This is a genomic window from Mesorhizobium sp. B3-2-1, assembly GCF_006439515.1.
GTDB lineage: Bacteria > Pseudomonadota > Alphaproteobacteria > Rhizobiales > Rhizobiaceae > Mesorhizobium.
Genome location: NZ_VFTI01000007.1, coordinates 1 through 223,999, shown reverse-complemented (window position 1 = coordinate 223,999; position 223,999 = coordinate 1). Strand labels below are relative to the sequence as shown.

The window sequence follows — 223,999 nt, the reverse complement described above, 5'->3', positions numbered from 1 at the left end:
GCGAAGGCATCCATCAGCACGCCGGTGATCTCCTGTTGGCCGGCCGAGGCGCGGTCGTCCGAGCGTCTAGCGGCCACTTGGTCGATGTCGTCGATGGTGCCGAAGCCGATGACGCGCGGGTTCAAGACATTGTTGATGAACTGGCGGCAGCTCTGGCCCGACTTGCCCTGGTAGGAGGAAATCTGGTCGACGCCGAAATTCTCATAGGCGAAGGGATAGCCGGCGACCTGGCAATAGCCGTTGACGAGACCGGCGATCATCTGGATCAGTGTCGTCTTGCCGGTGCCGGGCGCGCCGTCGCCGATGAAGGTGAACAGGAAGCCGCCGAGTTCCACGAATGGGTTCAGCTCACGCTCGAAATCATAGGCCATCAGCATCTTGGCGAGCTTGACCGACTGGTATTTGGCTATGTGGTTGCCGACGACCTCTTCCGGCGTCTTGAAGGTCATCACCAGCGGCTTGGAGCGCTTGCCCGGCGCGACGTCGAAGCCGTCGAGGGTGAAGTCGTCGGCGTCGATGCGGATATGGGCGTTCTCGAACGGGCCGATGCCGTCGAAACGGCCTTTTCGCGCTAGAAGGCCGTCGATGGCGACGCGGGCGAAGGCGCGCGCACGAGTCATCAGATCGGTATCGTCCGTCGAGCCCGATATCGCCTTGTCGAGGCCGGCCAGGATCGATTTCACCGCATCCTGGGGTGTGTCGAAGAGGAAGTCCGGCTCGGGGATGTCGTTCGGCGCCTCGCCGTCGCTGTCGATGAGTTGGAACAGATAGGAGGCAAGGCTGAAGGCCGAGATATAGGCCGAGGCCGACAGGAGCTTCTTGAAAGTCGCGGCGTCATCGCCTTCGAGCGGCGCGCGCGCATTCCGCGCTTGCAGGCTTTCGAGGTCGGAGCCCTCGGCGAATATGTCGGATATGGCAAGCGCAATGGCCGCGCCGCGCCGGGCGCGGAAAAGCAGCGTGTGTTGCGGGATGGAGAGCAACTGGTCGTCGGGATGGACCGCGGCAACCGTCTTCGACAGCTCGACTTCGCGCGTGCGGCGCACCGAGCCGACCGAGACGGTGGAGACGAAGCGCCGGTTGGTGCCGGCAAGCGCCGTGCCGGATTCGCGCGAGGGATCCTGCAGCACCACGATACGGGTGATGAAGCTCTGCGCGGTGGCACGGTGCTTTTCGATAGCCGCTTCCGGGATGGTGGTCAGGCCAGTGTCCATGAAGGGTGCTCCGTGGTGTGGCGGTCAGACATCCGATATCACCTGCCCATTCGACAGGATGTGAACCTTGTAGCCGGCAAAGATCTTTTGCGCTTCCCCGGCTGCGTAGAGCGCCTGGTAGGCTTCGTGCGGGATCAGCGCGTGGTTTTCGTAGCTCGACACGCCCTGGCGCGCGGCCTCGAGATCATCGGTGTTGATGAAGAATTCCTCGGACGACGGTTCGCTCGACCACAGGCCCTTGCGGCCTGGCTTCTCCCCTTTCGAGTAAACCTCCTGAATGGTCCAGGTCAGCAGCCAGGCATTGTCGGGCTTGCGCACCTTGGCCAGCACCTCGGCGACGACGGAATTGTTTTCGGTGACGCCGGCCGAGTAGAAAGGACCGAGCACCACGCGCCTCAGCTGCTTTGGATGCAGGTCGGGGAAATCCTTGTCGAGGTTGACGGCAATCGTTGCCGGCGACAGCGTATAGGCCGAGTTCTTCTCGGTGAAATCATCGAAGCGGTGGGCCAGCTCCGGATTGAGCAGTCCGTCGACAGGCAAGGGAACATCGACCTTGTCGTTGAGCTTGTCCTTGTCGACGAGCTGGCTGACCATGCTTGCCGAGGAATCCTCCACCGTCACCATGTAGACCAGCGGCAGGTTGGCGCTGCCGTCGAAGGTCGCCCAGTGGACCAGATAGTAGGGCCGCGCCGTCTTCGGATTGACCGACACCTTGGCAGTCTGCGCCAGCGTGAACGGACCGAAGGTCTGCTCGCTCTTGACGTCCTCGAGATAGAGCCGCTCGGCCATCGATTTCTGCAGCGCCTCGGGAAACTGCTTGTGGCGCAGGATGAAGTCGGCCATCTCCTCGCGCAGTTCGCCGGCCTGGGGAATGTTGGCGAGCCGGCTGTCTGCCTGGCGGCGGTCGTTTTCCAGTTCGAGCAAGTTCTGGAACACCGGGTAGCCGCTGTCGGCGCGCGAAATGCGGAACGTGTCCATGAAGCCCAGCCGGTTGCGCCAGCAGGAGAAGGACTTGTCGAGTCGGGCGATGTATTCGGCAACGATCTTGGCGACGATGCCGTGTCGGTAAAGCGGCGAGCGGTCGTCGCGCATGAACACTTCAAGGCCGCCGAGCGCGGCCGTGATTGCCGAGAAATACCGTGCCGCCGCGTCGTTTTCGGGGGTCATGCTTTCAGCTCTGCTATTGTCGCACCGGTGCGCGCGGCAATTACGACTGCACGTAGTTGGCCGAATTGTGCTTCTTCAGCACCTCGTCGAAGCGGCGGGCGAAGGCGTCGTCGGCGAGCTTCTTGCGGCGCTGGATGTCGGCGCTGGCCACCATGTTCTTCTCGTGCATCTCCAAGAGGTCGCCGATGTGCTTTTGCGAGGCGGCGCCGATGCCGGCCATGGTTTCCTCGGCCGTGTTGTCGACCTGGCTGCCCAGCGTGTTGATCTTGTGGGCGACGTCCTGCTGCGCGGCGGTCTTCAAGGAATCTTCCAAAGCCTTGTAAAGCACGATACGCTGTTCGGTATCGATGGTCAGCTTGTTGATCAGCGTCGACTGCGCCGCGATCTGGTTGTTGAGCGAATCGACGAAGGTCTGGAACATCGAGGTGTAGCGCTCGAGCGTCTGGCTTTCGGCCAGCAGCTCCTGCTCCTTGGCCTGCTTTTCATTGTATTCGGTGGCAAGCTTGGAGCGCTCGCCCTCGAGCTGCGTGCGGTCCTTCTGGCTGGTCGAGGCGGCGATCCTGTTTTCGATGTCGAGCAGCATCGGATTGAGCTCCTCGATGCGCTTCTGCACGGTTTCGAGGTTCGTCATGGTGGTCTTGCGGCGTTCGATAACCTGCGACAGGCTGGCCTCGGAGGTCTTGTAGCGCTGGTCGAGAACTTCCCTCTGCGCCTTCAATATGCCGACGATGGTGTCGGACTTGGCCAGCAGTTCCTGCAGGTTGCCGGCGAGCGACATGTTGCGCACACGGTCGGTGCGCATGCGCTGCTTGCGCTGCGGCGAAAAGACGCCGACGAAGTTCTCCCAGCCGGTGTAGTTCTTCATGCTCTCGAACTCGGCGCCGAAGACATTCGTGGCGTCCTCGAGCCCGATGATCAGGTCGGCGATATTGCCTTCCATCACCTTCTGCTGCTTCAGCACATCCTCGATGCGGGCGTTCTCGATGTCGAAATTGGCGTCGCCGATCTTCTTGTCGACGGTTGCGAGCGTGTCGAGCACGGTGCCGGACTGCTCGATCTTGGTGCGCATGTCCTGGACGACCTGCCTGGTCCTGGCAATTTCGGCATCGAAATTCTGCAATGTCGCCATAGGGCCCTCCCGCTTCGGCTTCCGCTCGCTGGTTGCGAACAGCGGCGAATATATGTGGGGTACCAGGGGATTGAAAGACGTGAAGACAGTGCGCGTCGCGAAAACAAATATCCGGCCGAACCCTTGAAAGGCAATGGAGCCGTGGTCATGGCGCGATCAATTGGCCGGCCAAGCCTGGTTCAACTGATTTTGAACTTTCATGCCGGCAAAGCAATCAGTCGACGCCGAGGCGGATGGCTCCGAAAACTCGACAACAACTGATCCTTGCCGCCCCACAGGCGGGCGCAAGCCGGTCCGCCGCACTCCGGACGGCGTCTGCTCAGGGCTTGGGATCGGCCTTCAGATACGCAATGACATTGGCGATGTCGTCGTCATTGCCCAGGCCGCTGAAGGCCATCCTGTTGCCCGGCACTTTCAGCTTGGGCGATCTGAGGTATTCGGCAAGATTTGCCTGGTCCCAGACGAGACCGGCAGCACCCGCGCTCTTCATGGCATCCGAATAATGGCCGAGGAAGCTTTCGGCGGTTCCCGCGGTGCGGCCGATGACGCCCATCAGATGCGGGCCGACCTTGTCGCGGTCCGTCGCCGCCTCATGGCAGGCCATGCACCGGTTGAAAACATGTTTGCCCAGCACAGGATCGCCACCGGCCCGGGCGGCAACGGAAGTAGCAAGCAAAACAAGGCTGGCGGACAAGACGGCTCGAAGCATGGCTGACCCCGGAGAGTTCTGGCTGAGGGTGGGAAAATAGGGCGCCGACCTTAACAAAGGCAACATGGAATGGCGCGACTGCAAAAGGTGGCAGCCGGCTGCTCCGCCGACGTTCAGCGGGCCTTCGTTTCAACCGCCGACAAAGCCGATGAAGTCGTCGGCTGTCGCGCGGCCCATCTCCTCTTCCCAGTGGCGGCGGCAGAGCGAGACATAGACGTCCTTGCCGATCGCCACCTGTTCGCCCTGGCGGGCCACCTTGCCGTCGGGACCGAGGCGCACGACCATCGTCGCCTTGCGGCCGCAGCGGCAGATGGTGCGCACTTCGCGCAGATCGTCGGCGATCGCCAGCAGCGCGCGCGAGCCGGGAAACAGCTTGCCCTGGAAATCGGTGCGCAGGCCGTAGCACATGACAGGGATGTTCAGCCGGTCGGCGATGCGAGCAAGCTGCCAGACCTGTTCTTCCTCCAGGAATTGCGCCTCGTCGACGAAAATGCAATGCACCGCCGTGTGCTGGTGACGCTCGGCGACGCGGGCGAACAGGTCGTCGCCGTCGCGAAACATCTCGGCTTCGGTCTCCAGCCCGATGCGCGACGAAATCAGGCCGGTGTCGCCTTTGCGGTAATGGCCGGCGACGAACAGCATCGTCGTCATGCCGCGCTCGCGGTAATTGTACGATGCCTGCAACAGCATGGTCGTCTTGCCGGCGTTCATCGTCGCGTAGTGGAAGTAAAGCTTGGCCATGCCGCCCTTTAAGGTCTGTTCATATTCAGGTGAGGCCGGCCTGCAAAAGGCGGTTCCTGCGCTTCCGGTGCTCGCGTACTCAAAGTACGCTCCGCTCCGGTTCTCGGTGCCCAGCATTTTCGGCACGGCCTGACCTGAATCTAAACTGACCTTAAGCCGACTTGCCGCCGCGCGGGGAGGGGCCGCCGCCGCATTCCCCTGAAAAAGCCGCCGTTGCCGAGGCGGATTGCGCTTGGTTTTGGCACGGAAAGCGTCAGCGGTGTCGCTGATTGGCCAGCCTGCGCCGTTGATCGTGATTGTCTTAGTGCTTGAAACCACTCCAGAATGGTGTTTGGCTGACGAAACAAGGCGGACACAAGACCGTAACTTCGCTTCGCCAAAGAATCGAAATGGGAGAATACAGATGTCGCGTATGAATTCCTTCGTCGCCGGCCTAGGCTTGGCGGCTTTCCTGTCTACGAGTGCCGCCTTCGCCGGCGATCCGGCAAGCTGCAAGGCGGTGCGTCTTTCCGATGTCGGCTGGACCGACATCCAGGCCACCACCGGGCTGGCCTCCGTGCTGCTCACAGCGCTCGGCTACGAGCCGCAGGTGATCCAGCTGTCGGTTCCGGTGACCTATGCGTCGCTGAAGAACAAGGACCTCGACGTTTTCCTCGGCAACTGGATGCCGTCGATGACCAATGACATCAAGGATTACACGGCCGACGGTTCGGTCGAGACCGTCAGCCAGAACCTGGCCGGCGCCGGTTACGGCATCGTCGTGCCGACCTATGTGGCGGATGCCGGCGTCAAGTCGCTTACCGACCTCGGCAAGTTCAAGGACAAGTTCAACGGCAAGATCTACGGCATCGAGGCCGGCAATGACGGCAATCGCATCATCCTCGACATGATCAAGAACCCGAAGGACAATCTCGACGGGTTCGAACTGGTCGAATCCTCGGAGGCCGGCATGCTGACGCAGGCCGAGCAGTCGATGAAGAACAATGAGTGGATCGCCTTCCTGGGCTGGACGCCGCATCCGGTGATGGGCGCCATGAAGATCACCTATCTCGACGGCATGGGCGATAGCGGTTTCGGCGCGGCCACCGTCTCGACCAATGTGCGCAAGGGCTACATGACCGAGTGCCCGAACGCCGGCAAGTTCATCGCCAACCTGAAGTTCAATCTGGATATGGAAGGCCAGATGATGGACGCCATCCTGAAGGGCAGCGATGCCAATAAGGTGGCAACCGACTGGCTGAAGAAAAATCCGGACGCGGTCAAGCCCTGGATCGCCGGCGTGACCACCTTCGACGGCGGCGACGCGGCGGCGGCGGTCAAGACCGCGCTAGGGAGCTGAGCCGACTTTGATTTCGGCGTGACCGAAATAGAAGGGCAGCCGCTGGAAAAGGCTGCCCTTTTCCATATCCTGTGACAAGATGACGTTGCGACAATACGGGGCCGAAGGCAGAGCTCTGGCAAACGAGGGGTGAGATGGATCCGATTTCCAAATTCATGATCGATCACAAGATCCCGATCGGCGCCTGGGGAAAGGCGTTCTTCGGCTTTCTCACCGACAATTTCGACACCGTCTTCAGGGCTTTTTCGAACGGCCTCAATTTCCTCCTCGACGGGCTGGTCAATATCCTGCTGATGGTGCCGCCGGTGCTGCTCGCCCTGGTGGTCGCCGTGATCGCCTGGCTGCTGCAGCGTTCGCGGCCGCTCGCCATCGGCGTCTTCCTCGGCCTGATCTTCATCATCAACCAGAATCTCTGGAAACAGACCGTGCAGACGCTGGTGCTGGTTGTCGCGGCCGCCGCGGCGGCGATGGCCATCGGCGTGCCGCTCGGCATCTGGGCCGCGCACAAGCCGAAGGTCTACCGCATCATGCTGCCGGTGCTCGACCTGATGCAGACGTTGCCGACCTTCGTCTACCTGATCCCGGTGCTGACGCTGTTCGGCCTCGGCAACGCGCCCGGCCTGATCGTCACCATCATCTTCGTCATCCCGACCGCGGTCCGGCTGACCCATCTCGGCGTCGTCTCGGTGCCGAAGTCGATCATCGAGGCCGGCGAGGCCTTCGGCGCCACCAAGAGCCAGCTGTTGTGGAAGGTCGAGCTGCCCTCGGCGCTGCCCACCATCATGGCGGGCCTGACGCAGTCGATCATGCTGTCGCTGTCGATGGTGGTGTTCGCCGCGCTGATCGGCGCCGGCGGGCTCGGCACGGAAATCAACCGGGCGCTCGGTTCGCGCCGCATCGACCTTGGCCTTGAGGCCGGTCTCGCCATCGTCGTGCTCGCCATCGTGCTCGACCGGATGACCCGCATTGGCGTTGGAGGCAAGAAATGACCGTCGCCGTCGATTTCAGGAATGTCGATATCGTCTTCGGCGCCGACCAGGCGGGTTCGCTGGCGATGATCGACAAGGGCGCGACCCGGGCCGAAATCCTCGAGAAGACCGGCAATGTGCTGGGTTGCGCCGGAGCCAGCCTGACCGTGCATGAAGGCGAGATTTCCGTCCTCATGGGCCTGTCGGGTTCGGGCAAGTCGACGTTGCTTCGGGCGGTCAACCGGCTCAACGTCGTGTCGCGCGGCCAGGTGCTGGTCAAGGACGGCGACCGCACGGTCGATGTCGTCACCTGCGACGAGCCGACCTTGCGGCGGCTGCGGCAGAAGCAGGTGGCGATGGTGTTCCAGCAGTTCGGCCTTTTGCCATGGCGCACGGTGGAGGAGAATGTCGGCCTCGGCCTCGAACTCGCCGGCGTGCCGGATGCCGAGCGCAAGGAGCGGGTGCACCGCCAGCTCAAGCTGGTCAACCTCGACCAATGGTCGAACAAATACGCGCATGAGCTCTCGGGCGGCATGCAGCAGCGCGTCGGCCTGGCGCGTGCCTTCGCCACCGAGGCGCCTATCCTGTTGATGGACGAGCCGTTCTCGGCCCTCGACCCGCTGATCCGCACAAAGCTGCAGGACGAGCTTCTGCAACTGCAGGCGGAGCTGAAGAAAACCATCATCTTCGTCAGCCACGATCTCGAGGAGGCGCTGAAGATCGGCAGCCACATCACCATCATGGAGGGCGGCCGCATCGTCCAGACCGGCGCGCCGGAAGACATCGTGCTGCGGCCCGCCAACGACTATGTCCGCGACTTCATCGCCAATGTGAACCCGCTGTCGGTGCTGACCGCCTGGAACGTGATGCGCGACCGTCGCGACCTTGAGCATGGCGACAATGGCTGGGTGTGGCTCGACCGGCGCAAGACGACGCGTTTCAAGATCGACGAACACGGGCTGGTGGCGGCGGCCGAGCGCGACGGCAAGCCGGCGGTGTGGGTGTCCTGCGCGGATGTCGAGGGCCAGCCGGAGGAGTTGGCGCAGGTGTTCTGGGCCAATCCCGGCACCTCGCTGAAGACCGTGATGCTGGCCATGCACCGCTCGCAGACCGCACCCGTGGCGCTGTTCGACGACCAGTCGCGCTTCGTCGGCGCAATCGGTATTCGTGATGTGCTGAGTGCGGTGCTGCGGCGGTAGCCGGCGACGTCAAACGGGGGCTTTCGGGTCGCATCGGGAGGCGCCTTGAAACGGATCTTGAACTGGCTGTCGACGGCGCGCGCGGCGCAAGCGGCGCTCGGGTTGCTGATCGTGATCGCGATCCGGTCGATCCTGGAGTTCTTCCATGTCGGAGGCGCAAGCGGCGGACCGGTCGGCGATGGACAGCTCTTCTATGTCGAAGGGGCACTTGCCGCGTCGATCGCGGCTCTGGCCGTTCTCGTTCTGCATGCGTTCGGGCGGCACCGCTGGGCGACAATGCTCACGGCGGCGGTCATCGTCACGCTGCTGGCTTGGAAGATCACCGCGACAAGTTGACGTTTGACGCGGCCTGATAAGGCTCAAGCTGCCAGCGGCAGGCGCAACTCCGTCAGCAGGCCGCCGTCGGGATGGTTGGACAGGCGCACTTCGCCGCCCGCCGCGCGCGCGATGTTGCGGGCGATGGTCAGTCCGAGCCCGAGGCCGCCGGTTTGGCGGTTGCGGGACTGTTCGAGGCGCACGAAGGAGCCGAACACGGCGTCGATCTGGGCCTGGGGTATGCCCGGCCCCTCGTCACGGATGGCGAGCGTGATCGTGCCTTCCGAGCGGCTGAGGCCGAGATGCGCCTTCGTGCCGTAGGTAACGGCGTTCTCCACCAGATTGGTGACGCAGCGCTTAAGGGCCACCGGCCGCGCCATGCAGATCAGGCCGCGGGGGCGGGCGTCGTCATTGTCGAAGGAGACGGTCTCGTAACTGTCGGCGACCGATTCCACGAGCGACCAGAAATCGATACGCTCGGGCTTTTCCTCCGTGACCTCGAATTTGGCGAAGTCTATCACGGAACTCGCGATGCTTTCGATGTCGGCGAGATCATGGGCGAGCGCCTGGCGCGCCGGTGATCTGCGCAGCAGCTCCAGCCGCAGCCGCATCCTGGTGATCGGCGTGCGCAGGTCGTGCGCGAGCGCTGCCGCCAGGTGCTCACGGTCCTCCACATACTCGCGCAGCCTTGCCTGCATGGCATTGATCGCCTTGGCGGCGGCGCGCACCTCGCGGCTGCCGCTCTCGGTGACCGGCGGGCTCTTGAGGTCGTTGCCGATCCGGTTGACGGCGGTTTCCATCATCCGGTAGGGCGCGGTCAGCCGGCGCAGCGACCAGATCGACATGATCACCACCAGCCCGGCGATCAGCGCATAGAGCGGCAGGCTGTCGACGCTCAGTATCGGGCCGACGGGCGTGATCGGTTCGGTGAAGTTCAGCCATTGGCCGTCGGCAAAACGCAGCGAGGCCGTCAGCTTCTCGCTCTGGGCGAAATCGGCGGCCAGCACCAGAAGGTCCCGCTCGACCTGGCCGATATCGGGTCCCGGCGCCGCGCCGGTGGCATCGTCGGCTTCGCGCGTCGCCGGATCGCGGCGCACGCGCGCGTCGGTGATGCCGAACTTCGACAGCCGGCCGACAAGGATGTCCTCGAGCTCGGCCAGTTCGTCGTCGCCGGCGATCGAAGAGGTGACGGCGGGCGTGTCCGAGACGGTGAGCGCATATGTCGAGTTGAACAGGCCGGCGGCGGTCGCCTTGCGCTCCTCCGGCGTGGCGCCGCTCATCAACTGCACAAGCGAGAAGGCGCGGTCGTTGAGGCGGTAGAGGTCGACCACGTCGTTGGTGGCGGCGCGGTCGCGCGACACGATGTAAAGCGTCGCGACCTGGCTGATCAGCAGGCCGGCGATGACGATCAGCAGCACCCAGACAGGCAAGGTCTGCGGCAGGAAGCGTCTCATTCGGAGGTCGTCTCGGGCAGGAACTGGTAGCCGCCGCTGCGCACGGTAAGGATCAGCTTGGGTGTCTTGGGATCGTCTTCCATCTTGCGCCGCAACCGGCTGACCAGGATGTCGATGCTGCGGTCGAAGGAATAGTCGCTGTCGCCGCCGGACAGTTCGATGAGCTGGTCGCGGGTCAGCACGCGCTGAGCGCTCTTGACGAAGGTCTGCAAGAGGTTGAACTCGGCCATGGTCAGTTCGACCCTGACGTCGTCTGGCGCGGTCAGCCGGCGCCGCGAGCAGTCCATCGTCCAGCCGGCGAAGTGGTATATCTGCTTGGTGGTGGCGCGCTTGGGCTCGGCGGCGCCATTGCGCCGCAATACGGCGCGGATGCGGGCCAGCAATTCGCGCGGGTCGAAAGGTTTGGGCACATAGTCGTCGGCGCCCATCTCGAGGCCGACGACGCGGTCCGTCGTCTCGGTGACGGCGGTCAGCATGATGATAGGCGTCGTATACTGGGCGCGCAGATCGCGGCACAGTTCCAGCCCGCTCCTGCCGGGCAGCATCACGTCGAGCACGATGAGGTCCACCTGCGAGCGACGCAGGATGGCCTCCATCTCGGTGCCATCGGCGGCGACCGAGGTGTGCAGCCCCCGCTTCTGGAAGAACTCCTGAAGCAGGTCGCGGATGCCCTTGTCGTCGTCGACGATCAGTATATGCGCATCGGATTTCACAGCTGCCCTGTCTGGTTTGCCGGCCAAGCCATTCTTGGCTGGTGAGCCACACGATAGAATTCGGGCCATATGTTGGCCAGTGCCTTGCTTTTCAAGGGAGAATGAATTCCGCCTTCTCCACATGGAAAGTGGCGCCCCAGCCTGGCCCCGGCCTGGCCAGACACAATCCAGAAACAAAATTCTACAATCGGGAAAAACTCCTGAAAAGGTAGGCCGGCATAACGGTGCCGTGGCGGTCAGGTCATCGGCTGCGACGCTAGTCTCCGGGGTTCACGGATAAACCAATGCCAAGATTGTCGGTCAGTTTGTTGGGAGTTTTGCTAGGCCTTGGCCTGCTCACTGCTGCTGTCGAACAGTCGGATGCAAAGGCGCCGCTCACCCGGAGCGAACGGTGCGCCAATCTCAGCCACCAATTTGATGAAGCCCTCGAAACCCACGCCACGGCAACGCAGGTCACCGCGGCAAAGGCACTTCAGAGAAAGGGCAACCGGTACTGCGCCGCCAAGAAACAGGCGCAGGGCATCCGGATGCTCGCCAATGCTTTGAAGCTGCTTGGAGTGACACCGAACGACCCGGTCCAGTGACACTCAAAAACGACCCGCATAAAAAGGAAATGAAGCCATGAACAAGTCCATCCTGTCCGCCCTTGGTCTCGCCGTCGCTCTCGCCTTCTCGATGCCGGTTCTCGGCAACGCAGCCACCACCACGACCGCTGCCCCGGCTGCCGCCACCACGACCACCGCTCCGGCTGCTGCCGCCACGACCACCGCTCCGGCCAAGGCTGCTCCGAAGAAGGTCGCCAAGAAGACCGCCTGCAAGGTGACCAAGAAGCACAAGTGCCCGGTCAAGAAGGCCCCCGCGAAGATGGCTCCCGCGAAAATGGCCCCCGCGAAGGCCGCTCCGAAGAAGCCCTGATCAGCTTCGAGGTCAGTTCTGGCAAGGCCGCTCCAGCCGCAAACCGGCTGGGGCGGCCTTCTGCCAAGGGCATGGTCGATGAGCTGAACACCGGCGGCTTCCAGCCATGCATCTCGATCGTGCTTAACCCGTTTGCAATGCCGGTCCTGTAGGACAATCCGCATGAAGAGGCGGCCGTCGTCCATTTTTCGCTCCATGGTGATCGGCGGCCTCGTTGCCACCGGCGTCGCAAGGGTGTTGATTCTGCTCACCGCCAGCCCCGTGCCGGATCCTGCAAGCGGGCGCACCGAGCCCTCGTTGTTCGCGCCGGCGATTTCCAGCAACTGGGATTACATCACGCCCGTGCAGGCGTGGCTTTTGATCGTGCTCGCGGGCGTGACGCTGATCTGCGTTGCCGGATGGCCGATCGCGGCATGGCTGGAACGCCGGGCGGATGCCGACGCAAGTCGCCGCATCCTCGGCCGTCAGGGCCGTTGAACCGCTACCGACCATCCCCCACATGATCGTGAAGGACCGGGCGCGGCCGCCGACGGTCCGCAAGTGGACGATCGCTGCCGCCCGTGGCAAAATGCGGACTTAAGCTCGATCGCAAAACAGTCAGTTCGAATGCCTGAAATCACCACAAAGCCGCGCGTCAAGGTCAAGCCGCAGACCGAGCGGCCTAAGCTCTACAAGGTCATCCTCGTCAACGACGATTTCACGCCGCGCGAATTCGTGGTGACGGTGCTGAAGGGCGAGTTCAAGCTCAGCGAGGACCAGGCGCACCGGGTCATGATCACCGCGCACCGGCACGGCGTCTGCGTGGTCGCGGTCTTCACCAGGGATGTCGCCGAGACCAAGGCGACACGGGCCACCGACGCCGGCAAGGCCAAGGGCTATCCGCTGCTGTTCACGACGGAACCGGAAGAGTAGGGCAGGGCGCTCTACCGTCCCTCGCGGTACCACATCGAGCCCATTGCCAGAAGCAGCAGGCCGAGGCCGAGGAAGCCGCCGAACAGCGGTACGCGCGACACGGCCTTCAGGACGCTGTCGTCGGTGGTGCGCAGGCCGATCCAGTCGCTGCCCGACGCTTCGCCGGCCGAGCGCACCGGCACGATGGAAGGCAGCGTCACGTCGCTGCCCGTGGACGAGGCCAGCCGGCGCACGCTGCCGCCGGTGGCTTCCGCCGGCGCCTTCAGACGCTCCTGCGTGGACACGACGTCAGCGAATTCCGGCGCGTTGACCGGTCCGACATGGGCGAGCGCGGTGAGATCGCCATTGGCGACCTGGAAGAGGCCGATCTCGCTGGTCTGGACGCTGCCGAGGAAGACGCCGGGTTCGGATTTGTCGAGCTTGACGGAGAGCGTCTTGCCGGACGGGGTGATGATCTGCGCCGGGCCGGGATCGTCGGCCATCGTCTGGCGGCGGATCTCCAGCACCATGCCGCGTCCCTCGGCGGTCAGCCGCTCTTCCTCGAGCTCGGGTTCCTTCATCAGCCAGTGGGCGATGCGCCGGTAGAGCTGGACATGCGGGCCGCCGCCCTCGAAGCCGCGCGCCCACAGCCAGCCCTGATCGGACAAAAGCATGCCGACGCGGCCTTCGCCCTTGCGGTCGAGCAGGAGCAGCGGCCGGTTGTCGGCGCCCTTCATCACCACTTCGCCTTGCGGATTCTGCACGCCGATGGTGCGGAACCAGCGGCTCCAGTGCGGCGGCTCGGTGGCCGAACCGTCGAGGCCGCGCGTCACCGGGTGGCGCTGGCCGAGTTCGGTCAGGCGCGGGTAGAACGCCTTGTCGACCACTTCGCCGGTCGGCATGGCCGGCAGGGCAGACATCAGCGGCGTGCGCGCGATCGAAGCCTCGCCGGCATATTCGGGACCGGCGGCGATCAGCAGCGCGCCGCCCTTTTCGACATATTCGGAGATGTAGTCGTAATAGAGGATCGGCAGCACGTCGCGGTGCTGGTAGCGGTCGAAGATGATGAGGTCGAAATCCTTGATCTTCTCGACGAACAGCTCGCGGGTCGGGAAGGCGATCAGGGACAATTCATTGATCGGCGTGCCGTCCTGCTTCTCCGGCGGCCGCAGGATGGTGAAATGGACGAGATCGACCGAGGCGTCGGATTTCAACAGATTGCGCCAGGTGCGCTCGCCCGCATGCGGTTCGCCCGAAACGAGCAGCACGCGCAGGTTCTCGCGGATGCCGTCGACCAGCGCGATGGCGCGGTTGTTGGTATCGGTCAGCTCGCCCGGCTCGCGGTCGATGGCGAGTTCGATGATGTTGCGGCCGGCACTCGGGATGGTCACCTGCAGCGGCATGGCCTGGCCAACGGTGGCATGCTCGACCGCGACCTGTTCGCCATTGACCGAGACGCGCACATCGACCGGGCCGCTCTCGTTTTCGGTCGAGATGACGCGATAGGTCATGTCGAGCGGCTTGCCGACGAGGCCGAAGCGCGGCGCGTTCTCGAAGCGAATGCGGCGATCTTTTTCGTGGTCGTTGCCGGTGATCAGGGCATGCAGCGGGGCGTTGAAGTCGGGCGCACCCGAGGGCGCGTCATGCACCTCGCCATCGGTGATCATGATGGCGCCGCCGATGCGCGAGGGCGGCACGTCGCGGAAGGCGCCTTCCAGCGCGCCGAACAACCTCGTTTCGGTGCGCTCCTCGGCGGCGTCGGACTTGCCGGCTTCGACGACGCGGACGTCGAACTGCTTGAAGCGGCCAAGACGCTGCTGCAACCCCGCCACGGCCTCGTCGGTCTGCCTGGTGCGGTCGCCAATATCCTGGCTCTGGCTGCGGTCGACGACCAGCGCGACGACGCTCTTCAGCGGCTCGCGCTCCTCATTGAGGAACACCGGATTGAAGAGGGCGGCGGCGAGCGCCAGCAGGGCGACGAAGCGCAGGACCGCGCCGCGCTGGCGAAACCACAGGCCGACGAGCGCCAGTAGCGCCAACGGCACCAGCACCAGGGCCAAAAACGGCCAGGAGATCAGCGGTTCGAAGGAGATCGACCAGTTCATGCCTTATCCTCCCTCGTCAGGGGAGGGTCGATCGGCGTCGGTGCAAGAAAGAGCATCATCCTACTGCCCCAACCTTTCGAGCAGGATGGGAACATGCACCTGGTCGGATTTGTAGTTGCCGGTCAGCATGTACATCATGATGTTGACGCCGGCGCGCAGCGCATAGACCCGCTGCATCGGGTCGGCCGGCACGGTCGGCAGCAGCGGATCGCCATTCTCGTCGACCGCCCAGGCGCCGGCGAAATCATTGGCGGTGATCATGATCGGCGACACGCCGTCGCCGGTGCGCACCGGCCGGTTGTCGGCATTGCTGGCATCGAGCGACGCCTCGACCCAGAGCGGGCTGCCGGCGAAACGGCCGGGGAACTCGGGCAGGATGAAGAAGGACTTGGTCAGCACATGGTCCGACGGCACCGGCTCCAGCGGCGGTACGTTGAGGTTGCCGAGGATGTCACGCAGCCGCTCGGTCGCCGGGCTGGTGGAATCGGCGCCGATGCCGTTGGCGAACTGGTCGCGCGTATCGAACAGCACGGTGCCGCCCTGCTGCATATAGGCGTCGATGCGGGCGATCGCGGCCTGGCTCGGCATCGGTGCCGCCGGGTCGATCGGCCAGTAGATCAGGGGATAGAAGGACAGCTCGTCCTTCGAGATGTCGACGCCGGCCGGCGCGCCCGGTTCGAGCGCCGTCTTCTCGATCAGGAAGCGGGTCAGGCCCTCGAGCCCGGCGCGGCTGATCGAATCGACGCCCGGCACGCCGGTCAGCACATAGGCGATGCGGGTTTTTGAGATCGCCTCGATAGCGACCTGGTCACCCGGCTTGGCATCGTCGGCGCGCGCGACATCGGCATGGCCGAACAGGGCGCCAAGCGCGATCAGCACGGCGGCGGTGGTTGCAGCGGCGCCAGCACGGCGCGGCCGGCGCGAAAACAGGCCGCCCATCCACAACACCGCCAGTGTGTCGAGCAGCATCAGCAACAGAGCCGCCGCGACCAGCGCACCCTTCAGGTTGTGCGATTCATCGAAGGCATATTGGACCGTGGTGACCGGCACCGTCACTTGCGGGCGCGCCAGCGGCTCGAACGTGCTTGCAGCGTCGAGCAGATTGTGGGCGAAGACGCCGGTTTCCGAGCCGTAGAGCCCGGGCGGATTCTCGAAGGTCACCGGCAGTGCGCCTGCACCCGGCACCAGCGGCCGTGCATCCGGTGTCGGCGGCACCAGAGAGCCGTCGGCCGCGATCATGCGATAGGGCGTCAGCGACGTGGCGGCGGCTTCGGCATTGGCGATCGCCGCGCCCTGGTTGCGCGACAGCTGCACGATGCGGCGCAGCATCTCGACGAAACTGCCCGAGATCGGCAGGTTCGACCATGTCGCCTCGGGCGTGACGTGGAACAGCACCAGCGTGCCCTTGCCCTTCTTCAGCCCGGTGACCAGCGGCGTGCCGTCGGCGAGGGCCGCCCAAGTGCGCTCGACGATATCGGGTGTCGGTTCGGCCAGCACCTGCCTGGTCACCGTGACCTCGGTCGGCGGGGCCAGGTCGGCGAACGGGCCGGCCTTGGGAAATTCGGTGACCGGCTGCGGCGAGGTCCATGACAGCGCGCCGCCGAGCGAACGCTCGCCGGTGCGCAGGCGGACCGGCAGCAAATCGTCGTCATTGCCGGCGGCGGCCAGCCGCGAGCCGGCGAAACGCACCAGCGTGCCGCCCTTGTCGACCCAGTCGACCAGCCTTTGCCGGACCTGCGCGGGAATGGTGCCGATATCGGCCATGACGATCATCGCCGGCTTCTGGTCGAGGATCTGCGGGATGGCGTCGGCGAGATCGGCGCTGGAGGGTTCGACCAGATCGGCGAAGGGCTGCAGCGCGCGCCTGATGTAGTAGAGCGGCGACAGAAGCGGCTGCGCCTGGTCGGCCTCGGCCTGCGACAACAGCCCGACGCGGCGGCGCTTGGAGCTTTCGTCGAGCACGCGCACGGCACCCGCGTGCCGTTCGCCGTCGAGCGCGATCGAGGCGAAGTCGTTGCGCAATTCGAACGGCACCGCCATGGTGCCGGTGGCCGTGGCTTCGCCCGGGGCGAAGGTCAGCGTCGCATCGGCGATGCGGCGGCCCTTGTCGTCGAAGGCGCCGGCGGTGACCTGCGCCGGGGCGGGATCGCCGGGCGCGCGGACGGCGGTCAGACCAAAGCCGTCGATCTGGTTTTCGGCTGATGTCAGGCCGGTCAGGGAAAGCCGGTCGGCCACCGCCCAGACGACGCGGGCGGCATTTTTCGACAACAACGTATTGAAGGCGGCCTCATCGCCCTTGGCCGCCAGGCCATCGGCCAGCACGGCGACGCTGGCGCCAGGCAAGCTCTCCAGCACGCCGGCGACGCGGGCATAGACGGCGGGCCGGTCGGTCGGGATCGGCCGCGGCTTGGCGGCGCGCAGCCGGTCGAGTGCGGCGGCGGCATCGAAGGGACCGATCTCCGCATTGGGCTTTTCCGCGGTGAAGGCGATGATAACAGGCACGCCGCTCGAGCTGGCGTCGTTGATCAGCCGCTCGGCGGTGGCGACGCGCTTGTTCCAGTCGGCGGCACTGGCCCAGTCATTGTCGATGACCAGGGCAAGTGCGGCGCCCTCGGCCGGCAGCTTTTCGCGCGGGTTGAAGACCGGTTCGGCCAATGCCGCGACGACGAGGGCCGCCATCAGCAGCCTGAGCAGAGTCAGCCACCACGGGCTGCGCTGCGGGGTTTCCTCACGCCTCAGCACACGGGCCAGGATCCTCAGCGGCGGGAACACCTCGGTCTGCGGTTTGGGCGGGGTGAGCCTCAGCAGCCACCAGATCACCGGCAGCGCCAGCAGGCCCCACAGCACCATGGGGGCGCCGAAGGAGAGCGGCAGCCAGCTCATGCGCCGACCACCCTTTCGGCAAGGCCGCCACCGGCGGCCTTGGCGGCATGACCGGAGGTCAGCCCGGCATAAGAGCCATCGGCGGTCATCGCCATGTGCAGGCGTACCAGCGCGTCGGAAGCCAGCCGGTCGGTGTGGTTGACGGTAAAGCTCCAGCCGAGCCGCTTGCACCAACCGGCCAGTTCCTGGCGGCGCGCGGTGTAGAGCAGGCGATATTCGTCGGCCAGCATCTCGGCGCGGCCGGCGGTCAGCTTGTCGCCGGTCTCGGGATCTGTGAATTCGGTGCGGCCGGCATATGGGAAGGTTTCCTCAGCCGGGTCGGCGACCTCGATCAGATGCGCGCGCACGCCGTGTCGGGCGAGCACGTCGAGCCAGGCCATGGTCTCTTCGACGGGATCGAGGAAATCGCTGGCGATGACGATGTCGCAGAAGCGCCTGATATCGGAGAGATCGGGTTTAGCCGGCAGATCACCGGCATGCATGAGCTGGGCGGCGATGCGCTCGGCGCCGTTGCGGGCGGTGAACGGATCGGTCAGCCCCGGCCAGGCGATGCGCTCGCCGCTGCGCGACAGGAGCTCGGCCATCGCCAGCGTCAGCACCAGCGCGCGCGATTGCTTGGAAACACCGGCACCCGTCGATTTGTAGAGCATGGACGGCGAGGGGTCGGCCCACAGCCAGACCGTATGGGCGGCTTCCCATTCACGGTCGCGCACATAGGTGTGGTCGTCGCGGGCCGAGCGGCGCCAGTCGATACGCGAGGAATCGCCTTCGACATAGGGCCGGAACTGCCAGAAATTTTCGCCGATGCCACGCTTGCGGCGGCCATGCCAGCCGGCGATCACCGTGTTGACGATACGGCGCGCCTCGACCAGCAGGTCGGGCACAAGCGAAGCCCGCAACCGGCCGCGGGCGAGCGCGTCACGCGTCGCTGCCGGACCCTGGACTTCGCCGATACGCGCCATCAAATAGCTTTCACAAGCTTCGCCACCACGTCTCGCACGCTGGTGCCTTCGGCGCGGGCGGCGAAGGTCAGCGCCATGCGATGCTGCAGCACCGGCTCGGCCAGCGCCCTGACATCGTCGACCGAGGGCGCCAGCCGTCCGTCGTAAAGCGCGCGTGCCCTGGTGCACAGCATCAGCGCCTGGCTGGCGCGCGGGCCTGGACCCCAGGCGACATGCTTGTCGGTGTCGGCATTGCCTTGGCCCGGACGCGCCGAACGCACCAGGGTAAGGATCGCCTCTACGACGCTTTCCGGCACCGGCATGCGGCGGATCAGCGTCTGGATCTCCTTCAGCCGCGCCGGCTGCAGCACGTTGGTTGCCTTCGCGTCCTCGACGCCGGTGGTTTCCAGAAGGATGCGGCGCTCGGCCTCGATTTCGGGGTAGAGGATGTCGACCTGCATCAGGAAGCGGTCGAGCTGGGCTTCGGGCAGCGGGTAGGTGCCTTCCTGCTCAAGCGGGTTCTGCGTCGCCAGCACATGGAAGGGCGAGGGCAGATCGTAGCGCGCGCCGGCAATGGTGACATGGTATTCCTGCATCGCCTGCAGCAGCGCCGACTGCGTGCGCGGCGAGGCGCGGTTGATCTCGTCGGCCATCAGCAACTGGGCAAAGATCGGGCCGGAGATGAAACGGAAGGAGCGCTTGCCGGTCTCGTCCTGCTCCATGACCTCGGAGCCGAGGATGTCGGACGGCATCAGGTCGGGCGTGAACTGGATGCGGCGTGAATCGAGCCCGAGCACGACGCCCAGCGTCTCGACCAGCTTGGTCTTGGCGAGGCCCGGCACGCCGACCAACAGCGCGTGGCCGCCGGCCAGCAGCGCCACCAGCGTCCGCTCGACGACGTTCTCCTGGCCGAAGATCACCCGGCCAACCCCGTCGCGGATCCTGGAGATGTCGGCAAGCGCCTTCTCGGCCTCGGCGATCATGTCCGTTTCGCTGATCGGGCTTTCCTTGACCATCACGCTCATGCCGCATCGACCCTTTTGGTTGGAAATGCCATGGTTTGGAAATGCTGGCCCGCACCATACCATAGGCGCCGCGATTCGGCCTCGCGGAGCGCCTATGGTTGAACTTAAATCACAGACTTAGGCTGACAAGCAGAACAACAGTGACTATTTCGTGACGATGACGGAACACCACGAACATCGCCGGCAAAGCCTTACGCAGGCCACCGAGGCTCGAGGCCTCGAGGCGCTGATCTCGCGCGCGGCCCGTGCCGGCAAGGGCGCGGCGCCGGTCGAGCGCTGGAATCCCGACTTTTGCGGCGATCTCGACATGGAGATCAGGGCCGACGGCACCTGGTTCTACCTCGGCACGCCGATCGGCCGCATGCCGCTGGTGCAACTTTTCTCGTCCGTGCTGCGCAAGGACGCCGACGGCAGAACCTATCTGGTGACGCCGGTGGAAAAGGTCGGCATCCGCGTTGCCGATGCGCCGTTCATCGCCGTCGAAATGGATGTTTCGGGCGAAGGCGAGGATCAGGTCATCACCTTCCGCACCAATGTCGGCGACGTGGTCGAGGCCGGACCGGAACGGCCGCTGCGCTTCGTCGACGAGAACGAGACCGGCGGTTTGAAGCCCTATCTGCTGGTGCGCGGCAGGCTGGAGGCGCTGGTGGCGCGGCCGGTCATGTACGAACTGGTTGGGCACGGCGAGGAGATCGAGATCGACGGCAGGACGATGTTTTCGGTGCGTTCGAAGAATGCCGTGTTTCCGATCATGCCGGCGGATCAGTTGAAGCGGTTGAGCGCGTGATGGACCAGATATCGCCGGCGCCGTTCTCATCGGCGGATTTTCGCGCGCGTTTCGCCGCGCAGCCGGGCGCGCATGCCGGCGACGACTATGGCGATCACCGCTTCAATCCCGGCCATCCGCGCCTCAATCCGAGCAAGCCGCTGCGCAATGCAGCGGTGCTGATCCCGGTGGTCGACCATGACGGCGAGGCGACGGTTCTGCTGACCAAACGTGCCGAGAGACTGCGCAACCATTCCGGCCAAGTGGCTTTCCCGGGCGGCACGATCGATGCGACCGATGCGAGCCCGGAGGCGGCGGCGCTGCGCGAGACCTTCGAGGAGATCGGCCTTACCCCGGACCGCATCGAGATCATCGGCCGCATGCCGGATTACGTCGCCGGCAGCGGCTACCGCATCGCGCCGGTGCTGGGCATCGTGCGGCCACATTTCCAGCTGACCCTGAACGTCGACGAGGTCGATGCCGCCTTCGAAGTGCCGCTGCGCTTCCTGATGGACTCCGCCAATCACAAGCGCGACAGCCGCATGTGGAACGATCTCGAATGGTTCTTCTACGACATGCCCTATGGCGACCGGCGCATCTGGGGCGTCACCGCCGGTATCATCCGTACGCTCTATGAAAGGCTCTATGCGTGAGTGTTTCGATCGCTGGCAGAGCTGTCTGGCTCTCCGACAAGCATTTGCAGCGACTGCTTGGCGTGCTCACCGAAGGCGGTGAGGAGGCACGTATCGCCGGCGGCGCGGTGCGCAACGTGCTGATGGACCAGCCTGTCACCGACATCGACATCGCCACGTCTTGCCTGCCGCAGGAAACCATTCGCCGCGCCGTGGCGGAAGGCTTCAAGGCGGTGCCGACCGGTATCGAGCATGGCACGATCACGGTGGTCGCCGGCGGCAAACCCTACGAAATCACCACCTTGCGCGCCGATGTCGAGACCGATGGCCGCCGTGCCAGGGTGTCGTTCGGGCGCGACTGGAAGCTCGACGCCGAGCGGCGCGATTTCACAATCAACGCGCTCTACGCGGAGGCCGACGGACGGGTTGTCGACCTTGTCGGCGGCATCGCCGACATCAAGGCGCGCCGGCTGCGCTTCATCGGTGACCCGGAGGCGCGCATCCGCGAGGATTATCTGCGCATCCTGCGCTTCTTCCGTTTCTTTGCCTGGTATGGCGGCGGCCGGCCGGATGCCGAGGGACTGAAGGCCTGCGCCCGGCTGAAGGAGGGTCTCGGCCAACTCTCGGCGGAACGCATCTGGTCCGAGCTGAAGAAGCTTTTGTCGGCGACCGATCCCTCGCGGGCGCTGCTCTGGATGCGGCAGGCCGGTGTCCTGACCGCCGCGCTGCCGGAAAGCGAGAAATGGGGCATCGATGCGATCCACGGGTTGACCAAGGCCGAGAAAGACCTGGGCTGGGCGGTGGATCCGATGCTGCGGCTGGAGGCGATCGTGCCGCCGGATGCAGCGCGCATGAAGACGCTGGCCGAGAGGCTCAGGTTCTCGACCGCCGAAGCCGATCGCATGCTCCACTGGGCGCTCACCACGGCCGTCGAGCCGAAGACGACCGAGGGCGAACTGGCGAAAAAACTCTATCGCGGCCACCGGCAAGGGTTTGTCGACCGCCTGCGGCTTTCGCTTGCCGCGGCGCGGGTGCGCGCTGTCGAGGACAATGATGCATTGCTTCAAGCGGGCGGCTTTTCGCGCCTGCTTGCCTTTGCGCTCAAATGGGAAAAACCGGTGTTTCCGCTGAAAGGGGCCGATCTAACGGCGCTCGGCGCAACGCCGGGGCCGAAGCTGGGCGAAATCCTCAAGAATCTCGAAGCGGAATGGATCGATGCGGGTTTTGCGCCCGATCGCGACGCGCTGATGAAGCGCGCCGCGGAGGCCCTTGAAACGTAGGCCAGAACCGCTGGGTGAATGCCAGTGTTACCCTGCGATTCTGTGCCGCTACTTGATCGACAGCGGAGCTAGGGCACGCGAAAGGCTTGCCTCGCCCTTGCCATAGACGGAGGCGCTATAGTTGGCCAGCGTGTCGGTACGGGCCGTATTCAGCAACTGGTTGGTGATCTGGGTCGGCGTTGCCTTGGTGAACTTGCTGCCCACGATCGCGGCATAGCCGGCAACGATCGGCGCGGCGAAAGAGGTGCCGTAAAGGCCGGTCTTGTCCCCGGTGACACCCACGACCAGGAAATGGCTCTGCACAGCCTGATTGGAGCCGGCGATGTTGGAGTACCATGCCATGCTGGCCTTGTTCGACGTCGTGCCGTTGCTGTTGAGCGCGCCGACGAAAATCGCGGATGCCTTTCCGACCAAAGCGAGGTCAAGATAGTCCTGCTGGCCGCTGGTGACGCCGCCCACGGCAACCGCGTCGTTGCCCGCGGCCTTCGAAACCACGGCCGTTCCCTTGGTGGCATAGGAGATGATGGAGGCCTCCTCGGCGCTCCATCCGATCTGGCTGGGGCTGTAACCCGCTTTGGCATACATGCCATAGCTCAGATTGAGCACGTTCAGGCCCGGCGACAGCGCGACCGATGAGCTGGTGGAAAAGTCTTTCGACCTTATCGTTGCCAGGGGCGCAACCATGCTGGCTTCTTCACGGGTCCATTCGCCGTGGCGCTGGGTCTGCGTGCCGATGCCGAAATTGCCGCTGAACTTCGATGTGCTGGAGAAATCGTCGACGATCGTGATGGTGACGCCTTGGCCCTTGTAGCCGGCACGCCATGCGGCTCCGACATCCGGGCTCATCCAGCCTTGCAAGGTCTGCGATGTCGCCGCCGGCAAGGTTGCGCTCAGGCATATGGACGCGTTCGCCCGACCGCCCATGCAGAGCGCGGATAGCGGATCCGGACCGCCAGCTTCTTGAGCCGCCGCCATGGAAGCCGGCAGAAGGGCGAGGGCCGTGGCGATACCGAACTTCCAACGCGCATTTGACATGATCTTACCCCGGTTCAACAGAAGCTAGGACGGACGACCGCAGATCTCCGGCGGCCACGCCACATCTCGTGCCCGGCCCCTCGCGATCAGAAAGTAACACGGTAATTCAGCCAGAGATGCTGGCTCTCCGGTTTAGCGTTAACCAGATATTTCAAGGTTTCCTCGGGCGCCATCTCGCCAGCGGCGAGCCGGCAATTGACGCTGTAGGTGCCCAGATCGCCATAATCGGCCTGGCAGGGCTTTTCGGTGAGCCTGCCGCCGAAGGTCGTGGTGAACGACAGGGACAGTATGCTGTTCGCACTCGGATGCAGCTGTGTGAGGAAACCCAGCTTGAGGCTCGGCCCGATCCGATACTTCTCGGCCTGTTCCCCGGTGCCAAACCCCCAAAGGATACCGGTGTCCTGGGTGATCTGCGTCATCAGGTCCACATGCATGTCGACCCAGTTTGTCTGGTACCACTGGTTGAACGATACCCGGCTTCCGGTCTGCAACTCATACCCGCCGTCACCCAGGCCTCTCGCCTTGTCGCTGAGCAGCGAGCCCTGATGGATGTCGATGAGCGATGTCGTAAATTCCTGGGCAACCGCCGGTGGCGTGCCGAGGAACACCCACGGCAGGAGCGCCGTTGCGTACAAACTCGCACGATTGCCGGACTTTTCGCGCATCCGCGAAACACCTCGCCCCACCGATTCCGGACCAGTGCCTGACGGCGACGGGCTTCTCTGGCAGCCCCCTGTAGTCTGGATATCAGTCCGACGATCGCACGGGTTCAGTTACCGCACGGTTTATTTTAGCTGGAGCAAATCTAATTTTTGAGGCGCAGGCCACGCGTCGAAATAAATCGGCTCGACGCACGCTACCCGAGCGCCGCCGCGGTTCTTTGCCAAGACCGACAGCCCCCCGCCGCGCCCTACGCCGCGTCGCGGGCCTTCTCAATTCGGGAGCGGATTGCCTCGATCATCGTCTCGCGGATGATCGTCTCGCCATGCGTCTCGCGCATATGCTCGACGGCACGGCGCATGACCTCCGCCTCCTCGTCGGCACGGGTGTGCCAGTCGCAGCCGGGAACCAGCGATCCGCAGTGGAACTGCTTCATGGGATTTCTCCTCTTCCTCCATGGAGCCGGATCGACTGCCCTGCAGGGACAGGCCGGAGCTCCGCATCTTCTTGGCCCGCTGTGCGGCCTTGGGGCCGGACCACGGGCAGGGTGAAGACCATAACACAGATGGGGTGGTATTGGTTGCGGTCAACGGTGAAAAGGCGGAGCAGCGCTGCTCCGCCCTCTTACGCTAACCCAGCGGGCAGGCCATCACTTCACGATCTTGACTGCCTCGGCAACCTTGTTCTTGCCGCTCATGTCCCACGAAATTCTGACCTTCTCGCCGACCTTCAGGCCAGGATCCTTGAAAGTCCCGGGAAGCGTAAAAGACGATCCATTGTCGAGAACCAGGCTCTTGGCCGCCGTATCGAAGGTCTTGACCGTTCCGGTGGTGTGCCTGACGGCGGCGAACGCCACCGAACCGGAAGCAAGAAGGGCGGCCGCGGCAGCGGAAACGATGATCTTTCTCATGCTGATACACTCCTGGAAGAGCGGGCATCCTTTTTGACGAGGATGGTCCCGCGTCGTCTTTGGGTCGTCCAGTCGCGTCGAGTCGCGGCTAACCTTGTTCCGACGCAATTCCGAAGGGAAAGCGGTTGCATTTCCTGGAATTGCCCTCAGGCAGACCACCGGCGCTTCCCGACCCAAATGCGACAAATAACCCAGTTTTTTCAAATGGATATTAGACGAAAAAGATATTCCTGGCGTCACATTCCGCGCCCAGATTCGACAAATGGGACATCAATGCGGCTTCACATCGCGCTCACCATCTTGTTACGGCCAGCGCACCTCCGGCGGCAGGCTGGACAGGATCGAGGCGACATTGCCGCCGGTCTTCAGCCCGAAGATGGTGCCACGATCGTGAAGAAGGTTGAATTCGACATAGCGGCCGCGGCGGATGAGCTGTTCGTCGCGGTCGCCATCGGTCCAGTTCTCGTTGAAGTTGGCGCGCACCAGGTGGCCGTAGACGACGAGGAACGAACGCCCGACATCCTGGACGAAGTTGAAATCGGCGTTCCAGCCGCCCTTCTCCTCGGCCGAATGCAGCCAGTCGAAGAAGATGCCGCCGGTGCCGCGCGGCTCGTTGCGGTGCGGCAGGAAGAAGTACTCGTCGCACCAGGCCTTGAATTTCGCATAGTCGGCGACGCCGGCGTTCTTCTCGCAAGCGAACTGCATGGCACGGTGGAAGGCTATCGTATCGGGATCGTCCTGCGTGCGGCGGCGGTCGAGCACCGGCGTCAGGTCGGCGCCGCCGCCGAACCATTGCCTTGAAGTGACGACCATGCGCGTGTTCATGTGCACGGCCGGAACGTTGGGATTCCACGGGTGCGCGATCAGCGAAATGCCCGATGCCCAGAAGCGCGGGTCTTCCTCGGCGCCAGGCATCTGCTTCCTGAATTCGGGCGAGAACTCGCCATGAACGATCGATGTGTGGACGCCGACCTTCTCGAAGACGCGGCCATGCATCATCGACATGGTGCCGCCGCCGCCCTTGCCGTGGTCACGTTCCCAGTGCGTCTGTTCGAAGCGGCCGGGCGACCAGGAGGCCAGCGGCCCGCCGAGGTCCTGCTCGATCTGCTCGAAAGCGCCACAGATGCGCTCGCGCAGCGCCTCGAACCAAAGCCGGGCCTTCATCTTCTTCTCTTCGATGTCGGCGGGTAGCCCCGCCGGTATTTCAGGTCGTTCCAAGTGCCGTCTCCGGTTTGCGGGGCGGTGAGTCGACAAAAGACTCGTCTTTTCCGGGCGCGATCCCTAATCTCTTGAGGGACAGGGTCAAGTCACTTTGGTTTTGCGCATGATCCTTTCCGAAACTCGATTTCGGGGTCATGCGCTAGGTGCAAGGAGTTGTTTCGTGCGCACCCCGGCAAGACCGCCGCTGGATGGCCTGAAGAAAAGGCTCGACCAAAGCCGGGCCGAACGCGCGCGCATGCCGCGCGACGGTTTCCTGCGCGAGACCTTCGTCCTGCCGCGCTCGGATGCCCGCCTCAAGGCCAAGGAATGGTTCGAGCGCTTCCCCAAGCAGGCCTACTGGACCGAGATCGAAAGCTGGTTCGAGCGCCCGGGCGATCTGATCGAGTTCACGATCAGGCGGCTGCCGGCGGCGGATTGAGGAATATTACAACAAAAATAGATCGCGCAATTTTGGAGAATCTAGAATTAGGTTCTCGCCAAGTAGGTTGCTGAATTTTTCCAGGCCCATTTTTCGCGCCTCGTCAAAACTCACGGACGTATAGAGGGTTGGCATGCCGCCAGAATCGATCCGGTAGATCGTGATGAGTTGTGTCTCTTCTTCAGCCTGGATTAGGTGTCCTAACACAGACATTCCTCCCTTATCGCGCGATAATCGCATTGTTCTATTCAGGGTGCAATTAACCGCCGCGCGCCCGTTCCCTCCCTCGCCAGCCGATCCCCCTTGTTGCGAAGCGGGCATTTGTCGATCGACATGCAGCCGCAGCCGATGCAGTCGGTCAGGCCGTCGCGCAGCTTCTTTAGCTGGCTGATCTTCTGGTCGAGGTCATCGCGCCAAGCCGTTGAAAGCAGGTTCCAATCCTCGCGGGTCGGCGTGCGGCCTTCAGGTAATGATTCAAGCGTGGCACCGATTTCCGCGAGCGAGATGCCGACCTCCTGGGCAATCCGGATTATGGCCACCCGGCGCAGCACGTCGCGGCCGTAGCGGCGCTGGTTGCCGGAGGTGCGGTGGCTGCGGATCAGCCCGCGGGCTTCATAGAAGTGCAGCGCCGACACCGCCACGCCGCTGCGCGCGGCCATCTGGCCGACCGTCAATTCCAACGCTGGTGCCATCTCGTAATTTTCCGCTTGACCTCAAGTTAAGTTGAGCTTGTAGCCAAGAAAGCCTGGACGTGCAAACGAAGGAGAAGGCGGATGTGCGCCTGGGCAAAAATCACCGCGGACCGCGCTGCCGGCGATCCCCTAGCCGAGTTGCCGGATGGCTTCGCCCGCCACCATGGCCACGGAAAGGGCGACGTTGAGGCTGCGCGCAGTGGGCCGCATCGGGATGGTCAGCCGAACATCCGCCGCCTGATGGACTGGATCCGGCACGCCCGCGGATTCGCGCCCGAACAGGAGGATGTCGCGGTCGGTGAAGCTGAAGTCGGTGTAGGGGGTCGCAGCCTTGGTCGACAGCAGCACCAGCCGATCCGCGCGGACCTTGCGCCACTCCTCGAAGGCATGCCAGTCAACATGCCGGGTCAAGGCCGCCATTTCGAGGTAGTCCATGCCGGCGCGCTTGAGCGCTTTGTCGGAGAGCGGAAAGCCGGCCGGCTCGATGATGTCGACGCCAAGCCCGAGACACGCGGCGAAGCGCAGGATTGTCCCGGTATTGCCAGCAATGTCAGGCTGGTAGAGCGCGATGCGGAGACCACGGTTCACTTTCGCGTCCTTCTAATAAGTGGCAGATCCGCCACAGCTGCTTCGCGGTTTTGGAAATTCCTGGACCTGCGGGTGGCCATTTTCTGCGAAGTCGAGTATACGACCAACATTGTCAACCCGAACCGATGGAGGGGTAATTCATGATGGCCATGCACATCCAGCGCCCCACCCGTGGGCTTACTTGCGCCCTGGCGGTTTCGGTACGACGTTTCTTCTGATCTTTTAGACACTTCCGCACCGATTTCCGCCGAAGCCATACCCTGGTCTTCGAAGGAATCCTGCGATGTTTTTCAAGCTGCCGAAGGGGCCTATGGCCCCGTCCCAACGCGTCCCGACTGATCCGCCGCCGATCCCGCGGCACGATGTCGATCATCCTTTTTATCTCTATTTCAACACGGAGGACGGACCGATGTTCGATCCATACAGAATACCGGGCTCGAGGAGCCTGCATATCCACCGGCTGCCGACCTGGGCGCTGCTGATCGGCGACACCTATTCGTCGGCGGTTCATGCCGAAGTGCGCCGGCGTCCGCATCGCGGCATGCTGCCAGATGTCGATTTCTCGCACGCGGTTCCCGACCCGAGCCGGCCGTCGCTGGTGCGCCGGATTATCCGGCTGATCCGGCCGGGCGCGAAAAACCGCACTGGCACCGTGTCGTCAGGATCGACAAAGGTGCCTGTCGGCGAAAAGCCGGAGAGCCCCTATATTGCGCGAAGCAGGGCCGACGCATCGGATGATTCCGGCGCGTCGGCCCTCGACGCCATGCGGTCCGAGGACTTTGTACGTCGCCAAGCCGCGTAAGCGGAAAACAGATTTTACAGGCATGACCTATGTTGTTGTTTAGCTGGTTTGAAAGAAGGCTCGACCCGTTCCCGTCCGCGGAACCGGTCGAGCCGCCCAAGACGTTGGTTGCCTTCTGCCTGCATTATACGCGCGGCGCATGGCCCTATATCCTTGTCGATGCGGTGCTGGTGGCGGCCATCGCCATCGCGGAAGTGTGGATGTTCGGCTTCCTCGGCCGCATCGTCGACTGGCTGTCGGGGCAGAACCGCGAGACGTTCCTGCAGACGGAGGGCTGGAAGCTCGCCGGCATGGCCTTCATCGTGTTGTTTGCGCTGCCCGGCACGGTTTGGCTGCATTCGCTACTCAACCAGCAGACGCTGATGGGCAACTATCCCATGCGCATCCGCTGGCAGGTGCACCGTTACCTGCTCAAGCAGTCGATGAGTTTCTACCAGGACGAGTTCGCCGGCCGCATCGCCACCAAGCTGATGCAGACAGCACTTGCCGTGCGCGAATGCGTCATCAAGGTGATCGACGTCCTGAACTACGTCATCGTCTATTTCCTCGGCATGCTGTTGATCGTCGGTTCGGCCGACTGGCGGCTGGCCGCGCCGCTCGGCGTCTGGCTGGTCGGCTATATCCTGTTGTTGCGCTTCTTCATCCCGCGCCTGGGCAAGGTCGGCGAGGAGCAGGCCAATGCGCGCTCGACCATGACCGGCCGCGTCGTCGACAGCTACACCAACATCCAGACGGTCAAGCTGTTTTCCCATTCGCGCCGCGAGGCCGCCTTCGCCAGGGAGGGCATGATGGGCTTCCTCGACACGGTCTACCGGTCGATGCGGCTGGTGACGGTGCTGTTCGGCTCGCTCTACATATTGAACGCGCTGCTGCTGTTCTCGGTCACCGCCATCTCGCTGTGGCTGTGGATGGGGCAAGCGGTGACGATCGGCGCGGTCGCCGTGGTTATTGGCCTGGTGCTCCGGATGTGGGGCATGTCGCAGTGGATCATGTGGGAAATGTCGGGCCTGTTCGAGAATATCGGCACGGTGCAGGACGGCATTGCCTCCATCTCGCTGCCGCGCCTCGTCGAGGACAGGCCGGATGCCATGGAGATCAGCGTTTCCAAAGGCGATATCCGCTTCGAGGACATCCGCTTCCATTACGGCAAGCAGAAGGGCGTCATCGAAAACCTGTCGCTGGTGTTGAAGCCGGGCGAGAAGGTCGGCATCGTCGGACGCTCGGGCGCCGGTAAGTCGACGCTGGTCAATCTCCTCTTGCGCTTCTACGACCTGGAATCCGGTCGGATCCTCATCGACGGCCAGGAGATCGCCAGCGTGAAGCAGGATTCGCTGCGCGCCCAGATCGGCATGGTCACACAGGATACTTCGCTGCTGCATCGTTCGGTGCGCGAGAACATCCTTTATGGCCGCCCCGATGCCAGCGATGACATGCTTGTCGAGGCGGCGCGGCGGGCCGAGGCGCTGGATTTCATATCGGCGCTTTCGGACCACAGCGGCCGCCAGGGCTTCGATGCCTATGTCGGCGACCGTGGCGTCAAGCTGTCCGGTGGCCAGCGGCAACGCATCGCCATTGCTCGCGTTATGTTGAAGGACGCGCCTATCCTTATCCTTGACGAGGCGACGTCGGCGCTCGATTCCGAGGCGGAAGCCGCCATCCAGGAGAATCTCTACAAGCTCATGCAGGGCAAGACCGTCATCGCCATCGCGCACCGGCTGTCGACCATCGCGGCGATGGACAGGCTCGTGGTGATGGACCAGGGCCGCGTCATCGAGGAGGGTTCGCACGAGGAACTGGTCGCCAGAGGCGGGCTCTACGCGCAGCTCTGGCAGCGCCAGTCGGGTGGGTTCCTGCTCGAGGACGGCCCGGTCGACGCCGCCAACGACGCAGTTGTAAAGGGACAAGCCGCAGAATGATGGCCGCCGCATGATGACAGCCGTCTACCGCTGGTTCGAGAACTGGGTCTATCCGTTCAGGGAGCCGGCGAATCTTCGGCCACCGGCCAGCGTCGCCGGCTTCCTCTGGCACTATGTCGGCCAGGCGAAGTTCGCCTTCTTCGCCATGCTGGTCATCGGCGGCATCGCGCCGCTGGTCGAGGCCGGCCTGTTCTATTTTGTCGGGCGGCTGGTCGATATTCTCGATCAATTGCCCGGCGAGCGGAGCTGGCACGCGCTGTGGACCGCCGCCGGCCCCGAACTTGTGTTCATGGTCGCGGTGGTGCTGGTCATCCGAACCGTGGTCGTCGGGTTGTCGGCGCTGGTCGACGAACAGACGATCACGCCCGGCTTCTACAATCTGGTGCGCTGGCAGGCGCACCGGCACGTCTCGCGCCAGTCCTACGCCTTCTTCCAGAACGATTTCGCCGGCAGAATCGCGACGAAAGTCTGGCAGGCGGGGCAGGCGACCGGCGACCTGATGGAAAGCTTCATCGAGGTCGTCTGGTTCATGATCGTCTATACGGTGACGACGCTGGCCCTGGTCGCAGGGCTGGACCTCAGGCTGGCGGCATTGGTGGTGATCTGGATCACCGCCTTCGGCTTTCTGGCCAGGCGCTACCTGCCGGCGATCCGCAAGCACGCCGAAGCGACAGCCGAGGCGGGCTCGATGATCAATGGCCGCATCGTCGATTCCTATTCCAACGTGCAAACACTGAAACTGTTCGCGGCCGACGGCGACGACCGCTACATCAGGAACGGCTTCGACATCTATCTCGACGCGCTGCGGCCTTTCACCCGCCGGTTGACCGGCGTGCGCATGGCGCTGACGACGCTCTCGGGCGTTATGATTACGGCGATCGGCTGCTTTGCCGTCTATCTCTGGGTCGAGGGTTCGATCACCGTCGGCGCCGTCGCCTTTACGCTGTCGCTGGTGCTGCGGCTCAACATGCTGCTCGGCCGGGTGATGATGCAGATGAACGGCATCTTGCGAAACCTCGGCGTGCTGGAGAACTCCAAGGCGCTGATCTCGCAGCCGCTCGGCCTGACCGATGCATCGTACGCGCAGGAACTGGTCGTGACAGGCGGGCGCATCGACGTGAAGAATGTCGAGTTCCATTACGGCAAGGGGTTCGGCGTGCTGAACGGCATCCACCTTGTCGTCAAGCCGGGCGAGAAGGTCGGGCTGGTCGGGCCATCGGGCGCCGGCAAGACGACGCTGGCCAACCTGATCCTGCGCCTTTACGATCTCGAAAGCGGCCGGATCACCATCGACGGCCAGGACGTCTCTGGTGTGACGCAGAATTCGTTGCGCGCCAATATCGGCGTCGTCAGCCAGGACACCGCCCTGTTCCACCGCTCGCTACGCGACAACATCAAGCTCGGCATGCCCGATGCGACCGACGCGCAGGTGATCGCGGCGGCCAGGAAGGCCGAGGCGCACGAGTTCATCCTGACCTTGCGCGACAACAGGGACCGCCAGGGCTACGAGGCCTTTGTCGGCGAACGCGGCGTCAAGCTGTCGGGCGGCCAGCGCCAGCGCGTGGCCATCGCCCGCGTCTTCCTCAAGGATGCGCCGATCCTGATCCTCGACGAGGCGACGTCGGCACTCGATTCCGACATCGAGGCGGCGATCCAGGAGAATCTGACGCGGCTGATGGAGAACAAGACCGTGATCGCCATCGCGCACCGACTGTCGACGATCGCGGCCCTCGACCGGCTGGTAGTGCTGGACGGCGGCCGCATCGTCGAGCAAGGCACGCATGACGAACTTGTGGCGCTCGACGGGCTCTATGCCCGGCTGTGGAAGCGCCAATCCGGCGGCTTCCTCTATCACGAGGAAAGCGTGCTGGAAGAGACGCGGCCGGCGGAGTAGGCGCATGGGTGGATCGCCAGAGGCCAGCCCGGAAATCGGCCCAGAGGTCGGCCCAGAAATCGGCCCAGGGATCGGCTACGTGCTCAAGCGTTTGCGACCAACCGTGGCGGCCTTCGACGCGTTGAAGGAAGAGAGCCGGCTGGAGGGTTACTGGATGCTGGTGCGCCTGGGCGATGGCTGGGCAAGCGGCCGCAACAAGTTCCTGAGGCGGGGCGAGGCGCTGTTTGGAGCATGGCATGGCGCCGAACTCGCCGGCGTTTGCGGGCTGAACATCGATCCTTATTTCGAGCGCAGGGACCAGGGCCGGGTCCGGCACCTGTTCGTCAGCTCACGCCATCGCCGCAACGGCCTTGGCCGCATGCTGGTCGAGACCGTGATCGATCGGGCTCGCCAATATTTCACCGTGTTGAACACCCGCGCGCCGCCGGAGGCCTTCGGCTTTTATGAACGGCTTGGCTTTCAGCGCCTGGAAGGCGAAGAATTCGTTACCCACCGCATGGTGTTCGGGAAGGGAAACTGAAATGTCCTTGCGTCCGCCACCTCATCTTGCCGGCACTTCGGCTGCCGAAGCAGCCTTCGACGCGCTTGGCCATGAAATCCTCGCCGAGAAGGCGGCCGCACTCGGTCGCGCCGGACAGCGCGTGGAAGAAACCCTGGCCCGGCTGCGCGACAATGGCGACGATGAGTTGCGCCCCCGTCTGCTCAAGGAGGCGGCCGCGGCGGTGCATGGCTATTTCATCCAGCGCGAACTGTGCGGCTTTCGCAGGCATGACGCCGTGATCCACGAATACGATATCCCGAAAGCCGTGCTGGTCAGGCTTGGCGCCATGTAGAGCTGGAGCTTGCCGCGCTGATTTCCCCGTGGAAGCGCGCCAGGCGGGCGGCAAGCGCATCGGGATTTTCATCGGCAACGAAATGTCCGCTGTCGGCTATGATGTCGCCCTCGACATTTGAGAGCCCGGCTGTGCGCAGGCCATCGACATAGTCGCCGATGTCGCCGGACTCGGCCGCACCCCTCAGATACAGCACCGGAACCGCAATCGGCTTCGCGGGCCGCGCGGCATTGGCCTTGGCATCCTCGGGAAAGGCGCGATACCAGTCGAAGCCCGCCTGGAGGCTTTCCGGCCTGGAATAGGCCTTGGCGTAGATTTCCCTGGCGTCGTCGGGGATCGAGGCTCCATCCTTCGAAAGCACATTGAAGAAGAAGTCGAAATAGGCGCTCTGATGGCCGCTGACCAGCGTTTCCGGCAAGGCCGGGACAGCATGGAACGCAAAGTGCCAGATCCGCGGATCGCGAATGACCTTCTCCCACGGCGCAATGCCTGGAATGACGACATCCATGATCGCCGCGCCGGAAAGGATGTCCGGATGGTCTCTCAACAGGGCAAACACGATCTGGCCGCCGACATCATGGCCGGCGGCCACGAGTTGCCGCAGCCCGCAAACCTCGGCGACGCCTCGCATCAGTCTCGCCAGGGTTCTCTTGTCGCCAGCCCCGGGCAGGCCTTGCGAGCCGCCGATGCAGGGCAGGTCAGGGGCGACGACCCGGTAGTCGGCCGCCAGCCGGCCGATCACCCGCTCGAAGGCGTAGGAGCTTTGCGGCCATCCATGCAGCAGGAGGAAAGCCGGCGCTCCGGCAGGGCCTGCCTCGCGCATGGCAATGCTCAGCCCTTCGATTTCGATGGTCGAGGTTTGCATGTCCTGGCCCTGGCGGCTTCCCGGTTGGCGCCTATGCCGTAGATCTAGGCGCCAACCGGGAAGCCGCCAGGGCTACGCAGGAATCACTCCAGCCATTCGGTTATGAAGCTGCCGTTTTCGTGGATGTCGGTCGTTTCCAGCGGACCCGGGCCGAGATTGGTGAATTTGTGCGGCGTGTGCGGCGGCACGATGACGATCTGACCGGCGGTGGCCTCGATTTCCTGGTCGCCGACGGTGAACAGGCCGGTTCCCTCCCGGATGATGAAGATCTCGGCATAGGGATGGGCGTGCAGCCGCGGGCCGCCGCCGACGTCGGGCAGGTAGTTGAAGATCAGGCAGGAGTTGGAGCCGTAGGCGCCACATTGCAGTTCGCCCTTCCAGTGGTTGGAGCGAACAGCCCATTCCTCGCGATCGATGACATGCGCCATGCGGCCAAGGATAGATCACGCCGATGCTCCGTGTCGAGGCGAAGCAAGGCATCGGATTTGCGGTTGTTTCCCGGCTGTTTAGCCGCCTTTCGCGGCGCCTGGCTGTCCCGCCGGGCGACCGGGTATTTTGTCCCCGCGACAATCTGCCCTTGTGCCTTCACCCGTCTGGACAAAAACGGGCTTCACGCATAAACCGAAGTCCAAATGCCGGAGGAATTCGCTAGCCTGTTCGCCATGCGCTGTCGGGTTGGCGTGATTGAGCGGGGAACAAGGCTCGACCACCGGCGCGGAAGAGGCGAAAGGATCAGGCACCCGTGAGCGCAACCGACATCCACGATCCCAACCGTCGAGATTTTCTCTACGTCGCCACCGGCATGGCCGCCGTGGTCGGCGCCGGTGCCTTCGCCTGGCCGTTCATCGACCAGATGCGCCCCGACGCCTCGACGCTGGCGCTCGCTTCGGTCGAGGTCGATGTCTCCTCGCTGACGCCTGGCAGCTCGCTGATCGTCAAGTGGCGCGGCAAGCCCGTCGTGGTGCGCAACCGCACCGAGAAGGAAATGAAGGAAGGCGAGGCCGTCAGCCTCTCCGATCTCAAGGATCCGATCGCGCGCAACGCCAATTTGCCGGCCGATGCGCCGGCGACCGACGCCAACCGCACCACGCCCGGCAAGGAAGCCTGGATGGTGATGGTTCAGGTCTGCACCCATCTGGGTTGTATCCCGCTCGGCCAGGAAGGCGATTTCGGCGGCTGGTTCTGCCCGTGCCATGGCTCGCAATACGACACTGCCGGCCGCATCCGCAAAGGCCCGGCGCCGGAGAACATGGCGATTCCGGTATTCAAGTTCGTTTCCGACACCAAACTCCTTATCGGTTGAGGCAGGGGATATTTCGATGAGCGAGGGACACTCGACCTATACGCCGAAGACCGGTATCGAACGCTGGTTCGACGCCCGCATGCCGCTGCCCAGGATGGTCTATGACAGCTTCATCGCCTATCCGGTGCCGCGCAACCTGAACTATATGTGGACCTTCGGCGGCATCCTGGCGATCATGCTGGTGGCGCAGATCCTGACCGGCATCGTGCTGGCCATGCACTATACGGCCGACACCAATCTCGCCTTCGGTTCGGTCGAGAAGATCATGCGCGACGTGAATTCCGGATGGCTGTTGCGCTACATGCACGCCAATGGCGCCTCGTTCTTCTTCATCGCCGTCTACCTGCACATCTTCCGCGGTCTTTATTACGGTTCCTACAAGGCGCCGCGCGAACTTCTGTGGATCCTGGGCTGCATCATCTACCTCCTGATGATGGCGACCGGCTTCATGGGCTATGTGCTGCCATGGGGGCAGATGAGCTTCTGGGGCGCCACCGTCATCACCGGCTTCTTCAGCGCCATTCCGCTGGTCGGCGACTGGATCCAGCAGCTCCTGCTCGGCGGCTTTGCCGTCGACAATCCGACGCTCAACCGCTTCTTCGCGCTGCATTACCTGCTGCCGTTCATGATTGCCGGCGTCGTCGTGTTGCACGTCTGGGCGCTGCATGTCGTCGGCCAGTCGAACCCGACCGGCATCGAGGTCAAGTCGAAGACCGACACAGTCGCCTTCACCCCCTACGCGACCATCAAGGACGCGTTCGGCATGATCGTGTTCCTGTTCGTCTTCGCCTATTTCGTCTTCTACCTGCCGAACTATCTCGGCCATCCGGACAACTACACGGTCGCCAACCCGTTGAAGACCCCGGCCCATATCGTTCCGGAATGGTACTTCCTGCCGTTCTACGCGATCCTGCGCGCCATCACCTTCAACATCGGGCCGATCAATTCCAAGCTCGGCGGCGTGCTGTGCATGTTCGGCGCCATCGTCATGCTGTTCCTGGTGCCGTGGCTCGATACCTCCAAGGTGCGCTCGGCGGTCTACCGGCCCTGGTACAAGCTGTTCTTCTGGCTGTTCGTGGCCAATGCCATCCTGCTGGGCTGGCTGGGCTCGCAGCCGGCGGAAGGCGGCGGTCTGTTGAGCCTCCTAACCGGTGAGGTCGTGGGCAACTACGTTGGTTACGCTCAAGCTGCGACGCTGTTCTACTTCGCCTTCTTCCTCGTCATCCTGCCGGTGCTCGGCCTGATCGAGACGCCGCGCAGGCTGCCGAATTCGATCACCGAGGCGGTGCTGGAGAAGAATAAGGGCGGCAGCGGACATCCGGCGGGCGCCATGGCAGCACCTGAGACCAAGGGCTGAGCGGTAGAGAATCTAAGGGGATTTGGCATGAAAAAGATTCTCACCTCGCTTGCGCTGATCGGCCTTGTGGCCGCCGGCACTGGGGTAGCAGGCACTTGGGCGTTCGCGGCCGAAGAGGCGCACAGCGCGGCGGCACCGACGCATTTCCCGATCAACGAGCCGAAGGAAATGAGCTGGAGCTTCACCGGCCCGTTCGGCACCTATGACAAGGCGCAGCTGCAGCGCGGCCTGAAGGTCTACAAGGAAGTCTGCTCGGCCTGCCATTCGATGAACCTGGTGGCGTTCCGCACGCTGTCGGACCTCGGCTACAGCGACGCGCAGATCAAGACGCTGTCAGCCGAATACACCATCCATGACGGCCCCAACGATGCCGGCGACATGTTCGACCGTCCGGGCAAGCCGTCGGACCATTTCCCGCCGCCATTCGCGAACGTGGAAGCCGCCGCTGCCTCCAATGGCGGCGCGGCGCCGCCCGACATGTCGCTGCTGGCCAAGGCGCGCGGCGTCGAGCGTGGCTTTCCGCAGTTCGTCTTCGACATCTTCACCCAGTATGACGCGGGCGGTCCCGACTATATCCATTCGCTGCTGACCGGCTACGACCAGACGCCGCCGGCCGGAATGGTTATCCCGGAAGGCACGCATTACAACCCGTACTTCATGTCCGGCGTGTCGCTGAAGATGCCCAAGCCCCTCTCCGACGGTCAGGTGACCTATGACGACGGCTCGCCGCAGACCATCGACCAATATTCCCGCGACGTCGCTGCCTTCCTGACATGGGCTGCCGAGCCGCACATGGAAGACCGCAAGAAGATGGGCTTCCGCGTGCTGGTGTTCCTGCTTCTGTTCGGCGCCCTGGTCTACATGACCAAGCGCAAGGTATGGGAAGCCGTCGCGCACTAAGGCGGCCGTTCGGAGCACGACATGGGGCGCCGCGAGGCGCCCTTTCTGCTTTTGGGGTGGATTACACCGCCACACCTGTGCGGTGTCACATGGCCGTCACCGCACATGCCGGATGTGCTTGTCTCGACCGTCACATCGCGCTAGCCGTTGTCGGTCGCGCCGGGTTACGATCGGCCCCGCGCCGTTTCGCTTCTGTCAGCTGGATCATCCGGAGCCGCTTCATGAAATCCTCGCTCGAAGACACGCTGCTGGCGTCGATCCGCACCATTCCGGACTATCCCAGGCCTGGCATCCTGTTTCGCGACATCACCACGCTGCTCGGCAACGCGCGCGCTTTCCGCCGCGCCATCGACGAGCTGGTGCATCCCTATGCCGGGCAGAAGATCGACAAGATCGCCGGCATCGAAGCGCGCGGCTTCATCCTTGGCGGCGCCGTCGCCCACCAGCTCTCGGCCGGCTTCGTGCCGATCCGCAAGAAGGGCAAGCTGCCTTACGAGACCGTGCGCGTCGCCTACAGCCTGGAATACGGGCTGGACGAGATGGAGATGCACAAGGATGGCGTCGCGCCCGGCGAGAAGGTGATCCTGGTCGACGATCTGATCGCCACCGGCGGCACGGCGGAAGCGGCGGTCAAGCTGCTGCGCCAGATCGGCGCCGACATCCTCGCCGCCTGCTTCGTCATTGACCTGCCGGATCTGGGCGGGCGCGCGAAGCTTGAAGCGCTCGGCGTGCCGGTGCGGACGCTGATCGGCTTCGAGGGCCATTGAGGGTGCGGGTTTCCCTTCTCCCACAGGGGGAGAAGGGAGAAGCGCCTGTGCTACTCCACCTTCACTAGCACCGCACTTTCGAATTCCAGCACCTTGCCGCCGGTCGAATCGGAGGCCTCGCAGAGCAGCGCCAGCAAACGCCAGCCGGGGCGGGACGCTATGGGGCGGTGGGAAAGCGCCGTGCGGGTGAAGGTGATGGTTTGCCCGGCATAGACGGGCTTCAGCCATTTCAGGTTCTTGAAGCCGGGGGAGGGGCCGAATTCGGGCACCGGGCCGTCCCAGCCTTCGGCGTCCAGGCGGGTCTCCAGATTCAGCTTCATCCAGGTGGCCGCGGTGTGCCAGCCGGAGGCGCAGAGCCCGCCGAGCACGCTCTTCCTCGCGGCCTCCTCGTCGATATGGAAGATCTGCGGGTCGTATTTGCGGGCGAACGCCTTGATCGCCTCGGGTTCGAATGTGTGCGAGCCCAGCGTCACCGTGGTGCCGATGCGGAAGAATTCGTCCAGTGTCATGACGCATTCCCCGCGGCATCGCGCGTCAGGAACATGACGGAATTCTCGAGCTCGAAGACGCTTTCGCCGCGCTGGTTGATCAGTTCGCTGCGCATGGTCACGAAGCCGAGTTGCGGCTTCGACTTCGACAGGCGCCTGGCCAGAACCACCAGGTTGCCCCGCAGCGTATCGCCGGCGAGCACCGGCTTTTTCCATTTGACCTGATCGACGCCAGGCGCGCCCTGGCAGGTGGAGTCCAGCAAGAAGGCATCGCACAGCATGCGCATGAACATGGCGCAGGTGTGCCAACCCGAAGCCGAGAGGCCACCGAGAATGCTGGCCTTGCCGGCCTCCTCGTCGAGGTGCATCGGCTGGGCGTCGAACTCGCTGGCGAACTCGATGATCTCGGCCGCGCTCACCTGTTTGGTGCCGAGGTCGAACGAGGCTCCCTCGACGAAGTCCTCATACGCCCATGTCTTTCCGGTCATGGTCTGCAAATCCGGTTGTAGAATGCGCGATCCCTTTGGATCGGAAAACCCGGATGCAGGCCGCGGGCGGTTTGGTCAAGCCCTTTCTGGTGAGCCAGCCGGCGCGATCGGGGCGCACGGCGGCGGTCGGCGCCAGCCGCGCGCCCCCGATAGTCTAGCGGGCGTTCGGCAGGATCTGGTGCAGGACGATCGCCCAGACGGCGCCGAAGGCGATGGATGAGCCTAAAATGTACTGAACGATGTCGGGCAACGTCTTGATGAAATCCGGCGGCGCCAGTGTGGCGAACAGCGCCATCAGGATCGGCAGGCCGATGACCAGCATGTTCCTTTCGGTCAGCGGCGTGGCGCGCACCACGCGAAAACCGTTCATGGCGATGACGACGCACAGCACGCCGAAGACGCCACCGATCACCGGTCCCGGGATCGAGGCGATGACCGCGGAGAGCTTGCCGATCAGCCCGAACAGCACCAGGAAGATGCCGGCCGCCGCGAAGGCGGCACGGCTGGCGATGCCGGTTATGGCGATGATGCCGGCATTGGACGAATAGCCGGTGACCGGTGTGCTGCACAGCAGCGCGCTGATGAGGCAGCCGAGGCCTTCGCCGGTAGCGCCCCGGTCGAGTTGCTGGTCCGAGAGCGGCCTATCGATGACGGCGCCGACCGCGAACCAGGTACCGGTGGTTTCAGCGAGGACGACGATATAGACGATCAGCATCGTCAGCGTCGCAGACCAGGAGAAGGTCACGTCGAGATTGAGGAATGCAATGCGCGGCATGGAAAACCAGGTCGCGGCGGAAACACCCGTCATGTCCAACTGACCCATGAAAGCGGCCGCCACGCTGCCGGCGACAAGCGCGATGATGACGGACAGCAGGCGCAGCCAGGCGCCTTTCGCGCCAAGCGCCATGCCGGTCAGCATGCAGCCGACAAGCACTGCCGCGGCGATGAAGGCGAGGATGATGTTGCCGCCGACGGTGGCGGCGCCGTGGACGGCGAACACGCTCTCCTTCAGCGCCACCGGCATCAGCGCGACCCCGACGACGATGATGATGGCGCCGCCAACGATGGGCGGCACGAAGCGGTTGACGAGACGGTGGAAGAGCTTTGTCGGCGAGCCAAGCAGCATGACCAGTATGGCGCCCGGAATGAGCGCGCCGATCACGGCGGACAGTCCTGCCATGCCGCCGCCGGCGCCGAAGGCAATCGCCAGCACCGCGCCGATCGGGACGAAGGACGGTCCCTGGACGACCGGCAGACGCATCAGAAGCTGCGACTGGATCAGGGTTGCGACGCCGGCCGCCACGAAGGCCGACTGGATGAAGGCGCCGGCGTCGCCGACGCTGAAGGCAAGCACCGAAGCGATTATGAACGGCACGATATAGACGTCCATCGCCAGCACGTGCTGGAGGCCGAGCAGGGCGGCCTTGCCCAGCGGCAACGGATCGTCCGGCTGAGCGATCAAAGTGATTTCTGGCGCAACGCGTTCCATGATGTCCCCTCTGGAAATCCCCGGCCGATCATGGGATCAGTCGGCGGCAAAGGACAGCGGTGGAAATGTTTGCCAACTGTTTTCTTCTAGGCCACGCGCCGGCAGTCCGGCGCGCCAGCAGCACCGGAGCGACAATATGACGGCAGAACCGTTCACGCTGCTTGGCACTGCCTTCCATACGCCTGAGCGCGGCAGGCTGGAGGTGCTGGAGGAGCATCTGTTCTGCGTTGGTGCGCAAGGGCGCATAGCCGCGATCCTGGCGCCCGGCCACCCGGAATACGCGGCGACGATGAGCGATGCCCGTCAGGCTGGCAGGCTGGTGGAACTCGGTGAGGGGCAGTTCCTGCTGCCCGGACTCATCGACCTGCACATCCATGCGCCGCAATGGCCGCAGATGGGCAAGGCGCTGGACGTGCCGCTCGAAGTCTGGCTGCAGAAATACACCTTTCCGCTAGAGGCCCGCTATGCGGATTTGGACTTTGCTCGCGAGGTCTATGCCGATCTGGTCGACAATCTTCTCGCCAACGGCACCACCACGGCACTCTATTTCGCCACCGTCCATGTCGAGGCGAGCGTGGCGCTCGCCGAGACATGCCTCGAAAAGGGCCAGCGCGCCCTGGTCGGCAAGGTGGTGATGGACGACGCCGAACAGTGCCCACCCTTCTATCGCGATACCAATGCGGCAAGTGCCGTTTCGGATACCAGGCGCTTTATCGAAGCGGTCAGGTCATTGGATCCGGGCGAAAGGCCGCTGGTCCAGCCGGTGATAACGCCACGCTTCATCCCAAGCTGCACGGATGCGGCTTTGCAGGGGCTGGGCGAGCTCGCCGAGGAGTTCGGCTGCCACGTGCAGACCCATTGCTCCGAAAGCGATTGGGCAAAACAGTTCGTGGAAGATCGCTTCGGCCGCACCGATGCGGCGAGCCTCGATGGTTTTGGCCTGCTCACCCGCCACACGATCCTGGCGCATTCGAACTTCATAGACGGACAGGACATGGATCTGATCAAGGAGAAGGGCGCTGGCGTCGCTCATTGCCCGCTCTCCAATATCTACTTCGCCAATGCGGTGTTTCCGCTGCGAGCGGCACTCGACCGGCACATGCATGTCGGTCTCGGTACCGATATTTCAGGCGGCTACAGCCCATCGCTGTTCGATGGCTGCCGGCATGCGCTGTCTGCCTCGAGGACGCTGCAGAGCGGCGTGCATGCCGGTCTGCCGGCAGAGGAGCGCGGCGCGCCCGGCGAGCCGATCACGCATCAGGAAGCGTTCTGGCTGGCGACTGCGGGAGGTGCTGAAGCGCTCGACCTGCCGACGGGCAGTTTTCGCGTCGGACACGAATTCGACGCGCTGCTGATCGACACGAAAGCGAGCGCCTCGAATATCCACCTCAACGCCGCCGCCGATACGCCCGACGATGTCTTCCAGAAGATCGTGCTCAATGCGGCGCGCGCCAATATTGCCGCTGTGTGGGTTGGAGGCCGCAGCGTGATCGGCGGTAGCTGAGGCCGGCTTGTGGCCGCCCCGAGAGATTTGGACTTCACGGCGCCATGGGGGACGTGATTTTCGTCACATCACGTGTTGAACTTGAACAGCATGACGTCGCCGTCCTGGACGACGTATTCCTTGCCTTCGTCGCGTGCCTTTCCGGCTTCCTTGGCCGCCACTTCGCCGCCCAGCGTGACGAAGTCGTTGTAGGCGATGGTCTGGGCGCGGATGAAGCCGCGTTCGAAGTCGGTGTGGATGACGCCGGCGGCCTGCGGGGCCTTGTCGCCCTTGTGGACGGTCCAGGCGCGCGTTTCTTTCGGACCGGCGGTGAAATAGGTGATCAGATGCAACAGATCGTAGCCGGCGCGGATGACCTTGTTCAACCCCGGCTCATCGAGGCCGAGCGAGGACAGGAACTCCATCTCTTCCTCGTCCGAGAGCTGGGCGACTTCGGCCTCGATCGCGGCCGAGATCACGACGGTGCCGGCGCCCTGCGCGGTGGCCATCTTTTCTACGGCCCTGGTGTGCTCGTTGCCGGTCGCGGCATCGGCCTCGGCGACGTTGCAGACATAAAGCACGGGGTGCGAGGTCAGAAGGTTGAGCCCCTGCAGGATGCGCAGGTCCTCCGCCGAAATGCCCTTGAGCAGGATGCGGGTCGGCTTGCCGGCCTGCAGCAGCTCAAGTGCTGCCTCCATCATCGGCAATACGGTCGTCGCTTCCTTGTCCTTGCTGCCGGCGCGCTTGCGGATCTGGACGATGCGGCGCTCGATGCTGTCGAGGTCGGCGAGCATCAGTTCGGTCTCGACCGTCTCGGCGTCGGCGACCGGGTCGATGCGGCCCTCGACATGGGTGATGTCGTCATCCTCGAAGCAGCGCAGCACGTGCACGATGGCGTCGACCTCGCGGATGTTGGCGAGGAACTGGTTGCCCAATCCTTCGCCCTTCGAGGCGCCGCGCACCAGGCCGGCAATGTCGACGAAGGAGATGCGGGTCGGGATGATCTCCTTCGACTTGGCGACCTCGGCGATCTTCTGCAGGCGCGGATCGGGTACCGCCACCTCGCCGGTGTTCGGTTCGATGGTGCAGAAGGGATAATTGGCGGCCTGCGCGGCGGCCGTCCTCGTCAGCGCGTTGAAAAGCGTCGACTTGCCGACGTTGGGCAAGCCAACGATGCCGCATTTGAAACCCATTTTGTCCGGTCCTATCGGGAAAGCGAATTTGATGAGGGCTATGGGCGATAGGGGTGATCAACGTCAAGCCCTGTAACGTCGATGGTCCTGCGCCTCAGTCCTTGTTGCCGAACAGCTTTTTCAGCATGGCGGCCATCGGGCCGGTCTCAGGCAGTTTGGCGGGTGTCTGCTGGGGGCGGGCCTGGCGGACATGGCTCTGCTGTTTCGGAGCCTGCTTCTGGGCCGGCTTTTCCGGTTCGGCGCCGGCCTTACCCTGGACGGCAAGGGCGGCCTTGTTCATGAAGCCGGATTCGTCGCCCTTGACGATCATCGCCGCATTGTCGGCGATCGCGTCGAGCAGCGGGTCGAGCCATTCGCGGTCGGCCTTGGCGAAATCGCCGAGCACATGATGCTGGACCATTTCCTTGACGCCGGGATGGCCGACGCCGATGCGCACGCGCCGATAAGCGTTGCCGATATGGCCGTCGATCGAGCGGATGCCGTTGTGGCCGCCGGCGCCGCCGCCGGTCTTGATGCGCAGCTTGCCTTCGGCAAGATCGATCTCGTCATAGAAGACGGTGAGGGCGGAAAGGTCGAGCTTGTAGAAGCGCAGCGCTTCGCCGACCGACTGGCCGGACAGGTTCATGAAGGTCTGCGGCTTGATCAGGATGATCTTTTCGCCGCCGAGCGTGCCTTCGGAAATCAGGCCCTGGAACTTCTTCGACCAGGGCGAAAAGGAATGGCGGCGAGCGATAGCGTCCGCCGCCATGAAGCCGACATTGTGCCGGTTTTGAGCATATTTCGCGCCCGGATTGCCGAGGCCTGCAAAGACAAGCGCCGACTTCCCTGGCATCGTCCGCTCCGGGCGTGAAAGAGTTACTTCTCTTCGGCGGCCGGAGCCGCTTCGGGAGCCTCAGCCTCGACCGTCTCTTCCGTCTCCGGCTTCATGGCCGCCGAACCGGCAACGGTCGCGATGGTGAAGTCGCGGTCGGAGATGACCGGCTTGACGCCGGCCGGCAGCTTGACCGCCGAGATGTGGATCGAATCGCCGATGTCGGCGCCGGTGAGATCGACGGTGATGAATTCCGGGATCGCATTGGCCGGGCAGTGGAACTCGACTTCGTGACGCACGATGTTGAGCACGCCGCCACGCTTGATGCCGGGCGACTTGTCTTCATTGATGAAGTGCACGGGAACATCGACGTTGACTTCCGTGTCCTTGCCAATGCGCAGGAAATCCACGTGCATCGGGAAGTCCTTGACAGGGTCAAGCTGGAAGTCCTTCGGCAGGACCTGGATCTTCTTGCCATCGACATCAATCGTGGCGACCGTGGTCAGGAACCCGCCGCCATGGATCTTGTAGAAGATGTCCTTGTAGGTGAGAGCGATCGCCAGGGGAGGCTGCTTGTCACCGTAAATTACTGCAGGCACTTTACCATTGCGGCGAACTGCACGGGCGGACCCCTTACCGACCTGTTCGCGCGCTTCGGCCTTGAGCTCGTAAGTATCGTGGCTCATGGTTTTTCCTTTCGCGTGTTATGGAGCGCCTACGGTCGGCGATGTGCCCAAGCCGTAAACGTCGAAAGCCGCCAGACCTCGATGTCCGAATGCCGGAAACCGCAGCGAGCGGATCTTTGTTCGGATCACAAGGGGAAGGCAGCCTTCCGCCGCGTTGCCTCCAAGGGTGTCTACGCGGGTGGCGGCTCTATAGCGGAAGGTGGGCAGGCGTGCAAGCGGTGGGAAGGCCGTCGCTTACCGGTCGCCGCTCAAGGCATCGCGCAGTGCCTGGACCTGCCGGTTCAGGGCGTCGAGCTCGGCCAGCGTCATGCCCGAGCGCTTAACCAGGGTCTCGTTCAGGCAGTTGCACTGCACGAGCAGCTTGCGGCCGGCTGATGTCAGGTCGACCTGCACCTGGCGCTCGTCGGTCTGGCTGCGCTGGCGGGTCAACAGGCCGGCCTGTTCCATGCGCTTGACCAGCGGCGTGACCGTGCTCGATTCCAGAGCGAGCCTGTGCGCGATCGTGCCGACAGACATGCCGTCGGCCTCGCCCAGAGCGTTGAGCACGAGATATTGCGGATAGGTGATGCCCATCTCGTCCAGCATCGGCTTGTAGGTGCGATTGATCGCCATGCTGGTGGCGTAGAGCGTGAAGCAGAGCTGATTGTCCAACGGGAGAGGCACGACAACATTCCTTTGCCGATTAAGCGCCCGGGATATGTACTACGAAAAATGATATCGCGATATGTATTTTTGTGGACACGGAGATCAAGCTGCGTTAGCGAGATTGATATCGCGATATTGTTTATCGCGACATTAATCGAACGGAGATTGAGATGACCTCGCAAACCAAATCAGGCTCAGGCAGCGGCACGATCACCACCAAGGACGCCACGCAAATCTATTACAAGGACTGGGGAACCGGTCAGCCCATCGTCTTCCATCACGGCTGGCCATTGAGCAGCGACGACTGGGACGCTCAGATGCTATTCTTCCTCGCACAGGGCTACCGTGTCATCGCCCATGACCGCCGCGGCCATGGCCGCTCGACCCAGACCGATATCGGCAACGAGATGGACACCTATGCCGCCGATGTGGCTGAACTTGTCGCGCATCTCGACCTCAGGGATGCCATCCATGTCGGCCATTCGACCGGGGGCGGCGAGGTGGCGCGCTATGTTGCCCGGTATGGCTCGGGCGGCCGTGTCGCCAAGGCAGCGTTGCTCGGCGCGGTGCCGCCGATCATGCTCAAGACCCCAGCCAATCCCGGCGGCCTTCCCATCGAGGTGTTCGACGGCTTCCGTTCCGGTGTCGCCGCCAACCGTGCCCAGCTCTATGTGGATGTTCCCGCCGGCCCGTTCTACGGTTTCAACCGTCCGGGCGCCGAGGTTTCGCAGGGCGTTGTCGACAACTGGTACCGCCAGGGGATGATGGGCGGCACCAAGGCGCATTACGACTGCATCAAGGCCTTTTCGGAAACCGATTTCACCGAGGATTTGAAGGCGATCGACGTGCCGGTGCTGGTCATGCATGGCGACGACGACCAGATCGTCCCCCTCGCCGACTCGGCGCTGCTGAGCATCAAGCTGCTCAAGAAGGGCGAGCTCAAGGTCTACAAGGGCTTTCCGCACGGCATGGCCACGACCCACACCGAAATCATCAACGCCGACCTGCTGGCTTTCTTCAAGGCCTAGATGCTTTCCACCTGAACGGAAAAGGCACCCGCCGTGAGGCGGGTGCTTTTACCGGGATGCAGCTTGAATGATTTAAACGGTTGCTTGCGCCTTCCGGGCTTCCTTCATGTTGGGCAGGAACACTGTCAGCAGCCCCAGGAACGGCAGGTAGGAGCAGATCTGGAAGACGAAGTCGATGCCCTTCATGTCGGCGACGACGCCAAGCACGGCGGCCGCGATACCGCCGACGCCGAAGGCGAAACCGAAGAAGATGCCGGCGATCATGCCGACACGCCCCGGCACCAGTTCCTGCGCGAAGACGACGATGTTGGAGAAGGCCGACGACAGGATCAGGCCGATCAGCACGGTCAGCACCATCGTCCATTCCATGTTGGCGTAGGGGAGCGCCAGCGTGAAGGGCAGGACGCCGACGATCGAGAACCAGATCATCGCTTTTTGTCCATAGCGGTCGCCGAACGGACCGCCGAGCAGGATGCCCAGCGCCGAAGAGCCGAGGAAGAGGAACAGCATGACCTGCGACATCTGCACCGAAACGCCGAACTTATGGATGGAATAGAAGGTGTAGTAGCTGGCGAGGCTGGCGATGTAGGCGTTCTTGGTCAGCACCAGCAAGGTCAGCACCGCCAATGCCCACATCACCTTCCGGCGCGGGAAGGGCGAGACGAAGCTTGCCGTCTTGCGATTGCCCTGCGCGGCGCGCAGGTGGCTGTACCAGCCGCCGACCTGCCACAGGATGACGATGCCGATCAGCGAGCCGACTGCGAACCAGGCGATGCTGGTCTGGCCGAAGGGCACGACGATGAAGGCGGCCGCAAGGGGCCCATGGACTGGCCGAAATTGCCGCCGACCTGGAACAGCGACTGCGCCAGGCCAAACCGGCCACCGGATGCGAAGCGGGCGATGCGCGAGGATTCCGGATGGAAGATCGCCGAACCGATGCCGATCAGCGAGGCACCGATCAGGAGCAGATAGTAGTGCCCGGCATAGGCCAGCACGACCAGGCCGATCAGCGAGGACGCCATGCCCCAGGGCAGCGAATAGGGCATCGGCCGCTTGTCGGTGACCGCGCCGATGATCGGCTGCAGCAGGGATGCCGTCACCTGGAAGGTGAAGGTCAACAGGCCGATCTGCCAGAAGTCGAGGCCGTAATTGTCTTTCAGAAGCGGATAGATGGCCGATAGCAGCGACTGCATGATGTCGTTGATGGAGTGGCAGAGGCTCACCGCCAGGATGACGGTGAAGGCCGTCGCCTGGGCTGAAGCGTGACTGGCGGTCGCTTGTGTCGCGACGCTGCTGGCTGTCGTATCGGTCAAGATAGGCTCCGTAGTCTTTTTGGCGGGTGTTCCCGCGGGCGACGTGGCGGGGGCTTCCCGCAGGCAGCCTTATAGTCCGGTTGCCAAGCGACTTCTTTCGTGGTTTGGTCCAATAGTTTCGCGAGTGGGCCATACCGAATGCCAAAAACCAGGGAGATTTTCGGCGCCGGCCACACCGATCTCGAGCAATTGCACGGGTTGCGTTGGCAGTGGCTCGAGCAGGCGGTCGGGCCGGCGGTGGTGTTGCCGACCGAATATCCGGACGGCTACCACGTGCCGCACCACCACCACAGCCGCAGCCAGTTGCTGCACGCGCTGGTCGGCGTCGTGCTGGTGACGACGCGGCATGGGCGCTGGATGGTGCCGCCGGACCATGCGATGTGGATTCCGGCCGGCATCGAACATTCCGTCGAGATGCTGGGCGATGTCTCGATGCGCTCCGTCTATGTCATGCCGCAGGCGATCCCGGGCCTGCCGGAAGGCATGCGCGTCGTCGGCATCACCGACCTGATGCACAGCCTGATCGTGGAATCCGAGAAGCTGCCGCAAGGCGGCGAACTTGAAGGGCGCGGCGGCCTGATCATGAACCTACTCCTGCATGAGATCCCGCAATTGCCGGAGCGGCCGCTCGGCCTGCCATTTCCGTCGGATCCCAAACTGGCGGCGCTCTGCCGGCGTTTCGTCGCAGCACCCTCACCGCACGCAACGATCGACGAATGGGCCGATACCGTCGGCATGAGCAGGCGTTCCTTCACGCGCGCCTTCCAGCGCCAGACCGGCCTGTCGCTGTCGACCTGGCGCCAGCAGGCCTGCCTGTTCGCGGCACTGCCGAGGCTCGCCGACGGCGAGCCGATCACCCGGGTGGCGCTCGATCTCGGTTATGACAGCGTGCCGGCCTTCATCACCATGTTCAAGCGCATGCTGGGTTCCTCGCCGCGCGGCTATATGCGCGGGGCGCGTGATGCCGGCGAAGGCATGCGCCGAGCCCCGGCCCGGTTAGAAGCCCCGGCACCCTCGGCCTTGCCGCAGGGGTAACCGGCTTTTCAGTCGAACAGGCTCGACACCGATTCCTCGGTCGCCGTGCGCGAAATGGCTTCGCCCATCAGGTCGGCGATCGAGATGACGCGGATGTTGGGCGCGTCGAGCACGCCCTGCGTCGGCTGGATGGAATCGGTGATCACCAGTTCCTGCAGCTTCGAGGCGCTGATGCGGGCGACCGCGCCGCCCGACAGCACGCCGTGGGTGATGTAGGCGGTGACGCTGGTGGCGCCGTTGGCCAGCAGCGCGTCGGCGGCGTTGCACAGCGTGCCGCCGGAATCGACGATGTCGTCGATCAAAAGGCAATCCTTGCCGGCGACCGCGCCGATGATGTTCATGACTTCCGATTCGCCCGGACGCTCACGGCGCTTGTCGACGATGGCGAGTTGCGCGTCGAAGCGCTTGGCCAGAGCGCGGGCACGCACCACGCCGCCAATATCGGGCGACACCACCACGACATTGCCGAGCTGCTTGTACTTAGCCTTGACGTCGCGGGCCATCACCGGCACCGAGAACAGATTGTCGGTCGGGATGTCGAAGAAGCCCTGGATCTGGCCGGCATGGAGATCCAGCGTCAAAACCCGGTCCACGCCGGCGCGGGTGATCATGTTGGCGACCAGCTTGGCCGAGATCGGCGTGCGCCCGGAAGCGCGGCGATCCTGCCTTGCGTAGCCGAAATAGGGGATAACCGCCGTGATGCGCTTGGCCGACGAGCGCATGAAGGCGTCGATCATGATGAGCAATTCCATCAGGTGATCGTTGGTCGGAAAGGAAGTCGACTGCAGGATGAAGACATCCTCGCCGCGCACATTTTCCTGGATTTCGACGAAGATTTCCTGGTCGGCGAAGCGCCTGACACTGGCCTTGCCCAGCGGGATGTTGAGATAGCGGGCGACCGCTTCGGCCAGCACCCTGTTGGAATTGCCCGCGAAGAGTTTCATGCACCGTTCCTGGTGGAGGACGGAGAGGTCCGGCGGACTCTCCTGCGCCTTTTAACCGGGCTTTTAGCGGCCCGCGCCGGTATTGCAAGCGCCGAGATCGTGAATCCGCCGGCTAAGCCCAGGAAAACTGTTCGGCATCACCGACTGGCAACACCTCAACTCGCCTTGCCGCTAAGAAAGGCCGCGAACTGATCGATGGTCTGGTCGGCGATCGCCTGCATGGTGGCCGGCGAGACCGACTTCCAGCTGTCGGCGCCCGCGCTGCCGCCGGAATTGGTCGAAGGCGCCTTCATCTGGCCGTTGATGCGGTGCAGCCGGTTACCGGAGGGGTCGTAGACGTCCCAGACATAGATGACGGTGGTGTCCTTGCCCTCCGTCATCGCCGAGAAGTAGCCCTTGAGCACGTGGGTAGCGGTCTGGTCCTGGCTGCCGGCCAGCGTGATGCCGCGCTGCTTGGCGCGTGTCTGCAGTTCCGCCGTCAGCGGCGTGGCGGCTTCCACCGAAGCGCCGACGATCGGCGCGATCTGCAGCCGGGTCTTCGACAGGATGGCGGCGGCCTGGGCGGAGGTGACGGGCGCGGCGGCGGGTGCGCCCGCCGTCGTGGTGGCCGTCGCGGCCGGCGCCGGGGCTGGAACGGTGCCCGCAGCGCTGCCTTGCGTGGCGGGTGCGGGCTGTGCCGAAGCCGCCGGCGGGGTGATGGCGGAAGGTTCGAGGACGTCCTTTGCGTTGGTGCAGGCGGTCAAAGCCAATGCCACAAGCAATGACACGGTCGTCACATGCGATCGTCTCATTTGCCTTCTAACTCCTTGGCGAAGAACGTCTCCCATTGTGGATTCACTGCACGATCAAGTCGAGATCATGGCGGGACAGCGGCTTCGGCTGGGATTCGGTGGTCAGGTAGGTGCGGCCAAGCGTCATCGCCGTCTCGGTCTCGGAATCCATGATGATCATGTGGGCAAACAGCGTCATGTTCGGCGCGATCGGCTCGGGATTACCCTGGTAGAACATCGGCATGTCCATCCAGGACGGCGTGAAGCGGGCGCCGACCGAATAGCCGCAGGCGTTCAGCCGGTGCTTGGTCAGGCCGTGCGCTTCCATTGTGCGGGCGTGGGCGTCGAACACGTCGCCGAAGGTGTTTGCGGGCGTCATCGCCTTTTCGACGGCCAGAAGCGCTGCACGCGCCGCGTCGAACAGCTCCTGATGGCGCTTGGAGACCTTGCCGGTCAGCACCGTGCGCATCATCGGCGCATGGTAATGATGGAAGACGCCGGCCCATTCGAGCGTCAGCTGGTCGTTCTTGGTGAGCTTGCGGCGGCCGGCCTTGTAGCGGCACAGCAGCGCATCGACGCCGGAGCCGATGATGAACTCGTTGGCCGGGTAGTCGCCGCCACCGGCGAAGATCGCGCCCTGCATGGCGGCGAGGATCAGCGCCTCGTCGCCGCCCTGCTTGATCAGCGGCAGCGCCGCGTCCAGCGCGTCGTCGGAAAGATTGGCGGCCTTTTCCGCCTTGGCGACCTCGGCAGGGCTCTTGAACAGGCGCAGCCGGCCGACGATGCCGGAAGCATCGGCGATCTGGCCGAAGGTCTGCAACTGCTCGTCCAGGCGGCGGCCATTAAAGGCGGTCAGGCCGTGGGTGTCGTATTCGACGCCGATGCGGGCGCCGAGCAGGTCGAGTTCGTTGAGCAGGTTGCGCAGGTCGACCGCCGGATTGGCGCCGTCGCGGTCGGTCCACAGCACGATGTTGTCGATGATCGATGTGTGGCGCGCCTGGCGCAGATCGGCCGAGCGGGTCAGAAGCACCATGGAGCCGTCGGCCTTCACCACCAGGCACTGGAAGAAGCAGAAGCCGAACGTGTCGTAGCCGGTCAGCCAGTACATGCTTTCCTGCGCGAACAGCAGGATGGCGTCGAGCTTCTTCTCGGCCATCTCGATCATCAGCCGGTCGCGCCGCGCGTCGAATTCCGATCGTTCAAAATGCAGCACCATTATACCTCCTCCAAAACGATTGCCGAAACCTGCCGGCCATAATCGGGCTCCTTGCGGTGCGTGGTGCGCCGGTAGGAGAAAAACAGATCTTCCTCGGCATAGGTGCAGCGGCCAAGGCCATCGGCCCTCACTCCGGCCCTGGCCAGCCGGTCGATCGTATAGCGGTTGAGGTCGAACATCGAATGGCCGGCATGTGCCGAAGGCACGAAATACCGCGCATTCTCACTGTCGGCACCGACGAAGCGGGCGACGAATTCCGGCCCCACTTCGTAATTGTCGGGGCCGATCGAAGGCCCGAGCACAGCGACGATGTTTTCGCGACGGGCGCCGAGGCTTTCCATGGCGGCAATGGTGTTTTCGAGCACGCCCGTGAAAGCGCCTTTCCAGCCGGCATGCGCCGCGCCGATGATGCGCGCGCCGGTATCCGCGAACAGAACCGGGCCGCAGTCGGCTGTCGAGGCGCCGATGGCGATGCCCGGCCTGTCGGTGACGATGGCATCGGCCTTGGGCCGCTCGCCCGCGAAGGGTTCCCTGGCGATGACGACGTCGGGCGAATGGATCTGCCAGGCGGTCAACAGATGGCTTGCGGGCACGCCCATCCAGGCGGCGACGCGAGCCCGGTTCTGCGCCACCAGCGCCTGGTCGTCATCCGACCCAGTGCCGATGTTGAGGCCCTGGTAGATGCCCGTGGAGACGCCGCCGATGCGGGTGAAATAGCCGTGACGGATGCCTTGTGCCTGCGCCTGGTCCAGCAGCGGCGACCGAACGGGATCCGGTTTGGTCTGATTCAGCATGCGGGCGTTGTTGTCCGTGTGGGCGGTTTCGTCAAGGAAAAGCGGCCGGCGGTCCGGCCGCTCTTTTACCGGACGGGAGATTGGGAGGGGTAGCGATGAAAAGTCAATCCGCCGTGGCGAAGGGCCTGACGGAGATGCCGCGCGGAACGATGGCGAGGACCTTGAAGAGTTCACCCATGGCTTGCGGGCCGGCGAGGCGCTCGACGGCATCCGATATCTCGTCGCGTGCCGGCTGGCCGGCATCCGCGCCCAACTGGCCGGCGCGCTCCAGAATGCCCATGCCGAGCAGGAAATTGCCCTGTGTCGACAGATAGGTGTCGAGACCGTGCGCGCGCACGATCGCTGCAAGGGCGGCGAAATCGACATGGGAGGTAAGGTCCGCTTCGCCGGGACTGGCCAGCACATCTTCGTGATTGTGCCGGCGCAGGGCCTGCAGCGTGTCGCCGACACCGGGCTGCAGATGCCCGTAGTCGAGGAACAGTCCGGCGCCGCCGTCGCCGGCTATGCGCTCGGCGATCGCCGCCATCAGGGCCGTGCGGGCCGGCGCGATTTCGACGATCGCCCCTTGCGGCGCGTCGACTGCATCCCTGGGCAGCAGCGTCGGGTCGACGGAGCCGACGCCGGCGAAGAAGCAAAGATTGTCCGCGTCGTCCAGGCCGACCATGCGCTCGCGCCACTCGGCGCCGGCGCGGACGAACTGGCGGATGGGCACGGCATCGAACAGTTCGTTGCCGACGATCAGCAGCGGCTGCCGCGGCAGCGTGCCGACGACCTCGTGCCAGGAAACAGCGAATGGTGTCGCGCCGAGCGTCTGTTTTTGGATTTCCGTCAGGCGCGGGCTGGTCTCGATCATGGCGATGGCGGCGCCATTGGCCAAGGCCGGGTCGAGCCGCGACAAGGTGCGCAGCATGTCCTTCATCAGCGTGCCGCGACCGGGGCCGATCTCGGCGATGGTGACCGGCATCGGCCGGCCGATCGCTGCCCAGGCCTGGTAAAACCAGACGGCGACGAGTTCGCCGAACATCTGGCTGATCTCCGGCGCGGTGATGAAGTCGCCGGCCGCGCCGAACGGTTCGCGTGTCGTGTAGTAGCCGTCGCGCGGATCGAACAGGCACAGCGCCATGTATTCGTTGACGGGCATCGGGCCAACCGCCTCGATCAGGTCGACGATGCGGGATTTCAGTCGCGTCATGTCGCTTGCTGTTGCGTTTGGATCACTGGCTTGGCTGTCGCCATCGCCCAGATTCCGGCCAGCACCATCGGCGTCGACAGGATCATGCCCATGGTCAGCCAATTGGTGCCGAGGAGATAGCCGAGCTGCTGGTCGGGTTCGCGGAAGAACTCGACAAAGATGCGTGACAGGCCGTAGCCGCAGATGAAAGCGCCGCCGACGAAGCGCGGCGTCCTCAGCTTGAGGCGCGAGTGGGTGAGGATGCGCAGCACGACAAACAGCACCAGCCCTTCGAGCAAGGCTTCGTAGAGCTGGCTTGGATGGCGGGTGAACGGACCGCCATTGGGGAATTCGATCGCCCAGGGCACATCGGTAGGCCGTCCCCAGAGCTCGGAGTTGATGAAGTTGGCGACGCGCACGAGGCCAAGGCCGACCGGCACGCCGGCTGCCACGACATCGAACAGAGACCAGGTGCGGATGCCGCGCTTAAAGGAAAACAGCGTCATGGCCAGGATGACGCCGAGCAGGCCGCCATGGAAGGACATGCCGCCTTGCCAGACGGCGAAGATATCGAGCGGATGGGCGATATAGCGCGCCAGGTCATAGAACAGGACATAGCCGGTGCGGCCGCCCAGAACCACGCCGATGGCCGCCCAGACGATGAAGTCGTCGAGATCCTCCGGCTTCATCGGCAGGACGCCGTCGGGCCACAGTTTCGGATTGGCGGCGAGCCGCTTGGCATACCACCAGGCAAACAGGATGCCGACGATGTAACCGATGCCGTACCAGTGCACCGCCAGCGGCCCGATCTGGATGAGGATCGGGTTGATGTTCGGGAAAGGCAGCGAAGCCAACGGCAGCAGGAAATACTCGTTCAACGGAAAGCTCTCGGTTGCGATCGGCGCGGACCATGCGGCAGGGTTTTGGCAGGGTCAAGGCAAGGTCACGGCCGTCCATGGTCCGTAAACAGGATCGCTTCAAGGTCCATCGCGCGGACGGACGTCCTCAACCCCTGGGCTTGCCGGCCACCACATTACGCAAGGCGTCGTTGATCCTGTCCTGCCAGCCGGGACCATCTTCCTGGAAATGATCGAGCACGGCCCGGTCGATCCTGATCGAGACAAGCTCGCGGACATTCGGAGTGGTGGAGGGTTCGCGTGGCGGAGCCGCGGCCGGCTTCTTGACTGGCTTGAAGACAGCTTCAGCGGCTTCCATCGGATTTGTCGGTCGGCGCGGGGGTGTTGCCATTGGTTATCCTGATTGAACGTGCCTGAAGGGGAGAGAGGGCGTCATAATAGGCGACTTGCCACCACTAAGTACAGCTTCGGAGCCGTTCGGAAGGGCGTGGCGCTCACCATGCGGCTGTGCGCCATAGCAACGCAGCAGCCGCAGCTAGCTTCAACGTTCTTGCATTCCTCGCGCCACGTCACTAATTCCAATCAAGCAAGCGAGGATTTGCCATGTCGACCGGACCGAACCGCATTCTCGATGAATTCGCCAAGCTGATGACCGATGCCGCCGGTGCCGCTCAGGGTGTGCGGCGCGAGGTGGAGACGGCCTTCAAGGGCCAGGCGGAACGCATCCTCAACTCCATGGATGTCGTGCAGCGCGAGGAGTTCGAGGCCGCGCGCGAGATGGCGGCCAAGGCGCGGGAAGAGAACGGCAGGCTCGCCGAGCGCATCGAGACGCTCGAGGCCAGGATCGCCGAACTGACCGGCCAGGCCACACCTGCGGCTCCGGCGAAGCCCAAGCCGAAAAAATAATTCGTTAAACTTTTCCACAAAGCACCAGCCTGAAAATCGCTTTGCCGTGAATCGCTTACCGGCATTGCGTGACTCTTTGTGGCAGGCACCTTTCCACATGCGAATGACGCAGTGCGAAAAATTGGGCTGTTCACGCGACTCCCGATCAATAGACTGAATTTGTTGCATGATTCGGAACAGGGGTCATGCGCCGGGCGGTGGGGTCCGGTCTGGGGTCTTTGCGTCGAGAAGTCCCGGCCGTCCGAGTTCTAGACAAGATTGTTCGTCGTGTGTGCCCCGCGGAGCGTGTGGCGCTCCCCTGAACACAGGAAGCATTCCATGGAACTTCTCGAACTCGAATTTTCCCGCGAAATCCATCCGGTGGATGTGATCGAGCAGGTGGCCCACAACAATGACTGGTCCTTCGAACGGGCCGGCGACGACGAAATCTCGATCTCGGTCGCCGGCAGCTGGACCGACTATCACGTGTCCTTCTCGTGGATGGAGGATTTCGAGGCGCTGCATCTCGCCTGCGCCTTCGACATCAAGGTGCCGGAAACCCGCACGCTGGAAGTGATGCGGCTGTTGTCGCTGATCAACGAACAGATGCTGTTCGGCCATTTCGACCTCTGGGAGCAGGAAGGCGCGATCATGTTCCGCCAGTCGCTGCTCCTGGCCGGCGGGGTCGAACCGTCGAGCCAGCAAGTCGAGGTGCTCTTGTCCTCGGCGCTGGAAGCCTGCGAGTGCTATTTCCAGGCTTTCCAGTTCGTTGTCTGGTCGGGAACCTCGGCCAAGGACGCGCTCGCCGGCGTGCTGTTCGAGACCTTCGGCAACGCCTGAGCAAGAAGCGTTCGACATGAGTTCAAGCAAGGAGCGCAAGCCCGAGATCAGCTTCGCCGATTTCGATCGTGTCGACATCCGCGCCGGCACGATCGTCGAAGCCGAGCCTTTTCCGGAGGCGCGCAAGCCGGCCTTCAGGCTGAAGATCGATTTCGGCGCCGAGATCGGCATCAAGAAGTCGTCGGCGCAGATCACCAAATATTATACGCCCGCGACCTTGATCGGCCGGCAGGTGTTCGCAGTGGTCAATTTCCCGCCGCGCCAGATCGGCCCGTTCATGTCGGAAGTGCTGACGCTCGGTTTTCCCGATGAACAGGGTGCCGTCGTGTTGGGCGCCATCGAGCGCAAGGTGCCGGACGGCGGACGACTGTTTTAGCCTTCGTCATCCACGGGCGTAGCGGACGCGCACACCCGAGGATCCATGCCGCGACAATGGCCGAAGAATGGAGCGGTCCAGGGGTTTCTTGCTCGTAATTGAGGCATCGGGCCGTCTTCATGCTAAGTTCTAATTCGCCAGCCCAAGCACCCTTCGCAGGTCACGGAATGGATCCTCGGGTCTACGCGGCGGCTTCGCCCGTGGATGACGAAAGGTTGGTTTCAGGCCGCCAGCTTGCGCGTCGTGCCGAGCGCTTCCTCGACCGCGTCGAGGAACATTTCCGCGCAGGCCTTCCAGCTGTAGCGCATGGCGCGCTCGCGGGCCTGGTCGCGGCTGACGTTGAGGGCGGCGAGCGAGGCCTGGCGCAAATCGTTCGACACCGCGCCGCCAAAGCCGTCGCCGACGATGTCGATAGGCCCGGTCACCGGATAGGCGGCGACCGGCGTGCCGCTGGCCAGTGCCTCGATGATGACATTGCCGAAAGTGTCGGTGCGGCTGGGGAAGACGAAGACATCGGCCGAGGCGTAGATTTCGGCCAGTTCGTCATTGGGACGATGGCCGAGAAAATGCGCCTGCGGGTATTTTGCCTTGAGCTTGGCAAGCTCCGGGCCCTCGCCGACGATCACCTTGCTGCCTGGAAGGTCGAGATCGAGGAAGGCGGAGAGGTTCTTTTCGACGGCGACACGGCCGACGCAAAGGAAGATCGGGCCGGGGAAGCCGAGGTCCTTGCGCTTGTCCGGGTGGAAATGCTCAGTGTCGACGCCGCGCGTCCAGGGCCTGAGCTTGTTGAAGCCGCGCGCCGTGAGATCGTCGGCGAGCGACTGGGTGGCGACCAGCGTGCCTTGGCCTGAATTGTGGAAATCACGCAGCCAGCGATAGGCCCAGCTCTCCGGCACCGGCAGGCGGGCGCTGAGATATTCGGGAAAGCGGGTGTGGTAGCTGGTGGTGAACGGCCGGCCGGCATTGCGGCAATAGCGCCGCGCCATGATGCCCAGCGGTCCCTCGGTGACAATGTGGACGTGGTCGGCCTTGTAGCCGTCGATCAGGCGCGCGACATGGCCGGGGGTGGTCAGCGCCAGGCGGATGTCGGGGTAGGTCGGCAAGGGCAGGGTGCGAAAGATGTTCGGGGTCAGGAACTCGACCGCGACGTCGAAGGACTTCAAGGTCTCGGTGAGCCGCTCCAGCGTGTGGACGACGCCGTTGACTTGTGGGCGCCAGGCGTCGGTGACCATCAATATGCGCATGGCGGCCCTTTGCTCCCGATGTCCGCGGTTGCCTTGAAACGATGCCGGAACGGCGACCAGGCGGCCGCCCTCGCTTCGCTCCAGCGCACCTTGGCGGGCACGGGGTCAAAGTGAGGCGGCAAGGACGAATCAAGTGCGATCGCGCGCTTCATGCGCGCTCTTGACCATGGTTTCATGACGGGCGGATGAAGCAGACCGTAGTCCCGAAAAGTCGAAACTGGTTTTTAGCCAAGATCATGCTGGGCTAGTCAAATAGAAATCAGGCCGGAACCTTGATCACGACGCGCAGGCCGCCCATCGGACTGTCGTCGAGCGTGATGTCGCCGCCATGGCTGCGGGCGATGTCACGGGCGATCGACAGGCCGAGCCCGGTGCCGCTGGCGTCGAGGTTACGGGCTTCATCGAGGCGCACGAAGGGTTTGAACACGTCTTCGCGTCTGTCGGCCGGAATGCCTGGCCCATCGTCGTCGATGGTGACCAGAAGCGAGCCACGGCCATGGTTGGCGGTGACCTCGACGGTGCGGGCATAGCGGAAGGCATTGCCGATGATGTTGGACAGCAGCCGCGCGAAGGCGTTCGGCCGCACATGCACGGTCGGATCGCCGGAAAGCGTTGTCGACAGCTTGCATTTGCGCAAGCCCGCTTCCTCGCCGAGCTTCTGGAAATAGGCTTCGAGATCGAAACGTCCCGGATCCTCCGAGGCCTCGCCCCTGGCAAAGGAGAGATAGCCTTCCAGCATCGACTGCATGTCTTCGATGTCCTGGTCCAGCGCCGCCTTGGTCTCGGCCTTGCCGCCGGCCAGCGCCAGCTGCAGCTTGAAGCGGGTGAGGATGGTCCTGAGATCATGGCTGACACCGGTCAGCATGGCCGTGCGCTGCTCGATCTGGCGCTCGATGCGCTCGCGCATCTGGATGAAGGCAAAGCCAGCGCGGCGCACCTCTTCGGCCCCGCGCGGGCGGAAATCGCGCGGCATCGGCCGGCCCTTGCCGAAGCTTTCGGCTGCCTCGGCAAGCGCCAGGATCGGCCGGATCTGGTTGCGCAGGAAGGGGATGGCGATCATCAGGAGCACCAGCGAGGTGCCGACCATCCAGATCAGGAAGATATGGGTGTTGGAGGCATAGGCCTGGCTGCGGCGCACGAAGACGCGCAGCACCTTGTTCTCGAGCTGGACGCGGACCTCGACGATGTTGGAATTGCCGACCGTGTCGATCCAGAATGGGCGGTTGATCTGGCGGGTAATCTCGGCGGAGAGAACATCGTCGAGGATCGAGAAGAACGGTTTTGGACCGGGCGGCGGCAGCGGGTCGGGCGGCAGGAGATCGACCTTTAGCTGCATGCGGTCCTGCGCGATGCGGATGATGCTGGCGTAGTCGGCGTCGTGCGGGTAGGTCTCGATCAGGTCGATGATGGCGGCGATGTCGCGCACGGTGGCCTGCGACAGGCGCTGCGTCACGGTTGCCCAGTGGCGCTCCATGAAATCGAAGGCGACGACCGACTGCAAAAGGATCATCGGCGCGATGACGATGATCAATGAGCGCGCATAGAGGCGCTTGGGCATGTAAAGCGAAACGAGGCGCCAGAACCGGTTCCAGATGCGCGGCACCGCCTTGAGCGTCCGCGTGGCGCGTGCGCTCAAGCCGTCATTGTCCGGCTCTTCCAGTTCCGTGGTCGCCATTGGCTCTTTTCATCCGTCGGCGGTATTAGACCAGCATGACGTTTGGCCGAATCGTCATCCTGATCTAACTCTTTGTTGGAGCACAATCTTTTCCGAAAACCGGTTCCCACTTTTCGGGATCATGCCCTTGGGCCGCCGCCGGCATTCTATTCCACGCTGAGCCGATACCCAATACCGCGCACGGTCTGCAACCAGACCGGATTGGACGGATCGCGCTCGATCTTGCGGCGCAGCCGGTTGATCTGGACGTCGATGGTGCGCTCGCCGACTTCCGAATCGTCGCCGACCAGCTCGTGGCGGGGGATGGTTTCGCCGGCGCGCGCGGCGAAGATCGCCAGGATCTCCTGTTCGCGGTCGGTCAGCTTCAGCGCTTCGCCGCCGCGCTTCAGTTCGCGCCTGGCGATCTGGAAGGTGTAGGGACCGAACACCAGCTGTTCGACCTTGGGCGTCGCCGCCGGGCCGCCGCGGCGCAGGATGTTGTTGATGCGCAGGATCAACTCGCGCGGGTCGAAGGGCTTGGGCAGGTAGTCGTCGGCGCCGGCTTCGAGTCCCGAGATACGGTTGTCGGTCTCCGACAGGGCCGTCAGCATGAGGATCGGCACGTTCTTCTCGGCGCGCAGCGCCTTGGTGAGATCGACGCCGCTTTCTCCCGGCATCATGACATCGAGCACAAGCAGGTCGAAGTCGAGGCCGGCGAGCTTGCGGCGGGCCTCGCCGGCATTGCCGGCGACGGTGACGCGAAAGCCGTTTTCGGTCAGATACTGCTTAAGAAGATTGCGGATACGGGTGTCGTCGTCGACCACGAGCAGATGCGGCGCGTCGTCGTCCGGTGCGGCCGCCTGGTCGATCCTCTCAGTGCTCTCCATGGCTTTTCCCTGACATTTTTGCGGACCCAACGTCGATCTGAGCTCTCAGTTCCGGATTGACCATCGCTTCGAGGAAGCGTTCCACCAAGGTCCGTTCGGCGGCACCGCAATCTTCCAATGCAGCACGGATGCGGCGCGACTGTGGCCGCGCCAGCGCCAGCGCCAGCGCACGGCCCTTGGCCGTCGGATAGAGTTCGCGCTGGCGGCGGTCGCGCGGACCCTGCAACTGCACGACGTGATCGGTGTCGATCAATTGCTTGAGCACGCGCGCCAGGCTCTGCTTGGTTATCTTCAGCACGTCGAGCAGTTCGGCGACGGTCAGGCCCGGCCGGCGGTTGACGAAATGCAGCACGCGGTGGTGGGCGCGGCCGAAACCGTAATCGGCCAGGATCTGATCGGGATCGGATGTGAAGTCGCGATAGGCGAAGAAGAAGAGTTCGATGATGGCGAAATCGATGCCGTCCTCGCTGGTGATCGCGGTCCTGATCGGTTTTCCGGCGGCTGGGTTTTTATCCGTCATCATTTCTCCATGGGAACGGGAGATTATGTCAGTACTATTGACGTAATTTCCCTGCAATGGTAATTTTTGACAAGCTTTTGGGCGGATTGCGAACGAAAAGGCAAGGTGGGCCGGTTTTTTCCGGAACTTCCTGAGTTTGCCAGGACGCGATTATCCGCTTACGCTTCGAGACACCGGCCGGCGTCTCCAATCACATGGCGCGGCCAAAAAAGAACACGCAACGACACTGAGATATGCGGGCCGAGGTCCGCGGGAGGTTACCATGGCATCCGTTCCTTTCGATCAACTGGACGGCTTCATCTGGATGAATGGCGAGTTCGTCCCGTGGGGAGACGCCAAGATTCACGTGCTGACCCATGGCCTGCACTACGCCAGCGCGGTCTTCGAGGGTGAGCGCGCGTATGGCGGCGAGATCTTCAAGCTCAACGAGCATACCGAGCGGCTGCATGAATCGGCGCGCCTGCTCGGCTTCAAGATTCCCTATTCGGTGGCCGAGCTCAACGACGCCTCGACCACGCTTCTGAAGAAGCAGGGCTTCCAGGACGCCTATGTCAGGCCTATCGCCTGGCGGGGCAGCGAGCAGATGGGCGTTTCGGCGCAAAACAACCGCATCAATGTCGCCATCGCCATCTGGCAATGGCCAAGCTATTTCGACCCGGCGCAGAAGCTGAAGGGCATCCGCCTCGATGTGGCGGAATGGCGCCGGCCCGACCCGCGCACGGCGCCGTCGAAGTCGAAAGCGGCGGGCCTCTACATGATCTGCACCATGTCCAAGCATGCCGCCGAGGCCAAGGGCTATGCCGACGCGATGATGCTCGACTGGCGGGGCCAGGTCGCGGAAGCGACCGGCGCCAACATCTTCTTCGTCAAGGACGGCAAGATCCACACGCCCAAGCCCGACTGCTTCCTCGACGGCATCACCCGCCGCACGGTCATCGGTCTCGCCAGGGATCGCGGCCTGGAGATCATCGAACGCGCCATCATGCCGGAAGAACTCGAAGGGTTCGAGCAGTGCTTCCTGACAGGAACCGCAGCGGAAGTAACCCCGGTTTCGGAGATCGGCCCTTACCGATTCGAAGTTGGCGAGATCGCCAAGAATCTCATGAACGACTATTCTATCGCCGTTCAACCCAAGCATGCTATCGCCGCAGAATAACGATAGTCACAGCTTTTCGGGCAAGCAGGGGCGGTTTTCGGGCCGCCCCTTTTATTTCAGCGTTTGTGCATTTGACTTTCATCAAATTCGGCGTCTCTCATGATGGTGTCGGCCCGGGAGGCTGGCAGCTATGGAGGGACTAATCATATGGACATGAACACGCTTCTTCCGATCATCATTCAGATCATTACGGGCATCATCGGTGGTCAGGCGGTAGGCGCGGCTATCAAGACGGCGGCGATGGGGCAGCTTCCCAAAATCCTGGGCGGTGCCATTGGTGGTGTCGGCGGCGCGGCGATCCTCGGCAGCCTGCTCGGCCACGGGGCGATCAGTCCTGATGCAGCTGCGGCGGCGACGAGCGGTCTCGGCAGCGCGCTCAACCTGCAGAACATCGTCGGTGGCGCCGGCGGCGGCGCGATCCTGACCGGCATTCTCGGCGCGGTCATGGGCGCCATGAAGAAATGAGCCTGCAATCTCGGGCTGGCAAAATGGGCGGCTTCGGCCGCCCATTTCTTTTGCGGCGACCGGCCGTTCGCCTTTGCGGGGCTGGACGCTCCAGGCCCACGCCTCTACATCACCGCTGACACAGCGAAAGGACGATCATGGGTCAGCTCAATGCCGGCATCGTGCCGGTCACACCGTTCCAGCAGAACTGCACCATCCTGTTCGACATGGACGACAAGCACGGCGTGGTGGTCGATCCCGGCGGCGACATCGATAAGGTGCTGGCGGTATTGAAGGACAATGCGATCACGGCCGAAGCGATCTGGATCACGCATGGCCATATCGACCATGCCGGAGGCGCCATGGAGCTGAAGGAAGCACTCGGCATCGAGATCATCGGCCCGCATGACGCCGACAAGGTGCTGCTCGACAATCTGGAAAACCAGGGCAGGCGCTACGGCATCGAGGGAGTGCGCAATTGCGTGCCCGACCGGTTTCTCACCGAAGGCGAGACGGTGTCGTTTGGCGGCCATGTGTTCGAGGTGCTGCATTGCCCCGGCCACGCGCCCGGCCATGTCGTCTATTACAATCGGGCCGCCAAATTCGCCCATGTCGGCGACGTCCTGTTTCGCGGTTCGGTTGGCCGCACCGACCTGCCGGGCGGCGACCATGCGGCACTCATCGCCTCGATCAAGGACAAGCTGTTGCCGCTTGGCGACGACATCGGCTTCATTTGCGGCCACGGTCCGGGCGGGCGCTTCGGCGAAGAACGGCGGACCAATCCGTTTTTGACCTGAGGCAGATCTGGACCGCCCCTGGGGCCGAAAACCCAGCAAGCTGATACCAAAAAAGCGCCGGCCTTGCGGTCAGCGCTTTTTTGTTTGGGGCAGGGATGCCTCAGTTGGCGGTGCAGAAATGCTGTTCGCCGTCACTGCCGGTGAAGGTGCCGGTGCGGGAATTGAAGGAGCGGTATCGGTCCGAGCAGTACTCGTACCAGCCGCGCGTCCACGGTTCGGCATAGCGGTCGGCATAGACCACCTGCGGTTCCACGTAGTAGCGGCGGACCGGGGCCGGGCGTATCCGCACGTCACGATCGTAATAGCCGTCATTGTAATAACGGTCGGACTCGGGCGGCGGCCGGTCATTGGCCAACGCGCCACCGATCAGCGCGCCGGCGGCAAGGCCGAGAACGCCGGCTGCCACAGCGTCGCCATTGCCATGGCCGTGATGGTGCCAGCGGCGCCAGTCATCGGCATTGGCCGCCGAAAAGGTCCCCAGCGTCGTGGCGACCACGGCGGCGGACAGCACGGCTGTCTTGAAAATACGGTTCATCTTGGTCTCCTTCGTACCGGACCGTGCAGTTCTGCAGGGGATGCGGTCCGGCTTTACAAACGACTAATATGGGACCGTGGCTGAACGGGGGCTGAACGAAAATTTAACCGCACGCGTTCTTCACGGCGTCAAAAGCCGCAACCTCGGAGCGTGGGCCCGACCTGCGGGCGCCGGCGCCGGTTTGAAGCCGGCTCAGCCGACCGACAGGTTGACGGCCTTCGGTCCCTTGCCGCGCTTGTCCGGCTCGGTGTCGAATGTCACTTTCTGCCCATCTTCGAGACCCGGAAGACCCGACGCCTGCACGGCCGAAATATGCACGAAGACATCCTTCGCGCCATCATCGGGTGTGATGAAGCCGAAGCCCTTGGCATGATTGAAGAATTTGACGGTGCCGGTCTGCGGCATGGGAAGCTCCTTTGATCCCATAAACTCCAGTCTCGGGCCGGCAAATGCCCGAGTGGAAATTTGTCCTTTATTTTAGCGCTATCGGCAAGTGAAAGTTTTGCGGGCACTTAAAGCACGTCGCGCTTTAAGTGCTTGTTATGACGCGTGTCATTGGCCCGGACCGGATGAACTTCCCGATGACATGCGTTTATGCTGCACCGCGTCATGAAAAAGGCGCGACGAAAACCGCCGCGCCTTTCAAAATCTGTCTGCCTGCCCAGTTGCTGGTCAAGCTCCTCGTTCGCCCATCCGCCTGGGATGTGCGGCGCGCCGATCGCTCAGGCTGCGCGCAGGTTGACCGCCTTCGGGCCCTTGCCCATGCGGTCCGGCTCGACATCGAAGGTGACCTTCTGGCCGTCGACGAGCGTGCGCAGGCCCGAGGCCTCGATCGCTGAAATATGGACGAACACGTCCTTGGCGCCGCCGTCGGGCGTGATGAAACCGAAGCCTTTGGTCGCATTGAAGAATTTAACGGTGCCGGTCTGGGCCATTGGGGAAACTCCTTCACCCGTTCAGTCTTGGTGGTCCTGCCCGCCACCTGGCGTCGAGGGCAGTTCCTGGTGGTTGCTTTCGGCAGTCATGCATTGGCGCATGGTCAAACCCCCCGCCGAAAAACGGGGCCGTCAGAGATTCACAGTATCGGGGAAAGGTCGTCCAAAACGTTCCGCTCTCCGGGTCGCAAATGCCCGAACACAGAATTTATCGCACGGAAACGTGAAGGTTGCAAGATAGCGCCGCGGGCCGCCGCCATGAGCGCATCCCGACGCAAAAATCGACCGATCAGAGCGTCGACCGGCCGCAGATAGGCCTCGTTGCCCGAGGGGTCATCGGCCCACAGCCCCGGTCATGCATGGGCCAGAAGCGATGATTGCCGGCGACGCGGCGGGGTCGTGGCTGATCCCGCCGTCATTTCCCGATAGAGGCCGCGAACGGGGTTGCAATTGGCAGTGGAATGGCGAGGATCATGCCATAGGCGACTGATTTAAATCCTGTTTTGATCGATATCATTATCAGCGAACCGCCAGGCAGTCTTGGGCGGTATGCACCGGGACGGGGATCAAGGGAGAGACGATCATGAGGTTTCTTGCGGCCATCTTTTCACGGCAGGGTTTTGCCATCCTGTTCCTGTCGGCAATTCTTGCCGCCTGTACGGTCGTCGTCGATGACGGACCGCGACCGCGGCCGCGTCCACCGCGCTCCGAGCCGCAATTCTGCACCAAGCAGTACGAGCCGGTCTGCGCCCGGCGCGGCGGAGATCGCCAGACCTTCGCCAATGCCTGCCTTGCCGACCGGGCGGGTTACCGCATCGTGCGCGACGGTCGCTGCCGCGACGGCGGTGGCGGCGGCGGCGAGCAGACCTTCTGCACCCGCGAATACGCGCCGGTATGCGGCCGTAGCCATGGCGAAATGCGCACGTTCCCCAATGCCTGCGAGGCCCGTGCCTCGGACTACCGCATCGTCGGCGACGGGCCGTGCTGAGAAGGGAAGGAACGCCTCACCCATCCACGCCGACATAGGCCTTGCTCTTCAGCAGGGCTGCCAGGTGAGCCGCATTCGACGCCGCCATCTCGACCATGCCGGCGACCGCCTTTGGGGTTTTCGGCAGGTCGACATAGTTGACGTCGCCCATGGCGTCGCCGACCCAGTAGGCGCCGCCATTGGCGGGGATGTGAAGCCAACGTCGTTCAGCGCCTGGAAGCATTCCGCATAGCAATGACGCGCGCCATCCTCGTTGCCGACGGTCGCCACCAGCGCCACCTTGCCGGCGGCCGGAATGCGGCGCTTGTCGTCGGTCTCGTCCAGAAAGGCTTCCATGCGTTCCATGACGCGGACAGTCCTGACCGTTCGCGCGACGGGCCACACACTTGAATCTCTCCCCGGCATGGCTTAGGTCCCGCAGGCGTATAAACACGGCAGGTGTCCCATCAACAGAGATCAGAGAAGAGCGGCGGGTGCGGGAGCCAGGTCTGGCGCGGCCAAGTCTGGCGCGGGAGGCCAGCCGCCGCTGGGCCTCGACCAGTATGTGCAGCAGGCGCTGCAACTGCATCAGGCCGGGCGCCGGCAAGAGGCCGAGGCGATCTACCGGCAGGTGCTGGCGCGTCAGCCCAAACATGCGGCCGCGGCGCATTTCCTGGGGTTGCTGCTGCACCAGACCGGGCGTAGCGAAGAAGGCATGGATTTCCTGGAACAGTCGGTTCAGCTGCAGCCGACGAACCCCGACTTCCTCAACAATCTCGGCACGGTGATGCGGGATCTCGGCCGTGTCACGGCGGCGATCGATTTCTTCCGCGGCGCGGTTGATCTGCGGCCGGAGCAGCTCGCGGCGCGCGACAATCTCGGCTCGTCGCTGAAGCAGATCGGCCGGTTCGATGAGGCCGAGGATATCTATCGCGGCACGGTGCAGCGCAATCCATTCCACGCGCGCGCGCGTATCGGGCTTGCCGAAACCCTGCAGGAGGCCGGACGCCTCGACGAGGCGCTGGCTGTCTTCCAGGAGGCACTGGCCATCCGGCCCAAGGATGCGGACCTGCTGCACGGCCTGGGCGTCGGGCTGATGGAGAAGGGCAAGCTCGACGAGGCGGCCGACCTGTTCCGGCAGGCGGTGGCGATCCATCCCCCGATGGCCCGCGCGTGGCTGATGCTGTCTCAGGTCAAGCGCCAGAAGGAACGCGATGCCGAATTGGCCGGCATGGAGGCACAGCACGCCAAGGCGCCTCAGGACAGCCTGGCACGCATGCAGCTGTCGTTTGGCCTCGGCAAGGCCAATGACGATCTCAAGGATTATGGCAAGGCTTTCGACTACTTCGCCGAGGGCAATGCCATCCGCCGCAAGGGCATCGACTATGATCCGGTGAAGACGCGCGCCGAATTCGAGGCGATGAAGACGGTGTTCGATGCCGGCTTCTTCGAAAAGCACAGACCAAGCCCGATCACCGACGACGCGCCGATCTTCGTCGTCGGCATGCCGCGTTCAGGTACGACGCTGGTCGAACAGATCATCGCCAGCCACCCACAAGTCTATGGCGCGGGCGAGCTCGGTATCTTGAAGACGGCGGTCGGCAGGCAGTTCCCGTCGAACATGCAGGGCGGCTTTCCCTGGGGCGTGGCCGATACGGACGATACGGATTTCGCCGAGGCGGGGCAGGCCTATCTCGACATGCTCCATGCCCGCTATCCGCATATGCGCCACGTCACCGACAAGATGCCGGGCAACTTCCTGCTCATCGGCTTCATCCACATGATGCTGCCGAAGGCAAAAATCATCCATTGCGCCCGCGATGCGGCGGCGACATGCCTGTCGATCTACAAGGTGCATTTCCGCGGCGACAGCCACCGCTATGGCTATGACCTCGGCGAGCTCGCCGATTTCCACAATCTCTATACCGACATCATGGCGCATTGGCACAAGGTGCTGCCCGGCGTCGTGCACGATGTGCGCTACGAGGATTTCGTCGCCGACCAGGACGGGCAGAGCCGGGCGCTGATCGACTATCTCGGCCTGCCGTGGGACGATGCCGTGCTGTCGTTCCACCAGACCGACCGGCCGGTACGCACGGCATCGGCCGCGCAGGTGCGCCAGCCGATGTACCAGGGCTCGGTCGATCTGTGGAAGCGTTATGGCGACCGGCTGAAGCCGCTGCTCGACAAGCTGGATTAGCGCGCGGGTAGCGGATTGGGGGAAGCTCTTCAGCTTCGCCATAGGATGACGAAGCGATGGGTGCCTACGAGCAGCCAGTCAGACAAGCGTTGCGCCAGTTCCTCAAAGCTCTATGAACGGCTGGAAGCCGCCGAAGATCATGCGCTTGGCGTCGAAGGGCATGGTTCCCCAATCGGGTTTCAAGCGCGGATCGGCCATCACCTTGGCCATCACCGCATCGCGATCCTGCCTGGATTTGTAGACGGCCCAGGAGAAAACGACGACCTCGTCGTCCTTGGCCTGAACGGCGCGCGGAAACGAGGTCAGCTCGCCATAGGGCACATCGTCGCCGATACATTCGACATAGGCGAGCGCGCCGTGTTCCATCCATATCGGGCCTGTGAGGTTGGCCAGCTTTTTATAGTCATCGAGATTTGCTTTCGGCACGGCCAGCACGAAGCCGTCGACATAGGACATGGTGGTCTCCTCTTTGCTGCAAACGGGCGCCGGGTTGGTGGGGATACGACCCGGCGCGGTTGGGCGCATCCCCCTCGGCGAGGGCGCGCGCGCTAAAACTTATTCCACCGGTGCGTTCATTGCCCAGGCGACACCGAAGGGGTCCTTCACCTGGCCCCAGCGGTCGCCCCAGAACATCACCTGCAGCGGCGTGACGATCTCGCAGCCGGCGTCGATGGCGCGCTTCCACCAGGCGTCGATGTCATCCTTGCCGAGATGGAGCTGCAGCGTATAGCCCTGCGCGGCCTGGTGCGGATGGCCGTGTTCCGGATAGGCGTCGCCGAGCATCAGCGTCGAGCCGTTGATGTAGAGATGGATATGCATGGTGCGGCCTTTTTCATCCGCCGGATAGGCAAAGACTTCCTCGGCCCCGAAAGCCTTCTTGTAGAACTCGGCGGCCTTGATGGCGCCGTCGACCTGCAGATAGGGGGTCAATCCGCCAAGAACTTTGGCGCGGGGCGGGGTCTGGTCGGTCATTCTCGTGTTCCTCTTCACGTTTGGTTTGGCCTTGCGGACCATAGGACGGACGAGGTGACGCCAATCCTACAGGGTCGCGAAAATTTTTCGCCTGATATCATCCGGCAACCGACCGCCTCGGGAGGCCGGCGCACAGGCCGTGGTCATATGACCTTGGCCGAGGACGTGGCCGCGCGACGGCTGTCGCGGGCATCGAAGATTTCCGGAAAGCCGATATCCTTGCGCAGTTCGGCCGGCAGCGACAGCAGAATTCGTTCGCTGCGGTGACGGGCGCGCGCCGCGGCATACCGGGTTGCGATGCGGCCGATGGATGACAGGACGGACATGACGAACTCTCCCTGGGTTGGTGCCGGCATCATCGTGTCGGCATCCCAAGGACGAGGCAGCAACGGGCGATCCGACAGATCGCCCGGAGAATTTTTCAGCGGCCTCTGTTACCGGCGCGGCGCGCTTACGTCAGGCGGCAGTCTCCAATCGTTCGATCGTTTCAAGGTCGGCTCTCTTGGCCTTTCCCTCGACGGCGAGGTCATAGCTTGCCTGCATGTTCATCCAGAACTGCGGCGTGGTCCCAAAAAACTTCGCAAGGCGCAACGCGGTATCAGGGGTTACCGGGGTCGTCTCGCTGGCCAGGCGCTCGATGCGCGTGCGCGGCACATGCAGCTTTTTGGCCAGCGTGTAAGGCTTCAGACCAAGCGGTATGAGATACTCTTCGCGGAGAATTTCTCCGGGATGGATAGGCGGGTTGATATCAAGCATTTAGGACCTGCCTTTCAATGGTAGTCGGTTATTTCAACATCTTCTGCTTGCCCATCCACCCAGCGAAAGCAGATGCGAAACTGATCGTTGATGCGGATCGAATGCTGACCGGCACGGTTGCCTTTCAACGGCTCAAGCCTGTTGCCGGGAGGCGTCTTGAGATCTGACAGTTCGGCGGCGTTGTCGATCATGTACAGCTTCCGTTGGGCCGGTCGGACAAGATCCGAAGGGAAGCCCTTTGGAGCCTTGCCGTTCGAAACGGCTTCGCTGGTCTTGTCCTTGAATGAACGTATCATCCGTGGAGCCCGACAGACGTACCATGACATGATACGTTCCAGGAATCAAGAGTACGTCTCATGAAATGATACCAAAGGTCCGGCGTGTCAATGACAGGCAGGAACTTCATTGGCAATGCATCTGTCCCCGCCGCTCAGTTGGTTCCCTCAGCCACGTCGCGGAAGAAATCTTCGGGATCGTCGACCTCGGTCAGCTTCCGTTTCTCGATCAGCCAGAAGCGGTTGCCGATGGCGCGGATGAAGGATCGGTCGTGCGAAGCGAGCAGGCAGCTTGCCTGGTGCTTCAACAACTCCTCCTCCAGCGCTTCCTGGCCGTCTATGTCGAGATGGTTGGTCGGCTCGTCGAGCAGATAGAAGTTGGGATTGGCGAGCCTGAGCGCCAGCATCATCAGCCGCGCCTTCTGGCCGCCCGACAGCACGCCGATCCTGCGCTCCTGCATCTCGATGACCACGCCGGCGCCGGCAAGCAGCGAGCGGGCGCGCTGTTCGCCGATATCGTAACGGCGCGAGACCATCGCCAGCGGCGTGTCGTCGCCGCTGATGCCCGACAGCGCCTGGTCGCTGTAACCGAGCACGGTCGACGGCGTCACCTTAACATTCCGCACCGTATCCGGTTCGACGATGGCGTTGCGGATCAAGGTGACGAAGCGCGATTTGCCGACGCCGTTGCGACCGAGCAGCACGATGCGATCGCCCTGGCAGATGTGGCGTTTGCCGGTCCTGAACAGCAGCGTGCCGTCAGGCGTTTCGACCGCCGCGTCGTCGAGCGTGATCAGCACCTTGGCGTGCGTGCCGCGATTGGCGAGTTTGATCGCACCTGCCGATTTTTCGCGATGCGCCGGATTGGCGGCCTCTTCGAGCTTCTCCGCGCGCTGGTTGAGCTGCTTGGTCTTGACCGTCAGCAGATCACTGCCGGAATTGATGCCGATATTGTTGAGCTTGGCCGCCTGGCGGCGCAATTGCTGTGCCACCTTCATGTCGCGCTGGAATTTTCGTTCGGCCGAAGCATCTATCTCGTCCAGCGCGTCCCTGGCCCGCGAATAGGGGAGGGAAAACACCGGCGATTGTTCCGGGCGCAGGAACAGCGTCCGGTTGGTAGTGGCGTCGAGGAAGGCGCGGTCATGGCTGGCGATGATGACAGGCACCTCGCGCGGCAGCGCATTCAGCCATGTCTCGAGTTGGCTGATGCGGGCGAGATCGAGATGGTTGGTCGGCTCGTCGAGCAGCAGCACGTCGGGATCGGTGACCCAGACGCGGGCGATCAGCGCCAGCCGCTGCCAACCGCCGCTGAGCACCTGCATTGGCCGCTCGCGCATCGGCTCGGGCACGTCGAGTGAATCGAGAACCACGTCGACGCGCCACATCTCGCTGTCGGCCTGCTCCGGCGGCAAGGCGTCAGCCACCACCTGATAAAAGGTGCGGCCGAGCAGGGCAGGGACAACGGACTGCTCGACATTGCCGACACGCAGGCCGCGCGTGCGGGTGATGTCGCCTGTCGTCGGCTCCAGTTCGCCGGTCAGGCATTTGAGCAAGGTCGACTTGCCGCGCCCGTTGGCGGCGACGATGCCGAGCCGGTCACCGGTGCCGATGCCGAGGTCGAGGTTGGAGAAGAGCGGCGCACTCATGGTGACGCCGAGGGATTTGAGGCTGATCAGGGCCATTTTCGATTTCTCTGGTCTGTCCGGAAAATCCGGCTCGATGCACTTTGTCGGTGCGCGTGCCGGCGATCAGGCCAGGCGTTGCACACCACGAAGGGCAGACCAAAAAATCGAAGCGGGAAAAAACCCGGACCGTCCCTGGTCAGCCCTGCAAGCTAGCTCGCAGGGCAGAAATCGGGCCACGCTGACGATGGTGACGAAAAAACGTAAACACGTGAGCCCTCCTTTCGAGACGTTCGAGTGTGGAGAGTGACTACATCAAGGGTGGGGCGGACGGCAAGTGGCTTCTGCAGGCAGAAATTAGCTCGGCTGGCGGAATACCCAGTCACCTTTGGTTCGCTTGATTTCCTCCAGCGGCAGGAAGTGAAGCTCCATCAGAATAGGTTCTTCCGGCCCGTTGAAGAAATGAAGCTCGGCGTGGGGAAGTACAATCCGGCGGACAGTTTCAAACGAGCTGTCCATCGTATATTCCTCGCCCTGCAATCCGAGACTTGCAAGCCGTATTCTGGCGGCCGAAAGCGTCATTGACGGGCTGAAACCGTCGAGATCGATTTGGCTATTGCCACTCCATTTCAAAGGCAGAGGCTTGGGAATATCGGGCATTTGCCAGAGTTTGATACTGATGCGATTGACGCGCGCTCGATTGCGGCTGGTCAGAACGTCGATTTCCAGATCACCATAGCCCAGCAGAAAGCCGCACGGCTGATCCTGATAGACATATAGCCATTTAGGAAAGCCAAGGTGTTTCTGGACCGGACCAAGGTCGGCACCTATCCGCAGGGGCGTGTCGTTTCCACCTAAAATCAGAGGTAGAATATGTAGTTTACCTCGCTGCCGCATAATCAACCCTTAGTTGGCGGGAGATGGCAAGGGCGCCGCTTTCAAGCGGCGCGGGAAGGGATCCAGCACCAGTATGCAGCCGCCGATGATTGCCGCCGCGCCGAAGCCCTGGATCATGGTCAGCGACTCGCCGAGCACAATCGTTCCGGCCAGCACCGCGATCGTGGTCACGGCGAATTCGACGCTGATCGTCCTGGTCGCGCCGATGCTGGCCACCAGCCGGAAATACACGACATAGGTCAATGCACTCATCACGCAGGCCAGTATCGCCAAATAGAGGAAGTCGACAAAGCTCGGCATGGCCGGCACCGGCACGGCGAGCAGCAGCGGCAGCGTCATCACGCCGCCAGACAGGAAGGCGGCGCTGGTGAGCTCCAGCGAGCCGGCCGACCGCAAATGGCGATTGGCGTAGTTGCTGCCGAACGCCGCCGAGAAGGAACTGAACAGCGAGGCGGTACAGCCGATCGCAAAGGAAGCGGTGACCGGAACCGGAGGGAAACCGACAAGGACGATGATGCCGGCAGCGCCGAGCAGCAGCCCGGCAAGGCCGCGAACAGTGATGCGCTCAAGCCCCCAGAACTGGCCGATGATCATCGAGAACAGCGGGATCGCGGCAACCAGGATGGCCGCCATCGCCGTGCCGATGCGCGGCGTGGCGTAGGACAGGCCGATCAGCTGCGCCGCGACCGTGGTTGCGCCGACCATGGCGAAGTGCCGCCAGCCAGCGCTGAAATCCAGCCGTCGCCTCGTCGCGGCTGCAAGCAGAAAGAGCGTGATGCCGGCGATCAGCGAGCGCAAGGTGACCGCGCCGACCCAGCCAAAGGCATGCACCACCTTGAGCAGCACCAAGAACGACAGTCCCCAGGTGACGGCCAGGAAGACGTAGGCGGCGATGTCCTTGCGGGTCATTTTCGTCGGCCGTTGGGAGGTACTTGGGGGTGGGCAGTCGCCATTGGCCCGTATCGTTTCGATCAGCGCATGGCAAGCGCCGGCGCATGGTCCAGGCCGGCCGAAAGTCGAGGCATCTTGAAGCGGCCGACGCGGTCTGCCATCAGTCGCTGTTGAAATCGAGGCCATGCTATATATGGTCCTGCGACTGGCAAGGCAGCTAAGATGCAAGACAAAGAGCCTCTCTACAGGCGTATAAACTCCCGAACCCGTGGAGTCAGACACGGGGGCGGTGAATACAAGTTTTCTCGGAATGCCAAAAGAGAAGACCCGACGACCCGCGGCTCGATGCATGGCAAAAAGCACCAGGGCCTCGATTACACTCCGCTGTTCAGATTTCTGCTTTCCAAGGTTGGAAAGGATTGGACCGACATCCATAGTCAGGCAGTGGCACGGCTCGATCGACCAGATCCTATTTTCTGGATCGTCGCATTGAACGATGCGGACAAGAAGTCCTTCGTTCGGGTAGGCGAGAACTCATACTACAGCGGCTTGCATGTAGATCAGAACAATTGCTTGGCGCGTGTCGACCCGGATCTCAAGATGGAAGACATGAAGCCAAACTGTTCCTGCTGCACCCACACATTCAACGGGCAAGCATTCACCAAAAAATTTGAAGCGACCTAGACGAAACACATCCCCGCCCCAAGGAGGAAGGGAAAGCCTACTGTCCCGGCCTGCCAGTCTTGCCCGGCCGGCGCTTTTCGCGGCGGGCGTCGCCTGGGTCCTCGTAGGAGCCGATGCCGGTGCGTTCGCGCTTGACCGGTTTGTCGCCTTCGATCGGCGTTTCGGTGCGCCGCACCGTCATCTCGTCGAGCGAGTTCTTCTTGAACAGCGGCTTGGTCGCGTCGCCGGGAATGCCGAAGTCGGAGCCGTGCGCCTCTTCGGCCGACTGCTTCTTGAACAGCGAACGCGACACCGCGCCGGACGGTGTCGGCATGTCGGTACCAGGTCCCATATCGTCGAGCGAGGGCTTGGCGAACAGCGCCTTCTTCACCGGTACGGCGCCGTCGGCGCCCATCTCGTCGAGATCGGGCTTGCGGAAGAGGTTGGGCCTGGCGGCCTTGGCCGCCTCTTCGGCGGCGCGTGCCTGGTCGAGCTTGCGGAAACGTTCCTGCTCCTCAGCCGTTCGATGCTTGGCCACGCCCTTGTTGTGTTTGCCCTTTTCGCGGCCTGACGCCGGGCTTTGGCCTTCCACCTCGCGCGCCAGCGGATCGTCGGAGATGGATAGTTCCATCTCGCGCAGCCGCTTGATCTCGTCGCGGATACGGGCCGCCTTCTCGAAGTCGAGATTGGCGGCGGCGTCGCGCATCTGCTTGTCGAGCGCGTCGAGATGAGCCTTGAAATTGTTACCCATCATGGCGCCGGCGCCGTCGGTGAACTGCGAGATGTCGGCGCGGACGTGATCCTTCTCGTAGACCGAATCCAGGATGTCGGAGATGCGCGATTTCACCGATTCCGGCGTGATGCCATTGGCGGCGTTCCATTCCATCTGCTTCTCGCGGCGGCGGTTGGTCTCCGCCATCGCCCGTTCCATCGAGCCGGTGACCTGGTCGGCGTAGAGGATGACCTTGCCGTCGACATTGCGGGCGGCGCGGCCGATGGTCTGGATCAGCGAGGTTTCCGAACGCAGGAAGCCTTCCTTGTCGGCATCGAGGATGGCGACGAAGCCGCATTCGGGAATGTCGAGGCCTTCGCGCAGAAGGTTGATGCCGACCAGCACATCGAAGGCACCAAGCCGCAGGTCGCGCAGGATCTCGATGCGCTCCAGCGTGTCGATGTCGGAGTGCATGTAGCGTACGCGCACGCCCTGCTCGTGCAGATATTCGGTCAGATCCTCGGCCATGCGCTTGGTCAGCACGGTGACCAGCGTGCGATAGCCGGCAGCCGTCGTCTCGCGGATTTCGCCGACGACGTCGTCGACCTGGCTCTTGGCCGGTCGCACCTCGACCGGCGGATCGATCAGCCCGGTCGGGCGGATGACCTGCTCGGCGAAGACGCCGCCGGCCTGTTCCATCTCCCAGCCGCCCGGCGTCGCCGAAACCGCGACTGAGAGCGGCCGCATGGCGTCCCATTCCTCGAAGCGCAGCGGCCGGTTGTCCATGCAGGAGGGCAGGCGGAAGCCATATTCGGCCAGCGTCGCCTTGCGCCTGAAGTCGCCGCGATACATGCCGCCGATCTGCGGCACGGTGACGTGGCTTTCGTCGATGAAGACCAGCGCATTGTCGGGAATGTACTCGAACAGCGTCGGCGGCGGATCGCCCGGCTGGCGGCCGGTGAGATAGCGCGAATAGTTCTCGATGCCGGCGCAGGAGCCGGTGGCCTCCAGCATCTCCAGGTCGAAGCGGCAGCGCTGTTCCAGCCGCTGCGCTTCCAGAAGACGGCCGGCGCGCTCCAGTTCCACCAGCCGGTGTTTCAACTCTTCCTTGATCGACTTGATCGCCTGATTGAGCGTCGGGCGCGGCGTCACGTAGTGCGAATTGGCGTAGATCTTGACGCTCTTCAGCTCGCCGGTCTTCTGGCCGGTCAGCGGGTCGAACTCGGTGATAGCCTCGATCTCGTCGCCGAACATGGAGATGCGCCAGGCGCGGTCTTCCAGGTGGGCCGGGAAGATTTCGATCGTGTCGCCGCGCACGCGGAACGAGCCGCGCACGAAATTGATGTCCTGGCGCTTGTACTGCTGGGCGACGAGGTCGGCGAGCAGGGCGCGCTGGTCGAGCCGGTCGCCGATCTGCATCTGGAAGGTCATCGCGGTATAGGTCTCGACCGAGCCGATACCGTAGATGCACGACACCGAGGCAACGATGATGACGTCGTCACGCTCGAGCAGCGAGCGCGTCGCCGAGTGGCGCATGCGATCGATCTGCTCGTTGATAGAGGACTCCTTCTCGATGAAGGTGTCGGTGCGCGGAACGTAGGCTTCCGGCTGGTAATAGTCGTAATAGGAGACGAAATATTCCACCGCGTTGTCGGGGAAGAATTTCTTGAACTCCGAATAGAGCTGTGCTGCCAGCGTCTTGTTGGGCGCCAGGATCAAAGCGGGCCGCTGCGTCTCCTCGATCACCTTGGCCATGGTGAAGGTTTTGCCGGAGCCGGTGACGCCAAGCAGCACTTGCGTGCGGTCGTTGTTGTCGACGCCCTCGACCAAGTCCTTGATCGCGGTCGGCTGGTCGCCGGCCGGTTCGAAATCCGACACCATCTTGATGGCGATGCCGCCTTCGGATTTTTCCGGCCGGGCAGGGCGGTGCGGCGTCCACAGCACGCCGTCCTTGTGCAGCGGATTGCCGGATTCGATCAGCGCCGAGAGCGCGGCCACCGTAGCGGTGACGCCACTCGATGTCATCGTCTCGGCCTCTTCCAGCGAGACGTCGAGGCCGGCGACCGGATTGAGACCGGCCGCGGCGCGTTCGCGGGCGGTCGCGGCGCCGCCCATCGAGGTGCCGCGCGCGGTGCGGCCCGGCGCGGCGGAGCGCTCGGGTATCTTCTTCGGCGATTTCGCGCCGCCACCTTTGCCCGTGGTGCGCCCTTCGCGTTCCGCCTCCTGTTCGATCTGCTCGGCCCAATCCGCGATCGAACCGGTCAGCGGTGTGCCCGACAGTTCGGCCTGCGGCATCTCGGCGAAGCCGCCCTTATGCAATGGTTCAGACGCGTCGAGGAAATCGGTCAGCGGACTGCGCCGCTTCGGCGCGGCGCGGTCGTCACTCGCCGTCGGCGGCGTTCTTTTATCGGGGGATTTGGCCATGTCCCGAATATGGGAGGTCTTGGCGAAAATGGAAAGGGCGGGATGAAGGCGGGCGTGCCGCCGGCCGCGGCTCCTGACAGCAGGCTGTCAGGAGCTGGTACCGCGCGCTTCCCGCTCGCAGGGCTCAGGCGCCGCGCGCGTTGTCCGCCACGCGGGTCGGCGATCCGTTCAGGCGCGGCACCACGACGAGGCGAGTGACCTTGCCCTTCTTGAAGGCGGCGAGGAAGCGGGCATAGTCCCTGAAGACGACACAGCCATTGGATTCGGCGCGGCCGCCGCGCAGCATGTAAGTATGCGCGAGCAGGCCGGTGCGGTTGTATTTGTTGCCGCCGCTCGTCGGTGTCAGGCGGATGGCCTCGACGCCGTGGAAGCGCGATTCACGTAGCGACAGATTGTAGGTGTTGGGTGGTGTCGGGCCGCGATCCTTCACGTCGACATAGCGCGGCTGGTCGACCATGGCGCCGAGGCCGGAATGCGCCTCGAGCCGCTGGCCGTCGGGCATGTAGACGGTCTTGGCGCTGATGTCGTAGACGGCGACGCCATGGCCGGCGCCGCTTCCCGCGCTCGGCCCGTTGAACAGATTCCTGAACGCCTGGCCGAGGCCGCCCGAGGGCGTGTCCGGCTTGGCATAGGCCAGCACGTCGCCACCATCGCGGGTCCGGCCTTGCCGGGCCGGCTGCCTGGCTTGCTGGACGGGCTTCGGCTGAGGCGCCGGCTTCTCCTGCAAAGTCTTGGGTTGTGCGGCCGGCTTGTCCTCTTCCACGACGCTGCGCTGCTGCGGCGCGTCATATTGCGGGCGGCGGGTCGGCAGCGGGACATCGTCGGTGAGCGCATCCGGCAGCGAGGCGGCGTCGCCGGGCTTTTCCTGCTGGGTCTCGACCGGCGCAACCGCGACATCGGGCGAGGATTCGGTCATCGGCAGCGGCGAGGCGAAGGCTTCGTCCTCGATAGGCATCGACTCGACCAGGGCAAGCGCCAGCTGCGCGTTATCGGGCGTTTCCGGCTGGGCAAAGCCCATCGGCTCCGGTGCGGTCTGCACGACCGAACCCATATCGGCGCGGGCGAAGCGTTCCGCCGCCGGAGCCGGCATGTCGTTGGACAGGCTGGCCATGACCTGGACGGACGGCACGAGAGACGCCTCGGTGACCTGGGGCGCGGCGCTGGAAATCACGGGACGGGTGCTGGCCGCGGTCGCCGGCTTTCCCATGCCGGCGAAGGCAGCGGCGAGCTTTGTCGGCGACAGCGACGCTTCCATCAATTCGAAGCGCTGCTGCGATTTCGACTTCGCCGGCGTCGGCTTGGCCTGTGCCACCAGGCGCGCGGATTTCTCCGCCTTGGGGGTTATCGCCGCCAGCTTGAAGCAACTGGCGCCGCACTGTACGGCATGGTCGTGCAGCGCTTGCGCGCCGCCATGGGCATTGGCCATGACGAAGGGCGCGGAAGAGCTGAGGAAATGCTGTTTCAGCGGATCGGCGAGAGCGAGCGTGCCCGGCATCGACAGCGTCTGCGGCAGGCCGATCGACGTCGCCGACAGCGAAGCGCCGACGGAGCTGAGGCCGGCCATGGTGCCGATCAGCCATAGGCCGACGGCAGCGCTGACGCCCGGCACCGCGATCCAGCGGACAACCCGTTCAGGGGTGAAGGATGAGGCGCGTGGCGCTTCGACAGCGGTCTCGCCGCTCCAACGCCTGTCCCCGACAATTTTACGACTCAAAAACGCCATGCAACCAATCTTGCTCCAATCGGCTCCCACGTCCGCGGCTGTGATAGCCGCGACGACCATTCTGTGAGTGATCCCAGGTGGTCCCCGACGCGTTTGCCGCGCCTGTCGTTAGTTGCCGATTGCTTCAAAATATGGACAAAGTTGGTTAACCAATCCCTCTCAAAACCAATGGAGAGACGTGGACTTTGTGCCGAAAAAGGCTCGTCCACGACCATGCACGCGGTATTGCAGCCCTTCCAAGGCTGTTTTGCTGCCTGTTTTTGCCTGCCGAGTCAAGCAAAACAGCCTTTGCTAATCTTCGCAAAAAGATGCTTGAGCGTTTCCCGCGGCAGTGAGGCACGCCGACGCGCGTCGTCCGCGCCGCTGCGAACACCACCGGCTGCCTGCAAATACTGTTGCCGTCCTGCCACAATTCTTCGGCCTGAAGGATCGCCTCCCGGCGGCCGATTGACTCGTTTTGGGAGGCGGTGCACTCCGGTCGAGTGCTTGGTTTTAAGGTGGCAAAAGCCACTTTTGGAGGCTTTTCCATGAAGCGTCGGGACTTCTTGGCGCTGTCGGCGGGAGCTGCGGCGTTTTCCATTCTCCCGGCCGCCGTCAAGGCCGCCGTGCCGGTTCCCTATGACCGCAATGCGGAGGTGCCGTTCAAGGACAAGAAATCGTTCATCGACTGGATGGTGGCCAATCGCGGCGAGGATCCGAAGTTGCTGGCGGAGCGGTTCGACCGCTTCCAGATCATGGTCTACAACAAGGACGTGCTGGACGACCGCAACAAGCGCGCCTTCCTGCTGACGCCGCGCGAGGAATTCGTGCTGCCGCAGAATCTGGGCCGCGCCTATGATCATGCCTTCCTCGACATCGGTTATGGCGTGACGATTTCAGGCCCGCATCTGGTTGGGCGCATGACGACCTCCATCGACGTGCAGTTCGGCGAAACCGTGCTCGAGATCGGCACCGGATCGGGCTACCAGTCGGCCTACCTCGCCAACCTCACCGACAAGGTGCACACGATCGAGATCATCAATCCTCTGGCGCAGCGCACCCGCCGCACCTATGACGGGCTGATCGATCGCGGCTACAGCGAATTCGGCTCGGTCACCAGCCGCAATGCCGATGGCTATTATGGCTGGGAGAGCGTCGGCCCGTTCGACAAGATCATCGTCACCTGCGGCATCGACCATATTCCGCCATCGCTGCTGCAGCAGCTCAAGCCCAATGGCGTGATGGTCATTCCGGTCGGTCCGCCGGGGGCTCAGCATGTGCTCAAGGTGATCAAGCAGCAGCTTGCGGATGGCACGTTCAACGTCGTCCGCTCCGACATCTACAACGGCAAGGTGGTGCCTTTCGTGCCCTTCACCAAGCTGGAAGGCGACCAGATCGTCGGTACGCATAACGGCTGAGTTGCCGCGCGGCGGCACCGGCCTTGCTGAATTTCGCATCGAGGGGCCTGAATGGCAGCCGTCGCATCGATCTCTCGACCAGGCATCGCCCCGCTGGAGGCGCCACGGCTTGCGCACTATCTCGCGGTCGGGCTGATCGCCGGCGCCATCATCGCCCTGCAGATCGCCGTCATGCGCGTGTTCGCCGTGGGCAGCTGGTCGCATTTCGGCTCGCTGGTGGTGAGCCTCGCCATGCTTGGTTTCTCCTTGTCCAGCGTCGTCATCTTCGCCGGCAAGGATTGGTTCGACCGCCACTGGCAAGGCGCGGCAACAGTGGCCCTGCTGCTGATCGGGCCGCTCGCCGTCGGCGCCAACCTCGCCGCCCAGACGGTGCCGTTCAACGCCATCTTCCTGGTTTCCGATCCCCAGCAGAAATGGCGGCTGCTCGCCAATTTCCTGCTCTATCTCCTGCCGTTCCTGGCCGGCGCCTTCTTCCTCGGCATCGTCTTCCTGAAGAGCCGCACCGCCTTCGGCCGCGTCTATTTCGCCGACCTGACCGGCTCGGGACTTGCCGGCCTCGTCGTGCTGGTGTCGCTGTATCTGTTCGCGCCTGAAACCATCATCGTCGTGCCGCTGCTTTTGTGGGCCGCCGGCTCGCTCTTGTGGTTCGCTGCGTTCGGCGCCTGGAAGAGCGTTGTCGTGGGCGTGGCCGTCGCGGCGCTGTCGATATCAGGCTACCTCATGCTGCCCGGGCTCACGGGCATACCCGACATCGCCGTCTCGCAATACAAGGGCGTCGCCTATGCCCGCAATTTCCCGGACGGCAAGCGCATCTACCGCAGCGTCTCGCCGTTCGGCGACCTGCAGGTCTATGCCAGCTCCTACATGCACTTCGCGCCGGGCCTGAGCGACAACGCCGCCTTCGGCATGCCCGAGGTTCCGGCCAACACCTATGTCGGCATGTATCGCGACGGCGACGGGCCGGAAGGTATCATGCGCAACCTGGCGCCGGCAGAGCAGGTCTATTTCCGCTATCTGCCGATGCACTACCCCTATGTCATCAAGGAGAAGCCCAAGACGTTCGTCGTGCAGTTCGGCGGCGGCATCTCCACGCAGGCCGCGCTCAATGCCGGTTCGACATCGGTGACCGTCGCCGAAAGCAATCCGATGACGTTGCGGGCCTTCCGCGATCCGATCCTCAGGGATGTGACCGGCGACATACTGGCCGAGCCGCGGCTCAAGGTGATCGATTATGACGGGCGCCTGTTCCTCGCCAACACGGCCGAGCGCTATGACGTCATCGATCTCAGCCTCGCCGACAGCGTCGGCCTGTCCAATCCCGGCGGCTTCGCCATTTCGGAGAAATATGCCTACACGCGCGAGGCAATGCTGAGCTATATGCGCGCGCTTGCCGATGGCGGCGTGCTGTCGATCACCTTGTGGAACAAGGAAGAGCCGCCGAAATCGGTGCTCAAGCTTTATTCGACCGTGGCCGAAGCGGCGAAAACATTCGATCGCGAAGGTGCGGCCAACGACATCTTCGCGGTATCGAGCTATCTCTCCACCACGACCGTGCTGTTCAAGCGCGGCGGCTTCACCCAGGCCGAAATCAAGACACTGCGCGACTACACCAAATCAATGTCCTGGGAGGAGGTCTATTATCCAGGAATAGTTTATGACGGCTCGGGGGCGCAAAAAGTACTCGATGATTACCGCGCCTCGATCTTCGGCAGCGGAGAGGACGCGACGCTGACCCAGCCCGCCGATGCGTCGGCGCCAGCCGACCCCATCGCGCCTGCAAATCCTGACTGCGACCCAACGGCGCCGGCCGATCCGACGCTCGACGCCTGCGCCGGTGTTGGCGGCGATGCCGGCCCGCAGGTGTTGCCGGCGACGGAACTGCAGCGCATGACCTGGCACGCGCTTCTGACCGGCGGCTGGGAAAAGCTCGCCAGCGATTATGTCTTCGACGCGCGTGCGCTGAGCAACGACCAACCCTATTTCGCGGCCTATGTGAAGATCGCCGACCTGCCGCGCACGCTCGACCGGCTCGACCTGTTCCAGGACGACTGGGGCTATCTCCTGATCTGGGCGACGCTCGGCATCGCCTGCATCACGGCGGCGTCGCTGGTGCTGCTGCCGGTGATCTTCGGCTGGCGCATCGTGTTCTCGCGCTCGCGCGGCAAGCTTGGCACCATCCTCTATTTCGCCTGTCTCGGCCTCGGCTACATCATGGTCGAGGTCGGGCTGATCAGCCGCTTTACCGTGGCGCTGGCCAATCCGACCGTTTCGGCCTCGGTGCTGATCTCCTCGATGCTGGTGTTCTCCGGTCTCGGCAGCTTGTTCGCCGAGCGCATCTTCGACCGCGCCAGGACGCTGCTGCCGGTAGTGCTGCTGGCGGTCTGCGCGCTGCTGCTGGTCTACGGGTTCTATCTGTCGCCGGTGCTCGACCAGATCGGCGCCTATCCCTATGCCGTGCGGCTGCTACTGTGCTTCCTGCTGGTGTCGCCGCCGGCCTTCCTGATGGGCATGCCGATGGCCACCGCCATGACCTGGCTGGCGCGGCTCGGCAAGGAGCATCTGTTCGTCTGGGCCTGGGGCATCAATGGCTGTTTCTCGGTGATCGGCTCCGCCGCCGTGCCGATCGTCGCCACCAGCTTCGGGCTCAGCGCCGTGCTGCAATGGTCGGCAATCGCCTATCTCATCGCCATTCCGGCGTTCTTTGCCGTGCTCCTGCCATCGAAGGCGCCGGCTCTCCGGGTGGTGCCCGCCTGATGCCGGACCGGCGCGCCATCGTCGCCGGACTGCTGGCCACGGCGGCGTTTCCGGTGGCAAGTCAGGGCGCGCGCTTGCACAAGGCCATCTCGACCATCGTGCCGTTCAAGGCGTCGCCCTTTCCGTACCGGGGCAAGCTGCCCGACGGTTCCGCGGCGTTTCTCGACGTCGAAGCGAATGGCCGCCACGGCCACACGTCGGCGCGCGGGGGAATTTATTGGGAAGACGAGACCTATTGTGACCGCTCGACGCTGCTCGCGATTCCCAAGGGGTTCGATGCCGCCAAGCCCGCTGTCATCGTGGTGTTCTTCCACGGCAATGGCGCGACCTTGCAGCGCGACGTGGTCGGGCGCCAGCGGGTCGTCGCGCAGGTCGAGGCTTCAGGCCTCAACGCCGTGCTGATGGCGCCGCAATTTGCCCGCGACGCGCAGGATTCCAGCGCCGGCAATTTCTGGACGCCGGGCTATTTTGCCAAGTTCATGGCCGAGGCGGCGCAAGGCCTGGCCAGGCTGACCGGCGCAAAGGCGGCAAAATTCGAGGCCATGCCGGTGGTGCTGGTCGCCTACAGCGGCGGCTATAATCCGGCTGCTTCCGTGCTCAAGAACGGCGACATTGGCGGCCGCCTGCTCGGCGTCGTCCTGCTCGACGCCGTTTTCGATGAAGCCGACATCTTCGCCGACTGGATCGCGCATCACAGGAAGAGTTTCTTCGTCAGCGCCTATGGCAAATCATCGGCCTCCGGCAATGCCGAGATAAGCCAGGCGCTGGCAGACAAGGGCATCAACGCCAGCGCTGACCCGCCGCGGCGGCTGGAAGCCGGCACTGTCGCCCTGCTCGCCTCGGACGCCGCCCACGACAGCTTCGTCACCAAGGCATTCGTGAACAATCCGCTGCAATGGCTGCTGGCCCGGCTGCACGGGTTCGCGCGTTAGGACCTGTCGATGTCAGGCCCGCCCCGCGCTGATTCCGTGAGCCTTGGCCCTTGAAAGGTCTGGTTTTGAAGCTTAGTGCCCGGCCATGCTTCTGACTGTTATCGTCATTGCCCAGATACTGGACCCGCTCAGGATCGTGCTGGTCGCGATCGCCTACTTCCTCAGCCGGTTGGCCGGTCGGCCGGGCGCGGGTTGGCTTGGATTGGTGGCGGCGATTGTCGTGATCGCTATCGGCTATCCCTCGGCTATCCTTGGCCAGTCCGGCGATATCGCCTGGATGAGTGGTGCGGTCGGCGTGATATCGAACGCGCTCATAGCAGCAGTCATGGCCGGGCTCCTGCGGCTCCAACGCCGGTTCTTCTGATCGTCGGCGCTAGGATCTGCGCCTCGTCGCTTCGCTCCTTGCTACGCCCTGGGATGGCGACGGCGCGGTCTCAGTTGAACCACAGCGCGAACGTCAAAAACCCGCCGCCGCCGAACTCGCGCTGGATCTGATCGAAATCCTCGCTGGTCAGGATCTTGCCGGTTTCGAGGTAAGGCGCGATGCCGGGGCCGGTGATCGACAGCACGAGGTCGAAGGGTTTCGGCTCGTCGAAGAAGCGCTTCATGTTGATGCCCTTGCCGGTGATGCGGAAGTGCGGCAGCAGCGCCCTGCCTTCGAGCAGGTCCTCGGCCATGGTCAGGGTGGCGAGCCAGGCCTGGACCTGCTCCTCGCCTACTTCGAGGCCGGTGAGCGGGTTTTCGCCCTTCTGCTGCGGACCGGGCAGCCATTCGCGGTCATTGTCGGTCTCGGCGCGGATCGCCTTCCAGTCCTCGCGCGACAGCCGGATCATTTCGAGCAGCTCCTGGCGCGCCGCCTTGCGGCGCTCCGGCTCGACCACCGGCCAGTTGATGAGGTGCACCATCGAGATGAAATCGGCGATGCGCCATTCCGAGGAGAAGATGCTCGAGCCCATCTCGCTTGGCGGCGGCACGAGGATGTCCTGCAATGGCAGCTTGGCGCGCGGAAAAAGCATGTGGAACGAGCCGTCGAACGTGCCTTTGAAATCATGCGCAAGCCAGAAATCGGCCTGCGCCATCAGGAAGTCGGCATAGCCCTGCAGCCAATAGCCGTCGGCGCGGTCGAAGCGGAAGGTGAGCGCGGGCGCGGTGCCGTCCGGCGCCATGCCGCCGCGCGACAGCGCGGCCATGATCGCCGCCATGCTTTCATCCGGCGCGATCGTGCCGTCCTCGTTGAGGTCGATGCCGACATGGGTGAGGTCGATGACCATGCCGATATCGGCATCGGCAGGCACCGAACCCAGTGTCGCGGCGGATTTTCCCAGCCGGTCGCGGAAGGCGACCAGTATGGCGCGGAACCCGTCGTAGGTCAGCGGCTCGGGTTTGGGATTGGGCGGCACCGGCAGCTGCATCAGCGGCAGCATGAAGGATTGCGGGCTCTCGAAACCATGGCGGTGCAGGCCGCTGGCCAGCAGTTCCAGCGCGGTGAAGAATTCGCCGGCGCCGGCGGCATAGGCGGACGCCGGATCTTTCGGCGCGGCCGCTTCCAGGGTAGACAGGGCGCTGTCGCGCGCGGCCACGGTCCTTGCCTCGAACAGAGCGGTTGCCGCTTCCGGCATGGCGGCCGATGCGGACGACAGTGGCACGAGCAGAATGAAAGCCGATGCCAGCAGGCTTGCCATTCGTGTCATCTTTTGCCTCCCATTTGTCGGCAGCGACCATACACGGATTTACGACGTCGCGCCTGCCAGCGCCGAAGCGCTGTCCACATCGCTGATTGCCGACGGCTTCAACCTGCCCGCTGGACAGTCTAAACAAGGCAAACGATTGGGCGTGCCGTGTCGAACTATCCGCTCTCCTACAAGCTGTCCTGGCTGCCGCGCTTCCTCAAACCGTCGCTCGCCGGTGATGCCACAGGGTTTGCGCCGGCATCGGGGACGCTGATGGATACGCCACCAGGACAGACGGTGCGGCTGGCCTTCATCGGCGACATCTCGGCGGTGGCCAACCGGAGCGCGCCCGACTGCGATCCGGCGATCAAGGCGCTGCTGGGCACGGCCGATCTGGTGATCGGCAATTGTGAAAGCCCTGTTGTCGGCAGGCCGAGCGCCGTCCTGGGAACCAAGCTCGGCACGCATCATGCGATGAGCGAACGCTTTCTGGCGGAGGCGCTGGCGGCGGTCGGGATACGGCGCGAAAAACTGGTGCTGTCGCTGGCCAACAACCATGTGCTCGACCAGGGCGTCGCCGGTTTTGACGCGACGGTGGCGGCGCTGAAGCGGCTCGATATCGGCATCATCGGCCTGGCCGCCAATGGTCCGGTCGAACGCTTCGCGGCCGGGCCGCTCGCCATCGGCTTCGCCGCTTTCACGCTCTGGCGCAACGCCGACGAAAGCCTGTTTGCCGGGCGCGTCTCGATGGACAGCGATCCGACGGACTGGCCGCGCGAGGCGAGTGCTGGGGTCGACCTGCTTTGTGCCGTGCCACATTGGGATTGGGAATTCCGCCATTTTCCGCGCGCCGGAACACGGGCGCTGGCTCAGCGGCTGGCCGGGCAGGGCGTTGGGCTGATCGCCGGCCACCATGCCCATGTCGTGCAGCCGGTAGAGCGGATTGGGGGGACAGTCGTCGCCTATGGTCTCGGCGATTTCCTCGGCACCGCTTTCGCCCGCCAGCCGTGGCCGGGGCGGATCGGCGGGATATTCGTGGTCGATGTGAGTGCAGATGCCGATACGCGCGGCAGGGTCGCCGCCTATCGGCTGCATCCATTCATGCGGCTACGCGTGGGCGACCATGAGCGGCTGGTGTCGGTGGAGGAATTGGAAGGTGGAATGCTGCATAAGGTCGAGGGTCGGCTGAGGACGATCGTCCCTTCTCCCATAAGGTGAGAAGGGATCACCGCTCTATCCGGCTGGCGTCGTTCCTGCAAAAGCAGCTATCATAATGGCGCAAAGCGGGCTTCGGCAGCGGGGGATGGCGATGGAAAATTTCATGCCGGGCGCGGATGCCGTCGCAGCCATCAAGAAGGACATCGAGACCTACGAAGCGACAAGGGCCTCGGTGGCACGCGGGGTCAAGTGGCGCGTGCCGTTGTTCGTTGGCCTGGTGGTCGTGTTCGTCGCTCTCATTGCTTGGCTGTTCAACAAGGTCGCCGATCCCAACGAGCAATGGTTCTCGACGCCGCACGTATTTCTCTATGTCATCGGTTTTGTGGTGGCGATCGTGCTCTATTTCAGGGCAATCAGGCCGGCGGCGAGGCTGCGGCAATCGTTTCGCCAGACGCTGATGCCGATCATCTTCGGCTTCATTGGAGATATGCGCTACCAGCACGACGTGACGCCGCATTCCTTCGACCGATTGCCGCGCGAGACGGTCGGCGGTTTCACCATGAGCCGCTTCGACGACATCATCTCCGGACGCTATGACGGATTTGCCTTCGAACTCTACGAAGCCGATCTTTGGGACGGAGGCGCCACCAAGAACAAGGCCACCACGTTCAAGGGTGTCGTCGTCGCTTTCGAGGCCATCGAGCCGTTTCCTGGAATATTGGTGGCGGCGCGACGTGCCAGTGGCGTCATCGGCTTTTTCCGCGGCATGTTCGCGGCCAAGATGCAGGAACTGCCGTCCGGCGTGCCTGAGCTTGACGCCGCCTATGAGTTCCGCACCGACAATGTCGAGGCGGCACGGCCGCTGGTGACCGGCCGGCTGGCGCAGGCGCTGAAATGGCTCGGCGAAACCTGGCCGGACGAGCCGGCGCGTGTCGCGCTCAACGGCGGCGACGGTTTTCTGCTCCTGCCGCAACCGAAGAACTTCTTCGAACTGCCTGATATTTCGGTGCCGCTGGACTACCAGACCCATGTCGCGCCGATGATCTCGGACATGGGCGCCATGCTGGCGACGGCGGCCTTGGTGAGGAAGATCGGCGCGAGGGATGGGGCGATTTGACAGGCCGAAGCAGGCTCAGCAGTCGAAGCCGTATTTGCCACGCATATAGTCCGCCTCTTCCTTGGACGTTCTCTTGAACATCACACAGACGGTGAAGCTGCCGACCTGGTGGCCGTCCCTGGTGTACCCCCAGTCAGAAATATCGTCGCGCGTGAATTCGATATTCTGGCCGAGCACGACGTTGTGCACCTCCTCCGGTTCGTTCGCCAATATGCCGACAAATCCGGCCTCCGTGCGACGGAAGGGAATGACCCAGAAGTGTTCGGTGACGTTGCCGTCCCGCACCTTGACCTTCAGCTTGAACCTGTCCGTGCCGGACGGAGGTGTTTCGGACAAGGCCAGGAATTCATCCAGGCTGGCGAGCGCCCGCGCGGTCGCCGCCGCCATGTCGGGATCATCAGGAGCAAAGATCATCGTCTTGTCGTCACTCGGATCGGCGCCTTGCGCGCCAGCCAGGCCGGGCAAAAACGCCAGCATCAGGGATAGTGTGGTCCGGACGGCGATTCTCATGAAGTCTCCCCTTACTACAAGGCGACACCATCCGGCATTCGCTTCGATTTTGCAACCTGAGCGCGAAATTCATCTCTGCGGCTGGCAGGCTCGAGCCGGCGCACGACATAAAACGTGTATCGATGAAAAAATCGAAGTCCTGTTTCGTGATACGGCCGGGAAGGGATTGCGGCGGCCGCGTGATCGCCGACGGAGCGAGCCGCAATCCGTCAAACGACTCATTTCGCGCGCAGAAAGCCTTACATGAGGGTAGGGCAAGCGGTCGCTATCGGGGGCTTGGAGGCTATTATGTCGGAATTAAGCCGATGATTTCCTTTGCGAAAATACACCCAACGTGATTTGCGGCCAGTGCGCTTTCCGCCCCAGTCTCGGGCCGTTCGGTGCTGCTCTCTCCCAAGCGGTACCGGAAAACCGAAACAGCACGGAGTGCTATCCATGAAGAAGACCCTCGCAACCACCGCCGCTCTGCTCGCCTTTCTCGGCACGGCCTATGCCGCGACCGTTCAGGGCACCATCCAGGCGGTTGATCCGACAACCAAGTCGGTCACACTCGACGACGGCAAGATCTACCAGCTGTCGCCCGATGCGTCGGTCGGGAAACTGAAGGTCGGCGCCAAGGTGGCGGTGACGGTCGACGACAAGACCGGCATGGTGACGTCGATCAAGAAGGCCTCGTAGAGACCGCCGACCGGACTTTTGAGACCCTGCTCCAATCTGGCCGGTTCCTTCGGGGATCGGCCATTTTCATTAGCTTGGACACTCCCCGTCAGGCGACGACGGTGGCGAAACGCCGTTCCGGCAGCGTCGCCATGGTTTTTGCCAAAAGGCCGCGCTATTCCTTGGCTGACGGGGGATCCGCATGGCCGAGCAGCAAAAGGGATTTCGCCTGTCGCGGCGGCTGCTGCTGGGCGCGGCTGTCTTCGGCGGCGCCGTGCTGTGGGGCGGCACTACCGTGGCGCGGCTGGCGCGAGGCCCGTCAGGGCCGAAGAACACCGGACGCATCGCCGATATAGACGGCATCGCGCTGCCGCTGAAGCCGATCGCCAGCTCGCCAGCCTTCGATCCGTCGCTGCCCTGGCTGGCAAAAAGCGGCGACATCAACGATGCCAGCGGCCTGTCGAGGACGCCTGTCTATGGCGTGGTCGAGATCAGCGAGGAAGAGCACATCGCCAAGGCGTTGGCTTTTGCGCGCGCCACCGGGCTGAAAGTGTCGCTGGCGGCGATCCGCCATTCGATGGGCGGGCATGCCTTCGACGACAATGCGCTGGTTCTCGACCTCAGAAAGTTCAACAAGATCACGGTGGACGCCGCGGCCAAGACAATGACCTTGCAGCCGGGCGCGTGCTGGCACGACATCCAGAACATGCTGCATCCGCGCTTCGCGGTGAAGGCGATGCAGTCGACCGACATTTTTTCGGTCGGCGGTTCGCTGTCGGTGAACGCGCATGGCATGGACCATCAGGCGGGCTCGGTGGCCGGCTCGATCCGCTCCATGCGCGTGATGCTGGCCGACGGGTCGGTGACCACCTGCTCGCCAGCCGACAACGGCGAGCTGTTCCGCCATGTCGTCGGGGGCTACGGCCTGTTCGGCGTGGTGCTGGAGGCGACGCTCGATATCGTTGACAATGCCGTCTACCGCACCTCGCGCGAGATCATCAAATCCGACGATTTCCCGAAATTTTTTGCCGAGGTGCTGGAGCCGAACAAGGACATCGGCCTGTTCTACGGCCATCTGTCGACGGCGCCGGGCAATTTCCTCGAGGACATGATCGTCTACCGCTACGACAAGGTCGCCGAGCAGCCGCCGGCCGACCAGCCGGCGCTCGGTGAGCCCGATGGCGTCGGCTTGAAGCGGGTGATCATGAACATGGCCAAATGGGGCAGCGCGTTCCAGGAACTGAAATGGTTCACCGAAAAGGCGCTGGAGCCGAAATTCGAGAGTTGTACGGTGCCGCGTACCTCGGCGCTGGCCAAAGGCGAGGCCTGTCTCGTCACCCGCAACAACCCGATGCACGATTCGGTGCCGTATTTGTTCAACGACCTCATGAACGAGACCGACATACTGCACGAATATTTTATTCCTCGCGCCGCCTATGTCGAGTTCATCGCCGAAGCGCGCGAGATCCTGCGCAACCAGGATCTGCCGGTGCTCAACGCTTCGGTGCGCATCGTCCACAAGGAGGACGTGGCGCTGACCTACGCGCCGGAGCCGGCCTATTCGCTGGTGCTCTATATCAACCAGCCGGCCGATGCCGATGGCAACGCCAGGATGCGGGCGCTGACCCGGGCGCTGATCGACGCGACGATCAAGCATGGCGGCCGCTTCTTCCTGCCCTACCAGCTGCACCACACGGCCAAGGAGTTGCTGGCATCCTATCCTGAACTGCCTGCCTTCCTGGCGGCAAAGCGGCGCTATGACCCGACGGAACTGTTTTCCTCGACCTTCTACCGTGCCATCAAGGCGCTGAGCGGGACGGCTTAGCAGTTGGAGGAGAATTCCATGCGGATGGGATCAGCGGCGGCGGTGCTCCCCTTCGTCGCACTTTGCCCCGGACCGGCCGGCGCCGAAGACCTGAAAGCCTTCAGGCTGACGATCGACGGCAAGGCGGTCGACATCGACGCCGGCGAGAGCGCCCATGTGACGTTGCCGGACGGCAAACAGGTCGAAGTGAAGCTCGACAAGAACGATTTCGCGACCTTTTCCGGCGGCAGTTTCTCCTTCAACCATCCGAGCGGCATTTCGGTGACCAAGACCGATCTCGGCGAGAACATCACGCAATATCTGATGGCCTCGGCGCTGGGCACGATCGTCGTGGTGCAGGAATACGGCAAGATGAACCCGGTGTCGCTGAACCAGCTGATGCTGCAGGAGATGACCAAGGAATCGGTCAAGGCCGGTGCCGAGCTGACGCAGCAGCCGACAACGCGCAAGCTCGCGGACGGCAAGGCGTTGACCGGCATCACCGCCGAGGTGAAGACTCGCACCGACACTGCTTATTTCGAGATCGTCGGCCACGGTCGCGCCGACCAGGGGCTGCTGTTCATCACGCGCGTCGCGGGCGAGGACGCGGCGACCGAGAAGCCGCTGATCGACAAGTTCTGGCAGAGCCTGAAGCTGAAGATGTAGGCGAGGCCTACAGCTTGCCCGGCACCAGGCCGGCCAGCCAGTTCACGGAGCGCTTTGCCGCGTCGGCGGTTGCCGAGACGGCGCGGCCGAGATCGGTCTTGACCACTGCGTAGCCGCTCTTGGTGCGATAGAGCACGCCGGTTCCGCCATCGACCACCTGTTCATAGGCGACGGGGCGGGCAGCGGCCGCGTCCAGGGCCGTCGCCGGCGATCCGACCGGGACGCTCGGGCGATGGCTGAGTTCAGGCGGCAGCGGGCTTTCCGTTCTGACGGTTCGGCTGGCGGGCTTCAGTTCCAGGCCCGACGCGATCGCGGCCAGGTGCGAGGAGGACGCCGAGCCCTTCGCGCGGCAGATGCCGGACACGAGCGGATAATTGAAATTGCGCTCGTGCAGGATCTGGCTTTTCATCGCGGCTTCGCAATCGGCGATGGTCGACCACTTGGCCGGTGTCTCGCCGATATATTCGCAGAGCTTGGCGTCGCAGTCGCAGCCGACGATGGTCATGGCGACAAGGGCGGTCTTGATCACGGTCTCGTCCCTTCGAGATGCCCCCCGGCAGCCCAGTCAGGCGCATGTCGCGCCTGGGCAACACGCAATCTCCATTGCGTGTGATCAAGGCGGGAATTTGGCTTCGACCATGGAATGTGCGTGGCGGCGCGTGTTTCCTCCGGGCGTGAGCGAAATGCCTCAATAGTCGTAGACGTGTTCGAGCCTGGCGCCGGCCTTCATCAGCGACGGCAGCACCAGATGCAACTTGCGCACGGCCACGACCATTCCGGTGCGGCGCGTCGAGGGTTCCGCGGGGAGCGGATAGCTGAACAGGATGCGCATGCCCTCGGGGACGGCGATTGAATCGGTCGACAGCACCGTGACCATGATCTCGTCATTGCCGCCGATCTCGACAAAGGAGACACCCTTGTCGATCAGCCGCGGAATCATGTCGGTGAAGACCTGATAGCGCTTGGTGACGAAAACGGTGCCGTCAGTGCCGTAGTCGCGTTCCAGCAAGGTGTCGGGCTCGTTGCGGGTGGCCTCGCCGACCGGCCCCTTGGCCCAGACATGGACATCGAGGAAGGCGGGGTCGGAGGTCGCGGCAAGCGCCTGCTTGATCAGGTCCGCATAGCCTTGCTTGACGGTGTCGGCGAGGCCGAAGGCGAGCTTGCGTTCGCTGGTGCGGACGGAGCTGTCACCAGGCGCCGGCTGCACGGCAAACAGCCCGGCGCGCTTTTGCGCATAGGGGAACTGATACCACGGCACCTGGTCGAGGAAGCCGGCATAATCCGCCGCCACCTTGGCCTGGTAGATGTCGGCGGCGGTGCGCTTGCCCGATGCCGCCTCGGTGATGCGGCCGACCGTGTTTTCATAGGCCCATTGCAATATATGCTCGATCGAATGGCTGGTGCCGATGATGACCAGCATCTGGTGGTTGGCATAGTTGAACTTGTAGGCGGAACTGGCGCGGATCACCGTGGCGTAATCCTGCCAGAAGCGGCCGACATAGGACCAATAGGGGAAGCCGCTCGGCTGGTCCTTGGCGACGAAACCGGCATATTCGCGCGCGGCGTAGACGATCGCCCATTCCGGATAGGTGAGGAAGGTCGATTCCTCCGGCCGCTGGTAGCCGGGGATCTCGGCGCGCACCTTGTCGGCCAGCGCCTTGGGCGGCGCGCCGTCGGCAATGCCGGGCAAAGGCGACTTGTCGAGCGACGGCGTGGTCAGGAAGCCATAGGCGAGCCCGGCGATCGGGATCAGGATGACGATGACGATCAGCCAGAGGATCGCCTTGATGATGCGCTTTATCAAGCGGAACAGGAACATGGCCGCTCAGGCCGTGGCGAAGTGGTCGTATATGCGCTTCGACAGCCAGAACCCGATATAGACGGCGATGCCGCCGATGACGATGTGCGGCAGGTTGGCGAAGAATCGGGTGGGGAATTCGATGTCGCTGAGAGAGCGGAAGCCGTTGATGAAGATGCCGGCATCGAGACAGCCGGAGCCGGTGATCAGCCCGAGCACGCCGTCGAACAGATAGACCGAGCCGAACAGCTTGAAATAGAACACCGCCTGGCGATGCGAGATGAAGGCTGCGGCCAGCGCCCAGACGCCGGAAAAGGCATGCAGCAGGTCGTCATACCATTGCAGCGAGAACAGGCCGAACAGATTGCCGTCGGCATCGTTGAAGGCCGGAATGTAGCCGATGGCGACGACCGCGAAGAACAGGAACGCATAAGCGACGGCAAGCTTCTGGATCAGCGTCATGAAGTATCCCCCTTCAATTGACGCCGAACGTTAGCTGATTTTGCCGCCGGTTGCAGCCCTAACCAGAAACACCGTAACAATTGTGTTGGAGAGCCCAAAGACAGTCGGCGCCGGGATTTCTCCCAGCGCCTCCCTGTCAGATCAGGACACGGTCGCGGCAGCAACTTCCGCAAAGTCGTCGCGCCATGCCGGCCTTGATTTTGACGGTCCTGCCAGAGGCCGCCCGAAGGCAGCATCCGTTCCAGACCACGCCGGTCTTGGCCCTTGCGGGCTTTGCCCTGCGCGCCATCGAAGGTTTTTGCCGTCCTTCATGGCAGCATCGGTCCGCCGTCGGCGTTGGCACGCTTTCCGCGGCCCCGTAGGTCTCGGCTTCCGTCCCTCGAACAGGCAAGCCTGCTTTCGCTCCGGGCCGTACGGGCCTCAGGAAATCCGCCTTTCACTTCGCCTTTCGGCTTGATGATCGGTAGCCGCCTGAGATGGGTTGAACTTACGCCGGGTAAGGGGTTTGGGGAATGGCCGAGCCCCTGTGGATAGCGGGGTTATCGGGGACCGATGCCAGAAGCCAAGGAAATTCAGGCGCGAACGCCTTAGACAGCCTGCCCCGCTTTTTCGGCGACCGAACCGACGGTGCCCCTTGCCCTGCCGACAGGCGCGGGTTTCAATACCGGCAAAAGATTTGGGCGCGGCATGTCCGGCGCCTTCCGGGGGAGGATGCATAGTGAAGGTCGGGGTGGTGCTCAATCCGATTGCCGGTGGCGGCCGGCTGAAACGGCATTGGCCCGATGTCGCCGCCGCGCTGAAAAAGCACTTCGGCGATTTCGAACTGCGCGAGACACAGGCCGAGGGCGACGCCGAGCGGCTGGCGCTCGATCTCGCGGCAAACGGTTTCGACCTGGTGATCGCGGCCGGCGGCGACGGCACGGCGAGCGAAGTGGCCGACGGCTTGCTGCAGGCTCGCGAGGAGGGCGGCAGGACAACCGAACTCGGCCTGCTGCCTTGTGGCGCCGGCATCGATTTCGCGCGCGGCCTCGGCCTGCCGACGGCGATCGACGCGACGCTGAAACGGATGGCCGAAGCCAAGGCAAGGGCGGTCGATGCCGGCCGTATCTGCTACATCGACGAGCATGGCGCGCTGGCCAGCCGCCACTTCATCAATATCGCCAGCCTTGGCCTGTCGGGCGCCACCGACCGCGCCGTCAATGCCGACAAGCGCAAGGGCAGGATGTCGGCCAAGGCGCTGTTCCTGTGGCGCACAGTGGTCGAGTTCATCCGCTACCGCTTTCAGGACGTACGGATCACCGTCGACGACGGCGACCCGGTCGAGGCGCGCATGGCGCTGGTGGCGGTGGCCAACGGCAAATTCTTCGGCGGCGGCATGATGATCGCGCCCGATGCGGAACTGACCGACGGACAGTTCGACATCGTCATCCTGCGCGCGGCCGGCAAGCTGAAGCTGATCTGGGATATCAGGCTGCTCTATGGCGGCAGGCACCGCGACCATCCCGCCATCACCATCCTGCGCGGCAGGAAAGTGGTGGTCGAACCGCTCGGCGATGTGGAAAAGAACGGCGCGCTGGTCGACATAGACGGCGAGTCGCCCGGACGCATACCGGCGACCTTCGAGATCCTGCCCGGGGCGTTGACGCTGAGATATTGAAGCGAGATGTTGCCGGGGACAGCGTCCCACAACGTCGTCATCCCTGGGCGAAGCAGGAGCGAAGCTACGTCGCGGAGACCCTGGGATCCATGCCGCGACCTTGGCCGGAACAGCACCGTTGCAACGCCTTGATGTTACGGCATGGATCCTCGGGTCAAGCCCGAGGATGACGAAGGGAAGGGTGTTTCCGTCAATCGCCGAGGTATACGATCCGATCGAAACTCTCGTTTAGGAAACCAGTCGTGATGTTGCAGCTCTGATTCAAGTTGTTGCGGCTATGAGTCTAGATTCTTGCCCAACGCGTTGATTTCATTTGCTGGCTCATGTTGCTCAGATTTCCAACTTGGCCGGAAAGCCCGGCGCGCGCAGATCGGTGCCGACTGTATCCTCCAGCAGCTTGACGATCTGGGTCGACCAGGCGCCGCCGCCATACGCGGCCTTGCCTTGCTGAAAAATCGCGTTGACGCGCGATGCCAGATCGAGCGGGACGCCGGATTGTTCGGCCATGGCGAGCGCGAAGCCGAGGTCCTTCAGTGCCAGGTCCATGGTGAAGCCGATGTCGTAGGAGCCGTTCAGCACCAATTGGCTTTCGGTCTCGTGGACGAAGCTGTTGCCGGAGGAGGCGACGATGGCGTGGTAGCTCTGCGCGAGGTCGAGGCCACCTTGCTTGGCCAGCATCAGCGCCTCGCCGGTGGCGACCAGATGGATGAAGGCCAGCATGTTGGTGATCACCTTGATCACGGCCGCCGAGCCGATCGGGCCCATCAGGAACGACTTCGCGCACATCGCTTCGATGGCCGGGCGGTGACGCTCGTAGAGGGTGGCATCGCCGCCGACCAGCGCGGTGATTTTGCCGACTGCCGCCAGATGCACGCCGCCGGTGACCGGGCATTCCAACGTCTCGACGCCTTGGGCCGAGGCGAGGGCGGCAAGCCGCAAAATCTCGTCGCGGCCGTTGGTCGACATCTCGATCCAGGTGCCGCCCTTGGGCAGACCTTCCAGCAATCCGCCCGGTCCGGCCAGCACCGCTTCGCTGACTTTTGGCGAGGGCAGGCAGCTTATGGCATTGCCGGCGCGGGCGGCTGCCTCGGCCGGGCTGTTGGCAGTCGTGGCGCCGAACGCGACGAGGCGCTCGACGGCGGCGGGGTCGCGGTCGACAACGGTGACGGCAAAGCCGTTGCGGATCAGGCTGGCAGCAAGGTTGCCGCCGAGATGGCCAAGGCCGATGAAGGCGTAGCTCTCGCTCACGGCATCAACGGCGTCTGCATCATCTGCAGATGCAGGTCCTTGCCGGTGTAGGGATGGGCGTCGCAGACAGCCTCGTTGAGTTCGACGCCGAGGCCCGGCTCTTTCGACGGGATGACATTGCCGTCCTGCCATTCGATCTTCTTCTTCAGGAGCGTGGCGTGGAAACCGTCCCACTGCTTCAGCGATTCCAGGATGAGGAAGTTCGGCAGCGTCACCGCGAGCTGGATGTTGGCGGCACCGACGATCGGCCCGCAATAGCAATGCGGCGCGACCTGGATGTGATAGGCCTCGGCCATGGCGGCGATCTTCTTGGTCTCCAGAATGCCGCCGGAGCGGCCGAGGTCAGGCTGCAGGATGGTCGCGGCGCGGTTCTCGATGACGCGGGCGAATTCGGATTTCGTCGTCAGCCGCTCGCCGGTGGCGATCGGGATCGAAGTCGCACGCGCCACCTGCGCCATCACTTCGGGCATGTCAGGCGGCACCGGCTCCTCGAACCACAAGGGATCATAGGGCTCGATGGCGCGCGCCAGGCGCAGCGCGCCCGATGCGGTGAACTGGCCATGCGTGCCGAAGAGGATGTCGGCGCGGGTGCCGACCGCCTCGCGGATTGCCTTGATCATGCGGGTCGAGACATCGATGTCGACGAGGCGGGGCTGGTGGCCGTCGAAGGCGGTGTAGGGGCCGGCCGGGTCGAGCTTGACGGCGTTGAACCCCTGCTCGACATATTCGAGCGCGCAGGCCGCGGCCATCTCCGGATCGTTGTAGACGTTCCTTCCGTCCGGCGCGTCCTCCGAATGGACACTGCCGGTGTGCGGATAAAGATAGGTGTAGGAGCGCAGCGTCTCGTGCACCTGGCCGCCGAGCAGTTTGTAGACCGGCTTGTTGGCCTCCTTGCCGACGATGTCCCAGCAGGCCATTTCGAGTGCGGAAAAACAACCCATGCCGGAAACGTCGGGGCGCTGGGTGAAGCCGGAAGAATAGGCGCGGCGGAAGAAATTTTCGATGTCATGCGGATCGCGGCCGACGAGGTATCGCTCGGCCATGTCCTCGATCATCTTCGCCGTGATGTGGGCGGAGAAGGTAGCGTTGTAGGCCTCGCCATAGCCGACCACGCCGCCATCGGTGGTGAGCTTGACGAAGATGAAATACTTGCCGCCGATGCCAGGCGGCGGATTGCCGACAACCCAGGTCTTGACGTCGGTGATTTTCATTTATGGTCCTCCAGAACCAGTTCGGCGCCCTTCCACCCGGTCATGACCGAGGCGGCGTTGGTGTTGCCGGTGATGTTGTCGGGAAAGATCGAGGCGTCGATGATGCGCAAGCCTTCGAGCCCGTGCACCTTGAGGCGCGGATCGACGACGGAACGCGAGGGATCGGGGCCCATGCGGCAGGTCGAAACCGGGTGATAGACGGTACCGGAGCGCTTCCTGAAATCGGTGATCAGGTCGGCGTCGGACTGGATCGACGGTCCGGGCAACACCTCTTCGGCGATGATCTCGGCCATGGCCGGCATCGAGGCGATCTTGCGCACGAATTTCACCGCCGCCAGCATCTCGTCGACATCGGCGTTGGTCGAGTAGGCGTTGGCGACGATCTTGGGATAATCCAGCGGATTGCTGGAGCGGATCATGATCTCGCCGCGGCTCGACGGACGGCAGTTGGACAGGCCGATGGAGAAACCTGGCCAAGGATCCGGCGTCAGGATCGGGCGCTCGCCATTCTTCGGGATGAGGGTCGAGAAGGCCTGGAAATAAAGCTGCATGTTGGGCCGCGAGAAGGCCGGGTCGGTGCGGAAGAAGCCGCCGCCATGGTTCATCGACAGCGACAGCGGGCCGGAGCGGGTCAGGATATACTGCATGCCGACCAAAAGCTTGCCCCACCACGGGCGCAGGATCTGGTTGAGCGTCGGCAGCTTGCCCTTGAAGGTGTAGTTGATGCCGACATGGTCCTGCAGATTGGCGCCGACATTCTCGTTGGCATGAGCCACCGGGATGCCCAATCCTTTGAGCAATGCAGCAGGGCCGACGCCGGAGAGCTGCATGAGCTGCGGCGAGTTGATCGAGCCCGAGGACAGGATCACCTCGCGGCCGGCGCGGGCCGTTTTCGTCTGACCGTTCTGCCGATACTCGACGCCGACCGCGCGCTTGCCTTCGAACAGGATGCGACTTGCCAGCGCGTTGGTCTCGACGCGGACATTGGCGCGCTTCATCGCCGGGCGCAGGAAGGCGCGTGCCGTCGACATGCGACGTCCGTTTTTGGTCGAGATCTGGTAGATGCCGACGCCCTGCTGGGCAGCACCGTTGAAATCGGGATTGAGCGGCAGCCCGGCCTGCTGGCCGGCGGCGAGATAGCGTTTGGTCAGCGGGTGGACTGCATCAGTTGTGTCGCTGATGTGCAGCGGGCCGCCGGTGCCGCGCCATTGGTCGGCGCCGGCCTCATTGTCCTCGAGCGCCTTGAAGGCCGGCAGCAGGTCGTCATAGCCCCAGCCGGGATTGCCGGCGGCGCGCCAGTCGTCGAAATCCTCGCGCGCGCCTCTGATCCAGACCATGGCGTTGATCGAACTCGACCCGCCGAGCAGCTTGCCGCGCGGCCAGTGGTCGACATTGCCGCCGAGGCCGGGGTCCGGCTCGGTCTTGTAGTTCCAATTGACGGTGGGATCGAAGAAGGTCTTGCCGTAGCCGAGCGGCATCTGCACGTAAAAGCGGCGGTCGCTGCCCCCTGCCTCCAGCACCAGGACCGAGAAGCGGCCCGAGGCCGACAATTTGTCGGCCAGAACCGAGCCGGCCGAGCCGGAGCCGACAATGATGAAATCGTAGGTCTGCATGGTGGACGTCGGTGGCTCCTGAATGTGGCACCAACCTAGGCGCGGCGGGCCCGCCGCGTCGCCGCGCCTTCCGGCATCGGTTGTGAAAAAAGCGACTGGTATATCCAGCTACGTCGCGGGGAATACCGACAATCGCGCTTGATATGCATGGGGTCGACGGACTATGCGAGGGCATCGCCACTCTGCGCAAAGGCAGGAGAGCCCATGCGTGTCCTGTCGGATGCTTTCATTCCCGAACTGCCGGGCTATTACAAAGGCAAGGTCCGCGAGAATTACGACCTGGCCGACGGCAGGCGCATCATCATCGCGACCGACCGTCTCAGCGCCTTCGACATCATCTTGACCTCGATCCCGTTCAAGGGAGAAATCCTGACGCAGACGGCGCGGTACTGGTTCGAGGAAACGGCCGATATCTGTCCGAACCATGTGCGGGAATATCCCGATCCCAACGTCGTCGTCGGCACGAGGCTCGACATCCTGCCGGTCGAGATCGTCGTGCGCGGCTATCTGGCCGGGACCACCAGCACCTCGATCCTGACCCGTTACCGGCGCGGCGAGCGGGAGATGTACGGGATGCGCCTGCCTGGCGGCTTGCGCGACAACGAGAAGCTGGCCGAGCCGGTCATCACGCCGACCAGCAAGGCCGCGGACGGCGGCCATGACGAGCCGCTGTCCAGGGCCGAGATCCTGGAGCAGGGCCTGCTTACGCCGGCGCAATGGGAGACCGTCTCCGATTACGCCCTGCGGCTGTTCGCCCGCGGCCAGGCACGCGCCGCCGAGCGCGGCCTGATCCTTGCCGACACCAAATACGAATTCGGCACCGACAAGGACGGAACGATCATTCTCGCCGACGAAATCCACACGCCCGACAGCAGCCGCTACTGGATCGCGTCGAGCTACGAACAGGCGCTGGCTGATGGAACGCGGCCGGAGAGCTTCGACAAGGATTTCATCCGCTCCTGGGTGACGGCGCGCTGCGATCCCTACAAGGACCCGATCCCGAGGATTCCGGACGAGATCGTCGAACAGGCCTCCAGCGTCTATGCCCAGGCTTACGAGGCGATCACCGGCAAGGCATTCGTGCCAGACCTTTCCGGCGACACCGTTCTGGACCGCATCCGAGCGAATCTGAAGCGCTACTTTTGATGGTGGCGCGAGCCTTTGGTTGAGTGGGATTGAGCAGCGACACCGGGCTCGCCGTTCAATCAACAGGCCGGCCGCTTTCGTCGATGACGGACAATGTGGCGCACTGGGCAAGAAAATGAGCATCCAGCAGCTGTTCGATGACAGTGGCGGTGCGGCGCACTTTTCTCTTCGAGCGAACCGGAATGACGAGCCGAGATGCAACGCGGTCGACGTCATCAAGCGAGAGCGATGCCACCTCGTTCGATCGCAAGGCGCGATAGAGGTCCTCGGCGAATATCCAGATCTTGAAATTGAGATCAATGTCGTCTGATGTCGTCTCGAAATCGATGAGGATGCGGCGCGCCACCTGAACTCTCCATCGCGGCTGCTACGCGTTGACCATTCGTCTTGCGACCGATAGGCAATCTCACCAGGTTGGCCCAGATTGGCAAGGGAGCTGTCTTCATGGTGCAATACGCGGACGGACGGCCGATCGGAGACCTGACGCTGCGCACGCTGGCCATGCCTTCGGACGCCAATGCCGCCGGCGACATTTTTGGTGGATGGGTGATGGCGCAGATGGACCTTGCCTGCGGCATCCGCGCCGCCGAGCGCGCCAGGGGGCGCGTGGTGACGGCGGCGGTCAAGGAGATGTCCTTCGCCAAGCCAATGAAGATCGGCGACACGCTGTGCATCTATACCCATGTCGAACGCGTCGGCCGCACCTCGATGACGCTCAAGGTCGAGGCCTGGGCACAACGTTATCTCTCCGACCTGATGGAAAAGGTCACCCACGCCGATTTCGTCATGGTGGCGCTCGATGGCGAGGGCAAGCCGAAGGCCGTCCCGGCCGAGAGCTGATTCGATACCGCCAATCAGGGACGTTTGTAACATCGCCCGAGCGGGCGATGCGTTCAGCGACATCCTGCCGTTGCCTCCCCGGCTAATTCTGCGGGCGTCGGAGGAAGACAATGCGTCAACACCTATTGAACGGCTGGCTTGCGGCGGCTCTCGCCGCGCTCGCCTGCCTGCTCGGCATGACCGCTTATGCTGAAGTCAAACAGGACCTTGGGCGCACCGCCTGTGTGCATGACACGGCTGGTGTGAAGGAGTGGACAGCGACGTGCACGATCTGCGGCTCGACGCCTTGCGGGACCATGGCACCGAGAGCCTGACCGGCTGCCTTTGGAATGCGGTCACAGTCGCGAGGAGCCGGGCACGTGTGGGCCGGCTCGAGCGCCACAGACAAATTCCCAGATGTCCTTCAGGAAATCATGACCTCGCCTGCAAACACGCAGCGCCGCTCAGTGCGAAACTCCGGACTCCTTGCCGCGCAAGGGCTTCAGGCTTGCATCTCGTCAAATCTGGCGCGCGCCGACTGGACGCGCTGAGTGTTCTTGCGTGCCCAATCCCCAAGCGCGCCGACCGGTACCAGCAGCTCGTGACCGAGCTCCGTCAGCTCGTAATCGACGCGCGGCGGGATGGTCGGAAACACCTTGCGGGTGACGAAGCCGTCGCGCTCCAGGCCGCGCAAGGTGGTGGTCAGCATCTTCTGCGAGATGCCGCCGACAGCCGCGCGCAGCTCGTTGAAACGCAGCGGTCCACCGCCAAGCTTGCCGACCACGAGCACGGTCCATTTGTCGCCGACGCGTTGCAGGATCTCCGACACGGCCCGGCAGTCCTCGGTGTTATGCGGGTGCCTCAGTAACAAAAACGTGCCTCCTTGCGCGCCAGTTTGACAGTATCACATATAGCGCCGGTATCCAAACGATACCAAAAATTCCTGCAAGGAGAGCCCCTTATGTCCAAGCCCAAAATCGCCATTGTCGTCGGTTCGACGCGCGCCGCCCGCTTCGCCGACGTGCCGACGCAGTGGATCGCCAAGATCGCCAAGGCACATGCCGATATCGATGTCGAAATCGTCGATCTGCGCGACTTTCCGCTGCCCTTCTTCGATGAGGTCGCGTCTTCCGCCTGGGCGCCGTCGCAGAACGAAGTCGCACAGCGCTGGCAGAAGAAGGTCGCCGGATTCGACGGCTTCATCTTCACCGCCGCCGAATACAATCACGGCCCGACGGCGGTGCTGAAGAATGCCATCGACTACGCCGCCAATGAGTGGAACAAGAAGCCGGCCGGCTTCGTCGGCTATGGCAGTGTCGGTGGCTCGCGCGCCGTCGAACAGCTTCGTCTCCACGCCGTCGAATTGCAGATGGCGCCGGTCAAGTCCGCCGTCCATATCGCCTGGGGCGATTTCCTTGCCGTCCGCCAGGGTGAGAAGAAGCTCGAGGAGCTCGAGCACCTGAACCAGGCCGCCACCGCGCTGGTCAACGACGTCGCCTGGTGGGCCAAGGTGCTGAAGGCCGCTCGTGCCGCCGATGCCGTCGCCGGCGAAGCCCAGGCGGCCTGATCCGCCGGATCGGATTGTCCTCCCAAGGATACGGGGCGGCGCTTGCGCCGCCCTTTTTTCGTCGGGGTTCTTGCGAAGAAGTTGCGGCGCGCCTGAAAGTTAGCTTGAAACGCCACGCCTACCAAACCGCTTGGCGCGGCGGCGAACGGCCAGCTAAAGGTCGCGATCGGCGGCTGCCGTGGCGCGGGCGAGCAGCAGGGCGCGTTCCCTGTCATTGCCGGTCAATTGGGCGGCCTGGCGGAACGCGGCGCTGGCTTCCGCCCGATGGCCGAGCTTCTCCAGGAGATCGCCGCGCACCGTGGGCAGGAGATGCGAGTCCTTCAGGCGCGGCTCGTCCTTCAGCGCCTCGACGATGGCGAGGCCTTGCGCCGGGCCGAACGCCATGCCGACCGCCACGGCGCGGTTGATCTCGACGATCGGCGAGGGAGCCGAGAGCGCAAGCGCCTGGTAGTAGGCCGATATCGCGATCCAGTCAGTGTCGGCGGCGGTGACCGCGCGGGCATGGCAGGCCGCGATCATCGCCTGCAGCAGATAGGGGCCGGGCGCTGATGTCAGGGCCATGGCGCGATTCAGGCCGTCGAGGCCGCTCCGGATGAGCGACCAGTTCCACCGGCCGCGGTCCTGGTCGAGCAGCAGGATCGGGTCGCCCGTTGCGCCGGTGCGGGCCGCGAAGCGCGAGGCGTTGAACTCCATCAGCGACACCAGCCCCCGCACCTCGGGCTCGTCAGGCATCAGCGCCGCCAATGAGCGGCCGAGGCGCAGCGCCTCGGCGCATAGATCGGTGCACAACCAGTCCGGTCCAGTGGTGGCCACATAGCCCTCGTTGAAGATGAGGTAAACCACCTCCAGCACGGCGGCGAGGCGGTCGCGCCGCTCTTCCGCGCGTGGCGTCTCGAACGGGATGGCGGCATCGCGAAGGGTTCGCTTGGCGCGCACGATGCGCTGGGCCGCTGTGGCTTCGGGCACCAGGAAGGCGCGGGCGATCTGCGGCGTCGACAGCCCGCCCAAGAGCCGCAAGGCCAGTGCGGCGCGCTGCTCGGCGGGCAAGACGGGATGGCAAGCGGTGAAGATCAGCCGCAGGAGGTCGTCGTCGATATCCTCGTCGCGCGCCGCCCCGATGTCGGGCATCTCGCGCTCCAGTTCGGCGAGGTCGATGGCGAGTTCGCGATGCTTGCCGTCGATCATGGTGGTGCGGCGCAGCCGGTCGAGCGCGCGGTTCCTGGCGACCTGCGTCAACCAGGCGGCCGGGTTGGGCGGGATGCCGTCGCGAGGCCAGCGCTCCAGCGCCAGCAGGAAGGCGTCCTGCGCGATTTCCTCGGCCAGCCCGACATCCCTGAGGGTGCGCGCCAATCTGGCGGTGAGCTTCGGCTGCTCGATCCGCCAGACGGCCTCGATGGTTGCGTTGGCGGTCAACCCTTCAGCTCGCCAAAACCTTCCGCCACCTTCTGAACGTCCTCGGGAAATTCGCTCATTTCAAAGACTTGGCGGATTTCGATCACGTCGTTCTCGCCGGCGGGGCAGCGACAGGCCCATTCGATGGCCTCATCGCGCGAGCGCACGTCGATCACCCAATAGCCGCCCAGCACTTCCTTGACCTCGGCGAAGGGGCCGTCGACGACCACAGGCTTGCCGCCCTTGTAGCTGACCCGCGCCCCGGCGGACGGCGGATGCAGGCCGTCGAGCGCCAGAAGCACGCCGGCTTTCTTCAGTTCGTGATTGTACTTCATCATCCCTTCCACCGCCTCGGCGCTGGGCATGACATCGGGTGCGGCGTCCGCGTAGCCGCCGGGGATCATCAGCATCATGAACCGCATGGTCTTCTCCTTGGTTGGGTTGGTTCAATCATATGACGAACGGGCAATGGCGGAATCGACAGGCGTGGCAAAAAAGTTCAGGTCCCAGATCACAGCAGCAATGTGGACCGCCATATCGGCTGGGCTGCCATCTGGCCCCGCCGATTGGTCCTGATATATCCGGCTGCGATCCACCACATGAGGGGGCCTCGTGAAGTCATCCAGCCTGGCAGGCGTCGTTTCTCCCATGGTCCCGGTGCTTGTCTGCGCGCTCGGCATCTTCCTGCTGTCGGGGATGGACGCGGCCATGAAGGTGCTGGTCATCGCGGTCGGCGTCTACAACACGGTGCTGTGGCGCAGCATGCTGGCGACCGTGGTCGCGGCTACTGGCTGGTCGATTGGGCCACGCAGGCTGCCCACGCCTTCCGTGCTCAGGCTGCATGCGCTGCGCGCCGCGGTCGTCGGCGTCGTCTTGCTGTCCTTCTTCTGGGGGCTCGCCAGGCTGCCGCTGGCCGAGGCGATCGGGCTCAGCTTCGTCGCGCCGCTGTTTGCCCTGCTGCTGGCCGCGCTGCTGCTCGGCGAAAGAATACAGCGGCGGGCGATCTGGGCTTCATTGGCCGGCATAGCGGGCGTCGCAATCATCGTGGGCGGCCAGTTCGGGCAGGCGAACCATGCCAAGGATGCCTTGCTCGGCACAGCGGCGGTGCTGGTATCGACGGTGTTCTACGCCTACAATCTGATCCTTGCGCGGCAGCAGGCACTGGTGGCCAAGCCGATCGAGATCATGCTGTTCCAGAATCTTTGCGTGGCGGTCATCCTCGGTCTCGCGGCACCTTGGCTCGCCGTTGCCCTGCCTCGAGAACTCTGGCTTCCGCTCGCCGGGGTGACGGCGCTGTCGCTCGCCGGCCAGTTCCTGATGAGCTGGGCTTACGCGCGGGCCGAAGCGCAATATCTGATCCCGACGGAGTACTCGGCCTTCATCTGGGCGATCGCGCTTGGCTTCCTCTTTTTCGACGAGGCGGTGACCTGGACCACGCTGGCGGGAGCCGGCCTTATCGTGGCCAGTTGCCTGATCGCGGCGCGTTCAAATCCCAGGCTTGCCGAGCCGATCGAGGCCGCTGTCTGAGGGCAGGTCGCACACTACGACAGTCAGCGCACCGCTTCGCGATGGCCGCTGGGCTGGCGGGTGGCGATCAGTTTGTCGATGCGGCGGCCGTCGAGGTCGACCATCTCAATCGTCAGCCGGTGCGGCAACGCGTTATTTCCCGGAGCGGCAATTGCACGGCCTCGCCAGACAGCAGAGAGCGCTCCGGGTGACCTGAAACAGGCATGACCGCAAGTAGATCGGCCCGTATCGTGAAATTTTTATTAAATATTTCGCCCGCCTGATTACGATCTATGGACCAATTGTTGGTCTGTTGTGCTGTCCGCTCAGAGAATGTCACCGAATGATCGATGCAATGGCAGACTATATGGCAAGTTCCTGGAACGATATCTCGCATGGCAACGTTGGTCCGGGTGCGGTCGCCTGGAATCGAACGACACAAGGTGGCCAGGCGTCACGAGGAGGATTTGTCCGATGAGCTTCTTCGTCAACGCCGTGGGTGTTCCTCTTCCCTATAGCGGCGCCTCCAACCATTGGTTCTCGGCGCCAGGGGCCGGCCCGGACTTGTACGGCAGTGCGGGAAACGACTCGCTCTACGGAGCAGGCAATGTCAACGTCACGATGCATGGTGGCACCGGCGATGACATCTATTACCTCTATGGGGCGGGCAACAAGGTGGCCGAGGCCGCCGGGGCGGGCATCGACACGATCAGCACATGGATGAGCTACAAGCTTCCCGACAATGTCGAGAACCTCATCGTCACAAACCCCAATAACTACGCCTTCGGAAATGGGTTGGACAACATCATCACCGCCACCGCCGGACACCAGACGCTGGACGGCGGCGCGGGAAACGATGTGCTGATCGACGGCGGCGGCGGTTACGACACGTTCATCGTCTCGAAAGGCGACGGAAGCGATCTGATCGCGAATTTTGCCGCCACCGATACCGTACGCCTCAATGGCTATGGGTTCACTTCGTTCGACGCCATCCACTCGAACATGGTCCAGGCGGGATCGAACGTGTTGTTGAACCTCGGATCCGGCGAGATCCTCGAGTTCAAGGACACGACCGTCGACAAGCTGCAGCCCGGCCAGTTCGAATTGCCGATCGACATGTCCGCAATGAAGCTGTCCTTCAGCGACGATTTCAACACGCTCAATCTTCACAATGCCCAGGGCGGCACGTGGGACACCAATTTCTCATGGGGAGCGCCGAACGGCAGCACTTTGAGCGACAATGCCGAATTGCAGTGGTACATCAACGCCAATTACGCACCGACGAGTTCGGTCCACCCGTTCAGCGTCGATAACGGCGTGCTCACCATCACCGCGGCTCAGGCGCCGGCAGACATCAAGCCTCTCATCAACAATTACGAATACACGTCCGGCGTCCTGACGACGCATGACTCGTTCTCGCAGACCTATGGCTATTTCGAAATGCGGGCCGACCTGCCCGAGAACGCCGGCGCCTGGCCAGCCTTCTGGCTGCTGCCGGAAGACGGCTCGTGGCCGCCGGAACTGGATGTGGTGGAGACGCGCGGACAGGACCCGAACTCGTTGATCATGACGGCGCACTCAAATGAAACGGGAACGCACACCAAGGTGACGTCGACGGTGAATACCATGGACACCGCCGGCTTCCACACCTATGGCGTGCTGTGGACGCCGGAGAAGCTCGTCTGGACTTATGATGGTGTTCAGGTCGCGGAAGCGGCGACGCCATCCGACATGAACAAGCCCATGTACATGCTGGTCAATCTCGCGGTCGGCGGTTTCGCCGGCTCTCCGCCCGATCATCTGGCGACGCCAGCCGAGATGAAGATCGACTACATCCGCGCCTATACGTTGGACAACGCGCCGGCGAGCGCTCTGCACAGCAGCAGCGCCACGCACAGCATCGCCAGCAGCACGCTGCACAACGGCTCGGAATTCGGAGGCCACGCGTAAGGTCCCGGGGTCATGCAGCGGTGGGGAAAGCGGAAATGACTGGACCGTCGGGCCTGCGTCCGGTCTTCATGCGCGCCATCGCCGATGTCGGCGTCTTCTCGTTGCTGATCAACATCCTGCTGCTGGTGATCCCGCTCTACCTGCTGCAGGTCTATGACCGTGTGCTGCCGTCCTCCAGCGTCGAGACGCTCGTCTATCTTTCGGGCATCGCGGTTCTCGCGCTCGCCTTCCTCGGGCTGCTGGATGCGATCCGCGCCGTCTACACGCAGCGCGTCGCGGCGACGGTCGACCGGAAGCTGGGTGCCAGCACCTTCGCCATTTCGCTCGGCGCAAAATATGCCGGTCTGTCGCCGCTGCGCGACCTCGCCTCGGTCTGTGCCTTCATCAGGTCGCGCGGCGTGGCGGTGCTGTTCGACCTGCCCTTTGCGCCGGTCTTCCTCGCCTTGCTCTATCTGATCCATCCGGTGCTGTTCTGGGTGACGGTCGCCGGCGCGGTGCTTCTGCTTTTCCTGGTCGCGGCCAACCAGCTTGCCATTGGCAGGAACGACGCCTTGTCCACGGAGCGTTCGGCCTTGGCCAGCCAGGCGGAACAGGCCTTTGCCCGCAATGCGGAGACGCTGCGCGCCATGGGCATGGTGGAGAACGCCTCGCGGGTCTGGGCACGGCATGTAGCGGCTGCGCTCGCCTTCCACGACCGTTCTTCGAGCGCCAATGCGATCTTCAGCGGCGCCTCGCGGGCGCTGCGCATGATGCTGCAGCTGGCGATCCTCGGCGCCGGTGCATGGCTGGTGCTTCGAGGGCAGATGACGGCCGGCATGATCTTCGCTTCGTCGCTGGTGTCGTCGCGGGCGCTGCAGCCGCTCGACCAACTGATCGGCGCCTGGCGGCAGATCGCCGACGCCCGGCGCGCGTGGACACGGCTGGAGAAGGCGCTTGCGGCACGTCCGGCCGAGGCGCGAAAACTTGTCCTGCCCGATCCGGCAGGTGCGATTTCCGCGCAGGACGTTTTCTTCATGGCGCCGAATGCCCGACCCGGCACGGAGCCCATTCTCAAGCGGCTTACCTTTGCCATCGGCGCCGGCGAAGCGTTGGCCATCGTCGGCCCGAGCGGCGCCGGCAAATCGACGCTGGCGCGGTTGCTCGTGGGGGCCGCACAGCCGACCGGCGGCTCAATCAGGATCGACGGCGCCGACCTCGGGACCTGGGACGAAAGCCAGCTCGGAAAGCATGTCGGATACCTCGCGCAGGAGGTCGAGCTCTTTCCAGGATCGATCGCGCAAAACGTCGCCCGCTTCGACCCGGAGGCGGATGACGGAGCGATCGTCGATGCGGCAAGGCGTGCCCAGGTGCATGAGTTGATCCTGGCGCAGCGCGATGGCTACCAGACCATGATCGGCCCGTCGGACAGGACGCTGTCGGGCGGCGAGCGCCAGCGTATCGGGCTGGCGCGCGCCTTCTACGGCAATCCGCGGATCCTGGTGCTCGACGAGCCCAGTTCCCATCTCGACGGCAGCGGCGAGGCCGCGCTCGAGGCGGTGCTTTCGGCTGCGCGGACGGCCGGCGTCACGGTCGTCGTGATCACCCATCAGCCTTCGATCGCGGCTGCTTGCGACCGCGTGATGCTCTTGCGCGGCGGCATGATCGAAGCCTTCGGCCCAAGCAGCGAGATGCTGCGGCGGTCGGTCGTCGGCAAGGGCGTCCAGCAGAGCACGGTGGTGACCGGGTCGTTCGCCCCGACGATCCGCGCGCATGGCAGCTTCGGATCCTGAAGATGACGACACAGAGCATCGCCTGGGATAACCAGCCTCGCACCGACATAAGACGCGTGGCCCTCACCGGCTATGCTGCCATAGCGCTGCTGGCGGGCGGCTTCGGCTATTGGGCCGTCAGCGCGCCCTTGTCGGGAGCGGTGATCACGCAAGGCACGATCTCGGCAACCGGCGGCAACATCCAGATCCAGCATCGCGAGGGCGGTATCGTCCAGGCGTTGCTGGTCCATGAAGGCGATCGCGTGCAACTGGGCCAGGATCTGATCGTGCTGGATCCAACGGCCGCGCAGGCCGAGCTCAACCGGCTGACGAGACAGTCGATCGCGCTCAGGGCGAGCGCGGCGCGGCTGGAGGCGGAACGCGACGGGTTGGACAGGCTGGCGCCAATCGCCGAAGCGGCGCCCGCGCCTTTCCAGCACGATTTCGAAATCCTGATTCGAGAGCAGCAGAAGGAATTCGACGCCAGGCTCGCCCGGTTCCGGTCGGAAAAATCGATCCTGGCACAACGGGCCGCCATGCACCGGCAGTCGGTAACGGGATTGCAGGCCCAGAAACAGGCCATTCAGCAACAAGCCGAAGTCGTCAAGAAAGAACTCGGCATCAAGACCAGCTTGTTGGACAGGGGCCTCACCAACCGGACCGAATACTCCCAGCTATTGCGCAGCGAGGCCGATCTCGTCGGGCAGGCCGGGGCGCTGGAGGCCAATCTCGCGACGGCCAACACCCAGATCGTCGAAGCCCAGGAGCAGACCGAGCGCCTGACCACGCAACGCGTCGAGGAGGCGCTGACGAAACTCGACGACGTTCGCTCCAATCTGGCCGACGTCGAGGAACAGACCAGGGCGGCGGAGGCGGTGGTGCGGCGAACGACGATCAAGGCGCCGGCAGCGGGCATCGTGGTGTCGTCGACCTACAATTCCAAGGGCAGTGTGATTGCCCCCGGCGAAAAGATCATGGAGATCCTGCCCACCGCGTCGGGCCTTGTCGTCGACGCGAGACTGCGGCCGAAGGACATCGATCAGGTCCGCGTCGGTCAGCCGGCGAAACTGCGATTGTCCGCCTTGAATTCGCGGCTCACGCCAGAGGTTTCAGCCACCGTGACACGGATTTCGGCGGATCGGCTCATCGACCAGACCTCGCGTGAACCCTATTTCCGCGCCAAGCTGACGATTGCCGCCGACCTGCCGCCCGGCGTGAGGCGCGATCAACTTTATCCCGGGACGCCGGTCGAGGCGTTCATCAGCACCGGCGACCGGACTTTCCTGGAGTATCTCGCGCGGCCGATGCTCGATTCATTCGCGCGCGCTTTCGCGGAGCAGTAGATCTCCTTGGACACTTGAACCGTCAGCGCGCCACCTCGCGGTGGCCGCTGGGCAGGCGGGTGGCGATCAGCTTGTCGATGCGGCGGCCGTCGAGGTCGACCACCTCGAAGCGCCAGCCCTGAGCATCGACGCATTCGCCGGTCGCCGGCAGATGGTGCATGTGCGACAGCACATAGCCGGCGACGGTCTCGTAGTCGCGGTTTTCCGGCAGGTCGATGCCCAGCACCTCGGCCATCTCGTCGGCCTGCATGTAGCCGGCAAGCAGCCATGAGCCGTCGTCGCGCTGAACGGCGTTTTCTTCCTCGCCGGCCTCGAGGTCCGAGCGGAAGACGCCGGTGATGGCTTCCAGAATGTCGGCGGGGGTGACGATGCCCTCGAAGTGGCCGTATTCGTCATGCACCAGCGCCATCGGCACGTCGCTCTCCTTCAGCTTCTGCAGCACATCGAGCGCATCGGCCTGGTCGTGCACGATGGGAGCCGCGCGCACATACTTGCGCGGGTCGAGTGCGCGGCCACCGAGCAGCGCGGCCAGCACGTCGCGCGTCTGGATGACGCCGATCATGGCGTCCACCCCGCCGTCGCCGGCGGGCAGGCGCGAATGCTGGGTGTCCATCAGAAGCTTGCGGATCGTGGTTTCATCGGACTGCAGGTTGATCCAGTCGACATCGGTGCGCGGCGACATGACGGCGCGCACGGCGCGGTCGCCAAGCCGCATGACGCCGGCGATCATGCGCCGCTCGTCGGATTCGATGGTACCGTGATGCTCGGCCTCGGCGACCAGCATCCTGATCTCCTCGTCGGTGACCTTTTCCTCGCTTTCGCCGTGCTGGCCGAGCAGCCAGAGCAGGGCACGGCCCGAAATATCGAGCAGGAAGACCAGAGGGGCCGAGACGGTGGCGAGGATGGTCATTGCCGGCGCGGCGCGCACCGCGACCCGCTCGGGATCGCGCAGCGCGATCTGCTTGGGCACCAGTTCGCCGATGATCAGCGAGGCATAGGTGATGATGGCCACGACGATGCCGACGCCGAGCGGATCGGCGATGTTCTCGCGGACGCCTGTCGAAGCCAGGGATTGCGCCAGCCTCTGGCCGAGCGTGGCGCCGGAAAAGGCGCCCGAGAGCACGCCGACCAGCGTGATGCCGATCTGCACGGAGGACAGGAATTTGCCGGGATTGGAGCCAAGCGCCAAAGCGCGGCCGGCGCCTTTGACGTTGCGGTCGATCATCGCCTTCAGGCGAGCCGGCCGCGATGAGACGATGGCGAGTTCGGACATCGACAGAAGGCCGTTCACGCAGATGAGGACGACCACGGTGGCGATTTCAACGTATAGCATGAGGGCTCAATAGCATTGCCGCACGGCTTTCGAAAATAGTCGGCGACCATTTTAGAAAGATGACGGCAAATGCGGGTCGATCAGGCGGCATCCCAGGGCGGCGACGAGAAATGCGCAACCAGCGCGTCGACAACGACCCGCACCTTGGGCGTCAAGGCGCGTGTCACCGGCCAGATGGCATGGACGGAAATGTTTTCGACCAGCGTGTCCATCAGCACCATTTCCAGCGCGCCGCTCTTGAGACTGTCCGCCACCAGCCAGGTCGGCAGGAAGGTGATGCCGCAACCGGCAAGGACCGCGCCCAGCATCGGCTCGCCATTGTCGAGCACCAGCCTTGCCCGCGGCGTGAACTTCGCGACATGGCCATCGGCCTGCCTGATGCTCCACGCGTGGGCGACGCCGTTGCGGGTGTAGCCGATCAGGTCATGGCCGGCGAGATCCTCGATCGTTCGCGGCCTGCCGTTTCTGTCGAGATAGGCGGGGGCGGCGCATATGGCAGAGCGCTGGGTATAGAGCCGGCGTGCGGCCAGCGACAGGCTGTCGTCGAGGTCGCCCATGCGGATCGCAAGGTCGATGCCTTCCTCGATGAGGTCGACGCGGCGGTCGTTGAAGGAAATCTCCATGGCCAGATCGGGAAATCGCCTGGAAATGTCGAACAGCACGGGAGCCACGCAGCGGTGGCCGAAGGCCGACGGCAGGTCGACCCGAAGCCGGCCCGAGGGCACCTGGCGGCGCGAGGCGAGCAGCGCCTGGGCGGCTTCGATCTCGGATAGCGCCCTGACGCAGGCTTCATAGTAGCACAGGCCTTCGTTCGTCGGGCTGAGGCTGCGCGTCGTGCGGTTGAGCAAGCGGATGCCAAGCCGCTGTTCAAGCTGCGCGACCGATTTGCCGACCGCCGATTTCGTCACCCGCAGCCGCTCTCCGGCGCCGGTGAAGCTTCCTGCCTCAATCGTTTGAACGAAGGCGACGACGCCTTGCAGATCCGCGGATTCCATCGATCTATTCCTATTGTAGAAATCTGCTCACCAATTCGTTTCCGATTATGGATCATGGAAGCGCTTTTTTCCATAGTGAAACGGCGTAAATATCCCGCCAGCCATGCAATCGGGAGCAGACGCAATGAGCAGCGACATCAACAGATCCTGGCGGATGACCGGCTTTGGCCTGCCCAGGCTGGAATTGGCCGAAGGGAGGATTCCCGAGCCCGGGCCGCATGACCTGCTGGTGCGGATCAAGGCCATATCGCTGAACTACAAGGACAGGATGATCGTCGATGGCGTGCTGATCCCCGATCTAGCCTTTCCGTTCGTCCCGACATCGGATGCCGTGGGCGAAGTGGTGGCAGTCGGCGGCGCTGTCAGCCGCTTCAAGACCGGCCAGCGCGTGCTGGGGCAGGTGATTGCCGATTGGCCCGATGGCGATGCGCCGCCGGTGCTGCACCAGCACACGCTGGGATCGTCGCTGCCCGGCACTTTGAGCGACTACCTGCTCCTGCATGAGGACGCCGCCGTGCTGGCGCCGCCGTCGCTCAGCGATGCCGAGGCTTCCACGCTGCCGATCGCGGCGCTGACGGCCTGGTTCGCGATGGCCGAGGCGACAAGACCGGTGCCTGGCCAGACCATTCTGATCCAGGGCACGGGCGGCGTCTCCCTGTTTGCGCTGCAATTCGCCCACGCCTTCGGCCTGCGCGCCATCGTCACGTCAAGCAGCGACGGCAAGCTCGAGCGGGCAAGGACGCTCGGCGCCTGGCAAGTGATCAACTACCGCACCAGGGCGGCATGGGACGAAGCGGCGCGCGAGCTGACAGGTGGCGCCGGCGTCAACCATATCCTCGAAATGGTCGGCGGCGGCAATGCGCGGCGCTCACTCGACGCGCTGGCCGCCGACGGCAGGTTGTCGGTCATCGGCCTGTTGGGCAGCATGGAGCTCAGCTTTCCGATCGTGCCCTTCCTGCGCAACCGGATTGTCGTGCAAGGCATTTCGGTCGGCCACCGCCGCGCCTTCGAGCGTATGAACCAGGCGATCGAGGCGCTGGCGATAAGGCCGGTCATCGACAAGGTCTTTGGTTTCGACGAGGTGCCGCGCGCCTTCGAGCATCTGGAGAAGGGGCCGTTCGGCAAGATCGTCATCGCCACGACCTGATCTCCGGTCATGGCAATTGCTTCAGCACGCCGACGATCGCCTTGCCATCGGTGAAATAAGGGTCGCCGCCACCATTGCGGCCGGTCTTGGTGGGGCCAATGCCCGCCAGGTCGCTGGTCGAGAGCAGCAGGCCGGAGGCACTCAGATCGCCGATCATGAAGTCGCGCTCGGCATCGATGTCGGGACCGATATGATGGGTGATGGCGCCCGTGTCATGGCTCAGGCCGACGCCGCGATCGAAGCTGGCAGCACCCAGCCAGAGCGGCCTTCCGTCGTCGCCGACCGTATCCGTCTGCCAGAAGCGGACGTGATGGCGCCGGTCGGCGCTGTCACCGACCGGCTTTTCGAAAGCGAGTTCCTGGGCGCGGCCCTCGAACAGCAGGCGGCTCATCGGTGCGTCGGGATAGGGGCGGGAAAACAGAACGCTCTCGCCGATATCAATGGCGGTCCTCAATGTGACGGCGTCCGCGGTGTCCCAGCCGGCGACAGCGAAAGCGTGCACCAACTCCTTCTCCGTACCGACCAGGCCGACATTGATGGGGTCGCCGGGAATGCCTTGCCGCGTGTGGGTGACCATCTCGAAGCGCTGGTCGCGAAAGCCGCGGTCACGGAATGTCCAGAATTCCGGCGCGGCGACATAGGCGAGCACCACATAGGCGGCCAATAGCGCGGCAAGCCATATCGTCAGGCGTCGTCGAAGGCTTCGTTGGCTCATTTGCTCCCCATGTCGTCAGGGTCTATGCAGGTTCCGCCGGTGGGGCCAGAGTCCTATGGGTAGAGCCAGGTGTCTTTCTTATGACCGGTGACCATGTCTTCGTCATCACGCAGCGAAGCGATGGGGCGAAGACCTGTGATGACGAAGTTCGGCTGTGCGATCAGCGGCAGGCGCGATAACCGCTCTTGCGGTTCTTGATGTCGAAGTGGAAATGGTTGCGGTGATCGTAATTGTAGCCGGGGCCAAGCACCGTGGTGAAATACTGGCAGCCGTCGGCGCGCACATTGTTGAGGAAGCCTCGCGTGCGGAAGGCGAACAGGCCGGGCTTGCGCACGTCGATGTCGTCGCCATTGTTGAGTTCGATGCTCATGACATCGAGCGCGTTGCCCTTGCCGTGCTCGGATAGCACGCCTTCACCGGCGATGTTGCGGCAGGAGTAACTCGAGCCCTGATGGATGGTCTTGACGCCGGAGAAGTAACGCCAGCGGGCTGAGGGAACGAGTTCGTTCTTCGTCCAGGCGGCGAAGGTGGCGGCCATGTCGCAGGTCAGCGTCGCTGCGGGTTTCATCTGGACGCCGCCGATGGCCGAGACCTTGACCGGATAGTCGATGCCGCACTGGCCTTCGTGGATCGGCGCCAGGTCGGTGTAGGCGACATCGAGGCGCTTCAGCTGTTGGCGGCAATCGGTTTCGCTGGCCGGCATCTGCTCGAGCGGCGACATCGGCTCATCCATGCGCGGATAGGCGGCCTGCGTCATATAGGGATTGGATGGAACTAGTCTCTGCAAGCCCGTATATTGCGGCACGGCCGCGGTCTGCGAGCCGACATCGACGGCAGGCTGCAACGACAGCACGCTGCCGGTGTTGCAGGCCGAAACCGCAGCCAGTGCAAGGCTGGCGGCCAGCAACGCAGCAAGTTTCAATTGGCGCGCTGCGGCGAGGAAAACGGCGCGAAATGTGCCGGCCATTGGCGGAAATCCTGTCCCGAACCTGATCACGATCAGGTTCTATCCTTGCCTGACCATGATCTTTCGCGAAAACCGGTTTCCACTTTTCGGGATCATGGTCCGGATATCCGGCATTTTAACGATCAAGGGTAAAGGAAAACTCAGCGCCCGCGTTCACGCCTGCGGCTAAAATGCGGCGGAGGTTCCGCTCACTGGCAAAACGTACCGCCATGCCGGCGCGGTTCGAGATCGAAATGAAAATGCAGTGCGTGGTCGGCGTCGGCGCCGGGGCCGAGCACGGTCTTGAACGGGCCGCAGGCAGCCTTGCGCACCGCGTCGAGGAATTTGGCGTCCTTTTCCGGCGGCGCCAGCCCGACCTCGATCGTCTTGCCGTCGGATAGCGTAAAGCTGGCAATGTCGAGCGCGTTGCCGAAAGCATGTTCCGACAGCTTGCGCGTGCCGTTGCGCGGCCGGCAGACGAAGGCCGACGCCTGGCCGATCGACTTCAGGTCGGCGCCGAATTCGGCCTTTGCCGCCGGCTGGATGACGTCGGCGGCAAAACGCGCCGCCGCCTCGGCCATCGGGCAGTTGAGCTCGGCGCCGGGGGAAATCGCGATCGACTTGCCAAGCGACTTCAGCACGATGGGATAGGGGATCGAGCAGCCGATTTCGGGGTTGCTTTCGGCTTTGTGCTCCTCGAATTCGACCCCGAGCGTCTTCAGGCGCTCGCGGCAGGCGACTTCCTCCTCCGGCATCTTATCTGCGGGAAGAGCGGCCGAGCGTGGATCGGGCAGCATCTTCTCCTCGTCGCCCGCGTCCGCCGGCTTTGGCGTCGGCTGCGGGGCGACGGCCGGCGGCTGAGGCTCGGGCGTCGTGGTGCCGGGCTTTGGCGTCGGTATTGGCACCACGGCTGGCGGCTCGGGCTCGCTTTCCGTTTCGGCTGGTGGTTCGGGTGGTGTCAGGCTTTTCCGATGGGCCTCTTCGTCCTTGGGCAGATCGGGCGCTCCGCCGCTCTTTGGGCCTTCAGTGTTCTGATCTTGCGGCTTCGGAGCGTCTACCTTTGGAGCGGCCGCCGGACGTGGCTCGGGCACCGGAACATCGGCGGATGGCCGAGGATCCTGCGTTTTCAGCGGTGCCGGATTTGGCGTCAGATGCTGCCTGGCCCGCGCTCTCAACTGCCGCTTGCCTCGCTGTTTCAGCGGCTGATCGGCCCGCTGAGTCAGCGGCTGCTCCACGCGCGGGGTCAGCGACTTGTGGTGTTTGTAACGATGTTTGGCGTCGGCCGGCATGACCAGCAGAGCCGTGAAGGCCATGGCCAATGCAATCCTGCAATTACGGGAAAAGCTCAGCTTTGCCATCACCCACAAACGGCGCCGGTCGGCTGGAAGTTGCCTGGACAGGCGCTTCGACCCGATCACAATCGGTTACCTCTGCGTTACGCGCCGATCGCTTCCAGTCCCTCTTCCAGCAGGTCGGCGAGCAGCGGCATGCCGAGCAGGTATTTAGCCGTGCGCTTGTTGGCCCGCTCGCGCGCCGCGGTCACCGCCTCGGCCCATTCCGAAGCGTCGTAGTCGCCGCGGCCGACCCAGGCCAGCGCGATCAGCTCCGCAGCCTCGTCGACATTGAGGTCGTTGATCAGCTCGCGCAGCTCTTCCTCGGTGAGGTTTTCCGAGCTTTCCTCGGCAAGGCCGTCATGGTGGTGGTTGTCATGCCCGTCGCCGTCGAACTCGACCTCGTGTTCGGCGCCGTCGGCATAGTCCTCGTTGACGGCCGCACTCAGCGCCTTGGCCTTGAGAATGAACAGCCGCACGGTGTCGGGGCCGATGGTAAGATCCCAGTCCTTTTCAAGCCGCCGCTGCACGGGCCCTCTCCGTGGCTCAGTCTCATTCGAGGCGATGATACCGGATTTGCGGCATCCGTCACCTCATGTTCTCCAGACGGGCTTTTTCCGGGATGAAACGCGGACCGCTCGGCGTTAGTGTTGCATTGTCACACCCTCAGGAGGTTTTCCATGCATAAAAGAGTGCTGATCCAGGCGGCGAGCGCGCTTGTCGCCCTGCAGTTCCTTGCCGTGCCGGCGTTTGCCGCCGGCAGCAGCGGTGGCAGCGACCAGACTGTCACCCAGTGCAAAAAGGGCGAGGTCTGGGATAAGAAGAAGCAGAAATGCGTGCCGCCCAAGGAAGGCATGCTGGACGACGACAGCATCTATGATGCGGGCCATGCGCTGGCGATGGCCGGTCGCTATGACGAGGCGATCTCGGTTCTCGTTCTTGCCGCCAACAAGCAGGATCCGCGCATCCTCAACTATCTCGGCTACTCGCACCGCCATTCCGGCCGCGTCACCGTCGGCCTCGGTTATTACGAGGAAGCGCTGCGCATCGACCCGAATTACACGCTGGTACGCGAATATCTCGGCGAGGCGCATCTGCAGATCGGCGACCTGGCAGGCGCCCAGCAGCAGCTGACCGAGATCGAAAAGCGCGCCGGCAAGGGTTCGCGCGAATACGGCATGCTGTCCGAGCAGATCGAACATTTCATGAGAAGCTGATCGGGCCTCCATGGTTTCTCGAAGCGGCCGCGAGCGATCGCGGCCGTTTTTTGTTCGCCAGCCACTTGGCTGACAAAAGAAGGGATGATTTTAACAAAACCGATTTTTGAGCGTGAAAAGCCCGCAAAGATTGCTATATTCAGGGAAATTGCGGTGAAACGGTTCCGTTAGCCCGAGGCTGCCGGACCGTTTTCTTTTTGTACCCAACGACAAGGCTTCCCCCGAAACGCGGGGGCGGCGGCAGGAAAGGTCAGGCACTATGAACAAGGTCCCGATGACAGGCGAGGGGTTCGCGTCATTGAAGGAAGAACTGCGCTGGCGCCAGCAGGAAGAGCGGCCGCGCATCATCGAGGCGATCTCCGAGGCGCGCTCGCATGGCGACCTGTCCGAGAATGCCGAATATCATGCAGCGAAAGAGGCGCAGAGCCTCAATGAGGGCCGCGTCAACGAACTCGAAGATTATATCGCGCGCGCCGAGGTGATCGACGTCACCAAGCTCAGCGGCGACAAGGTCAAGTTCGGCGCCACCGTGGTGCTGGTCGACGAGGACACCGAGGAAAAGAAGACCTACCAGATCGTCGGCGACCAGGAAGCCGACGTGAAATCCGGCCGCATCTCGATTTCTTCGCCGATCGCGCGTGCGCTGATCGGCAAGGAAGTCGGCGACGCCATCGAGGTCAACGCGCCTGGCGGCGCACGCGGGTACGAGATCGTTCGGGTGCAGTTTATCTGAGGGCTTCGGCTGGGCGCGGCTCCGCGCTGACAGGCGCTATTCGCGCGAGGTTGGCGCCGCCCCTCATTGCCCTGCCGGGCATTTCTCCCCGTATAGTGACGGGGAGAAAGAGGCTGCCGCCGATGATTTCGCCAATTGTCAGTGGCTGGCGCTGACCGTGTGTTTCAGCCCCTTCTCCCCGTCACTATACGGGGAGAAGATGCCGGCAGGCAGATGAGGGGCGGCGCCAACCCTGCCAATCGTTCGATCGAAAAGTCAGTCTTTCCCGGTATTTATCCGGCTGAGCTCTAAAAGTCGCTCCGCCTCCGCGACCACCTGTTCAGGCATCACACGCGCCCCCGGCGCGGCCAGCAGCGTCGACGCATATTGCCCACGTGGCCCGGTCAAACCCGGCTCCGTCGCTAAAAATACCGCCACCGTCGGCAGGCCGAAGGCGCTGGCGAGGTGGGTCAATCCCGTATCGGCGCCGATGACCAGCGTCGAGTGGCCGAGGATGGCGGCGACGTCGGCCAGCGGCGATTTCGGCAGCACGACCGTGGACGGCACGGCCCCGGCGATCGCTTCGGCCACCGCCTTCTCCCGTTCGTTCGACCAGGTGGTGACCGGCGTCAGGCCGCGCTCGACCAGCAGGCGGGCGGTTTCGATCCAGTCCTCGACCGGCCATTTCTTGTCCTCACGGCTGGTGCCGTGCAGCAGGAAGGCGGTTTTGCCGTCGATGGCCGCGATCGTGCCCGCCGGCGCAACGATGCCGGAGTCGAGCGTCGAAAGATCGGGCCGATAGCCGAGCGCCAGCCCGAACAGCCGCCTTGTCCGCTCGATGGCGTGCAGCTTGCGCGGCACGGCGTAGGCGATGTCGTAGAACAGCGTGGCCGAGGGTTCGCGCGCGCTCGGCCGGTCGAATCCGGCGATCGGCGCACGCGCCTGCCGTGCCACCAGGGCCGACTTCAGCAGGCCTTGCGCATCGATGACGAGATCGTAGCGGCATTCGCGCAAGGTTCGGCGCAAGGCCGCCGCCTCGCGCCAGGTGTATGTGTCGAAAAGGTTCTTGCGCCAGCGCCTTATCGCCACCGTGTGGATGGTGCCGATCGCCGGATGCAGGGCGACAATGCCGGCAAACGCCTCCTCCACGCACCAGTCGAAAGCGATATCGGGCCGTGCGCGGCAGGCATCCTCGAGTGCCGGAAAGGTGTGGATGACATCGCCCATCGACGAGGTCTTGACGATCAGCACCTTCATGCAGCGGCCGGAAGTTCCAGCAGCCGATTGGCCGCTGCGGCGACCTGCCGGACTTCCAATGTCTTCAGGCAGTTGAGGTGGCCGAGCGGACAGATTTTCCGGTGGCAGGGCGAACAGGACAGGCCGAGCCAGACCAGTTCGCGCCGCTCCGCCAGCGGCGGCGTGTTTTCAGGCGAGGTCGAGCCATAGACGGCAACGATCGGCGTGCCGACGGAGGCCGCGACATGCATCAGGCCGCTGTCGTTGGAGACCGCGAGCCTGGCCGCCGCGATCAGGTCGATGGCATCCTCCAGCCGCGTCTGGCCGGCGAGGTCGACGACGCCCGGGGCAAGGGCTGCGATCTCCGCCGTCACATCGCGGTCGTTCTTCGAACCGAACAGGGCGACCTTCAAGCCTTTGCCCATGAATTCGCGGGCAAGTCCGGCATAGCTTTCACTTGGCCAGCGCTTGGCAGGGCCGAACTCGGCGCCGGGCATGAGGGCCACGAATTCCCGCGGCGCCAGACCGAAACGGTCGAGCAGGGCGGCCTGGTTTTTCTGCTCCACGGTCAGCCGGGGCGCGCGGAAACTGCCGCCCTGGGCGAGCCCGAAATAGGCCTGAGCGGTGCGCCGTTTCACGGCATCGGGCAGCGGCACGATGTCGGTCAAAAGGCCATAGCGCAATTCGCGCAGATTGCCGAAACGGCGCGGAATGCGGGCAAAGAACGGGATCAGCGCCGACTTCCAGCTGCCCGGCAGGATGTAAGCCATGTCGTAGCGGCCGCGCAGCAGGCGGCCGAAGCGGCGGCGATGGCTGAATTCGAGCGCGCCGGGCTGCAGCGGAAAATCGATCTGCTGGCGGATTTCGGGCATGCGCTTGACCAGCGGTGCCGCCCAGGCCGGCGCCAGCACATCGATCGCGGCGTTTGGATGGAGTTCCTTCAGCGCCGAGAACAGGCACTGCGCCATCACCATATCGCCCACCCAGCGTGGGCCGATCACGAGGATCGTTGGGCTTTCAGCCATTCGACATAGTCTCTGACGCCGGTTTCTACTGTGCGGAATTGCCCGTTATAGCCGGCCGCGCGCAAGCGGGACATATCAGCCTGGGTAAAACTCTGGTAGCTGCCCTTGAGATGGTCGGGGAAGGGTATGAACTCGATCTCGCCCTTGCCTAGCGTGTCGATAACCGTTTCGGCGATGGCCCGGAACGGCTGGGCGCGGCCGGTGCCGCAGTTGAAGATGCCGCTCGCGCCACGCTTCCATAGCCATAGATTGACGTCGGCGACGTCGCCGACATGGATGAAGTCGCGGCTCTGTTCGCCCGGCCCGAAACCATCATAAGCGCCGAACAGTTTCGGATTTTCGCCGCGCTCGACCTGGTTGAACAGATGGAAGGCGACCGAGGCCATGGCCCCCTTATGCGCCTCGCGCGGGCCATAGACATTGAAGTAGCGCAGCCCCGCGACCTGCGAATGATCGCTGTCGAAGATCGTGCGCCTGACATAATCGTCGAAGAGTTTCTTGGAATAGGCGTAGACGTTGAGCGGCCGTTCCAGCGCCGGCTCCTCGCGAAATTCGGCGCCGCCGCCATAGACCGAAGCGGAGGAGGCGTAGAGGAAGGGCACGCGCAACGCCTGGCAGGCATGCAGCAGCCGTTTCGAATAGGCGTAGTTCACCTCCATCATGAACCTGCCGTTCCACTCGGTGGTGGTCGAGCAGGCGCCCTGGTGGAAGACCGCCTCGATGCGGCCGAGCGAGCCGGCCTCCATGCGGGCCAGGAAATCGTCCTTGTCGAGATAGTCGGCTATCGTCAAATCGGCCAAGTTGGCGATCTTGTGACCGTCGGTGAGGTCGTCGACGACCAGGATGTCGTCATGGCCTTCGGCGTTGAGCGCGGCGACGATGTTGGAGCCGATCATGCCGGCGCCGCCCGTGACGATGATCATGAAGGCCTCTGGTTGCGTGCGATTCCGGTCCTTATAAGGGAGGCTGATCGGGCTGTCGACAAAGCAGGTTGCATAGCCGTGATGTAGAGCACCGAACTTGGCGCCGCCCCTCACCTGCCTGCCGGCATCCTCTGCCCGTCACTATACGGGAGAAGTGCCCAGCAGGGCGATGAGGGGCAGCGCCTGTAGGAAGGTGATGGAGCGAAATCTCAGCGATTGCCTGGCGGCGAGACAGGCGTCACAGTGGCGCCGCAAAGCTGCCGCTTTTGTCGGTTCGCCGCCGACGGGATCACAGGGGACAAAAAATGCCGTCGACCGAACTGCTGATCGCGTTCTTCGCCACCACGGCGATCTTCGCCTACATTCCGGGTCCCGCCATGCTTTACGCCGCCGCGCAGACCATGGCGCGGGGGCGCTGGTCGGGGCTGACGGCGGCACTTGGCATCCATCTCGGCGGCTATGTGCATGTCTTTGCCGCTGCCGCCGGCCTGTCCGTGCTGTTCCACGCCGTGCCGCCGCTCTACATGACGGTCAAGCTGGTCGGCGCGCTTTACCTGATCTGGCTCGGTGTCTCGCTGTTTCGCAAGCGCGTCGAGGGCGACGTGGCTCTGCCCACGATCGAGCGCAAATCGGCCCGCCGGGCGTTTTTCGAGAGCATCACCGTCGAGGTGCTCAACCCCAAGACCGCGATCTTCTTCATGGCGTTCCTGCCTCAGTTCATCGATGCCTCGGCGGCCTTGCCGGTCTGGCTGCAGTTCGTGGTGTTGGGCACCATCGTCAACCTGATGTTCTCCTCGGCCGACATCGTCTGCGTGTTCCTGGCCGGCCTGGTGATCGGCCGGCTGCGGCGTTCGAGCCGGGCGCAGCGCCTGGTGCAGCGGGCCGGCGGCGCGGTGCTGGTCGGACTTGGCGTCCACGTCGCCCTGCAGAAAACCTGACCTGTCAGGGTTTGCCTCCGCCCCCGGCGTTGCGCTGTGCCGAATTGCGGTATATCGGCAGGCATGACCGGCCGGCCTCGCAAATCTGGTGTTTCGACCTATCTGAGATCGGCGTTTCCCGCGCGTGGCAGATGACATGATCAATCACAATCCGCCTTCTCCCGAGCCACTGCACCGCGCCATCGCGCGCTTCGGCGACGTCGCCGTGCTGGTGGTCGGCGACATCATCCTCGACCGCTTCGTCAATGGCGTCATCGAGCGGATCTCGCCGGAAGCGCCGATCCCGGTGCTGCACGGGCGCGGCGAGACTTCGGCGATGGGCGGCGCCGGCAATGTCGTGGCCAACATCGTCTCGCTTGGCGCGCGCGCCATTCCGGTCTCGGTGATCGGCGCCGATACCGCCGGCGACAGCCTGGCGCGGATGCTGGGCGAGCTCGGCGCCGACACGGCTGGGCTTGTGCAGCAGCGCGGCCGCATGACCTCGTCGAAGAGCCGCTTCAGCGCGCTCAACCAGCAGGTGCTGCGTTTCGACGAAGAAGAGATCAAGCCGCTCGGCGAGGCGGAACGGGCGGAGCTGAGCCGCCGTTTCCGGGACGCGTTGAAACAGGCGGACATCGTCATCTTGTCCGATTACGGCAAGGGCATATTGCTGGACGGCGTCGCCGCCGAACTGATCGCCATCTGCCGCGAGGCGGGAAAGCCGGTGCTGGTCGACCCAAAGGGCCGCGACTACGCGCGCTATGCGGGTGCGACCGCCGTCACGCCCAACCGCAAGGAGCTTGGCGAGGCCGTCGGCCATGCGGTGTTCGCCGATGACGAGATCGTTGCGGCGGCGCGGGAACTGATTTCGGCGCACGGCTTCGACTTCGTCGTCGCCACACGCAGCGAAAAGGGCATGAGCGTGGTCGGCCCCGATGAGGCACGCCACATCGCCACCCAGGCGCGCGAGGTGTTCGACGTTTCGGGCGCCGGCGACACGGTGATCGCGACCTTCGCGCTGGCGCTTGCCGCCGGCGCCGATCCTGTCGCCGCGGCCTCCATCGCCAACGCCGCCGGCGGCGTCGTGGTGGGCAAGCGCGGCACCGCGCGGCTGAGCGTCGAGGAACTCGCCGGTGCGCTGTTCCGCTCGCATGGTCCGACCGCGCACAAGGACGCCATCCTCGACGCGGCCTCGGCCGCGCGCATGGTGGCGGCATGGAAGGCGGAGGGGCTGAGCGTCGGCTTCACCAATGGTTGTTTCGACATCCTGCATGCCGGCCATGTCAGCCTGCTGCACGCGGCGCGCAGCCAGTGCGACCGGCTGGTGCTCGGCCTCAACAGCGATGCTTCCGTGCGCCGACTGAAAGGGCCGGGCCGCCCGGTCAACGACCAGCATGATCGCGCCTGCGTGCTCGCCGCGCTCGCCTCGGTCGACGCCGTGGTGGTGTTCGAGGAGGACACGCCGCTGGCGCTGATCGAAGCGCTTCTGCCCGACATACTGGTCAAGGGCGCCGACTACACGATCGACACTGTGGTCGGTGCCGATGTGGTGCAGAAGGCGGGCGGGCGCGTCGTGCTGGTCGATCTCGTCGCCGGCAAGAGCACCACCAGCACCATCGGCAAAATGCGCGCGGGCGGCAGCACCAATTGAGGGTTTCATGTCTGAACTGAACGACTATCTGGTCCGCTCGGCGGCCGCCATATCAGCTATGGTCGAGCGCGACCTGACCGGCGAGATGGAGCGGGCGGCGCGCGCCGTCGTGACGGCGCTTTCGTCGGGCAAGGCCTTCCTGATCGCCGGCAATGGCGGCTCGGCCAGCGACGCCATTCACATCGCCGGCGAACTGGTCGGGCGCTTCCTCAAGGAGCGCAAGGCCTACAATGTCATCGCACTGCCGGCCAATGCCGCGGTGCTGACCGCCTGGGGCAATGATTATGGTTTCGACACGGTGTTTTCGCGCCAGGTCGAAGCGCATGGCTCGACCGGCGGCGTGCTTTTGGCGATCTCGACCAGCGGCAATTCGCCGAGCATTCTGGCCGCCGCGGAGCAGGCGCGCATGATGGACATGACCGTGATCGGCCTGACCGGCGACACCGGCGGCAAGCTCAAGCCGCTCTGCGACATCCTGCTCAACGTGCCTTCGACCTCGACGCCGATCATCCAGCAGGGGCATCTGTGCCTCTATCACCATCTGTGCGAAGTGGTCGAAGCGCGCCTGTCGAATGGCTGACAGGATCGGGAAGCCGCACCCACTGACCGAACCGGGCCTGTGGGTGGAGCGGATCGGCGACCGGGTTTTCCCGGCGCGCTCACCGGCGCTGTTGCTGGACCGTGACGGCACCATCAATGTCGATACCGACTATCCCAGCGATCCGGCCGAGATCGAGCTCAGGCCGCAGATGCTGCCGGCGATCGCCGCCGCCAACCGGGCCGGAATCCCGGTCGTTGTTGTGACCAACCAGTCGGGCATCGCGCGCGGCTATTTCGGCTGGGACGTTTTCGCGGCGGTCAACGGCCGCGTGCTCGATCTTCTGAACGAGCAAGGTGTGTCCGTCGACATGGTTCTGGCCTGTGCCTATCACGAGGCGGGCGTCGGGCCGCTTGCCATAGCGGACCATCCGATGCGCAAGCCCAATCCTGGCATGCTGATCGAGGCGGGCAGGCGCCTTGATCTAGATCTCCGGCGCTCCCTGGTGGTCGGCGACAAGCTGGCCGACATGCAGGCGGGCCAACGCGCGGGTCTGGCACAGGGCTGGCTGGTCGACGGTGAGGCGGCACTTCAGCCTGGCTTCGCTATCAGGCGCTTGCATGACGACCACGATCTCGGCGGCCTGCTCGCTGCCATCGACGCGCTCGGATCATAGGCCTACGCCTGGTCGTTGCGCTGCGAGGCTTCGTAGAGCTTGGCCTCGGTGGCGAAGGAATAGATCATCACCGACATCGAGTAGACGAAGCCATGGCGGCCGCACAGGAAGTAGCGCTTGGCCAGGTAGAATTTGAGGAAGTTGCCGAACGGCGACAGCACCAACCGCACCAGGCCGGGCTTCTTGCCCTTCTCGACCAGCGTCACCGCCTTGAGGCTGGAATAGGCGTTGGCCCGGGCAAGATCCTCCTCGACCGATATCTCACGGCGATGCAGCAAGACACCCTCTTCGATCGTGTCGGTCTCGCCCGGCACACGAACGGATTCATGGACCCGCGCGGTGAGATCCATGGTGGCGCCTTCGCGGCGGAAAAGCCTGAGCAGCCTGTTGTGCAGCACCCAGCGATGGGCATAACCGTAGCCCTTCAGCCAGTCGCGGCGGCGCATGTACCATCCGCTGGCCTTGCCGCCGGCCGCCTGGGTGATGGCCACGATCGACTGCCGCAACCGGTCGTCGACACGCTCGTCCGGGTCGATCGAGAGGCACCAGGGCTGGTTGGCATGGTCGAGCGCGAATTGCCGCTGGCGGGGGAATCCCGGCCAGTCATTGTGCAGCAGCGTTATCGGATAGCCCTTGGCGATATAGCTCTTCACGCATTCGACGGTGCCGTCCGTCGAGCCGGAATCGACGATGATGATCTCCGCGCAGAAATCGATGCTCTCCAGGCACGGGCCGATCATGTCGGCCTCGTTCACGCAGATGATGAGCGCCGAGACCGGGCTTGCAAAACGGGTCATGGTCCCCTTCCCATGGCGGATTCTTCCGGAATTCATGTTGCTCGTGCCATCTGTTCTCAAGCAATTCCGGGCGGAAAACCGTTACACATTTTTCCTGGAATTGCTTGAGAAACCAGTCAAGCGCCCAGTCAAGCAGTGAAATCCGGCAGAGCTGTTCAGCCTTGTATATCAGCGTCTTTCGAACACCAACGCGGCACCGGTGTGGCGAACGTCGGGAATTCGTCGGCGCACGGGCGCTCACCCAGACTCAGGAGCGCTCGAACGAGACCAGGCCTTCGTCCTTGACCCGGCGAATGGTGAGCGCGGTGCGCACGGTATCGACGTTCGGCGTCGAGGTCAGTTCCTCGATGACGAAGGTCTGGAAGGCGCCGAGGTCGCTTGCCACGCAATGCAGCAGGAAGTCGGACTCGCCCGACACCATCCAGGCGTCGCGTACGATCGGCCAGCCGCGCGTGCGCTCGGCGAAGATGCGCAGTTCGGCATCTGCCTGGTGATGCAGCCCGACCAGGCAAAAGGCGACGACATCGAGGCCGAGCGCCGGCGCGTTGAGCAGCGCGCGATAGCCACGGATGATGCCTGCCTCCTCCAGCCGCTTGACCCGGCGCAGGCAGGGCGGGGCCGAAATACCGACGCGGTTCGAGAGCTCGACATTGGTCATGCGCCCGTCCGACTGAAGCTCACGCAGGATCTTCCAGTCGATGGCGTCGAGGTCGGCCTTGAGCGGCATTGGGTTCTCGATGATCAGTGTGGCGCAAGAATCTTTCGCGATTTTGTAATTAAACGACTTTTGTGTCGAAGCCAGCCCTCGTCGACGCGATTTTAGGGGAGGTAACGAAAGCGCTCGACGCGCGAATATCCGCATGGGTTGAAGCTTTCCGGGGACGACGGCGCGTTCGTCTTGCTGGCGTGGCTGGCAGCCCTTACATTAAGCGCGATATTTCCACGTCTTTGGCACACTCGTGTCCGCCCCGCAGAGGCTCCAAATGATCACCAAGCATGCGCCCGTTCTCATCATCGGTTCCGGTCCGGCCGGCTATACGGCGGCGGTCTATGCCGCGCGTGCGATGCTGAAGCCGATGCTCGTCGCCGGTCTGCAGCAGGGCGGCCAGCTGATGATCACCACGGATGTCGAAAACTATCCCGGCTTCGCCGATCCGATCCAGGGGCCGTGGCTGATGGAGCAGATGCTCAAGCAGGCCGAGCATGTCGGCACCGACATCATCAACGACATCATCACCGAGGTAGACCTCAATGTGCGGCCGTTCCGCGCCAAGGGCGATTCCGGCACGACCTACACGGCCGATGCGCTGATCATCGCCACCGGCGCGCAGGCCAAGTGGCTGGGCATTCCGACCGAGCAGGACTTCATGGGCTTCGGCGTTTCCGCCTGCGCCACCTGCGACGGCTTCTTCTATCGCGGCAAGGATGTCGCGGTGGTCGGTGGCGGCAATTCGGCGGTGGAGGAGGCGCTCTATCTGTCCAACCTCGCCAAGAGTGTCACCGTCATCCACAGGCGCTCGGACTTCCGTGCCGAGCGCATCCTGCGCGAGCGGCTGTTGAAGAAGGACAATGTCCGCGTTATCTGGGACACGATCGTCGACGAGATCACCGGGCGTCCGGGCAAGGCACCGCTGCCGCCTTCGGTCGAAGGGCTGAAGCTCAGGCATGCCGTGACCGGCGCCGAGAGCCATCTCAAGATCGACGGCGTCTTCGTGGCCATCGGCCATGCGCCCGCGGTCGAGCTGTTCGCCGGCAAGCTGAAGCAGAAGCCGAACGGCTATCTGTGGACAGCGCCGGATTCGACGCGCACCGACGTGCCTGGCGTGTTCGCCGCCGGCGACGTTACCGACGATATCTACCGCCAGGCGGTGACGGCGGCGGGGCTGGGCTGCATGGCCGCGCTCGAGGCGGAAAAGTATCTGGCCGGCATCGAGGTGCATCGCGAGGCAGCGGAATAGGCGGCTCGCAAGACTGTTGAAAAAACGGCTTGGAAACGCCGTGTAAAAGCCCGATTTTTCATTCAGACGCCAACCGTAACGAGGGGAAATCATGGCGTTGGACTGGGACAAGCTACGCGTGTTTCACGCTGCGGCGGAAGCGGGATCGTTTACGCATGCGGCCGAGACCCTGCATCTGTCGCAATCGGCGATATCGAGGCAGGTCAGCGCGCTTGAACATGATGTCGGCGTGCCGCTGTTCAACCGCCATGCACGCGGCCTGGTGCTGACCGAACAGGGCGAGATGCTGTTCCGCACGGCGCATGACGTGCTGATGAAGCTGGAAACCATCAAGTCGCGGCTGACCGAGACCAAGGACCGGCCGTCAGGCGTGCTCAGGGTAACGACGACCGTCGGCCTCGGCGCCGGCTGGCTGACCGAGCGGGTGCAGGAGTTCATCGAACTCTATCCCGAAATCAGCCTGCAGCTGATCCTCGCCAATGAGGAGCTCGACCTCACCATGCGCCAGGCCGATTGCGCCATCCGGCTGCGCCAGCCGCAGCAGCCGGACCTGATCCAGCGCCGCCTGTTCACCGTGCATTTCCACCTCTACGCCGCCCCGTCCTATGTCGCCAAGTACGGCAAGCCGGGCTCGATCGCAGAGTTGAGAAGCCATCGCATCGTCACCTTCGGCCTGCCGGTGCCGTCGCATCTGTCGGAGTTGAACTGGCTGGAGACGGTCGGTGATTTCGAGAGCGGCCGGCGCGTGCCGACACTGCAGATCAATGACATCCTGTCGATCAAGCGCGCCGTGCAGGGCGGCGCCGGCATCGCCATGCTACCGGACTATGTGATCAGCAAGGATTCCGGCCTGGTGCAGCTGCTGCCGGAAACCGAGGTGCCGTCCTTCGACACCTATTTCGCCTATCCCGACGCGATGAAGAACCAGGCCAAGCTGCACGTGTTCCGCGACTTCATCATCGCCAAGGCCAGAAGCTGGTCCTTCTGATCCAAGGTCAGCTCCGCGAGCCTATCCTTTCCAGGGCCTAATCCGCGGCAGCCAGCCCGGCACGTTGCGGCGGTAGGCTTCGTATTCGGCGCCATAGCGGCCGGCGAGCGTCGGCTCCTCATAGAGCTTGACGAAGGTGATCATGGCAGCCGCCGCGATTGCCGCATAGGCGGCGATCGACCAGCTCGAGAACAACAGCGCCTGGCCGAGAATGATCGACAGCACGGCGACATACATGGGATTGCGGACATGGCGGTAAATGCCGCCGATCACCAGCCTTTCGGTCGGTGCGACGGGGGCGGGCGTGCCCAGCCCTTCCAGCGCGAAGCGGGCGAAGGCGTGCAGCAGCACGGAGGCAGCGGCGACGATGAGCACGCCGCCGGCGAGGACAAGGCCGGGCGCCGTCGACCATGGCAGGGCCCAGCGATCGCTGAGCAGCCAGGGAACCAGCCCGGCGACCACGCCGGGGGCCGCAACCAGGAAAATGCCGCTGCCGGCAATCGCCGAAAACCTACGCATTGGTTGATCCCCGCGTGACTGCCTTTGAATTAAACCGCTGCTGCCTCATTACACATCATCAATGTTTTCGGAATTTTGGGAGCAGAATCGGCCAGGATTGGCGTTTTCGGGACGACAATGACGCGAAAGCGCGCTTCATTTTCACGATTCTGCTGGTCCTATTGGCCCCTGGAGCGGGTTGGACCACAGCCTGTGCCTTTTTGCATGCGTGTGTTGCAAAATAGATGCTTGTTTCTTGGGCATGATGAGCACATATATAGATCATCTCCTGGACGCGTTCTCCTCCCATTAGCGTCCTCGAGTGTTCCCCTCTGGAGGTTAGCCTTAACAGGCACTTCCAATCAAACTCAGCCGGATCTTCGTTGATCCGGCTTTTTTGTTGCCTGCGTGCCACGGGGGATGGCTGGAAAATTCACCAGAACTGCCGCGTAACCGTGTCATGTAACCTCTGGTAACATGACAAGGACACCCTCCATCTGCTAAATGGATCATAGGACGCGGTGTGGTTCGGACGGGAGATGGGGGCATCACTCGGACGACCCGGGCTCAGGCGGCTACCGCGTCCGAACCTTTTCCCGTCGAAGCGCGGCGACCTTACATGTGGCGGACCTGCCGTTTTTCCTCCCAAGAAAACGGTCCGCAAAACAAACGGCGTCCGGCCCCCCGGGCGTCGTTTTTTGGTTTTTGCCCCCTCGATCGTTCGAGGGGCGCTTCACACGCATTCCAAATCGGCCACCGGGCGAAATCAGGCGGCCTTGCCGTTGGCGTTCATCGCCTCGTCGGCGAGACGGCCAGTCAGCTCGGCCATATGGTCGAAAGCGGCGCGATAGCTGGCAACGCCTGACGTGGCCGACCGCAGCTCGATGATCAGATCACCGATCTCGGCCTGCGGCATGGTCGCCTCGACGACATCCCATCCAGGCCAGCCGGGCCGCGCGTCATAGCCCAGGATCTGGCCGCGCCGCTGCGGGATCAGCGCGATGATCTTCGACGTCGTGTCCGACGGAGTGACGATCTCGACCTTCATCACCGGCTCCAGAAGCACCGGCGAGCAGGCGGCCATGCCTTCCTTCATGGCGAGCTTGGCCGCCATCTGGAAGGCCATGTCGGAGGAATCGACCGCATGGTAGGAGCCGTCCGACAGGTTGACCGCGACGTCGACAACGGGGAAGCCGAGCGGGCCTGACTTGAGGTAATCGCGTATGCCTGTCTCGACCGACTGGATGTAGGTCTTGGGCACGACGCCACCGGTGATGGTGTCGGTGAACTGGAAGCCGGAGCCGCGCGGCAGCGGCTTGATCTCGATCACCACATCGCCGAACTGGCCGTGGCCGCCCGACTGTTTCTTGTGACGGCCACGCTGCTGCACCGGTTTGCGGATCGTCTCGCGATAGGGCACCGCCGGTGCATGACCTTCGACCGGGATCTGATTCTTGCCCTCAAGCCGCTCGCGCACGACGCGCAGATGCATCTCGCCATGACCTGACAGCACGGTCTCGGCCGAGTCCTGGTTGTGGCGCAGGCTAAGCGAAGGGTCTTCCTCGGCCAGGCGCTGGATGGCGGCCGACATCTTGACCTCGTCCTTGCGCTCCTTGGGGCGCAGCGCGAAGGCGAAGACCGGCTGCGGCGGCTCGACATCGAAGAGCTGTTCGGTCCCGCCCTTGGCTGAAGTCAGCGTCTGGCCGGTCTTGACCGCGTCCAGCTTGCCGAGCGCCACGGTGTCGCCGACCCTGGCGCCCGTCAGCTTGACCTGGTCCTTGCCCAGCATCCTGTAGATGCCGGAAACCTTGGCGGTGTCGCCGCCGGGCAGCCACAGCTCCGAGCCGTCGGCAACCTGGCCCGACAGGATGCGCGACACCGACAGCTTGCCGCCATGCGGCGTGTGGATGGTCTTCATCACCTGGACCACCGTCGCGTTGCCGTCCGGGGCGCCGAGCCGCTTGCGGGTGGCCTCGATGTCGGGCGCGTCGTGGCGGATCGTCTTCAAGAGGCGCAGCACGCCATTGCCTTTCTCGGCGGTGCCGATCAGCACCGGCGTCACAGCGCCGTCGCGCAGATCGGCGGCGAGATCGTCGAAGATCGCGTCCTTGGGCGGTTCGATCTCCTCGAGCAACTGCTCCATCAGTTGGTCGTCATGGTCGGCCAGGGTCTCCAGCATGGAGAAGCGCGCCTCCAGTTCGCGCGCCTTGTCGTCGCCCGGTATCTCGGCCACCTCGCTCTCGGCATATTCGCGGTAGATGTAGGCGCGCTCCAGCGCCAGATCGATCGAGCCGATGACGACGCCGTCCTTGCGCAGCGGGATCTGACGCAGAAGCAGCGGCGCCGCGCTTGTCGGCTGCAGCATCTTCAGCGTGTCGCGCACGCCAGTGATCGCCTTGTCGACCTTGTTGAGAAACAGGATGCGCGGCACGCCGAGATCGTCGAGCTTGCGCATGATGAGCTGGAGGGCAGGGATCTTCTTTTCGTCCGCCTCGGCCACGACCACAGCGACATCGCAGGCGGCCAGCACCGGTTCGGCCTCGAAGGAGAATTCGATCGACCCGGGGCAGTCGATGAAGGTGAACTGCTCGCCCATGAATTCGGTGGTGGCGATCGACGCCTCGACACTCATGGCGTGGGCGCGGGCCTCGGGCGAATGATCTGAAACGGTATTGCCGGAGGAAACCGGGTTCTGGCGGGGGATGGCGCCCGTACGGGCCAAAATGGCTTCGAGAAGTGTCGTCTTACCGCTTGCGAAGGGACCGACTATGGCAATGCATTTCGGTCCCGTGCGTCGTCCTCCGGCGCGATTACCCATGACTGACCTCCACTCAGGCGTTTTTCCTGGGGACCGACTGGCATTCATGGTTCAGGCCAAGGTCAATCGGTCCTGAGCGGCGGCCGGCCTGTTCGACCGTCGCGGGCGGGTCTGTTTCGACCTGCCCCGATTATCGTCCCACTTGTTTGCCTGGAGGGCAAGAAAAATAGGAAGCCGCGCGGCTGGCCGGCTCAGGCGCTGAGCACGAGCGGTTCGACCGAGCGGCCGGCAAGCAGTGCGAGCTTGTCGCGCGGCGCCGGCCTGCCGAAGAAATAGCCCTGGAAACGGTTGCAGCCGGCCGCCTTGGCGAGAGCGAATTCCTCCGCCGTCTCCACGCCCTCCGCCACGATGGTGACGTGCTGGATGCGCGCGATCTGCGCCAGCGCCGAGACGAAGATCTGCGCCACCTGGTCATGGGCGAGGGCGCGGATGTAGGAGCGATCGATCTTGATGATGTCGATGGGCAAGGTCTTGAGATAGTTGAAGCCGCAATGGCCGGTGCCGAAATCATCGAGGGCGATGTGAAAGCCGAGGCCGCGCAACGCTTCGAGACGCCGCAGGATCTCGGGCGTGGCGGCGGTCGCCACGGTCTCGGTGATCTCGATGATGAACTGTGACGCCGACCGGCCGGCTTCCCTAAGCACGCGGTCGCACATGGTGACGATCTCGTCGCGCTTGAGCTGCTCGCCGGAGACGTTGATCGAGATACGGTGGCCCGGGAAATGACCGATATCGGCACAGGCCCGCTTGAACGCCCATTCGCCGAGCATGTCGATCAGCGTCGAGCGTTCGGCGATCGCAATGAACTCGGACGGTGCGATCAGTCCGCGAACCGGATGGCGCCAGCGGATCAGCCCCTCGAGCGCGTGGCGGGAACCATCCGGGCTGACGATCGGCTGATAATGCAATTCGAGTTCGCCCAGATAGACCGCGGCGCGCAATTCCCGTTCGACCAGACGACGGTAGCGCTTGTCGGACAGCATCTCCTCGTCGAAGACGGTGACGCGGCCTCGGCCCGCCGCCTTGCTTTCATAAAGCGCCAGATCGGCAACCAGCATCAGTTCCGTCGTGTTCGAGGCATGGGCCGGCGCCAGTGCCACGCCGACCGAGATGGAGAGCGGAATGGTCTTGCCTTCATGCGATTTGCCGGCGCGCATGGCATCCAGCAATTGCCTGACATCCTTGTTGATGGCGGCCAGGTCGCCATGCGGAATGATGATACCGAATTCGTCGCCGCCGAGGCGTCCGACCATGGCGCCGGCGAAGATGCGTTCCGAGGTCTTGACCAGATGCGTCAGCGTGAGGTCGCCGAATTGGTGTCCGAACGTGTCGTTCAACTGCTTGAAATGGTCGAGGTCGATCAAGAGCAAGGCCGCCTCGCGCCTGTCGCGCATAGTGCCCAGGCTTTCGTGCAGCGCCTCGAGGAAATAGCGTCTCGTCATCGCGCCGGTCATCGCATCCCTGGTGAGGAAATGATGTTTCTCGGCCTCGGCGGCGGCGGCCGACTGGAGGCGATGGACGACGCTGCTGCGCATGTACATCAATGCCAGCAAGGCGAGGCTCGTGGCCAGGATCAAGATGGCGAAGGCACTGCCGGCGGACAGGTTTCGCGAGACGTCGAAAGCCCCAAGCACTGCTGCGCCGATGCTGATCACAAGCAGTGACTGGATACCGCGATAGATCCGGCCGCTGTGGTCCTTGATCGTCGCCAGTATGCTCATCCGCCAGCCCCCGCAATGCAGGCTCACGGCTAGTGGGCAGCCGTTAAGAAGACATTGAATTCGCCGGCATTTCGCTCTGCGTCCCGAGCGCGCGAGGTTCATGGTTAAGAGAAAGATCAGGCCTTCGTCAAAGCGAGATGACAAGGGCCGGTTGCGTCCAGGTCAATCCGAGCCGAGAATGCAGTTCATTCAAACGGGCCGGCGTCTCGCCGGCTGCTGGCGGTTCCAGGGACAGACGATGAAGATCATTGCTTGCGGCAGCGTGCCGACCATCATAGCACCGGACAAATACTTCACCGGCCGGGTTCTGCAGACGCCAATCATCGACACGGAGGCACCGGCGCGGCTCAGGGCCACGCTGGTCAGTTTCGAGCCCGGTGCGCGCACCCATTGGCACACGCATCCGCTCGGCCAGACACTCTATGTCACTTCCGGCGCCGGGCTGGTCCAGACATGGGGCGGCCCGGTCCAGGAGATAAGGGCCGGTGACGTCGTCTCATTCGCGCCCGGCGAGAAGCATTGGCACGGCGCGGCGCCGAAATCGGCGATGACGCACATCGCCATGCAGGAGGCGCTCGACGGCATCCATGCCGACTGGCTCGAAGCGGTGACGCCGACGCAATATGGCGGCTGAGTGCCGAGCCTGGATTGACAAAACCCGGCGGTAACGCCTGACAGCGGTGACGCCGGGTTTGATTTCGGACTTAGCTGATCAGGTCAGCGATGCCGTGAAGCGCTGGATGCGGGTGCAGGCTTCCTCCAAAAGTGTCTCCGAGGTGGCGTAGGAGATGCGGAAGTTGGGTCCGAGGCCGAAGGCCGAGCCGAACACCACCGCGACGCCCTCGGCCTCGAGCAGTTCCGAGCAGAAGGTCTCGTCGGTGTCGATCACCTTGCCGGCCTTGGTCTTCCTGCCGATCAGCTGGGCGCAGGACGGATAGACATAGAAAGCGCCTTCCGGCGACGGACAGGTGATGCCGCGCGCCTGGTTGAGCATCGAGACGACGAGGTCGCGCCTACCTTGAAAGATCGCCTTGTTCCTGGCGATGAAATCCTGCGGGCCGTTGAGCGCCTCGACGGAAGCCCACTGCGCGATGGTGCAGGCACCGGAGGTCTGCTGGCCCTGGATCATGTCCATCGCCTTGATCAGCTGGACGGGACCCGCGGCATAGCCGATGCGCCAGCCGGTCATGGCATAGGCCTTCGACACGCCGTTCATGGTCAGCGTGCGCTCGTAGAGCTTCGGCTCGACCTCGGCGATGGTCTTGAAGACGAAGTCGCCATAGGTCAGGTGCTCGTACATGTCGTCGGTCAGCGTCCAGACCTGCGGATGCTTCAACAGCACGTCGGCCAGCGCGCGCAATTCGCCTTGTGTGTAGGCCGCGCCCGACGGGTTCGACGGCGAGTTCATCAAGAGCCATTTGGTCTTCGGCGTGATCGCGTTTTTCAGCACCTCAGGGGTCAGTTTGAAGCCGTTGTCGATCGAGGTGTCGGCAAACACCGACGTGCCGCCGCAGATCGCCACCATTTCGGGATAGCTGACCCAGTAGGGGCGGGGGATGATGACCTCGTCGCCGGGATTCAGTGTCGCCATAAAGGCGTTGAACAGGATCTGTTTGCCGCCGGTGCCGACGATGGTCTGCTCGGGCTTGTAGTCGAGATTGTTCTCGCGCTTGAACTTCTTCGCGATCGCCTCGCGCAGCGGCGCGATGCCCGAAACCGGCGGGTATTTGGTCTCGCCACGGCGAATGGCCTCGATCGCCGCATTCTTGATGTTGTCGGGCGTATCGAAATCCGGTTCGCCGGCGCCAAGGCCGATAATGTCACGGCCGGCATTTTTCAACTCGCGGGCTTTCTGCGTCACCGCGATGGTGGCGGAAGGCTTAACGCGGGAAAGGGTGTCGGCAAGAAAGGCCATGACCTTTTGTCTCTCCAAAGGATCGGCGCGGCCAGGAGCGGCCGCGGCGCTTCTCATGTCGCAACATTCCCGTCAGTGCAAGCCTTGTCGGCTGGGCCAGGTGGGACGGCGTGGTCAATGAGGCGTGATCGGCAAAAGAAAGTTCATTAACTGGCGGTAGAGGCTTGCGTGGCAGGATCGAAATCCAATTCCGCCCAGTCGCGGAGCGAGGAACCCTTGTCGCGCAGCATCGGACTTGCCCATATCATCCGTCATGATGACGGCACCTCGAGCGGTGTCTGGGGCATTTATACGCTGCAAAGCGCCTTCCAGCCGATCTTTGCCTTCAACGAGGGCAAGCTGTCGGTCGCCGCCTTCGAAGGGCTGATCCGCCCGTTTCGCGACGGCGAGCCGCAATCGCCGATGACCTTCTTCTCGACATGTCCGGCGGCCGACCGCCTGCACGTCGAAGCGCTGACCAGGACACTGCATCTGCTCAATGCCGGCGCCTGCCTGCCGCGGGAGGCATCGGTCTTCGTCAATTTCGATCCCTCGGTCTTCACCGAGCGATCGATCGTCGACAACGCCTTGCGTGACATGCGGCTGGTATTGCACGAGGCCGGTATCGATCCGGGCCGCGTCGTGTGCGAGGTGACGGAGCAGAGATCGGCATCGCAGGAAACCCTGCACGGCTTCGTCGCCGCGCTCAGAGCCAACGGCTTCCGGATCGCCGTCGACGACTATGGTGCCGACGATTCCGACATCACCCGCGTCAAGGAGCTGAGCCCAGACATCGTCAAGTTCGATGCGCACTGGATCACCCAATTGATGGAATCGGGTGCTGGTTTCGCGCTGCTGACATCCATGGTGAGGAGCTTCGAGGACCAGGGCGTCCGCACCGTGTTCGAGGGTATCGAGGAAGGCTGGCAATTGGAGCTGGCCGAGAGATCGGGCGCCTCGATGGTCCAGGGGTACGTGCTGGCCCGTCCCGAACTGGCGCCGACAAGTTTCCGTGTTTTCGCAAAGGGCAGTCCGGAACCTGCCCCCGCCGCAAGCCATGCTGCCGCCGCCGCTGTTGCGCCGCGCACGGGGCGACCTGCAAAGGCGTTTGGGCGCAGGATCGCGCCATGAGTGTCGAGCGGCGACGCACCATTGACGATGCGATCTTCGTCGACGAGATCGGCATCGAATACGGCGTCCATGGCGACTTCCGCCTGCGCAGCGCCTACCAGCCGATCTACGCCCCGCTCGGCGGCAGCTTGCACCCGGTGGCCGTCGAAGGCCTGATCGAGCAGCACCGCGCCGGCCGGCCGGGATCGCCGCGAATGTTCTTCGACAGCGTCGCGGCCTCGGACCGGCTGTTCGTCGAAACCATGTGCCGCGTGCTGCATCTCAGGAATTTCCACAACATCGGGGTCGACGGGCTCGACCTGTTCTTCAACTACAATCCGCTGGTCAACAACCATGCTGGGCGGGCGCTGGCCGAGATACGGCTGATGAGCCGGCATCTCGACGAGCTCGGCCTGGCGCCCGCCATGCTGGTCTGTGAAATCACCGAACAGGCGGCGGACGATGCGCTGCTGGCAAGGTTGGTGCGTGAAATGCGGCGCGACGGCATCCGCATCGCCATCGACGATTTCGGGACCGGCCATTCGACCGTGGAGCGGGTGGGTCTGCTCCAGCCCGACATCGTCAAGATCGATGGCGGCTGGTTCGCGGAATTCTGCCGCCACGCCGCCGCGGAACGCTTCTTCCGCCCACTGGTGTCCAGCCTGCACGATCGCGGCGCCAAGGTGCTGGTCGAGGGGATCGAGCAGCCCACTCATCTGCGTGTCGCGCTCGAAGGCGGGGTCGATTTGCTGCAGGGTTTTCTTCTCGGGCGTCCGGCGCTTGCCGGCACCATCTTCAACGAGGAGCCGCTTGCGGTCGATGCGCTACTGGGCTTCGACAACAAGGTCGTGCCGTTGCATAAGCGGCGTTGATGGTCGCGCCAAAAGAAATCACTGGTTGAGGATGGCGCCGCTGCGATAATCCGCCCGCAGAAGCAGCGCTCCGGGGAACCACAATGATACTTTACAGCATGATCGACAGCGGCAATTGCTACAAGCCGCGGCTGCTGATGGCCAAGCTCGGCCTCGCCTTCACCACTGTCGAGGTGAGTTCGCACACCGGCGATACGCGCAAGGCCGATTTCGTCGCCAAGAACCCGAACGCCATGGTGCCGCTGCTGGAACTGGACGACGGCCGGCGGCTGGCCGAATCCAACGCCATCCTGCTCTATCTCGCCGAAGGCACGCGCCTGCTGCCGGCGGACAGATACGAGCGCGGGCTCGCCTATCAATGGCTGTTCTTCGAGCAGTACAGCCACGAGCCCTATATCGCCGTGCGCAAGGCGCTGCTGACCTTTCCCGAACGCGCCGCGGATGCCACGCCCGAGCGGCTGGCGGCGACGCTGGAGCGCGGCAACAAGGCGCTTGGCGTCATGAACAAATATCTGGAAAACAACGACTTCTTCGCCGGTGCGTTCGGCATCGCCGACATCGCGCTATATGCCTACACGCATACGGCGGAGCAGGGCGGGTTCCAGCTCGACGCCTATCCCGCGGTGGTCGCCTGGCTCGGCCGCGTGGAGGCGGACCCGGGGCATGTGCCGATCGGATGGGTGGGGTAGGCGGGCGACACAGCGTCCTTCTCCCCGTTTCACGGGGAGAAGATGGCGGCAGCCAGATGAGGGGCGGCGCCAGCCTCGGTTGTTATCGTGTTAGCTTTGCGATGGATAATCTCGGGGGGCGCCTCGCGCTGCCGCTCATCGCCCTGCCGGGCACTTCTCCACGTATAGTGACGGGGAGAAGGACGCTGTGTGGCCGATTTCGCCAATCGTCAGCGTCAAAATCCAGACAAATAAAAAGGCGGGATAAATCCCGCCTTCCCATTTCGGTAGCCTGATCGGGAGCGTCCGGTCCGGGCTGGCAGCTATCTGCTGTTCCAGCTTGTCGGCTCTTTCCACTCCGGCGCGCTTCTCGCGCGACCGTCAGTACATCCGTGACTTGCCGCGCGCCCCGAACTCTCGTCCGGCGCGCGCCATTTTCAAAATCAGGCTGCCTTGCTCAGAGAACCAGCGGACGACTTGCCAGTGCGGCGGTCCTGCTCGATCTCGAAGTTGATCTTCTGGCCTTCGACCAGGGTCGACAGTCCAGCGCGCTCGACAGCCGAGATGTGGACGAAAACGTCCGCGCCGCCGCTGTCAGGCTGGATGAAGCCGAAGCCCTTGGTGGCGTTGAACCACTTGACCGTTCCAGTTGCCATAAAAATAGTCCTTCACATTTGCTTTGGTATGACCGGACCGAGGTCCAGCCGGTGTGCATCGAGATTTTGGAGATAGACGTCAGCAAACGCGAAGATCGCGAGGCCCGGATCGATCGGCCGAAATATCAATGGGGCTGATATAGGCTGCTTTCGCACAAAAAACAAGACTGCGTGAAAAAGCCGTGATCGAAGCCGCCCAACGGCCGCCCCAATCTGGTGAAACCGTGACGCGAGATCCGCCGTCCTCGGGGGCGGATCGAGGGGAGAGGACCATGAAAACCATCCTGCTTGCCGCCTGCCTCACGCTGGTGGCCGCCCAGGCGCAGGCGATCTCGCGCTACGACCCGACGCGCATGAGTTGCGGCAAGGTCCAGTCGACGATCGCGGGTCAAGGTGCGGTCATCCTGCGCTATCAGTCGACGCGGGTGCCGGGGCTGCCGCTCTACGACCGCTATGTGCAGAGCCAGCAGTTCTGCACCACGGGCGAGGTGAGGACGCGCGCCTACGTGCCGAGCGCCGACACCAGGTCCTGCCCGGTCTATATCTGCAAGCGGCCGGACAATGAGCGTTTCAGGCATAGGTTCATCCGGCGCCATTAGGGCGTGCCGATATTCAGGTGATGCCGGCCCGACCTGAAACTCGACACATCCGGGAACGGTTCCTGGAACTGCTCTCAAAAGCCGAAGGACACCTGCGCTGGCGGCGGCGGGCCGACGCGCACGCCTTCCATGGCCAGCATCTTTTCCTTGGTGACCGAGCCTCCGGGCGCCGAGAAGCCGCCGATCTTGCCGCCGGCGGCAAGGATGCGGTGGCACGGGATGACCAGCGGCACCGGATTGGCGCCAAGGGCCGCACCGGTTTCGCGCGGCAGGCCGGCATGGCCGGCGCGCTTGGCGAGTTCGCCATAGGTGGTGGTTTCGCCATAGCTCAGTTTTCGTGCCGCTTCGTAGATGGCGAGGCGGAAATCGTCGATGCCGTCGAGATCGACGGGAAAGCCGGTGAAGTCGACGTCCTCGCCCGCGGCATAAGCCTTGATCGAGGCGATCAGCTCGACCACCCATGACGGCTGGGCCGTGGAGGTTGAAACGCCGGCATGGCGCATCAGCCGCCGCTCCACCGCTTCGCGGCTGCGTTCGGGCAGACAGAGGCGGATCAGGCCCTTTTCGCTCCAGGCAATGCCCATGAAACCGATCACTGTTTCTAACACTGCGTGGCCGGCTGTGATCGAAGATGTCGTTTCCATGATGCGCTCCTTTCCGCAAAGCGGCGGAATCCGGGATACCTGCCAGTACATATCAGGAACAATATGGCATCGCTGCCTGCGTCCCGCCACCCGAAAACCGCCAGATGGCCCCGATTGCTACCCAAGAATCGCTGGTGTAAGGGAAATCTTAACGACCCCGACAAACCGGACTCCGAACGCGGCTTGCCAGCAAAACAAACCCTTATCGCCGTCGGCGTGATCGTGGCGGCTGCCGGCATGAGCGGCTGCACCTCGACCTCGCAGATGAAAGCCGCGCCGTCGCTCACCGAAACCGCGACCACGGCAGGCAGCGATGCCGGCTTCACCGTGCCGCTGCCGGAGACGGTTTCGGTGCTGCCGCAATCCTCCGGAATCGCGCCCGTCCAGACGGCTGAGTTGACCCCCGGCGCGGCCACCCCGACGCTCGATCCCGCGGTCCAGCCGGCCGCGGCAACCGCCGCCTTTGCCGGGACAACGCCCGCGGCGCCGGCCGTGCCCGCCGTGATGACCGCCAATGCCTGGCAGGCGCCGGCCCCGGCGAAAGCCGGCCAGCCGATCCAGTCGGCGGCGACCTATACGACCGCCGGGCTCATCGTGCCGGCGGTTGCCAAGGGTGGCCAGAAAATGCCCGGCGTGCAGCAGGTGGCTTACGTCGTGCCGCAGAACCCGGCTGCCCTGGTGCAGTTCCCGTCGGCGCCGGTGGAGCCGGCAGAAGAACAGCATGCGACCGGCATGCGCGGCGACGTCGACCGACTGATCGTCAAATACGCCGCCTTCTACCAGGTGCCGGTGGATCTGGTGCGCCATGTCGTCAACCGTGAAAGCACCTACAATCCCAAGGCCTACAACAACGGCCATTGGGGGCTGATGCAGATCAAGCACGCGACGGCGCGCGGCATGGGCTATGACGGGCCGGCCAAGGGCCTGTTCGACGCCGAGACCAACCTCAAATACGCGGTCAAATATCTGCGTGGCGCCTGGCTGGTGTCGAACGGCAACGCCAAGAAGGCCGACTGGCTCTACCAGACCGGCTATTATTTCGACGCCAAGCGCAAGGGCCTGCTCGAGGCGACCGGCCTCGGTGTCGACCGCAAGCGCGGGCGTCTCCAGCCCGACGCCTGAGCGCGATGCCCGAACCGCGCCCGCCGGCTCCAAACGACATCCGGCTGCGCAAGATCCTCGACGAGACGCTCGTTCCACCGCACTGGCCGGACGGCTTCGTCATGCGCTTGTTTGAGCGCGGCGACGCGCTGCCCTTGCATGCGTTGCTGAGCGAAGTGTTCGACGATGGCACCGACGGCCCTTTCGACGAATGGTGGCCGCGCATTTCCGAAGACCCCGAATTCGACCCGGCGCTGTGTTTCCTCGTCATCGACGCCAAGGGCCGCTTGGCGGCGGCGGCACTGTGCTGGACCTCGGCTTTCGTCAAGGACCTGGCCGTTCATCCAGAGGCGCGCGGCAAGGGCGTTGGCGAGGCGCTGATGTGGCACGCCTTCGCCATTTTCCGCGACCGGGGTGCCACCCATGTCGACCTCAAGACCAATACGCTCGAGAACGCCGCCGCCGTGCGGCTCTACGAGCGGCTGGGCATGAGGCCCGTCGCCTGGGAAGGCTGACTGGCGACGTCGATCGGTGCCGTCATCGCCACCGGAGATGGCTGTTCGGGAACCCAAAGCGCGGCTCCGCATTCAATGAACGGTGGGGTCTGACCGGCTGTCGGGGCTGTGCGCCGCCGGCCAAGGGAGATCCACCGCGATGAAGGTTTTCCACGCATTGCTGGCGTTGAGCGTAGCTGTCGTGCTCGCGGCGGGTCAGGCGAGCGCGGTCGAGCTGTCGATCGTGTCGGGTGACACCGGCAACGGCCTCAAGGTGCTGCGCGAGATCCTCGACCGCTATGAGAAAGAGAGCGGCGACAAGGTCACCATCGTCGCCATGCCGTCATCCGGGACCGATCAGTTCGGTCAGTACAGGTTGTGGCTCGCCGCGGGCAACAGCGACGTCGACATCTACCAGACCGACGTCATCTGGGCGCCGCAACTCGCCAGCCAGTTCGTCGACCTGACCGCGGCGACCAGGGATGTCGTGGGCAAGCATTTCCCGTCGATCATCCAGTCGCAGACGGTCGACGGCAGGCTGGTGGCGCTGCCGATCTTCACCGATGCGCCGGCGCTCTACTACCGCAAGGATCTGCTCGACAAATACGGCGCCAAGGTGCCGGCGACCTGGAAGGAGCTGGGCGACACAGCCCGGCTGGTGATGGACAAGGAGCGGGCCGCGGGCAACAGGGATATCTGGGGCTTCGTCTTCCAGGGCAACGCCTATGAAGGGCTGACCTGCGACGCGTTCGAATGGGTGGTCTCGAACGGCGGCGGCCATATCGTCGAGCCGGATGGCACCATTTCCATCAACAACGCCCGGGCGGCGGCCGCGCTCGACATGGCCAAGGCCTGGATCGGCACCATCGCGCCACCCGGCGTGCTCGCCTACCAGGAAGAGGAATCGCGCGGCGTGTGGCAGACCGGCAATGCCGTCTTCATGCGCAACTGGCCCTATGCCTATGCGCTGGGCAACAGCCAGGGGTCGCCGATCAAGGGCAAGTTCGACGTCGCGCCGCTGCCGGCCGGCACGGGCGAGGGTGCCCGGCCGGCGGCAACGCTGGGCGGCTGGAACCTTGCGGTCTCGAAATATTCCAAGCACCCGGATGCGGCGATCGAACTGGTCAAGTTCATCGCCTCGCCCGCAATGCAGAAATACCGCACGCTCAAGACCGCCAACCTACCGACCATCCAGGCGCTCTATGACGATGCCGACATCGCCCGGCAACAGCCGATCATTCCGCACTGGAAGGAGGTCTTCCTCAATGCCGAGCCACGGCCCTCGGCGGTGACCCGGAACAAGTACAACGAGGCGTCGAGCCAGTTCTGGAACGCCGTGCACAAGACCTTGTCCGGCGAGGGCAGCGCCGCCAACAATCTGGCCGACCTCGAAGCAACGCTCACCAGGCTGAAGGGCAAGGGCTGGTGAGCGCGCAACCGGCTGACGCCGCCGACCGGCGCCCGGGCTCGCGGCTGATGCGCCAGCGTGTGCGCTCGGCATGGCTGTTCCTGGCGCCGATGCTTCTGGTGCTCGCCGCCGCTGCCGGCTGGCCGCTTGCGCGCACGGTCTATTTCAGCTTCACCGACGCCTCGCTGTCCGACCTCGACGCCCGCCAATGGGTCGGCTTCGCCAATTATGTCTCGGTGCTGCGCATGCCGAGTGGGCGGATGATTTACGACGGGCTGCTTCTCGACCCGCTCTGGTGGGGCGCCGTGTGGAACACCGTGCGCTTCGCGGTGGTTTCGGTGACATGCGAGACGATCCTCGGCATGGTCGTCGCCCTGGTGCTCAACGCCGAATTCCCGGGCCGCGGCATCGTCAGGGCGGCGATCCTCATCCCCTGGGCGATCCCGACCATCGTCTCGGCCAAGATGTGGCAGTGGATGCTGAACGACCAGTTCGGCATCATCAATGTCGTGCTGATCAACCTGGGGCTGATCGACCACAAGATCGCCTGGACCGCCAGCGCCGACACGGCGATGGCGGCCGTGCTGATCGTCGACATCTGGAAGACGACGCCGTTCATGGCGCTGCTGATCCTGGCCGCGCTGCAGATGCTGCCGCGCGAGATCATCGAGGTCGCCAAGCTCGACGGCGCCAATCCCTGGCAGATCTTCTGGCGCGTGACCTTGCCGCTGATCCGCCCGGCGGTGATGGTGGCGGTGATCTTCCGGGCGCTCGACGCGCTGCGCATCTTCGACCTGATCTATGTGCTGACGCCCAACAACGCGCACACCAAGTCGATGTCGGTGTTCGCCCGCGAGAACCTGTTCGAGTTCGACAAATTCGCCTATGGCTCGGCCGCCTCGACCCTGCTCTTCCTCATCCTCGCTCTGCTCACCATGCTCACCATCCGCATCGGCCGGATAAGCCTGGAAGGAGGCCGTTGAGATGTGGCTCCTGAAGCGCACGGCCTTCTATCTGCTGGTCGGGGCAATCGTGCTCATCGCGGTGTTCCCGTTCTACTACGCCATCGTCACCAGCCTGAAATCGGGGACCGAGCTGTTTCAGGCCGATCCGTGGCCGAAGGCGCCCAGCCTCGGCAATTATCGCAACGTGCTGGCCGAAGGCGCCTTCGCGCGCAACCTCCTGAATTCCTTGATCGTCTCGGGCGCGGTGGTGGCGCTCTCGCTGTTCCTTGGCGTCACCGCCGCCTACGCGCTGGCGCGTATCCGTTTTCGCGGCCGCTCGGCATTGCTGTTCGCCATCCTGTCGGTCTCGATGTTCCCGCAGGTGGCGGTGCTGGCCGGACTGTTCGAGCTGGTGCGGATGTTCGGCCTCTACAATTCGCTCTTCGCGCTGATCTTCTCCTACATGATCTTCACGCTGCCGTTCACCGTCTGGGTGCTCACCGCCTTCGTCCGCGACCTGCCGGTCGAGGTCGAGGAGGCGGCGATCCTCGATGGCGCGACGCCGTGGATCATCATCACGCGGATCTTCCTGCCGCTGATGTGGCCGGCGCTGGCGACCACCGGACTGCTGGCCTTCATCGGCGCGTGGAACGAGTTCCTGTTTGCCCTGACCTTCACCTCCAACGACGCGCGGCGGACCGTGCCGGTGGCGATCGCGCTGCTCTCCGGCAATTCGCAGTTCGAGATTCCGTGGGGCAACATCATGGCCGCCTCGGTGATCGTCACGGTGCCGCTGGTGGTGCTGGTGCTGATCTTCCAGCGCAAGATCGTCTCCGGCCTCACCGCCGGCGGGGTCAAGGGGTGAGGGGCTTCGCTTCAGATAAACAAACTGTCCACCAAGGCGGCAGGCGACATCTTGCCAGCACACTGTCGGCCGCTAAGCTTCGTCTCCGCGGGGCTTGTCGAAACCGGAGGAAACATCATGCGGCTTCTGCTCTCCAGCCTTGCCATGCTGATCCTTGCCGCCCCGCACTTCGTAGGCACCGCGCGCGCCGCCGACTGCGCCAATGCGCAGGACCAGGCGACAATGAACCAGTGCGCCGGCAAGGATTTCGGCGCGGCCGACAAGAAGCTCAACGATGCCTACAAGCAGATCGTGGACCGGCTGAAGGACAATGCGGCGTCCAGGAAATTGCTGGTCGATGCGCAGCGCGCCTGGGTCGCTTTCCGCGACGCTGAATGCAAGTTCCAGGGCGGCCCGATCGACACCGCGGGCACCATCTATCCGGTGGTCGTCGCCAATTGCCAGACCTCGCTCACCAATGGCCGGCTGAAGGTTTTCCAGACCTATCTCAATTGCCCCGAAGGCGAATTGAACTGCCCCGTGCCAACGGCGCAATAGCCTTCATCCGCTCCTTTCGAAGACCCGGCTCGTGATCGGCGCGCCGGGTGCAAAAAATGTCGGAACCGACCGCGGTGAAACGTCCTTGGGTCGCAGAGCATCCGCGCCGGAACGCCGGCGCGACGACTTGAAGGAGCCGACCATGATCACCTTTCCCAACGAATCCGCCAGATACCGCACCGCACGCGAAAAGCTGCTGAAGAAGGAAATCGAGCTGCGCCGCGCCATGGAAGCCGTGGCCGAGGCGCGGCGCACGCTGCCGCCGGGCGGGCCGGTGCCGCAGGATTATGTGTTCGAGGCGCTGGATATCTCCGGCAAGACCGCAGAGATAAAACTGTCGGAGCTGTTCGCGCCCGGCAAGGATACGCTGATCCTCTATCAGATGATGTTTCCGCGCCACCCGCAGGAGACGCGCGACGTGGCAACCAGCGGCGGCACGGCGAAGCTCGCGCGGCCGGACCAGCCATGCCCGTCCTGCACGGCGCTGCTCGACCAGTTCGACGGCGCGGTCGGCCATCTCGAGGCGGCCGGCTTCAACTTCGCCGTCGTCGCCAAGACGGCGCTCGAAAACCTCGTCACGCTCGGCCGCGATCGGGCGTGGCGCAACATGCGGCTGGTGTCTTCGGCTAACAACAGCTTCAAGCGCGACTACAACGCCGAGGATGCCGACGGCGCGCAGATCCCGCTGCTTCAGGTGTTCCACCGCGATGCCGACGGCATCAGGCATTTCTGGTCGTCCGAACTCGGCTTCGCGCCGACCGAGCCCGGCCAGGACCCGCGCGCCATCGGCACCTGCGAGATCCTGTGGAACCTGATGGATTTCACCCCGGAGGGCCGGCCGGATTGGCATGAGCAGCTGCAATATGGCGAGGCCTGTTGTCACTGACATCTGGGCGTTTCAGCTTCAGTAGCTGAGTTTCGGTTCGGAATGGCTTTTCTGCTGGTGAAACTCTCGCTCAACTCGGCCGGAACATCGGTAGATCGGCTGCATTGATAGGAGACGGTTTGCGACCCCCTTCACGGATTCGAAGTGCGACCCACACTTAAAAACCTATGGGACCTGGTGGAAGAAAGCGTGGTTGGCTTTGTCGACGACAATGCCCTTAGTCATGGCGCGGCGATGGCCTTTTATGCCGCCACGTCGCTGGCCCCGGTTCTGATAATTGTCGTCGCGATAGTTGGTATCGCATTTGGTCATGACGCGGCACAGGTGGCTTTGTCTGCTCAGATATCGGGGCTGATGGGTTCAGAAAGTGCAGCGCTCCTTCAGGCAGCGCTCGAAGGGGCATCCAGCAAATCATCGGGGACCCTGGCGGCCATCATCGGCGTGGTCACTTTGCTCGTCACCGCCTCGGCGGTGTTCGGCGAGATGCAGCAGGCCCTGAATGCAATATGGAAGGTTCAGGCGAAGGGGAGTTCGCTGTCGCGTCTCCTGCGCGCGCGTGCGGCAAGTCTCGGCTTGGTCGCCGCCCTCGGCTTTATGTTGCTGGTATCTCTGGTGGCGAGCGCGGCGATCTCTGCCCTGGGCAGCGTAATCAGCGCTCATTTGCCGTTCGGCGAATTTGTTCTGAGCGCGATCAACACCCTGATTTCCTTTTCCTTGATCTCCGTGATGTTTGCCGCGATCTACAAGGTCCTGCCGGACCGTGCCTTGAAATGGCGGGATGTCGGGATCGGTGCTGTCGTGACCGCCGCTCTGTTCACGTTGGGGAAGTCGCTGATCGGTTGGTATATCGGCACGAGTGCGATCGCATCATCATATGGTGCGGCCGGAGGGCTGCTCGTCATACTGCTCTGGGTCTATTATTCATCGGAAATCTTTCTGCTCGGTGCGGAGCTGACCCGCGCCTATTCCGTTCGACATGGGAGCAGGTCCGACTTGGTCGGGTTGGTTCAAAATCCTTCAGACAATCTTGTTTCAATTCGCCGAAAGCCCAGATCTTCCGGCGTCGTTGCGTTGTTGGCGATGGCGTGCGTGAGCGCGACGATGACAGCCTTTCTGCTGGGGCCTCGTCGCCCGTAGGGAGAGATCACGCTGCAATCCAAGGGTGCTTCCCCTTCTTCCTGCGCGAGGAGAAGGGACGCGGCTGGCAACCTCGCCGCATCTGCGACGTTGGAACCCCGAGGGAACCATTCCGATCGGAGATCCCAGATGAAAATGCTCCTGACCGTGGCCGCCGTCGCGCTGACCGCCGTCGCGCCCGCCGCCCTTGCCCAGACGAACGGCACCAATTCGAACGCCGTCGCGCCCATGTTGCCCGACAGCAAGGTCGACACCGCGACCTTTGTCAGCACCGTGCCCAGTGCCAATGAATTCGAGATCCAGTCGAGCAGGCTGGCCGAACAGAAATCCGCCTCGGCGGACGTCAAGGCCTTCGCCGGCCAGATGATCAAGGACCACACCAAGGCCGGCGAGGACTTCAAGCAGGCGCTGAGCAAGGGGCAGACCACCGCCTCGATCAAGCCGGCCGGACCCGCGCTGCAGCCGAAGGACCAGCAGATGCTGGACCAGCTGAAAGCCGCCAGCGGCAAGGAGTTCGACCAGAAATACATCATGATGCAGACCGAGGCCCACAAGCAGGCGGTTGCCCTGTTCAGCACCTATGCGAAATCGGGCGACGACCCCGCGCTGAAGGAATTCGCCAAGAAGACGCTGCCGACGCTGAAGATGCATGAGAAGCGCGTGAAGGAGCTCGGCGCGGCGCATTAGGTTGGTGGCCAGGGGTGTGAACGGTTCGAAATTCGAGCTCTACGGCGCCCCCCTCTGTCCTGCCGGACATCTCCCCCCCGGGTGGGGAGATTGGCAGCTTTGGCGCCGGCTCTCCTTTGCATCGCCGAAAATTGGCGAAGCCCGTGATGACAGCCAATCTCCCCCCTCGTGGGGGAGATGTCCGGCAGGACAGAGGGGGGCGCCGTAGAGCGCTACCGCAACCATCCTGCCACCCCCTGGCAAAACCCCACGCGCAAGGGAGCTCCCATGCCCAAGATCGACCTCGCATCCGCGCCCGTCCGCAAGGGCTCCAGCTATCCCGCGCCCTTCGACGTCCCATGCGCCGACCGCATGCGCCGGCGCCTCGGCGATGCCTGCGGGCTCACCGATTTCGGCGTCAACCTGATGACCTTGCCGCCCGGCGGCTGGTCGAGCCAGCGCCACTGGCACAGCCATGAGGACGAGCTCGTCTATGTGCTGGAGGGCGAACTGGTGCTGGTCGAGGATGGCGGCGAGACGCTGCTCGAGGCCGGCGACTGCGCCACCTTCGCCAAGAACAGCGGCAACGGCCACCACATGATCAACCGCTCGTCGGCCACCGCGCGCTACCTGGAAGTCGGCTCGCGCGACCCGGACGATGTGATCACCTGCTCCGACATCGACATGATGAGCCCGAGTTCGGACGGGCGGTTTTTGCACAAGGACGGCACGCCATATCCAGGGCAGGGGTGAGGGAGCTGGACCATGCGTCCGCGCTGGCGTTCCGCCCGTGCCGGGATAAGCTGCCTATAGCCGCAGGAGTCGGCGCCGGCCCCCTCATCCGGCCGCTTCGCGTCCACCTTCTCCCCGCTGGGGAGAAGAGAATGGCGCTGGCGCTCGTAATCTCCTCTCCCCTCGGGGAGAGGTCAGCCGAGCGAAGCGGAGGCTGGGTGAGGGGGCCGGCGCTAACCTTGCCAACCCAGGGAGCACACCCATGAAAAAAGAAGTCATCGAAGTGCCCGTCATGTCGGACAAGGTGCGGGCGCTGGGCTTGCCCTGTTCGACGGCGGTGAAGGCCAACGGCTTCGTGTTCATCTCGGCGACGCCGCCGGTGGACATGGTGACCGGCGAGATGGTGCGCGGCGACATCGAGGTCCAGACCGAGGCGTCGCTGAAGGCACTGAAACATTGCCTGGAAGCGGCCGGCACCTCGCTGGAAAACGTGGTGATGGTGCGAATCTACGCCGTCAATTCCGGCTTCTACAACGCGATAAACAGGGTGTATGCCCGGTATTTCAGCGTCAACCCGCCGGCAAGGAGTTTCGTGCCGGTGGCGTCTTGGCCGATGGAGTTTGATATTGAGATCGAGTGCGTGGCGGTGGGGTGAGGGGCACGCAGCAGATTTTGGTCCTAGGGACGCAATTGCCCCTATTGCCTGAATGATACAGAAGTGAGTAGATGGCTGCACCAATTGGGAGCTAAACTCTGACTAAAGATATTGCAGATGTGCCCCGTGCAAATCAATTTATGGACGCTGGCGATTTCAAAGTACTCTTTGACGTTTGCAAAGGGTGCAGGTGGCTAGTAAGCGAATATGACGCTCTCATTAGGCTTTGGAATGATTGTCATGATGCCGATTCTCGAAGCTTGATTATAGAACTCATCAAAGATTTCAGGATGGTTACGTCATTCGATATGGTGGATGCTACAAAATCAATTTCTACTCACGTGCAACAAAAATGGGCGCTATCGGCGAAGAATACCATATTTTTCGCCGTGAGCGACGACTATGAAGTTGATGGGTCTCAAGCATTTTTGCAGCAACTGAAGAGTGATTTTAGCCCTGTCGATGGTTGGTCTGAAAAGAATTTTAGAAACTCTTTGGTCGGATATGATGACGCATTTGGAAATGAGAAAAACTATGTATTATTTGACGATTTCTTTGGAACGGGAAAAACCATTGAGCGGAAAGCCAAAAAATTTCTAGAATACGTCAAAAGTAGCCAGTACAAAAATAATAAGGTCTATCTCCTGGCCATCGCCGGTATGACTGCCGCTAAATCTCGATTAGACGAAATTGGCTTGGAATACCATTCGGAGATCTGGCTCAGCCGCGGAATATCGGATAGGTATATTGGGAAAGACCTTTATTTAAAAAGAAAACTGATGAAAGATCTTGAGAAAAGACTTTCATCCATATATAAAGGTCAGTTCATGCCTTCTATGGGGTATGGTTCGTCGGAGTCTTTATTTTCTATTCACAATTACAATTGTCCTAACAACGTCTTTCCTATTTTTTGGTGGCCCGTATACAAAGACTATAAGCCAAGAAAAACAATCCTTAAGAGGCTTAGATGAAAAATTATCCGACGTTCGTATTGGAAGTATTGCGTGAGATATATCGTGATCGGGGGTGGGTCGAGGTTTACCAATTTCATAAGAGATATCGGCTATCTCCTCTTCAAATGGTGGAATGTGTGGATTTCTTGCAAGCCAATGAGATTGCAGCCGCTGAGCATGATGAGGCGGGCCTCAGAATTAGGCTTCTGCCGCAGGGGGCAGCTTGGATTGATGCTCATGCGCCGGATCTCTTCATGAGGCCTAGAGCTGACGAGGAATGGAGATACGTCCCAAAGCGTCGTTCGCGTGCCGATGACGCTGATATGTATGTTCCCAGAATGTCGAACCTTGAGCTCGACTTCTTGACAAAATTGGGGGAGACGGCAGACTAAGATTCTGAATCACAGAGTTTGCACCGGCATCAAGGAACTAGCGCAACGAGGTGAATTCGCCTCGGCGACTTAGGCTAGAGTTAAGCCCATTCGGTAATCGAAGAAGATTACCGAGAGGTTCTACGAACCTCAGACAACTAACATTGTTATTTGTCGATGAAGCAGTCGAAATATAAATCTGTATTATGTGGTGACTTGGTGCCGGTGCAACCATACAGTCAATTTCTACAAGAAAAAACTTTCCGTTGGCCACTTAAGTATGCTGCTAAACGTGGCCTCATAGCATACGCGGAGCGTTTAGAGAGCCAAGGCCTTCCTGTAATCTTAGATATTCAACACCTGGCTTGGCATTCCGGGCTGGAGGCCAAGTTCATAGCGAGTGTAGCGCTGGACAATCGCCGCTACTACAGTACTAGAACTATCCCAAAGCGGAGGGGCGGAGAGCGCTCGCTTTTCGTACCTCGGCCATTCTTGGCGGGCCTGCAGCGATGGATTTTGGATGAAATTCTGTCAAAGTTCGGTCTGCACCAGTCGGCCTTTGGATTTGTCAAGGGGCGCCGCACGCTCGACAATGCGAGATTGCATGCTGCATCGAAATGTATTTTAAAGGTAGACATTAGAGATTTTTTTGGCTCCATAAAATATGCATCGGTTAGTGATATTTTTCTAGGAGCCGGTTACTCACCAAAAGTATCTTACTATTTGTCGAGAATATGTACGTTGGATGACGTTATCCCTCAGGGGGCTCCAACTAGCCCGTCGATCAGCAATATCGCGATGCGTCAAGTTGATATACAGATTGCGGAATTTTGTGCTCAAAATAGACTTTTGTTTTCGCGGTATGCGGATGATATCTGCCTTTCTGGAGATTCAATTCCGGAAAGCGCGTTTCCTTTTCTTAGTGATTGCTTGTCAAAATTCGGTCTCGAAATCGCAGAAGAGAAGACTGTTCTTGCCTTTGAGGGTCAAAAGAAAATCATAACTGGAATTTCGATTTCTAGTGGAGAGCTTAGGCTTCCAAAGGTTTATCGCCGAGAATTAAGGAAGACCATCCACTATATTTGTCGATTTGGACTCAAATCTCATAAAAATAAAGCAGGGATATCTGATCCAATTTATAGATATAGACTCCTTGGTCAGGTAGAATACTGGCTATCTATTGAGCCAAACAACAGTATCGCGCTGCTTGGGAGAGAAATTCTCAAGGAAAGTCGTTGAAGTAGATCCGAACATCTGTCCAGGTTGACGACCTAAGCAAAATACTCCTGCAGCGGCCTGACCTCCAGGCTCCCCGCCTTCAGCGCCGCGATCGCTTCGGCCACCGCCGCGGCGCCCGACAGCGTCGTGTAATACGGCACCTTCTGCATCAGCGTTGCCCTGCGCAGCGACTTCGAGTCCGACACCGCCTTCTGGCCGTCCGTCGTGTTGAAGACGATCTGGACCTGGCGGTTGCGGATGGCGTCTTCGATGTGGGGGCGTCCTTCGAGGACCTTGTTTATTTTCTCGGCCACCACACCGTTTTCGGCGAGGAAGCGTTGCGTGCCTGAGGTGGCCAGCACCTTGAAGCCGAGGCCGGCGAGGCGCTTGACGGCCGGCAATATGCCTTTCTTGTCCTCGTCACGCACCGAGACGAACAGCGTGCCGGAGCGGGGGAGATCGACGCCGGCGCCGAGCTGGCTCTTGGCGAAGGCGAGCGCGAAATCGCGGTCGAGGCCCATCACCTCGCCGGTCGAGCGCATTTCCGGGCCGAGCAATATGTCGACGCCGGGGAAGCGGGCGAAGGGGAACACCGCTTCCTTGACCGCGATGTGGCCGGGATTGCGCGGGTCGGGCATGGCGCCGTAATGGGAGAAGGCGTCTTCCAGCGTCTCGCCGGCCATGATGCGGGCGGCGATCTTGGCAATGGGACGCCCGATGGTCTTGGCGACGAAGGGTACAGTGCGCGACGCGCGGGGGTTGACCTCCAGCACATAGACCGTGCCGTCCTTGATCGCATACTGCACGTTCATCAACCCGCCGACATTGAGCGCGCGGGCCAGGGCCGCCGTCTGGCGCTCCAGCTCGTTGACGAGGTCCGAAGGCAGCGAGTGCACCGGCAGCGAGCAGGCGCTGTCGCCCGAATGGATGCCGGCTTCCTCGATGTGTTCCAGAATGCCCGACACGAAGGTGTCCTTGCCGTCGCAGAGGCAGTCGACATCGACCTCGATGGCGCCGGAGAGATAGGTGTCGAACAGCAGCGGGTTCTTGCCCAAGAGCGTGTTGATCTGGCCGGTCTTGTCGTTGGGGTATTTCTGCTTGATGTCCTCCGGCACCAGGCCGGGCACGGTGTCGAGCAGGTAGTTCTGCAGCATTCCTTCGTCATGGATGATCTGCATGGCGCGGCCGCCGAGCACATAGGAGGGGCGCACCACCAGCGGGAAACCGAGCTCGCCGGCGACGAGGCGGGCCTGCTCGACCGAATAGGCGATGCCGTTCTTCGGCTGGCTGAGGTTGAGCTTGTGCAGCAGCTTCTGGAAGCGGTCGCGGTCTTCGGCCAGATCGATCATGTCGGGCGAGGTGCCGAGGATTGGTATGCCGGCCTTCTCCAGCGCGTCCGCCAGCTTCAGCGGCGTCTGGCCGCCGAACTGCACGATGACGCCGACCAGCTCGCCCGAGGCCTGCTCGGCGCGCAGGATCTCCAGTACGTCCTCCGCCGTCAGCGGCTCGAAATAGAGCCGGTCCGAGGTGTCGTAATCGGTCGAGACCGTCTCGGGGTTGCAGTTGATCATGATCGCTTCATAGCCGGCATCGCGCAGCGCGAACGCCGCGTGGCAGCAGCAATAGTCGAACTCGATGCCCTGGCCGATGCGGTTCGGCCCGCCGCCGAGGATGACGACTTTTTTCCGCGCCGAAACCTGCGCCTCGTTGGCGAGCGCGCCGGCGAAGGGCACTTCATAGGTCGAGTACATGTAGGCGGTGGGCGAGGCGAACTCGGCGGCGCAGGTGTCGATGCGCTTATAAACCGGATGAACGTCGAGCTTTTCACGAATCTTCTGAACGACTTCGGCGTCGGTCTTCGTCAGCGAGGCGAGGCGGGCGTCGGAGAAGCCCATGGCCTTCAGCATGCGCAGATTGACGGCATCCTCGGGGATGCCGTGCTCGCGGATGCGGGCTTCCATGGCCAGGATGCCGGCGATCTGTTCGAGGAACCACGGGTCGATCTTGCACATGGCATGCACGTCTTCGAGCGACGTGCCCATGCGGATCGCCTGCGCCACCATGCGCAGCCGGTCGGGCGTCGGGGTGCCCAAGGCGGCGCGGATGGCGTTGCGGTCGTCGGCGTGGTTGGCCGCCACGGCGCCGTGGCCGATGCCGGGGATCTCGATCTCGTCGAGCCCCGTCAGGCCGGTCTCCAGACCGCGCAACGCCTTCTGCAGCGATTCCTGGAACGTGCGGCCGATGGCCATGACCTCGCCGACCGACTTCATGGCGGTGGTCAGCACCGGCTCGGCGCCGGGGAATTTCTCGAAGGCAAAGCGCGGGATCTTGGTCACGACATAGTCGATCGACGGCTCGAACGATGCCGGCGTGGCGCCGCCGGTGATGTCGTTCTCCAGCTCGTCCAGCGTGTAGCCGACGGCGAGCTTGGCGGCGATCTTGGCGATCGGGAAACCGGTCGCCTTGGAGGCGAGTGCGGACGAGCGCGAGACGCGCGGGTTCATCTCGATGACGACGAGGCGGCCATCGGCCGGATTGACGGCGAACTGCACGTTGGAGCCGCCGGTCTCGACGCCGATCTCGCGCAGCACCGCGATCGAGGCGTTGCGCATCATCTGGTATTCCTTGTCGGTCAAGGTCAGCGCCGGGGCGACGGTGATGCTATCGCCCGTGTGCACGCCCATCGGGTCGATGTTCTCGATCGAGCAGACGATGATGCAATTGTCCGCCTTGTCGCGGACGACCTCCATCTCGTACTCCTTCCAGCCGAGCACGCTTTCCTCGATCAGTACTTCGGTGGTCGGCGAGGCATCAAGGCCGGACTGGACGATGTCGTAGAATTCGGCCCTGTTGTAGGCGATGCCGCCGCCGGTGCCGCCCATGGTGAAGGAGGGGCGGATGATGGCGGGAAGGCCGACATGGTCGAGCGCCTGTGCCGCGATCGCCATGCCATGGCTGATGTAGCGCTGCTTGCGGTCGCCTTCGCCGAGGTTCCAGCGTGTTTCCAGCGCGTCGAGCGCGGCGTCGAGATTGTCGGGCCTTTCGGCCTTCAGCGCGGCGCGCTCGGCCTCGTGCGTCTTGCGGTCCGCGTTCTTGACGTCGGTGGCGTTGGCCAGCATCGACTTCGGCGTTTCCAGCCCGATCGTCTTCATCGCCTCGCGGAACAGCGCCCGATCCTCGGCCTTGTCGATGGCATGCGCGTCGGCGCCGATCATCTCGACATTGTAGCGCTCGAGCACGCCCATGCGGCGCAGCGACAGGGCGGTGTTGAGCGCCGTCTGGCCGCCCATGGTCGGCAGCAGCGCGTCCGGCCGTTCCTTGGCGATGATCTTGGCGACGACCTCGGGCGTGATCGGCTCGATATAGGTGGCGTCGGCCAGTTCCGGGTCGGTCATGATGGTGGCCGGATTGGAATTGACCAGGATGACGCGGAAGCCTTCTTCCTTCAGCGCCTTGCAGGCCTGGGTGCCGGAATAGTCGAACTCGCAGGCCTGGCCGATGACGATGGGGCCGGCCCCGATGATCAGGATCGACTTGATGTCGGTGCGTCTTGGCATGTCTGTGAATTCCGTTCGGCAGCGGGCTTGCACAAAAAACCGGGACGGGAAGACCCGGCCGGTTGTGCTCGCGATTCTGGTATCAGGCTAGGAGGGCCTTATAGGGAAGAGTTTTGCCCGATGTAACCCCGAAAATGAAGGGTTCATGTGGGGTTCGTGGACAGGGGCAATTGCTTTGGGTTGAATTGGCATCTTGCCGGATGTTTGCGCCGCCCCTCATTGCCCTGCCGGGCATTTCTCCCCGTATAGTGACGGGGAGAAAGAAGCTCTGTCCGATGGTTTCGCCAATTGCCAGCATTGCAGGAAGAGGGCCGGCACTCGTTCAGCCCCTTCTCCCCGTCGCTATACGGGGAGAAGATGCCGGCAGGCAGATGAGGGGCAGCGCCGACGTCGGTAATTGGCTGATCGCTGCATGCGCAACAATCACCGCGACCTTCAGTCCCCCAGCACCACCGTATCGGCAATCTCGAACCGCTCCGACACGCCGATGCGGATCATGTTGAGTTTGCCTTCTCGGGTGAAGCGAAAGTTGCTGCCGGCGTCCGAGCTTGCCGGCAGGCCGGCATCGAAGGAGATGACGCGGCTGCCGCCATCGGGCCAGGCCACGGTCACGTCGGCCTTGTCGGTGCCCTTGCGCGTCACGCTCGCCGCGCAAGACGCCATGGGCTGTCCAACGTAGCGGGCGCAGGGAATTTGCAGGGTTCCATTCGCCGCCAACGCCAGGCCATAGGCATCCTGCATGGCGATCTCCGCCGCGGATTTCGGTGTGGTCTCCGGGCTGGCCGGTTGGGTCGCGTCACCCAGCCGAGCGGTCAGGTCGGGGGCATCGGAAGTCGCGCCGGCTTCGGTGCCCACGGCGTCCGTCGCCTGGTCGGGCACCGTCGCCGGATTGAGGGGTACCAGATAGCGCGCGGGAGCCCAGCCGGTGGCTTTGGGATTGTCTGATACAACCTTGCACCAGGGATGGCCGTCAATGTCGTTGCAGCCGAGGTTTCGAACGCTCGCACCGGCAGCCAGGCGGGCCTCGGTCTTGCCGATCGCCGATGGCTTGGTGCGAACATTGAGCAGGTCGTCGGGGGCGAGCCCGGTGACGACGGAGATGAACGGGGCCTCTTCGGCATGCGCCGGGACAACAGCCGGCCACGCCGCCATCAGCAGCGGAGCGGCAATCAGCGCATGCAAACTTTTTCGGAGCGTAACTGTGCGCCTCATCATTTGGCCGTGCGCCGATATCACCATGCCGCGGCGGTCTCGCCGCGTGCCCGGCCGGTTTTATAAGGGACGACGCGCCGCCATGTAAGTCGGAAATTCAAGCTAATAATGGCGGCAAACCATGGTGCTCGGTGGTGCAGTTTACGGATCAGGATCACGGCTGCGCCGCTTCCGGCATGAAGCCGGTGCGAAGCCCGTGCGCCCATTCCGGGCGCCCCGCCTGTTCGGCCTGCCGTGCCGCCGCTTCGTGGTCGTAGTCCACGGCGATCATCTCGAAGCGATCCTGTCGACCGGCGCCGCCCAAGGTGACGATGCCGTAGCGGGCATGCGGCGAGCCCTGTTCGGAGACATGGGCCGGCGGCGTGTCGTCATCATAGGCGGGGCAGCCGATGCTGCCCGGGTTGAAGATGACGGGACCGTCAGGAATACGGATCAACTCGGCCCGGTGGCTGTGGCCGCAGAGCGCAATGCGGCAGGCCGGGTCGAGCGCCTTCAGCCGGCGCCGGATCGCGGCCAGCGGTGCGCGCACCAACTGGCCGTCGACGATGCCGTCGAGCAGATATTTTTCATCGTGATCGGGGCGGGCATGGAACGCGATCACGCCGGGCGCGATCTCAAGGGTCAGCGGCTGGGCGAACAGCGTATCGCGCTGCGCTTGCGTCAATCGCTGCTGCGCATAGACGTCGGACGCCTACATGGTCTCGTCGGCCGGATCGACGGCGACGCGGCGGTCATGGTTGCCACGCACCGTCGGCAGGTTGAGCGCTTGCAGCCTCTCCATCGTTTCGCGTGGCCAGAGCGGACCCGAAACGCAGTCGCCGAGATTGACGGTGAGATCCGCGCCGCCGCGATGCCTGAGATCGTCGAGCACGGCGTCGAGGGCGAGAACGTTGCCGTGGATATCGGCGAGAACGGCGATGCGCATGAGGAGGTTCCGTGGGTGGGCGGCAGGACTTGGTTTCCTCTCTCTCGCGAAGCGGGGGAGAGGAAAAGGTTCAGGCCGGCACTTCCAAATCATGACCGCCGACCGCCGGCAGGGCGGCGTCGTCGGCGGCTGCTGCGATGACGCTGTCGAGCAGGCCGGGGAAGCGGGCGTCGAGATCGGCGCGGCGGAGCGTGATCATACGGTTGGTGCCGACCACTTCGGCGCGGGTGACGCCGGCCTCGCGCAGCTTGGCGAGGTGGTAGCTGAGGTTGGTCTTGGAAGCGAGGTCGAGGAAACGGCTGCAGTTCAGCGGCACGCCTTCCTTGCTGGCGAGATAGCGCACGATCGCGAGCCGCGTCGGGTCGCCGAGCACGCCGAGCACGATGGGCAGACTGATCTGGTCCGTATTGGGATGCGGTAACGTCATGGCTGGAACCTAAGCACAGTTCGGGCCGATTTCAACGCGTCCATCCTGCTCGGCCCTACACACTGGTTCTCCTTCTCACGACCGTCCTGACACAGGGCTGTCAGCATGGTTCTGCTATTTTTGCCTGGCTTCATTGACATGATGTCCTTTCATGTCCAATTGTTCAATAACTTTTGAACTAAGGACACCTTCCCATGGACAAGAGAATCTTCTGGCTTGCGCTCGGATCGTTTGCGATCTCGACCGAAGGCTTCGTCATCTCCAGCCTTCTGCCCGATATCGCCAGGGATGCCGGCATCTCCGTGCCGCTCGCGGGCTCGCTGATCACCGCCTTCGCGCTCGCCTATGCGATCGGCACGCCGATCCTGGCGACGCTGACCGGCGAATGGGATCGGCGCCGCGTCATCCTGTGGACGCTGGTGTTCTTCGTCATCGGCAATGTCGTCGCCGCCCTGAGCTCGTCCTTCGAAGTGCTGCTCATCGCCCGCATCATCATGGCGCTGTCGTCGGGCCTGTTCGCGGCGACCGCGCAAGGTACGGCGGTGGCGCTGGTCGATGACCATCACCGGGCCCGTGCCATCGCCGTCGTCGTCGGCGGCACCACGGTGGCGGTCGCTGTCGGCGCGCCGCTTGGCGCGCTGGTCGCGGCCATCGCCGGCTGGCGCGGCACTTTCTACGCCATTGCCGGCCTTGGCGCGCTCGCCGGCGCCATCCTGTGGTACCGGCTGCCGCGCGGCATCATTGGCACCCGGCTGCCGCTGAAGCGCCGGCTGGCGGCGGCCATGCGTCCCGGCGTGATGCCGATCCTGGTGACGACGGCGCTTGCCCTCATCGGCGCGTTCACCGTGTTCAGCTTCATCGCGCCGCTGGCCATCGAAGGCGCCGGGCTGTCGCCGATCGCGCTGCCGGGCATGCTGCTCGCCTTCGGCGCCGGCGCGGTCATCGGCAACATTGCCGGCGGCCAGGCAGCCGATCGTTTCGGCGCGACGCGTACCGTCGCCTGGTCACTGGCGCTGAGCGCGGCCATGCTCGTCACCTTCTCGCTGATCCCGACCTTCCTGCCGCATCACCTCGCCGGACCGGCGCTGATGGGCATGATGGTGCCGTGGGGCATCGTCGGCTGGGCCTTTCCGCCGGCGCAGGCCAGCCGCATCATCAAGCTCGCGCCCGACGCGGCCCCGATCGTGCTGTCGCTCAACGCCTCGGCGCTCTATCTCGGCGTGGCGCTGGGCGCGGTGGTCGGCGGGGCGGTGCTGCGCTTCGGCGCGCCGGCCGATCTCGGCCTGATCGCCGCGGCCTTCCCGGTGATCGGGCTCGGCATCGTGCTCGCTGGGCGGGTGTTCGCCAGACCAGTAGCGATGCCGGCTGAATAACCGGCTCCGAGGCTCACACCATCGTTTTTTAAGCGGCCGCTTCTTTCAACCGGAAGAAGCGGCCGCGGGCAGTTCCAGGTTCAACGCAGCCACTTCGTCTAACGTGGCCCGCAGTTTCGCGGCCTGCTCCGCGCCGATCACGGCCTCGAATTGTCGCTGGGCAACGCTCCATAGCTTGATCGCCTCGTCGAGCTTGGCCTGGCCTGATGGCGTCAGCCGCACGCGCTTGACGCGGCGATCATCCTTGTCGGGGAAGGTTTCGACATAGCCGTCGCGAACCAGAGGCTTCAGCGTGTGGCCGAGTGCCGAAAGGTCCATGATCAGCGCCTCGGCAATGGCCCCCATCGCCGGCTCGCTGCCGACACTGATCTGGAAGAGCAGGCCAAACTGCGTGCCTTTCAGGCCGGAAGGCGCCAGCGCGTCGTCGTAGAACCGGCCGAGCCTGCGCGCGGTGCGCCGCAAGGTGGCATTGTTGCAACGGCTAAATCCTTCAGCTTCGCTCATGGTCGCTCCTTGCTGAGGCATTTCCGGCGAAAACGCATCGCCTCCAATGCTCTCTCTTCTTACGCAATTCCGGACGCAAAACCGCCGAGCACTTTTGCTGGAATTGCTCCGGCAGGTGCGCCAGCCTGCCGCAGAAATAGTTTTTGCCGCAGCCGTTGACAAGATAGTGGCATATACCTATTTCGCCGAAAGTGGCATATGCCACCAATCGAATAACAGCCCCGGCTGCCGGTATGTCCGGAGCCGAAGGCAACGAACACAAGGAACGTGACAATGAGCAAGAATGACAACAAGGGCACGGCGGTCGTCACCGGCGCTTCATCGGGTATCGGGGCCGTCTATGCGGACCGGCTGGCGGGGCAGGGCTATGATCTGGTGCTGGTTGCGCGCCGCGCCGACCGGCTGCAGGACTTGGCCGAAAAGCTGCGTCATGCCTACGGCCGCAAGGTCAGCGTGATCAGCGCCGATCTCTCGGACGACGACGATGTGCGCCATGTCGAGCAGGCGATATCATCCGACGAAACCGTGACGCTGCTGGTCAACAATGCTGGCCTTGGCGGTCAGGCGGTGGTGGCAACCGCCGATGCGGATGCCGCCGAGCGCATGATCAAGGTCAATGTCGTGGCGCTCACCCGGCTGACGCGTGCCGTGCTGCCTGGGCTCCTGGCGCGTAACCGGGGCGGGATTGTCAACATCTCCTCGGTGCTGGCCTTCGATACCTCGTTCGGCGGCATCTACAGCGGCACCAAGGCCTATGTCGTCAACTTCACCGAAGCTCTGCACCGTGAAGTCGCTGATACCAAGGTAAGGGTACAGGTGGTGTTGCCAGGCGCGACCCGGACCGATTTCTGGGAGCTTTCCGGCGGCGATATCGATACCCTCCCGAAGGAGATCATCATGACCGCCGACGATATGGTCGATGCTGCCCTTGTCGGCCTGGCGCGGGGCGAAGCCGTCACCGTGCCAGCGCTTGCCGACACGGGAAAGCTGGATACGTTCCTCGGCGCCCGGCAGGCCTTCTACGGCAGCCTGCACGCCGACAAGCCGGCGGCCCGCTACGCAGCCTGAGGCCACCTCTGTCCCCCGCTCAGGCGCTACGCTATGCGCACATCTTCTGTGACTGGCGTGAATGTGTTCGGCCTGAGGCTTGATTGCCACGTGGATCCCCCAATCCGTCGCTGCTTCGCAGCGCCACCTTTCCCCCCTCCGGAGGGAAAGGAAGGGGCGTTGCTCGACGAGCGTTGACGGCAAAAGAAGCTTGGCGCCGTTCCTCTACCCCGTCGATCGGGGGAGAGGTGGCTCGGCGAAGCCGAGACGGAGTGGGGGTCGATCAGCGCAGCACAAGACAATGCATGCGCCAAGCCGTTATGCACGCTATCGCGAAAGACCAGCCGCCTGGAAATGTGTGCGTACCGTAGCGCTGTGTCGGGGCAAGAAACCCTGGTTCTGCAAGGCCGACGCTTCTAATGCGACCGCCACATCGGAATGATCGAGGCAGCGAGCACCAGCGCCAGCACGATGTTGAGCGCGCGCCATTGCCAGTCGGTCTTGAGCAGCCGTGCCAGCACCATGCCCGCCACGCACCAGATGGACAGCGAGATGGCGGCGGTGAGGCCGAAGGTCGAGCCGAGCAGCAGCGCCAGTTGGCCTGGCCCGTCGGCAAGCGCGGCGAAGGAGGCCGCCGCACCCAGCCCCATCGCCCAGCCCTTCGGGTTCATCCACTGGATGCCGGCGCCGCCGAAGAAGCTGTTCGGCCTGGCCATCGCCACGTCGAGATTGGGTGGTCCGGCGCGGCCGATCTTGATTGCCAGCCAGAGGAGATAGAGCGAGCCGGCGATCTTCATGGCAAGCTGCAGCGACGGCATGGCAAGCAGCAGCCCGGCAAGCCCGGCGGCGGCCGCCGCCGTCACCGTTGCCAGGCCGGCCGCGCTTCCCGCCATCAAGGGGACCGAGCGGCGAAAGCCGAACTGCGCGCCCGAAGCGGTCGACAGGGTGGTGGCGATGCCAGGCGTGGCGGTGGCCACGAAGGCGAACAGGATGAGCGGCAGAATGGGCTGGAGCATGGGACGGCCTTTGTCGAAGCCTCCATGGTAGACGCGGGCATGCATCAGTAAATGCAATGTTTGCGATGTTCAGCATTAGCATTTATAATGCAGGGATGATCCGCAATCTCGATACAAGCCTCTTGCGCACCTTCGTCACCGTCGCCGACAAGGCCAGCATGACGGCGGCGGCCAACGCGCTGCACTTGACCCAAGGCGCGGTCAGCCAGCAGGTCAAGCGCCTGGAAGAGGCGTTCGGTTGCAGCCTGTTCGAGCGCGACCGGCGCGGTCTGCGCCTGACCCATTCCGGCGAGCGGCTGTTCGACAAGGCAAGGCGCCTGCTCAGCCTCAATGATGAGATCTGGACCGACATGGTGGGGAGTGATGTCGCCGGCCAGGTGCGGCTCGGCGTGCCCTACGACCTTGTCGGTACCTTGCTGGCGCCTGTCTTGAAAGCCTATGCCGAGGCGTATCCGCAGGTCGAGATATCGCTGGTCTGCGCCTCCTCGCCGGAACTGGCGGCGGCACTCGCGGCGGGAACCATCGACCTCGCGGTGATCGAGGAGCGGGTCGGTCCGACGTCAGGCGAATGCCTGGCCATCGACCGGCTGGTCTGGGTCGGTGCAAGGGGTGGGGCGGCTCGCGCCAAGCGGCCATTGCCGGTCTCGATCGTCGCCGACACCTGCGCCTTCCGGCCGGTGGTGCTGTCGGCACTCAACGAGCATGGGCTGGAATGGCGCAGCGTGTTCGAGAACGGCAACATCGACGCGACCACGGCGACGGTTCGCTCGGACCTTGCCGTCACCACATGGCTGGCGTCCACCGTGCCTGCGGATCTCGACATATTGCCGTTCGACGCCGGCCTACCGCCGCTGCCGAATTTTGCCATCAACCTGCACCTGCCGAGGCATGGCGTGGGTACGGCGGCACAGGAGTTCGCACGGCATATCCGTGAAGGGCTGGCGCGGCGATTGCAGGCGGCATGAGGGTGCGCCCCTTCTCCCCGTATAGTGACGGGGAGAAAGAACCACTCACTTCCAATTTTTCCGCCGTTCGAGCTCGGCGTCGGAGGGCTTGCCCGTGACGAAGGAGCCGACCTCGATTTCGCCGGCGCGCTCGTAGGTCGCCATGATGACGCCGGTGGTGGAAGCCTGCGATTTGATAAGCTTGAAGGCGGCCGGCATCGCGGCGTCGCCGAACAGCCGCTTGCCCTTGCCCAGCAACAGCGGGAAGGTCATCAGCCGGATCTCGTCGATCAGCCCGTTGGCGAGCAAGGTCTGAATGAGATTGCCAGATCCCTGGATGAGCAGGTCAGGTCCATCTTCCTGCTTGAGGCGGCGCAAAGTCGCGATGATATCGGGCCCAAGCGCGTGCGTGTTCTGCCAGGTCAGGGTATCCGGCCGATGCGTCGCCACATATTTGGTCGCTGGGTTGAAGGCATCCGCGATCGGATCCTTCTGGTACGGCCAGTACGCGGCGAAGATGTCATAGGTTCTGCGGCCGAGCAGCAGGGCGAAGGGTTTGGAGAACAGTTCATCCATTGCCGCGCCCGCCACCTCGTCAAAATAGTGGAACGTCCAGCCGGCGAATTTGAAGCCGCCGACCGGATCTTCTTCCGGTCCACCTGGGGCCTGCATGACGCCATCGAGGCTGACGAAGGTCGCGGCTATGATCTTTCTCATTGTGCTCTCCCTTGCTTTCGTCCACGCCGTCGCGGCCGGACTTCAGTCCAAGGACGGACCAGCCGCGCCCATCCCGACAGCGGCCGCGAATCTGGCTCGCCACCGATACTCAATCACGGGCGCTCGGGGCTTCCGACGAGAACCAGACATGCTCGAAGATTGCCGTGGCCGTGCCGTTTGGCTGCCTGTCCTCGATCAGCCAGATCGAGCGGCTGCGCGCGGCCTCTTCGCGTGTCGGGATCTTCGCGGCCGTATCCGCGGTCGACGCCCCGACACAAGGGATGAACCAGGAGCGCATGAACGGATGGCAGGCGAAGCCTTTTTCGCCGCGGGTCACCATCACCGCGAACGGAACGCGCTCGGCCGGACGCCACGGGAAGATCATGCGGCCGCCCGGGCGCAACGCCTTCAGCCATCCGGCGGGAGGGGCCACGACACCAGCATTGACATAGACGATGTCGGATGGCGGCAGGGGCGAGGTCACGGCATCGCCACGGACAACAGTCGCATTGCCGTAGGCTTCGAGATTTCCGCGCGCCAGTTCGGCCATCTGGTCGTCGAGCTCGAAAGCAGCGACGGTGCCGCCTGGCGAAACCAGCGTGGCAAGCAAAGCCGTGTAGTAACCGCTGCCGGCGCCGATATGCGTGACGGCCTCGCCGGGTCTCGGTGCGAGTTTTCCGATCCAAATGGCATGCAGGAAGGGTTCGCCATTGTTGATGCCCTTGTCGGCGTCGAGCGCCACCAGCACGTTCTGGCAGATGTGAGCCGGATCGGCGCTTGGCGTCATAAATGTGGCGTTTCCGGCAATGATCGTCCATGGCCCGGGGCCGAGGAAGGCTTCGCGCGGCACGCTGGCGAACACCTCTTCCAGGCGCGGGTCCGACGAGGCGGCGTTGGCCGCCATCAGCCGCGCGTAGAATCTCCTGATGTCGTTGATGTTGCTCATGGCATCGGGAAAGATAGAGCGATCTGGCGGTTTGTCCCGGGATTAGACGGGCCTTCAACCGACCCCGGACATGGTGTCGTAGAGCAGCTTGAAATTGAGCACCAGGATGATGGCCGCGACCAGCCAGGCCAATGCCGCCACGCCGCGCGGGATGGCGAGGTTGCCCATCTTCTTCTTGTCGGAGACGAATTGCACCAGTGGGATGACCGCGAAAGGCAGTTGCATGGACAGGATCACCTGGCTGAATACCAGCAGCTGGCCGGTGCCCTTCTCGCCATAGAGCGCGGTGACGACCACCACCGGAACGATGGCCACGCCGCGCGTCAAAAGGCGCCTTGCCCAGTTGGGGATGCGCAGCCGCAGGAAACCTTCCATGATGATCTGGCCGGCCAGCGTCGCCGTCACCGTCGAGTTGAGGCCCGAGGCCAGCAGGGCCACGGCAAACAGGATCGAGGCGATGCCGAGGCCAAGCAGCGGCGACAGCAGCTTGAAAGCCTGGTCGATCTCGGCGACATGCTGGTGGCCGGTATCGTGGAAGGCGACCACCGCGACGATCAGGATGGCGGCGTTGACGAACAGCGCCAGCATCAGGGCAATAGTGGAGTCCGTCGTCGCCCATTTGATGGCATCGCGTTTGCCCGCCTCGGTGCGCTCATAGGCGCGGGTCTGCACGATCGAGGAGTGCAAATAGAGATTATGCGGCATCACCGTGGCGCCGATGATGCCGATGGCGATGTAGAGCATCGCCGGGTTGGTGACGATCTCGGAAGACGGCACGAACATCGAATGCAGGATCGTGCCGGCCGGCGGTGCGGCAACGAAGATCTGGATGGCAAAGCAGCTGAAAATAATGATCAGAAGCGCGACGACGAAGGCTTCGAGATAGCGGAAACCCTTGTTCATCAGGAGCAGGACGAGGAAAGCGTCGAGCGCGGTCAGCATGGCGCCGCCGACCAGCGGGATGCCGAACAAAAGCTGCAGCGCGATCGCGGTGCCGATCACCTCGGCGAGGTCACAGGCGATGATGGCGAGCTCGCAGGCGATCCACAGCACGAAGTTGACCGGGCGCGGGTAGTAGGCGCGGCAGGCCTGGGCGAGGTCGCGGCCGGTGGCGATGCCAAGCCGCGCGGCCAGTGCCTGCAGCAGGATCGCCATCAGGTTCGACAGCATGATGATGAACAAAAGCGTGTAGCCGAACTGGGCGCCGCCGGCGAGGTCGGTCGCCCAGTTGCCCGGGTCCATATAGCCGACCGAAACCATGTAGCCCGGACCCATGAAGGCGAACAGGCGGCGGAACCAGACTCCTGTAGGCACCGCGATGGTGGAATTGACCTCGCGCAGGCTTGGCTGATCGTCTTCCTCCCGTTTGGCGAACCGCCATGCGGACCGGGGGGCTGTGACGTCTGCTTCTAACATGAAAAGGCTTTCCGCAGCTTCGGGAGGATACCCATAAGCTATGCCATGGCTCAACATTATGCAATAGGCTATATTTCATTGTCGATGCTTTTTATCCGGCATTTTACCGAAAGTGGCGGACAAGCCGTCGGATTCCGTATCCGAGCCGCCTAGCGCGCGCTTCCGACGGAAAGCCCTCTATCGCTGCAGTAGCGCTCGAGCGTATCGACCGAAGCCTTGGGATCGGCTAGCGCCACATAGGTGTCGGGCCGCAGGAGGTAGAGCGCATCGCGCGCCAGGCCTGCCTCCTCATGGGCGGGCCGCCAGTCGAAGACGCTGAGCGGAACCCGATGGCGCTCGCACCAGGACCTGACGTCCTCGCTGGCGACGCCGTAGATGTGGATCTGCCATTGCGTGGCGGCGAGCGAGGCAAAATTGTCCACTCCATCGACCGGGGCCCAAGGCAGCCGCTCGCCGCCGCGCACTTCGCCCGCGGATCCCTCGCTGAGTGGGCTTTGGCGATAGTTGAGGGTGATCTGCGAAACAGTCCGGAAGATGAATTCGCGAACCCGGTCGATGCCGAGTATCCTGGGCACGACAATCGGCGCGATCCGCGTGCGCACGAGGTCGGCGATGCGCCCGTCGGCGGTGACGAAAGTGAAGATGCGGTCGGTGGTGGCAACCAGGCGCTTGGCGAATGCGATGCGCTCGATCTCATAGCTGTCGAGCAGGGCATCGGGCGCCTGCGCCGCGAGCACGGAAGACAGTTTCCATGCAAGGTTGATCGCGTCCCCGATCCCGGTGTTCATCCCTTGTCCGCCGACTGGACTGTGGATGTGCGCCGCGTCACCCAGCAGGAATGCGCGACCCTTGCGGAATTGACCGGCCACGCGGTGGTGGACGTGGTAGGTCGAAAACCAGTTCACCTTTTCGATCTTGATCTTGAGGTTTTCGATCGCCTGGCGGCTGACGTCGTCGAATGTCAGCGTGTCGGCCTGATCCGCGCGCTCGTCCCGGACCGTACCGATCAGCCGAGCACGGCGCGTGTCCGCCAGAGGAAAGATCGCCAGGAAGTCGGCTTCATCGAGATCGACATGCAATTCGCCATTGATCGATGCACCGGATGCCTCGACATCCGCGACGTAGAAAAGTTCACGGTAGGTACCACCGGAAAACCCCGCCGATATCGTCTCGCGCACCAAGGAATGCGTGCCGTCACAACCAGCCAGATAGCTGAACTCGGCGGTCTCCTCGCCGTGCTCGCCACGCAGGTGGGCGACGATGCGGTCGCCATGGTCGGTGAAGTCATGCAATTCGGTCCGCCGCTCGACGGTGACGCCCAATTGTCCGAGCCGTTCGACCAGAAGGCGTTCGTGCTCGTCCTGCGGAAAGATTTGCAAAAACGAATAGGGCGACAGATCCTCACCGATCGCCGCGAACGGTATGCGCGCCTCAGCTTCACCTCGCACCCACAAATTGGCGGCGCGCACCTTGTGGCCGCGCGCGACCACGGCATCGGCCAGATCGAGTTGACGGTAGAGTTCGAGCGTGTGCGCGGCAACGGCCAAGGCGCGCGACGTCGTTCCCGGCTCGGCGGTCCTGTCTATGATGCGGACGCCGACACCCAGCTTGGTGAGCCAAAGCGCCAGAACCAGGCCGGTAGGGCCGGCCCCTACGATGAGAACGTCACTGCGGGTCATGTTTTTCTCCCTGGCGGTGATTGCAGTCGGGCGGTTTCGGATCAGCAACATCCAAATATGGCTGCGGGAGTGGCGGACAATGCCACCGGATCCGTTTCTGCGGCAGAGGAATGTCGTCCCAAAACGCGTCGCCCGCTTGCCGATCGACAAACATGCCTCCAAATAAACGGCCTGAAGAATCAGAGCCCGTGCTATAAAAGCAGCGACGGCTAAACTTCCGAGGAGGAGCGCGCATTGGCGCTGAAGAACAGACCGGTCCCGCGTGAGCCGTTGCTCGACGCCGATGTCCATTCGGAAGGGTTCCGGCAGACGCGCGAAGCGCGCCGCAGTGCGCTGGTCGAGGATTATGTCGAACTGATCGCCGACCTGATCGAGGACGGCAACGAGGCGCGCCAGGTCGACATCGCCGCGCGGCTCGGGGTCGCCCAGCCGACGGTGGCCAAGATGCTGACGCGGCTTTGCGCCGACGGGCTGGTGTCGCGAAAACCCTATCGCGGCGTGTTCCTCACCGAAGCCGGCCGTAAGGTCGCGGAGGAAAGCCGCATTCGCCACCAGACGGTCGAGGCCTTCCTGCGCTCCCTCGGCGTCAGTGCCGAGACGGCGCGCATCGACGCCGAGGGCATCGAGCACCATGTCAGCGCCGAGACGCTGGAAGCGTTTCGCAAGGCGATGACGGCGCGCTGAAGCGTTCCATTGCCGGCTTGCCGGACAACGTTAGCCACTGGAACCGCCGCCGCTTGTGCACGTTGCCTTTTATCGCGCGCTTGTTGCGCGCCAGGGAGGAAGCAATGGGCGTCGAGCAGGCACCAACCGCAAAAGGCAAGCAGGCAGCCACAGGACTGAAGCAGGCGGCCGCCAGGGACGAGCGCAAGACCGAGGCCGAAACGGGCCATCCGCTGAAGAAAGGCGCCGATCGGATCGAGGAACGCTCGAAAAGCTCTGATGGAAAGAGCGCAGGCGCCAAGCAGAAGGGTTGACGGCAATAATTCCTCACGCCTCGAACCCCTCCGATGCCGGCGATGCTACAGGCCTTTTGCGCTCCCGGCCAGTGCGGTGAAATGGCGATGCCAGGGCTGCCATGCCCATGAAAAATGCTGTGACTTGGACCAACCGTTGCGATAATTGTTTGTTGGGTTGAGCCGGCCTTGCCGGAGCAATGAGAAGTTCGCAGCGCGAGGAGTTGCCATGCTCTGGAGAGGCCGTCGTCAGAGTGAAAATATCGAGGACGACCGCAGCGATGGCGGCGGCGGCGGGATCGGTAGCGGTGGAGGCCAGTTCCAACTGCCCATCGGCGGCCGAACCGGTGGCGGCGGCAGCATCATCCTCGTCATCCTGGTGGTGCTGGCCGGCTGGTATTTCGGCTTCGATCCCTCAGCGATCCTGGGCGGCGGCGACGGCGGCCTGCTGCCGGGCGGCGGTGGCCAGATCACCGACAACAGCGGCGGCCAGGATAGCGGCGCGGGTACGCCGGCCAATGACGAGATGAAGCAGTTCGTGGCGACCGTGCTCGCCGAGACGGAAGACACCTGGACAGGCATCTTCAAATCGCAAGGCCTGACCTATGAGGACCCCAAGCTGGTACTGTTTTCCGGCCAGGTCCGCTCGGCCTGCGGTTTTGCTTCCGCGGCGGCCGGACCGTTCTATTGCCCGGGTGACCACAAGGTCTATCTCGACATGACCTTCTTCCAGCAACTCGACCAGCAGTTCGGCGCTTCAGGCGAGTTCGCCCGCGCCTATGTCATCGCGCATGAGGTCGGCCACCACGTGCAAAACCTCACCGGCATCATGGGTAAGTTCAACCAGATGCGGCAAGGCATGAGCGAAGCCGCTGCCAACCAGCTGTCGGTGCGCATCGAGCTGCAGGCCGACTGCTTCGCCGGCGTGTGGGCGCATTACACCGGGCAGAAGGGCATATTGGAGCCGGGCGACTTCGAAAGCGCGCTGAATGCCGCCAAGCAGATCGGCGACGACACGCTGCAGAAGAAGATGCAGGGCTATGTCGTGCCGGAAAGCTTCAACCACGGCACCTCCCAGCAGCGGCAGACCTGGCTGACGCGCGGCTACAAGAGCGGCAAGCTGTCGGACTGCAATACGATGAGCGGGGCGCTCTAAGCAGTCGTTTTTGGGGCAAAGACCTGATGGCAAAGACGCCGTCAGGGAGTGTCAGGATGAAGGCATCCTGACTGTTCCCGCATTGTTCCTTTTTGCTTGCTCGCCTATAAGGTGCCTCCGCCCGCGCCCCAGGGCGGCCAGAGGAGCTTGACCGATCATGATCGACCCCAAGACCGCCAGGCGGGGCCTTGCGCTCGTTTTCACCACGCTGCTGCTCGACATTATCGGCTTCGGCATGATCATGCCGGTGCTGCCGGCTTTTCTCAGGGAATTAACCGGCGTCGGCATCAGCGAAGCGGCGATCGAGGGCGGCTGGCTGTTCTTCGTCTACGCTGCCATGCAGTTCTTCTTCGCGCCGATCATGGGCGGCCTGAGCGACCGGTTCGGACGGCGGCCGATCCTGCTCGCCTCGGTGCTGACCTTCTCCATCGACAATTTGATCTGCGCCATCGCCTGGTCCTATCCGATGCTGTTCATCGGGCGTGTGCTGGCCGGCATTTCGGGCGCCAGCTATTCGACGACGTCAGCCTTCATCGCCGATATCTCGAACGACGAGAACCGGGCCAAGAATTTCGGCCTGCTCGGCATCGCCTTCGGCGTCGGCTTCGTCATCGGGCCGGTGCTGGGCGGATTGCTCGGCACGTTCGGTCCGCGCGTGCCGTTCTTTTTCGCCGCCGGGCTCGCTTTCGTGAACTTCCTGATCGCGATGTTCTTCCTGCCCGAGACGCTCGATGAAAAGCATCGCCGCCGCTTCGAGTGGAAACGCGCCAATCCGGTCGGCACGCTCCTGCAGATGCGCCAGTATCGAGGCATCGGCTGGATCGGGCTTGTCTTCTTCCTGATGACACTCGGCCACATGATGTATCCGGCGGTCTGGTCGTTCGTCTCCAACTACCGCTATGGCTGGAGCGAGCAGCAGATCGGCTTCTCGCTCGGCGTTTTCGGCCTGTGCGGGGCGATCGTCATGGGCACGGTGCTGCCGCGCGTCATTCCCCGGCTCGGCGAGTGGAGAACGGCGGTCATAGGCCTGACGTTCACCGCGGCCAGCGCCTTCGGCTATGCCTTCGCCTCGCAAGGCTGGATGGTCTACGCAGTGATCGTCGTCGGCTGTCTGGAAGCGCTGGCCGATCCGCCGCTGAGAAGCCTCGCCGCCGCCAAGGTGCCGCCTTCGGCACAGGGCGAGCTACAAGGCGCGATGACCTCGATCTTCTCGATCACCTCGATCATCACGCCGCTGCTCTACACCGCGATCTTTTCCTGGTTCACCGGGCCAAGCGCGCCGGTGACCTTCGGCGGCGCGCCCTACCTGGTCGGTGCGTGCTTCCTGGTGCTGGCGGTCATCGTCTTCGTCACCAAGGTGGCGAGACCGGCGACGGTCGCTGACGTCGCGACCGAGGTCAAAGATGGAGCACAGGCATGAGCCATGACAGCCGCATCGCGCTGACCAGGGGGCCGGTGCTCGGTTCGTAAGGTTGCGGCGGTTTGCGATACGAAATTGTGGGGCGTTTGTGCCGCCCCTCATTGCCCTGCCGGGCATTTCTCCCCGTATAGTGACGGGGAGAAAGACGCTGTCATCAGTCGTTTCGCCAATTGCCTACGTTGCAAGAAAGGGCGCTGCGTTCGGTCCGCGGGCTTCTCCCCGTATACGGGGAGAAGGTGCCGGCAGGCGGATGAGGGGCAGCGCTGACGGATCGAATCAGGCCCGCTCGGCCAGCAATTCCTCGCCGCGCTTCTGGCGGATGAGGTTGACGAAGCGGCGGAACAGATAGTGCGAATCCTGCGGGCCGGGCGAGGCCTCGGGGTGATGCTGGACCGAGAACACCGGACGGCCGGTCAATGCGATGCCGCAGTTCGAGCCGTCGAACAGCGAGACATGGGTTTCCTCGACGCCTGCGGGTAGCGAGTCGGCGTCGACGGCAAAGCCATGGTTCATCGAGACGATCTCGACCTTGCCCGTGGTGTGATCCTTCACCGGATGATTGGCGCCGTGATGGCCCTGGTGCATCTTGGCGGTCTTGCCACCCAGCGCCAGCGCCAGCATCTGGTGGCCGAGGCAGATCCCGAACACCGGGATGTCGGTCTTGAGCAGGTCCTGGATGACCGGCACGGCATAGTCGCCCGTGGCTTCCGGATCGCCGGGGCCGTTGGAGAGGAAGATGCCGTCGGGCTGCATGGCGAGGATTTCTTCCGCGTCGGTCTTGGCGGGAACGACGGTGACCTTGGCGCCGAGGCCGGCGAGCAGCCGCAAGATGTTGCGCTTGACGCCGTAGTCGATGGCGACGACGTGCAGCGAAGGCTCGGCCTGTTCGCCAAAACCTTCGTTCCACACCCACGGCGTCTCGCGCCAGACCGAGGACTGGCCCGACGTGACCTCCTTGGCAAGATCGAGCCCGATAAGGCCCGACCATGCGGCGGCGCGCCGCTTGAGGTCGTCGAGGTCGAAGACGCCATCCGGCGCGTGCGCGATGACGGCGTTGGGCATGCCCTTTTCGCGGATCAGCGCGGTGAGCGCGCGGGTGTCGATGCCCGAGAGCGCGACGATGCCGCGCTTCTTCAGCCACTGGTCGAGGTGGCCGGCGGCGCGGTAACTGGACGGGTTGGTGACATCGGCCTTGAACACGGCGCCGACAGCGCCGGCGCGGGCGGCCGGATTGAGGTCTTCGATGTCCTCGCCATTGGTGCCGATATTGCCGATATGCGGGAAGGTGAAGGTGACGATCTGGCCTGCATAGGACGGGTCGGTGAGGATTTCCTGGTAGCCGGTGAGCGCGGTGTTGAAGCAGACTTCGGCGACGGCGGAGCCGGTGGCGCCCAGGCCGCGCCCTTCGATGACGGTGCCGTCCGCCAGCACCAGAAGTGCGGTCGGCTTTTCAGTGGCCCAGGCGGGCGTCATCTCGGCCATGGCGGCACTCCTATCAAGCCGCGCGCTTCCATAGCCCGGCGGGCATCGGCGCGGCAAACGGCGCGAAGCGGCGAATTCGCGGCCTCACGCACTCAAGCTTCAGTTCATGCAAGGCCCAGTACATAGGGAAAGGGGGCAGGGCGGTCAATGATCATGCGAAATGCCGCCTCGATTTATTTCATTGAGGAATATCATAGGTTTGCCCTGGCATATCGGGTTTGCGTTGGCCTGTCCCCGGCGCTATTGTCCGCGCCGACCGAAGGAGAGAGAGCAATGCGCGCGAAAATCGCCGAATCCCTGAAGACCGCGATGAAGGCGCGGGACAAGCACCGGCTGCCGACATTGCGGCTGATCCAGGCCGCCATCCACGACCGCGACATCGCCAATCGCGGTGCCAGCAAGGAACCCGCCAACGACGAGGAAATCCTGCAGATCCTGGCCAAGATGGTGAAGCAGCGCGAGGAATCTGCCAAGGCATTCGAGGACGGCAAGCGGCCGGAGATGGCGGCGCAGGAACGTGGCGAGATGGAGATCATCCGCGATTTCCTGCCGACGCAGCTCGACGATGCGGCGGTCGCCGCGGCGGCGCGCGAGGCGATTGCCGCGACCGGTGCTGCCAGCCAGAAGGACATGGGCAAGGTGATCGCCGCGCTGAAGCAGAAATATGCCGGCCAGATGGATTTCGGCAAGGCGAGCGGCATCGTCAAGGGGTTGCTGCAATAGGAGGCTTGCCGGCCTTTGAAGCGACGGCCAGAGGTCCGGTTCAGATGCCATTGCGCACCTGCTGAACATCACGCGGCCGGAATTCCGGCGGCTCTCAAGCCGTCGACATACAGGTCCAGCATCCAGCGATGCCGCAATCGGCTCATGCCAGCGCTGCCGAGATTGTAGCTGGGCTGGATCTGGAGAAGCGCCGATGCCACGGCATTTGCTTCTTCCAGCCTGCCGCCACGCGCAAGCGCCGCGCTTAGATATCGCCGGGCGATCGTATGGCTCGGCACCAGGGAGATGATGCGCTCGCTCAGGCGCACCGTGTCCTCGAATCGTCCCGCGAAGAAATGCGCGGCAGCCATGCCGAGCAGCGCGAAATAGTCGCGCGGGTCCATCGGGCTCATTTTGCGCGCAGCCTTGAACTGCTCGATGGCCCTGTCGCTTTCCCCTGCATAGACGAACACCCAGCCGCAATAGGAGCGGATGGCGTGCGAGCTTGGATGCAGTTCGAGCGCGCGGTCGGCCAGTTCGAGCGCATCGTCGAAGCCGTTCGAGAACATGGCATAGGACCATGCCGCCGTTGCAAGCGAGAGCGGATTTTCCGGATCGGCGGCGACGGCGCGTCTCGCCAGGGCGCAGGATTCGGCAAAAGCCCCGTTGCGATCCCACGCCCATCCATTGAGTGCCATGCGGCCGACGCAGTCGGCCAGCGCCGCGAGCGCGTCCGAATAGGCTTCGTCCTGCCTGAGCGCCGCACGCAACAACCCCTCGGCCTCGCAAAAGGAGGCTTCCGTGTAGGCATAGAGGAAAGGCAGAGCCCCCAGATAGAGGTCGTAAGCGTCGAGGCTTCCTGGCGGTTTTCTGCGTGCCCGCTCGATCTCGGCGAGGCGCAGGTTGGGCTCGACAGCCTCCAGTACGCTCGCCGCGACGCGATCCTGAAGCTGGAAGATGTCGGTCAGGTCTCCGTCATAACGGCCTGCCCAGAGCTGCCGTCCGGTCTCGCTCTCGACGAGGAGGCCGATCAGCCGGACGCGCCCGTCCTGCTTCCGGACCGATCCTTCGAGGACGTAGCGTACACCGAGCTCCTTGGCGATCCCGCGCGTGTCGAGTTCCTTGCCGCGGTAGGCGAAGGACGAACTTCTTGCGATCACAAACAGCCAGCGCAAGCGGCTGAGGGCCGCGATGATGTCCTCGGCGATGCCGTCCGCGAAGTAGGCGTCTTCGTCGTCGCCGAGGTTCTCGAAGGGCAGCACCGCGATGGATGGCCGTTGATCCGTGGCGGTTGGCCGCCCATGGTCGGCGGCGGGTGCAAGGAGGCACCTGCCGCCAGCATCGCCGATCCATCCGCACAGCATATAGCCGCGACCGGAAACGGTCCGCAGCGTTCGACGCAGTTCCGGCCCGAGGGCGGAACGGATGTCGGACACACAGCGCGCCAGGGAATCGTCGGTCACGGCGAGGCCGGGCCAGTTCGCCTCGGCCAATTCTTGCTTGGAGACGACATGACCGGCATTCCCGGCGAGGTGAATCAACAGGCCGAGCGAGCGGCGGCGCAGGACAACTTGCCGACCGGCGCTGTCGACAAGCTCGTTCCTGTCCAGATCGATCGATAGCTGGTCGGTTGCCAAGTCAGCGCCCCCTGCCGTGAAGACATGAAGGCAAGCTCATTTCCACCCACCGCGCAAGACCAGCGAATTCAGGAAAATTTCAGCTTCGTTTCCTGACGGGGCGCTCGGCACGACCTATCGTACCACCCGGATAGGCACCCATGGGCGAGCCCGACATGGCCGGTTACTTCGGAACAGATCATCAGCAGGCGCTGCAACGGCGCACGCACGAGAAGCGCCATTGGATCGCCGCGACGCCCGGCATCTACAACGCCGGACGCTTCATGGGGGTCGATGATCCCGACAGGCTGCCATGGAGCGCGCTGGAGACGATGCTCGGCCGCGATGGCCTGCTCGGGTTGCGGATGATTTCGCCGCAGCAGGCGGTCCGCTGCTTTCCGAGGCTCGAGGCGATGGGATGCCGGATCGATACCTGGGACATTCTCACGGGCGAGCCGCACGATGCAGGCAGGCGGGCGCAAGCCATCATCGCGCGGGGGATGCCTGGCGGCATCGCGATGCGATCGCCGCTGACAAATGCGAAAAGCGCCGACACCCGCTCTGTCCAGCAGTTCCTTGCCGCGCACGGCCTCGCACCGTTTCCCGGAACGATGCTGGCGGCCCGGCCGCCGCGCGCGATGACAATCGTGCTTGGTGACGACCGCGGCCGCATCGCCGCGACCGGGCACACCTATTTCCCGCACAACACGCACAGCCCTTTTTGTGACCACGCCTGGCTGGGCCTGGTTGCCGTCGCCGAGCCATGGCGAGGCAAGGGGCTTGGCCGTCTCGTCAACGCGCTGCTCGTCGATTGCGCCTTCAGCGAACTTGGAGCGCGGCAGGTCTACGAGATGGTCGCACCCTCGAACCAGGTGTCACGGCGCATGGCCGAGGGCTGCGGCCTGCGGCACGCTGCCGATCTCCGCTGCGGTGTCGCCATGCCAGCCGGCACGGCGATGTTCACACGCTGAGGTCATGCCGGGGGATCAGTCGCGGCATTCATCCAGATGGGGATTTTCATGTTTGTTCATGCTCCGTCCGCGATCCGGCCTGTTTCGGGGCACGATGGCACTGGCGCATCGCAACACCTCAAGCGCGGCGCCCGCCAGGGTGAGTCTCACGGCTCCTTGCAGATCGGCAGCGGCTGCGCGGGTGGTGCGGGATGATCCTTCTTGTACTGGGCGATGACAGGCTCGAGGGTTTTTCGCGGCCAGAATTTCGGCGTCCCGATTTCCTTGAGGCAGGATGCGTTCCAGTAGCTGCCTGAAGCGGCATGGCCGCTCGCAACGGCGGCGATGTCGCGCGATTCCGGATAGATGTAGAGGGTCGTCGGGTTGTCTTTCACCATCGAGATGAGCTGCTTGGCATCGGCTGGGGACCAGCTGGTGCAGCCATTGCTGCGGCCGCCGGCATAGTCCACCAGCTTGCCGAACGGCACCATGCCATCGTGGTCGGCATAGGCGCTGTTCGGGGTCTTGCGCATGCACATGGTGCGCAGCACTTGCGCCGCATGGCCGCCGATCACGCGCTGCCTTGCGTTGGCGGCTTCGCCTTCACCGTCGAACTGGATGAAGGTGCGCTGGAAAGCCACGTCCTGTTTCGCGCCGGTGCGATAAAAGCCCTTGAACGAGGTCTTCGCTTCCTGGGTCATGTAGGCACCGCCGGCGGTCAGTTCCGAATCCATGGCATTGCCGAAGTTCTTGGCGCAGCGCCTGCCGTTCGAAAAGTCCACGGTGCCTTTCAGGTTCCGGCCGCCGCCGTGACCCGACGAAATCGCACTGAACGACTGGCTGGCTTCGCACACGACATAATAGCGGCGCCCGAGCACGCCATTGCCCAGGTCGCCGGGACGGGTGGCGTCCATGGCGAAGTAGCAGGGGTTCCTGACGGCGCCCTGCGCCACCTTCTTCAGGTAAAGCGCGCGCGCCCGCTCCAGCACCACTTGTGAGATCTGGCCATCGCCATTGCCGACATGGGCCTCAAGCCAGGCCGGAATGGCCGATGGCGCGGCAAAGGACCGAGCCGATGCCATCAAGGCCATGACGACGACGAGGAGGCCGAGGAGCGCAACGACGCCCAAGGGGACAGATCTCAACCGCACCAGACCCATTCTCCTGTCGAAGCCGTTCGTGATCCCCAACGGTGAATCACCAGAGGACGATCATAAAATAGCATAATCATAAAACGCCGCGCGCCATCAGGCGAAACACATCTTGTTTAGCGCGCCGGCAAGTATGCGTGACAAGCCCGGGCCGACGCGCAACCTTCCAGGCGGCGAGCCCTTGAGGCGGATGCTTGCCTCGGTTATGCCGCCGTGGTGGCAAGGAGCGCGGATCATGATCGAGATCGTCAAACCGGCGCTTGAACATCTGCCGTCCTACAAGGCGGCGCTCGAACGCGGGTGGTCGCCGGACAATGTGCGGCTCCTGGAGGCGACGCGCGAACAGCTCGCGGCCATAGAAGAAAATCCCACGGCGTTCCTCGCCGACCTCGATGATCCCGAGGCCAAGGGCGCGCCCATCACCTTGCCCGACGGTACACCGGTGCCACGCCTGCCGGGCTTCCGCCGCTGGATCTGGGACGGCGAAGCGTCGGGTTCGATCGGCTTTCGCTGGCAGAAGGGCACGGCGGAACTGCCGCCGCATGTGCTTGGCCACATCGGCTACGCCGTGGTGCCGTGGAAGCGGCAGCGCGGCTATGCCACGCAGGCCTTGCGGCTGATGCTGGACGAGGCGAGGGCGGTCCGCCTGTCCTATGTCGAGATTACCGCCAAACCGGGCAATCCGGCCTCGCACAAGGTGATCCTGGCCAATGGCGGCAAACTCGTCGAGCGCTTCTTCGAGGACGCCGCCTATGGCGGGGTGGAAAGCCTGCGGTTCCGGATCGAGTTGTAGCCTATCGCCTTTTGGCCTGGTCGCGCAGCCAGTCGGCGAGCGATGCGCGATGCGTGCCGGACCTGCCGGTGAGAGCCTCGGCGGACAGCATGGAGTTCAGCACCGCTTCCTGCGTCGCTTCCGCCGCCGCCCGGAAGAGAATGTCGATGCGTGCTTCGTTGAGCGCGAGCAGCGGCACCAGGTCGCGGGTTTCATCGTGATCGACAGGGTTGCCGGTGCTGAAGGCGATGGCGATGTCGCCGCTGCCATTGCCCCAGAAGGAGCCAAGCCTGGCGATGCCGGCGCCCGCGCGGCGCGCCACGCGCTCGAGCTGGCGGTTTTCGAGCGGCACGTCCGTCGCCAGCACGATCATGACCGAGCCGCGTTCGGCCTCGGCCTGCCGCCTGGGGTCGGGCCGGCGCCCATCGGGCAGGACGAGGTCTCCGGGCCGGCCGAAATTCGACAGGACGAGAACGCCAAGATGATGTCCGCCGCCAAGCGCGATCTTCCTGGAGGCCGAGCCGATGCCGCCCTTGAAGCCGAAGCAGCTCATTCCCGTTCCGGCGCCGACATTGCCCTGTTCGACCGCGCCTTCACGGGCATCGGCCAACGCGGCAAGGGCATGCTCCTCCGATATCGCCAGGGCCTGGATGTCGTTGAGTGGACCGTCATTGCACTCGCCGACCACTGGATTGACCGTTCCGGCGGTGCGGCCGATATCGGGGTCCTGGCGGATGGCGTCGCGGATCAGCGCCGTGGCGCAGGTGCCGACCGAGAGCGTGTTGGTCAAGAGAACGGGCGTCTCGATGGTGCCGAGTTCCTTGACCTGCATCAGCCCGATGGTCTTGCCGAAGCCATTGATGACATGGCTTGCCGCCATCACCTTCTTGCGGAAAAGATTTCCGCCATGCGGCAGGATCGCGGTCACGCCGGTGTTGACGTCCCCGTCGCGCAGCGTGCAGTGACCGACGCGCACGCCGGGCACATCGGTGATCGCGTTGTGCGTGCCCGCCGGCAAGATGCCGCAGGTCAGGCCGAAATCGGCGACGGTCCTTGCCATGTTATTCGGCGGCCGCCGGTACCGGCGGGCTGATGTCGCTGCGCCGTTCCCAGAGTTGGGAGATGACAGCCACGATGACGGCAACCGCCATCGCGAACGCGCCAACAACTGGCAGGCTGCGATAGCCGTAGCCGGCATTGAGCATGGCGGCGCCCAGCGACGCGGCCAATGCGATGCCGATATTGAAGCCGGACGGGATAAGCGAGGCGGCGAGGCCGGAAGCGTCGGCCGTCCAGGACAGGATGCGGGTCTGGATCGGGGTGCCGATGGCGAAGTTGAGGCCGCCCCAGACGATGACGGCAATAACCATCGGCGCGGGGTAGGGGCTGACGGCATAGATGATGGCCAGCGTCACCGCCTGCAGGGCGAGCATGGTGATCAGCGACGGCATCAGTTTCCAGTCCGACAGTTTGCCGCCGAGAAAGACGCCAAGCGTGGCGCCGACGCCGTTGAGCAGCAGCACCCAGGGCACCAGGTTTTCGTCGAGCCCTGTCACCTCCAGCAGCGTCGGGGTGATGTAGGTGAACAGGCAGAACTGGCCGAGCATCAGCATCAGCATCAGGATCAGCGAGGTCCAGACCTGCTGGCGCGCCAGCACGCGGACTTCGCTGGCAAGGCTCGCCGCCTTGGCCTGATATCCGGTGGTGCGCGGCAACAGGGCCGCCATGGCCAGAGTTGCCGCCACGCCGAGTGCGCCCATCACCCAGAAGGTCGCGCGCCAGCCCCAGATGTTGCCGATGGCAGTGCCGGCCGGCACGCCGATGACGTTGGAGACGGTGAGGCCCGACAGGATGACGGCGACCGCCATGCCGCGCTGGTCCTCGCGCACCAGGCCGACCGCGACCACCATGGCAACGCCGAAATAGGCGCCATGCGCGACAGCCACGGCAATGCGCAGCAACAGCATTGAGGTGAAATCGGGCGCCAGCGCGCAGGCCGCCTGGCCGATGGTGAAGGCGACCGCGAGGCCGAGCAGCAAGGTCTTGCGCGGCAAGGACTTGGTGGCGAGCGCCAGCAGCGGCCCGCCGATGGCGATGCCGCATGCATAGCCGGAGACGAGATAGCCGGCGGAGGGTACCGAAACGCCAAGCCCATGCGCCACCTGCGGCAGCACGCCGGCGATGACGAATTCGGTGGTGCCGAAAGCGAAGGCGGCGATGAACAGGGCGACGAGCGGCAGCGACATGAAAAAGAAACTCTCGAAATACAGGGCTCAAACCATGGATAGCCGTGGCAGGCAATCCAGAAATTGTCGACGTCGCTTTAGCTTTTCTTGACCAGGTCCGTTGGTCACCGGTCCCGTCAGGTCGCGGACTTACGTCCGTAAGGAATCTTCAGCCACGCCCGCTCATGAAAATAATAGAGCAGCGACTTGGTGACGACTTCGGTCATGCCGATGGCTGCCGCCAGCTTGATGCTTCCGGTCACCACCAGCGAGATGATCATCGTATCGATTGTGCCGGTCACACGCCAGGAAAGCGCCTTGGCGAAACTGCGCGAATGGGTGTCCATCGATTTCCTCCGGGTGGCATTAGATGCTTAGCCGACGGATGTGAGGATGAGCAAAGACTAATTTTGCCGTTGAAGCCGGAATACCGGAATCGTGTTCCCAAGTTGATGCCGATGCGGCAAATCCTTGCCGCCTCAGCTCGCCTTCAGCCTCGATCCCGTGAGCAGGCCGCGCTCTTCGAGCACGGGGTAGGCCATCGACGCCAGCAGCGAGTTGATCTGCTTCAGGTCGCGGATGGTGTCGAGGTGGATCGAGCTGGTTTCGATGCTTTTGGCGGTGCCTTCGCGCAGGCGCTGGAAATGGCTGGCGCTGGTTTCCTTCTCGCGGTCGCGCAACTGGTCCTTCTCCAGCACCAGCTGGCGGGCGGTCTCGGCATCGCGCGAGACCAGCACGTTGAAGGCGAGCCGGGCATTGGCCAGCACCGAGCCATGGAAGGCGCACAGTTCGCTCCAGCCTTCGTCGGTGAATTCCAGCCCGCGGTCGAATTTCTTCTTCACATGCACCAGCATGTTGCGCACGACGATGTCGCCGACCTGCTCGAGCTTGACGCAGGCGCCGATCAGTTCCTGGCATCGCAACGCCTCGTCTTGGGTCATCGGGTTCCTGGTGACCTTGGCGAGGTAGAGCTTTATGGCCGCGTGCCTGCGGTCGACACGGTCGTCGAGGGCCGCCAGCGCCTTGATCTTGTCCGAGTCGGCGTCCTCGTAGAGTTCGATGATGCGCTTGAGCATGATCTCGACCGTCTCGCAGACCCGCACCACTTCGCGCGTGGCGTTGGCCAGAGCCTGGCTCGGCACATCGAGCGCGCCTTCGTTGAGCGCCGACAGTTCGACGACGTCGAGCGTCGCGGCCGGCGCCGGCTTGGCGCCGAGCGCCACGATTCTCTCGGAGGCTCGGTAGACCAACCCGGCCAGCGGCAGGCCGGCAAGCAGGATGATCACGTTGAACAGAATATGGGCGTTGACGATCTGATCGGCCGCCGTCGCGCCGAGCAAGGCGACATGCGGCCGGAAGATCATGAACAGGATCAGTATGACCAGCGAGCCCAGTCCGCGCATCAGGAGGTTGCCGACCGGCACGACACGCACTTCGGGACTCGCCGAGCGTGTCAGCATCGGCGCGATCAGCGACGAACCGAGATTGACCCCGAGGATGAGGACGAGGCCGAGTTCGGGGCTGATCAGGCCGCGGCCGGCCAGCGTCGCCATCAACAGCACCGCCGCGATGCTCGACTGGAACAGCCAGGTGATCATTGCCGCCAGCAGATAGGCGGTGATGGAATCGCTGGAGAAATAATTGAGGATGACCGGCAGCAGCTGGCTGTTGCGCAGCGGCTCGGACGCCTGCCCGATCATTTCCAGTGACAGGATCAAGAGACCGATGCCGACCAGGATGCGGCCGGTCTGGCGCCAGTCGCGCCGCTCGGTGGCCATGAACATCACCGTGCCTGATATCAGGCAGAGCGGCACCAGCAGCGTGAGATCGAAGGTCAGCAGCTTGACCACCAGAGCCGAGCCGATCTCGGCGCCACGCACGGCCAACTGGCCGGCGGCGCCCGAGACGATGCCGGAGCCAGCGAAGGAGCCGACCAGCAAGGTGACCGCGGTCGAGCTTTGCAGCGCGATCGCAAGGCCGGTGCCGGCCAGTACCGCCATGATCGGGTTGCGCATGGTGGCGCGCAGACGATGGCGCAGCACGTCGCCATAGGCGCGCTCGACGCCGGTCTTGACCATGCGCGTGGCAAACAGCATCAGCGCCACGGCGCCGGCCAGATGCAGAAGGACGACCGAGCCGCTCATCGCGGCGCCTGGATGCGGGCGGGGCGTGCGCTGCGGGCAGCATGGCGACCGGTGGCTAAGGCGAGGGTAAGAATCATGGTCATGGCAGCCTTGGAATATAGCCGGAATATTTTAGCCGGATAATAAAAATTTGTCGATTTCAAGGGCCGCCGCGAGGCGACGGCCGGTGTCGGAAAATGGACGGGCCCGCAAATGGTTGCAGTGGCTGGAGCGGTGGATCGGCGGGATCTGCGGCACTGTTGGCGCCGGTCTTCGCGACGATGTTCAAATCTTTGGAATAAGCGGCGGAATTCATTACACAATTGTAATGGTGGCGTTCAGTTTCGGTTCATCCCCTGGCCGTTATTCCTCTGGCATCGACAACCAAGGAGACTTCCGATGAAACGCATTGTCCTTTCCACTCTTGCTTTCTCGATGCTGGCCGCCACCTCGCTCACCGGCCAGGCAGCGCCGATAAACGCGCCAGTGGCGCCGCAGTCGAACTACATGAAAGTCGATTGGCAGAAGCCTGGCAGGCATGTCGAGAAGCGCGTGGTGAAGAAGAAGGTCGTCGTGAAGCGCAATCACTGGCGCAATGGCCAGAAATATTCCGGCTGGAGACAGCACCAGCCGATCCGCGACTATGGCCGCTATGGCCTGCATCGTCCCGGCCGCGGCCAGGAATGGATCCGCGTCGGCAATGACTATGTGCTGGTCGGCATCCTCTCCGGCGTCATCTTCGGCGCGCTTGCCGCGCAGTAATCGTTGGCGAAAGCCGGCATCTCGCCGGCCTTTCGATGGGAGGCGGCCTCGCGAGGGTCGCCTTCTTTGGTTCGTCCTGCCCAGTCTCATGCCGACCCGCCTTGCCGGAAATATCACAATATGCGATATTTAAACGGTGAAGCGGGTCGTACTTCTGCCTTTGGCGGCAAAAGCGTTGCGAAAGCATCGGGTCGATGCCGAGAGGATTTTATCGAAGATCGAAACCTATGCCAGGGACGCGAGTACGCTTGCAAACAGCGTCAAGGCCTTGAGGGATCTTCGGCCCTGCGCCTGAGGGTCGGCGACTATCGCGTGATCTTCGAAGAGACGGATCAAGAGATCATCGTGACTAAGATCGGACCGCGTGGATCGGTTTATGATTGAAGGAATGCCGGGATGAATAACATCGCCTATGTCACGACGCCAGGTGGCGAGGAACTGGCCATCCTGCCTCGCAGCGAACTGGAAGCCCTTCGTGAATCGCTGGAGCATGCGCAGGCGCTTGGCGGGTTTCGTGCCGGGCAGCTTCCCGGTCTTACGCCCGATGAAGCACGAGCACTTGTCGGCGCGGTCTCTCCGCTTGCTTTTTGGCGCAGATACCGCAAGCAGACCCAGGCTGTTCTCGCTGCCTCCGTGGGCGTGACCCAGAACTATCTTTCGGATATCGAGAACGGAAAGCGCGGTGGGGACGTCACGCTTTGGCTGCGGATTGCCCGCGCTCTCGAATTGCCCATCGAGAGTTTGGTCGACGACGGCGACTGATCGGCGGCACCGGAGGGTCGCGTTGCCCTGTGGAAACCGGGTATGGCCTCTATTGGGGGTCGTCTGAGATCGCGGGCATGATTATATGGTGGCGAAACGAGTTCCCCGATGCGCTTTCCGCCCGCCTTCCTCGACGAGATACGCGACCGCGTGCCGATTTCCTCTGTTATCGGCCAGCGCGTGGCGTGGGATCGCAAGAAGACCAACCCGTCGCGCGGCGACTATTGGGCGTGCTGTCCGTTCCATGGCGAGAAGAGCCCGTCCTTCCACTGCGAGGACAAGAAGGGCCGCTATCACTGTTTCGGCTGCTCGGTCTCGGGTGACCATTTCAAGTTCCTGACCGAACTCGAAGGACTGAGTTTTCCCGAGGCGGTCGAGAAGATCGCCGACATGGCCGGTGTGCCGATGCCGGTCCGCGACGAACAGGAAGAGCGGCGCGAGAAAGAACGCGCCAGCCTGACCGACGTCATGGAGATGGCGACGGCCTTCTTCCAGGAGCGCCTGCAAGGGCCTGAAGGCGCCAAGGCCCGCGCCTACCTGCGCGACCGTGGGCTGACACCGGCGACGCAGCAGTCGTTCCGGCTCGGCTTCGCGCCCGACAGCCGCAATGCGCTGAAGGAGCATCTGGCCGCCAAGGGTGTGCCGAAGGCCGATATCGAGGCCTGCGGGCTGGTGCGCCATGGCGACGACATTCCCGTCTCCTACGACTGGTTCCGCGACCGCATCATGTTCCCGATCCCGGATTCGCGCGGCAAGATCATCGCCTTTGGCGGCCGCGCACTGGCCCCCGACGCGCTCGCCAAATACATGAACTCGCCAGACACCGAGCTCTTCCACAAGGGCAATGTGCTCTATAATTTCGCCCGCGCCCGAAAAGCCTTGGCCAAGGGCGGGACGGTCATCGCGGTCGAAGGCTACATGGATGTGATCGCGCTGGCGCAGGCCGGCTTCGAGAATGTCGTGGCGCCGCTCGGCACCGCGCTCACCGAAAACCAGCTCGAACTGCTATGGCGCATGGCGCCGGAGCCGATGCTGTGCTTCGACGGCGACAAGGCCGGGCTGAAGGCGGCATGGCGGGCAGCCGACATGGCGCTGCCGTCAGTGCAGGCCGGGCGCTCGGCGCGCTTTGCGCTGCTGCCGGAAGGCAAGGATCCCGACGATCTGGTCAAGGCCGAGGGGCCAGACGCCTTCCGCGCCGTGCTGGCCGATGCGCGGCCGCTGGTCGACCTGTTGTGGATGCGCGAGACAGCGGGCGGCGTCTTCGACACGCCGGAGCGGCGGGCGGAATTGGGACAGACGCTGCGGGAACTCAGCAGCCGCATCCGCGACGAAAGCACGCGCTACCACTACCAGCAGGAAATGCGCGAGCGGGTGCTGAGCTTCTTCGGCTCCCAGCGCAATGCGCGGCAAGGTCGTCAGGATAACGGCCGGCCCGGCGAGCGCGGCCAGGGCAAGCCTGCGCCGGGCGGGCAATTCGCCAAGCCTGGTGGCGGCCGCATGGCGATCACCGAAAGCCTCGGCCAGTCGGCACTGGTCAAGCGCGGCGAGGGAATGTCGGTGCGCGAGGCAACGATCATCGTCGCATTGATCAACCATCCCGCGCTGATCGACGAGAACTTCGCCCATGTCGAATTCCTCGATCTCGCCAATTCCGATCTGACCCGTCTGCATGCCGCCATCCTCGACGCGATGGCGCATGATATGGCCAACGACCGCAACGCCGTGGTGGCGACGGTCGAGCGCGCCGGCTGCGCCGAGATCTGGGAGCGCGCCGTCGGCCTGATCAGGCGGGCGCGGCAATGGCCGGCACTGGAGACGGCGGCGCTCGAGGATGCCCGCGACGCTCTGAACCAGGCGTTGCACTTGCAGCGCAGCGCGCGGACCTTACATAAGGAGCTGAAACAGGCGGAAGCGGCGCTCGAAGCTGATCCTTCGGATGAAAACTTCCGCCATCTGATCGAAATTCAGGCGCAATTTCAGGATGTACAAGCAACGGAAGCGCTGATCGAAGGATTCGGCGTTTCGTCGGGCAGGGCTGGACGAGCCTAAGTGCATGCGAGTGCGGAATGAAGGCGTTGCCATGCCTCCTTTTGGGGCGGGGCGCGCTAAGTCGGGTAATTGATTCGCTTTTTTCATGCGAATCATGCCAGAGCCGCTTGACCTTCGGACAGAATGGCGGAATCAGGACGATTCGAAACGTTAACCCGCACCCGCGTCGACGGGAAACAAGCGATGTGAGGTACTGGTCACTGGACAGGCAGCCCGCCTGCCACAGATATCAGGGTTAATCTGGACTTAATGCATGCCGCCCAAGAGTGGAACCCGGTTTTGGGGCGCCGGCATGCACCAAACAAAAAGAGTGGATGCAGCTCATGGGCCGGGTGAAGCGCGTTTAGAAAAACGGGCGTATCCGATTTGACTGGTCCGAAAGCTGACGCGGCCCGATGGCCGGCCGCTAGGAGAAGATAAAGACTATGGCGACAAAGGAAAAGGAAGAGGTCGAGACCGAACGCGAAGGCGCCACCGATGGGCCCTTGCTCGACCTTTCCGATGATGCTGTCAAGAAGATGATCAAGGCCGCCAAGAAGCGCGGCTATGTCACCATGGACGAGCTGAATTCGGTGCTGCCTTCCGAGGAAGTGACCTCCGAGCAGATCGAGGACACGATGGCGATGCTGTCCGACATGGGCATCAACGTCGTCGAGGATGACGAACAGGGCGAAGAGGCCGAGGCCGGCGACACAGCCGCCGACGCCGAGGAGGACGCCAACGAGCTGGCCGAGCAGACCGGCACCGCGGTCGCCGCCACCACCACCAAGAAAGAGCCGACCGACCGCACCGACGACCCCGTGCGCATGTATCTGCGCGAAATGGGCTCGGTCGAGCTTCTGTCGCGCGAGGGCGAAATCGCGATCGCCAAGCGCATCGAGGCCGGCCGCGAGACGATGATCGCGGGTCTGTGCGAAAGCCCGCTGACCTTCCAGGCCATCATCATCTGGCGCGACGAGCTCAACGAATCCAAGATCCTGCTGCGCGAGATCATCGATCTCGAAGCCACCTATGCCGGGCCCGAGGCCAAGCAGGCGCCGGTGGTCGAGCGCGTCGAGGAGGCGCCCAAGGCCGAGGAAAAGCCGCGTCGCGGACGCGACGATGAAGACGACATCACCAATGTCGGCGCCGACACGCGCGGCATCGGGGATGACGACGAGGAAGACGAGGACGAGGCGAGCCTGTCGCTGGCGGCGATGGAAGCGGAACTCCGCCCGCAGGTGATGGAGACGCTCGACGTCATCGCCGACACCTACAAGAAGCTGCGCAAGCTGCAGGATCAGCAGGTCGAGAACCGTCTGGCCGCCGCCGGCACGCTGTCGCCCAGCCAGGACCGCCGGCTGAAGGAGCTGAAGGACCAGCTGATCAAGGCGGTCAAGTCGCTGTCGCTCAACACGGCGCGCATCGAGGCGCTGGTCGAGCAGCTCTACGACATCAACAAGCGCCTGGTGCAGAACGAGGGCAAGCTTCTGCGCCTCGCCGAAAGCTATGGCGTGCGCCGCGAGGAGTTCCTGAAGGAATATCAGGGCTCCGAGCTCGATCCGAACTGGACGCGCTCGATCGCCAATCTGACCTCGCGCGGTTGGAAGGAATTCACCAAGAACGAGAAGGATGCGATCAAGGACCTGCGCGCCGAGATCCAGCACCTAGCCACCGAAACGGCGATCTCGATCCTGGAATTCCGCAAGATCGTCAATCAGGTGCAGAAGGGCGAGCGCGAAGCAGCGATCGCCAAGAAGGAAATGGTCGAGGCCAATCTGCGGCTCGTCATCTCGATCGCCAAGAAGTACACCAATCGCGGCCTGCAGTTCCTCGACTTGATCCAGGAAGGCAATATTGGCCTGATGAAGGCGGTCGACAAATTCGAATACCGCCGTGGTTACAAGTTCTCGACCTACGCGACATGGTGGATCCGGCAGGCGATCACGCGTTCGATCGCCGACCAGGCGCGCACCATCCGCATCCCGGTGCACATGATCGAGACGATCAACAAGATCGTGCGCACCTCGCGCCAGATGCTGCACGAGATCGGCCGCGAGCCGACGCCGGAGGAACTGGCCGAAAAGCTCGCAATGCCGCTCGAAAAAGTGCGCAAGGTGTTGAAGATCGCCAAGGAGCCGATCTCGCTCGAAACGCCGGTCGGCGACGAGGAGGACTCGCATCTCGGTGATTTCATCGAGGACAAGATGGCGATCCTGCCGATCGATGCGGCGATCCAGGCCAATCTGCGCGAGACCACCACGCGCGTGTTGGCTTCACTCACTCCGCGCGAGGAGCGTGTGCTACGCATGCGCTTCGGCATCGGCATGAACACCGACCACACGCTGGAAGAAGTCGGCCAGCAGTTCTCGGTCACCCGCGAGCGTATCCGCCAGATCGAAGCCAAGGCGCTGCGAAAGCTCAAGCACCCGAGCCGGAGCAGGAAGCTGCGCAGCTTCCTGGATAGCTGAGTTCATTTCTATCTATCACGACGAGTTAAGGGCGCCGTTTGGCGCCCTTTTTGTTTCAGGCGTCAGAGCAACCGCACGTTCAGCCGTGCGCCCTTGACGATGATTCCGCCCCGGTCGCCGATCTCGATCGAGCCATAACGCTGCCTGAAACTCTCGGGCAGCGGACGGTCGCCGGGGACCGACAGCCACAGGCGCAGCATATGGCGCCGCTTGTCGGGGTCCGGCCAATCGCGAAAGCCCATGCGATCGTGAAGCAGCGAATGATTGTAGACGAACTGCATGTCGCCCGGTCGAAGCCGCATCGACAGATTTAGCTTCGGGTCATTGGCGAGGCTGTCGAAGAGATCCAGCGCTTCGACATGGGCGGCGGTGAGCCGCATGGCATCGGGAAAGCGTTGCGCGCTGTCGATGTACTGGCGCTGATAGATGCCGGTCAGCAGTCCGGCATGCCAGTTGAGTACGGGGATTTCGAAATAGGGCTTTTCGCCTTCCGGGATCTCGCCGCGCCGGTCGGTGGCAATCGGATCAAACAGCAGGGGAACCAGATCGGGCCGTCTTTTGCGCATCTCGTTGTAGATCGTCACCGTGCTGACCAGCAGGGACTCGCCGCCTTGCATGGCATCGCGCAGGCAGAGCAGACCGACGACGTCGGCGGAGTCGGTGTGAAATGTCTGGCGTTCCGACGTCTGGTAGATGCGCGTCGTGACGTCCCTGGCGTCCGCGCCGATGTCGCGGACATGGCCGAGGATATGGCCCTGGGCATTCTGGGACCGAGCGCTTCCCAGATGGGCGCCAACTCCGCAGAAGATCGTTGCCGCCATCTCGGCGGAATAGCTTTCGACCGGGAGACCGCGCAGCACCTCGAATCCAATGCCTGCAATCAGTTTTTCGCGAAGGGCCGCAAGACGGCCGGCCAGACGAGGCAAAGGGAAATCCGCCTTGGTAAGGCCGCTGAGATCGTGCGAGCCGGCAAGAAAGCCGGTCGCGGCAACTTCCAGTTCCACGACATCCTGCGGGCCCAGTTCGACCAGCCACTTTTCAGGATGCTTCGCCATGTACTCGCCGGTCCAGGCGGCGGGAGTTTCGATCTGTTCCGGCGCGGCAGGTCTGTCGTCTCGCGCATGAAGCTCTCCTGCGGCTGGGTCGGTCACCGACGTTTTGCCGGGCTCACGCCACGACGGAGATTGCCGCAATCAAGCGGGTTTTTAAACCGGCTTCAACTGGCCGCGCTCACTCTGCAATGGGTGCCGGCGCGGTAGTGCTTGCGGGACGTGGGCAGCGGGAGGATAATCCGACGTCGGATGCATTTTTCGGGCGACAACCCCGGAAGCCCGCCCCGGTCGAGGCCGTGTCGATACGGCCTGAGTGCCGTGCTCCGTGGCCCCCGGAGGGAGGTGTGCCATGACAAGCTACATCGTGCTGATGAACTGGACGGAGCAGGGCGCCAGAAATGTGCGCGATTCACCGAAGCGGCTCGATGCAGCCAGGAAGCAGCTGGGCGAAATGGGCGGATCGTTTAAGGCGTTCTACCTGACCATGGGCGAGTACGACATGGTGGCGGTGGTCGAGGCGCCCGACGACGCGGTCCTGGCGCGTTTCTCGCTGATGCTGGCGGCGGCCGGCAACATCAGGACGCGGACGATGAAGGCCTTCCCCGAATTCGCCTATCGCGAGATCATCACCTCACTTGGATGATGATGTTTTCGCGGACAGCCGGGTCAGGTGTCGTCTCAACGGCATTCGACCCGGCGCGCGTTCCGACAAATCTGACAGTTGCCTCAGGACAGGACGCCTCGCCGTGGTAGACATGCGGCCGAGGAGAGATCGCATGAAGAAAGTCTCGATATTGGCTGCGAGCCTCGCCTTGTTGTCCTTGATGCCGATCGACGCCGGCGCCGCCGCGCAAAAACCGATCGGCATGGCAAATCCCGCATCGCTCCATTGCAGTGCGGTCGGCGGCCGCTTCGTGGTCAGGAAGGACAAGGCCGGCAACGAATACGGCTTTTGCCGCCTGCCCAACGGTCGCCTGTGCGAGGAGTGGGCGCTGTTTCGCCACAACAAGTGCGTCGGGCCGAAGGCGGCGATGCGCGGCAAGTGACTGGTAGCGGAACCACGCCTTTGCTGACCGTCTGGTACAACACGCGCTGCCCGGTCTGCGATGCCGGTATCGGCAGACAGAAGCGGCGGCTGCTCGAGGCCGTGAAGGCCGGACGGGTCGAATTTCGCGACATCAACCTGGAGCCGCATGCGCTGTCGTCGCATGGCGTCTCGCTGGAGGACATCCGCCGCCGGCTGCATGCCATCGATGCCAAGGGTAGGCTGGTGGTCGGCGCGGACGTGGCGATCGCGGTCTGGCTGTTAACGCCGGGCGAGGGCTGGCTGGCGAGCCTGTTCGGCAATCGGCTCATGCTGCCGCTGACCCGCCATGCCTATGATCGCTTCGCCGATCTGCTCTACGGCTGGAATCGGCGCAAGGGCCGCTGGTAGCGGTCTCGCCGGCCGGACATTCGTTGACCCGGAACTCTCAGCGTTCAAAAAAAAGTCATCGCGGCGTATCCATCTAGCGGACCTTGCGCCGGACCCTAGTTCTGCATGCAAGGGCCTCGTGGCCCCCGTCCATGGCTTTGCCGGCCGTCCGGCAAGAAGGATGCATAAAAAAAGAAAATCGGAACTTAGGGAGATCGACCATGATCGCTGATCATGAATACACCAATCGTGGGCAGGGCTTCGCGGCCACGCGACGCACCCTGCTGCAAATCGCGCTGGGCGCGGGTGGCGCGGCCTCGCTGGCGGCGCTGGCCGCCTTGCCGGCCTCCGCAGCGGCAGACGCCACGCAGGGCGACTTTCCCCAACACAAACCGTGGAAGTTCGTCTTCGTCAACCATGTCACCACGAACCCGTTCTTCGTGCCCACCCAATACGGGATCGCGGATGCCTGCGCGCTGCTCGGCTGCTCCTATCAGTGGACGGGCTCACAGCAATCCATCGCCTCCGAGATGGTCAACGCCATGAACACGGCCATCGCCGCGGGGGTCGACGGCATTGCCGTCTGCCTCGTCGACGAGCACGCTTTCAACGAGCCGGTGAGCAAGGCGCTCGCGGCCGGGATTCCTGTCTTCGCATACAACGCCGATGCCAAGGGCAATGCCCGGCTCGCCTATGTCGGCCAGGATCTGTACCTTGCCGGCAAGGCGCTTGGAGAGCGTATCGTAAGCCTGGTCGACGAGGGCGAGGTGGTGGGTTTCATCGCCACGCCCGGCCAGCTTAACATCCAGCCGCGTCTCGATGGCGCCGCCGACGCGATCAAGGCTTCAGGCAAGAAGATCACTTTCACCCAGATCGCCACCGGACCGACGGTCAACGAGGAGGTGTCGCGCGTCGATGCCTATTATGTCGGCCACAAGGACGTGAAGGGTATATTCGCCGTCGATGCCGGCAGCACCATGGCGGTCGGCAAGACCATGGAGAAATATGGTCTGCACGCCAATGGCGTCAGGGCCGGTGGCTTCGATCTTCTGCCCGCGACGCTGGACGCCATCGCCAAGGACCATCTCGACTTCACCATCGACCAGCAGCCCTATCTGCAGGGCTTCTACGCGGTGATGGAGATGTTCCTGTTCCAGATGTCGGGCGGGCTTACGGGCCCGGCCGACATAAACACAGGCCTCAAATTCGTCACCAAGGACAGCGTCCAGCCCTATCTGAAGACGCAAAGCCGCTACGAGGGCAATGCGAGCAAGCAGATGCTGATCGAGCGCTCGGGCGCCATCGGCGGTTGAGGGCGAACCCATGGCCGACGATGCCCGGCATTCTCCGGCCGGCGAAGGCCGGCTCCCCGACGACGCCGTGAAGGGAGCCGACGCCGCACCGCCCCGCGGCGCCTGGAACCTGGCCGCGACGGCTGTCTTTCGGTACCGCGAAGCCAGCATCGTCATCGCCGGCCTGCTGCTGGTGATCTATTTTCAGTATTCCAGCGCGGCCTTTCTGTCGCCGGCCAACCTCGAAAACCTCGTCCAGTTCACCGCCACCACCGCCATCATCGCCGCTGGCGAGGTGATGGTGCTGGTGTGCGGGGAACTGGACCTGTCTGTGGGCATGGTCTATGCGCTGGCACCCTTCGTCATGTACTTCGCCATGGCTGGCGGCGCACCGCCATGGCTCGCGGTGGTCGCGGGGCTCGCGGCGGCGGCATTGGTGGGCGCGATCAACGGTTTCCTCACCACGCTGTTGCGCCTGCCTTCCTTTGTCACGACCCTCGGCATGCTGTTCTTGATCAACGGTTTCACCTTGACCATTTCCGGCGGCTTTCCGGTGCAGCCGCTGGCGGGCGAGCTCTTCACCCAGATTTTCGGCGGCAACCCCTGGGCGGAATTGGCCTGGGCGCTGGCGATCGCGATCGGCCTGCAATTCGTGCTGATGAAGACGCGCTGGGGCCTGCACACCGTCGCCACCGGCGGCAACCCGACTGGCGCCGCCGAGGTCGGCATCAAGGTCCGGCGCATCAAAACCGGCAATTTCATCCTGTGCAGCATGCTCGGCGGCTTTGCCGGGATGCTCGATGCCTTCCGTATCGGCTCGATCGACCCGCTGGCCGGCGGCAGCGAGATCATGTTCGCGGCGATCGCTTCGGCCGTCATCGGCGGCACATTGCTGACCGGTGGACTCGGCACCACGGTCGGCGCCTTCCTCGGCGCGCTCGTGCTGGCCATTCTGAAGGACGGCTTCACCTTGCTGGGCGTCAGCGCCTTCACCTTCGACATGATCCTAGGCGCGGCTATCCTGGCGACAATGACGGTGAATATCCATCTCAGCCGGCTGCGCGACCAGGGAGGCGGATAATGGAACAAGAGGCGGTTTCGGGCGAATTGATGCGGGCCGAGCACATCGCAAAGCGTTTCGGCCAGGTCACGGCGCTGCGCGACGTCAATCTGCGGCTGAAACGCGGCGAGGTGCTGGGATTGCTCGGCGACAACGGCGCCGGCAAGTCCACGCTGATGAAGATCCTTACCGGTTTCCTCAAGCCCACGAGTGGACAGCTCTATCTCGACGGCGTGCCCGTAACGCTGAGTTCGGTCGCGCATGCACGCAGCCTCGGCGTAGAGGCGGTGTACCAGGACCTGGCCCTGATCAATGAGCTGAATGTCTACCGCAACATGTTCCTGCAGCGCGAGGCCGTGTTCGGCGGCCCGCTTGGAATCCTCGACGACAAGGCCATGCGCCGCGCGGCGCTGGCGCAACTGGAGCGCATGGGTGTCAACATCCCTTCGGTGGATGCCGAGGTGTCCCGGCTGTCGGGCGGCCAACGCCAGGCGATCGCCGTCGCCCGCTCGGTCTACCAGAAAGCCAGGATCCTGCTGCTCGACGAGCCGACAGCGGCGATGGGCGCAAAGGAATCGGCACTGATCCTCGATCTGATCCAGCAGCTGAAGGAGGGGGGCGATGTGGGCATCATGATCATAGCGCACAACTACGCCCAGATCTTCGACGTCTGCGACAGGATCAACCTCATCGAGGGTGGGATCATCGTCTTCGACAAGCCCACCTCCGAGACCTCCGTCCAGGAACTGACGGATCTCGTGGTCCGCGAATACCGCAACGCGCGCAAGGGCGTGAGGGGTCGATAGCGTCCTCCACTGGCGTCACTCTCAGATACATCGTAAGATATATCTTGACTCGATCGACCGGCGAGCCTAATTAAGATATATCGTAAGATAGAACTTTAGGAGCGATCAATGCACAATTATTCCGACCACCGTCATTTCGGCGAGCGCATGTTCATGCACATGGCCGGCAAGTTCGGCGGCAAATTTGGTGGCAGAGGAGGCGGCGGCTTCGGTCCGTTCGGGGGGAGGGGCGGCGGGCGCGGCCCAGGCGACATGTTCCGCGCCGGACGGATGCTCGCCGATGGTGACCTCAAGCTGATCACGCTGTCGCTGCTGGCGGAGGCGCCGCGCCACGGCTACGACATCATCAAGGCGCTGGAAGAGCGTACCAGTGGCATCTACAGCCCGAGCCCGGGCGTCGTCTACCCGACGCTGACCTTCCTGGAAGAGGCCGGCTACGCTGTCTCGTCGAGCGAAGGCAACAAGAAGGTGTTCTCGATCACCGAGGCCGGGCAGGCGCATCTGGCCGAGAACCGCGAGATGATCGACGGCGTGCTCGAGCATCTCGAACGCTTCGGCCGCAAGATGGCCAAGGCGCGCGAATGGTTCGGCTGGAACGACGATGGCGAGGATCGTCGCGGCGGCCGGGGTGGCCGTGGCGAGCGCTCGGAAACGCGCGACGAATTCCGTGCCATCCGCCACCGGCTGCGCGCCGCACTCGGTGACATCGTCGATGCCCCGGCCGAAAAGCAGGCCGAGGCGATGAGCATCCTCGAAGCCGCGGCAGACGCGCTCGAAGCGCTGACGCACCGCTGATCTCGTGATGCCGCGACTCTTGAAAGCTCAACAGCCTGGGGAGACCCGGGCTTTTCTCGTCAGGCCATTGTCGGCATCATTCCTTGCCGACATATTCGCTGATCAGCTTTTCATTGCGCGCTTTCTCGATCTTGGCGGTGGTCTCGGCGGAGATGCGCTCGTCGGTGCGGTACTTGACCAGGTTCACCAGGCTGCCGGTCAGCAGCAGGATGCCCATGGCCCAGTAGCCCTTGGTCGACAAGTCGACCGGCGCCAGCCAAAGCGACAGGCCGAGCATGAAGTAGGCGGCGCCCACCGAGACGGTGTTGAACATGATGTAGGTCTGATTGCTGTTCATTGTCGTATTCCTTTGATTGGATCGAAGTTGGGTTTGATGTGCAGGTCCAAAATATTCAGTTGATGGTTTTCAGGCGCTCGAGCACGTCCTTGGCGCGCACCTTCACCGCCGGGCCGTGTCCGGCGTCGGCAAGGCGGTCGCGGATCGCCTCGTGACGCAACTCGCCGTCGATCTCATCGAGAATGCCGGCCTCCTCGAACGGATCGCTGCCGGCCTTGATGCGGGCCAAAAGCTCTTCGGCGTCGTTGAGGCTTGCCGAATGGCCGATCGACCTGACGAGGCGTGACTGCGCCTTGCGCTCGGCATCGATGGCCCGGGCCGAGATCATGCCCTGGTTGAGGTCGATGATGCGGCGGTGCGCCCGCTCCACCGAAACGCGCATCCGCAAGGTCTTTTCGCCAAGGCTCTGCACCGTGGCGCGGCGGACCTCGCGTTCATTCTCCAGTTCGGCGATGGCCGCGGCACCGCTCTCGGCCAGTCCGCTGTTGCCGGCGGCCAGTGCGCTGATGGTGCGTGCCTCCAGGTCGACGTGGCGGCGATCGAGATGCTCGAGGCCGGCCTGCTCGGCACGCTGGCGCACGATCAATGAGGCGAGTGTCTGCTTGGCGGCGGCAAGACCCGCCTCGGCATCGCGGATGCGCTGCGCCAGAAGGTCGATGGCGAAGCGATCCTTGAGGCCGTCCTCGGCCCGTGCGCCGGCGCCGTCGAGCAATGTTCTGATCAGGCTAAGCATGGTTCTTCTCCCTTCGAAGTTTTGGTGAACGATGTTCACAAACTCAACATAGCAGGAAATGAACTGTGTTCAAGACGATTTTGAACACTGTTCACGATATCCGGGATATGGTAAACGAAGGGAAATCGGGGGTTCGAAAAAGCGTGCCATCAAAAGCACGCGCATCCAAAGGACTTATATGGCGCTGGACAAGGAAGAGACGGGCGAGCGGGTGCTGGCCATTGCCGAGACGCTGCTCGACGAAGGCGGCATGGACAATCTGAAGGCGAGGACCATCGCCGAACAGGCGGGCATCTCGGTCGGCTCGGTCTACAATCTGTTTTCCGATCTCGACGGCGTGCACCGCGCCGTCAACATGCGGCTGCTCGACCGGCTGGGGGTCGCGGGCGCGGCGGCGATGGCCGATCTTGGCAGGCGCGGCATTACCGACGTGCGCCAACGGCTGATGGCGCTGGCCGGCGCCTATGTTCGCTTCGTCGAGGCGCATCCCGGCAGCTGGCCGGCGCTGCTTGCCTTCAACCGGCGGCGTCCGGTGCTGACCGAGCCCGACGTCTATGAGGCGCGGCTCGACCAGTTATTCGAGATCATCGCCAGCGTCCTTGCCGATGGCGGCTTCGATCTCGACGAGGACACGCGCCGGATCGCCGCGCGAACCCTCTGGTCAAGCGTGCACGGCATCGTCACCAGCGGGTATGCGGGGAGGTCCGAGCGCCGGCAGGCCGACGAGATCGACCGGCAGATCGAGCTCCTGGTCGCCGTCTTCATCAGGGGGCTGGAACGCGGCGGCACATTCGCGCATGCTGGGAAAACAACGTCGTGAATCGCATACCGATGGCGATCGCAGGCGACAAGGAGACTTGAGCGATGTCTTTTCTGAAACGTCTTTTCGGCGGTGGCGGCGGCGAAGCGGCCGAGCCTGGAAGTGCCGCGCCCGCCAAGCAGGTCGAGCACAAGGGTTTTACGATCAGCGCCACGCCCTACAAGACAGAAGGTCAGTACCAGACGTGCGGCATCGTCTCCAAGGAAATCGACGGCGTGGTGAAGGAGCACAAATTCATCCGCGCCGACCGTTTCGCCGGGCTGGACGACGCCGTCGACATCTCGATCAAGAAAGGCATCCAACTCGTCGACGAACAGGGCGATCGGATTTTCGGGTAAGGGTCGGCCGTTTCCGAAAAGGCGCGGATTGTGCGTGAGGCGGGCTTACAACCTCGAGCACTCGTGAAGCGCTCGAGGTCCTTGGCCGCTGTGCCATCCCAGGCGAGTATTATCCGCGCTTTTGGATGACGCCGTAGAGCACGTTGCGGTTCTCACCGAAATACACCTGCGCCTCCACGGTGTTGCGGTCGACGCTGGCATTGATAATGTTCCACATGTCGACTTCCGACCGCAGCAGCAGCACCCAGTCCATGAACGTTTCCCAATACCCCGCGCCGGAACTGCCTTCGGCGTAGTTGGCGAACAGGAATATCCCGTTCGGCTTCAGCATCTGCAGGCATGTCTTGGTGAGTTTCACAGCGACGTTGTGCTGGAGGTAGTCGTAAAGGCCAGAGGCGTAGATGAAGTCGAACTTGCCCAGCTTGTGGCCTCTCGTGAGCATGGTTCGCACCGAACCGTCGATGGCTTGGACCGCGGTGCCCTGGAAGTCGCGCGCGATCAGTCCGACGCTCTGGGGATCCTGGTCGAGCGCGACCCAGCGCTTGAGGCGGCGCTCGGCCAGGGCGGCCGAACGGTTCGCTTCGCGCAGATGGCCGGCCGCGATCGCCAGGACTTCGGTTTCCGGTCCATTCTTGGCCGCAATCTCATCGACATAACGGGTCAAGAGATCGCGCCGTTCCCGCGCTGCGATGGACGACGGCACGTCCTTGGTATGGCTGTAGAGTGCCTTGCCGATCTCCGAGGCGCTTGCCACGCTCTCGGCCACGTGCGGGTCACAATAGATGTAGTCAAGCAACTGCGCGTCGCCGGAATAACCCCTGGGTTTGGTGAAGGACCAGCGCGTAAGCGGATCCTCGAGAAAATATTTCATGACCGGATGGTTCTGCACCACCGGTATCAAGGCTTGCCAAACGTCGGGATGAACCTTGGAGCGCGTCGCGCTGAGGTGCGACGTCAGGCGACGCGTGATCTCGGCGGGGTCCTTGTGTTGTTCGATCTGCTGCTGTGTCGCGTGAAGAATGAGTGCAAGCTCGGCGCGGGCGGTTTGGAACGCTTCGCCGTGATGCTCGATCTTTCCTCGCGGTAGCCCGCCGGCGATCGCCTCCGCAGTGATCAGACTCTGGCCATCAAAGACAGTTTGCACACCAAGGCTCCATAGTTAACAGTCAGTTAACTTATTGCTTAGAATACTCGATTTGCCAATGTCGGCTCGCAGGCATTTTATCGGTATGATTAATTTCCCGCTAACCATGTCAATTCTTTGGGGTTTTTAAGGAGGGGATTCCGGGTTCGAGTTAACGGAAACTTGTCCTGCGTCGTTGCATTTGACTGCGCGGCAAGACGTGTCGCGCCCAAGGAGTCGGTCTGCGTTGGGGGCAGAAGCTGGAAAAGAATTCGGAACGCGAAATGCCGCTCAGCCGGGATTCGTCGTGAACGAACGCGTGTCATCCAGAGTGGCGGATGCCGTGGATGCGGAACCACACGATCCGCGTCAGGAGTTGGGGGCGGCCGAACTTCGTATCCTTTACCGCAAGGAAGCTGAAGCGACGCGAAGAATGGAAACCAGGCCAGGGCTTTGGGTCGCCGTTGCCATCTATCTGCTGTTTTCGGCAACGGATCTGCTACTCATTCCTGACGTTGCAGCCTACACGATCGAGGCGCGCTTCGCGGTCGGATTGACCGTGCTTTTGACCATGGAGGCACAGCGTCGCCGGGGAGCCGGAGGGGAATGGCTTGATATAACCTGCGCCGCGGCCATTATATTTGGCTATCTCGGTTGGCTATGCCCGGCGGTTTTGTCTGCAGATAAGGAAAGCGTCTCTTACTATATGATCTTCGGCACCATTTTCATGATGGGGGCCAATCTCTTCTTCACATTCAGATTCAAGTTATCTATTGTAACCTCCGCTATAATCTTGTGCGTATTGTACATTGTGAACTATTTCGTGCCTTCTACGTCAACGTACAAGATAATATTGGGAATTTTCTATATATCGTGCTTCATCTTTACCTCTTATGTGAACTGGAAATTGAACGAAGAGCGCTACAACGTCTTCCTCAACGCGCGGGAAGCCAAGATCCAGCACAATGAGGCCACCGAGCGCGGCAAGGCCCTGCTCAGGCTGTCGCGGACGGATCCGCTGACTGGTCTGGAGAACCGGCGCGCGATCGACGAGAAACTGCGCGACTACTGGAATGACTGGCAAAAGCTTGGCCATGGTTTTGCGGCGATCCTCATCGACGTCGATTTCTTCAAGAAATTCAACGATTGCTACGGCCATCAGGAAGGTGACCGTTGCCTGATCCAGGTCGCCGATGCGCTCAGTGAGCTGATCGAGCAATATGATGGTTCCATCGGCCGCTATGGCGGTGAGGAATTCATCGTCCTGGCCCGCATGGACAGGAAAGACCAGGTCGCGGATCTGGCGGAAGCCATTTGCCGCACGATCGAGAACCTGGCGATCGCGCACGAGTTGCGGCGGGATGGCGTCGCGATCGTGACGGCGAGCGTGGGCGCGGCGTTCACTAGGAAGCAGACCGCCGCCAAGCTGGAGAAGATCATCCACGAGGCCGATCGAGCGCTCTATCTGGCAAAAGCCAGCGGCCGAAACTGTGTCCGGCTGTTCGATCCGACCGACCCCCAAAGCAGCGACGAGAGCGAGAACCTCGCGGCTTTGCTGAAGATCGCGATCGGCCAGGATCTCGTTTCGCTCGTCTATCAGCCCATCGAGGACGTCGCGTCGGGCAGGGTCGATGCGGTGGAGGCGCTGATGCGCCTCAAGATGTTCGACGGCACCTTGGTCCCGCCGAGCCTGTTCATTCCCGTCGCGGAGCGAACCGGCGCCATCCTCGAGCTCGGGCGTTGGGCAATAAGGACCGTCTGCGCCGAGATCCTGGCGCAGGATCACGTGCGCGTCGTCAGCGTCAACGTCTCGCCGATCCAGCTCAAGACACCCGGCTTCGCTACATCGGTCGCGACCATTCTGGGCGAGACCGGCGTAACCGGAAACAGGCTGGCCTTCGAGATCACCGAGGGGCTGGAGATGGAGATGCACTCCGACATCCTGCGCTGCATCAGCGACCTTAAGCTGCTCGGCATCAGGATATGGCTCGATGATTTCGGAACGGGCTTCGCCGGCCTTTCGTGGCTTCGCCTCATCGATTTCGATACGGTCAAGATCGACCGCTCGTTTCTCCACGACTGCGGCACCCCCAAGGGCATGGCGATGCTGCAGGACATCATCGCGCTGGTCAGAAATCGCGGCCACAAAATCCTGGTCGAAGGGGTGGAGACCGAAGAGCAGATGCTCCTCATGCGCCAGTTCGGCATAGACAAGGTCCAGGGCTTTCATGTCGGCCGCCCGGCTCCGGCCGCGAATTTCCAGGCCAAGCGGGCCATTCAAAAGCGGCCGTTCACGGTTCTCAAGTCGGCGTGACGGCGGGCAGCCGGTGGCTTGACCGGCCTCGGTCCGTCAAGCGCCCGTTTGTTATGTGGCCACGATTGCCGTCCGGCCGTGCCTACAGCATGTCGCGGCGAACAGGATTCGCCCGACCTGCTGTAAGCTTCTGATTTTATGCATGTCGTTATCCCGGAACCGAGGACACTTGCGGGCGACATGCATTATGCCGGCTGCAACGCCCTGCGTGGCAGCGGCGGGAAGGCGATGGCTATGCCCGCGGCGCCCAGACCGATGAGAGCCGAGCCGATGAACAGCCAATGGTAGCTGGCATAGGCGTCGAAAATCATGCCGCCGGCAAGCGGCCCCAGCGCCATGCCGAGGCTGGAGAGCATGGTGGCGGCGCCGAACACGGTGCCGAGGATACGCTGGCCGAAATATTCGCGCGCCAGCACCGCGTAGAGCGGCATGACGCCGCCATAGGTGGCGCCGAAGATGACGGCCAGCATGTAGAACTGGTCGAGGCGGCTGATCGAGAGATAGGCGGCAATGACGATCGCCTGGATCGCCAGCCCCGCGATCAGCACCGGCTTGACGCCCAGCCTGTCGGCCAGCACGCCGTAGAGCAGCCGCCCGCCCAGGCCAGCCAGACCCTCGACACTGTAGATCGAGACAGCGGCCATCGGGGCGACACCGCACAGCATGGCGTAGCTGACCATGTGGAAGATCGGGCCGGAATGGGCCGCGCAGCAGGCAAAGAAGGTCAGCCCCAGCACGATGAATTGCGGCGAGCGCAGCGCCTGCCCGACCGTCAGGCCGGCACCTTCGGCTATCGGCGACGCGGCCGTATCGGAGGCGGCGGGCTTCGGTGGCTGTCGCACCAGAAGGACGGCGGGCAGCAGGAGCACCCAGGCCATGAGGCCGATGTCGAACATGGCCGTGCGCCATTCATAGGTGGAGATCAGCCAGCGGGCCAAGGGCGAGATCGTCATCGGCGCCACGCCCATGCCGGCCGAGACCAGCGATACCGCCAGCCCGCGATTGGTGTCGAACCAGCCTGATGTCAGCGCGATCATCGGCGCGAAGAAGGCGCTAGCCGCGAGCCCGACGAGCACGCCGTAGGTGATCTGGAAGGTGAGAAGCGAACCGGCGCGGCTTGCCAGCACCAGCGCCAGCCCGAGCAGCACGGCACCGATGGTGACGACGATGCGGGCGCCGAACCGGTCGGACAGGGCGCCCCAGGCGAAGCCGCCGAAGCCCATTACCAGGAAGTTGAGCGTCATGGCGCTCGAAATGCCGGCACGCGACCATTGCGTGTCGATCGCCATCGGCTCGAGGAAAATCGCCAGCGAAAACATCGTGCCGATGGCGACACAGGACATCAATGCGCCAGCCGCGACGATGACCCAACGATAGGAAAGGTTCATGTTTCTTCTCCCAGCCGGGTACAGGATCGATCTTTCGACGCCGCCCGGCAATTCCGGTTGCGTCCGAAGGACGTTCGAGGCGTGCTCGGATCGACATTCCAGATGGAAATTTCTACAGGGCCAGGCGATGGCATGCGCCTCGTCAAATGCGCTGACGATCCACCGACGCGAGACATTTCAAAGACTCAGATCGGCAGTTCCGATGTATACTTGATCGTCCAGCTGGGAACGTCGGTCTTGACGTTCTGCACGCCCTTGATGCGGCTCAGATGCTCCGACTGGAAACGGCGATAGTCGTTGATGTCAGCCGCTACCACGCGCACCAGGGCGTCGCAGTCGCCGAGCATGAGATAGCATTCCATCACTTGCGGCAGCTTGGCCACCTCGGTGGCGAAATGTTCGATCGTGTCCTCGTCCTGCGTCTTCAGCCAGATGCGGGTGAAGAAGGTGAGACCCTTGCCGATGCTGGCCGGATTGAGCACGGCGACATAGCGGTCGATGACGCCGGCTTCCTCCAGAAGCCTGACGCGCCGCAGGCAAGGCGAGGGCGACAGGCCGACCTCATTGGCCAGATCATTGTTGGCCATGCGGCCGTCGCGCTGCAACGCCCGCAGGATGCGCTTGTCGATCTCGTCGAGCTTCATGGCGTTGAATTCCATTTTCCTGCCGATATCTGACACTGAATGCCAAAATTTGGCGAAGGACAACAATCTTCGCAACCAAATTGCGGTGAGGTGTAGGTATGTTTTGCCCCTGACATCACAGACTTCGAACGCAGGGCAGGGCGGCTGTAAGGCCGGCCTATGGCAGACCATGAGCATTTCACAGGCAGTCGAAACAGCCGGCAATGGTTCGGAATCCGAGTTCCGCCGGGGCGTGGCGTCCTGCGCGCCGGTGCTGCTCGGCACCATCCCCTATGCGCTGGTGCTTGGCGCCCAGGCCACGCAGAAAGGGCTGAGCACGGTCGAGTTGTCTGTCATGACGGGGCTGAACTTCGCCGGCGGCTCGGAATTCGCGGCGATCCAGCTGTGGACGTCGCCGCCGCATATCCTGCTCATTGTCGCCATCACCTTCCTGGTCAACAGCCGGCATCTGCTGATGGGTGCGGCGCTCGCGCCGTTCCTGCGCGAGCTGCCGCGGCGCAAGGTTTTCCCGGCGCTGTTCTTCATGTGCGACGAAAGCTGGGCGCTCGGCCTGACCGACGCCAAACAGCGCGCCGCCGTCGGTATCGCGCCCGCCTTCAGCCCGCGCTATTACATGGGCGCGGCGCTGGCGATGTATCTGGCGTGGGTATCCTTCACCACGCTCGGTGCCTTGCTCGGCCCGATGCTGGGCGATGTCGGGACCTTTGGTTTCGACATGGCGTTTCCGGCCGTCTTTCTGGTGCTGATGCGCGGCATGTGGAAGAGCGTGGCGGCGGCACGGCCCTGGCTGGTCAGTCTGGTCGTCGCGGCCCTTGTCTATCTCTTCATTCCCGGCGCCTGGTATGTCGCGGCGGGTGCGGTGTCGGGGCTGCTTGCTGCCTGGTTGATGGCAGGTGATGCATGATCGACGCAACGACCCTTCTCACCATCGTGCTGATGGCCGGCGTCACCTATCTGACGCGGATCGGCGGCTATGTCGTGCTGCGCAACCGCGTGCTCGGTGCTCGCGCCACAGCGGTGATGGAGGCAGCGCCCGGCTGCGTGCTGATCTCTGTCATCGCGCCGGCCTTCGTGTCGCGCAATCCCGCCGATCTTCTGGCGCTGGCCATCACCTTCATCGCCGCGACGCGGCTTTCCATGCTGCCGACCGTGCTGATCGGCGTGGGCGCTGCGGGCTTGCTCAGGCATTTCATTGGCTAATGCATGTCGCCCGGAAGTGTCCTCGGTTCCGGGATAACGACATGCATAAAGTCAGAAGCTTACAGCAGTCGGGCGAATCCTATTCGCCGCGACATGCTGTAAAATGAAAAAGGCAGGCGCGAACGCCTGCCTTTCGAGTTCAGATGATCGAGAGCCTTATGCGGCAGCAGCGGCCTGCTGGCTGGCCACCACGGCGTCGACCTTGGCGGTCGCCTTGGCGAGCGCCGCAGTGACCGCGTCGGGGCCCATGCCGACGCCTTCGATGCGGATGACATCGACATCGGTCATGCCGAGGAAGCCGAGCACGCCGCGCAGATAGGGAATGGCGTGATCGAACTGCACGGCCGCGCCCTCGGAATAGATGCCGCCCGAAGCCAGCACGATATAGACCTTCTTGCCGGTGACGAGGCCCTTGGGGCCGTTCTCGCCATAGGCAAAGCTCCGGCCGGAGCGGGCGATGTGGTCGACCCAGGACTTCAGCGTCGAGGAGATGTTGAAGTTGATGAAGCCGGTGGCCAGGATCACGGTGTCGGCGGCGAAGAGTTCGTCGAGCACGGCGTCGGAAACGCCCACCACTTCAGCCTGGCGCGGGGTGCGGGCATCGGCCGGCGTGTATATGCCGGTGGCATAGTCGGCATCGATATGCGGTAGCGGATTGGCGACGAGGTCGCGTACCACCAGCGTGTTCGACGGATCGGCGGCGAGAAGCTTCTGAGCGAATTCGGTGGCGATGCGGGTCGAATGCGAGGCAGCGCCGCGCGGGCTCGAGGTAACAAGAAGAATGGACATGGCGGGTCTCTCCAGTGGGATGAATTGTCCCGACATATATGGGGTATCGATCCATCCGATAAACTGGTATATTTTCTATACGATCCATCTATAAAGTAGATACAGTAGTGCTGCCCAACCCGACCCTCGACCAGCTCCAGATCCTTGTCGCCGTTGCCGACACCGGCAGTTTCTCGGCCGCCGGTCGCAAGCTCAACCGGGCGCAATCCGTCATCAGTTACGGCATCGCCAATCTCGAGGCGCAGCTGGGGCTGAAGCTGTTCGAGCGCGAGGGCACGCGCGAGCCGCAACTGACCGAGATCGGCCGGGCGATGCTGGAGGATGCGCGGCGCATGGTGGGCGTGCTGCAGCGCATCCGCTCGCGCGCCGACGGCCACCATCACGGGTTCGAGGCCGAGGTGGCGCTGTCGGTCGATGCGACGTTGCCGTCCCCGGTGCTGGTGCGGGTGCTCAAGGCGTTCGAGGCGCAGTTTCCGACCGTGATGCTGCGCCTGCATATCGGCACGCTCGGCCTCATTCCCGATCTCGTCGTCAACGGACAGGCCGATCTCGGCATTGGCGGCTTGCTGGGTGATGTCGACGTGCACCTCGTGCGCATCGGCTTCATGTCGCTGGTGCCGGCGGCCGCACCCAACCATCCGCTGGCACTGCTGCCGAAGCCGGTGGCGCTCGAGGATGTGCGCGAGCACACGCAGCTTGTCGTCACCGACCAGTCGGAGCGCACCAAGGGGCGTGACTACGGCGTCTTCGCCTACCGCACCTGGCGCCTGACCGACGTGCGCACCAAGCACATACTGATGCGCGAGGGGCTGGGCTGGGGTGGGCTGCCGCGCTGGCTGATCGCCGACGACCTAGCTACTGGCCGCCTGGTGGAACTTGATCTCGATCCCTACAAGGAGGTGAGTTCGCCGTTGTTCGCCATGCACCGCAACGATCGCAGCCCGAAGCCGGCCGCCGCCTGGCTGATCGACCGGTTCAAGCGCGGGCTAGGCTGCTTCAACGAATTCGAGCCAGGCGAGGTGCCCGAAGAGGAGCCGGAGACCCATGGCGTGTCCGGCTCCGGCATCTGACCTGGCGGTGCCCGGGTCGCCTGCCCGGGCCCTGGAACCGGCGCGTCCGAGAAATCATCGGATGATCGTCACCCCGGAAACCACGATCTGCGCGGTGCGGGCGGTCAATTTCCCGTGCTTGCGTAGCGTCGGTTTTTCATAGGTCTTTTTCATCTGTCGGTCCCGAATGTGAGCCTCGAGGGATGCCCTGACATAACGAGATTGGAGGGTTCCGGTTGCGTCGCCAGTCCATTCCCTACCGCGGATTGGGCACGATCACCTCCTTTCGGAGACCGTTAGAGAAACTCCACGCTTCACAGCTGGACGCGATAATGTGCCGCTTTGTTGGCCGTCGCGAAACCAACGTGTCGACCTCGATCTTCTGGTCGCACCCCGTCGGGAGGCTCTGCCGAAGCGGTGGCACGCCTCAGTGAGACTTTCCCAGTGCTTTCAGGATAAAGCGAATCTGCTCGCGCAGGCCAGCTTCGTTATCTTCGCCGTGTCGAAGGCAGTGCTCGATCAGAATCGGGTGGAAAAACGGCGTGAACGCGGTCTTGACCGCGCGCGCCGCTTTCGCTGAATCTTCGACCTTGAATTCCCCCGCTTCGATGCCCTCGCGGATGATCGCCTCGAAGATCGTTACCACCCGCTCGGTATGCGCCTTGATGATCGCCCAGTTCTCTTGCATGGCGGCGACAATCATGTCGTGTATGCGCTTTTCCTTGACCAGTGTGGTCTTGCTGTGGTGGTGAACCGCGGTCAGGAGTTGATCGAGTTTCTCCGAGGCCGGCGCGCTCGTGCGTGCGATCGCAAAGGCGATCTCGGCGACCTCGTTCACGACCCGCCCGCAGATGGACTCGATGATTGCACCCTTGGAGGGGAAGAAACGATAGACGTTTGCCGTGCTCATGCCGAGTTCGGAGGCGATATCGGCCACCGATGTCTTGTGGGTGCCGATGCGGCGAAATTGCTCGTCCGCCACGGCCAGGATGCGCGCGCGCATCTCGTCGGGATCAGTTCGTGTTCGAACCGGACGATTCATGCATGTCTCCAGAATTGATGAAGCGAAACTGCCGGACTCGCATGAAGGATCATCTGTAAGCGGTAAGTTCGTGCCGTTGGCCCTGCATGTGTCCAGGCAAAGCCAACGGGCAAGAACTTGAACCGTCTCCTGTGACAACAGACCCTTATTCGGCCGCCATTGCTGCTGGCACTTCCGGTTGCTCCGTCGAATCCTCACGGAGCTCATCCGTGGTCGGTTTGATCCGGAACCACGCGACATAGAGCGCAGGGAGGAACAGCAGGATCAGCACCGTGCCGGCCGCCGTGCCGCCGATCAGCGTGTAGGCCATCGATCCCCAGAAGACCGAGTGTGTCAGCGGGATGAAGGCCAGCACGGCGGCAAGTGCGGTCAGGATCACCGGCCTCGTGCGTTGCACCGTGGCCTCGATGACCGCGTGATAGTCGTCAAGACCGGCGGCACGGTTCTCCTTGATCTGTTCGGTCAGGATCAGCGTGTTGCGCATCAGGATGCCCGCCAGGCCTATCAGGCCCAGGATGGCGTTGAATCCGAAGGGCTGGTTGAAGACCAGCAACATCGGCACGACGCCAACGAGACCGAGCGGTGCCGTCAGCACGACCATCGCCATCGTCGAGAAGGATCGCACCTGCAGTATGATGACGATCAGCATGGCGGCGAGCATGGCCGGAAAGACCTTGCCCAGCGCGGTGTTGGCCTTGGCCGCCTCTTCGATCGATCCACCCATTTCGATGCGATAGCCGGCAGGCAGGGATTTAATCAGCGGCTGAAGGGCCGTCATGATCTCCTTGGAAACTTCTGGAGGCTGGGTCGCCTCGTTGATGTCCGAGCGGATCGTGATGACCGGCGTGCGATCACGCCGCTTCAGGATCGGCTCTTCCAGACGGATTTCCGAGTGGCCGATCTGGTCGAGCGGGATCTGGCGGCCGTCCCGGCTCATCAGCGAGAAATCCGCCAGACGCGATGGATCCAGTCGCTCGCCGCCGGCGCTGCGTGCCACGATGGGGACATTGCGGATGTCTTCGCGGACCTGCGTGACCGGGATGCCGGTGAGGAGGAACTGGAGTTGCTGGGCCACCTCCGCCGGGGACAGGCCGATGAGGTTCAGTCGATCCTGATCCGGTATGAAGCGCAGTACCGGCGTGCGATTGCCCCAGTCGCGACTGGCCTGCCGCACGTCCGGCACGCCGCGCATGACGTCGAGGGCTTTCTCAGAGATGGCGTACAATTGCGCGGGATCAGGTCCCATGACCCGGAACTCGACCGGGAATGGCGTGTAGGGTCCGAACACGAGTTGCGTGACGCGGACGTTCGCTTCGGGGGCAAGCCCTGTCGCAGCCGCTTCACGGAGCCGGCGCTTCAAGGCCTCGCGCGCCGCCGCGTCCGGTGTCAGCACGACGATTTTGGCGAAGGCGGGATCCGGCAGTTCCGGCGCCATGGCAAAGAAGAAGCGGGGAGCGCCCTGACCGACATAGCTCGTCACGATCTTGGCCTCCGGCTGGCCGCCAAGCCAGTGTTCCAGCTTCTCGACCGTGGCGGTCGTCGTCTCGATGCTGGTGCCTTCCGGCAGGCGAACCTCGACCAGCACTTCAGGGCGATCGGACGTGGGGAAGAACTGCTGCTTGAGACCGCTCATGCCGACAACCGAAAGCGCGAAGACGATGCCGACGGCAGCGCAGGTCACAAACTTGTGGCGCACGGCAAAGGTGATGAGCCGGCGAAGGCGCCGATAGTTCGGTGTATCGTATATGGCGTGGACGCCGCCTTCGACCGGTTTGATCGCGGGCAGCATCTTGACGCCCATATACGGGGTGAAGACCACAGCGACGACCCAGGAGACGATGAGGGCGAAGCCCACGACCCAGAAGATATTTCCGGCATATTCGCCGGCCGTCGAGCGCGCGAAGCCCACCGGTAGGAACCCGGCGATCGTCACGAGCGTGCCCGACAGCATCGGCGCCGCGGTATGGCTCCACGCATAGGCCGCCGCCTTGATGCGGTCCATGCCTTCTTCCATTTTCACCACCATCACCTCGATGGCGATGATGGCGTCGTCCACGAGAAGGCCAAGCGCCAGGATAAGGGCGCCGAGCGTGATGCGGTCGAAGAACCGGCCGGTTTCCAGCATGATGAGGAAGACGACCGCAAGCGTCAGAGGAACGGCGGCAGCCACGATGATGCCGACGCGCCAACCCATGCTGATCAGGGCGATCAGCAGCACCACGCCGAGCGCCATCGCAAATTTGAGCATGAACTCGTTCACCGACGAGCCGATGTTCACGGCCTGATCGCTGACCTTGGCCAGCGTCATCCCGAGAGGCAGCGTCTGTGCAATCGCCGCCGATCTCTCCTCCAGCGCCTTGCCGAGTTCGAGACCATTCCAGCCCTCCTGCATCACCGCCGCGAGCATGATGGTCGGCTCGCCCTGGTGACGGATGACGTAGGTGGCAGGATCCTCGTAGCCGCGCCGCACCTCGGCGATGTCGGAGAGCTTCAACGTCCGTCCCGCGGCGACGATCGGCGTGTCGGCGATCGTCTGGACACTGTCATAAGCGCCATTGACCCTGATGAAGACCTGCGGCCCTTGGGTATCGATCGAGCCCGCCGGTGTGACGGTGTTCTGGCGCTGCAAGGCGGCAACGATATCCTGCGCCGACACGCCGAGGGTTGCCAGCTTGGCATAGGAAAACTCGACGAATATCTGCTCGGGACGTTCGCCGAGGATGTTGATCTTCTTGACGCCAGGCACATGCAGAAGGTCCTGGCGAATGGTCTCGGCTTGCCTCGCCAGTTCCCGCATGGGCAAGCCCTTCGCCTCGAGGGCGTAAAGAGCGAAACTCACATCGGAATATTCGTCGTTGACGAAAGGGCCGAGCACGCCGGGCGGCAGATTGCGGGCTTCATCGCCGAGTTTCTTGCGGGCCTGGTAGAACTCCTCCTGCACGCTGGATGGCGGTGTGCTGTCCTTCAGCGTGACCGTCAAATACGCATAGCCTGGCCGTGTTGTCGTTTCGACCCGGTCGTACCAGGTCAGTTCCTGAAGTCGCTTCTCCAACGGTTCGGCGACGAGGTCCTGCATCTCGCGCGCCGTCGCGCCCGGCCATACCGTCGTGACCGTCAGGGTCTTGATGGTGAAGTTGGGATCCTCCGCCCGTCCAAGCATGAGGAAGGCGTAGGCGCCGGCGGCGACGAGCAGAATAATGAAGAAAAGGGTGACGGCTCGCTCGCGAACGGCGATCGCGGAAAAATTGAGGCTCATCAGTTGCTCCTGCTTTCAGAGGCAGTCCTGACGCGAGCGCCCTCCTGCAGGAGATGGGCGCCGAGCGAAACAATCGAATCACCAGAGCTCAGCCCGGAGATCACGGCGGTTTCGCTGGTTACACGAACAAGCTTGACGGGCCGAAAGTGTACGGTCGAGGTTGCGCCGTCCAAGCTCCAAACGCCGGTCTTCTGGCCATCGTCCAGCACGGCTCCGAGCGGCACCTGGACTTCCGTTTGACTTGCCTGGCTTGCAAGCCGGATGGTTACGGTGGCGCCAAGCGGTGCCGCCGCCGCCTCACCGTCGAGCACATAACGGGCCTCATAGGTGCGAGTCTGGGGATCGGCGGCGTCCGACAACTGCCGAAGATGCGCCGTAAAATGCCGCCCATCGGTTCCATACAAGCCTGCCTCGGCTACCGATCCGATCGCCGGCCGGATCGTTTCGGGAAGCGCGACCACCGCCTCGCGTGGGCCGGCGTTCGCGATCCGAACCACGGTCTGTCCCGCAGTGACAACCTGTCCCGGCTCGCCAAGCGTTTCGACGACCGTCCCATCGGCGTTCGCGTCCAAGACGGAATAGGCGGCCTCGTTCTCCGCGACCTTCGCTTCCGCTTCCGCGGCGGCAAGCTGTGCGGTCGCGGTATCAAGTGCTGCCTTCGCCTGCTCGTAACGCTGCGGGGTCGCGGCCAATTCCTTCTTGACCAGTACGGCATAACGCTTTTCGTCCGCACTGGTCTGAACCAGGACAGCGCGTGCCGCGGCGACAGCGTTGCGCTTGGCGGCGAGCGCAAGGGCCAGATCGGTATCATCGATCCGCAGCAGCGGTTGGCCCGCCTTGACCTGTTCGCCGACGTTTACAAGGCGCTCGATGATCTTGCCGGGTACACGAAAACCAAGATTGCTCTGCACCCGCGCGGCAATTGTACCCGTGAAGCCGCGTTCGGATCCTGTCACCGCCACTGGCGTCACCAGTCTGACGATCGGTGGTTCCTGTCTCGGGTCGCCCGCTGCGGAAGCTGCCTGCGTGCGAATGGAAAGTGTGACGAATGCCGCCATTCCTAATCCCGCGACCAAAATGCTCCCCAGCCCAATAACGTATTTCTTTTTCATGCCCGTCGCCTCCTGTTAAAATAGATTGCATTCACACTCTATACCTGATATAGATTTCGAACGCAATCTAAAAAAGGAGATGACGATGCGCGTAAGTCGCAGTCAGGCCGAGCAGAACCGGCAAACCGTGATCGATGTGGCAAGCCGGCTTTTTCGAGAGCACGGCTTCGATGGCATTGGGCTGAAGGATCTGATGAAGGGTGCCGGGCTGACCCAAGGCGCCTTCTACAAGCAGTTCGAATCCAAGGACGACTTGGCAGCGCAGGCATCGAGACGAGCGATGGAACACGCGACCCGCAGATGGTCGGCTGTTGCTGCCGGAAGCCCTGATCCCCTTGAAGCCGTTATCGGCCTCTACCTTTCGCTGGGACATCGCGAAGAGAAGAGCGACGGTTGTCCATTGGTTGCGCTTGGTTCGGACGCGGCGCGTCAAAGCGAGGAAGTGAGGAGCCCCTTCCAGGATGGGATCGCAGCTCACCTCGAGGTTCTCGACGAATTGATGCCGGCGGCGGAGGGCCCAAAAACCCATCGCAAGGCCATGGCGATGCTGTCGCTCATGGTGGGGGCCGTGACGCTCTCCCGTATCCTTGGGGATGAAGAGATGTCGCAGCGTTTTCTCGATGTCGCCGCCGGCGAAGTCAGGCGAATAGCGGCCGCGCAGGAATAGAGGCGGTGATCGTGATCGAGCGTCAGCACGGCGCCGTCGCGCGAACGAATCAAACAGAAGCCGGAGTAGACATGCGTCGTATCGTCATTACAGGCATGGGAGCAGTCAGCCCCCTAGGGGTCAACGTGGCGACCTCCTGGTCGCGGCTCCTGGCAGGCCGTTCGGGCATTCGGAGCCTGCCGGATGAAATGGTGGGAGACCTGCCGGCGAAGGTCGGCGGAATGGTCCCCACCCTGCGGGACGACCCCGAAGCCGGCTTCGATCCAGATACCGTCCTGGTTCCGAAGGAACAGCGCAGGGTGGACCGCTTCATTCTCTTCGCACTGGCGGCGGCGGAAGAGGCGCTGGCCCAGGCGAGGTGGAAGCCGGTCTCGGACGATGACAGGGCCCGCACAGCGACGATCATCGCTTCGGGTATCGGAGGATTTCCCGCGATAACCGAGGCCGTGCGAACCGTCGACCAGCGCGGTGTTCGGCGTCTCTCGCCGTTCACTGTGCCATCTTTCCTGGTGAACATGGCGGCGGGACAAATTTCGATCCGATACGGGTTCAAGGGTCCGCTCGGCGCTCCGGTGACGGCGTGCGCGGCCGGCATCCAGGCGATAGGCGATGCGGCGCGTCTCATCCGCGCCAATGAGGCCGACATCGCGGTCTGCGGCGGAACGGAAGCCTGCATGAATACGGTCAGCCTCGGCGGCTTTGCCGCGGCACGCTCTCTTTCGACCTCTTTCAATCACCGCCCTGATCAGGCGTCGCGCCCCTTCGACATGCTACGTGATGGCTTCGTCATGGGCGAAGGAGCCGGCATCCTGGTCATCGAGGCATTGAGCCACGCGCTTGCGCGGGGCGCCAAACCGCTGGCCGAACTCGTCGGCTACGGCACGACGGCGGACGCTTATCACATCACGTCCGGTCCCGAGGATGGCGACGGGGCTCGCCGGGCGATGGAGATAGCGATTGCCCAGGCCGGTATTTCGGCACGGGAGGTCCGCCACCTCAATGCGCACGCCACGTCAACGCCAGTCGGCGACCTGGGGGAAATCGCTGCGATCAAGAGGGTTTTCGGGACAGATTTCGCCATAGCCGTCAGCGGCACGAAGTCGGCGACCGGACACCTGCTCGGCGCCGCCGGCGGGCTTGGGGCCATCTTCACGGTGCTGGCGCTCCGGGACCAGGTGGCACCGCCGACCCTCAATCTGGGCGCCCCCGATCCGGCCGGCGACGGGATCGACTTCGTCGCAAACCACACCCGGCCAATGGAGATGGACTACGCGATCTCCAATGGCTTCGGCTTTGGCGGCGTGAACGCCAGCGCGTTGTTCCGGCGCTGGACGGACAGACCCGCCGGCGCGGGCGCCGGAGGGGCCGGTTATTGAGCCGCTGACCGGTCCTGAGCCGACCAGCGGGCCATATTTTCGAAACGCAAACCCAGCTTGAAGAAGGAGCTTCCATGAACAAGACCAATCCCGGCGTCGCCCTGGTGACCGGGGCATCCTCCGGCATCGGGCACGCAACGGCCAAAGCCCTGCTGGACGCGGGCTTTCGCGTGTTCGGAACCAGCCGTCGCGCGGCGGGCGAGAGATCCGACGGCGTCACCATGCTGACCTGCGACGTGACCGATGACGCGTCCGTGGCGAAGCTGGTCGACGACGTGCTGGCCAAGGCCGGACGTATCGACCTGCTCGTCAACAATGCCGGAATGGGTCTGTTTGGCGGCGCGGAGGAGTCCTCGATCGCCCAGGCCAAGGCGCTGTTCGATGTGAACGTCTTCGGCGTGTTGCGCGTGACCAATGCGGTGTTGCCGGCAATGCGACGCCAGGGCAAAGGCAGGATCGTCAATTTGAGTTCCGTACAAGGGTTCATCCCGGCTCCCTATTTCGCGCTTTATGCGTCGACCAAACATGCCATCGAGGGGTATTCGGAATCGCTCGACCACGAGCTGCGTCCGTTCGGCATTCGCGTTGCGTTGGTCGAGCCTGCCTATACCCGCACGTCGTTCGAGGAGAATCTCGCCGCTCCCGATCAAATGCTTGATATCTATGACTCCGCGCGCGCCGGCATGACCATGGCCGTGCGGAAATCGATGGAAAAAGGTGATGAGCCCGAAGTGATAGCCAAGGTCGTTTTGGCGGCTGCGATCGATCCCACTCCGAAGAGGCGCTATGCGGCAGGAAAAGTGGCGCGCCAGGTCAGTTTCCTGCGCCGTTTCGTTCCCGCATCCGCATTCGACAAAAGCCTGCGAAAGCAGCTCGGGCTACCGGTCTGACGGGTGTTGGTTTACTCGCGAAAGGACATCGAATGAAGATCGCAATCATCGGGGCTGGAAACATCGGCGTCACATTGGCGCGAAAGCTCGCCGCCTGTGGACACGAGGTCAAGCTCGCCAATTCGAAGGGACCGGACACCATCCGCGATCTCGCCCGCAACGTTGGCGCTGCCGCTGTGACGAAGGAGGAAGCGGTGCGAAACGTCGCGGTGATCGTTCTTTCGATCCCGTTCGCGAACTATTCGGATCTCGCCAACCTGTTCGATGACGTACCGACCGATGTCGTCGTGATCGACACCTCCAACTACTATCCGTTGCGCGACGGCCATATCGCCGAGGTCGATGCCGGAAAGTCCGAGGCCGTTTGGGTTCGTGAGCAGATCGCTCGTCCCGTGGTCAAAGCCTGGAATGCCATTCTGGCGGCGACGCTGTCCGACAAAGGACTGCCGGCCGGAGCATCCGGACGTATCGCCATTCCGGTCGGCGGTGACGATTCCCAGGCTAAGGCCACGGCTATGGAATTGGTAGAAGCCACGGGCTTTGAGGCGCTGGACTCAGGGAGCCTTGTCGATTCCTGGCGTCAGCAGCCCGGCACTCCCGCCTATTGCACCGAGCTGACGAGGGACCAGCTGAAGGTGGCACTGCAATCGGCCGACAAGTCCCGCGCTCCCGGCAATCGTGATGCGTTGATCAAGGAGTTCATGGCAGCCGGCGACAAGCTGACACACGACGAAATCGTCGCCCGCAACAGGGCAGCGACTGCGTGATCACATTCGCCTCGTGAAGAATGAAGCACTTCAGGCGCGCGACAGTCCGTCTATCACTGCCATGAGAACGGCGCGGTAGTCCTCGGCTGATGCACCGGCCTCGATGGCGAGCGCCGCGCGGTCGAAAGCCGAGCCAAGCAGAGCGGTCAGCGCTTCCGGCGGCAGCCTTTTCATCGACTGCGTCCGCATCGACGCGACCAGGCCCTCGCGCAGTGAGCGGTTGCCGTGGCGGTTGTCGATCGCATCCATAGCGGCGCGGCCGAGCACGGCCGGGCCATCGAGCAGCAACAGCCGCGTGCGGCCGGGCACGCGCATGGCGGCGAGATAGGCATCCGAACCGGCAATCAGCGCATCGCGGGCACCGAGCGAAGGCGGGGAGGCGCGGTCGATCTCCCGGGCCACCGTCGCCGCTTCCTGTTCGACGACGGCGGCGAAAAGCGCCTGCTTGTCGGCAAAGTGGTGGTAGAGCGCGCCACGCGTGACGCCGGCGGCGGCGACGATCTCCGGCGTGCCGGTCTCGGCATAGGACTTCTCCGTAAACAGTTTCCGCGCCGCCGCGATCAGGTCGGCGCGTGTCGCCTCGGTGCGGTCGCGGTTCGAGCGGCGGCCGGTTTCCTGTTGCATACATGCAGCCTGTATGTTAATTCAATTTACATGCAGACTGTATGTTAACTGACGGGAGAAGGAAAGATGAAGACGACGAGCTACTACCCGGTGCTGATGACCGGCGATGTTCCCAGCACGGCGGCATTTTACGTCAGGCATTTCGGCTTCCAGCCGCTGTTTACGAGCGACTGGTACGTGCATCTGCAATCGGTGGACAATCGCAGGGTCAATCTCGGCATCGTCCAGGGCGACCACGAGACGATCCCCGAGGAGGGGCGGGGGCGGACCTCGGGCCTGCTGATCAATTTCGAGGTCCGCGATCCCGATGCGGTCTATGAGCGGATACTTGCTGCTGGCGTGCCGATCCTGCGCACGCTGCGCAACGAGCCCTTCGGCCAGCGCCACTTCATCACCAGGGATCCCAACGGAGTGCTGATCGACGTCATCAAGCCGATCCCGCCCAGCGAGGAGTTTCTGGCGCAGTATGCCGAAGGCGCGGCAGGGGTGTGAGCGGCAGGCTCAGCTTGCCCGTGCCACCGGCGTCACCGCCATCTGGCTGACGCCGGTGCGGCGCACTACTGTGCACAGCGTCTCGCGGCCGATGCGCTCGGCGTCGAGCATGCGCACGAGGTCGTCGACGCCGGTCACCGGGCGCCCGTCAATGGCGGCGATGATGTCGCCTTCCTTGAGACCGGCCTTGGCCGCCGGTCCATCCTTCTCGACGCTGCGCAGCCGCACCGCCGTGCTGGTTGACACCTGCGACAACAGCGCTGCGCGGCGCGGCAGGTTTACGGTGTCGGCGGAGATGCCTATGAAGGCGCGGCGCACGCGGCCGAAGCGGATGATCTCCGAAATGACAAAGTTCGCGGTGTTGGAAGCGACGGCGAAGGCGATGCCTTGCGCGCCGTGGATCATGGCCGTGTTGACGCCGATCACTTCGCCAGCCGACGACACCAGCGGCCCACCGGAATTGCCGGGGTTGAGCGCGGCGTCGGTCTGGATGACGTCGTCGATCAGCCTGCCGGTCGAAGCGCGCATCGAGCGGCCGAGCGCCGAGACGACGCCCGAGGTGACGGTCCATTCGAAGCCCAGAGGATTGCCGATGGCAATCGCGATCTGGCCGCGCCGCAGCCGCTTGGAATCGCCGAGCGGCGCCACATCGGCGAAGCTGCCGTCGGCGCACACTAGGGCGATGTCGGTGTCGGGGTCGCGGCCGAGCACGCGGCCCTCGCTGGAGGCGCCGTCGGGCATCGACACGCGCACCGTCCTGGCGTCACCCACGACATGGAAATTGGTGACGACCAGTCCGTCCGGCGCGATGACGAAGCCCGAGCCATGGCCGCCCGGGCCGCCGATGCGCTCGATGCGGCAGACGGCCGGGCCGATGCGGTCGACCGCATCCGCGACAGTCGTCGAATAGGCGTCGAGCAGCGTACCGTCGAGAAGTGTGTCGTCGGATTCGAATTTCTGGGCGGCGAGGGCCATGAGCGGGCTCCGTGTTCAGGCACAACGATGCGTTTCTTGCATGCGTGTCGTTGTCCCAAACCGGTGAGCACTTTTGCGCGACACGCACTATATGTGCGGAGCGGTCCGAACCGCCGCGACCTGACCAGATGGCCAGTCGAACCCGTAACTAGCCGTCAGGCGAGTACCTGCAGGCGCGCCGTCGAGCGATATCTGGGACATGCAAGAAACCCAGGAGACCCTTATGAGCGACTTCAATCTGAGCGCGTTTTCAGACGCCATCGCCGATCTGGCCGCGAAAGCGGCCCCCGCCACGGCGAGCTTCGCCACTCATCACCACCGCACGGCCAGTGCCTTCCATTGGCGGGACGGCTATTTCGTCACCGCCGAGGAAGCCGTCGAGGCCGGCGAGGAGATCACACTGACCCTGGCCTCCGGCGAAACGGTTAAGGCCGAACTCACCGGCCGCGATCCTTCGACGGGCGTCGCCCTGCTGAAGCCGGCCGATGCGGCCACCGCGCCTGTCCTTGCCAAGGCCGATGCCGTTCGGCCGGGCAACATCGCCATTGCCATCGGACACAGCCAGGGTTCAGCACTGGCTGTGTCCGGCTCGATCGGCGAAGTCGGGCCGGCCTGGCGCTCGATGCGCGGCGGCACCATAGACCGGCGCATCAACCTTGCCGTCGGCGCCGGTGGCCGCTTCGAGGGCGGCCCGGTGCTCGACGCCAAGGGCGCGCTGATCGGCATGCTGTTGTTCGGCCCGCGTGGCCGCGCGCTGGTCATGCCCCACGAGACGATCGAGCGGGCGGTGGCGACGCTGCGTGAAAAGGGTCATGTCGCGCGCGGCTATCTCGGCGCCGGCCTGCATCCGGTGCGCGACCGCGACGCGCATGGCGCAATGGTGATGAGCCTCGACGACAATGGCCCGGCCAAGGCCGCCGGCCTCTCGCTCGGCGACATCATCGTGGCGTGGAACGGCGAGGCCGTGCATGGTCCGCGCGACCTGATCCGCCGGCTCGGCCCCGACAGTGCCGGCGCTTCGGTGACGTTGGGTGTCGTTCGTGGCGGCGAACAGCGCGACGTCGTGCTGACCATCGGCGAAAAGCCACTGAGCTGAGAGGAATGATGGAAACACTCGCCAGCGACCGGATCGGGACCGACAATGCGGCTTCGCGGCGGCTGGTGGTGCTGATTGCGCTTGGCGATGCCGAGCGCGCCGAGCGCCTGGCCGCCTCGCTTGCCGCCAGCGACGACCTGTTGCCGGTGGTGGTTGGCGCCGGCAGGGCCGACGTGGCGATCGTCGACGACAGGAGCGGTGACGCCGTGCCGGCCTCGGTGCCACGGGTGCTGCTCTCGGCGCGCGCCAGCGGCGAGCGGCCTGCCGGCGAGGTGTCTGCTGCCGTCATGCCTGCCGGCGCGGACGACCTGCTGATCGCCGCGGCGGCGCGGTTGGCCGCCGCTGGATACAGCATATCGGGCAGTGGCCGCGCGCATGGACATCGTGAGGATTTCCACGCCGGCGATGGCGCGCCGTTCGAGGATGAAGCTTTGGACGAGCACGCCGCCCGGCCAGCGCTGTCCCCGCGCGAGGCGGAAGTGCTGGCGCTGCTCGCCGAAGGCGCCCCCAACAAGGTCATCGCGCGGCGGCTCAACATCTCCGTGCATACGGCGAAATTCCACGTCGCCGCGATCCTGATCAAGCTCGGCGCCGCCAATCGTACGGATGCCATCGCTATTGCAATGCGACAGGGGCTGGTGCTGGTCTAGCAACCCAAGTTCTGAGAGGTTGGCGGCGCGACGCTGTGGGCGAAGTATGTGTTATCTGGTCGGGATTCCGAACTCGTCGTAACCGAGTATCTCGTCTTCCGTCATTGGATTGTCGCGCTCTGGTATCCGACCTGCGCGATCTGAAATTTCCCTGAGCTTTATGATCAGGTCAGACTCGTTCGGCCAAGAGATCACGCTGTCGAGAGCAATTTCGCTTTCGAGACTTTGCCGGATCGCTTCGGTCACCGATATGCCGCGGCTGCGGGCAAGCTCGCGCGCCAGCTCCTCCACTTCCCTGTTTTTGATCGACAAAGCCATTTGATCGTCTGCCCTTATGCTCTGAATATATGCCAAATCTTTTGTAGCGGCACACCCCTGCCATTGGCGTGACACGGGACCCTCCGTAGCGTCACCATGGCTTGGAGTTGCAAGCCCTTGTATCCGGGTTCGCCACGGGCAAGGATCGCGCCCGACGAAACGGTTGGCAGGCGGAGGAAAAATGTCGCTCAAGGGCAAGACGCTGTTCATCTCCGGCGGGTCGCGCGGCATCGGGCTGGCGATCGCGCTGCGGGCCGCGCGCGACGGCGCCAATGTGACGATCGCGGCCAAGACCGCCGAGCCGCATCCCAAGCTGCCAGGCACGATCTACAGCGCGGCGCAGGAGATCGAGCAGGCGGGCGGCAAGGCGCTGCCGGTGCTGTGCGACATCCGCGAGGAAGCGCAGGTGGCCGAGGCGGTCGCCAGGACCGTCGAGACATTCGGCGGCATCGATATCTGCGTCAACAATGCCAGCGCCATCCAGCTTACCGGCACGCTGGAAACCGACATGAAGCGCTACGACCTGATGCATCAGATCAACACGCGCGGCACCTTCCTCGTTTCCAAAATGTGCATCCCGCACCTGAAGTTGGCTAAAAACCCTCACATCCTGAATCTGGCGCCGCCGCTCGACATGAAGGCCAAATGGTTAAAGAACCACGTCGCCTACACCATGGCCAAGTTCGGCATGTCGATGTGCACGCTCGGCATGAGCGCGGAATTCGCTGGGGACGGCATCGCCGTCAATTCGCTGTGGCCGATCTCGACCATCGACACGGCGGCGGTGCGCAATCTCCTGGGTGGGGCGACGGTGGCGGCGATGAGCCGGTCGCCCGAGATCATGGCCGATGCCGCGCATGCGATCTTCATGCGGCCGTCGCGTGAGGCGACAGGGAATTTCTACATCGACGAGGAGGTGCTGCGCGCCGAAGGCCTCAGCGATTTCTCTATCTATGCGCCTGACGCGACGGGACCGTTGGCGGGAGATTTCTTTGTGCCCGACGAGGTGTTTGCCAATTCCGACACGAACGTCAAAAGCATCTATTAGCGGACGTCACCCCGAAGCAAAAAACCCCGCCGGAGAGGGCCGGCGGGGCTCAATGCGTCCCGCTGGAGTCGGGACGGGGCAGGGAACGCCCAGACAGGAATCTGGGGTGCGAAGCCTGTCGATTCAATGAGCCGGCCCTTGGGCTGTACGAATCTTATTGGCCCAGGCCGTACTGTCCGTAGTCCATCCCACCCCGGTTGACCGGGATGGGACCTTGTTGCCGACCTGATTCCAGAAATCACTGTAAGTCGCTGGAAACGCGGGTCAGTCGTTGCTCGCCACCGGTGCCACCAGCGGGGTGATGCGGCGGATGGCGACGCGCCGGTTCTCGCGGTTTGGCGCCGAGGTGTCGACCTTCAGATACTCCTCGCCATAGCCCTGTGTCGTCAGGTTCTCGGGCGGGATGCCGAAGGCATTGGTCAGCGCTTCCGCAACCGCTTCGGCACGGCGATCCGATAAGGCAAGGTTCGCCTCCGGCGTGCCGACGGCGTCGGTGTGGCCCTCGATCAGGAAGGTCTCGGCCGGGTTCTTCTTCAACAGCTTCTCCATGGCGTCGGCGACACCCTGGAGCTTCTGCACCTCGGTGTCGGAGATCGAAGAGGAGCCGAATTCGAAGTTCAGCGTGTCGAGGTCGATGCGCCGGGCAATGTCACGCACACGGGCCGAACGTTTGACCTCGTTGATCGAATAGAGACGCTGCACCTTCTCCACCGGCGGCTGTTCGAGGAAGCTATAGTAGTCGTCGGGGCTTTCGACATTCTCGGAATCGAGGATGTAATCACGGCGCGGAATGGTCAGCCGCATCGGCGGCAGGTCGTCGCCGGGATCGCGCCAGTCATTTTCGTCCTGGTAGCTGCGCTCGTCGACATAGCTCAGCACATATTCGCGACCGTCGGGCGCGATGCGCGACCGCTGCAGGATGTCGCCGTAGCGGTTGCGGATGGTGACGATCCGGAACCCATTGTCGCGCTCGACCGTCTCGCGTGTGCGGCCCTGCGGCAGGTCCTCGTAGTAGACATCCTTGGCGCCGCGGGTCAGGCGCGGGCGGTCATTGCTCTGGACGAACGTCTGATCGTTGAGCTGGATGATGACGCGGTCGCCGATCTCCTTGAGCACGTCGACGCCCTTGGGCCGGCGGCGGTCACGGATATTCTCGTCAGGCGCGCGCTCGAGCCGCTTGCCCTTCTCCTCCGTCACAGGAACGATCTTTTCGGGCTTGATCGCCTCCTGGGCGGCCCTATCGTCGGTTGGAGGCGGACCCTGATCCACCGGCGCCACTACCGGCTTGCGGCCCTGGTCACCGCCCTGCTGGGCATTCTGCCCACCATTTTGCTGCCCACCATTCTGGTTGGCAGGCTTGCCCTGGCCGTTCTCGCCGCGACCCTTGCGCCTGGCGTCCTTCTGACTGTCTAGAATGGGTGCGGCGTTCTTGTCGGCGGGTGCTTCGCGCTGAACCGGGTTTTCGCCCTGGACAGGCGCGGCTTTCCCATTGGTAGCGGGCTGCTCACCGGTCGTAGGCTGTTCGCCAGCCGGTTTCCTGCCGTGCTTCTTCGTCTTATCCTGCTCGCCCTGGGCGGGAGGCTGCTCGCCGGCCGGGGCCGGTTCAACCTTCGGCGTCGCTTCGCCGGCAGGAGCCTGCTTCGGCGTTGGGGTGGTCTCCGGCACGGCGGCAGGCGCCTCTTTCTGCTGATCCTGCTTGGGTTTCCTGCCGGGCTTGCTCGGCTGGTTGTCATTGGCAGGAGCCGCCTCGCCGGACGGGGCCTGCCCGGTCTGCTGCTGCTGGTCGCGTTTCTTCTTGCGCGGCTGCTGCTCGCCGGTGGCGGGCGCGGCCTCGGCGGCCGGGGCCTGCTCGATCTGCTGCTGCTGCTGGTCACGCTTCTTCTTGCGCGGCTGCTGCTGGTCTGTGGCGGGTGCTGCCTCGGCGGCCGGAGCCTGCTGGGTCTGCTGCTGCTGGTCGCGTTTCTTCTTGCGCGGCTGCTGCTCGTCCGTGGCGGGCGCGGCCTCGGCGGCCGGAGCCTGCTGGGTCTGCTGCTGCTGCTGGTCACGCTTCTTCTTGCGCGGCTGCTGCTGGTCTGTGGCGGGTGCTGCCTCGGCGGCCGGAGCCTGCTGGGTCTGCTGCTGCTGGTCGCGTTTCTTCTTGCGCGGCTGCTGCTCGCCGGTGGCGGGCGCGGCCTCGGCGGCCGGGG

The 223,999-nt window shown here is 63.5% G+C and carries 225 protein-coding genes and 3 pseudogenes (1 of these 228 cut by a window edge); 114 read left to right on the top strand and 114 right to left on the bottom strand.

The genetic code is table 11. The features are described 5' to 3' along the window. The 5 genes from FJW08_RS10370 to FJW08_RS10350 form a co-directional block, all read right to left on the bottom strand. Positions 1-1,211 carry the 5' portion of an ATP-binding protein gene (locus tag FJW08_RS10370; RefSeq protein ID WP_140810426.1) on the bottom strand. The gene continues 700 nt to the left of window position 1, outside the view, so 1,211 of the gene's 1,911 nt are visible here — the first part of the coding sequence; its start codon is at positions 1,209-1,211; its stop codon lies beyond the left edge, outside the window. A gap of 24 nt (positions 1,212-1,235) precedes the next feature. After that, positions 1,236-2,378, bottom strand: coding sequence for a hypothetical protein (locus tag FJW08_RS10365; protein ID WP_140810425.1), 1,143 nt, complete (start codon positions 2,376-2,378; stop codon positions 1,236-1,238). 40 nt (positions 2,379-2,418) lie between these two features. Further along, positions 2,419-3,507: a hypothetical protein gene (locus tag FJW08_RS10360; RefSeq protein WP_140810424.1), complete on the bottom strand. Its 1,089-nt coding sequence runs from the start codon at positions 3,505-3,507 to the stop codon at positions 2,419-2,421. Positions 3,508-3,826: 319 nt separating this feature from the next. Beyond that, the gene (locus FJW08_RS10355; protein WP_140810423.1) at positions 3,827-4,216 is read right to left on the bottom strand and encodes a cytochrome c family protein; all 390 of its coding nucleotides are present in this window, start codon (positions 4,214-4,216) and stop codon (positions 3,827-3,829) included. Positions 4,217-4,345: 129 nt separating this feature from the next. Beyond that, positions 4,346-4,957: a thymidine kinase gene (locus tag FJW08_RS10350; protein WP_140810421.1), complete on the bottom strand. Its 612-nt coding sequence runs from the start codon at positions 4,955-4,957 to the stop codon at positions 4,346-4,348. Between the two features lie 403 nt (positions 4,958-5,360). On the opposite strand from FJW08_RS10350, the gene FJW08_RS10345 reads away from it, so the two are divergent. From FJW08_RS10345 to FJW08_RS10330, 4 genes are all read left to right on the top strand, one after another. Further along, complete coding sequence (locus tag FJW08_RS10345; protein ID WP_140810420.1) at positions 5,361-6,296, top strand: choline ABC transporter substrate-binding protein; 936 nt, start codon at positions 5,361-5,363, stop codon at positions 6,294-6,296. Between the two features lie 134 nt (positions 6,297-6,430). After that, complete coding sequence (gene choW, locus FJW08_RS10340) at positions 6,431-7,285, top strand: choline ABC transporter permease subunit (protein ID WP_140810419.1); 855 nt, start codon at positions 6,431-6,433, stop codon at positions 7,283-7,285. Next, a complete protein-coding gene (gene choV, locus FJW08_RS10335; protein WP_027143396.1) occupies positions 7,282-8,463 on the top strand; it encodes a choline ABC transporter ATP-binding protein in 1,182 nt (393 codons plus the stop codon). The genes choW and choV overlap by 4 nt, the downstream gene beginning before the upstream one ends. 45 nt (positions 8,464-8,508) lie before the next feature. After that, on the top strand, positions 8,509-8,799 hold the full coding sequence (locus FJW08_RS10330; RefSeq protein WP_140810418.1) for a hypothetical protein: 291 nt from the start codon (positions 8,509-8,511) through the stop codon (positions 8,797-8,799). Positions 8,800-8,822: 23 nt separating this feature from the next. On the opposite strand, the gene FJW08_RS10325 is transcribed toward FJW08_RS10330, so the two are convergent. Together FJW08_RS10325 and FJW08_RS10320 are read right to left on the bottom strand one after the other, a co-directional pair. Beyond that, positions 8,823-10,232, bottom strand: a complete 1,410-nt coding sequence (locus FJW08_RS10325) for an ATP-binding protein (protein ID WP_140758501.1) — start codon at positions 10,230-10,232, stop codon at positions 8,823-8,825. Continuing rightward, positions 10,229-10,945: a response regulator transcription factor gene (locus FJW08_RS10320; protein ID WP_140758586.1), complete on the bottom strand. Its 717-nt coding sequence runs from the start codon at positions 10,943-10,945 to the stop codon at positions 10,229-10,231. Before FJW08_RS10320 ends, FJW08_RS10325 begins: the two co-directional genes overlap by 4 nt. Before the next feature lie 284 nt (positions 10,946-11,229). Here FJW08_RS10320 and FJW08_RS10315 point away from each other — a divergent pair, with 284 nt between their 5' ends. The 4 genes from FJW08_RS10315 (at position 11,230) to clpS (ending at position 12,772) form a co-directional block, all read left to right on the top strand. Next, on the top strand, positions 11,230-11,529 hold the full coding sequence (locus FJW08_RS10315; RefSeq protein WP_140758500.1) for a hypothetical protein: 300 nt from the start codon (positions 11,230-11,232) through the stop codon (positions 11,527-11,529). Positions 11,530-11,566: 37 nt separating this feature from the next. Then, on the top strand, positions 11,567-11,860 hold the full coding sequence (locus FJW08_RS10310) for a hypothetical protein (protein WP_140758499.1): 294 nt from the start codon (positions 11,567-11,569) through the stop codon (positions 11,858-11,860). A gap of 162 nt (positions 11,861-12,022) precedes the next feature. After that, positions 12,023-12,337, top strand: a complete 315-nt coding sequence (locus FJW08_RS10305) for a hypothetical protein (protein WP_140758498.1) — start codon at positions 12,023-12,025, stop codon at positions 12,335-12,337. A gap of 129 nt (positions 12,338-12,466) precedes the next feature. Then, complete coding sequence (gene clpS, locus FJW08_RS10300) at positions 12,467-12,772, top strand: ATP-dependent Clp protease adapter ClpS (protein WP_140734332.1); 306 nt, start codon at positions 12,467-12,469, stop codon at positions 12,770-12,772. An 11-nt stretch (positions 12,773-12,783) separates the two neighbouring features. On the opposite strand, the gene FJW08_RS10295 is transcribed toward clpS, so the two are convergent. From FJW08_RS10295 to FJW08_RS10280, 4 genes are read right to left on the bottom strand one after another with little or no spacing between them, the layout of a single operon-like run. After that, entirely contained in the window at positions 12,784-14,856 is a 2,073-nt protein-coding gene (locus FJW08_RS10295) for a hypothetical protein (protein WP_140810417.1), read from the bottom strand. 60 nt (positions 14,857-14,916) lie between these two features. Next, positions 14,917-17,739, bottom strand: coding sequence for a DUF4159 domain-containing protein (locus FJW08_RS10290; RefSeq protein WP_140810416.1), 2,823 nt, complete (start codon positions 17,737-17,739; stop codon positions 14,917-14,919). Next, positions 17,736-18,701 (bottom strand): DUF58 domain-containing protein, encoded by a 966-nt coding sequence (locus tag FJW08_RS10285; protein WP_140810414.1) that lies wholly within the window; start codon positions 18,699-18,701, stop codon positions 17,736-17,738. Before FJW08_RS10285 ends, FJW08_RS10290 begins: the two co-directional genes overlap by 4 nt. Next, on the bottom strand, positions 18,701-19,705 hold the full coding sequence (locus FJW08_RS10280) for a MoxR family ATPase (protein ID WP_140810413.1): 1,005 nt from the start codon (positions 19,703-19,705) through the stop codon (positions 18,701-18,703). Before FJW08_RS10280 ends, FJW08_RS10285 begins: the two co-directional genes overlap by 1 nt. Before the next feature lie 157 nt (positions 19,706-19,862). Here FJW08_RS10280 and FJW08_RS10275 point away from each other — a divergent pair, with 157 nt between their 5' ends. From FJW08_RS10275 to FJW08_RS10265, 3 genes are read left to right on the top strand one after another with little or no spacing between them, the layout of a single operon-like run. Then, positions 19,863-20,492: a DUF1285 domain-containing protein gene (locus FJW08_RS10275; protein ID WP_140810454.1), complete on the top strand. Its 630-nt coding sequence runs from the start codon at positions 19,863-19,865 to the stop codon at positions 20,490-20,492. Beyond that, a complete protein-coding gene (locus FJW08_RS10270) occupies positions 20,492-21,124 on the top strand; it encodes a CoA pyrophosphatase (RefSeq protein WP_140810412.1) in 633 nt (210 codons plus the stop codon). Before FJW08_RS10275 ends, FJW08_RS10270 begins: the two co-directional genes overlap by 1 nt. Next, positions 21,121-22,383 carry a CCA tRNA nucleotidyltransferase gene (locus tag FJW08_RS10265; protein ID WP_140810411.1) on the top strand — a complete coding sequence of 421 codons (1,263 nt, stop codon included), beginning with the start codon at positions 21,121-21,123 and terminating at the stop codon, positions 22,381-22,383. The genes FJW08_RS10270 and FJW08_RS10265 overlap by 4 nt, the downstream gene beginning before the upstream one ends. 48 nt (positions 22,384-22,431) lie before the next feature. Here the strand turns inward: FJW08_RS10265 and FJW08_RS10260 are convergent, their stop codons facing one another. From FJW08_RS10260 to hemF, 5 genes are all read right to left on the bottom strand, one after another. Then, positions 22,432-23,418 (bottom strand): S8 family serine peptidase, encoded by a 987-nt coding sequence (locus FJW08_RS10260; protein WP_140810410.1) that lies wholly within the window; start codon positions 23,416-23,418, stop codon positions 22,432-22,434. Positions 23,419-23,504: 86 nt separating this feature from the next. Continuing rightward, positions 23,505-24,083: a hypothetical protein gene (locus FJW08_RS10255; RefSeq protein WP_140810409.1), complete on the bottom strand. Its 579-nt coding sequence runs from the start codon at positions 24,081-24,083 to the stop codon at positions 23,505-23,507. A 245-nt stretch (positions 24,084-24,328) separates the two neighbouring features. Beyond that, entirely contained in the window at positions 24,329-24,514 is a 186-nt protein-coding gene (locus FJW08_RS10250) for a DUF1059 domain-containing protein (protein ID WP_027143380.1), read from the bottom strand. A 213-nt stretch (positions 24,515-24,727) separates the two neighbouring features. Next, positions 24,728-24,988: a DUF1344 domain-containing protein gene (locus FJW08_RS10245; RefSeq protein ID WP_140810407.1), complete on the bottom strand. Its 261-nt coding sequence runs from the start codon at positions 24,986-24,988 to the stop codon at positions 24,728-24,730. A gap of 303 nt (positions 24,989-25,291) precedes the next feature. Then, on the bottom strand, positions 25,292-26,206 hold the full coding sequence (gene hemF / locus FJW08_RS10240) for an oxygen-dependent coproporphyrinogen oxidase (protein ID WP_140810406.1): 915 nt from the start codon (positions 26,204-26,206) through the stop codon (positions 25,292-25,294). Between the two features lie 163 nt (positions 26,207-26,369). Between hemF and FJW08_RS10235 the strand changes: the two genes are divergently transcribed. Then, on the top strand, positions 26,370-26,627 hold the full coding sequence (locus FJW08_RS10235; RefSeq protein ID WP_023770299.1) for a hypothetical protein: 258 nt from the start codon (positions 26,370-26,372) through the stop codon (positions 26,625-26,627). 248 nt (positions 26,628-26,875) lie between these two features. Here FJW08_RS10235 and soxR read toward each other — a convergent pair whose 3' ends face one another. Together soxR and FJW08_RS10225 are read right to left on the bottom strand one after the other, a co-directional pair. Next, positions 26,876-27,319 (bottom strand): redox-sensitive transcriptional activator SoxR, encoded by a 444-nt coding sequence (gene soxR, locus FJW08_RS10230; protein ID WP_140810405.1) that lies wholly within the window; start codon positions 27,317-27,319, stop codon positions 26,876-26,878. Between the two features lie 129 nt (positions 27,320-27,448). Beyond that, complete coding sequence (locus tag FJW08_RS10225) at positions 27,449-27,907, bottom strand: tRNA (cytidine(34)-2'-O)-methyltransferase (protein ID WP_140758486.1); 459 nt, start codon at positions 27,905-27,907, stop codon at positions 27,449-27,451. Positions 27,908-28,316: 409 nt separating this feature from the next. On the opposite strand from FJW08_RS10225, the gene FJW08_RS10220 reads away from it, so the two are divergent. Genes FJW08_RS10220 through FJW08_RS10200 form a run of 5 tightly spaced genes read left to right on the top strand, consistent with a single transcriptional unit; the run spans position 28,317 to position 33,352 of the window. Next, complete coding sequence (locus FJW08_RS10220) at positions 28,317-28,709, top strand: hypothetical protein (protein ID WP_140810404.1); 393 nt, start codon at positions 28,317-28,319, stop codon at positions 28,707-28,709. A 29-nt stretch (positions 28,710-28,738) separates the two neighbouring features. Continuing rightward, positions 28,739-30,625: an ABC transporter ATP-binding protein gene (locus FJW08_RS10215; protein ID WP_140810403.1), complete on the top strand. Its 1,887-nt coding sequence runs from the start codon at positions 28,739-28,741 to the stop codon at positions 30,623-30,625. Between the two features lie 10 nt (positions 30,626-30,635). Further along, entirely contained in the window at positions 30,636-32,519 is a 1,884-nt protein-coding gene (locus tag FJW08_RS10210; RefSeq protein ID WP_140810402.1) for an ABC transporter ATP-binding protein, read from the top strand. 4 nt (positions 32,520-32,523) lie between these two features. After that, positions 32,524-33,039: a GNAT family N-acetyltransferase gene (locus FJW08_RS10205; RefSeq protein WP_246682293.1), complete on the top strand. Its 516-nt coding sequence runs from the start codon at positions 32,524-32,526 to the stop codon at positions 33,037-33,039. Position 33,040: 1 nt separating this feature from the next. After that, a complete protein-coding gene (locus FJW08_RS10200; RefSeq protein ID WP_140810400.1) occupies positions 33,041-33,352 on the top strand; it encodes a DUF6665 family protein in 312 nt (103 codons plus the stop codon). Here the strand turns inward: FJW08_RS10200 and FJW08_RS10195 are convergent. Both FJW08_RS10195 and FJW08_RS10190 read right to left on the bottom strand, forming a co-directional pair. Beyond that, the gene (locus FJW08_RS10195; RefSeq protein ID WP_140810399.1) at positions 33,333-34,217 is read right to left on the bottom strand and encodes an alpha/beta hydrolase; all 885 of its coding nucleotides are present in this window, start codon (positions 34,215-34,217) and stop codon (positions 33,333-33,335) included. The genes FJW08_RS10200 and FJW08_RS10195 overlap by 20 nt on opposite strands. Positions 34,218-34,300: 83 nt before the next feature. After that, positions 34,301-34,645, bottom strand: a complete 345-nt coding sequence (locus FJW08_RS10190) for a cupin domain-containing protein (protein ID WP_140810398.1) — start codon at positions 34,643-34,645, stop codon at positions 34,301-34,303. 314 nt (positions 34,646-34,959) lie between these two features. On the opposite strand from FJW08_RS10190, the gene petA reads away from it, so the two are divergent. The 4 genes from petA to FJW08_RS10170 all read left to right on the top strand — a co-directional run bounded on the left by petA (position 34,960) and on the right by FJW08_RS10170 (position 38,544). Continuing rightward, positions 34,960-35,520, top strand: a complete 561-nt coding sequence (gene petA, locus FJW08_RS10185; RefSeq protein ID WP_140758479.1) for a ubiquinol-cytochrome c reductase iron-sulfur subunit — start codon at positions 34,960-34,962, stop codon at positions 35,518-35,520. Positions 35,521-35,536: 16 nt separating this feature from the next. Then, on the top strand, positions 35,537-36,877 hold the full coding sequence (locus FJW08_RS10180; RefSeq protein WP_140758478.1) for a cytochrome b N-terminal domain-containing protein: 1,341 nt from the start codon (positions 35,537-35,539) through the stop codon (positions 36,875-36,877). 27 nt (positions 36,878-36,904) lie between these two features. Then, a complete protein-coding gene (locus FJW08_RS10175) occupies positions 36,905-37,777 on the top strand; it encodes a cytochrome c1 (protein ID WP_140810397.1) in 873 nt (290 codons plus the stop codon). Positions 37,778-37,998: 221 nt separating this feature from the next. Beyond that, entirely contained in the window at positions 37,999-38,544 is a 546-nt protein-coding gene (locus FJW08_RS10170) for an adenine phosphoribosyltransferase (RefSeq protein WP_027143364.1), read from the top strand. Between the two features lie 50 nt (positions 38,545-38,594). On the opposite strand, the gene FJW08_RS10165 is transcribed toward FJW08_RS10170, so the two are convergent. The 3 genes from FJW08_RS10165 to FJW08_RS10155 form a co-directional block, all read right to left on the bottom strand. Continuing rightward, positions 38,595-39,053 carry a MaoC family dehydratase gene (locus tag FJW08_RS10165; protein WP_140810396.1) on the bottom strand — a complete coding sequence of 153 codons (459 nt, stop codon included), beginning with the start codon at positions 39,051-39,053 and terminating at the stop codon, positions 38,595-38,597. Continuing rightward, a complete protein-coding gene (locus FJW08_RS10160; RefSeq protein WP_140810395.1) occupies positions 39,050-39,520 on the bottom strand; it encodes a MaoC family dehydratase in 471 nt (156 codons plus the stop codon). Before FJW08_RS10160 ends, FJW08_RS10165 begins: the two co-directional genes overlap by 4 nt. A 154-nt stretch (positions 39,521-39,674) precedes the next feature. After that, entirely contained in the window at positions 39,675-41,009 is a 1,335-nt protein-coding gene (locus FJW08_RS10155; protein WP_140758474.1) for a solute carrier family 23 protein, read from the bottom strand. A gap of 136 nt (positions 41,010-41,145) precedes the next feature. On the opposite strand from FJW08_RS10155, the gene guaD reads away from it, so the two are divergent. Beyond that, a complete protein-coding gene (gene guaD, locus FJW08_RS10150; protein WP_140810393.1) occupies positions 41,146-42,513 on the top strand; it encodes a guanine deaminase in 1,368 nt (455 codons plus the stop codon). 68 nt (positions 42,514-42,581) lie between these two features. Here guaD and ychF read toward each other — a convergent pair whose 3' ends face one another. From ychF to FJW08_RS10130, 4 genes are all read right to left on the bottom strand, one after another. Continuing rightward, positions 42,582-43,685 (bottom strand): redox-regulated ATPase YchF, encoded by a 1,104-nt coding sequence (gene ychF, locus FJW08_RS10145; RefSeq protein ID WP_140810392.1) that lies wholly within the window; start codon positions 43,683-43,685, stop codon positions 42,582-42,584. A gap of 94 nt (positions 43,686-43,779) precedes the next feature. Next, positions 43,780-44,517 (bottom strand): aminoacyl-tRNA hydrolase, encoded by a 738-nt coding sequence (gene pth, locus FJW08_RS10140; protein WP_140810391.1) that lies wholly within the window; start codon positions 44,515-44,517, stop codon positions 43,780-43,782. Between the two features lie 23 nt (positions 44,518-44,540). Continuing rightward, the gene (locus FJW08_RS10135) at positions 44,541-45,182 is read right to left on the bottom strand and encodes a 50S ribosomal protein L25/general stress protein Ctc (RefSeq protein ID WP_140810390.1); all 642 of its coding nucleotides are present in this window, start codon (positions 45,180-45,182) and stop codon (positions 44,541-44,543) included. A gap of 234 nt (positions 45,183-45,416) precedes the next feature. Continuing rightward, on the bottom strand, positions 45,417-45,845 hold the full coding sequence (locus FJW08_RS10130; protein ID WP_140810389.1) for a MarR family transcriptional regulator: 429 nt from the start codon (positions 45,843-45,845) through the stop codon (positions 45,417-45,419). Positions 45,846-45,997: 152 nt separating this feature from the next. On the opposite strand from FJW08_RS10130, the gene FJW08_RS10125 reads away from it, so the two are divergent. Next, positions 45,998-46,855: an alpha/beta hydrolase gene (locus FJW08_RS10125; protein ID WP_140810388.1), complete on the top strand. Its 858-nt coding sequence runs from the start codon at positions 45,998-46,000 to the stop codon at positions 46,853-46,855. Positions 46,856-46,927: 72 nt separating this feature from the next. Here FJW08_RS10125 and FJW08_RS10120 read toward each other — a convergent pair. Further along, a pseudogene (locus FJW08_RS10120) lies at positions 46,928-48,168 on the bottom strand (MFS transporter). 138 nt (positions 48,169-48,306) lie between these two features. Here FJW08_RS10120 and FJW08_RS10115 point away from each other — a divergent pair. Continuing rightward, entirely contained in the window at positions 48,307-49,203 is an 897-nt protein-coding gene (locus FJW08_RS10115; RefSeq protein WP_140810387.1) for a helix-turn-helix transcriptional regulator, read from the top strand. A gap of 8 nt (positions 49,204-49,211) precedes the next feature. Here FJW08_RS10115 and FJW08_RS10110 read toward each other — a convergent pair whose 3' ends face one another. The 7 genes from FJW08_RS10110 to FJW08_RS10080 form a co-directional block, all read right to left on the bottom strand. Beyond that, positions 49,212-50,147 carry a ribose-phosphate pyrophosphokinase gene (locus FJW08_RS10110; RefSeq protein ID WP_140758465.1) on the bottom strand — a complete coding sequence of 312 codons (936 nt, stop codon included), beginning with the start codon at positions 50,145-50,147 and terminating at the stop codon, positions 49,212-49,214. A gap of 155 nt (positions 50,148-50,302) precedes the next feature. After that, a complete protein-coding gene (locus tag FJW08_RS10105; protein ID WP_140810385.1) occupies positions 50,303-50,938 on the bottom strand; it encodes a hypothetical protein in 636 nt (211 codons plus the stop codon). Positions 50,939-50,981: 43 nt separating this feature from the next. Further along, positions 50,982-52,133, bottom strand: a complete 1,152-nt coding sequence (locus FJW08_RS10100; RefSeq protein ID WP_140810384.1) for a Xaa-Pro peptidase family protein — start codon at positions 52,131-52,133, stop codon at positions 50,982-50,984. Continuing rightward, on the bottom strand, positions 52,133-52,927 hold the full coding sequence (pgeF, locus tag FJW08_RS10095) for a peptidoglycan editing factor PgeF (RefSeq protein ID WP_140810383.1): 795 nt from the start codon (positions 52,925-52,927) through the stop codon (positions 52,133-52,135). The genes FJW08_RS10100 and pgeF overlap by 1 nt, the downstream gene beginning before the upstream one ends. Positions 52,928-53,030: 103 nt before the next feature. Then, a complete protein-coding gene (locus tag FJW08_RS10090) occupies positions 53,031-54,119 on the bottom strand; it encodes a class I SAM-dependent methyltransferase (protein WP_140810382.1) in 1,089 nt (362 codons plus the stop codon). Beyond that, positions 54,116-54,976 (bottom strand): prolipoprotein diacylglyceryl transferase, encoded by an 861-nt coding sequence (lgt, locus tag FJW08_RS10085; RefSeq protein WP_140810381.1) that lies wholly within the window; start codon positions 54,974-54,976, stop codon positions 54,116-54,118. Before lgt ends, FJW08_RS10090 begins: the two co-directional genes overlap by 4 nt. A gap of 127 nt (positions 54,977-55,103) precedes the next feature. After that, positions 55,104-55,346 carry a BrnA antitoxin family protein gene (locus FJW08_RS10080; RefSeq protein WP_140810380.1) on the bottom strand — a complete coding sequence of 81 codons (243 nt, stop codon included), beginning with the start codon at positions 55,344-55,346 and terminating at the stop codon, positions 55,104-55,106. Between the two features lie 212 nt (positions 55,347-55,558). Here FJW08_RS10080 and FJW08_RS10075 point away from each other — a divergent pair, with 212 nt between their 5' ends. The 3 genes from FJW08_RS10075 (at position 55,559) to FJW08_RS10065 (ending at position 57,056) form a co-directional block, all read left to right on the top strand. Next, positions 55,559-55,861, top strand: a complete 303-nt coding sequence (locus FJW08_RS10075) for an accessory factor UbiK family protein (RefSeq protein ID WP_027143348.1) — start codon at positions 55,559-55,561, stop codon at positions 55,859-55,861. 318 nt (positions 55,862-56,179) lie between these two features. Continuing rightward, positions 56,180-56,680 (top strand): YbjN domain-containing protein, encoded by a 501-nt coding sequence (locus tag FJW08_RS10070; protein ID WP_027143347.1) that lies wholly within the window; start codon positions 56,180-56,182, stop codon positions 56,678-56,680. 16 nt (positions 56,681-56,696) lie between these two features. Next, on the top strand, positions 56,697-57,056 hold the full coding sequence (locus FJW08_RS10065; RefSeq protein WP_140810378.1) for a tRNA-binding protein: 360 nt from the start codon (positions 56,697-56,699) through the stop codon (positions 57,054-57,056). A 221-nt stretch (positions 57,057-57,277) separates the two neighbouring features. Here FJW08_RS10065 and FJW08_RS10060 read toward each other — a convergent pair whose 3' ends face one another. The 4 genes from FJW08_RS10060 to FJW08_RS10045 form a co-directional block, all read right to left on the bottom strand. Further along, positions 57,278-58,300, bottom strand: a complete 1,023-nt coding sequence (locus tag FJW08_RS10060) for a glycosyltransferase family 1 protein (protein WP_140810377.1) — start codon at positions 58,298-58,300, stop codon at positions 57,278-57,280. A 259-nt stretch (positions 58,301-58,559) separates the two neighbouring features. Next, positions 58,560-59,975 carry an ATP-binding protein gene (locus FJW08_RS10055; protein WP_140810376.1) on the bottom strand — a complete coding sequence of 472 codons (1,416 nt, stop codon included), beginning with the start codon at positions 59,973-59,975 and terminating at the stop codon, positions 58,560-58,562. Positions 59,976-60,121: 146 nt separating this feature from the next. Next, the gene (locus tag FJW08_RS10050; RefSeq protein WP_140759369.1) at positions 60,122-60,841 is read right to left on the bottom strand and encodes a response regulator transcription factor; all 720 of its coding nucleotides are present in this window, start codon (positions 60,839-60,841) and stop codon (positions 60,122-60,124) included. Next, complete coding sequence (locus tag FJW08_RS10045) at positions 60,828-61,361, bottom strand: MarR family transcriptional regulator (RefSeq protein WP_181182888.1); 534 nt, start codon at positions 61,359-61,361, stop codon at positions 60,828-60,830. Before FJW08_RS10045 ends, FJW08_RS10050 begins: the two co-directional genes overlap by 14 nt. 262 nt (positions 61,362-61,623) lie before the next feature. Between FJW08_RS10045 and FJW08_RS10040 the strand changes: the two genes are divergently transcribed. The 3 genes from FJW08_RS10040 to FJW08_RS10030 all read left to right on the top strand — a co-directional run bounded on the left by FJW08_RS10040 (position 61,624) and on the right by FJW08_RS10030 (position 63,758). Then, positions 61,624-62,517 carry a branched-chain amino acid aminotransferase gene (locus FJW08_RS10040; RefSeq protein ID WP_140759371.1) on the top strand — a complete coding sequence of 298 codons (894 nt, stop codon included), beginning with the start codon at positions 61,624-61,626 and terminating at the stop codon, positions 62,515-62,517. A gap of 147 nt (positions 62,518-62,664) precedes the next feature. Further along, positions 62,665-62,982, top strand: coding sequence for a hypothetical protein (locus FJW08_RS10035; RefSeq protein WP_140759373.1), 318 nt, complete (start codon positions 62,665-62,667; stop codon positions 62,980-62,982). Positions 62,983-63,119: 137 nt separating this feature from the next. After that, on the top strand, positions 63,120-63,758 hold the full coding sequence (locus tag FJW08_RS10030; protein WP_140810374.1) for an MBL fold metallo-hydrolase: 639 nt from the start codon (positions 63,120-63,122) through the stop codon (positions 63,756-63,758). Between the two features lie 100 nt (positions 63,759-63,858). On the opposite strand, the gene FJW08_RS10025 is transcribed toward FJW08_RS10030, so the two are convergent. The 3 genes from FJW08_RS10025 to FJW08_RS10015 form a co-directional block, all read right to left on the bottom strand. Continuing rightward, on the bottom strand, positions 63,859-64,293 hold the full coding sequence (locus FJW08_RS10025; protein WP_140759377.1) for a BA14K family protein: 435 nt from the start codon (positions 64,291-64,293) through the stop codon (positions 63,859-63,861). A 192-nt stretch (positions 64,294-64,485) separates the two neighbouring features. Then, positions 64,486-64,698 carry a cold-shock protein gene (locus FJW08_RS10020; protein ID WP_008877668.1) on the bottom strand — a complete coding sequence of 71 codons (213 nt, stop codon included), beginning with the start codon at positions 64,696-64,698 and terminating at the stop codon, positions 64,486-64,488. A 317-nt stretch (positions 64,699-65,015) separates the two neighbouring features. Then, positions 65,016-65,228, bottom strand: a complete 213-nt coding sequence (locus FJW08_RS10015; protein ID WP_006202520.1) for a cold-shock protein — start codon at positions 65,226-65,228, stop codon at positions 65,016-65,018. A gap of 583 nt (positions 65,229-65,811) precedes the next feature. Between FJW08_RS10015 and FJW08_RS10010 the strand changes: the two genes are divergently transcribed. Next, on the top strand, positions 65,812-66,216 hold the full coding sequence (locus FJW08_RS10010) for a Kazal-type serine protease inhibitor (protein WP_140810373.1): 405 nt from the start codon (positions 65,812-65,814) through the stop codon (positions 66,214-66,216). A gap of 16 nt (positions 66,217-66,232) precedes the next feature. Here FJW08_RS10010 and FJW08_RS10005 read toward each other — a convergent pair. Then, positions 66,233-66,567 (bottom strand): annotated as a pseudogene (locus tag FJW08_RS10005) (NADPH-dependent oxidoreductase); the annotation flags it as partial. A gap of 193 nt (positions 66,568-66,760) precedes the next feature. On the opposite strand from FJW08_RS10005, the gene FJW08_RS10000 reads away from it, so the two are divergent. Then, complete coding sequence (locus FJW08_RS10000) at positions 66,761-68,395, top strand: tetratricopeptide repeat-containing sulfotransferase family protein (RefSeq protein WP_140810372.1); 1,635 nt, start codon at positions 66,761-66,763, stop codon at positions 68,393-68,395. Between the two features lie 102 nt (positions 68,396-68,497). On the opposite strand, the gene FJW08_RS09995 is transcribed toward FJW08_RS10000, so the two are convergent. From FJW08_RS09995 to FJW08_RS09960, 8 genes are all read right to left on the bottom strand, one after another. Further along, entirely contained in the window at positions 68,498-68,851 is a 354-nt protein-coding gene (locus FJW08_RS09995) for a DUF1428 domain-containing protein (protein WP_140810370.1), read from the bottom strand. 99 nt (positions 68,852-68,950) lie between these two features. Continuing rightward, positions 68,951-69,367: a glyoxalase/bleomycin resistance/extradiol dioxygenase family protein gene (locus FJW08_RS09990; RefSeq protein ID WP_140810369.1), complete on the bottom strand. Its 417-nt coding sequence runs from the start codon at positions 69,365-69,367 to the stop codon at positions 68,951-68,953. 143 nt (positions 69,368-69,510) lie between these two features. Beyond that, positions 69,511-69,693 (bottom strand): hypothetical protein, encoded by a 183-nt coding sequence (locus FJW08_RS09985; RefSeq protein ID WP_023770253.1) that lies wholly within the window; start codon positions 69,691-69,693, stop codon positions 69,511-69,513. Positions 69,694-69,823: 130 nt separating this feature from the next. Further along, positions 69,824-70,123 (bottom strand): HigA family addiction module antitoxin, encoded by a 300-nt coding sequence (locus tag FJW08_RS09980; protein ID WP_127278412.1) that lies wholly within the window; start codon positions 70,121-70,123, stop codon positions 69,824-69,826. Between the two features lie 14 nt (positions 70,124-70,137). Then, a complete protein-coding gene (locus FJW08_RS09975) occupies positions 70,138-70,419 on the bottom strand; it encodes a type II toxin-antitoxin system RelE/ParE family toxin (protein ID WP_140810368.1) in 282 nt (93 codons plus the stop codon). 134 nt (positions 70,420-70,553) lie between these two features. Then, positions 70,554-72,080, bottom strand: a complete 1,527-nt coding sequence (locus FJW08_RS09970) for an ABC-F family ATP-binding cassette domain-containing protein (RefSeq protein ID WP_140810367.1) — start codon at positions 72,078-72,080, stop codon at positions 70,554-70,556. Positions 72,081-72,377: 297 nt separating this feature from the next. Beyond that, the gene (locus FJW08_RS09965) at positions 72,378-72,917 is read right to left on the bottom strand and encodes a hypothetical protein (RefSeq protein WP_140810366.1); all 540 of its coding nucleotides are present in this window, start codon (positions 72,915-72,917) and stop codon (positions 72,378-72,380) included. Positions 72,918-72,926: 9 nt separating this feature from the next. Next, positions 72,927-73,826 carry a DMT family transporter gene (locus tag FJW08_RS09960; protein ID WP_140810365.1) on the bottom strand — a complete coding sequence of 300 codons (900 nt, stop codon included), beginning with the start codon at positions 73,824-73,826 and terminating at the stop codon, positions 72,927-72,929. Between the two features lie 327 nt (positions 73,827-74,153). Between FJW08_RS09960 and FJW08_RS09955 the strand changes: the two genes are divergently transcribed. After that, positions 74,154-74,492 (top strand): hypothetical protein, encoded by a 339-nt coding sequence (locus FJW08_RS09955; protein ID WP_246682292.1) that lies wholly within the window; start codon positions 74,154-74,156, stop codon positions 74,490-74,492. Between the two features lie 37 nt (positions 74,493-74,529). Here FJW08_RS09955 and uvrB read toward each other — a convergent pair whose 3' ends face one another. Together uvrB and FJW08_RS09945 are read right to left on the bottom strand one after the other, a co-directional pair. After that, positions 74,530-77,607, bottom strand: coding sequence for an excinuclease ABC subunit UvrB (gene uvrB, locus FJW08_RS09950; RefSeq protein WP_140810363.1), 3,078 nt, complete (start codon positions 77,605-77,607; stop codon positions 74,530-74,532). A 124-nt stretch (positions 77,608-77,731) separates the two neighbouring features. Further along, positions 77,732-79,330: a DUF2778 domain-containing protein gene (locus FJW08_RS09945; RefSeq protein WP_140810361.1), complete on the bottom strand. Its 1,599-nt coding sequence runs from the start codon at positions 79,328-79,330 to the stop codon at positions 77,732-77,734. Between the two features lie 527 nt (positions 79,331-79,857). Between FJW08_RS09945 and FJW08_RS09940 the strand changes: the two genes are divergently transcribed. The 4 genes from FJW08_RS09940 to FJW08_RS09925 all read left to right on the top strand — a co-directional run bounded on the left by FJW08_RS09940 (position 79,858) and on the right by FJW08_RS09925 (position 84,777). Continuing rightward, positions 79,858-80,727, top strand: coding sequence for a protein-L-isoaspartate O-methyltransferase (locus FJW08_RS09940; protein ID WP_140810360.1), 870 nt, complete (start codon positions 79,858-79,860; stop codon positions 80,725-80,727). A gap of 51 nt (positions 80,728-80,778) precedes the next feature. Further along, positions 80,779-83,481 (top strand): hypothetical protein, encoded by a 2,703-nt coding sequence (locus tag FJW08_RS09935; protein WP_140810359.1) that lies wholly within the window; start codon positions 80,779-80,781, stop codon positions 83,479-83,481. Beyond that, entirely contained in the window at positions 83,481-84,413 is a 933-nt protein-coding gene (locus tag FJW08_RS09930; RefSeq protein WP_140810358.1) for a hypothetical protein, read from the top strand. The genes FJW08_RS09935 and FJW08_RS09930 overlap by 1 nt, the downstream gene beginning before the upstream one ends. An 85-nt stretch (positions 84,414-84,498) precedes the next feature. Then, a complete protein-coding gene (locus FJW08_RS09925) occupies positions 84,499-84,777 on the top strand; it encodes a hypothetical protein (protein ID WP_140759403.1) in 279 nt (92 codons plus the stop codon). A 70-nt stretch (positions 84,778-84,847) separates the two neighbouring features. Here the strand turns inward: FJW08_RS09925 and FJW08_RS09920 are convergent, their stop codons facing one another. Next, positions 84,848-86,104, bottom strand: a complete 1,257-nt coding sequence (locus FJW08_RS09920; protein WP_140810357.1) for a hypothetical protein — start codon at positions 86,102-86,104, stop codon at positions 84,848-84,850. A 147-nt stretch (positions 86,105-86,251) separates the two neighbouring features. Between FJW08_RS09920 and FJW08_RS09915 the strand changes: the two genes are divergently transcribed. Beyond that, positions 86,252-87,301, top strand: coding sequence for a CapA family protein (locus tag FJW08_RS09915; protein ID WP_140810356.1), 1,050 nt, complete (start codon positions 86,252-86,254; stop codon positions 87,299-87,301). Between the two features lie 85 nt (positions 87,302-87,386). Next, on the top strand, positions 87,387-88,358 hold the full coding sequence (locus tag FJW08_RS09910; RefSeq protein WP_140810355.1) for a DUF3137 domain-containing protein: 972 nt from the start codon (positions 87,387-87,389) through the stop codon (positions 88,356-88,358). A 15-nt stretch (positions 88,359-88,373) separates the two neighbouring features. On the opposite strand, the gene FJW08_RS09905 is transcribed toward FJW08_RS09910, so the two are convergent. Next, positions 88,374-88,868, bottom strand: coding sequence for a DUF2314 domain-containing protein (locus FJW08_RS09905; protein WP_140810353.1), 495 nt, complete (start codon positions 88,866-88,868; stop codon positions 88,374-88,376). A 435-nt stretch (positions 88,869-89,303) separates the two neighbouring features. Here FJW08_RS09905 and FJW08_RS09900 point away from each other — a divergent pair, with 435 nt between their 5' ends. The 3 genes from FJW08_RS09900 to FJW08_RS09890 all read left to right on the top strand — a co-directional run bounded on the left by FJW08_RS09900 (position 89,304) and on the right by FJW08_RS09890 (position 91,995). Then, positions 89,304-89,546, top strand: a complete 243-nt coding sequence (locus FJW08_RS09900) for a DUF1344 domain-containing protein (protein WP_015316128.1) — start codon at positions 89,304-89,306, stop codon at positions 89,544-89,546. A gap of 181 nt (positions 89,547-89,727) precedes the next feature. Beyond that, entirely contained in the window at positions 89,728-91,350 is a 1,623-nt protein-coding gene (locus FJW08_RS09895; protein ID WP_140810352.1) for an FAD-binding oxidoreductase, read from the top strand. Positions 91,351-91,368: 18 nt separating this feature from the next. After that, positions 91,369-91,995 carry a hypothetical protein gene (locus tag FJW08_RS09890; RefSeq protein ID WP_140810351.1) on the top strand — a complete coding sequence of 209 codons (627 nt, stop codon included), beginning with the start codon at positions 91,369-91,371 and terminating at the stop codon, positions 91,993-91,995. Between the two features lie 7 nt (positions 91,996-92,002). Here FJW08_RS09890 and FJW08_RS09885 read toward each other — a convergent pair whose 3' ends face one another. From FJW08_RS09885 to FJW08_RS09875, 3 genes are all read right to left on the bottom strand, one after another. Further along, on the bottom strand, positions 92,003-92,524 hold the full coding sequence (locus FJW08_RS09885) for a hypothetical protein (protein ID WP_140810350.1): 522 nt from the start codon (positions 92,522-92,524) through the stop codon (positions 92,003-92,005). A 159-nt stretch (positions 92,525-92,683) separates the two neighbouring features. Next, the gene (locus FJW08_RS09880) at positions 92,684-93,814 is read right to left on the bottom strand and encodes a hypothetical protein (protein ID WP_140810349.1); all 1,131 of its coding nucleotides are present in this window, start codon (positions 93,812-93,814) and stop codon (positions 92,684-92,686) included. A 6-nt stretch (positions 93,815-93,820) separates the two neighbouring features. Beyond that, the gene (locus tag FJW08_RS09875; protein ID WP_140810348.1) at positions 93,821-94,255 is read right to left on the bottom strand and encodes a DUF4383 domain-containing protein; all 435 of its coding nucleotides are present in this window, start codon (positions 94,253-94,255) and stop codon (positions 93,821-93,823) included. Positions 94,256-94,973: 718 nt separating this feature from the next. On the opposite strand from FJW08_RS09875, the gene FJW08_RS09870 reads away from it, so the two are divergent. Beyond that, on the top strand, positions 94,974-95,912 hold the full coding sequence (locus tag FJW08_RS09870) for a diacylglycerol kinase family protein (protein ID WP_140810346.1): 939 nt from the start codon (positions 94,974-94,976) through the stop codon (positions 95,910-95,912). A 330-nt stretch (positions 95,913-96,242) separates the two neighbouring features. On the opposite strand, the gene FJW08_RS09865 is transcribed toward FJW08_RS09870, so the two are convergent. The 3 genes from FJW08_RS09865 to FJW08_RS09855 are packed head-to-tail and all read right to left on the bottom strand — an operon-like array spanning position 96,243 to position 99,984. Then, a complete protein-coding gene (locus tag FJW08_RS09865; RefSeq protein WP_140810345.1) occupies positions 96,243-97,160 on the bottom strand; it encodes an NAD(P)-dependent oxidoreductase in 918 nt (305 codons plus the stop codon). After that, complete coding sequence (locus tag FJW08_RS09860) at positions 97,157-98,371, bottom strand: mandelate racemase/muconate lactonizing enzyme family protein (protein WP_140810344.1); 1,215 nt, start codon at positions 98,369-98,371, stop codon at positions 97,157-97,159. Before FJW08_RS09860 ends, FJW08_RS09865 begins: the two co-directional genes overlap by 4 nt. After that, positions 98,368-99,984 (bottom strand): GMC family oxidoreductase N-terminal domain-containing protein, encoded by a 1,617-nt coding sequence (locus FJW08_RS09855; RefSeq protein ID WP_140810343.1) that lies wholly within the window; start codon positions 99,982-99,984, stop codon positions 98,368-98,370. Before FJW08_RS09855 ends, FJW08_RS09860 begins: the two co-directional genes overlap by 4 nt. Positions 99,985-100,188: 204 nt before the next feature. On the opposite strand from FJW08_RS09855, the gene FJW08_RS09850 reads away from it, so the two are divergent. Beyond that, positions 100,189-101,130, top strand: a complete 942-nt coding sequence (locus FJW08_RS09850) for a phosphoribosylaminoimidazolesuccinocarboxamide synthase (protein WP_140810342.1) — start codon at positions 100,189-100,191, stop codon at positions 101,128-101,130. A gap of 55 nt (positions 101,131-101,185) precedes the next feature. Here the strand turns inward: FJW08_RS09850 and FJW08_RS09845 are convergent, their stop codons facing one another. Beyond that, positions 101,186-101,476: a hypothetical protein gene (locus tag FJW08_RS09845; protein ID WP_140810341.1), complete on the bottom strand. Its 291-nt coding sequence runs from the start codon at positions 101,474-101,476 to the stop codon at positions 101,186-101,188. A 98-nt stretch (positions 101,477-101,574) separates the two neighbouring features. On the opposite strand from FJW08_RS09845, the gene FJW08_RS09840 reads away from it, so the two are divergent. Next, positions 101,575-101,970 (top strand): acyl-CoA thioesterase, encoded by a 396-nt coding sequence (locus tag FJW08_RS09840; protein WP_013893544.1) that lies wholly within the window; start codon positions 101,575-101,577, stop codon positions 101,968-101,970. A gap of 110 nt (positions 101,971-102,080) precedes the next feature. After that, complete coding sequence (locus tag FJW08_RS09835; protein WP_140810339.1) at positions 102,081-102,284, top strand: hypothetical protein; 204 nt, start codon at positions 102,081-102,083, stop codon at positions 102,282-102,284. Positions 102,285-102,451: 167 nt separating this feature from the next. On the opposite strand, the gene FJW08_RS09830 is transcribed toward FJW08_RS09835, so the two are convergent. Next, entirely contained in the window at positions 102,452-102,820 is a 369-nt protein-coding gene (locus tag FJW08_RS09830) for a helix-turn-helix domain-containing protein (protein WP_140759442.1), read from the bottom strand. A gap of 90 nt (positions 102,821-102,910) precedes the next feature. Between FJW08_RS09830 and FJW08_RS09825 the strand changes: the two genes are divergently transcribed. After that, positions 102,911-103,516 (top strand): NADPH-dependent FMN reductase, encoded by a 606-nt coding sequence (locus tag FJW08_RS09825; protein WP_140759445.1) that lies wholly within the window; start codon positions 102,911-102,913, stop codon positions 103,514-103,516. A gap of 153 nt (positions 103,517-103,669) precedes the next feature. Here the strand turns inward: FJW08_RS09825 and FJW08_RS09820 are convergent, their stop codons facing one another. Beyond that, a complete protein-coding gene (locus FJW08_RS09820; protein WP_140810338.1) occupies positions 103,670-104,929 on the bottom strand; it encodes an RNA polymerase sigma factor in 1,260 nt (419 codons plus the stop codon). Further along, on the bottom strand, positions 104,926-105,330 hold the full coding sequence (locus tag FJW08_RS09815) for a YciI family protein (protein WP_140810337.1): 405 nt from the start codon (positions 105,328-105,330) through the stop codon (positions 104,926-104,928). Before FJW08_RS09815 ends, FJW08_RS09820 begins: the two co-directional genes overlap by 4 nt. A gap of 226 nt (positions 105,331-105,556) precedes the next feature. Here FJW08_RS09815 and FJW08_RS09810 point away from each other — a divergent pair, with 226 nt between their 5' ends. From FJW08_RS09810 to FJW08_RS09795, 4 genes are all read left to right on the top strand, one after another. Further along, positions 105,557-106,435: a DMT family transporter gene (locus FJW08_RS09810; RefSeq protein WP_140810451.1), complete on the top strand. Its 879-nt coding sequence runs from the start codon at positions 105,557-105,559 to the stop codon at positions 106,433-106,435. A gap of 453 nt (positions 106,436-106,888) precedes the next feature. Next, a complete protein-coding gene (locus tag FJW08_RS09805; protein ID WP_140810336.1) occupies positions 106,889-108,364 on the top strand; it encodes a family 16 glycosylhydrolase in 1,476 nt (491 codons plus the stop codon). A 35-nt stretch (positions 108,365-108,399) separates the two neighbouring features. Further along, complete coding sequence (locus FJW08_RS09800; protein ID WP_140810335.1) at positions 108,400-110,133, top strand: type I secretion system permease/ATPase; 1,734 nt, start codon at positions 108,400-108,402, stop codon at positions 110,131-110,133. A 2-nt stretch (positions 110,134-110,135) separates the two neighbouring features. Continuing rightward, positions 110,136-111,455: an HlyD family type I secretion periplasmic adaptor subunit gene (locus FJW08_RS09795; RefSeq protein ID WP_140810333.1), complete on the top strand. Its 1,320-nt coding sequence runs from the start codon at positions 110,136-110,138 to the stop codon at positions 111,453-111,455. 22 nt (positions 111,456-111,477) lie between these two features. Here FJW08_RS09795 and FJW08_RS09790 read toward each other — a convergent pair whose 3' ends face one another. Next, a complete protein-coding gene (locus FJW08_RS09790; protein WP_140759465.1) occupies positions 111,478-112,788 on the bottom strand; it encodes a hemolysin family protein in 1,311 nt (436 codons plus the stop codon). An 80-nt stretch (positions 112,789-112,868) separates the two neighbouring features. Beyond that, positions 112,869-113,783, bottom strand: coding sequence for a LysR family transcriptional regulator (locus tag FJW08_RS09785; RefSeq protein ID WP_140810332.1), 915 nt, complete (start codon positions 113,781-113,783; stop codon positions 112,869-112,871). Positions 113,784-113,907: 124 nt separating this feature from the next. Here FJW08_RS09785 and FJW08_RS09780 point away from each other — a divergent pair, with 124 nt between their 5' ends. Next, entirely contained in the window at positions 113,908-114,930 is a 1,023-nt protein-coding gene (locus FJW08_RS09780) for an NAD(P)-dependent alcohol dehydrogenase (RefSeq protein ID WP_140810331.1), read from the top strand. 7 nt (positions 114,931-114,937) lie between these two features. On the opposite strand, the gene FJW08_RS09775 is transcribed toward FJW08_RS09780, so the two are convergent. The 4 genes from FJW08_RS09775 to FJW08_RS09760 all read right to left on the bottom strand — a co-directional run bounded on the left by FJW08_RS09775 (position 114,938) and on the right by FJW08_RS09760 (position 118,452). Next, positions 114,938-115,645, bottom strand: a complete 708-nt coding sequence (locus tag FJW08_RS09775) for an LssY C-terminal domain-containing protein (protein ID WP_140810330.1) — start codon at positions 115,643-115,645, stop codon at positions 114,938-114,940. A gap of 160 nt (positions 115,646-115,805) precedes the next feature. Further along, positions 115,806-116,612, bottom strand: a complete 807-nt coding sequence (locus FJW08_RS09770; RefSeq protein ID WP_140810329.1) for an extensin family protein — start codon at positions 116,610-116,612, stop codon at positions 115,806-115,808. Between the two features lie 188 nt (positions 116,613-116,800). Continuing rightward, positions 116,801-117,826, bottom strand: a complete 1,026-nt coding sequence (locus FJW08_RS09765) for an extensin family protein (RefSeq protein WP_181182891.1) — start codon at positions 117,824-117,826, stop codon at positions 116,801-116,803. A 200-nt stretch (positions 117,827-118,026) separates the two neighbouring features. Next, a complete protein-coding gene (locus FJW08_RS09760) occupies positions 118,027-118,452 on the bottom strand; it encodes a DUF3775 domain-containing protein (RefSeq protein WP_140759477.1) in 426 nt (141 codons plus the stop codon). Positions 118,453-118,602: 150 nt separating this feature from the next. Here FJW08_RS09760 and FJW08_RS09755 point away from each other — a divergent pair, with 150 nt between their 5' ends. Together FJW08_RS09755 and greA are read left to right on the top strand one after the other, a co-directional pair. After that, positions 118,603-119,139 (top strand): tetratricopeptide repeat protein, encoded by a 537-nt coding sequence (locus FJW08_RS09755; protein WP_140759480.1) that lies wholly within the window; start codon positions 118,603-118,605, stop codon positions 119,137-119,139. Between the two features lie 259 nt (positions 119,140-119,398). Further along, complete coding sequence (gene greA / locus FJW08_RS09750; protein ID WP_140759483.1) at positions 119,399-119,872, top strand: transcription elongation factor GreA; 474 nt, start codon at positions 119,399-119,401, stop codon at positions 119,870-119,872. Positions 119,873-120,127: 255 nt separating this feature from the next. Here greA and waaC read toward each other — a convergent pair whose 3' ends face one another. Genes waaC through rfaD form a run of 3 tightly spaced genes read right to left on the bottom strand, consistent with a single transcriptional unit; the run spans position 120,128 to position 123,035 of the window. After that, on the bottom strand, positions 120,128-121,108 hold the full coding sequence (gene waaC, locus FJW08_RS09740; RefSeq protein ID WP_140810326.1) for a lipopolysaccharide heptosyltransferase I: 981 nt from the start codon (positions 121,106-121,108) through the stop codon (positions 120,128-120,130). Further along, a complete protein-coding gene (gene waaF, locus FJW08_RS09735) occupies positions 121,105-122,112 on the bottom strand; it encodes a lipopolysaccharide heptosyltransferase II (protein WP_140810325.1) in 1,008 nt (335 codons plus the stop codon). The genes waaC and waaF overlap by 4 nt, the downstream gene beginning before the upstream one ends. Continuing rightward, positions 122,085-123,035: an ADP-glyceromanno-heptose 6-epimerase gene (rfaD, locus tag FJW08_RS09730; RefSeq protein WP_140759495.1), complete on the bottom strand. Its 951-nt coding sequence runs from the start codon at positions 123,033-123,035 to the stop codon at positions 122,085-122,087. The genes waaF and rfaD overlap by 28 nt, the downstream gene beginning before the upstream one ends. A 305-nt stretch (positions 123,036-123,340) precedes the next feature. Between rfaD and FJW08_RS09725 the strand changes: the two genes are divergently transcribed. The 4 genes from FJW08_RS09725 to gmhB all read left to right on the top strand — a co-directional run bounded on the left by FJW08_RS09725 (position 123,341) and on the right by gmhB (position 126,817). Next, positions 123,341-123,973: a LysE family translocator gene (locus FJW08_RS09725; RefSeq protein WP_140810324.1), complete on the top strand. Its 633-nt coding sequence runs from the start codon at positions 123,341-123,343 to the stop codon at positions 123,971-123,973. Between the two features lie 136 nt (positions 123,974-124,109). Next, positions 124,110-125,603: a D-glycero-beta-D-manno-heptose-7-phosphate kinase gene (gene rfaE1, locus FJW08_RS09720; RefSeq protein ID WP_140810323.1), complete on the top strand. Its 1,494-nt coding sequence runs from the start codon at positions 124,110-124,112 to the stop codon at positions 125,601-125,603. 7 nt (positions 125,604-125,610) lie between these two features. Continuing rightward, positions 125,611-126,183 (top strand): SIS domain-containing protein, encoded by a 573-nt coding sequence (locus FJW08_RS09715; RefSeq protein ID WP_140810322.1) that lies wholly within the window; start codon positions 125,611-125,613, stop codon positions 126,181-126,183. Further along, the gene (gene gmhB, locus FJW08_RS09710; protein ID WP_140810321.1) at positions 126,176-126,817 is read left to right on the top strand and encodes a D-glycero-beta-D-manno-heptose 1,7-bisphosphate 7-phosphatase; all 642 of its coding nucleotides are present in this window, start codon (positions 126,176-126,178) and stop codon (positions 126,815-126,817) included. The genes FJW08_RS09715 and gmhB overlap by 8 nt, the downstream gene beginning before the upstream one ends. A 2-nt stretch (positions 126,818-126,819) precedes the next feature. Here gmhB and FJW08_RS09705 read toward each other — a convergent pair whose 3' ends face one another. Both FJW08_RS09705 and FJW08_RS09700 read right to left on the bottom strand, forming a co-directional pair. Further along, complete coding sequence (locus tag FJW08_RS09705; RefSeq protein WP_140810319.1) at positions 126,820-127,614, bottom strand: glycosyltransferase family 2 protein; 795 nt, start codon at positions 127,612-127,614, stop codon at positions 126,820-126,822. Positions 127,615-127,861: 247 nt separating this feature from the next. Then, on the bottom strand, positions 127,862-128,341 hold the full coding sequence (locus FJW08_RS09700) for an Lrp/AsnC family transcriptional regulator (protein ID WP_023770207.1): 480 nt from the start codon (positions 128,339-128,341) through the stop codon (positions 127,862-127,864). Between the two features lie 256 nt (positions 128,342-128,597). On the opposite strand from FJW08_RS09700, the gene trxB reads away from it, so the two are divergent. Both trxB and FJW08_RS09690 read left to right on the top strand, forming a co-directional pair. Then, a complete protein-coding gene (trxB, locus tag FJW08_RS09695) occupies positions 128,598-129,572 on the top strand; it encodes a thioredoxin-disulfide reductase (RefSeq protein WP_140759512.1) in 975 nt (324 codons plus the stop codon). A gap of 91 nt (positions 129,573-129,663) precedes the next feature. Continuing rightward, positions 129,664-130,560 carry a LysR family transcriptional regulator gene (locus tag FJW08_RS09690; RefSeq protein WP_127873461.1) on the top strand — a complete coding sequence of 299 codons (897 nt, stop codon included), beginning with the start codon at positions 129,664-129,666 and terminating at the stop codon, positions 130,558-130,560. 21 nt (positions 130,561-130,581) lie between these two features. Here the strand turns inward: FJW08_RS09690 and FJW08_RS09685 are convergent, their stop codons facing one another. The 3 genes from FJW08_RS09685 to FJW08_RS09675 all read right to left on the bottom strand — a co-directional run bounded on the left by FJW08_RS09685 (position 130,582) and on the right by FJW08_RS09675 (position 135,597). Beyond that, positions 130,582-131,079 (bottom strand): isoprenylcysteine carboxylmethyltransferase family protein, encoded by a 498-nt coding sequence (locus FJW08_RS09685; RefSeq protein ID WP_140810318.1) that lies wholly within the window; start codon positions 131,077-131,079, stop codon positions 130,582-130,584. Positions 131,080-131,824: 745 nt separating this feature from the next. Further along, positions 131,825-133,876: an elongation factor G gene (locus FJW08_RS09680; RefSeq protein WP_140810317.1), complete on the bottom strand. Its 2,052-nt coding sequence runs from the start codon at positions 133,874-133,876 to the stop codon at positions 131,825-131,827. Between the two features lie 191 nt (positions 133,877-134,067). Next, positions 134,068-135,597, bottom strand: a complete 1,530-nt coding sequence (locus FJW08_RS09675) for a GGDEF and EAL domain-containing protein (RefSeq protein ID WP_140759521.1) — start codon at positions 135,595-135,597, stop codon at positions 134,068-134,070. A 238-nt stretch (positions 135,598-135,835) separates the two neighbouring features. Between FJW08_RS09675 and FJW08_RS09670 the strand changes: the two genes are divergently transcribed. Further along, positions 135,836-136,231 (top strand): cupin domain-containing protein, encoded by a 396-nt coding sequence (locus tag FJW08_RS09670; protein WP_140810450.1) that lies wholly within the window; start codon positions 135,836-135,838, stop codon positions 136,229-136,231. Positions 136,232-136,309: 78 nt separating this feature from the next. Here FJW08_RS09670 and FJW08_RS09665 read toward each other — a convergent pair whose 3' ends face one another. Continuing rightward, the gene (locus FJW08_RS09665; RefSeq protein ID WP_140810316.1) at positions 136,310-137,512 is read right to left on the bottom strand and encodes a pyridoxal phosphate-dependent aminotransferase; all 1,203 of its coding nucleotides are present in this window, start codon (positions 137,510-137,512) and stop codon (positions 136,310-136,312) included. Between the two features lie 216 nt (positions 137,513-137,728). Here FJW08_RS09665 and FJW08_RS09660 point away from each other — a divergent pair, with 216 nt between their 5' ends. The 3 genes from FJW08_RS09660 (at position 137,729) to FJW08_RS09650 (ending at position 140,162) form a co-directional block, all read left to right on the top strand. Further along, entirely contained in the window at positions 137,729-138,622 is an 894-nt protein-coding gene (locus FJW08_RS09660) for an EAL domain-containing protein (protein WP_140810448.1), read from the top strand. Further along, the gene (locus FJW08_RS09655; protein WP_140810315.1) at positions 138,619-139,473 is read left to right on the top strand and encodes an EAL domain-containing protein; all 855 of its coding nucleotides are present in this window, start codon (positions 138,619-138,621) and stop codon (positions 139,471-139,473) included. Before FJW08_RS09660 ends, FJW08_RS09655 begins: the two co-directional genes overlap by 4 nt. Positions 139,474-139,556: 83 nt before the next feature. Beyond that, positions 139,557-140,162 (top strand): glutathione S-transferase family protein, encoded by a 606-nt coding sequence (locus FJW08_RS09650; RefSeq protein WP_140810314.1) that lies wholly within the window; start codon positions 139,557-139,559, stop codon positions 140,160-140,162. Between the two features lie 422 nt (positions 140,163-140,584). Here FJW08_RS09650 and FJW08_RS09645 read toward each other — a convergent pair whose 3' ends face one another. Then, positions 140,585-140,797, bottom strand: coding sequence for a cold-shock protein (locus FJW08_RS09645; RefSeq protein WP_015316174.1), 213 nt, complete (start codon positions 140,795-140,797; stop codon positions 140,585-140,587). A 272-nt stretch (positions 140,798-141,069) separates the two neighbouring features. On the opposite strand from FJW08_RS09645, the gene FJW08_RS09640 reads away from it, so the two are divergent. After that, positions 141,070-141,396, top strand: coding sequence for a hypothetical protein (locus tag FJW08_RS09640; protein ID WP_140810313.1), 327 nt, complete (start codon positions 141,070-141,072; stop codon positions 141,394-141,396). A gap of 74 nt (positions 141,397-141,470) precedes the next feature. Here FJW08_RS09640 and FJW08_RS09635 read toward each other — a convergent pair whose 3' ends face one another. After that, on the bottom strand, positions 141,471-142,040 hold the full coding sequence (locus FJW08_RS09635) for a methylated-DNA--[protein]-cysteine S-methyltransferase (RefSeq protein ID WP_140810311.1): 570 nt from the start codon (positions 142,038-142,040) through the stop codon (positions 141,471-141,473). Positions 142,041-142,223: 183 nt separating this feature from the next. Between FJW08_RS09635 and FJW08_RS09630 the strand changes: the two genes are divergently transcribed. The 14 genes from FJW08_RS09630 (at position 142,224) to FJW08_RS09560 (ending at position 154,028) form a co-directional block, all read left to right on the top strand. Continuing rightward, positions 142,224-143,162 carry a lytic transglycosylase domain-containing protein gene (locus tag FJW08_RS09630; protein WP_140810310.1) on the top strand — a complete coding sequence of 313 codons (939 nt, stop codon included), beginning with the start codon at positions 142,224-142,226 and terminating at the stop codon, positions 143,160-143,162. Positions 143,163-143,167: 5 nt separating this feature from the next. Next, positions 143,168-143,656: a GNAT family N-acetyltransferase gene (locus FJW08_RS09625; RefSeq protein ID WP_140810309.1), complete on the top strand. Its 489-nt coding sequence runs from the start codon at positions 143,168-143,170 to the stop codon at positions 143,654-143,656. 139 nt (positions 143,657-143,795) lie between these two features. After that, complete coding sequence (locus FJW08_RS09620) at positions 143,796-145,064, top strand: ABC transporter substrate-binding protein (protein ID WP_140810308.1); 1,269 nt, start codon at positions 143,796-143,798, stop codon at positions 145,062-145,064. A 47-nt stretch (positions 145,065-145,111) separates the two neighbouring features. Beyond that, on the top strand, positions 145,112-146,026 hold the full coding sequence (locus tag FJW08_RS09615) for a sugar ABC transporter permease (protein WP_140810447.1): 915 nt from the start codon (positions 145,112-145,114) through the stop codon (positions 146,024-146,026). A 1-nt stretch (position 146,027) separates the two neighbouring features. Continuing rightward, entirely contained in the window at positions 146,028-146,852 is an 825-nt protein-coding gene (locus FJW08_RS09610) for a carbohydrate ABC transporter permease (protein ID WP_140810307.1), read from the top strand. Positions 146,853-146,969: 117 nt separating this feature from the next. Continuing rightward, positions 146,970-147,389 carry a lysozyme inhibitor LprI family protein gene (locus FJW08_RS09605; protein WP_140810306.1) on the top strand — a complete coding sequence of 140 codons (420 nt, stop codon included), beginning with the start codon at positions 146,970-146,972 and terminating at the stop codon, positions 147,387-147,389. Between the two features lie 142 nt (positions 147,390-147,531). After that, positions 147,532-148,275, top strand: a complete 744-nt coding sequence (locus tag FJW08_RS09600; protein ID WP_181182887.1) for a DUF899 family protein — start codon at positions 147,532-147,534, stop codon at positions 148,273-148,275. A gap of 144 nt (positions 148,276-148,419) precedes the next feature. Then, the gene (locus FJW08_RS09595; protein ID WP_140810303.1) at positions 148,420-149,412 is read left to right on the top strand and encodes a YihY/virulence factor BrkB family protein; all 993 of its coding nucleotides are present in this window, start codon (positions 148,420-148,422) and stop codon (positions 149,410-149,412) included. A 129-nt stretch (positions 149,413-149,541) separates the two neighbouring features. Further along, entirely contained in the window at positions 149,542-150,099 is a 558-nt protein-coding gene (locus tag FJW08_RS09590) for a DUF4142 domain-containing protein (protein ID WP_140810302.1), read from the top strand. 267 nt (positions 150,100-150,366) lie between these two features. Continuing rightward, complete coding sequence (locus FJW08_RS09580; protein WP_140810301.1) at positions 150,367-150,831, top strand: cupin domain-containing protein; 465 nt, start codon at positions 150,367-150,369, stop codon at positions 150,829-150,831. A gap of 241 nt (positions 150,832-151,072) precedes the next feature. Then, the gene (locus FJW08_RS09575) at positions 151,073-151,465 is read left to right on the top strand and encodes a RidA family protein (RefSeq protein ID WP_140617768.1); all 393 of its coding nucleotides are present in this window, start codon (positions 151,073-151,075) and stop codon (positions 151,463-151,465) included. Between the two features lie 140 nt (positions 151,466-151,605). Continuing rightward, positions 151,606-152,436: a hypothetical protein gene (locus FJW08_RS09570; RefSeq protein ID WP_140810300.1), complete on the top strand. Its 831-nt coding sequence runs from the start codon at positions 151,606-151,608 to the stop codon at positions 152,434-152,436. After that, positions 152,433-152,810 (top strand): hypothetical protein, encoded by a 378-nt coding sequence (locus tag FJW08_RS09565; RefSeq protein ID WP_140810299.1) that lies wholly within the window; start codon positions 152,433-152,435, stop codon positions 152,808-152,810. Before FJW08_RS09570 ends, FJW08_RS09565 begins: the two co-directional genes overlap by 4 nt. Before the next feature lie 156 nt (positions 152,811-152,966). Further along, entirely contained in the window at positions 152,967-154,028 is a 1,062-nt protein-coding gene (locus FJW08_RS09560) for a reverse transcriptase family protein (protein ID WP_140810297.1), read from the top strand. Positions 154,029-154,060: 32 nt separating this feature from the next. On the opposite strand, the gene carB is transcribed toward FJW08_RS09560, so the two are convergent. From carB to FJW08_RS09535, 4 genes and pseudogenes are all read right to left on the bottom strand, one after another. Then, complete coding sequence (gene carB, locus FJW08_RS09555; RefSeq protein ID WP_140810296.1) at positions 154,061-157,564, bottom strand: carbamoyl-phosphate synthase large subunit; 3,504 nt, start codon at positions 157,562-157,564, stop codon at positions 154,061-154,063. A gap of 435 nt (positions 157,565-157,999) precedes the next feature. Further along, positions 158,000-158,779, bottom strand: coding sequence for an SH3 domain-containing protein (locus tag FJW08_RS09545; protein ID WP_140810295.1), 780 nt, complete (start codon positions 158,777-158,779; stop codon positions 158,000-158,002). A 151-nt stretch (positions 158,780-158,930) separates the two neighbouring features. After that, a pseudogene (locus tag FJW08_RS09540) lies at positions 158,931-159,701 on the bottom strand (metallophosphoesterase family protein). 70 nt (positions 159,702-159,771) lie between these two features. Continuing rightward, on the bottom strand, positions 159,772-160,128 hold the full coding sequence (locus tag FJW08_RS09535; RefSeq protein ID WP_140759583.1) for a helix-turn-helix transcriptional regulator: 357 nt from the start codon (positions 160,126-160,128) through the stop codon (positions 159,772-159,774). Positions 160,129-160,322: 194 nt separating this feature from the next. On the opposite strand from FJW08_RS09535, the gene FJW08_RS09530 reads away from it, so the two are divergent. Then, a complete protein-coding gene (locus FJW08_RS09530) occupies positions 160,323-161,501 on the top strand; it encodes an MFS transporter (RefSeq protein ID WP_140759586.1) in 1,179 nt (392 codons plus the stop codon). A 45-nt stretch (positions 161,502-161,546) separates the two neighbouring features. On the opposite strand, the gene FJW08_RS09525 is transcribed toward FJW08_RS09530, so the two are convergent. Further along, positions 161,547-162,005 carry a MarR family winged helix-turn-helix transcriptional regulator gene (locus FJW08_RS09525; protein WP_140810294.1) on the bottom strand — a complete coding sequence of 153 codons (459 nt, stop codon included), beginning with the start codon at positions 162,003-162,005 and terminating at the stop codon, positions 161,547-161,549. 273 nt (positions 162,006-162,278) lie between these two features. On the opposite strand from FJW08_RS09525, the gene FJW08_RS09515 reads away from it, so the two are divergent. Next, positions 162,279-163,073 carry an SDR family oxidoreductase gene (locus tag FJW08_RS09515; protein ID WP_140810292.1) on the top strand — a complete coding sequence of 265 codons (795 nt, stop codon included), beginning with the start codon at positions 162,279-162,281 and terminating at the stop codon, positions 163,071-163,073. Between the two features lie 395 nt (positions 163,074-163,468). Here the strand turns inward: FJW08_RS09515 and FJW08_RS09510 are convergent, their stop codons facing one another. Further along, a complete protein-coding gene (locus FJW08_RS09510) occupies positions 163,469-164,068 on the bottom strand; it encodes a LysE family translocator (protein WP_140810290.1) in 600 nt (199 codons plus the stop codon). A 95-nt stretch (positions 164,069-164,163) separates the two neighbouring features. On the opposite strand from FJW08_RS09510, the gene FJW08_RS09505 reads away from it, so the two are divergent. After that, on the top strand, positions 164,164-165,033 hold the full coding sequence (locus FJW08_RS09505) for a LysR family transcriptional regulator (protein WP_140810289.1): 870 nt from the start codon (positions 164,164-164,166) through the stop codon (positions 165,031-165,033). A gap of 45 nt (positions 165,034-165,078) precedes the next feature. On the opposite strand, the gene FJW08_RS09500 is transcribed toward FJW08_RS09505, so the two are convergent. From FJW08_RS09500 to FJW08_RS09485, 4 genes are all read right to left on the bottom strand, one after another. Continuing rightward, positions 165,079-165,729, bottom strand: a complete 651-nt coding sequence (locus FJW08_RS09500) for a dihydrofolate reductase family protein (protein WP_140810288.1) — start codon at positions 165,727-165,729, stop codon at positions 165,079-165,081. Positions 165,730-165,838: 109 nt separating this feature from the next. Then, positions 165,839-166,675: a protein-L-isoaspartate O-methyltransferase gene (locus tag FJW08_RS09495; RefSeq protein WP_181182885.1), complete on the bottom strand. Its 837-nt coding sequence runs from the start codon at positions 166,673-166,675 to the stop codon at positions 165,839-165,841. Positions 166,676-166,729: 54 nt separating this feature from the next. Continuing rightward, positions 166,730-168,091: an Nramp family divalent metal transporter gene (locus FJW08_RS09490; RefSeq protein WP_140761136.1), complete on the bottom strand. Its 1,362-nt coding sequence runs from the start codon at positions 168,089-168,091 to the stop codon at positions 166,730-166,732. A gap of 149 nt (positions 168,092-168,240) precedes the next feature. Then, complete coding sequence (locus tag FJW08_RS09485) at positions 168,241-169,770, bottom strand: FAD-dependent monooxygenase (protein WP_140810286.1); 1,530 nt, start codon at positions 169,768-169,770, stop codon at positions 168,241-168,243. A 234-nt stretch (positions 169,771-170,004) separates the two neighbouring features. On the opposite strand from FJW08_RS09485, the gene mntR reads away from it, so the two are divergent. The 4 genes from mntR to FJW08_RS09465 all read left to right on the top strand — a co-directional run bounded on the left by mntR (position 170,005) and on the right by FJW08_RS09465 (position 173,302). Next, positions 170,005-170,454 (top strand): manganese-binding transcriptional regulator MntR, encoded by a 450-nt coding sequence (mntR, locus tag FJW08_RS09480; protein ID WP_140761141.1) that lies wholly within the window; start codon positions 170,005-170,007, stop codon positions 170,452-170,454. 104 nt (positions 170,455-170,558) lie between these two features. Then, a complete protein-coding gene (locus FJW08_RS09475) occupies positions 170,559-170,747 on the top strand; it encodes a hypothetical protein (RefSeq protein ID WP_140761144.1) in 189 nt (62 codons plus the stop codon). A gap of 208 nt (positions 170,748-170,955) precedes the next feature. Then, positions 170,956-171,882, top strand: coding sequence for a neutral zinc metallopeptidase (locus tag FJW08_RS09470; RefSeq protein ID WP_140810285.1), 927 nt, complete (start codon positions 170,956-170,958; stop codon positions 171,880-171,882). A gap of 157 nt (positions 171,883-172,039) precedes the next feature. Beyond that, a complete protein-coding gene (locus FJW08_RS09465; protein WP_140810284.1) occupies positions 172,040-173,302 on the top strand; it encodes a TCR/Tet family MFS transporter in 1,263 nt (420 codons plus the stop codon). Positions 173,303-173,578: 276 nt separating this feature from the next. Here FJW08_RS09465 and carA read toward each other — a convergent pair whose 3' ends face one another. After that, positions 173,579-174,784, bottom strand: coding sequence for a glutamine-hydrolyzing carbamoyl-phosphate synthase small subunit (gene carA, locus FJW08_RS09455; protein WP_140810282.1), 1,206 nt, complete (start codon positions 174,782-174,784; stop codon positions 173,579-173,581). Between the two features lie 273 nt (positions 174,785-175,057). Between carA and FJW08_RS09450 the strand changes: the two genes are divergently transcribed. Then, positions 175,058-175,507 carry a GatB/YqeY domain-containing protein gene (locus FJW08_RS09450; RefSeq protein WP_140810281.1) on the top strand — a complete coding sequence of 150 codons (450 nt, stop codon included), beginning with the start codon at positions 175,058-175,060 and terminating at the stop codon, positions 175,505-175,507. 68 nt (positions 175,508-175,575) lie between these two features. Here FJW08_RS09450 and FJW08_RS09445 read toward each other — a convergent pair whose 3' ends face one another. Then, positions 175,576-177,123, bottom strand: coding sequence for a winged helix-turn-helix domain-containing protein (locus FJW08_RS09445; protein WP_140810280.1), 1,548 nt, complete (start codon positions 177,121-177,123; stop codon positions 175,576-175,578). A gap of 140 nt (positions 177,124-177,263) precedes the next feature. Between FJW08_RS09445 and FJW08_RS09440 the strand changes: the two genes are divergently transcribed. Beyond that, the gene (locus tag FJW08_RS09440) at positions 177,264-178,073 is read left to right on the top strand and encodes a GNAT family N-acetyltransferase (protein WP_140810279.1); all 810 of its coding nucleotides are present in this window, start codon (positions 177,264-177,266) and stop codon (positions 178,071-178,073) included. A 146-nt stretch (positions 178,074-178,219) separates the two neighbouring features. Here the strand turns inward: FJW08_RS09440 and FJW08_RS09435 are convergent, their stop codons facing one another. Next, entirely contained in the window at positions 178,220-179,203 is a 984-nt protein-coding gene (locus tag FJW08_RS09435; protein ID WP_140810278.1) for a hypothetical protein, read from the bottom strand. A gap of 235 nt (positions 179,204-179,438) precedes the next feature. Here FJW08_RS09435 and FJW08_RS09430 point away from each other — a divergent pair, with 235 nt between their 5' ends. Next, positions 179,439-179,996 carry a GNAT family N-acetyltransferase gene (locus FJW08_RS09430; RefSeq protein WP_140810277.1) on the top strand — a complete coding sequence of 186 codons (558 nt, stop codon included), beginning with the start codon at positions 179,439-179,441 and terminating at the stop codon, positions 179,994-179,996. Between the two features lies 1 nt (position 179,997). On the opposite strand, the gene FJW08_RS09425 is transcribed toward FJW08_RS09430, so the two are convergent. The 4 genes from FJW08_RS09425 to FJW08_RS09410 form a co-directional block, all read right to left on the bottom strand. Beyond that, positions 179,998-181,035 (bottom strand): P1 family peptidase, encoded by a 1,038-nt coding sequence (locus FJW08_RS09425; RefSeq protein WP_140810275.1) that lies wholly within the window; start codon positions 181,033-181,035, stop codon positions 179,998-180,000. A 1-nt stretch (position 181,036) separates the two neighbouring features. Continuing rightward, entirely contained in the window at positions 181,037-182,221 is a 1,185-nt protein-coding gene (locus FJW08_RS09420) for an MFS transporter (protein ID WP_140810274.1), read from the bottom strand. 116 nt (positions 182,222-182,337) lie between these two features. Next, positions 182,338-182,547, bottom strand: a complete 210-nt coding sequence (locus FJW08_RS09415; RefSeq protein ID WP_140761175.1) for a DUF2061 domain-containing protein — start codon at positions 182,545-182,547, stop codon at positions 182,338-182,340. Between the two features lie 132 nt (positions 182,548-182,679). Next, on the bottom strand, positions 182,680-184,344 hold the full coding sequence (locus FJW08_RS09410; RefSeq protein ID WP_140810273.1) for a Na/Pi cotransporter family protein: 1,665 nt from the start codon (positions 184,342-184,344) through the stop codon (positions 182,680-182,682). Positions 184,345-184,722: 378 nt separating this feature from the next. Between FJW08_RS09410 and FJW08_RS09405 the strand changes: the two genes are divergently transcribed. From FJW08_RS09405 to rpoD, 4 genes are all read left to right on the top strand, one after another. Further along, positions 184,723-185,085 carry an RcnB family protein gene (locus tag FJW08_RS09405; RefSeq protein ID WP_140810272.1) on the top strand — a complete coding sequence of 121 codons (363 nt, stop codon included), beginning with the start codon at positions 184,723-184,725 and terminating at the stop codon, positions 185,083-185,085. Between the two features lie 396 nt (positions 185,086-185,481). Continuing rightward, positions 185,482-185,847: a helix-turn-helix transcriptional regulator gene (locus FJW08_RS09395; RefSeq protein ID WP_127278334.1), complete on the top strand. Its 366-nt coding sequence runs from the start codon at positions 185,482-185,484 to the stop codon at positions 185,845-185,847. A 108-nt stretch (positions 185,848-185,955) separates the two neighbouring features. Next, a complete protein-coding gene (dnaG, locus tag FJW08_RS09390; RefSeq protein WP_140810271.1) occupies positions 185,956-187,896 on the top strand; it encodes a DNA primase in 1,941 nt (646 codons plus the stop codon). 425 nt (positions 187,897-188,321) lie between these two features. Next, the gene (gene rpoD / locus FJW08_RS09385; RefSeq protein ID WP_027145766.1) at positions 188,322-190,346 is read left to right on the top strand and encodes an RNA polymerase sigma factor RpoD; all 2,025 of its coding nucleotides are present in this window, start codon (positions 188,322-188,324) and stop codon (positions 190,344-190,346) included. 62 nt (positions 190,347-190,408) lie between these two features. Here the strand turns inward: rpoD and FJW08_RS09380 are convergent, their stop codons facing one another. Next, positions 190,409-191,401 carry a TauD/TfdA family dioxygenase gene (locus FJW08_RS09380; protein WP_140810270.1) on the bottom strand — a complete coding sequence of 331 codons (993 nt, stop codon included), beginning with the start codon at positions 191,399-191,401 and terminating at the stop codon, positions 190,409-190,411. A 346-nt stretch (positions 191,402-191,747) separates the two neighbouring features. Here FJW08_RS09380 and FJW08_RS09375 point away from each other — a divergent pair, with 346 nt between their 5' ends. The 7 genes from FJW08_RS09375 to FJW08_RS09345 all read left to right on the top strand — a co-directional run bounded on the left by FJW08_RS09375 (position 191,748) and on the right by FJW08_RS09345 (position 196,765). After that, positions 191,748-192,041, top strand: a complete 294-nt coding sequence (locus FJW08_RS09375; RefSeq protein ID WP_140761191.1) for a GYD domain-containing protein — start codon at positions 191,748-191,750, stop codon at positions 192,039-192,041. A 133-nt stretch (positions 192,042-192,174) separates the two neighbouring features. Continuing rightward, positions 192,175-192,444 carry a DUF333 domain-containing protein gene (locus FJW08_RS09370; protein ID WP_140810268.1) on the top strand — a complete coding sequence of 90 codons (270 nt, stop codon included), beginning with the start codon at positions 192,175-192,177 and terminating at the stop codon, positions 192,442-192,444. A 20-nt stretch (positions 192,445-192,464) separates the two neighbouring features. Further along, entirely contained in the window at positions 192,465-192,833 is a 369-nt protein-coding gene (locus tag FJW08_RS09365) for a DCC1-like thiol-disulfide oxidoreductase family protein (protein ID WP_140810267.1), read from the top strand. Positions 192,834-193,033: 200 nt separating this feature from the next. Continuing rightward, the gene (locus tag FJW08_RS09360; RefSeq protein ID WP_140761201.1) at positions 193,034-194,125 is read left to right on the top strand and encodes a sugar ABC transporter substrate-binding protein; all 1,092 of its coding nucleotides are present in this window, start codon (positions 193,034-193,036) and stop codon (positions 194,123-194,125) included. A gap of 10 nt (positions 194,126-194,135) precedes the next feature. Beyond that, positions 194,136-195,185, top strand: a complete 1,050-nt coding sequence (locus FJW08_RS09355) for an ABC transporter permease (protein ID WP_140810266.1) — start codon at positions 194,136-194,138, stop codon at positions 195,183-195,185. Continuing rightward, positions 195,185-195,970, top strand: a complete 786-nt coding sequence (locus FJW08_RS09350; RefSeq protein WP_140810265.1) for an ATP-binding cassette domain-containing protein — start codon at positions 195,185-195,187, stop codon at positions 195,968-195,970. Before FJW08_RS09355 ends, FJW08_RS09350 begins: the two co-directional genes overlap by 1 nt. 108 nt (positions 195,971-196,078) lie before the next feature. Next, on the top strand, positions 196,079-196,765 hold the full coding sequence (locus FJW08_RS09345) for a PadR family transcriptional regulator (protein ID WP_140810264.1): 687 nt from the start codon (positions 196,079-196,081) through the stop codon (positions 196,763-196,765). A 76-nt stretch (positions 196,766-196,841) separates the two neighbouring features. Here FJW08_RS09345 and FJW08_RS09340 read toward each other — a convergent pair whose 3' ends face one another. Together FJW08_RS09340 and FJW08_RS09335 are read right to left on the bottom strand one after the other, a co-directional pair. Continuing rightward, the gene (locus FJW08_RS09340; protein WP_027145771.1) at positions 196,842-197,102 is read right to left on the bottom strand and encodes a YiaA/YiaB family inner membrane protein; all 261 of its coding nucleotides are present in this window, start codon (positions 197,100-197,102) and stop codon (positions 196,842-196,844) included. Positions 197,103-197,157: 55 nt separating this feature from the next. Further along, complete coding sequence (locus FJW08_RS09335) at positions 197,158-197,835, bottom strand: PspA/IM30 family protein (protein ID WP_140810263.1); 678 nt, start codon at positions 197,833-197,835, stop codon at positions 197,158-197,160. A 178-nt stretch (positions 197,836-198,013) separates the two neighbouring features. On the opposite strand from FJW08_RS09335, the gene FJW08_RS09330 reads away from it, so the two are divergent. Further along, the gene (locus FJW08_RS09330) at positions 198,014-198,655 is read left to right on the top strand and encodes a TetR/AcrR family transcriptional regulator (RefSeq protein ID WP_140761216.1); all 642 of its coding nucleotides are present in this window, start codon (positions 198,014-198,016) and stop codon (positions 198,653-198,655) included. 44 nt (positions 198,656-198,699) lie between these two features. Next, on the top strand, positions 198,700-198,993 hold the full coding sequence (locus FJW08_RS09325) for an HlyU family transcriptional regulator (protein ID WP_140810262.1): 294 nt from the start codon (positions 198,700-198,702) through the stop codon (positions 198,991-198,993). A 109-nt stretch (positions 198,994-199,102) separates the two neighbouring features. Here the strand turns inward: FJW08_RS09325 and FJW08_RS09320 are convergent, their stop codons facing one another. Further along, positions 199,103-200,137, bottom strand: a complete 1,035-nt coding sequence (locus FJW08_RS09320) for a class I SAM-dependent methyltransferase (RefSeq protein ID WP_140810260.1) — start codon at positions 200,135-200,137, stop codon at positions 199,103-199,105. Positions 200,138-200,435: 298 nt separating this feature from the next. Between FJW08_RS09320 and FJW08_RS09315 the strand changes: the two genes are divergently transcribed. Further along, positions 200,436-202,430 (top strand): EAL domain-containing protein, encoded by a 1,995-nt coding sequence (locus FJW08_RS09315; RefSeq protein WP_181182890.1) that lies wholly within the window; start codon positions 200,436-200,438, stop codon positions 202,428-202,430. Positions 202,431-202,615: 185 nt separating this feature from the next. Here FJW08_RS09315 and FJW08_RS09310 read toward each other — a convergent pair whose 3' ends face one another. Both FJW08_RS09310 and FJW08_RS09305 read right to left on the bottom strand, forming a co-directional pair. Next, positions 202,616-203,818, bottom strand: a complete 1,203-nt coding sequence (locus FJW08_RS09310; protein WP_140810259.1) for an MFS transporter — start codon at positions 203,816-203,818, stop codon at positions 202,616-202,618. Positions 203,819-204,003: 185 nt separating this feature from the next. After that, the gene (locus FJW08_RS09305) at positions 204,004-204,462 is read right to left on the bottom strand and encodes an Lrp/AsnC family transcriptional regulator (RefSeq protein ID WP_140810444.1); all 459 of its coding nucleotides are present in this window, start codon (positions 204,460-204,462) and stop codon (positions 204,004-204,006) included. A gap of 169 nt (positions 204,463-204,631) precedes the next feature. Here FJW08_RS09305 and FJW08_RS09300 point away from each other — a divergent pair, with 169 nt between their 5' ends. Both FJW08_RS09300 and FJW08_RS09295 read left to right on the top strand, forming a co-directional pair. Beyond that, entirely contained in the window at positions 204,632-205,366 is a 735-nt protein-coding gene (locus tag FJW08_RS09300) for an AzlC family ABC transporter permease (protein ID WP_140810258.1), read from the top strand. After that, complete coding sequence (locus FJW08_RS09295; RefSeq protein ID WP_140810257.1) at positions 205,363-205,662, top strand: AzlD family protein; 300 nt, start codon at positions 205,363-205,365, stop codon at positions 205,660-205,662. Before FJW08_RS09300 ends, FJW08_RS09295 begins: the two co-directional genes overlap by 4 nt. 156 nt (positions 205,663-205,818) lie before the next feature. Here FJW08_RS09295 and FJW08_RS09290 read toward each other — a convergent pair whose 3' ends face one another. After that, positions 205,819-206,451 carry an FMN-dependent NADH-azoreductase gene (locus FJW08_RS09290; protein WP_140505161.1) on the bottom strand — a complete coding sequence of 211 codons (633 nt, stop codon included), beginning with the start codon at positions 206,449-206,451 and terminating at the stop codon, positions 205,819-205,821. A gap of 107 nt (positions 206,452-206,558) precedes the next feature. On the opposite strand from FJW08_RS09290, the gene FJW08_RS09285 reads away from it, so the two are divergent. Continuing rightward, positions 206,559-207,521, top strand: a complete 963-nt coding sequence (locus tag FJW08_RS09285; RefSeq protein WP_140810256.1) for a LysR family transcriptional regulator — start codon at positions 206,559-206,561, stop codon at positions 207,519-207,521. A 54-nt stretch (positions 207,522-207,575) separates the two neighbouring features. Here FJW08_RS09285 and FJW08_RS32660 read toward each other — a convergent pair whose 3' ends face one another. The 4 genes from FJW08_RS32660 to FJW08_RS09270 all read right to left on the bottom strand — a co-directional run bounded on the left by FJW08_RS32660 (position 207,576) and on the right by FJW08_RS09270 (position 212,910). Continuing rightward, positions 207,576-207,674: a putative RiPP precursor gene (locus FJW08_RS32660; protein ID WP_210241180.1), complete on the bottom strand. Its 99-nt coding sequence runs from the start codon at positions 207,672-207,674 to the stop codon at positions 207,576-207,578. 253 nt (positions 207,675-207,927) lie between these two features. Continuing rightward, entirely contained in the window at positions 207,928-208,542 is a 615-nt protein-coding gene (locus FJW08_RS09280; protein ID WP_140810255.1) for a TetR family transcriptional regulator, read from the bottom strand. Positions 208,543-208,687: 145 nt separating this feature from the next. Continuing rightward, positions 208,688-211,798: an efflux RND transporter permease subunit gene (locus FJW08_RS09275; protein ID WP_140810254.1), complete on the bottom strand. Its 3,111-nt coding sequence runs from the start codon at positions 211,796-211,798 to the stop codon at positions 208,688-208,690. After that, positions 211,798-212,910: an efflux RND transporter periplasmic adaptor subunit gene (locus FJW08_RS09270; protein ID WP_140810252.1), complete on the bottom strand. Its 1,113-nt coding sequence runs from the start codon at positions 212,908-212,910 to the stop codon at positions 211,798-211,800. Before FJW08_RS09270 ends, FJW08_RS09275 begins: the two co-directional genes overlap by 1 nt. A gap of 85 nt (positions 212,911-212,995) precedes the next feature. Here FJW08_RS09270 and FJW08_RS09265 point away from each other — a divergent pair, with 85 nt between their 5' ends. The 4 genes from FJW08_RS09265 (at position 212,996) to FJW08_RS09250 (ending at position 216,610) form a co-directional block, all read left to right on the top strand. Further along, positions 212,996-213,577: a TetR family transcriptional regulator gene (locus FJW08_RS09265; protein WP_140761313.1), complete on the top strand. Its 582-nt coding sequence runs from the start codon at positions 212,996-212,998 to the stop codon at positions 213,575-213,577. Positions 213,578-213,648: 71 nt separating this feature from the next. Beyond that, the gene (gene fabF, locus FJW08_RS09260) at positions 213,649-214,953 is read left to right on the top strand and encodes a beta-ketoacyl-ACP synthase II (protein WP_140810443.1); all 1,305 of its coding nucleotides are present in this window, start codon (positions 213,649-213,651) and stop codon (positions 214,951-214,953) included. 74 nt (positions 214,954-215,027) lie between these two features. Next, entirely contained in the window at positions 215,028-215,843 is an 816-nt protein-coding gene (locus FJW08_RS09255; protein WP_140810251.1) for an oxidoreductase, read from the top strand. Positions 215,844-215,875: 32 nt separating this feature from the next. Further along, positions 215,876-216,610 (top strand): NAD(P)-binding domain-containing protein, encoded by a 735-nt coding sequence (locus FJW08_RS09250; protein ID WP_140810250.1) that lies wholly within the window; start codon positions 215,876-215,878, stop codon positions 216,608-216,610. Positions 216,611-216,640: 30 nt separating this feature from the next. Here the strand turns inward: FJW08_RS09250 and FJW08_RS09245 are convergent, their stop codons facing one another. Next, positions 216,641-217,234, bottom strand: coding sequence for a TetR/AcrR family transcriptional regulator (locus FJW08_RS09245; protein WP_140761259.1), 594 nt, complete (start codon positions 217,232-217,234; stop codon positions 216,641-216,643). 66 nt (positions 217,235-217,300) lie between these two features. On the opposite strand from FJW08_RS09245, the gene FJW08_RS09240 reads away from it, so the two are divergent. Next, positions 217,301-217,726, top strand: coding sequence for a VOC family protein (locus FJW08_RS09240; RefSeq protein WP_140810249.1), 426 nt, complete (start codon positions 217,301-217,303; stop codon positions 217,724-217,726). Between the two features lie 9 nt (positions 217,727-217,735). On the opposite strand, the gene FJW08_RS09235 is transcribed toward FJW08_RS09240, so the two are convergent. Then, positions 217,736-218,701, bottom strand: a complete 966-nt coding sequence (locus FJW08_RS09235; protein WP_140810248.1) for a trypsin-like peptidase domain-containing protein — start codon at positions 218,699-218,701, stop codon at positions 217,736-217,738. Positions 218,702-218,924: 223 nt separating this feature from the next. On the opposite strand from FJW08_RS09235, the gene FJW08_RS09230 reads away from it, so the two are divergent. Continuing rightward, entirely contained in the window at positions 218,925-219,797 is an 873-nt protein-coding gene (locus FJW08_RS09230; RefSeq protein WP_140810247.1) for a S1C family serine protease, read from the top strand. An 8-nt stretch (positions 219,798-219,805) separates the two neighbouring features. Further along, a complete protein-coding gene (locus tag FJW08_RS09225; protein ID WP_140810442.1) occupies positions 219,806-220,447 on the top strand; it encodes a helix-turn-helix transcriptional regulator in 642 nt (213 codons plus the stop codon). 51 nt (positions 220,448-220,498) lie between these two features. Here FJW08_RS09225 and FJW08_RS09220 read toward each other — a convergent pair whose 3' ends face one another. Then, positions 220,499-220,765 (bottom strand): type II toxin-antitoxin system VapB family antitoxin, encoded by a 267-nt coding sequence (locus FJW08_RS09220; protein ID WP_140810246.1) that lies wholly within the window; start codon positions 220,763-220,765, stop codon positions 220,499-220,501. Between the two features lie 181 nt (positions 220,766-220,946). Between FJW08_RS09220 and FJW08_RS09215 the strand changes: the two genes are divergently transcribed. After that, on the top strand, positions 220,947-221,813 hold the full coding sequence (locus FJW08_RS09215; protein WP_140810244.1) for an NAD(P)-dependent oxidoreductase: 867 nt from the start codon (positions 220,947-220,949) through the stop codon (positions 221,811-221,813). A gap of 264 nt (positions 221,814-222,077) precedes the next feature. On the opposite strand, the gene FJW08_RS09210 is transcribed toward FJW08_RS09215, so the two are convergent. After that, on the bottom strand, positions 222,078-223,999 hold a 1,922-nt coding region (locus tag FJW08_RS09210), incomplete at its 5' end, for an OmpA family protein (RefSeq protein WP_246682287.1).

Coding starts and splice junctions, on each gene's coding strand:
- waaC (WP_140810326.1), bottom strand. CDS start 121,108: ATGAAGGTGCTGATCGTCAAGACCTCGTCGATGGGCGATGTCATCCAC.
- carB (WP_140810296.1), bottom strand. CDS start 157,564: ATGCCAAGACGCACCGACATCAAGTCGATCCTGATCATCGGGGCCGGC.
- FJW08_RS09425 (WP_140810275.1), bottom strand. CDS start 181,035: ATGGCAAGGACCGTCGCCGATTTCGGCCTGACCTGCGGCATCTTGCCG.
- FJW08_RS09295 (WP_140810257.1), top strand. CDS start 205,363: ATGATCGACGCAACGACCCTTCTCACCATCGTGCTGATGGCCGGCGTC.
- FJW08_RS10255 (WP_140810409.1), bottom strand. CDS start 24,083: ATGCGCGAAAAGTCCGGCAATCGTGCGAGTTTGTACGCAACGGCGCTC.
- FJW08_RS09725 (WP_140810324.1), top strand. CDS start 123,341: ATGCCGTCGACCGAACTGCTGATCGCGTTCTTCGCCACCACGGCGATC.
- FJW08_RS09650 (WP_140810314.1), top strand. CDS start 139,557: ATGATACTTTACAGCATGATCGACAGCGGCAATTGCTACAAGCCGCGG.
- FJW08_RS09615 (WP_140810447.1), top strand. CDS start 145,112: ATGCGCCAGCGTGTGCGCTCGGCATGGCTGTTCCTGGCGCCGATGCTT.
- FJW08_RS09515 (WP_140810292.1), top strand. CDS start 162,279: ATGAGCAAGAATGACAACAAGGGCACGGCGGTCGTCACCGGCGCTTCA.
- ychF (WP_140810392.1), bottom strand. CDS start 43,685: ATGGGTTTCAAATGCGGCATCGTTGGCTTGCCCAACGTCGGCAAGTCG.
- FJW08_RS09250 (WP_140810250.1), top strand. CDS start 215,876: ATGAAGATCGCAATCATCGGGGCTGGAAACATCGGCGTCACATTGGCG.
- FJW08_RS10160 (WP_140810395.1), bottom strand. CDS start 39,520: ATGACCGGAAAGACATGGGCGTATGAGGACTTCGTCGAGGGAGCCTCG.
- FJW08_RS10345 (WP_140810420.1), top strand. CDS start 5,361: ATGTCGCGTATGAATTCCTTCGTCGCCGGCCTAGGCTTGGCGGCTTTC.
- FJW08_RS09600 (WP_181182887.1), top strand. CDS start 147,532: ATGATCACCTTTCCCAACGAATCCGCCAGATACCGCACCGCACGCGAA.
- dnaG (WP_140810271.1), top strand. CDS start 185,956: ATGCGCTTTCCGCCCGCCTTCCTCGACGAGATACGCGACCGCGTGCCG.
- FJW08_RS10205 (WP_246682293.1), top strand. CDS start 32,524: ATGGGTGGATCGCCAGAGGCCAGCCCGGAAATCGGCCCAGAGGTCGGC.
- FJW08_RS10305 (WP_140758498.1), top strand. CDS start 12,023: ATGAAGAGGCGGCCGTCGTCCATTTTTCGCTCCATGGTGATCGGCGGC.
- FJW08_RS09265 (WP_140761313.1), top strand. CDS start 212,996: ATGCGCGTAAGTCGCAGTCAGGCCGAGCAGAACCGGCAAACCGTGATC.
- FJW08_RS10315 (WP_140758500.1), top strand. CDS start 11,230: ATGCCAAGATTGTCGGTCAGTTTGTTGGGAGTTTTGCTAGGCCTTGGC.
- FJW08_RS09880 (WP_140810349.1), bottom strand. CDS start 93,814: ATGTTCCTGTTCCGCTTGATAAAGCGCATCATCAAGGCGATCCTCTGG.
- FJW08_RS09920 (WP_140810357.1), bottom strand. CDS start 86,104: ATGACACGAATGGCAAGCCTGCTGGCATCGGCTTTCATTCTGCTCGTG.
- FJW08_RS32660 (WP_210241180.1), bottom strand. CDS start 207,674: ATGAAAAAGACCTATGAAAAACCGACGCTACGCAAGCACGGGAAATTG.
- uvrB (WP_140810363.1), bottom strand. CDS start 77,607: ATGGCCAAATCCCCCGATAAAAGAACGCCGCCGACGGCGAGTGACGAC.
- FJW08_RS10360 (WP_140810424.1), bottom strand. CDS start 3,507: ATGGCGACATTGCAGAATTTCGATGCCGAAATTGCCAGGACCAGGCAG.
- FJW08_RS10250 (WP_027143380.1), bottom strand. CDS start 24,514: ATGAAGCAGTTCCACTGCGGATCGCTGGTTCCCGGCTGCGACTGGCAC.
- FJW08_RS09785 (WP_140810332.1), bottom strand. CDS start 113,783: ATGGAATCCGCGGATCTGCAAGGCGTCGTCGCCTTCGTTCAAACGATT.
- FJW08_RS10245 (WP_140810407.1), bottom strand. CDS start 24,988: ATGAGAAAGATCATCGTTTCCGCTGCCGCGGCCGCCCTTCTTGCTTCC.
- FJW08_RS09410 (WP_140810273.1), bottom strand. CDS start 184,344: ATGAGCGGCTCGGTCGTCCTTCTGCATCTGGCCGGCGCCGTGGCGCTG.
- FJW08_RS10210 (WP_140810402.1), top strand. CDS start 30,636: ATGATGACAGCCGTCTACCGCTGGTTCGAGAACTGGGTCTATCCGTTC.
- FJW08_RS10040 (WP_140759371.1), top strand. CDS start 61,624: ATGGCATCCGTTCCTTTCGATCAACTGGACGGCTTCATCTGGATGAAT.
- gmhB (WP_140810321.1), top strand. CDS start 126,176: ATGGCTGACAGGATCGGGAAGCCGCACCCACTGACCGAACCGGGCCTG.
- FJW08_RS10045 (WP_181182888.1), bottom strand. CDS start 61,361: ATGACGGATAAAAACCCAGCCGCCGGAAAACCGATCAGGACCGCGATC.
- FJW08_RS09700 (WP_023770207.1), bottom strand. CDS start 128,341: ATGCCGCTCAAGGCCGACCTCGACGCCATCGACTGGAAGATCCTGCGT.
- FJW08_RS09440 (WP_140810279.1), top strand. CDS start 177,264: ATGGGCGAGCCCGACATGGCCGGTTACTTCGGAACAGATCATCAGCAG.
- FJW08_RS09985 (WP_023770253.1), bottom strand. CDS start 69,693: ATGTCCGTCCTGTCATCCATCGGCCGCATCGCAACCCGGTATGCCGCG.
- FJW08_RS09370 (WP_140810268.1), top strand. CDS start 192,175: ATGAAGAAAGTCTCGATATTGGCTGCGAGCCTCGCCTTGTTGTCCTTG.
- FJW08_RS09560 (WP_140810297.1), top strand. CDS start 152,967: ATGAAGCAGTCGAAATATAAATCTGTATTATGTGGTGACTTGGTGCCG.
- FJW08_RS09935 (WP_140810359.1), top strand. CDS start 80,779: ATGGCAGCCGTCGCATCGATCTCTCGACCAGGCATCGCCCCGCTGGAG.
- FJW08_RS10065 (WP_140810378.1), top strand. CDS start 56,697: ATGAGTTCAAGCAAGGAGCGCAAGCCCGAGATCAGCTTCGCCGATTTC.
- FJW08_RS09635 (WP_140810311.1), bottom strand. CDS start 142,040: ATGGAAACGACATCTTCGATCACAGCCGGCCACGCAGTGTTAGAAACA.
- FJW08_RS09235 (WP_140810248.1), bottom strand. CDS start 218,701: ATGGCCCTCGCCGCCCAGAAATTCGAATCCGACGACACACTTCTCGAC.
- FJW08_RS10325 (WP_140758501.1), bottom strand. CDS start 10,232: ATGAGACGCTTCCTGCCGCAGACCTTGCCTGTCTGGGTGCTGCTGATC.
- FJW08_RS09310 (WP_140810259.1), bottom strand. CDS start 203,818: ATGAACCTTTCCTATCGTTGGGTCATCGTCGCGGCTGGCGCATTGATG.
- FJW08_RS10165 (WP_140810396.1), bottom strand. CDS start 39,053: ATGACACTGGACGAATTCTTCCGCATCGGCACCACGGTGACGCTGGGC.
- FJW08_RS09570 (WP_140810300.1), top strand. CDS start 151,606: ATGGACGCTGGCGATTTCAAAGTACTCTTTGACGTTTGCAAAGGGTGC.
- FJW08_RS09420 (WP_140810274.1), bottom strand. CDS start 182,221: ATGTCGCTGCCGCTCGTCGCCCTGTTCATCGCCGCCTTCGCTTTCGGC.
- FJW08_RS09775 (WP_140810330.1), bottom strand. CDS start 115,645: ATGAGCCAACGAAGCCTTCGACGACGCCTGACGATATGGCTTGCCGCG.
- FJW08_RS10030 (WP_140810374.1), top strand. CDS start 63,120: ATGGGTCAGCTCAATGCCGGCATCGTGCCGGTCACACCGTTCCAGCAG.
- FJW08_RS09840 (WP_013893544.1), top strand. CDS start 101,575: ATGGTGCAATACGCGGACGGACGGCCGATCGGAGACCTGACGCTGCGC.
- FJW08_RS09855 (WP_140810343.1), bottom strand. CDS start 99,984: ATGCAGACCTACGATTTCATCATTGTCGGCTCCGGCTCGGCCGGCTCG.
- FJW08_RS09275 (WP_140810254.1), bottom strand. CDS start 211,798: ATGAGCCTCAATTTTTCCGCGATCGCCGTTCGCGAGCGAGCCGTCACC.
- FJW08_RS09545 (WP_140810295.1), bottom strand. CDS start 158,779: ATGATGAGGCGCACAGTTACGCTCCGAAAAAGTTTGCATGCGCTGATT.
- FJW08_RS09970 (WP_140810367.1), bottom strand. CDS start 72,080: ATGGCCCTGATCAGCCTCAAATCCCTCGGCGTCACCATGAGTGCGCCG.
- FJW08_RS09395 (WP_127278334.1), top strand. CDS start 185,482: ATGAATAACATCGCCTATGTCACGACGCCAGGTGGCGAGGAACTGGCC.
- FJW08_RS10180 (WP_140758478.1), top strand. CDS start 35,537: ATGAGCGAGGGACACTCGACCTATACGCCGAAGACCGGTATCGAACGC.
- FJW08_RS09810 (WP_140810451.1), top strand. CDS start 105,557: ATGGTCCCGGTGCTTGTCTGCGCGCTCGGCATCTTCCTGCTGTCGGGG.
- FJW08_RS09860 (WP_140810344.1), bottom strand. CDS start 98,371: ATGAAAATCACCGACGTCAAGACCTGGGTTGTCGGCAATCCGCCGCCT.
- FJW08_RS09925 (WP_140759403.1), top strand. CDS start 84,499: ATGCTTCTGACTGTTATCGTCATTGCCCAGATACTGGACCCGCTCAGG.
- FJW08_RS09525 (WP_140810294.1), bottom strand. CDS start 162,005: ATGAGCGAAGCTGAAGGATTTAGCCGTTGCAACAATGCCACCTTGCGG.
- FJW08_RS09835 (WP_140810339.1), top strand. CDS start 102,081: ATGCGTCAACACCTATTGAACGGCTGGCTTGCGGCGGCTCTCGCCGCG.
- FJW08_RS09280 (WP_140810255.1), bottom strand. CDS start 208,542: ATGAATCGTCCGGTTCGAACACGAACTGATCCCGACGAGATGCGCGCG.
- FJW08_RS10135 (WP_140810390.1), bottom strand. CDS start 45,182: ATGAGCCACGATACTTACGAGCTCAAGGCCGAAGCGCGCGAACAGGTC.
- FJW08_RS09795 (WP_140810333.1), top strand. CDS start 110,136: ATGACGACACAGAGCATCGCCTGGGATAACCAGCCTCGCACCGACATA.
- FJW08_RS09665 (WP_140810316.1), bottom strand. CDS start 137,512: ATGGCCTTTCTTGCCGACACCCTTTCCCGCGTTAAGCCTTCCGCCACC.
- FJW08_RS10200 (WP_140810400.1), top strand. CDS start 33,041: ATGTCCTTGCGTCCGCCACCTCATCTTGCCGGCACTTCGGCTGCCGAA.
- FJW08_RS09680 (WP_140810317.1), bottom strand. CDS start 133,876: ATGGGTAATCGCGCCGGAGGACGACGCACGGGACCGAAATGCATTGCC.
- FJW08_RS10285 (WP_140810414.1), bottom strand. CDS start 18,701: ATGGCGCGTATCGGCGAAGTCCAGGGTCCGGCAGCGACGCGTGACGCG.
- FJW08_RS09850 (WP_140810342.1), top strand. CDS start 100,189: ATGCGTGTCCTGTCGGATGCTTTCATTCCCGAACTGCCGGGCTATTAC.
- choV (WP_027143396.1), top strand. CDS start 7,282: ATGACCGTCGCCGTCGATTTCAGGAATGTCGATATCGTCTTCGGCGCC.
- FJW08_RS09530 (WP_140759586.1), top strand. CDS start 160,323: ATGGACAAGAGAATCTTCTGGCTTGCGCTCGGATCGTTTGCGATCTCG.
- FJW08_RS09910 (WP_140810355.1), top strand. CDS start 87,387: ATGGCGATGGAAAATTTCATGCCGGGCGCGGATGCCGTCGCAGCCATC.
- fabF (WP_140810443.1), top strand. CDS start 213,649: ATGCGTCGTATCGTCATTACAGGCATGGGAGCAGTCAGCCCCCTAGGG.
- FJW08_RS10215 (WP_140810403.1), top strand. CDS start 28,739: ATGTTGTTGTTTAGCTGGTTTGAAAGAAGGCTCGACCCGTTCCCGTCC.
- FJW08_RS09405 (WP_140810272.1), top strand. CDS start 184,723: ATGAAACGCATTGTCCTTTCCACTCTTGCTTTCTCGATGCTGGCCGCC.
- clpS (WP_140734332.1), top strand. CDS start 12,467: ATGCCTGAAATCACCACAAAGCCGCGCGTCAAGGTCAAGCCGCAGACC.
- FJW08_RS10015 (WP_006202520.1), bottom strand. CDS start 65,228: ATGGCCCAGACCGGCACCGTTAAATTCTTCAATGCGACCAAAGGCTTC.
- FJW08_RS09270 (WP_140810252.1), bottom strand. CDS start 212,910: ATGAAAAAGAAATACGTTATTGGGCTGGGGAGCATTTTGGTCGCGGGA.
- FJW08_RS10275 (WP_140810454.1), top strand. CDS start 19,863: ATGACGGAACACCACGAACATCGCCGGCAAAGCCTTACGCAGGCCACC.
- FJW08_RS09990 (WP_140810369.1), bottom strand. CDS start 69,367: ATGACCGACCAGACCCCGCCCCGCGCCAAAGTTCTTGGCGGATTGACC.
- FJW08_RS09290 (WP_140505161.1), bottom strand. CDS start 206,451: ATGTCCATTCTTCTTGTTACCTCGAGCCCGCGCGGCGCTGCCTCGCAT.
- FJW08_RS10355 (WP_140810423.1), bottom strand. CDS start 4,216: ATGCTTCGAGCCGTCTTGTCCGCCAGCCTTGTTTTGCTTGCTACTTCC.
- FJW08_RS10260 (WP_140810410.1), bottom strand. CDS start 23,418: ATGTCAAATGCGCGTTGGAAGTTCGGTATCGCCACGGCCCTCGCCCTT.
- rfaE1 (WP_140810323.1), top strand. CDS start 124,110: ATGATCAATCACAATCCGCCTTCTCCCGAGCCACTGCACCGCGCCATC.
- FJW08_RS09355 (WP_140810266.1), top strand. CDS start 194,136: ATGGCCGACGATGCCCGGCATTCTCCGGCCGGCGAAGGCCGGCTCCCC.
- FJW08_RS09610 (WP_140810307.1), top strand. CDS start 146,028: ATGTGGCTCCTGAAGCGCACGGCCTTCTATCTGCTGGTCGGGGCAATC.
- pth (WP_140810391.1), bottom strand. CDS start 44,517: ATGCCAGGGAAGTCGGCGCTTGTCTTTGCAGGCCTCGGCAATCCGGGC.
- FJW08_RS09330 (WP_140761216.1), top strand. CDS start 198,014: ATGGCGCTGGACAAGGAAGAGACGGGCGAGCGGGTGCTGGCCATTGCC.
- FJW08_RS10270 (WP_140810412.1), top strand. CDS start 20,492: ATGGACCAGATATCGCCGGCGCCGTTCTCATCGGCGGATTTTCGCGCG.
- FJW08_RS09895 (WP_140810352.1), top strand. CDS start 89,728: ATGGCCGAGCAGCAAAAGGGATTTCGCCTGTCGCGGCGGCTGCTGCTG.
- FJW08_RS09380 (WP_140810270.1), bottom strand. CDS start 191,401: ATGGCGAAGCATCCTGAAAAGTGGCTGGTCGAACTGGGCCCGCAGGAT.
- FJW08_RS09755 (WP_140759480.1), top strand. CDS start 118,603: ATGCATAAAAGAGTGCTGATCCAGGCGGCGAGCGCGCTTGTCGCCCTG.
- FJW08_RS09805 (WP_140810336.1), top strand. CDS start 106,889: ATGAGCTTCTTCGTCAACGCCGTGGGTGTTCCTCTTCCCTATAGCGGC.
- FJW08_RS09955 (WP_246682292.1), top strand. CDS start 74,154: ATGCATGGCAAAAAGCACCAGGGCCTCGATTACACTCCGCTGTTCAGA.
- FJW08_RS10035 (WP_140759373.1), top strand. CDS start 62,665: ATGGACATGAACACGCTTCTTCCGATCATCATTCAGATCATTACGGGC.
- FJW08_RS10350 (WP_140810421.1), bottom strand. CDS start 4,957: ATGGCCAAGCTTTACTTCCACTACGCGACGATGAACGCCGGCAAGACG.
- FJW08_RS09510 (WP_140810290.1), bottom strand. CDS start 164,068: ATGCTCCAGCCCATTCTGCCGCTCATCCTGTTCGCCTTCGTGGCCACC.
- FJW08_RS09945 (WP_140810361.1), bottom strand. CDS start 79,330: ATGGCGTTTTTGAGTCGTAAAATTGTCGGGGACAGGCGTTGGAGCGGC.
- FJW08_RS09675 (WP_140759521.1), bottom strand. CDS start 135,597: ATGAGCATACTGGCGACGATCAAGGACCACAGCGGCCGGATCTATCGC.
- guaD (WP_140810393.1), top strand. CDS start 41,146: ATGACGGCAGAACCGTTCACGCTGCTTGGCACTGCCTTCCATACGCCT.
- FJW08_RS10100 (WP_140810384.1), bottom strand. CDS start 52,133: ATGGTGCTGCATTTTGAACGATCGGAATTCGACGCGCGGCGCGACCGG.
- FJW08_RS10110 (WP_140758465.1), bottom strand. CDS start 50,147: ATGAAACTCTTCGCGGGCAATTCCAACAGGGTGCTGGCCGAAGCGGTC.
- FJW08_RS10310 (WP_140758499.1), top strand. CDS start 11,567: ATGAACAAGTCCATCCTGTCCGCCCTTGGTCTCGCCGTCGCTCTCGCC.
- FJW08_RS09905 (WP_140810353.1), bottom strand. CDS start 88,868: ATGAGAATCGCCGTCCGGACCACACTATCCCTGATGCTGGCGTTTTTG.
- FJW08_RS09770 (WP_140810329.1), bottom strand. CDS start 116,612: ATGGCCGGCACATTTCGCGCCGTTTTCCTCGCCGCAGCGCGCCAATTG.
- FJW08_RS09500 (WP_140810288.1), bottom strand. CDS start 165,729: ATGAGAAAGATCATAGCCGCGACCTTCGTCAGCCTCGATGGCGTCATG.
- FJW08_RS09640 (WP_140810313.1), top strand. CDS start 141,070: ATGAAAACCATCCTGCTTGCCGCCTGCCTCACGCTGGTGGCCGCCCAG.
- FJW08_RS09975 (WP_140810368.1), bottom strand. CDS start 70,419: ATGATACGTTCATTCAAGGACAAGACCAGCGAAGCCGTTTCGAACGGC.
- FJW08_RS09900 (WP_015316128.1), top strand. CDS start 89,304: ATGAAGAAGACCCTCGCAACCACCGCCGCTCTGCTCGCCTTTCTCGGC.
- FJW08_RS09305 (WP_140810444.1), bottom strand. CDS start 204,462: ATGAAGCTCGACGAGATCGACAAGCGCATCCTGCGGGCGTTGCAGCGC.
- FJW08_RS09350 (WP_140810265.1), top strand. CDS start 195,185: ATGGAACAAGAGGCGGTTTCGGGCGAATTGATGCGGGCCGAGCACATC.
- FJW08_RS10020 (WP_008877668.1), bottom strand. CDS start 64,698: ATGCCGCAGACCGGCACCGTCAAATTCTTCAATCATGCCAAGGGCTTC.
- FJW08_RS09340 (WP_027145771.1), bottom strand. CDS start 197,102: ATGAACAGCAATCAGACCTACATCATGTTCAACACCGTCTCGGTGGGC.
- FJW08_RS09690 (WP_127873461.1), top strand. CDS start 129,664: ATGGCGTTGGACTGGGACAAGCTACGCGTGTTTCACGCTGCGGCGGAA.
- FJW08_RS09230 (WP_140810247.1), top strand. CDS start 218,925: ATGAGCGACTTCAATCTGAGCGCGTTTTCAGACGCCATCGCCGATCTG.
- greA (WP_140759483.1), top strand. CDS start 119,399: ATGAACAAGGTCCCGATGACAGGCGAGGGGTTCGCGTCATTGAAGGAA.
- FJW08_RS09655 (WP_140810315.1), top strand. CDS start 138,619: ATGAGTGTCGAGCGGCGACGCACCATTGACGATGCGATCTTCGTCGAC.
- rfaD (WP_140759495.1), bottom strand. CDS start 123,035: ATGATCATCGTCACGGGCGGCGCCGGCATGATCGGCTCCAACATCGTC.
- FJW08_RS09575 (WP_140617768.1), top strand. CDS start 151,073: ATGAAAAAAGAAGTCATCGAAGTGCCCGTCATGTCGGACAAGGTGCGG.
- FJW08_RS09705 (WP_140810319.1), bottom strand. CDS start 127,614: ATGACCCGTTTTGCAAGCCCGGTCTCGGCGCTCATCATCTGCGTGAAC.
- FJW08_RS09375 (WP_140761191.1), top strand. CDS start 191,748: ATGACAAGCTACATCGTGCTGATGAACTGGACGGAGCAGGGCGCCAGA.
- FJW08_RS09325 (WP_140810262.1), top strand. CDS start 198,700: ATGTCTTTTCTGAAACGTCTTTTCGGCGGTGGCGGCGGCGAAGCGGCC.
- FJW08_RS10115 (WP_140810387.1), top strand. CDS start 48,307: ATGCCAAAAACCAGGGAGATTTTCGGCGCCGGCCACACCGATCTCGAG.
- FJW08_RS10080 (WP_140810380.1), bottom strand. CDS start 55,346: ATGGCAACACCCCCGCGCCGACCGACAAATCCGATGGAAGCCGCTGAA.
- FJW08_RS10090 (WP_140810382.1), bottom strand. CDS start 54,119: ATGACGCGACTGAAATCCCGCATCGTCGACCTGATCGAGGCGGTTGGC.
- FJW08_RS09360 (WP_140761201.1), top strand. CDS start 193,034: ATGATCGCTGATCATGAATACACCAATCGTGGGCAGGGCTTCGCGGCC.
- FJW08_RS09605 (WP_140810306.1), top strand. CDS start 146,970: ATGCGGCTTCTGCTCTCCAGCCTTGCCATGCTGATCCTTGCCGCCCCG.
- rpoD (WP_027145766.1), top strand. CDS start 188,322: ATGGCGACAAAGGAAAAGGAAGAGGTCGAGACCGAACGCGAAGGCGCC.
- carA (WP_140810282.1), bottom strand. CDS start 174,784: ATGGCCGAGATGACGCCCGCCTGGGCCACTGAAAAGCCGACCGCACTT.
- FJW08_RS09225 (WP_140810442.1), top strand. CDS start 219,806: ATGGAAACACTCGCCAGCGACCGGATCGGGACCGACAATGCGGCTTCG.
- FJW08_RS09565 (WP_140810299.1), top strand. CDS start 152,433: ATGAAAAATTATCCGACGTTCGTATTGGAAGTATTGCGTGAGATATAT.
- FJW08_RS09890 (WP_140810351.1), top strand. CDS start 91,369: ATGCGGATGGGATCAGCGGCGGCGGTGCTCCCCTTCGTCGCACTTTGC.
- FJW08_RS09335 (WP_140810263.1), bottom strand. CDS start 197,835: ATGCTTAGCCTGATCAGAACATTGCTCGACGGCGCCGGCGCACGGGCC.
- FJW08_RS10195 (WP_140810399.1), bottom strand. CDS start 34,217: ATGCAAACCTCGACCATCGAAATCGAAGGGCTGAGCATTGCCATGCGC.
- FJW08_RS10280 (WP_140810413.1), bottom strand. CDS start 19,705: ATGAGCGTGATGGTCAAGGAAAGCCCGATCAGCGAAACGGACATGATC.
- FJW08_RS09215 (WP_140810244.1), top strand. CDS start 220,947: ATGTCGCTCAAGGGCAAGACGCTGTTCATCTCCGGCGGGTCGCGCGGC.
- FJW08_RS09345 (WP_140810264.1), top strand. CDS start 196,079: ATGCACAATTATTCCGACCACCGTCATTTCGGCGAGCGCATGTTCATG.
- FJW08_RS10220 (WP_140810404.1), top strand. CDS start 28,317: ATGTTCGATCCATACAGAATACCGGGCTCGAGGAGCCTGCATATCCAC.
- FJW08_RS09245 (WP_140761259.1), bottom strand. CDS start 217,234: ATGCAACAGGAAACCGGCCGCCGCTCGAACCGCGACCGCACCGAGGCG.
- FJW08_RS09470 (WP_140810285.1), top strand. CDS start 170,956: ATGCTCTGGAGAGGCCGTCGTCAGAGTGAAAATATCGAGGACGACCGC.
- FJW08_RS10070 (WP_027143347.1), top strand. CDS start 56,180: ATGGAACTTCTCGAACTCGAATTTTCCCGCGAAATCCATCCGGTGGAT.
- FJW08_RS09475 (WP_140761144.1), top strand. CDS start 170,559: ATGGGCGTCGAGCAGGCACCAACCGCAAAAGGCAAGCAGGCAGCCACA.
- FJW08_RS10365 (WP_140810425.1), bottom strand. CDS start 2,378: ATGACCCCCGAAAACGACGCGGCGGCACGGTATTTCTCGGCAATCACG.
- FJW08_RS10025 (WP_140759377.1), bottom strand. CDS start 64,293: ATGAACCGTATTTTCAAGACAGCCGTGCTGTCCGCCGCCGTGGTCGCC.
- FJW08_RS10155 (WP_140758474.1), bottom strand. CDS start 41,009: ATGGAACGCGTTGCGCCAGAAATCACTTTGATCGCTCAGCCGGACGAT.
- FJW08_RS09465 (WP_140810284.1), top strand. CDS start 172,040: ATGATCGACCCCAAGACCGCCAGGCGGGGCCTTGCGCTCGTTTTCACC.
- FJW08_RS09930 (WP_140810358.1), top strand. CDS start 83,481: ATGCCGGACCGGCGCGCCATCGTCGCCGGACTGCTGGCCACGGCGGCG.
- FJW08_RS09620 (WP_140810308.1), top strand. CDS start 143,796: ATGAAGGTTTTCCACGCATTGCTGGCGTTGAGCGTAGCTGTCGTGCTC.
- FJW08_RS09490 (WP_140761136.1), bottom strand. CDS start 168,091: ATGTTAGAAGCAGACGTCACAGCCCCCCGGTCCGCATGGCGGTTCGCC.
- FJW08_RS09535 (WP_140759583.1), bottom strand. CDS start 160,128: ATGACGTTACCGCATCCCAATACGGACCAGATCAGTCTGCCCATCGTG.
- FJW08_RS09965 (WP_140810366.1), bottom strand. CDS start 72,917: ATGCGGCAGCGAGGTAAACTACATATTCTACCTCTGATTTTAGGTGGA.
- waaF (WP_140810325.1), bottom strand. CDS start 122,112: ATGGCTGAAAGCCCAACGATCCTCGTGATCGGCCCACGCTGGGTGGGC.
- FJW08_RS09995 (WP_140810370.1), bottom strand. CDS start 68,851: ATGTCCTATGTCGACGGCTTCGTGCTGGCCGTGCCGAAAGCAAATCTC.
- FJW08_RS09450 (WP_140810281.1), top strand. CDS start 175,058: ATGCGCGCGAAAATCGCCGAATCCCTGAAGACCGCGATGAAGGCGCGG.
- FJW08_RS09790 (WP_140759465.1), bottom strand. CDS start 112,788: ATGCTATACGTTGAAATCGCCACCGTGGTCGTCCTCATCTGCGTGAAC.
- FJW08_RS09255 (WP_140810251.1), top strand. CDS start 215,028: ATGAACAAGACCAATCCCGGCGTCGCCCTGGTGACCGGGGCATCCTCC.
- FJW08_RS09645 (WP_015316174.1), bottom strand. CDS start 140,797: ATGGCAACTGGAACGGTCAAGTGGTTCAACGCCACCAAGGGCTTCGGC.
- FJW08_RS09505 (WP_140810289.1), top strand. CDS start 164,164: ATGATCCGCAATCTCGATACAAGCCTCTTGCGCACCTTCGTCACCGTC.
- FJW08_RS09240 (WP_140810249.1), top strand. CDS start 217,301: ATGAAGACGACGAGCTACTACCCGGTGCTGATGACCGGCGATGTTCCC.
- FJW08_RS09430 (WP_140810277.1), top strand. CDS start 179,439: ATGATCGAGATCGTCAAACCGGCGCTTGAACATCTGCCGTCCTACAAG.
- FJW08_RS09980 (WP_127278412.1), bottom strand. CDS start 70,123: ATGCTTGATATCAACCCGCCTATCCATCCCGGAGAAATTCTCCGCGAA.
- FJW08_RS09670 (WP_140810450.1), top strand. CDS start 135,836: ATGAAGATCATTGCTTGCGGCAGCGTGCCGACCATCATAGCACCGGAC.
- FJW08_RS10190 (WP_140810398.1), bottom strand. CDS start 34,645: ATGGCGCATGTCATCGATCGCGAGGAATGGGCTGTTCGCTCCAACCAC.
- FJW08_RS09780 (WP_140810331.1), top strand. CDS start 113,908: ATGAGCAGCGACATCAACAGATCCTGGCGGATGACCGGCTTTGGCCTG.
- FJW08_RS09940 (WP_140810360.1), top strand. CDS start 79,858: ATGAAGCGTCGGGACTTCTTGGCGCTGTCGGCGGGAGCTGCGGCGTTT.
- FJW08_RS09485 (WP_140810286.1), bottom strand. CDS start 169,770: ATGACCCGCAGTGACGTTCTCATCGTAGGGGCCGGCCCTACCGGCCTG.
- FJW08_RS10010 (WP_140810373.1), top strand. CDS start 65,812: ATGAGGTTTCTTGCGGCCATCTTTTCACGGCAGGGTTTTGCCATCCTG.
- FJW08_RS10175 (WP_140810397.1), top strand. CDS start 36,905: ATGAAAAAGATTCTCACCTCGCTTGCGCTGATCGGCCTTGTGGCCGCC.
- FJW08_RS09590 (WP_140810302.1), top strand. CDS start 149,542: ATGAAAATGCTCCTGACCGTGGCCGCCGTCGCGCTGACCGCCGTCGCG.
- FJW08_RS09580 (WP_140810301.1), top strand. CDS start 150,367: ATGCCCAAGATCGACCTCGCATCCGCGCCCGTCCGCAAGGGCTCCAGC.
- FJW08_RS09825 (WP_140759445.1), top strand. CDS start 102,911: ATGTCCAAGCCCAAAATCGCCATTGTCGTCGGTTCGACGCGCGCCGCC.
- choW (WP_140810419.1), top strand. CDS start 6,431: ATGGATCCGATTTCCAAATTCATGATCGATCACAAGATCCCGATCGGC.
- FJW08_RS09220 (WP_140810246.1), bottom strand. CDS start 220,765: ATGGCTTTGTCGATCAAAAACAGGGAAGTGGAGGAGCTGGCGCGCGAG.
- trxB (WP_140759512.1), top strand. CDS start 128,598: ATGATCACCAAGCATGCGCCCGTTCTCATCATCGGTTCCGGTCCGGCC.
- pgeF (WP_140810383.1), bottom strand. CDS start 52,927: ATGCTGAATCAGACCAAACCGGATCCCGTTCGGTCGCCGCTGCTGGAC.
- FJW08_RS09625 (WP_140810309.1), top strand. CDS start 143,168: ATGCCCGAACCGCGCCCGCCGGCTCCAAACGACATCCGGCTGCGCAAG.
- FJW08_RS10290 (WP_140810416.1), bottom strand. CDS start 17,739: ATGAGCTGGCTGCCGCTCTCCTTCGGCGCCCCCATGGTGCTGTGGGGC.
- FJW08_RS09815 (WP_140810337.1), bottom strand. CDS start 105,330: ATGCGGTTCATGATGCTGATGATCCCCGGCGGCTACGCGGACGCCGCA.
- FJW08_RS09875 (WP_140810348.1), bottom strand. CDS start 94,255: ATGACGCTGATCCAGAAGCTTGCCGTCGCTTATGCGTTCCTGTTCTTC.
- FJW08_RS09495 (WP_181182885.1), bottom strand. CDS start 166,675: ATGAGCAACATCAACGACATCAGGAGATTCTACGCGCGGCTGATGGCG.
- FJW08_RS10050 (WP_140759369.1), bottom strand. CDS start 60,841: ATGGAGAGCACTGAGAGGATCGACCAGGCGGCCGCACCGGACGACGAC.
- FJW08_RS10055 (WP_140810376.1), bottom strand. CDS start 59,975: ATGGCGACCACGGAACTGGAAGAGCCGGACAATGACGGCTTGAGCGCA.
- FJW08_RS10060 (WP_140810377.1), bottom strand. CDS start 58,300: ATGCGCATATTGATGGTCACCGACGCCTGGCGCCCACAAGTCAACGGC.
- FJW08_RS10295 (WP_140810417.1), bottom strand. CDS start 14,856: ATGAACTGGTCGATCTCCTTCGAACCGCTGATCTCCTGGCCGTTTTTG.
- FJW08_RS09415 (WP_140761175.1), bottom strand. CDS start 182,547: ATGGACACCCATTCGCGCAGTTTCGCCAAGGCGCTTTCCTGGCGTGTG.
- FJW08_RS10170 (WP_027143364.1), top strand. CDS start 37,999: ATGAAATCCTCGCTCGAAGACACGCTGCTGGCGTCGATCCGCACCATT.
- FJW08_RS09800 (WP_140810335.1), top strand. CDS start 108,400: ATGACTGGACCGTCGGGCCTGCGTCCGGTCTTCATGCGCGCCATCGCC.
- FJW08_RS09715 (WP_140810322.1), top strand. CDS start 125,611: ATGTCTGAACTGAACGACTATCTGGTCCGCTCGGCGGCCGCCATATCA.
- FJW08_RS10105 (WP_140810385.1), bottom strand. CDS start 50,938: ATGAGACGATCGCATGTGACGACCGTGTCATTGCTTGTGGCATTGGCT.
- FJW08_RS09960 (WP_140810365.1), bottom strand. CDS start 73,826: ATGACCCGCAAGGACATCGCCGCCTACGTCTTCCTGGCCGTCACCTGG.
- FJW08_RS10125 (WP_140810388.1), top strand. CDS start 45,998: ATGACCTCGCAAACCAAATCAGGCTCAGGCAGCGGCACGATCACCACC.
- FJW08_RS09685 (WP_140810318.1), bottom strand. CDS start 131,079: ATGCGTAGGTTTTCGGCGATTGCCGGCAGCGGCATTTTCCTGGTTGCG.
- soxR (WP_140810405.1), bottom strand. CDS start 27,319: ATGGCACCAGCGTTGGAATTGACGGTCGGCCAGATGGCCGCGCGCAGC.
- FJW08_RS10075 (WP_027143348.1), top strand. CDS start 55,559: ATGTCGACCGGACCGAACCGCATTCTCGATGAATTCGCCAAGCTGATG.
- FJW08_RS09300 (WP_140810258.1), top strand. CDS start 204,632: ATGAGCATTTCACAGGCAGTCGAAACAGCCGGCAATGGTTCGGAATCC.